The sequence below is a fragment of the Pseudomonas salmasensis genome, assembly GCF_014268375.2.
In the GTDB taxonomy this organism is placed as follows: domain Bacteria; phylum Pseudomonadota; class Gammaproteobacteria; order Pseudomonadales; family Pseudomonadaceae; genus Aquipseudomonas; species Aquipseudomonas salmasensis.
Window position 1 is genome coordinate 3,158,274 of the sequence record NZ_CP077083.1, and the last position, 227,092, is coordinate 3,385,365.

Sequence of the window (227,092 nt, forward strand, 5' to 3'; positions counted from 1 at the left end):
CCGCGCGCCTTCGTCGCTGACGGTGAGGCGGCGGCCACCCCGGTAGAACAATTCGACGCCGTATTGGCTTTCCAGGTTGCGAATCTGGGTGGTCACCGTGGGCTGGCTCAGGCCGAGTTTCTTCGCCGCCTGGGTAATGCTGCCCAGGCGGGCGACCATGAAAAACGCCTTTAACTCAGCACTCAGCACACCACCCTCTCATCCGCTATTTGCGCACCAGGCGCAGGCCATTGAACACCACCAGCAGGCTCACGCCCATGTCGGCGAAGACCGCCATCCACATGGTCGCCATGCCCATGAACGTGACGGCCAGGAAGATCGCCTTGATCACCAGCGCCAGGGCGATGTTCTGCTTGAGGATACTCGACGTTTGCCGCGACAACCGAATGAAAGCCGGAATCTTGCGCAAATCATCGTCCATCAGCGCCACGTCGGCGGTCTCGATGGCGGTGTCGGTGCCGGCTGCGGCCATGGCAAAGCCGATCTCGGCACGGGTCAGGGCCGGGGCGTCGTTGATACCGTCACCGACCATGCCCACCCGGTGGCCCTGGCCGTAGAGGGTTTCGATGGCTTGCAGCTTGTCGGTGGGCAACAGGTCGCCCTGGGCCTGGTCGATACCGACCTGGGCCGCAATGGCTTGGGCGGTGTGGGTGTTGTCGCCGGTGAGCATCAGGGTCTTGATGCCCAGGTCGTGCAACTGCTGGATGGCTTCACGGCTGCTCTCTTTGACTGTGTCGGCCACGGCAAACAGCGCCAGCGGGCCGGACTTGTCCAGCAGCAACACCACGGACTTGCCTTGTTTTTCCAGGGCGAAGAGTTTTTCTTCCAAGGCCTCGGAACACAGGCCGAGGTCTTCCACCAGGCGGTGGTTACCCAGGTGATAGGTCTGGCCGTTGATATCACCACGCACACCGCGCCCGGCCAGGGCTTCGAAGTTATCCACAGCGTGAGTCGACAGGTTTTTATCCACAGCCGCGTTGGCAATCGCCAGGGACACCGGGTGGTCGGAACGCGATGCCAAGCTGGCGGCCAGGGCCGGCGCGCTGTCTTCGATGTTCGGGAACAGCGGCAGGTAGTCGGTTTGCACCGGTTTGCCGTGGGTGATGGTGCCGGTCTTGTCGAGGGCCAGGTAATCGAGCTTGTAGCCGCCTTCCAGGTACACGCCACCCTTGATCAGGATGCCTTTGCGCGCTGCTGCTGCCAGGCCGCTGACAATGGTCACCGGGGTGGAGATCACCAAAGCACAAGGGCAGGCCACTACCAGCAGCACGAGGGCGCGGTAGATCCAGTCAAACCACACGCCCGCCATGAACAGCGGCGGAATCACCGCCACACCGAGGGCAAACAGGAAGACGGCCGGGGTGTAGACCTTGGAGAAGCTGTCGACAAACCGCTGGGTCGGTGCGCGTGCGCCTTGGGCCTGTTCCACGGCGTGGATGATTCGCGCCAGGGTCGAATTGTTCGCCGCTGCGGTGACCTTGTACTCCAGGGAACCGGCCTGGTTGATGGTGCCGGCAAAGACTTTATCGCCCACGGTTTTCTCAATCGGCAGGCTTTCCCCGGTGATCGGTGCCTGGTCGATGGTGGACTGGCCGGCCGTGACCTCTCCGTCGAGGCCGATGCGCTCGCCAGGTTTTACTCGGACAATCGCGCCAAGATCAATGCTTTTGACCTCCTGTTCCACCCAGGAACCATCGGCCTGGCGTACCGTGGCCTGTTCCGGGGTCATCTGCATCAGCCCGCTGATGGCGTTGCGCGCACGGTCCAGGGATTTGGCCTCGATCAACTCGGCCACGGTGAACAGGAACATCACCATTGCCGCTTCCGGCCACTGGCCAATCAGGATCGCGCCGGTTACCGCGATGCTCATCAAGGCATTGATATTGAGGTTGAAGTTCTTCAGGGCAATCCAGCCCTTCTTGTAGGTGGTAAGGCCGCCGCTGAGGATCGACACCAATGCCACCAGCGCAATCACCCAGGTGGGTGCCACGCCGGTGAAGTGCAGCACTTCGGCACCCAGGGCGCCCACGCCCGACACCGCCAACGGCCACCAATGCTTCTTGGCGGGCGGCGCGGCGGCGGGGCTGCCCTCTTCGATAGGGTCGGCCTGCATGCCGATGGACTTGATTGCCTCGATGATCGGCGCAGTGTTCGGCAGGTCATGGGTGACGCCGAGAATGCGGTTGATCAGGTTGAATTCCAGTTGCTGAACGCCAGCGAGCTTGCCCAGCTTGTTCTGGATCAGCGTCTGCTCGGTAGGGCAGTCCATGGCTTCAATGCGGAAGGTGCTCAGGCGCGAGCCGGCAGTTGGCGCTTCACTCAAGGTCACGATGGCAGGCCCGGCAGCGCCGGAGCAGCAGGAGCCGGAATGGCCGTGGTTATCCACAGGGGTGAGTTTGGCGGGCGCATGATCATGTTTATGATCATGTTTATGATCATGGCCGTGGTCATGAGCGTGATCGTGATCATGCTTGTGGTCGTGCTTGTGCGGGGTATGAATGGAGTGGCTCATCAGGTCGCGTCCGTAAAGGTGCCTGTTGCCAAGTAAAGACCCTGTAGCCACTATAGGGTCAAGCACCCATTTGGAGATTGCTGCGATGAAGATCGGCGAACTGGCCAAACTCACCGATTGCCCGGTGGAAACCATCCGTTATTACGAGAAGGAAAACCTGCTGCCGCCCCCGGCCCGCACCGACGGCAACTATCGCGTGTACACCCAGGCGCACACCGAGCGGCTGACCTTTATCCGCAACTGCCGCAGCCTGGACATGACCCTCGAAGAAATCCGCAGCCTGCTGGGGCTGCGCGACAGCCCCCAGGACCAGTGCGAAAGCGTGAATGCCTTGATCGACGAGCATATCCACCATGTGAAAGCGCGGATCGACGGGTTGTTGGCCTTGCAGGAGCAACTGCTGGACCTGCGCCAACGTTGCGGCGGTGGGAACCAGTGCGGGATTTTGCAGCAGTTGGAAGTCAGCGGCGGGATTGCGGCCAGCGAGGCCGAGCCTTCGCATGTGGGCAGAAGCCACGGCCACTAACTCAAGCGAACACCGAACCCATGTGGGAGCTGGCTTGCCTGCGATAGCGGTGTGCCAGCAACATTGATGTCGCCTGACACTGCGCTATCGCAGGCAAGCCAGCTCCCACAGTTTTTCACCGAATAAGGCTTTAGATAGCCACGTCGGCCTTGATGCTCGGGTCGGCGTCGTAGCCCACAATTTCAAAGTCTTCGAACTTGTAGTCGTAGATCGAGGCAGGCTTACGCTTGATCACCAGTTCCGGCAGTTTTTTCGGCGTACGCGCCAGCTGGGTCTGGATCTGTTCCATGTGGTTGCTATAGGCATGGGTATCGCCGGTGGTGACGATGATCTCGTGGGGGATCAGGTCGCATTGCTGGGCCAGCATGTGGGTCAGCAACGCCAGCGCGGCGGTGTTGTACGGCAGGCCCAGCAATTTTGTCCCCCGGTAAATCTGCACATTACATATACATTAAGCTTGTTCCGAGCTGTTTTGCTTGTGTTAATTATAACAATCTGCACATTTCAGCGCAAGCAGATCATTGAAAAAAATCATCGGTGTCTCATCCAAGCTGATATGCCTTCCCGCTATCTAAAGCGCGTATAGCCTGCCCTCAGGAGACTTGACGACTCCCGAGAGCTCTAAGCTACAGCGCTAAAGATTCACAGCGCACCCAATGCCACCCGGATGGTGTCTAACGCTCTCTCACACTCCCCGGCTAAAAAAATGAAGTGACTTCGTAGGGAGCCGTGATTCGTCCGGGCCTCCGACTCCGCTGCACGCTTTTTCTCCACAGTTGCATGCCCCCTGACCTCTGTCCTTAGACCATGGAGCCTCTGTAGGGGCATCACAATCGCCTTGGCTTGCGCCTCGGAATTTCCCACACCGCACAGTATTTCCTGGATCACCCGCAGCGATGCCCAGCTAGAGGGAACTGATTTACCAAGGCCGTCAGCTATCCCACGCAACGGTTTCAGCAGAAAGCCCTCCACGAGATACTGGTCTAGCGCGAGGATTTCGTCTGCCCACTCCTTGGTTGAATCCGTGGCCGGAATGTGAACCGCCGCTTCAAGCTCTTCCCCTCTGGGATTCCACCAAGCGGGGGCAGATCTATCCAGTTCCCGGATCGCATTCTTCAAGGCACCAACCGGCTCGTACTCCAGATCCCAGGAGCCCTTTATGTCTGTTTGGTGAGCACGCTTCGATATCGCTCCTTTGGGCCATTCGTTGAATGACTGCCAATAGAGCTGAACGCTGTAAGGGAGCTTGGCCAAGTCGCCGATGTACGCATGCACTTGACCATCCTCGTTTTGGTCGTAAGACCTGAGATACCAAGAGCCCCGGCAGCTGATATGCCTATCCTCAAGGGAATACTTGTCAGGGTCGGCCTTGTACAGATGCAACACCTCTGCTCTGAAGAACGCAGGCGAAATTTCCCACGGCAGCTCGCTATCTTGGAAATAATTCGACAGACACTCTGGGGCGCATGAAGTCTCTACATTCCGACCGCTTTTCCGATCGTAGATTTTGAATTCTGCATACCGGCGCGATGCGCGGTCTTCCTCCATTTCCCACTGTTTGATCAGGCTCGCCACGGTGATAGTGGGCCGGAGTACCATCACACCGTTGCAGTAGCTACCTACACGGCAGAGCCCGTGATGGTAATAGAGGTCTGGGCTGTCCGAGTGCTGCGTTTTTACACCGTTCCAGCCTGAAAAATTCTCGGTATCGAGCCTGGTGAAATCGAACCGCATCACCAAGCTCTGCTTCGTCACTGCCATGTACTTTTCGAGATCAGCTCGAAGGATTGTTACCAAATCCAGACGGAATTTATCTTTACCCTCGGGCTGCTGAATGATGCGAATGACCTCTTCGATGTCACCGTGCTCGTCAAGCCTGCAGTAGCTGTTGCGCTCAGGTACAAAGTACAAATCGAGGCTGTGAACCAGCTTCTGACTGAGCTCTATCGCAGCCCTGTCCCGCTCAACCCCACTGAACTCGCGGCGAAAGATCAGTTTCTCGCCCTGAAACTCGTTTGACCAAGATCCGAGGGGAGGCTCCAAGCGGATTGCACGACCGTCACTGCTGATCTCTTGGCAGATACTCCATGTGTCCTGCCCTTCCGGAAATGAAGCATTTTGGAGCTCTCTGACTCTTGCCTGCGTCAGCTTACGGGCGGGTGCTAGCACGCCATGAACGATAGCCTGCGGCCCACTCAGATAAAGTACTACCTCGTCTTGAGCAGTCAGTTGCCCTAGCATTCTCATGGCGTCTTCAGCACGAGCCACCCACCCTGGATCAGACTCGCCCGGATTGTGAGACATAGCTCGGAAGTCTTCGGCTTTCAACGCGGGCATCTGTGGGCATCCTTGTTCATAAGCCCTCCCCTTTAACATGCTGTCTTGGGGCCGGGCAGAGGGAGAGATCCCATAGATTGCCAAAAAACAAAGCCGACGTAACCGGCCCGAATCAGAATACCGCTTACGATCGCCACGGTCTTCGACGCGATCTATTTGCCACAGGTGAGGCAGAGCTGGATGATGTCGCATCAGATCGCCATCGCGGAGTGAGGGCACGACATGAGCAAGACGAACCACATATCGATCGGCTCTATGCACAATTCCCAACTGCAACAAGACACCCAGAAGTCCAGTCAGCATCTTGACTTGGGTGTTCCTGACCTCAACGACTTTCTAGAATCATTGTCTCAAGATATCTCGAAGATAACCGACCACATAATCGCCAGAGGCCTGCAGTCAGATATTGAGACGATTAGGCTTCAGAGCAGATCGCCCGCCCCAAAGGGTCGCATCATCAAGGAATGCCTGTCCTCAATCAAAACCGTGTTGGAAGGCGCAGGAGGCAACGTACTTGCGTCCTATCTGCCCGTCATAACCGCTTTACTGGGAGCATCCTGAACTATGGACAGCCTGGTTTTAGATTTGCAGCGAGACGCCCTTGATAGAACGATTTCGATCTCCGATCTACTGCGAAAAGCTTTAATGGTGTCCAAAAAGCTCAAAATCCGGGACATTGAGGAGTGGCTGAATCATGAACTGAACGGCTATCCCAAAGGAATGCTACCTAGTTACCGAATCCTCAGAGGGGAACTGAAAGCGTTCAACCCATACGCGGGATGGATACCGGTGACTCTTCAAGCTGATTTTCATGACCTAGTCGAGAAACACTCCTTGTACGACTCGGTAAGTCGAATCACCTACTTGGTGGAAGAATGCAAAGACGAGAGCGTGATCATAAAATTCCCTAGCAGACTTAATTCGGCCTTCATGAGTTTGACGAAGACAGACTTTCAACCCGGTCTTCAAATCCCCACTTACAAGCTGATTGGCATACTAGATCAAACTAAAACCAAGGTTTTGGAATTCGCATTGGATCTAGAAGAAAGAGGCATCCTTGGAGAAGGAGTTCGTTTCAGTAAAGCCGAGGAGCAACGTGCCCAGTCGATCACGTACAACACGATTAATATTCAGCGAATGGAGAATTCTCAGCTCCAGCAGGCAACCGATTCGTCGGCACAACGAGGGCCAAGGCAATAGTCATCAGCACGGCCTAGAATAACGCACTGGGAGACCCCGCAGCGCCTACCCTCAAACATCATAGCCATGGGCCCAAAATTATGAGTAGCGTGAAGGAGTACCTTTTCGAGGTCGAACAGGACAGATTTCTGGCCTGGGCAGGGGATCGCCTTAACGCCGAAGATGTTGAAGAGTCTTCAGAGGCTTACCAAGCTCTGGCGCAAGAATATTCGGACATGATGGATGCGTACGATGAGGAGGCCCAGTACAGGTGGCTGGAACGTCAGTCCTTTCATGATCAGTACATAGAGTTCGACACTGAGCTAAGACGGGCAGTCGCGCTCCTCAGTGACAGCGAACACGGGTCGCACCTCCAGATGATGTGCAAGCTGCTTTACGCCCACGTCGTAACACTGCTGGAGGCCATGATAAGCACATCGGTACAGGCTCTCATCGTCAGAGATAAGAAATTTCTTCTGAACATTTCCAGGCAGATCGAGACCTTCAACAGAGGGAAGAAATTCACGCTCGCTGAAATTGCCGAACATCCTAAAGGCGTCGAAGGTGTAGTGCTCAAATCTCTTTCCGAGATGACATTTCACAATCCAACCACCATCAAAACCGTGCTATGCGCCCTAATTGGCGATCATATGAAAGATCTAGATATTTCCCCCATGATCCCCATTTCTAGGTTGCGCCACGACATCGTTCACAGAAACGGAAGGACAGTCGACGATGAACCCATAGTTCTGGAATCACGCGAAGTTTTTCTGGCCATGCACGACATTGACGCTTTCGCATCGGATATCAGTCGCAGGATTCGCCAAGCGCTGGACGACATGGATGAGAAGCTGTGACCATGTGACTTCCCAACCCAGAGGCTCGAAACACCAAACAGCAGCGTCATGACACCGGCATTCGAACGTGGCCACTAAAAACCTAAATTAAGTCATCACGGCTCCCCATCCTCTACGCTCCACCTATAGTCGTAAATGCTCTCAGGCTTACGCTTCGTAAATCAGCTTGGACAAAGGACGAGGTTCGCGGGTCAACTGCAACTTCACCTGCTCAATATGGTTCAAGTAGATGTGCGCATCTCCCATGGTGACCACGACTTCACCAACTCCACTATGAGTAGCACACTGACTAATCGGACATAAGCGCACCCCATATCCGCAAAAAAACAACGCATCCCAGAATACAACGCATTAAAGATTTTATTGACTGGCCAAGTGCTATCGTACCAATCTCCATCTGCCGTCTCGCTGGGAGCATGACGTCGGCCAGTGGCAGTGAGCAAACGCTCACTGATCGCCGGGGCCCTTTACTCGCTATGCAATCAGCGTCACGGCGAAGCCGTTTTTCACAGCATGCAAGGAGTGCAAGATGCAGTACGTGGCTTGTTTACGAGTTGGTCAGAATGACGTTAAGGCGCTGATAAATCTGGAAGACCACAGGCGGGACGTCGTAGCTCCGCTTTTGGACATGCGAGGTGACGACGACAGGCACCTACAAACATTCCTAGCGAATTGGACTGAACATCCTTTTTTCCTAGACGTTTCAAGAATAACGAAGGACGTTGGTGAAGAATTCATTACTACTAATGACCTGCACAATCCTCATGGTGCGTTTGAGAACAAACGTCGATTCTTCTCAGATGTGGCAGGCATCAACCAGAACGCAATACCAGTGGTTTCCTGGGTTGATGACGACCCCCAACGAGCAGTCATCCAAAGTGCTCTCGCTCTTCAGGGCGATTTCCCCCATATAGCTATCAGGGTTACCTGCCCAGAGAACCCCACTGCGACTTCATGGAGCAGATTGCTATCGATCCTGGATGCTCTTGAAAGCCCGGACACCGCGACGGTGATTTTGGACTTCGGTGCCACAGCTCCGGCCAATACTGCCTCAGGGTCGGATTTCAATGTATCCCTGCGTCAACTCAACAGCTATCAGATACGGAATTTGGTTCTAATGAGCACCTCCTTCCCTATCGATAAGCCCGCCTCAAATACCTCCCGTTCCTCCGCCTGTTACGACGTTGCGTGGCAAGCAAGGGTCGATACCAGTGGCATAGCTTCGGATATTGTCTACGGGGATTACGCCGCCACCAATCCAACCGCCTCGATGGAATACATACGAGGCATGCCTGTGCTTCCTTTTGCTTGCTATTACACCCCAACGGAATGGTGGCAGCGACGCAAAGGCTCAGATAAGGAATTTGTGCGATACATTGAAATCGCCCAGGAAATTAGAGGTTTGCCGGGTTATCACGGTGACGACTTCTGCTGGGCCACTCGTGAATACAGCAGAATTGTCGCCACATCTACCGGCTACGGGAACAACGGAACATGGAATGGATACAGGATCAATCAGCATATCTGCGCCATGATCCAGTCCATCGTAGATACTGACGGCTTCGATGACTTCGACGCCGATGACTTACTCTAACGATAACGTTGTTTCAGGCTGACCAAGACATGTGACCTGATCACATTCATGGGGAGGGCGTCGCATAGCTGGCGACGCACCTCTTTTATGAGGTCACGACTTTTCGTGGGCACCCCATTCTGGCTCGCGAGTGCGTCCAACTCGCTACGCCACAAGAATCCCGTAAGGTGAAATTTATCCTGGAGCTTGTTGGGCTTCGCCCTTCGAATCATCGCCATGCCGGAGTAGTCATCGACGACGAGTACGCCAACGTGCGGAAGACACGACTCAAGAGCCTTCACCAAGTGCTTTGAATGGCAGCATAGCCAGACTTCATCAAAGCAAGCCATGTAGGCCTGCTGCTGGCCCTCCCAGCGTGCCAGGGTGTCAGCATGTGACTTGATTTCGAAAGCGGTTAGCTTTCCATTCGCGTGAACGAGATCGGCGCGCCTGGCCTTATCGATGAAGCACAGCTCCTCTATGAAGACGTCACTCTCTTCATGGGACATCGCTTTCGCGACCCACTGCTTGAGGATTGGGCGGATTTCGGTTGGATTCAACATGCGCGGATTATAGACAGACAGTTGAGGCTTCTCACGCTAAAAAAGCGCCCGGTCGTCGATCACCACAGGGCCAGCACCAGTGGGATATCTGTCTGGCACGGGGTGAAGACGATGAAGCAAAGCCAGGCCTGGGCTAGGTCATTCCCGGCTTGACCAGCTTACCCCTGGCCGACCTCAGCCCCTAACGGTGGTCGATTCGTAAGGCAGGCAACGCCCGCCTACACGTGGTGAGCGGACGATCGTTTATTCCAACTGTAGCCGCCGAAACATCTGGCTTGCCGAGCCAGCCAGTGCTTCCAGTATGAGTCACAACCTCATATGGCCATTGATTCGAGAGCAATTGCCATCATAATGACAGCGCCACGGCGAGCAGCCGAAAGGCCTGCTTGTACCCTGCTGTAGAAGCCTGTTATCTAGCCCTCGCTGCCGACTTTTGCATCCAGGGAACGACATCGAACAAGGACGCTTTATGAATGCAGATCAACAACTAGCGCATGCCCTGCGTATGCGATTTGGCCTTCCACCTGCCCAGCCTACTGACGCTCAGCTTGCCAACATCAAAGCTGCAATCAAGCGGATAAAGGACTTTGGAAGGACAGCCACTCAGTCTGATTGGGCTGAAGCGGTTAAAAACTACTGCCCTGGGGTTGGAGAGTGGATCTACCGGGGTGCAGATAACTCAGACCTCAATACGTTGCTCGCGTTGGCGCTAGCTGAGGCAAGGAGGGGGTAGCACATGAATACGACCAAACTGGCGACATTCAAAGCCAAAATCGAAAGCATCCTACATCCATGGCAATGGCATCCGACGGCAGACCAACTGGCTCGCTTGGCACAAGAGTTCGTTCAAAAAGAGCCTAAAACTCAAATCCAAGCTTTGACGATCTTCCTAAGGCATTTTCCGGGTCAGAAATTTTTAACTTTTGATGGGGTTGATAATTCGGACTACAGCACCTTGCTGACCTTAGCACTTGCCGATGCCAAGGCGGCATCAAAATGACAAGAGAGCAAGATGTAGTTGAAATCCGTACAAAACTCAGCAATTTGCGGAGTGAAGTAGTTACTTCACTACATCATTTTCTTTCAATAGATCGAGCGGACAAAACCAAAAAACGCGATGCTCTTTTGACTTATCAGAGAACCGCTACCGCCTACTTCAATAGCGCTGAAACCTTTGTGGGCGATAGCGAGCTTTTGGGTGCAAGAGACAGCAAGCATTGGGCTCAGGGCTTTGCCGAAGACTGCTTTGCGATACTCGAATCAATACCCCAGCATTTGGAGCTTCTTAGGACTGAGTTTAATAACCTTGGAGCTCATGATCTTTCAAGCATAGAGCCAACTCCAACAGCTTATGCAAATATGCAACGAATGGTTTGTCTTTACCTTACCCCTGCAAAGAGGGAAGGCCTCTATCATAAGTTCAAAGAAAACCAACTCCCGATATACGGATTCGAACACAAGGCAAAAAACTTTATTATGGTAGACAAACTTCTGGCATTTATTTTTGGCGCCATCTTTCTAACAGCCGTCCTAGTGATCGCACTATTTGTGCCCTCACCGTCAGACTTCCAGTACAACGTATTCAGGACAATTTTGGCCTTGGCAGGCGCCGGTATCGGTGCAGTAATTCCCGGATTTATGGAGGTTCGATTTCAAAAATGGCTACGTGCCGGTGGCGCGCTCGCTGTTTTCGCCGTGCTGTACTTCTTTAGTCCAGCAAACTTGGTTGTCCAAGCAGCAGCTCCGTAAGCCCACCTTTTGAACGTTGTGCGAAACACATGGGAAGATTAGAGCTCCAAAAAAAACAAAACACGACCCCAAGTTCTCTACCCTCCACCTAAGGACAGCAGATGATCACTAAGATCAAAATCCAGGGCTATCGGATCTACGGCGACTTCACGCTGCTGCCAAACAAAGATCTAAACATCCTTGTGGGTGGTAATGACGCGGGCAAGTCGACCCTAATGGAGGCGATCGGTCTCGCACTAAACGGGCGTATCGGTGGCCGCTCCGCTCAGGAGGAGTTGAACCCCTATTGGTTCAACAAAGAGCTGGTTAATCAATTTCTAGATAATTGCGATTGGGATGAAAACCCAGCTCTACCAGAAATTCTGATTGAGCTTTTCCTCGAAAATCGGCCAGAGCTGCAATTCCTCTGTGGCGCGATCAATAGCGACAGGAAGACAAATGCCTGCCCTGGCATCTCATTCAAGGTCATTCCCAACCCTGAATATGACGAGGAACTGACCCAGTGGCGTATCAACCCCAGCGCGCTGATCCCCGTCGAGTACTACAAGATTGAATGGCGTACCTTTGGGGACGAAGTACTGACTAGGCGCCCCCGGCAGCTAGCCGTAGCGACTATCGATTCCCGTACCGTCCGCTCGACCTCGGGCGTCGACTACCACCTGCGCCAAATCCTAAGTGACCACTTGGAGCCGGGCGAGAAAGCCAAGATATCCCAGCATTACCGCGAGATCAAAGAGTCCATGACCTCTAACTCCCTGGGAGGAGTGAATGATCGCCTCAAGGATATTCGAGCGCCACTGGATAACCAGGTGATGGCCTTGGCCATGGATCAAAGCGCTCAATCCTCCTGGGAGGGGTCGGTCACACCACACGTAGATCATGTGCCGTTCGCCTTGGCAGGCCAAGGGCAGCAAGCTTCGATCAAGATTTCGCTGGCCATGCAGCGCCTGTCCGAGCAGACCAGCATCGTGATGATTGAAGAGCCAGAGAATCATCTGTCACATACAAGCTTAACCACGCTGCTGTCGCGCATCGAGGAGGCTGCTGGCGAGCGGCAGTTGTTCATCTCGACCCACAGTGCCTACGTGCTGAATCGCCTCGGCCTGAGTTCCTTGCTCCTCCTGCATCGCGGCAGGGCATCTCACATAGAAACGCTTGACCCGGACACCGTCGGCTATTTCCAAAAGCTCCCAGGCTTCGACACGTTACGGATGGTGCTGGCTCACAAGCTCGTCCTAGTGGAGGGCCCTTCGGACGAGATTCTGTTCGAGCGATTCTTCAAAGACCTCTACGGTAAGCACCCGATGGAGCTGGGGATTGATGTGATGAGCATGCACGGACTGACATTGAAGCGCTGCCTGGAACTGTGTACTGCCATCGATCGCCCAGTTGCGGTGCTCCGAGACAACGACGGGGAAGACCCAGAAACCCTTAAGGAAACTGTGAGCGAACTGCTCGAAACAGGAAAGCGGGAACTCTTTATTGGTGCAAAGGAAGCGGGCAGGACATTGGAACCACAATTGATGGCGTGCAACAGCGAAGAGTCTCTGCGCAAGATTCTTGGGGCCACTGATAGGGCCAAGCTTGAGAAATGGATGTCGAGAGAGAAAACGGAAGCAGCACTTCTCATCGCCAAATCCAAGGAGACGGTCACACCGCCACCATATATGGCTGCGGCTGCGGCGTTCATTCATGGCTAAAAACTACCTGACCCTGGCAGTTGCGGGTGCTCGCAAGACTCAAGGCCTGGTGGAACATTGCAAAGCATTAGCAGCCGATCGCAAAGTTCTGCTCATCACCTTCGCCCAGGCCAATCAGATCGAGTTGCGCGACCGCGTAAGGCGGTATGCCGGAGATCGACCCGGCTTGGAAGTCTCTGGCTGGTTCAGCTTTTTGCTGCGTCACTTCGTCAAACCCTTCGTCCCATTCGCATTCCCCGGCAAGCGCTGCAGAGGCTTCAACTTCGAAGGTGATCCAGGACGATATGCCAGCGGTGAGAATCGATTTTTCGATTCGTCGGACAGTGTGTATGCGAAGGAATTAGCACGCTTGGCCCACCAACTGATTGGCCAAAGCGGCGGGGCCTTGATTCAACGCCTCGAATGCCTTTACGACGAAATACTCATTGACGAGGTTCAGGATCTTTCAGGTTACGACTGGGACATTCTGGAGGCTCTGTTCGGCACATGCATAGAGATAAGGCTCGTTGGGGACGTCCGTCAGGCAGTTTTGTCCACCAATCCTCGTGGCCAAATGAAAAAGGCCTTCGCCTACTCAAAATCAATTGAATGGTTCAAAAAACAGCAGAAAGCTGGCCGGCTGGAAATCAACTTCAGCTCTGTCACGTGGAGGTGCTGCCAGACAATCGCTACCTTTTCCGACACTATCTTCGAGGCGAGCTGGGAGTTTCCGGAGACAACCTCGCAGAATCACGTGATCACACCCCACGACGGCGTTTTCCTCGTGAGAAAGACTCACGTCCGTCAGTACGTTGAGACATTCCAACCCCAGTGCCTGCGCAACAGCATTCGCTCGGGCAAGGAGTTCGATCTCGACTACATGAACTTCGGGGTGTCCAAAGGACAGACCTTCAACCGCGTGCTGATATATCCGACCGACCCCATCGGCAAGTTCATCAGCAAAGGCGAGTATCTCCTGCCCCTCTCCGCAGCCGACTTCTATGTGGCGGTCACACGGGCGGAGCAAAGTGTGGCGATCGTCTTGGATAAGCCAGGTGCCTCACAGATCCCCTATTGGCATCCAACTGTCGCCGCTGAGTAATTGCATGGAATTGACCACCCATCTGAATTCGACTTGACCAGTCGTCTGCGTCGGATTTGACCAGCCCGCTAACCGACCCTGATCGGCCAATAGGAGTCATTCCGCCACTGGCCTTTAGCGTCCAACATCAGTAGTCGAACCCGCATTGCGTAGATTAAGGGTCAATGCTCTGTTCGATCTGCTGCATGCGTGCCTTCAATTTGCCTTGGGTGAATTTACGGTCACGATTGTTGAAGGCTTTGAATTTGCTGCCGTCGATGGCGATGATCGACTGAGAGAAGAGATTGAGGTTGCGGAAAAGAACTACGAACTGACGGCATACGCTGTGAATGGCTTTGCCATTATCTGAATCGCCCCTGCTTTGCTAGCCATGTATGGAGCTAACACATGCCGAATTTTTTGGAGCTATAGGATGGGCTATAAATTGTACGGAGTGACGTAGATCAGCCCTGCTCTAGGTCTAACAGTTGAATCAGAAAGAGGCTTTTGCATGAGAACAAGCAAGCCAGTCTTAGATCGTCACCACCAAGTGCACTCTGCTTCTTTAGATAAAGCATCCACTCAGATAGCCAATCGTCATGTTCTCTGCTAGCGCCTACTGACCTGCCACGCAATGAGCCAAACTGCACCCAAACCTCTTCAACTTTAATTTTAGACAGTGCATACTGGCATTTTGAGGCCAGTGAGACAGCGCGTGGTGTCCGTGTCAGTGAAGGCTCACTTAAAACATAGCTGACAACAGCGTCAGTCTAAATAGCCGCGACACGTTAAAAATTCCGAATGATCAGGAACTATGGGCTGGGGGGGGGCTGAGGGACAGGCGTGTAGTAAAGTTTAGAAGAAACAAGAGAATGGAATCTCCGTGCTATTATTAAAAAATCGATGAACAGGGAATTTTATGGCATCTATTAGCGGCAGCAGCAGACACTCCATCCAGATAGCAGCCAACTTCATTAAAGACTGGAAGCGCGCCGAAGCAGAGAAAGTGCTTGAAAAGCTTATAAAGTCGATAGATAGAGAAGAATTAGTTTTGCTCTCTTCGGAGTTAAGAAAAATCACCGAGGAGGGATTTGAAAAAAAAAGAAAGAGGTCTCTGCTGAGCATCCTTGATGAACGAGTGAACGAGCTAACAATTGGCAGTGTTAACTCGACAGAGTCAGCCCTTACTCCTGAAGAGCTAGCGCTTGAATCTTACAAGGAAATGTTGGAAAAACTCAAAGAGCACCATATTTTTCAGTGGGCTACTCACTACCACGACGTGATGTCGTTCGTCTTTAAAGATCTTTGCATTACAGGCAAGGTGTTTAATCAGAATCAGTTTGATGCGGTTTCAAACTTGTTCTACGATCATGCTAAAGAAATTTGCCGTCGAGGAACAGAGTTCTCCTCCCTGAATGGTCTTGAGCCTCAAATAGTAAAGTCTAAAGCATTAGGCGGGTTTCTCAAGTTTTTGCTTTTAGCCATACAATTGTATCTTCGGCAACGTGAGAAAGCATCCACAGTTGAGGAGGTAAGAATCGCTTGGGCTACTTGTTCGAGCATCGTAAAAGGTGTGGTAAAAGGTTATGCCGCAGTTCTTAGTTGGAAAGCCCTCTTGGAGAATAGTGCATGGATACATGCTTTAGGTTTTCTTAAAGGTTCTGACGCAAGCTCGTTGCTTAAAGAGGCAGCAGATACAGTAGGTAAGAACCATTGTTTTTCAACGATCGCTCCGATGCTAATGGCGTTCGAGCTTATTGCCGATAAATCGCATGATATCGGGTTTTTAACGCCTAGTATAAGTCGAGTAGTTTCAGGCGTCCCACCTTTTCTAGAGGTGACAATGACACCAGCGTTAGGTGTAAATACGCATGAAGTCACAGTTTCCTGTTTCTTCAATGACGAAGTTTGTGGCCGCTGGGATTTAGATCGAGCGTTGAGTGCAAATCCAACAGTTTGTATAGCATGCCTTGACAAAGTAGTCAGTGAGTGGGTTGTGCAGAACGAGAAGAATGACGTAATAGATGTATCTGATGTTAAAAACGACGTTGCACATGCCCACGATACCGCAGCGGTAATCGCAAGCAAGATCGAAGATAGACTGGTTGCAAGTGTGGCAAAGTCTCGACAAGGGAGCCTAACAAGAAACTACGCAAAAGATTTTCCATTAGAAGATCCAAACCATCGCCAAATGTACATGGTTGAGCGATATACCGTGAAGCAACTTCTCGAAAGCGTAGCGAGCAAGACGGGAATTCATCTATGGTGCAGCGTACGCCGTTCAGGAAAAACGACAGCAGCGTTAAATTTTGGAGACAAATCCAACAGCTCTCTTGTCATCTTTCAAACTATGGACAATATGCGTCATCAGCCTCAATATACAATTTTTGCTGAGCGGATAGAATCAGCTCTCAGAGACGGCTCGCCAATTCCTAGAGATTTTTTTGAGAATCTAGTAAGTGAATGCCAAATGTCGACTGCATATGGTGATGAAGAGGAAGCGAAACGTATCTTTATCATTGACGAGTATGAGTCGTTGTTTGGTAAAATTGCTGCAATGAGTCGGCGGGACGAAGATCTGAGGCATTTGGTATGCCTTCCATTGCTTAGTCAAATGGTAAGTTTTGCCACTAAAAATTTAATTATTTTCATGGGGCAAAGACCTGACGCTCACTACATACTCTCTGCTCAAAATCAATTGAGCCCACTCGTTCAGCAGCTCGATTTCCCTCTTTTTGCACACCAGAAAAATGCACCTGACTCAGAATTTGCGGAGCTCCTCAAGCGAGTTCTTTCACAAAAGCTAAAATTTAACACCTCATTCGCTGATGCTGTGTACGAGGAAACCAGCGGGCATCCGTTCCTTACTGTAAACGTCTTGATTGATCTCTGTGACTGGTTGATTGATAACTATGCGTCTGAGTCAGAAATCGAGTTGAGCGGAGTTCAGTTTGAAAGCTTTACCCAGCAACGTCTGACCCATCATGCACTGAGAAATAGCAAATATTACGAGTTCTTCAGAAATATGCTCTCAGAGTATCTTGGCGAAGATGCGAGATATACTGATCCCTGGCTCTATTGCGTTGCAAACGTACTTAGGCAGATCTCAAAACAGCACCCAATTGCTTTGAAATGCACGATGGTAAAATATCGTCAGATTGCAGACGAGGCGGCTTATGGGCTATCTATTTCACGTGACCAACTGCTGACCAATGCAGTTATGGCAAACTTCTTAAAGGTAGAGAAAGGAAGCGTTAAACCGGGAATCAAGCTTATGGCTAGGATCGCAGGAACTCATTGATCACACAATCACGGACGTTGATATGAATATACAGAAGCTCATCACTGATATCCCTTGGGAAAGCAATGTAAACATCAGGTTTCTTTGGTTGAAGTCTGACGGAAAACCTCGCTCTTCGTTGGCCGATGAAATCCGTGCTCTTGGAGAGCAGGTTATTCTTCCTATTGTTTTGAGGGGGAACTTATTTCTCACTTCTAATGCTCTGATGGCCGATTTAGCTACGCTGATTTCTAGTAATGAACAAGAGTTCAGGGCGCTCAAAAACATTTCGCCAAGCCATCTTACTGTGGTGATCATTTCAAATGATCTGCTTTCTATACCTCAAGCAAGCTCCCCTGTATACCTGCCTGAATGGTTCCCTATTTTGGGCGGGAAGGAAATTTTCGTGAGAATCGAAGATGTATTCGATACAGCCCAACTGGCACCTCTGAATTCAGAAGGAGCGCGAATTGATCTGATTGCCAGCTTGCTCTTTGAAACGGAGTCAATAATGGTCAAAAGGCTTAGAAACGTCGCAGAGGCCAAAGAGGGAAAAGTCAGGGCGCTGATTGACTCGTTACGCGCAGAGGGCGAAATCAATGGGGGATCCACAGAATCTCACCTGACTAACTATGAAACTCATCTTGAGGGAGTTTCCGTTGCACGTGCATATCGTCCAGGCGCGAAATCGAAAAACTCTTTGCTATCTAAACTAATTTACCAAGTTCTCAAGAACTCGCCGGACTCGGTTGCGTCATTTTCGAAAAAACTGGCTGCTGCGCTTGCTATACAAACAATGCCAAAGCTAAAGCCAAGTCTATTTGGGGTCATGTTGAGGCCTTCGTTAGCTCTAGGAGACGCAGAAGCAAATAGCCATTTCGGGATATTAGCGTTTTACCAAGCCTATCAACTTATGAATGCTGCTGCACACGCGGGCGAATACCCGAGCTATCCTGCATCCCTTGTACTTTCTAATGCAAAAGATCTCGTTAGATTTTTAACAGACTTTCGGAATACACTTGAGTTCTCATTTTTAGAAAAAAACCAAGCTGAGGATGAAGTCGCGTAGGAGCGTGACCGTTCATAAGCACTCGTATCTGCGAGTGCTTACATCCTCTGACACCTCAACCTCTGGAATGTTTCGATAAGTTACAGCCCCCCTCCTTAATACCAAGTATTCATTGCATGCCGCTGTTGATGATGCGTGTCGCAGTTTTGGAGGTTCAGGTGCGGCACTGGAACTGACAGATTCGCCGGTCGCCCAGCTCAAGGGTCGTCGACTCGGCGGTTACCTAATTGCGGCAACCAACCCACTGTTTCCGCTGCGACGGCATATGCTGTAGCTGGTGAAGTGATTCCGGCAAGCGTCGTGTTCAGCTAGTCTCCCCACACCTGTCACTCAAGGACGATCCCCATGCCAGATATCTCTGAAGCCAACATAACCACAGCGGACGCTCTCACACTACTGCTGCACAATCAACACGCCCTAGCAGCGGCCCTTGAAGAAGTGACCAAATGGATCTCAGAGATTGGAGTGGAAAGTGTCTCCGCTAACGCAACGGGGGCCATGGAAACGCTGGACAACAATGCACGAGCCATCACCGATGCGATTATGCGCCTACGCCAGTTATAGGCATCATCTAACATCATCCCCCATAGGCTTCGCAGACGATAGACCAGAGCTGACGATCAGACAGTGGGGTCATAGGATCCGATGTCGGGCTCGTATTCATCAATAGATTGGCAACATAGTCCGAAGCGCGGCCAGAACCCAGATCCACCTGTAAACCAATTTTTTGACGTGTTAACCGCCGAGATTTACAGATCAAAAATTTAGTTTACAGATCCGAATTTTCGAAGCGCGCAGAAGGTCACCGGGTGTGTCTTGCTAGAACATTGAAGGCGACGGACGCTTGCAGACGCCTGTTGTACGAGACGGGTAGAATTTCAGACGGACTGATCCCAACAAAAAAGCCCTATTGGTTTGACGTCAAAGCGTAAGCAGCAGCCTGCGGCTGCGAAGGAGAGCGATTTCTCCTTGGCCCCCGGCCCACCCATTCCAACCTCAGCTTCACACAGCCCCTCAAACCGTGTGATCTAGAAGCCGTAAATATCAGATGTAAAAGCCGGTGGTAGTCTGTGGGAAAAGCGGCGTCTGAGCCACTGCCGCTTTTCTCTTGCTCTCAAATATAAGAACTCCGTCTCGCTTAAAAATTTTCAAGAGGGGGGGGGTGAAAATAAATTGGCGATTGCCGACGAACGGTTAATAAATTGCCTATTTGTCAATCTGAGTTTTCACTCAAACATCCTCGAAAACCTATAAAAAAGGCTTTAAAGCAGGCGAAAACGCTAACATTTATGAAATTTCGATTCACCAAGTGCGAATTTTGATCGCCTACAACCGCGCCCAGTAGCAGATACATTGACCATGTCGATCGTTTGTAACCGTCCGGCCAACTCACCTTCCTATCCACAATTTCTGGGACAAAAATCAGCAATCCTCCCTGGGTCAATTTTCAATCGGCAGGATGGGTCAGTTTTCAATCAGCGCCAACAATCAAACATCTTGCCTAGCCAAAAGGGCCTTCAGATCGCTTGCATGCAGCTGCTCTTGATGCCTATTGATACCATTGGCGCTGATGCTATAGGATCAGATCAGGAGATGGCATTCCTCCTTTAACCGCCTTCGTGCTGATGATGCCTACGTGAACCCTGGACAGGGTGCGTAGGTGCGCCTCCCTGTCCTCCATTTTAGGACAGGCTATGATCTTACCCTCCGAGTTTCCCTTTTCTTTCGGCGCGAGCCGCTTGCGAGTTAGTCCACTCAGGTCTGATGAGGTGGGCTCGCCATGCTGAAGTCATTAATGGTCATCGCCGTTGGTGCTTCACTTGGAGCCTGGTTGCGCTGGATATTGGGCATGAAACTGAATGCTCTGTTTCCTACGATTCCCCCAGGTACTGTGGTCGCGAACATGGTTGGGGGCTACATCATCGGCCTGGCCATCGCCTTCTTGGCCGCTTCTCCTACCCTCAGTCCAGAGTGGCGTCTCCTGATCATCACGGGTTTCTGTGGTGGGCTTACCACCTTCTCTACATTTTCAGCCGAAACGGTTGCCTTGATTCAGGAGGGCAGACTGGTCTGGGCGCTTGGCTCAATTTCGTTGCACGTTGCAGGCTCGTTAGCGATGACCGCTGCCGGGCTTCTGTCCTACCAAATGATTGGTACTCGCTGAGGAGATAGAAATGAAAGGCTATATGGTCGTTTTCTTCACCCAACAAAACCGTCGTTATCAGGGAAAGATGCTAGGCGAATGGATCGTCGACGTGGCTAAAGAAATGGGGTTGCGAGGCGCCACGCTCTGCACCGGAATCGAAGGGTTTGGGCACACAGGAAAACTGCATTCATCACACTTTTTTGAGCTGGCGGATCAACCCACGGAGATTCGCTTGGCCATCACGGAAGATGAGGCAGAACGATTGTTCAAACGATTGGACTCTGAGGAAATATCGGTGTTTTTCACGAAGACGCCAATCGAGATGGGCACCCTTGGAAAAACGCCCTCCAGCTCAACACCCTCCACAACTTCGGAGCTGTGAACATGAGTTACGCGGACATCCCAGCTGGCAACGCCATCCCCGATGACTTTTTCACCGTTATCGAGATTCCTGCAAACCACTCGCCGATCAAGTACGAGGTGGACAAGTCGAGCGGACAAATATTCGTTGACCGCTTTCTCAGTACACCGATGTTCTATCCGGCCAACTACGGGTTTATCCCGAACACGCTGAGCGACGATGGCGATCCGCTGGACGTCCTGGTGGTTTGTCCATATCCCGTCTCACCTGGAGTTGTCATCCGCAGTCGCCCGGTTGGTGTGATGTACATGACTGACGAAGCCGGAGCCGATGCCAAGGTGATCGCAGTGCCTCATGAAAAACTCAGCTCCATGTACATCGACGTAAAGGAGTGCTCAGACCTCCCTGCGTTACTCCTCGCACAGATCCAGCACTTCTTCGAAAACTACAAAGCATTGGAACCGGGTAAGTGGGTGAAGATGGGCCGCTGGGGCAGCGCCGATGAAGCGCGGGAAGAGATTCGCAAGTCGGTAGCTGCGTATATCCCCAAATAGACTTACGCCAGATTCAAATGCCTGTGTCGGAGGATCGCGCTGAGGTTCTTGCATTATGCTGGGCCTCAGTTGCTCCGATCATCAAATATCCGGGGAAACATATGCTGGGAATGAAGGAGCGATGTTGACTCGCCCATCCCCGTCAACGGCTGATTTGCACCAGCAACTCCGCAGCAACTTTTTTCAGCATGAAAGTTTCGCGGTGAATGGACTGCCCCATCGATGAGTCCTGACGCTGCATGACGGCTTCATTGTGCGTAATGGCTTCATGCAGGTTGATCCAGACAGGCCGCATACCATTAGCGATTTCGTGGCTTTCCATTCTCACGGGCTCTAGCTGGGGCGCTACTTCGCATTGATAAAAATGCGAGGTCATGTGCATCAGATCGTACTGTGGCTTCCAGTAGGGCCGGTACTCCTCGATGTAACCGTAGTGCTGGAGCACCTGTATTTCACGAGCACCAGTCTCTTCCTCAAGCTCGCGCTTCAGACCTGTGACAATGTCCTCGTCACCATCAAGACCGCCACCAGGAAAGCTGAAGTCGTTATAGCGCTCTGTGAACAGCAGCAGAATCTGTTCACCCCGCATCACGATGCCGCGTGCTGCATGTCGACGGAATACTCTGCCCTGCTTGGATTTCAGCTCGGGGTGAACAATTTCAGTTATGAGTTGCATGTGGTCTCGTTACGGCAAGATCAGTTAGTCATCGTCCAGGGTGGCCACGGCATTTCCGCAGTTCTGGAAATACTGTGGCCAGTGGAACTGGCTCAGCGAAGCAGCAATACGGGTAAAGTGGATGTTCGCAGCATCGTCGTGGTCGTGCTGCCTACCAGAAACTGCCTGATGCGTGAGTGCCCGTACGCCCCCATGACCAAGAGGTCAATGCCGTGCTCTGCCTGATACTCATGAAGTACCGACTCTACTTCGCCTGGGCGGATCTCGGCATGCACTAGCGAGTCAGAAGAGGCAAGTGTGGTTCGTGCTTTCTCCAGCTCGTTCTGGTTCTCTTCAGAGTCCGTACCAACCATGACGATATGAATTGGCAGGCCTTCGCACAGCGGGCTTGAAGCAAGCATCTGTACGGTCTTGTGGCCTGTAGCGCTGCCGTCAAATGCCACCATGACCGTTTCAGGTTTCCTGAAATGGCTGGTTGTAATCAGGATGGGGCGGTGGATAGTTCGGACTACTGCTTCAATCTGGCTGCCAAGACTCTGGGCAGTGCGAGTGCTGTCCTCACCGGCTCTTCCAATCACCAGTAATCGAATATCGTCTTGGAGATCGCTCAGGCTCTCGACGAGATGGCCATGGCGCTGCTTCAGATCAGGTGACATGGCGCCAGAGATGACTGTTCGCTCGCGAGCTTTTTCAAGCATGTGCTGCCCATGCTCCAAGGCCAGTTTTGCACGCTGTGCATCCAGCGTGGCCAACTCTTCCAGTAGATGTTCTCTGCTACCGAGACCGATATTGCCGCTGAGGTCAGCGGATGCAGGATATTTTTCCTTATCCAGCACATGAAGCAAGGTCAGGGGAGTGCTGAGTCGTTGCGAGGCCCATGCTGCGTAATCGCAGACCGCCAATGAGGATTGTGAGTTATCAATGCAGGCCATTACATGGGTCATTGTCGTTCTCCTTAGTGGCTCATTAGCTTGTCGATGGCACCAGGTTTGTCATGCACGCCGAAGCGGTCAACGATTGTGGCGCTGGCCTCATTGAGACCGAGCACTTCTACCTCGGCGCCCTCGCGGCGGAACTTAATAACCACCTTATCCAGCGCTGCGACGGCGGTGATATCCCAGAAATGCGCCTGCGTGAGATCGATGGTGATCTTGTTGAGCGCTTCCTTGAAGTCAAAAACTTCAGTGAACTTGTCTGCAGAGCTAAAGAACACCTGGCCCACGACGTGGTAAGTCCGATGCGATTCCGTCTCTTCCAGAGTGCTCTTGATATCTAGGTAGTGCCCGACCTTATTGGCGAAGAACAGCGAAGCCAGCAGCACACCTACCAGTACGCCGTAGGCCAGGTTGTGAGTGGCCACGACGACCACAACGGTCGCCACCATGACGAGGTTGGTCGACAGCGGATGCTCTTTCAGATTGCGCAAGGAATCCCAGCTAAAGGTGCCGATGGACACCATTATCATTACAGCAACGAGTGCCGCCATAGGGATTTTGGAGAGCCATTCGCCAAGGAATACCACCATCAGCAGCAGGAAAACGCCGGCACACAATGTCGAGAGACGGGTGCGGCCACCAGATTTCACGTTGATGATCGACTGGCCGATCATGGCACAACCTGCCATGCCGCCAAGCATGCCGGCAGCGATGTTGGCCACACCCTGGCCTTTGCACTCGCGGTTTTTGTTGCTGGTGGTATCGGTCAGATCGTCGACAATGGTCGCGGTCATCATTGACTCTAGTAAACCCACTACGGCCAAGGCAGCCGAGTACGGGAAAATGATGCGCAGGGTTTCAAAAGTCAGTGGAACTTCAGGCCAGAGGAAGATCGGGAGCGTGTCAGGCAGTTGGCCCATGTCACCGACGGTGCGGATATCCAAACCGAGGTAAATGGCGATGGCAGTCAGCGCCAGGATGCACACTAACGGTGACGGAATCAGCTTGCCGATCTTCGGTACGTATGGAAACAGGTAGATGATCCCGAGGCCCGCTGCCGTCATGGCGTAGACGTGCCAGGTGACATTCGTAAGTTCCGGCAACTGTGCCATGAAAATCAGGATCGCCAATGCGTTTACGAAACCGGTGACTACCGACCGTGAAACGAACCGCATCAACGAGCCAAGCTTCAGGTAGCCGGCAAGGATTTGAAGTACGCCACATAGAAGGGTCGCGGCCAGCAGATACTGAAGTCCGTGCTCTTTAACCAACGTAACCATGAGCAGCGCCATGGCGCCGGTAGCCGCCGAGATCATTCCGGGGCGCCCACCGAAAAAGGCGATGACAGCACAGATACAGAAGGAGGCGTAGAGACCGACTTTGGGGTCTACACCGGCGATGATGGAAAAGGCGATGGCTTCCGGGATAAGCGCGAGTGCGACCACTAACCCCGCGAGCACGTCGCCACGGACGTTGGAAAACCACGTTTGTCTAAGTTTTTGCAGCATAGAAAATATCCAAGGCAAAGCATCGCGCACGCCATGGGAACGGCGAGCGAATCGATACAAATTCAAATTTTGAGGATTTTTTGCTGTGTGCTTAAGGTGAAAAACCAGGCGTACAGCAGTGCGCGCCCGCGAGCGAAGCTAGCGGAAGCAAGGTGTTGCGAGGGGGCGTAGCGCTAAGGCGGCGTAGGCTGCCAGTAGATCGTTTGGCGTACAGTCATGCTAGTGTTCCTGTAGCTCAAGGGTATGCAGAGCTGGCACTATACCTCAAATTCCTTTTCAATTGCGACCGAATGTCAAGCTCTAAGTGGATTTCATAGCGTACAGGATGCTGACGGTTTACTGCGGGCAGTAGACTCCTACCAGCCCACTCTTGATCAACATCTGTGGCGCTAAACATGCTTTCGGTAGCACCGCCAGAACGCCATATTGAATATGGTGATCGGAAAAGTAGTGTCTACGTTTTGAATTAAGGCGACTTCAATGGTCTCGAAGATTCGTACGGCGGCGGTAGCAGATGCTGAAGCCATCCAGCGCATTTACGCCCCCATCGTTTCAACAACGGCGATCTCGTTTGAAGAGACTCCGCCAAGCACTGAGGAAATCGCTCAGCGAATAGCGACGACACTTCAGACATATCCCTACCTGGTGGCCGAAGAAGGTGGGGAGATCAAGGGCTACGCCTATGCCAGCCAGCACCGCGCACGTCCGGCATACCGATGGGCCGTTGACGTAACGGTGTACATAGCCGAATCGGCTCGCCGTCAGGGTATTGGCCGTGAACTCTATGAGACCTTGCTTCCGATCCTTGAAAAACAGTGCTTTCGCGCAGCTTATGCCGGAATCGCACAGCCCAATGAAGGCAGTGTGGGGCTGCACGAGTCGCTGGGATTCGTCCATATCGGCACATATCCGGAGGTTGGCTTCAAGCTTGGGAAATGGCACGACGTCGGCTACTGGCGGCTCGGACTGTGCCAGGCAACCCCTCCGTTAGAGCCTGTTCTTTTCCCGGAGCTTGAAGTCGCATCACAGTAGGCGCAATCGACTTGCGTTGAGAGCCATCAGGCTCCGCCGTTGAGATAGCTTTGGACTTTGTTGACTACACCTCAGCGGTGCGGGTTACTCCGATCAACGTAGCGGAGGCAAGCCCCGTCCACCAACCGCCGTAGCCCTCCATCCACAGATTGGGTGAATCAACACTCCGGTTTTCATTCACAGCGACTTTGCCGCCATCGCCGATGATACCCAGGCTGCTCAGGTGGTCGACAGCCGGAGAAAATCCAGTACACCAGATGACGACATCGATCTTCGTCTCGGCTCCCGACGAACACCCGTTGAAATGAAATGCGTGAATGGCCGTACCGCGTTCAACACGCCGCGTTCGCGAGCTTCCTTTACGGTGCACGATACAATGCCGCGCAGCTCCCCACTGTGGCCTGAGGAGCCTCTAGTCCCTCTAAGCGCTGAGCCACTCTTCAACCTTGTCACGGGTCGGGATGCCCCCTGAGTGAACAACCTTTCCATCAATCACAACACTCGGGGTGGACATGACCCCGTAGCTGACGATCTGTTGCATGTCTTCGATTTTTTCCAGCCTTACGGGGATGCCTTTCGCACTCGCCACTTGTTCGATGATGGTTACTGTCGATTTGCATTTTGCACAACCGGTGCCAAGCACCTTGATGTCTTTCATAAAAACCTCGGTAGGTGGATTACAAAGCGAAGTTGAAGACGTAACCAACGATGAGAATGCCGACGGCGACGACCCCAATGAAGGTGGCTATCAGGCGAACTTTAAGCACCTTGCGCAAAATCACCATCTCCGGAAGAGATAGAGCGATGACACTCATCATGAAGGCCAGCACAGTGCCCAGTGCCGCGCCCTTTGCGAGTAGTGCCTGCACAATGGGGATGATGCCTGCCGCATTGGTATACATGGGGATGCCGATAAGAACCGCGAGGGGAACCGACCACCAGGCTTCCTTGCCCATGAAACTGGCCATGAAATCCTCTGGCACATACCCGTGAATGCCCGCGCCAATGGCAATACCGGCGAGGATGTAAGGCCAGACTTTTCCGACGATTTCACGCACGCTGCCAACCCCGGCACTTATCCGCTCATACAGGGGCATGCGTGTGTCCCCGGCAGTTGCCTGGATCCTGGGCATTTCACGAACCCAATCTTCCAGATAGGCCTCCATTTTCAGGCGGCCAATGACCCAGCCAGCCACAATCGCAATAAACAACCCTAGGCTGAGATACAGCAACGCAACTTTCCAGCCGAATAAGCCAAGCAGCAGTGTCAGCGCGACCTCATTCACCATGGGCGCAGAAATGAGGAAGGAGAACGTCACCCCCAGGGGCACGCCAGCTTGAACAAAACCTATAAAAAGAGGAACCGCTGAGCACGAGCAAAATGGGGTAAACACACCGAGCGAAGCCGCCATGACATTGGCCGTGCCCTCGCTTCGCCCTGCCAATATTGCGCGGGTGCGTTCAGGCGTGAAATGGGAGTTGAGCATGCCCATCAGGAACACGATGCCCGTCAACAGCATCAACACTTTGGGCGTGTCGTAGAAAAAAAACTGTAAGGCGCCTCCAAGGTGGCTATTCCGATCAACTGGAAGCGCTGCGACCAAAGCCTCTGAAACAGGAATAAGGGCTTCATACAATCCGAACCAGGCAAGCGCTGCTGCCGCTAAAAACAGGCGGGGATTTCGCGCAGGCCAGCGCACGATCATGTCGTTCATGTCCTCTACTCCTGAGGCTTAGGCGCGCTAGGCCATGGATGGATCGCCAAGACAGGTCGCGATCTCATTGACGGTGCTGCGTGCGGTGCGTGTGACACCAATCAGCGTCGCGGAAGCCGAGCCTGTCCATTCGCCATAGCCCACCAGCCATAGTCTTGGCTCGTGGATCGAATGAGTGCCTTCGACCTCGACACGGCCTTCGGTGTTGATCACTCCCAGCGGCTCCAAGTGCTGAAGTGCGGGCCTGAATCCGGTACACCAGATGACAACATCCACGGCAGTTTCAGATCCGTCGGCCCAAATAACGCCTTCACGAGTGAAACTTTCAAATGGGCGTACAGATTTTAAAGCTTCGCGTTCACGGGCTTCTACAACGGGCGGTACCATGACAATGTCGCCCAACCCGCCGATGGGCTGGTCAATGACGCGCCCCTCCTGTTGAGCTTTCAAGCGCTGAGTAGCCCGTTCGAACAGCACCCGTCCATCCACTTCATCAGGCAAAAACACAGGTTCAGCAGGCGTTACCCAAGTAGTCTCAGCGACTTTGGAGACTTCCGCCAAAATCTGCGCTCCTGAATTACCACCCCCCACCACCAGAACCTTCTTGCCAGCAAATGCATGCGCTTCAACATAGTGCGCGGAGTGAAGCTGACGACCGGCGAATAGCTCGGCATTAGGATAGTGAGGGATATACGGATTGCTCCAAGTACCGGTAGCGCTGATTACAATCTTGGCATCCCAATACTTGGCGTCAGAGCGTACTCGTAAGCCAGACTCTATACGCTCTACAGAAATAGCCCGAACCGGGCGTTCAACCGGGAATTGGTAGCGCTGCTCATATTGACTGAGATAGTCGATCACATGATTTCGTGTTGGGTAGCCTTCCTGCGCTGGAGGCATCATCCAGCCAGGTATCGAACTCCAGGTGGAGGGTGAGAATAAACGCAGCGAGTTCCAGCCATGCCGCCAGGCACCACCGGGCCCTTCCTCGGCGTCGAGGATGACAAACGACAGTTGAGTTCGGCGCAGAAAATACGCCACTGCCAAAGCTGACTGCCCCCCGCCAATGATGACTACGTCTAGTTTGTCGCGGGCCGAATGAGTCATGGGGGGAAACCTTAAGTCGATGCTGAACTGTCGCCAGTATAGAGACCCAAGAACGAATCCAGTCTGATCTCGATCATCTGTTGAACATGCTAAAGCTGCCGTTGGTCAGCCGGCAATTAGGCCTCATGCAAACAGTGAGCGCGGATTGGCCACCGCCAATGAGCACTACATCAAATTTCGAGTTTTGATTCACCAGCACCCCTCCAGGCCCATCCGCTTCACATCGGCTTATACCCTGCGGCCATTCTCATCTGTGACGACTTGTCCGTCTTCTTTGACGAAGCTGCCGCGCTGCTCTTGTGGTAGAAGGTCGAGGACTGCCTCTGACGGACGACACAAGCGTGTGCCCAAGGGCGTCACGACGATGGGGCGATTGATCAGGATGGGGTGAGCCATCATGGCATCGATGAGCTGATCATCAGTAAGTGACGTATCGACCAGTCCCAACTCCTCGTAAGGAGTGCCTTTGATACGCAAAAGAGCGCGCACCTCGATACCCATATCCTTGATCAATCTGACAAGCGTGGGGCGGTCAGGTGGGCTCTGTAGGTACTCGATAACAGTCGGCTCTTCTCCGCTGTTGCGGATCAGCTCCAAGGTGTTGCGAGAGGTGCCACATTGCGGGTTGTGATAGATCGTGATCTGGCTCATACAGTTTCCTCGCACTGACGTTAGATGGAGCGCTGGTTGACGCGTTTGGAAAGCTCTTCGGCGGACTCTTTACGCTCGGAGTACCGATCAACCAAGTAGTCCTGGCGACCCCGCAACAGCAGCGTGAACTTCATCAGCTCTTCCATCACGTCCACGAGTCGGTCGTAGTACGAGGACGGCTTCATACGACCTGCCTCGTCGAACTCGGTAAACGCCTTGGCCACCGAAGATTGGTTTGGGATGGTGAACATCCGCATCCATCGGCCCAGTACGCGCAGCTGATTGACCACGTTGAAAGATTGCGAGCCACCGCAGACCTGCATTACTGCAAGGGTCTTTCCTTGCGTAGGTCGAACTGCACCAATCGCAAGCGGAACCCAGTCGATCTGGGCCTTGAATACTGCGCTCATGGAGCCGTGCCGTTCAGGCGAACACCACACCTGTCCTTCAGACCATTGCATGAGTTCGCGCAATTCCGCCACTTTGGGATGTGTATCCGGAGCATCGTCCGGCAGCGGCAAACCCGAGGGATCGAAGATTTTGGTTTCGGCGCCAAACTCCTCCAACAAGCGGGCTGCTTCCTGAGTCACCAACCGGCTGAATGAGCGCTCTCGCGTTGATCCATACAGTAGAAGAATACGCGGTTTATGGAGCGAAGGCGTACGCGGCTCCAGTTGTTCCAACGACGGAATGTCGATCAGGTCGGTGTGTACGTTCGGCAATGTATCTTGCATATAAACTCCTACCACAGCGCCGGCTAGGACGCCGCCTCGGTTGATCTTTAAAGCGAACCGATGCGGTTCAGTTCAGCTTTCAACTGGTCAGTGCTGATGGTCTTCAGTGGCAGCGCAAGAAATGCGCTCACGCGTTCGTGAATTTTGGCCAGTGTGGTTTCAAACGCTGCTGTGATCTCGGCTTCCGACCCGCTAGCCTCAGACGGGTCGGCCAGCCCCCAATGCGCCTTCAAAGCTGGGCCGAAAAAGATGGGGCATGCTTCTCCTGCAGCCCGATCACAGACAGTGATCACGATGTCGGGAGGTGAGCCTTCAAAAGCATCCGAAGCCTTGCTGCTTAAGCCCGCCGTAGAGATACCCGCCGCCTCAAGCGTCTGCAGTGCTCTTTGATTCACCCGGCCACTGGGAAAGCTCCCCGAGCTGACCGCTTCTACGCCTTCAGGCGCCAGGTGATTGAACAGCGCCTCGGACAGAATGCTTCGGCAGCTGTTGTGGGTGCACATGAACAAGACTTTCATCAGAAGATTCCTTGATTCAGAGACTGAGGCGCAATGCCAGGGCAGACAAGGTGGCGACGAGGATAGGCAAGGTCAGCACGATCCCAGTCTTGAAGTAGTAACCCCAGCTGATCTTGATGTCCTTCTTGGCCAGCACATGCAGCCACAGCAGCGTGGCCAGACTGCCAATTGGAGTGATCTTCGGGCCTAGATCGCAGCCAATGATGTTGGCGTACACCATCGCTTGCTGTACGACGCCATCAACTTCGGCGGCATGAATGGATAAGGCACCAACCAGAACCGTAGGCATGTTGTTCATGATCGAAGACAGCAATGCTGTTAGCAGCCCTGTACCCAGGGACGCGCCCCAAACGCCATAACCGGCGAACACGTTCAGGATCTGCGCGATGTGGTCGGTCAGGCCGGCGTTCTTCAAGCCATAAACAACCAGGTACATACCCAAAGAAAAAATCACCACTTGCCATGGGGCCTCTTTGAGCACCTTGCTTGTGTTGATGGCGTGACCACGAGCCGCGATGACATAGAGAATGAACGCACAGACCGCTGCAATGGCGCTGATTGGCACCCCCAATGGCTCAATGACAAAGAAGCCGATCAGGAGTAGTGCCAGCACCCACCAGCCGGCTACAAACGTGGCCCGGTCGTGGATTGCCTCGTCCGGGTTGTCCAGTTGGTCGAGGTCATAGGTCTTTGGTAAATCTTTGCGGAAAAACCACAGCAGCATGGCTAATGTCGCTGCCACGCTGACGATGTTTACCGGCACCATGATCGAAGCATATTCGTTGAAGCCGATATCGAAGTAGTCGGCAGAAACGATGTTGACCAGGTTGGAAACCACCAGTGGTAAGCTCGCCGTGTCGGCGATAAAACCGGCTGCCATGACGAATGCCAACGTAGCAGCAGGAGAAAAACGCAACGCCAGCAACATCGCGATCACAATGGGTGTGAGGATCAATGCTGCTCCGTCATTGGCGAACAGGGCCGACACCGCTGCGCCCAGCAGGACAATAAATGCGAACAGCTTGCGGGTGCTCCCGCCTCCCCATCGGGCCACATGCAGCGCAGCCCATTTAAAAAAGCCTGCCTCATCAAGCAGCAAACTGATGATGATGACCGCGATGAAAGTTCCGGTAGCATTCCAGACGATGCGCCAGACCTCGGGTATGTCTGCAAGAGTAACGACGCCTGCAAGCAACGCCACGATGGCACCCAATGTGGCACTCCAACCAACTCCGAGCCCCTTGGGCTGCCAGATGACGAGCACGATGGTGGCGATAAATATCAATACGGCAATCAGCATTTCGTTAATCCGGTTGGGCGTGAATCAACTGCACACGGCCTGATTGATCGGACGGTCGTTCATACCGCACAGGCGTTTAGTCTCGGTTTCCAGCCATTGCTGATTGGCGTCTACGACTTCTTTCAAAACCGCAGTTACCCACGCAGGCAAATCGGGATTCAGACGGTAGTACACCCACTGACCCTGGCGACGATCCATCAGCAAGCCTGCTGAACGAAGCAGCGCCAAGTGACGAGAAATTTTGGGCTGATTCATCTCAAGAGCGACTGTCAGCTCGCAGACACATAGCTCGCCTTCACTCACGACGAGCATCGTAATTTTGGTTCGGGTGTCGTCTGCTAGGCACTTGAATAGCGTGATGGGGTTCATGGGGTCTGTCATAGATCCTCCAAGTGTTTGGTCTTAAGCAAAACGAAGAGTTTGATTCGCTCGTGGATGTCGTGGAGCGTGTGGCGAAATGCGCCGGGATCATCGCTATTTACTGGGTCAGGAAAGTCCCAGGCAATGACTTCACCTGCGCTGGGCATTGGTAGGCACTCGCTTGCGGACTTATCACAAAGAGTGATTACGTAATCGAATCGATCAGCTTGAAACTCGCTGATGGACTTGCTTCGCAGGCCCGTCGCATCGACTCCAACTGCCTCCAACGCCTGAATCGTGCGCGGATCAACCTCAGAGGGTTGGGATCCTCCGCTGAAGGCCTCGAAGCGCGGGTCGGTGTGACGCAGCAAAGCCTCTGCAAGCTGGGAGCGGGCTGAGTTGGCAACGCACACGAAAAGCACTTTGATAGCAGGGGTCATGACTAGACTCGATGCATATGGAAAATCGAATATACGCTTTGGCAGATATTCGGTAAAGCGAATATGATGACTACGGCTTCGGCTTGGGCCGTAACAGTCCATGCAAAGCAGCACAAAGGAGATGGAAGGATGGAGTGGGAGATGATGATCCAGGCAACGGAATAGCCGGTGGGCAATGGCAGCGCTTTCGCGATGCACTGAAATCTGCTGACCTTCCATCAGACGATATTGATCTTCCGGGCCGAACCTTTTTTGAGTTCACGCTGGACAGTGAGACGGTCGCATGGGGAGGATTCGAAACGCACGGTACGGACGGGTTGCTGCGTTCCGTGGTCGTGGTGTCGACATACAGATCGAAAGGGGTCGGTGTCGCGGTGCTTCGGATCATTGAAGCAATAGCTGCTGAGCAGGGAATCTCTCGACTCCATTTGCTGACAACAACAGCGCCAGGATTTTTTGAGCAGCAGGGGTACGCAGTGCATCAACGGGGTTCTGAGCCGGCAAGGATTTCTCAGACAGAACAGTTCAGAAAGCTCTGCCCTGGCTCGGCGTGCTACATGTGCAAGGCGTTACCGCTGGACGATGGCTGATTGTCGACGCTACCGATAACCTAGCAGCAGAAGGTTGGCCGATCATCCCATTGAGACGTTTGGCACCTGGATTGAGGTGTTGCTCGTCAGTAGATAGGCACGGCCCTCCGGAGTGCTGGCAGGTCGTGCTTTGTCGACCCGACCTTTACATGTGCACGTACATGCACATATAGTCGCTACATGACCTTATTACTGAACCGAACCCAGGCAATCGAGGCCGCCATAGAATCGCTGGACGGTGCATTCTTCAAAGCCCTCTGTGAGCCACCGCGAATCGCAGTGCTGAAGCGCGTAATGCTACTAGGCCGTGCTGATGTCACTGAAATTGCGGCTGACTTACCTCAAGAGCGTTCGGTTGTGTCTCGCCACCTTCAGGTGCTACTAGAGGCGGGGATCGTTAGAGCCACTAAGGTAGGGCGCCAGATGTTCTATGAAGTGGACGGCCCAGCCATTATCAAGCGTCTAGAGGCCATCCTCATCCACACCAAAAGCATCGTTCCACTGTGCTGTCGAGGCGAAAAGGTCTGAGCCTTTTTTTGCATAAATACGTGCATGAGTGCGCATACATGAACATAAGCAGTCAGATGTTGGATGTTATTGTCATTGGTGCTGGCCAAGCAGGGTTGGCTACCGGTTGGCACCTGAAGCAGCACGGCCTCAATTTCCGCATTTTTGATGAGCAATCGCAGCCTGGGGGGAACTGGCGTAATTACTACGACAGCCTTGAATTGTTCTCGCCAGCAGCATATTCCTCTCTTCCGGGGCTTCCATTTCCTGGAGCAGCAGGCCACTACCCTTCTCGGGATGAAGTAGTGCGTTATCTGGAAGGTTATGCCGACTTCTTCCGGTTACCTATCCTTCAAGGGATTAGGGTCGCGAACGTAGGTCAGGAAGGCGAAGGATTTCGGATCACTGCAGCGAACGGACAAAGCTTTTGTGCGAGAGCGGTGGTCGTGGCCTCAGGAGCCTTCAGTCGTCCCTACGTACCCGATATCCCTGGGCTCAAGAACTTCAGCGGCACTCAGCTTCACAGTGCTCATTATCGGAATGCAGAAGCATTTAGTGGGCAACGCATCGTCGTAGTTGGCGCTGCTAACTCGGCTGTACAAATCGCTTACGATTTATCCAAAGTTGCAACCGTGACTCTGGCCACGCGAGAGGCGATTCGATTCGCGCCACAACGGATATTAGGAGCAGATTTTCATACTTGGTTGAAATGGACAGGCCTAGAGAAAACTAAGTGGCTAAACGATCAAAGCACGCCTGTACTGGACGACGGCACGTACAGAAAGGCTCTGAGATCCGGACGCTTCAATCAAGCTGCAATGTTCTCCGAGGTCACTTCAACAGGCGTTATTTGGGCCGAAGGGCAGCATGAAACCGTTGATAGCCTGATTTTTGCCACTGGCTATCGTCCGAACCTGTCATTTCTCCAAGGCCTTCCAGTAATGGATGAGCAGGGACGAGTGGCGCAGCGCGACGGGCGAGCCGTTCATGTTCCAGGCTTGTACTTTGTAGGCTTGCCCAAACAACGCAACTTCGCCTCTGCAACCTTACGAGGCGTGGGGCCTGATGCCGAACAAATACTTCGGTATTTGCTAAAGCGAGTTCGTAATTTGGAAGGCGCCCGCACTCTCGCAACGCAAAACTGAGCCGCTGGCGTCCGAAAAAACAAGAGTCCGTAGCTAGTGAAAAACCTAGAAAGCAGCCAACGACCTATCAACCGATTCAAGCTTGTGTGGGCATTAGGCATCGCACAAATCCTTGCCTGGAGTTCGACCTATTACCTGCCAGCAGTTCTTGCAACACCAATCATCAAAGAAACAGGATGGTCAGTTACGAGCGTAGTGATTGGATTGTCTTGGGGACTGCTGGTCGCAGGAGCTTGCTCGCCCATGGTGGGACGATGGATCGATCAAAATGGGGGACGCCCCGTGTTGGCAGCTAGCTCGTTATTTTTGGCGATGGGTATGCTGTTGATGGGCTTGGCCAGTAACTTGGCCGTTTATTACCTAGCATGGACGCTGATCGGCGCGGGCATGGCTGCTGGCCTTTATGACGCAGCGTTTTCGACACTCGGACTACTACTTGGCGACCACGCACGCGCCTCGATGACTGGTCTAACCTTGCTAGGTGGGTTTGCCAGCACCTTAGGCTGGCCACTGATCGCAGGCCTAGAGCACCAGATCGGGTGGAGGTACAGTTGCTTTGTCTTAGCCGCAATGCACCTGGTAGTTGGACTACCAATCCATCTTCTGACAATTCCCAGCGAGAAAGGCCCCCCAGCCGAATCTGCACCTCTAGCAAGTCCCCTGCCCATTCCTAGTTCCAGCAAATCAACCAACCGCTTATTCATCCTGCTGGCAGCGCTGCTGACATTCCAGTCGCTGGTTATTTCTTCCGTCTCAGTCCACCTACTTGATGTGCTAAAACTGCTTGGCATCGCAACCTCAACAGCACTGGCCATAGGAATGATGATTGGGCCATCTCAAGTCATGGCACGCCTTGCAGAGTTTTCGATTGGGCGAAACCTACACCCGACCTGGTCGGCTCGTATCGCCATCCTGCTATGCGGGGTGGGTATTGCGCTGCTGTTACCGGCCATCCCGTGGCTGGCCTTCGTAGCCTTGGCGCTTTACGGAGCAGGTAATGGAATTCTGACCATTGCTCGCGGAACATTACCCTTGGCTCTATTCGGCGCGGATGGCTACGGAGCACGTATGGGGCTGCTGGCTCGCCCAATGCTGATTGCCCAGGCTGTAGGCCCCATCGCAGCAGCACTTGCTCTAGAAAGATTTGGATCAATTCCGCTTTTAGTTGGAATGTGCATTCTAGTATCAATAAGCTTTATTATGAGCCTTGCTCTCCCTGCCAAATGACTGGCTAAATGGGATTAGGCACGTATGCCGTGATCAAGCCGCATAATCTCGTCATGGATAATTGTGAATCCCATAGGTGTGCACAGCACCCTGCAGGGTGTCTGACGGCCTACACCTACTACAGATCTTACAAGCCATCGCTGCGCCTTCTTTCGGCTTCCAAACACTTCCAGCGCGATTGAGAAGACCTGCTCGTAACGCGTCTGAAAACAGCGATGCCTAGCACTCCAGCAGCCGATCGGGGAGCGAACGCATCGCCCGACAATCCTAAGCTCATTCATGCTTCACCCTCTGGTGATACTGGTCTGGTCGCCCCTCGTACTCTGTGCAGGGGGCATCCCGGCAAGGGCCACCTAGTGGCGCGGCCCTTTAGCTCAGACGCAACGCTTACCATCGAATTGAAGATCTGCTCGCAGCTACCTATCACTCAGCACTGATCGTGCAAAGTGGGAAAGATTGGAAGCCCCGTCTCCATTCCTGCGCAACAGGTAACCCTTGATACCGACCTGGCCAGGCCCATCCCGATCACACCTTTCTGAGTCGCCAATCATGACGATCCGCCTCTGACCACGGAGCTCATTTTCTGGCCGGACATTAAGCAGATCGCAGGTGTGGTGGTAGATGCCGGCTTGCGGTTTCATAACACCAATGCGATAGCTGAAACCATAGGCCCCAAGGTGCGGGAAAATCCTTTCCACTACGGGGCCGTAGGCCATTGCCAGATTTGAACATACGGCCAGTCTCACCCCCGCAGCTTGCAGTAGCCCAACGGCCTCAACCGCGTCTGGATAAGGCTGAATGCTTGCCAGCTCTTCCTCCAAGCATTGATCAAGAAATGCGAGTTGGGAGGGCGAGATCTTGATGCCAAAGGCCAGCGCAGCCTCGCTTAGAGAAAGGCAACGGGTCATGATCGTTCGAATGTCATCAGCGCGAGGCAAGCGGCCTTGGCGTCGCCCCTCTCGAAGCAACTGTCGAAACGGATGTGTCGGCTGCTGTATCTCGACCAGCGTTCCGAAGGCGTCAAAGATAACGGCATTGGTCTTCATCTGAGTTTCCTTCGCTGTTCAGCGTCCGCAAGACAGCCAGCCACTCTAACGAGAATCAAGTTCAACAACCAAAAAACCAAGCTACCGAAGAGTAACGCCAAATTTTGAAAATTCATCCACCAGCGTTTTTCGACCCAGCATTTTCGGAAGCTTGAAGACGTTCCTGTACCCATACCACAAAAACATAGGAATAATGACAAGCCCAACTCCAAAGGTTGCCGTTGCAGCAATAATCCCAGCTGGAACCGCTGCTAGCGAAATAACCACACCCTTTACCAAAGTCGACCTTGCAATAATTCGCAGATCATCCAAGTCGCACTCAACTTTCCCACCAGCCCTCTCAAAAGCGACAACAATTATCGATTTCTTTGAGGCATGCTTATAGTACCAAGTTCGCGGAACATCAGTCGCCAAAGCACCATGCTTCACAAGGTACTTCAGCATCACAACCTCTTTGAAATAGAGAGTAGCGCCGTTCTCATCTTCATATCTAACACGTCGATAGAGAGCGTCTAGATCACCGCTCCCTTGAGCATCATAGTTCTTAACAGTCAATGTCAGTTTCTTTAACTCGGACATGCTTCTTCCCTTAAACACACATTAACTATTAATGGATTAGATGACGGTGGGGCCTAATGAAGCAGGCTGAGACAGCGGCCTCGACAACGCGGGGGCACTCAAGCGGCGGCAGGCAATCGGCTGACCATGACGTAATGATCGTTGCCTGACACTGTCCGCAATAACGCCATGCCTTCGACCTCCGCTATCACCTCACTAGGGGGTGTGACAATTGTCATCCCATCAACCAGTTGCCCTGAAAGATCGCCATACACATACGCAACGAAACGATCGCCAACTTCAGCTGCATCTACCAGGTACGCGTCCACTAGTGCACCCCAATCATGGGCCTGCGCAATCGCCAACTTAGCTGACACCAGACTGGGCAGTCGTATTCCGCCCTCAGCCGTCCAGTCCTGGGAATTCAGACAACTCATTGATTCTCCATCACGTTCGAATTTGAAACCTACTCACTTACTGAAAAAAGCTAAACGCCGGCAGCCCTGTCAGTCTTCATACACTGACAACTAGGTCTGGCCGAAAGCCAGTTTCTTCGGTGGGATAACCACGAGGATTACTCACAAACCGGACGCCATTAACAACCTCATCCACAGCTTCGTGGGTATGGCCAAAGATCCATAGATCGATCTTGAAATCCATCAGGCCATCCCAATTGTTTCCATAGGCTGCTCGCAAGTGAGGATCGGCTCCTTGGTCACTCACGAACTTCATAAGAGGCGGATGGTGAGTCACAACTACACGCTTACCGTTGAATGGCAGCGACAGCTGAGCCTCTAACCACTCCTTCGTCTCTCGATTTCTCGCGATCAGGTCGTCAGGGCGCAAACGCCGATACTGTTCACCGACACGGATAGCGCGAAAGTCATTCAGTGAGTCACGAGCACACCAAGAAGCAGCTACTGGGTCTCCGGTCGCGGCCAGGCTTGTCCAAGCCGTAGCACAGAGAAACTGCACATCACCGTACTCTAAAACCTGATTTTCCAAGATGTGGACGTGCGCCTCAGCAGCGTCAAGCAGCTTGCTGTGAGTTCGATCTATATTCCCGCTGTAGTGCTCATGATTGCCCATGGCGTAGACGACAGGCGTGCTGAAGGCCAGGCTGGCCCATCTGGCCCCCCTGGACTTCACATGGATGTCGCCGGCTAATACGACCACGTCACAGTCCACCACAGGGGGGACGAAATCGGCGAACTCACAATGTAAATCAGACAGTATGTGAAGCTTCATCCCTAGCCTGCTGACGTCGACTTTCTAATAAATTGATCACTCCCTGGCCGGTCGCCCGGACGCGGCGAGGCTGTCATCTGTAGGCCCACGATAAACGATGAGCGCCATTATTACCAGCTTTCGATATTTATCGACGCATGGCGCTGTGGCCCTATTCTTCGTTTTGAGCGCTCAGCATGCAGAACGAGATAGCAGCAATAGTCCGAGCTCTGCGCGACCTTAGAGGATCGGCCCAGGAGGAGCTCGCCGAGATCAGTTCCCAAGCCAATCTGTCGCGATTGGAGCAAGGGAAAACGCAGGTCTCTTTGGTCAAGCTGAGCAAGATCGCGCTGACCCTAGATTTCGACCTCGTGGCTCTGGTAGCACTGTGTCAGGCCCTCCAAGATGGGTCATCACCTATCGATGTCATGGCGAAGGCTTCGCAGGATTTGGAGGGCTTCATAGCCCTGGGAGGCTTGCAGGGCCTGAAGAAGCACTGGGACGCTGGTGAAGGGCTGGTAAAGCGCACGCGAGGCAAACCCAGCAGCCCAGATCGAATCCGAGCCGTGCTAGAGCTCAAGGCCAGTGGCATGTCGAAGGCGGAGGTGAGTCGAGCGCTGGGTTTGCCTGAAGCGACTGTCAGGCGTTACTGGCTCAAAGAACTGCCTGGCTAGAAAGGGAGTTGTGGGGCAAGAGCAGAGAAGCTCTCCACTTGTCCGATTCGATTTAGCGCGGCGGCAGATCCGTGAAGCGCAGCCTCGGATAGATGCGCCTTTCCTCAGCGCATTTGGAAATCTGGAAGAACGCTGACAGCAGTGCATCTTCCGAAGGGCAGTGGCGGATCATGACCTCGAACTCATTGTAATCGAAGGCTAGGACGCGGACACCGACCTCATCCATGAACTTCAAAATCATGGTGCTGTATTCATCGTAGTTGTCGATAAAAAACTCTCTGACCACGACAACTCCCACTAGGGGGCGTGCAGCAAGATCAATATCCAAGGGCGTGCCGTCCACAAGCGCCAAGGCTGGATTGCCTTCTCGCCTGATCGTTGAGATAGCACCGCGTAGTTGCTGAAGGCCGTTCTTCAACTGACCTATGGCCTTCTTCCGCTTTCTCTCAAGCGTTGTGTTCATCATCGCTGGCGTATTGGGACTGTCCTTCGCCTGCAGCAATAAAGTCACTTCATCGCCCATCACCACTACGTCAGCCAGCTCCTCGCCATCGGAGACCTTCAAGGGGCCATGGATGATCCGCTTGGAGGTATATGCCCGCTGGAGCAGATAGATGATATCTAGCTCCTGAAAGGTGCCCGGCTCAGTGCGCTCCAACTGTGTATTGGAGAAGCCTTTGGAGCCTCGAAAATCCTGGCGGGTAAGGTCGGTGATCAAATAGTCCGAAGGGAACAGATCCTCCTCTAGGAACACCGTTGTGGCACGAGCGTCGTCCTCATAGGTCGTGAGGCTGAACCATCTGTCCGCCTGCTCATACATCTTGGGCCAGTGATCTGCACCAATGGGGCTGAGTGTACCGAGCTCCTTGCGGAGCTGACCAAGCTTCGCCTGGGCCTTACAACCGAACAGCTCACGGTTGTGCTCGTCGAAAAAGCACACACTGAACTCGTCAGGGAGGCTCTGCAGTGCCTCGGTGAGAGGGTCACCAGGGATGAGTGGGGTTTTGATCAATAGCGGGCTTTGTGGGTCATCAAAGCAGGCAGTGAGAAGCGTAAGTCCCGTCGTTTCGTCTGCCTTGTATGGCGCGAGGTAAAGCTTCAGTTCACGCCTTTGCTGAGCGGCCAGGATCAGCTCTTTCGCTGCCTTGATTACCAGCACGGAGCCCTCAGGGCCTTCAACGATCCATAACCCACGGGCTAATACAGCGATTTGCTGAAGCGCTTGTGGCTTCATGATCGTGAGGTACATGTGAATTCCTTGGCGGTTGCCTGATTGCGTCCTGCATAACCTGAAGCCTACGCTGGAGGTCGCCCGAGAGATAGCAGCTCATTGGTACATCAAGATCGAAGTAGCCACTTGGAGCAGGCGTGCCCGGCTACCGCCATTGATCCTCAGATCTGTTGGACGGAGACAACGTCGATGTACTTGTACTTCTTCTTACGCGCCGCGTTCTTGGCCTCCAATTCAGCGACCAATCGGCTCAGGGTGTTCGATTCATAAACGAAAACGTCCATATGCCCTTCGAACACCTTGGTGACGTGAAGGGTAGCCCGCAATTTACTTGGACGAGGTTGCTCAGAGGCCTTCGGTGCTGCAGGGCTTTGCCTAGGTTTGAAGCTGCTAGGTGGTAAGCCGCTGAAAAGCGCGTCCCGCATCTGCTCTTCTGTGAGCACTTCAGACATCCACAAACCTCCAGTTCGCTGGGCAATGACAGACAACATGTCCTGACCTGCCTGGAGATAGGTTCCGCAGGAAGGTGCTTGGATCAAACGGTTTTTAAGCGCTTCCAAGGCCGCAGCAGGAGCGACGTCTAAAGCGATTAGGCTAGGCTTGGTCTTGCCCACCGATATCCCATCCTGGCCAACCAAGATTTGGCTAGCCAGGCATTGACTCAGTTAGATCGATACAGGAGCAGGAATATGAGGATGTGGGTCATAGCCTACAATCTCGAAGTCTTCAAACTTGTAGTCATAGATACTTGCTGGCTTACGATTAAAAACCAAATTCGGCAGAGGGCGCGGATCCCGAGTAAGTTGCAGCTTAACTTGTTCAATATGATTCAAGTAAATGTGCGCGTCACCCATGGTAACTACAACTTCTCCAACTCCCAAATCACATTGCTGTGCGAGCATATGGGTTAGAAAACTAACTCCAGCCAAATTGTAGGGATTGCCAAGCAATAGGTCACTAGACCGAATATATAAGTGCGCAGACAACTTATTATTTGCCACATAGAATTGATAAAGCAGATGGCACGGTGGCAAAGCCATCTTCCCGTTCCGGGCATTCTCCTGAGGGCTCACCGACTCATCGGGAAGGTACTCGACGTTCCACCCATGGAAGAGGATGCGACGGCTGTTCGGGTTCGTCTTCAGCGTATTGACGACATAGTCGATCTGATTAATGGTTTTGCCGTCCTGGGTAGGCCAGGCCGTCCACTGCTTACCGTAGATCGGGCCAAGGTCACCGTCTTCAGTCGCCCACTCATCCCAGATGCGGACACCGTGCTCCTTGAGCCATTTGGTGTTGGTGTCACCGTTCAGGAACCAGATCATCTCGTTGATGATGCTCTTGAAATGCAGCTTCTTGGTGGTGAGGAGCGGGAAGCCATCCTCCAGGTTGTGGCGGAATTGGCGACCAAAGACACTCAGTGTGCCTGTGCCGGTGCGATCGCCTTTCTCGACGCCATTGCTTAGCACGTCAGCTAGCAGGTCTTGGTATGCTTTCAATTCGCTTTCTCCGCGTTTTCGGCCTCCAAGACGGCAATGACGTCCCGGAGCCGCTCAATCTCGTGTTCAAGAGATCCAATTTTTGACAGGTGTCCATTGGAATCCTGTAGAGCCATGTCTCGTGCATCACGAACCTTAGCCAAACGGGCATCCAGCACAGCAGCCGTCTCTTGAGAGTCTCTATACTTATTGAACCAGTATACAACTTCTAGACGACTTTTTTCTAGACGATCTTCCAAGATACTGACTGGATCTTGGCGTTTAACTTTTTTACGCGCAAGTGCTAACTTCTTTAGAGCGCGTTGCTCTTTAATAAGTGCAAGCTTGTCCAGAGGAAACTGACGCAGGTATATCGTATTGCGATGGACTCCAGAAATCCTGCTTAGCTCAGAAACAGTTGCCTTAATTGAGCCATCTCTCGAAATAAGGGCCAGCGCTTCTGTTAGAACAGCTGTGATCCGGTCGTAGTCGGCGGAATTGCGCGCATCAAATGGTTGACTGCTCATACTTCAAGCTCCGTAGCTTCGCCAAGCCAATCCAGTACCCCTTTGGCCTCGTTAATGACTTCATTGATTTGATCCAAGCGATCCTGATAGAACGGGTCAGTGAGCAACGCGCGATTCTGGGTATAAATCTCTCTCCACTTTGGAGCATGAGCCTTAGTAATCACCGAGTTGGCGCAGCGGTTAGGATTACAGCGAAGCCCACCGATACAAGGCAAGCTTTCATCAAACTCTTCAACACGACCTCCGTAGCACATCCCCATACCCACGTTCACTACTGCGATGCCTTGGGCTACAAGGGCATTGATGACTTCATCGTAAGTGTAGCCCGCGTCTTCGTACATTTTAAACATCGCCTTGTTCTTCGCTTTGTGCGCAGCGCCGTTTGCCCCAGCATATGTGCCCTCCGGATCGTAGTGAAGCCGCACTACTTCCCTCTCTGCCATAAACCGGTATTTGTTGCTCTTGCCGGCCTGACGACCTCCCATCTCGATTAAATCGCCAATATGCCCATAAACCAACGTGACAGCGCTAAACCCCCGATTATAATAGCCACCGACAATATCGCCAAAATGCTTTAATTGATGGCTGATGAACGGCAACCCTACCTCAGCACGATAGAGCTGATAAGCCAGGGTGTGGCGCAACATATACGGATAAAAACCAAGCGCCTTATACTCATCCTCAGGAAGAATATATTCAAAAAAGGACATCAAGTGGTACTTCATTCCCACGCTGCTGACCTCTACCGGTTTCGCGCCTGGCGCTACTGTATCTGTAGGAGCAAACAGGAAAGGCGTCTGCTTATATTTAGCCAGAATTTTGGCTGCAGCCACCGCATCGCGAACAATCGGGATAGCCACCCAAGTATCATCGAACAACTTTCCGTAGGCGTTGCGGTGCTTTACGACATGACTATTGAGCACCCAGTACTGGCCACTCTCAGAAAGCGCATGTTCAAAGGTGATTTGAGACAGCTCTGAGGGCCGCATACCCGTGTACTGGGCCACAATGTAGCAGCAGCTGTAGTAGACCTGGTCAAGATACTTACGAAGTGCACGATTGATTAGACCGCCCGCGATCTTTTTCACTGTCGAAACAGAGATCAGTGATGCCCCCTCCTGTTGAAAAGGCGACATCAACTCATCCGGAACCTCGCCCATGACCGATGAGATAGTCTTCTCGGGATAGCCAGCCTGTTTCAGACGCATAAGCGTGTACATGTTGAGCAAGCGAGGGGTCAGCTCATGCTCGTCTGCACGGTTAAATGCCCTGGCGTTACGACGCCGAAGGCTATCGATGTCCACTACCGATTCACCAAGTGTCGCCAAGAAATCCACAATCAACATGGAGGCTGTTAACGAAGAGTGCTCGAAGACTTTGTTCGACAGCACCTCACTTACCACTTTGTCGGTCGCCCCAGATGCCTTTTCTGTAGCGATATGAGCCCACTGAAGCTTGTTCAGATCGACATGTGGCAGGAACCCGCCGAACACGTTTTCAGCAAAATACGGGGCACGAATAACGTTAAAGAACACTTTCAAGGCAGAGTTAAAGATAAAATCGTATTTTTTTGCGGCCTTACGATAAGAAAGAGTGTCAAACCCCCGCACGCCGGTCTCAATACGCTGGACATAGTCTCGTCCAAACTCCTGTTGATCGCAGAGAGACATTTGATCCAGAAATCTCATGCCCGCTGAGAAGTTCATGATGATCGAGGTGGCTTTCTTGTTCTTAGATTTTCGGCCACCATAAACATGAGACGGGGCCAGGTAATAAAGATAAAACGCGACTTTCATCTCAAGCAGTACCAACGCGCTTACTGCAGTATACTTAGACCAGTCCATTCGTAGCGCCGCCCCTCTAACGCTACGGGGAGAGTTGGGATAATTGCCATTGAAATCCCAGACCATATCCTTAATCAACGAACGGACTCCAGTTTCTGGATTCGGCCTCGCTACCGGCAGCATTAACAATGCCTCATAGTACGCGGCGGCATCCACTCCACTCGTGGCCGCTAACGTCTCGTCTGCAGCCCGCTGCCTGAACACTACTCCTGTAGAGTCAGCGTGAGGAGCGAACCAAGAGCGCAAAGAGCTGAACTTTGACAGCAAATCAAAATGTGCTTCGTTCATTGGAATGTCCCCTCAACCATCACGCTCGTTTCAATGTATTCCGACAGCTGCTCTGCCTCTGCCAGCTCTTCAGGCGTAAAATCTGAGAGCTTTGGATCGAGGATCTCTTCGAGCAATGCCAGGTTCTCCAAAATTACTGCACCGTAAGGAGTGTCCAGGACTCTCGATGACTCAATGGCATGGAGATAATCTCGACGCATCGCAAAAAGATCTGGCAAATTCGATTTCGTGATGAGTCGGTTATCGCAACCCAGGCACTTGTTATAGAGCGAACAAGGTCTGCCCGGAATATAGCTTTTGAGCTTCTTGATGAAGTCAGGTGGATTCAGGATATTGCGACACCCACCCAAAGGAGTTTTGAAGATAATGACATCTGACGGCGTCGCACGCGGCGCGGCCATCGGCTCGGTATGCACCGTTCGCTTGTGGATGTCTCGCAGGGCTTCGTCGAGCACCTTACGCGCCATGCGATTGAGATCGAGCCTGTCCAGATACACCACAGTGGTACGCATGCTTTTATGACCAAGTAGCACCTGGATCTCGCGCAGACTGACACCCTTTTCGATTAACTCACTCACAAAGCTTGGCCGCAGCCGTGAGGCGGTTAGTTGGAGGGGCTCTCCCTTATCGGTGAGCAAGCCGTGACTTTTCGTAAAATGGTTGAACATTTTATTTAGAATGGTAGGGCCGGATCCGTCCAGCGCTTTGATCTCCCCACGAGCCCTCGTTGATCCATCTCTGTAGATGAATAGGCGGGTCGCCGCCTCAGGGCTTGCCTCTGCACGCAACTGGGCTGTGAGCGCCATCACGTCTGCAAAGATTTTCCGGACTTCTCGGCCCTGAGAGGACGTAAGCCAGGAGATTTCCGCTTGAAAAATGTCGAGCGGATACTCTTTTGCGCCAGTAGAACGCTCCTTCCAGTATCTGAGGCACGGTCGGTTAGAAAGGCGATGGCGCTCTTCGAAGTCCTCACAGTCCAACCCAAGCAGCGAATCGGCGTTAAGGCCTGTCACCTGTGCCAGCCGGGCAACATAAGGCGCCAACGTGTTCGCGTTAAGCGTATAGAGCACTCCCCAGCTTTGGTAAACGTCGTAAATCGAATGATCCGAGTTATTGATAATGCGAATAAAGGCGACCTGGTAAGGGTCATCGCCGTCCTTTGAACTGAAACCGATAGGTTTGCAATCCAGCTTGTTCTCAAAGATCCACCGCGCGTTCTCCAGCGTGCCATAACCTCGCTTCACGTGCCCCAAAGCATCGAGAGGATCTTCCCCTCGACCACGCCTTTCATAAGGCTGGGCCAAGGTGTTTGTACGATCAATCGCAAGACCTAGCGTATCGCTGATGCGCTTCCGCTCTTTCGGGGTGTAAGGGCGGTACCGATCAGTTTCAGAAGCTTTTTCGAACTCCGAAACGGGAATGTATGAAGCGATTCCCAGCCCCTCCGTGTGCTTTGCGGTCTCCATGACATTTCTCACACCGCTCAAAATCGAATTGCACGTGAGCGTGGTCAGCTTCCCCTCGATCAGCTGGGTTTCAAGATATTTTTTGAACCTGGCGAGTGAGTAAACACCGACCATCTCGGTCAGCGGTTCGTGCCCCTCAAGTCCCGACTCTAAGAGGCTGTCGCGGTAGTGTGAATATGCAAGCCGATAGTTCGTGATCCCAGATTCGCGGTGCGATCCCAACGAGGCAACGGAAAACAGGTGCAACAGGGGTGAGAATGGCTGACCGTCCGTGGGCGCCAAGTCCGCACTACTTTCGACCAGCATCTTGCGGTAGGCATACATACGCTTCAGCGTCGATGATTCCTCAGCCTCCGCATCTGCCACTGCCTCATCCGCGAGACGCTTCTCTCTGTCGCGCTCAGCGACGGTTTTGTACTCGCTCGCGAGAACGCCGAGGGACAAAAGATCAGTTGTGATCTCGTCCATAGTGATAGCGATCAAGGGAAGCTTCCAGTTGCCCTTGAGATTGGCGAACTCTTCAATTTGATCAAGGTAACCCTTCCGCTTGATCTTGTTGGCAAATGTGGGGATGGCGCGCTTTTGCTCCTGATCCAGCCCCTCATACCAGCGCAACAACCGTCTGCGCCAGTCACACTCAAACGAGCTGTGGCCAGGGAAGACGATCAACTGCTCGGCCATGGCTTGAATGACGCCTTCCGTAAGGTGTCGTTGATTTCTTACGGCGGCGGCAGACACGCCAATCTGCTCGGCAACGAAATCCACCAGTATCCGAGGCTCACCCTCACGCGGAACCAAAGGAATCTGGAGCAGCAAATCACGGCTTGCACTGACTTCGGCAACCCACTCTTGAATCAGCTCAGCGATCGCAGCCGAGTTCTTCCTCCGGCCAGGGAAGCTTTCTGGGATCTCAGCGCCTTGGAGCTTCAAGACCTGAGTAGAAATGTCCTCCCAGGTAGACATAAACAGCTCAGAATCACGCCCGCGATACATACCAGGGCCAGCGTTCTCAACCGCACCCGCGAACGCGATTTTCCCGTTGATAAAAGGCAGATTTCGCTTATCGTCATCTGAGAGCGGTTCAAACCAATTCAACAACCTCCGACGCAGCTCGTTGTCTCGGATGGGGTACGACTCGATAACGATATTTTCGGCAACCATGGCCTGATAAACGCACGCGATAGAGGGATCCTGAGTTGATAGCAGCAACGGATCTACCCCCAAGACCTCGGAGACGTACTTTGTGGAAATATTTCCGAGGCTCCGAGGTTGCAGCATGACCTGCAGGAGAGCTTGGCGGTCATCTACCACCGATTCTGCCCAGTCACGGAGCTTGGCGCTCACTGCCTGTAGCGCAGCATCCTTCGCACTGAGCTCGGGGAAAGCCGGATTGGTACTTACGATACTTTCAGAGATTTTCAGTTGTTCACACATGAATTCATCATCCACAGCGGCACCACAGCCCTATAAAGGGCGCTGCCAAATATTCGGGAGGAGGATGCGATCCTGGTCTCAGCGGTCACGAAGCAAGGAGGCTGAATTGTCCCGTCCAAGCCTTGAGCGTCGTGAAAGCTAGGTGGATCGCATCAACTCGATCACTTCCGATCGGACGGGCGTATTCGAAGCCAGGTCTTTACGATCAACGCTTCCATTTCCTGCGCCCGAGTCACTGTTATAGCGTTGTCATCGAGTAATTTTCGATAGAGATCCATCGCGATTTGGTTGTACTTCTCGGTCGTAGATAAATGAGCATGACCCAGGCTTTTACTGGTGATGGTTAGACGCTCTAAGTAATCCGTGCCCAGGTCTGGGCTTGAAAGGATTGCGTACGCGTTACCGTGCCTGAGCTTGTGAGGAGAGATGGGACGGGCGATGCGGTTGGCCGCTAAGGCGCGCTCACAGAGCCTTTCAAACAGACTGCTGATGGCTCTGGCACTGAAGGCCTCGCCGTGTGTGTTGAAAAAGGCAGGCGTGTCTTCAGGCTTGCCGTATTTCCGGGAATGGGTGCGGTATACCAACGAATCGTGGTAACGCTTGACCCTCTCCAGCGTGGCGCGACTGACAATGCTGTATCGCGCCTTACGTTGGTTGCCACGCCCCTTACTGCCGCTGATCCAAATGGGGCAGTAATCGACATGCAGAGGAAACTCCTCGTCCTGAGAGATGAACTTAGCCTTGCTGAATTTCAGGGCATCAAGGACGTTCTTCAAGCTAACAAACTCAACCTCGGAACGTCGCAGCCCCACATCGAAAATGAACTGCACGAGGCACCGTTCCCTTTCGTAGGGAGTGGACTCAATGAGCGCCATCAGCTCTTCGGTACTGCAGCCTTCGATGAGTTTCGACTTCGGGGAAGGAGTGAACATCCCTCGGTCATATGGGTTGCTCTGGCGCAAAGGAGCTCGCCCATCCACTGATGCGCAGAGGTAGTTAGCCATGAATGACATGAGGGTGGCATCACGGTTCCGGGCTGTGGCGCTTTCCAGGTCACTCTCTTCAATAAGAGATCGGAAGTACTCACGATAAATATGCGTGCCTGCGTCGATGAAGGCTTCATCAAGCTTGCAGGATTGCAGTTCAGGACGCGACTGCAGGAAGTCATAGATGTAGCCAAGGTTATGGCCGTAGGTCTTTACGGATTTGATGGAGAGGCCATCCGTAGACGCTCGCTCGGAAAGGAAACAGGAGACGTGAGGCAAGAGACGCTCATCATCATCGAAGACGCCACAGCCGGTAACACGAACCACTCCCTCTGTGGTCAGGCTCACCTCGTTCAGCAGGGACTCTCCAAGATCCAGGACTTCAGCCCTAGCAGCTACTACCTTCATTTCCATCTCTCTCCAAGCCCTTCACACACCCTATACGGAATGTGCAGATTTGACTAGTCACTTTAAAAACGCTCGGAAAGGATTTGGCTCTACGCAACCATTACGTAATGTGCAGTTTCTTTAAGGGGGGATAAAAGGAACACGTCGGAGCTGCGGATATACAACTGCATCGACAGATGGCCGTCATGCACGAACGCTTGGTACAGCAAGTGGCACGGTGGCAGGGCTTGCTTGCCGTTACGCGCGTTTTCCTGCGGGCTCTGGGTTTCGTCCGGCAGGTATTCGACGTTCCAGCCGTGGAACAGGATGCGCCGGCTGTTGGGGTTGGTCTTGAGCGTGTGCACCATGTAGTCGATCTGGTTGATCGTGCCGCCGTCCTTGGTCGGCCAGGCGGTCCACTGCTCGCCGTACACCGGGCCCAGGTCGCCGTCTTCGGTGGCCCATTCGTCCCAGATCTTCACGCCATTTTCGTTGAGCCATTTGATGTTGGTGTTGCCGCTCAACATCCAGATCAGTTCGTTGGCGATGCTTTTGAAGTGCAGCTTCTTGGTCGTCAGCAGCGGGAAGCCGTCGGCCAGGTTATGCCGATACTGACGCGCAAACACAGCCTTGGTGCCGGTGCCCGTGCGGTCGCCCTTGGTCAGGCCATTGGTCACGACGTCCTGCAGCAGTTCGAGATATTGCTTCATGTTTTTACCCGTATCGTTGAAGCCAAGACCTCCTGGTCTTGGCATTCGAATTTAAAGCGCGGCGTTCTTCAGCGGCTGCGGGCGATTGTACGCCCACCACAGCATGCCCAGGCCCGCCAGGATCATTGGCAAGCTGAGCACCTGCCCCATGGTCAGCCAGCCCCATGCCAGGTAACCCAACTGCGCGTCCGGTACCCGTACGAATTCGACGATAAAGCGGAAAATCCCGTAGAACAGCGCGAACATGCCCGACACGGCCATGGTTGGGCGTGGCTTGCGCGAGAAGATGTAGAGAATAAGGAACAGTGCCACACCTTCCAACGCGAACTGGTACAGCTGCGACGGGTGGCGCGGCAGTTGCGCCGGGTCGCTGAACGGCGGGAACACCATCGCCCACGGCACGTCGGTCGGCTTGCCCCACAGCTCGGCGTTGATAAAGTTACCAATGCGCCCGGCACCCAGGCCGATCGGCACGAAGGGGGCGACGAAGTCCATCAGCTGGAAGAACGACTTGCCATTGCGCCGGCCAAACCACCAGGCGGCGATCATCACGCCGATAAACCCGCCGTGGAACGCCATGCCGCCCTTCCACACTTCGAAGATCAGGGTCGGGTTGGCGAGATACGCAGACAGGTCGTAGAACAGCACATACCCCAGGCGCCCGCCGACGATCACGCCCATCGACATCCAGAACACCATGTCGGAGAGCTTCTCCTTGGTCCAGGTCGGGTCGAAACGGTTCAGGCGCCGGGAAGCCAGCAGCCAGGCACCGCCGATGCCGATCAGGTACATCAGCCCGTACCAATGGATTTTCAGCGGACCGATGGCCAGGGCCACCGGGTCGATCTGCGGGTAAGGCAGCATTGCGACTCCTCGTTAAAACATTTAGTCATGACGCACCGGACCATGCCGATGTGCGATTAAGCCTGCGTTACAGCTGCGAGATCAAATTAAGAAGTTCACATACACACCAAACAGCCCGGCATGTTAACGGATCAGAGGTGCACGGCCCAACTTCGAGACGATGGAACACCTGCGCGTCTGTGGGTAGAGTGGCAAAAACACAAAAGGGGTCACCCGATGTGCCTGATTGTTTTCGCCTGGCGACCGGGCCATGCCCAGCCGCTGATCGTCGCGGCCAACCGCGATGAGTTTTACGCCCGCCCCAGCCTGCCGCTGGCCCAATGGGCGGATGCGCCCCAGGTCTATGCCGGTCGCGATCAGGAGGCCGGGGGCACTTGGCTGGGGGTGAACGCAGATGGGCGCTTTGCCGCCTTGACCAATATCCGCGACCCGCACCAGCCACCGGCCCGCAAGTCTCGCGGCGAACTGGTTGCACGGTTTCTCAGTGGTTCGCTGCCAATTGACGACTATTTGGCCGATGTGAATGGACGCTCGATTGAATACGCCGGGTTCAACCTGCTGGTGGGCACGCGGGATGAGCTGTGGCACTACAACGCCAATGACACCGAGCCTACGCTGCTGAAAGCTGGGGTGTACGGCTTATCCAATGCCGGGCTGGATACGCCCTGGCCGAAGTTGGTGAAGGCCAAGGCGGCGTTCAGCGCAGTGCTGGAAAACCCCGAGCCTGAGGCATTGCTGGGAATTCTGAGCGATCCGCAGACCGCGCCGTTTGCTGAGCTGCCGGACACCGGCGTAGGCCTGGCGACCGAAAGCCTGCTGTCGAGCGTGTTTATCGCCAGCCCCAGTTATGGGACACGGGCGAGCACGGCGTTGATTGTGAATGCCGATGGGACACGGCGGATGCTGGAGCGTAGCTTTGGCCCGCACGGTGGGCGGCTGGGTGAGGTCGACATCAACCTGTAGGAGCGAGCTTGCTCGCGAAAAACCTGAGAACGCCGCGGGAATTCAGGCTTCCCGCGTTATCGTTGACGTTCTTCGCGAGCAAGCTCGCTCCTACAGGGTTTTGGCCGAGGCCGGGTTGATCATCCGGGTCAATCCCAGGTTCTTCAGCGCCAGTTGCAGCGAGCTGTGGATAACTTGCGGGTTGTCGATGGTCATCAACTCGGCGAGCAAATCCTTGGCCCTGCTCAACTCCACCTGGCGCAGCATCCACTTCACTTTCGGCAAGTTGGTGGCGTTCATCGACAGGCTGTCAAAACCCATCGCCATCAACAGCACCGCCGCCGCCGGGTCGCCGGCCATTTCGCCGCAGATACTCACCGGCTTGCCTTCGGCATGGGCTTCGCGCACCACATGTTGCAGCGCTTGCAGCACCGCCGGGTGCAGGTAGTCGTAAAGGTCGGCCACCCGTGGGTTGTTACGGTCCACGGCCAGCAGGTACTGGGTCAGGTCGTTGGAGCCTACCGACAGGAAGTCCACCTGCCGCGCCAGTTCCTTGGCCTGGTACACCGCCGCCGGGATTTCGATCATCACGCCAATCGGCGGCATCGGCACATCGGCGCCTTCGTCGCGCACTTCGCCCCACGCGCGGTGGATCAGGTGCAGGGCTTCTTCCAGTTCATGGGTGCCGGAGATCATCGGCAGCAGGATGCGCAGGTTGTTCAAGCCCTCGCTGGCCTTGAGCATGGCGCGGGTCTGGACGAGGAAGATTTCGGGATGGTCGAGGGTAACGCGAATACCGCGCCAGCCAAGGAAGGGGTTGTCTTCCTTGATGGGGAAATAGGACAGTGACTTATCGCCGCCGATATCCAGGCTGCGCATCGTCACCGGTAACGGGTGGAAGGCTTGCAGTTGCTCGCGATAAATCGCCAGCTGCTCCTTCTCGCTCGGGAAACGCTGGTTGATCATGAACGGCACTTCGGTGCGGTACAGCCCCACCCCTTCGGCGCCGCGCTGTTGCGCACGGGCTACATCCGCCAGCAGGCCGGTGTTGACCAGCAGCGGTACGCGGTGGCCATCGGGGGTCACACACGGCAGCTCGCGCAGCGAATCCAGGCCCTGGGCCAGTTGCTTCTCTTCTTCCACCACCTCGGCGTATTGCTTGCGCAGCACGTCGCTGGGGTTGGTGAACACTTCGCCGCGATGCCCGTCGACGATCATGTCGATGCCATCGACCTTGGAATACGGCAGGTCCACCAGGCCCATCACCGTCGGGATGCCCATGGCCCGGGCCAGGATCGCCACGTGGGAGTTACCCGAACCCAATACCGACACCAGGCCCACCAGCTTGCCTTCAGGTACTTCGCCAAGCTGGGTGGCGGTCAATTCTTCACTGACCAAAATGGTGTTATCGGGGAAGACCATGTTGGTGCTGCGGTCTTCCTGCAGGTACGCCAACAGGCGACGACCCAGGTCGCGCACATCCGATGCCCGCTCGCGCAGGTAGGCGTCGTCCATCATTTCGAAACGGTTGACGTGATCGGTGACCACCTGGCGCAACGCGCCCTGGGCCCACTGGCCGGTCTTGATCACGGTCTTGACTTCGTTACCCAGGGACGCGTCGTCGAGCATCATCTGGTACACGTCGAACAGCGCACGCTCTTCGGGGCGCAGCTGGGTGGCCAGCTTGGTCGACAGGTTGCGCATGTCGGCGCGCACGCCTTCGAGGGCGGTCTTGAACAGTTTGATCTCGGCGTCGATGTCACTGACGCTCTTGTCCGGCACCACATCGAGGTCGGCAGGCGGCAGCATGACCACCGCGGTACCCACCGCGGCGCCTGGCGAACCCGGTACACCGACGAACTTGGCTTCCTGGATACCCTTGCCCTGGCGCCCCAGGCCGCGAATCGAGCCGGTGGCTTCGGCGTGGGCGATTACCCCGGCCAGTTGCGCGCTCATGGTCACCAGGAAGGCTTCTTCGCCTTCGTCGAACTGGCGACGCTCTTTTTGCTGGATGACCAACACGCCGACAACGCGGCGGTGGTGAATGATCGGTGCGCCAAGGAACGAGGCGTAGCGCTCTTCACCGGTTTCGGCAAAGTAGCGATAACGCGGGTGATCGGCCGCGTTCTCGAGGTTAAGGGGTTCTTCACGCGTCCCCACCAGGCCCACCAGACCTTCATTGGGCGCCATGCTGACCTTGCCGATGGAGCGCTTGTTCAAGCCCTCCGTGGCCATCAGCACAAAACGGTTGGTCTCGGGGTCCAGCAGGTAAACCGAGCAGACCTGGCTGCCCATGGCTTCCTTGACGCGCAACACAATAATCCCCAACGCCGCCTTGAGATCCTTGGCGGAGTTAACTTCCTGGACGATCTTGCGCAGCGTATTGAGCATGGCTCGGGGTCGAACTCCGTCGTCAGTCGCGCGCTAAAAGGCGCGGGGCAAGCTCTTTGAGAGCGCGACGATAAACCTCGCGCTTGAATGTCACCACCTGGCCCAACGGATACCAATAGCTGACCCAGCGCCAGCCATCGAACTCCGGTTTACCGGTCAAATCCATCCGCACCCGCTGCTCGTTGGAGATCAGGCGCAAAAGAAACCATTTCTGCTTCTGGCCGATGCACAGCGGTTGGCTGTGGGTACGCACCAGGCGTTGCGGCAAACGATAGCGCAACCAGCCACGGGTACAGGCCAGAATTTGCACATCTTCGCGCTCAAGGCCGACTTCTTCGTTCAACTCACGGTACAAGGCGTCTTCAGGGGTTTCGTCGGGGTTGATTCCACCTTGAGGAAACTGCCAGGCATCTTGGTTGATTCGGCGAGCCCATAGCACCTGTCCGGCATCATTCGTCAGAATAATGCCGACATTAGGACGGAAACCATCGGGGTCGATCACGGCAACAACCTCGCAAACGCATGTCGCCGCATTGTTCCACAAAGGTTGTTCCAGCGGCAACGAGGCTTCTTACCTTATGTGCACTCTTGTGAAAAGACCGTATTCTGGACGCCTTTTTACAGACTTTTCAGCGAGTAACTGCAATGCGCCTGGCTTTATTCGACTTGGACAATACCCTTCTGGGCGGTGACAGCGATCACGCCTGGGGCGATTACCTGTGTGAACGCGGGATTCTCGACGCAGTGGCCTACAAGGCCCGCAACGACGAGTTCTACCAGGACTACCTGGCCGGCCAGCTGGATAACGCCGCCTACTTGAACTTCTGCCTGGAAATCCTCGGCCGCACCGAAATGGCCCAGCTGGACGAGTGGCACAACGACTATATGCGCGACTGCATCGAGCCCATCCTGCTCCCCAAGGCCGTCGAGCTGCTGGCCAAGCACCGCGCCGCCGGTGACAAGCTGGTGATCATCACCGCCACCAACCGCTTCGTCACCGCGCCGATTGCCGCCCGCCTGGGCGTCGAAACCCTGATCGCCACCGAATGCGAAATGGTGGATGGCCGCTATACCGGGCGCAGCACCGATGTGCCGTGCTTTCGTGAAGGCAAGGTGACGCGTTTGAACCGCTGGTTGGAAGAAACCGGGCATAGCCTGGAAGACAGCTACTTCTACAGCGACTCGATGAATGATTTGCCGTTGTTGGAGCAGGTGACGCACCCGGTGGCAGTGGATCCGGATCCGAATTTGCGCGCGGAGGCTGAAAAGCGTGGCTGGCCGGTGATTACGCTGCGTAGCTGACCGGCTTCACCTGTAGGAGCGAGCTTGCTCGCGAAAATCGTCAACGATGACGCGCGCATCCTGAATGAACGCGGCGCCCTTGAGTTTTTCGCGAGCAAGCTCGCTCCTACAGGGAATCAAACAGGCTTGGCGCCCATAAGCCCTGCAATCGCCACAAACCCCACCAGGCTGACCACCACCAGCACCAGGGTGAAATTCAGGCTCCCGCCCTCGCCCTTGCGCAGCCGATTGAGCCGCGCCACCAGCCAGAACCAGGCCAGCGCCGCCACGGTGTAGAGGATGCTGGAGCCCAATATCCAGGTTTGCCCCAATGGCCAGCCGAGCAGGTGCACCAGCCACCAACCGGTGAACGGCATGCTCACCAGGCAAATCCCCATCAGCAGCCATACAAATACCCAGGGGCGTTGCACGGTCGCGGCCGGGCCAGCGCTGCGTTTACGCCACGCCAATACCGCCAGGCCCAGGCCGCTGAGCAGCAGCAATACGGTGGCGGTGATGTGGATCACCTTGAGGGTGGTCAGCGTTTCCATGGTCTCTATTCCTTATAGGCCGCTCAGTCAGCGTAGTCGCTCAACCGAGGAACAGCTGGTAAGCCGGGTTTTCGCTTTCATCCCAATACGGGTAACCGATTTGCGCCAACGCGGCAGGCACCAGGTGGCGCTCGTCTGCCGGTACTTGCAAGCCCGCCACCACTCGACCGTCTGCCGCCCCGTGATTGCGGTAGTGGAACATCGAGATGTTCCAGCGCCCGCCGAGCTTGTGGAGGAAGTTGAACAACGCCCCCGGCCGCTCCGGGAATTCGAAGCGAAACACCAACTCGTCGCTGACTTTGGCCGCATGCCCGCCAACCATATGGCGAATGTGCAACTTGGCCAGTTCGTTCTCGGTGAGGTCCAGCACCGGGAAACCCTGGCTGGTCAGGCTGGCCACCAACGCGCTGCGCGGGTCGTTCTCCGGGTGGGTCTGCACGCCGACGAAAATGTGCGCTTCGCTGCCGGAGTGGTAGCGGTAATTGAATTCGGTGATCTGGCGCTTGCCCACCGCTTCGCAGAAGGCCTTGAAGCTGCCCGGCCGCTCGGGGATGGTCACCGCGATGATGGCTTCACGGCCCTCACCCAGTTCGGCGCGCTCGGCCACATGGCGCAAACGGTCGAAGTTGACGTTGGCACCCGAGTCGATGGCGACAAAGGCCTGGCCGCTGACGCCACGGGTCTCGACGTACTTTTTGATCCCCGCCACGCCCAGAGCCCCGGCCGGCTCAGTGATGGAGCGAGTGTCGTCGTAGATGTCCTTGATCGCCGCACAGATTTCATCGGTGCTGACGGTGATCACTTCATCCACGTAGTCTTTGCAAATGTCGAAGGTGTGCTGGCCGATCTGCGCCACCGCCACGCCGTCGGCAAAGATGCCAACGGTGGGCAATACCACGCGCTTGCCCGCCGCCATGGCAGCTTGCAGGCAGTTGGAGTCGTCCGGCTCGACGCCGATGATCTTGATCTCCGGGCGCAGGTATTTCACATACGCCGCAATCCCGGCGATCAGGCCGCCGCCGCCCACCGGTACGAAAATCGCGTCCAGCGGCCCTGGGTGCTGGCGCAGGATTTCCATCGCCACGGTGCCCTGCCCGGCAATGGTGTGCGGATCATCGTAGGGGTGAATGTAGACGTAGCCTTTTTCGTCGACCAGCTTGAGCGAGTAGGCCAGGGCTTCCGGGAAGGAATCACCGTGCAGCACCACTTTGCCGCCACGGGAGCGCACGCCTTCGACCTTGATCTCCGGGGTGGTCTTGGGCATCACGATGGTGGCTTTCACCCCCAGCACCTTGGCCGCCAGGGCCAGGCCCTGGGCATGGTTGCCGGCCGACGCGGTGACGACGCCGCGCGCACGTTCTTCGGCGCTGAGCTGGGTGAGCTTGTTGTAGGCGCCGCGAATCTTGAACGAGAACACCGGCTGCAAGTCTTCGCGCTTGAGCCAAATCTTGTTACCCAGCCGCTCGGAGAGCTGGCGGGCAGTCTGCAAGGGGGTTTCCACGGCGATGTCGTAAACGCGCGAGGTGAGGATTTTTTTGACGTAGTGTTCAAGCATCGGCAGGCATCTACTTCACGGGTTGGGCAGGGCCAAGGAGTCTAACCCAGCGTTTGGCCGGGCGACCACACGAATCCCGAGGTTTTGTTGGGTTATACTCGCCGCCCTCGTTAATTCCCCGCCCGTTCCGGAGCCCGCATGACCCAGGATCAACTCAAACAGGCAGTGGCCCAGGCCGCTGTCGATTTAATCCTTCCTAAACTCGACGACAAGAGCATCGTCGGTGTCGGCACCGGTTCCACCGCCAACTGCTTTATCGACGCACTGGCCCAGCACAAGGGTGCGTTCGACGGCGCCGTGGCCAGCTCCGAAGCCACCGCTGCCCGCCTCAAGGGCCATGGCATCCCGGTGTACGAGCTCAACACCGTGAGCGACCTGGAGTTCTACGTCGACGGCGCGGATGAAAGCGACCAGCACCTGAACCTGATCAAAGGCGGCGGCGCGGCCCTGACTCGCGAGAAGATTGTCGCGGCCGTGGCCAAGACCTTCATCTGCATCGCCGACGCGAGCAAGCTGGTCCCCGTGCTGGGCACGTTCCCACTGCCAGTGGAAGTCATCCCCATGGCCCGCAGCCACGTGGCCCGCGAGCTGGTGAAGCTGGGCGGCGACCCGGTGTACCGCGAAGGTGTGTTGACCGACAACGGCAACATCATCCTCGACGTGTTCAATATGCAGATCACCAACCCGGTGGAGCTGGAGACGCAGATCAACGCCATTGTGGGCGTGGTCACCAACGGCCTGTTCGCGGCGCGCCCGGCGGATGTGTTGTTGCTGGGTACCCCGGAAGGCGTGAAAACCCTCAAAGCTTAAGAACAAACCAAGCAAATGTGGGAGCGAACAAGCCCTGATACCAGTCAGTTAAGGCTTTTTTGTAGGAGCGAGCTTGCTCGCGAAAAACTAAAAGGCGCCGCGTTCATTCAGCAAGCACGCGTTATCGTTGACGTTTTTCGCGAGCAAGCTCGCTCCTACAGAAGGCAACGACCGCTTAACTGACTGACATCAGGGCTTGCCAGCTCCCACATTTGTTAGCGCTCGGCTATAGAGCGATCTAACAAAAACGCTACTTTTCGCAGCACTCCTCGCCAAAACCGTGCGCTCTGTCACGGCATCCCCTGCCCCGCCTGGTATCCAATCGGATACAAATTACAGCCACGCGACCCACGCGTTTAACAATGCGCCAATTCGCAGCCGCCCATGGAATGAGGCGCGCATTGTGCAAAGGGTCTGGGCTTGAACGTCCCCCTCACCTCAAGGAAGACCTTGTGATAAAGCCTCTAGCCCTCGCCATCAGCGTTGCCGGCGCCCTGCTGTCCACGCATACCCAGGCCTATGATTACGGCCAGCACGCCAACACCACCCTGGAAAAACTGATCAACGACTACCCTGGCCGTTATCGCGGCACGGCCAACTTTGCCGGGGCAGCCGACTGGATGCAGAGCCAGATGGGCAACGCCTATAGCCTCAGCCGCCAGGACTTCACCTGGAACAACGGCAGCCGGGCTTCGCAAAACGTGGTGGCCTCTGCCGCTGGCACCAAGCCCCAGTACGTGGTGATTGGCGCGCATTTCGACACTTACTTCGGCCGCCCGACCCTGCAAGGCCTGGATGACAACGGCTCCGGCGCCAGCGTGTTGACTGAGGTGGCAAAGAACCTCGGCGGCCTGTCACTGGAAAATGGCCTGCAAATCGTCGGCTTCGGCGCCGAAGAAGAAGGCCTGCGTGGCTCGCGGGCCTTTGTCGACTCACTCAGCGCCAGCCAGCGCGCCAACATGCTTGCGATGATCAACCTCGACAGCCTGATCACCGGCGACATGATGTACGCCCACGCCGGCCAGAACAGCACCGCCAACCCGGCCTTGGCCTCCTTGCGCGAGCACACCCTCCAGATCGCCAAGGAGTTGAACATCCCGCTGTTCAGCAACCCCGGCCTCGACCCGCAGTACCCGAAGGGCACCGGCTGCTGCAGCGATGGTGAAGCGTTCGAACCGCTGAATATCCCGATCCTTTATATAGAGGCCACCAACTGGGAACTGGGCGACCTGGATGGCTACACCCAGACCGACAACCCGAAAATCCCCGGTGGCTCGACCTGGCACGACCCCACCGAAGACAACAAAGCCGTGCTGACCGATGCATTCGGCCAGGCGCGCATCGACCAGCGCCTGCGCGACTATTCACGCCTGCTCAGCCGCTTGGTGCTGGAGTTGACCAACGCCGACCTGATGGCCTCGACCGCTTCCGGTGGTGCGGTTGCGCGCAATATGCAAGACAACCTGCAGCGCCAACATCAGGCCCTGGTGCGCCTGCATGATCGCCGCTGGCTGACCCTGCAAGCGGCCAGCCGCGAGGTGGGCAGCTTTGATGGCGAGATCGGTGTGGATGGTGAATACAACCCGGACAGCGGCTTCGACAGCGCCCCCAACCCCGAAGCCCGGCGCCTGGGCCTGCATGCCCTCGGCGACTACCAACTGACTTCAAGCCTGAATATCGGCGCCAGCCTCAGCTACCTCAATGGGCGCGACAAGCTGGAGCATCGCGGCAAGCTCGACAGCGACACCTGGCAGGCAGCCGTCTATGCGCTGCTCAACGATGGCGGGCCAAGCTGGCTGGCCGGGGACCTGAGCGTGGGCCACACGCGCTTCGATTCCAAGCGCAACCTGGTCATCCAGGCCAATGGCGGGCCGATCCTGCTCAACCAGCAACTGACCGGCGACACCGATGCCCTGACGCTGGGCGCACGGGTGCTGGGTGGCTATGATTTTGACTTTGGCGCGATCAAGAGCGGGCCGTTCGCCGGCCTGGACTACAGCCATTACCGCATCGACAAGTTCCACGAAAAGCAGAACCTGCGCACGGCCCTGAAATACGAAGAGCAGTCTTTCGACTCCCTGGAAGCCAGCCTCGGCTGGCGCGTGCGCGGCGCTGTTGCCCTGCCCTATGGGATGAACCTGATGCCCTACGGCGACATCGCCTGGGTCAAGGAATTGGCCGACGGCCGCCTGGACGACCTGCAACTCACCGCACGCGCCGATGGCCAGGCCCGCACCGCCAGGCTGGGCTCAGTGGACAAGAGCTTTGCTCGCGCACAACTGGGCAGCCAACTGGCGATCACCCCAGAGTTGGGGGTGTTTGCCGAGGTCAATGGCCGCCTGGGGCATGCCGAAGGCAGCCAGACCGGTTATTCGCTGGGCGTGCAATGGATGTTCTGATCAAGGCTTCTTGAACACGTAAAACAGGTTGGGCTCGCTGACCATGTACAGCGTGCCGTCGTCATCCATGGCGATCCCTTCGGCCTGGGGCACGCGCTTGCTCAGGCCATGGCGCCCTTTAAGCAACGACAAACTGCTTAGAGGGCGACCATCGATATCCAGCTCCAAGACCAGGAACGACTCATCCGACAGCGCCAACAGATGGCCGCTGCGCTCGTCGTATTGCAGGCTCGACAGGTCGCGCACAAACAGCCCCGCATCGCGCTTGGGGTTGTTGATTACGTGCACCGAGTAGGTTTTTTCCGGCTTGAAATGGGGAAACCCATGCACCTCGTAGATCAGCATGGGGTCGCGCTCCTTGGCCACGAACAGGCGCTTGCCCACCGAATCGTAGGCCAACCCTTCAAAGCCCTTGTTGCCGCCGACGTGCACGCCCAGGGTCATTTGCTCCGCATCGGCGGCGTCGAGGAACGTGGTGTCGTCATCCACATGCACCTTGATCAAGCGCTGCTGGCGCTCATCGCTGATGACGTAGATGTTGTCGCTGATAAATTCCACCGCCTCGGCATCGCCAAAGCCCACCAGGGGAATACGCCGCAGGATCTTGCCCTCCAGGGACAGCTCGACCAGCTCGGCGTTTTTATTGGTGACGGTAAACAGGCTTTTGCGTACGGGGTCGTAGGTCAGGGCCGAGACATCGTCGTCGAGCCCTTCGATCACTTGGCCTTCGAGGGTGACGCGGTAGTCCGCCAGGCCGATGGCACGCTCATCGGCAGGCTGGTACCACACCTGCCAGTTGAACCAGGCGCGTTCGAACAGACGGAACTGCTGTGCAACCAGCCCGGCAGCAACCAGGGCGAGCAACAGCAGGATAAAAACAGCAGGTTTGGGGCGGGCAAGTCGACGCATCGGGGCGGGCTCAGAGAAAAAACTGGCGAATAGATATCAAGGTCACCTGAATTTAAACTTAAACGCACCGGGCTGTCTGGCGAATGCCGTTTATAAAGAAAAGTCTGACGTAATTCGTCAGTTATTTCTGCTTCTCAAAACGATAGAACAGGTTTGGCTCACTGACAATGTACAGCGTACCGTTCTCGTCCATGGTCACGCCTTCGGCACGCGGGATCGTGTCCTTGAGGCCGTTGAAGCCGCCGAGCAAGGTCATGAAGCTGACCTGTTCGCCGGTTTCATCCAGCTCCAGCAGCAGGTGGGAATCGGCCGACATGACCAGCAGATGCCCGGTACGTGGGTCGATGGACAAAGCCGAGAGGTTGCGCACATCCAGTTCGGTGCTGGCCAGTTTCTGCTTGTCGCCGATCAGCGTGTTGCCATCGCTTTTCCAGGTGAACAATGCCGGCGGGCGCTCTTCGCCCAGCACGAGCTGCTGGTTGCGCTTGTCCCAGGTGACGGCTTCAAAGGCTTTGTTCTGGTCTTTGGACGGGCCCAGGTCATGGCTGGGGAAGTCGGCCTTGTTCAGCGCGGTGGTGCCGGCGTCCACCTTGACCACGGTGAGGCTGTGATCGCGCTCATCGACCACGGCCATCAAGCCGTTTTCCATCACCGCCACGCCTTCCGGATTGTTCCAGCCGTTGAGCGGCATTTTGCGCAACACATCGCCTTGCAGGCTCAGTTCGACCAGGAAGGGGTTCTTGCCCATCACCGAAAACAGGGTTTTGGTCTGGGGGTTGTAGGACAGGTCCGAAGCCTCATCCTTCTCCATACCGGGCAACAACTTGGCGTCGATCACCGCGTGATAGTCCGGTAGCCACACACTTTCGCGGCGCTCAGCCGAACTCTCGAAACGCTCCAGCACCCATAGCAGGCCGCGATCGTCCCAGTGCATGGCCCAGGCGACGCCATACAAAATGGCACCGGCCAGAAATACCCAGGAATACCACCGCATGGACAAGCGTGAGCGGAGCGAGGTTTTCGAAGTGGGCAGAGGCACGACCATTGAGCGCTTTTCCGGAAAGTCAGCTGTAGGGGATAGCACAGGATTCAAGGATCCGCGCGCAAGAGCAGGGAATTATCCGGATGGTGTGTGAAAAAAATGCAAAACGCCGGATCCTGCAGATGTACACAAACAACTGTGGGAGCGGGCTTGCCCGCGATTGAGGGCGTTCAGTCAACTATTCAGTGACTGTCACACCGCCATCGCGGGCAAGCCCGCTCCCACAGTTTGAACGCAGTTTGGCAATGATTTAGCGCACGACGCTTTCGAAGCGATTCACACCCGCCAGCTCCAACACCACTTCATCCCCCACATTCAACGGGCCAACGCCCGCCGGGGTGCCGGTCAGGATCACGTCGCCCGCTTGCAGGGAGAAGCAACCCGCCATGTACTGGATCATCGGCACAATCGGGTTGAGCATCTGCGCGCTGTTGCCGTCCTGGCGCACTTGGCCGTTGATGCTCAGGCGAATGCCGATATCGGTCACGTCGGCAAAGGTACTGCTGACCACGAAGGGCGCAATCACCGCCGCGCCATCGAACGACTTGGCGATTTCCCACGGCAAGCCCTTGGCTTTGAGCTCGGCCTGTTTGTCGCGCAGGGTCAGGTCCAGGGCCGGGGCGAAGCCGGAGATGGCGTCCAGCACTTCTTCCCGGCTCGGCTTGGCGGACAAAGGCTTGCCGATCAATACGGCGATTTCCGCTTCGTAGTGCACCGACCCGCGTTCGGTCGGTATGGCAAAACCGCCTTCCAACGGCACCACGCAGCTGCCCGGCTTGATGAACAGCAGCGGCTCGGTGGGCACCGGATTGTCCAGTTCCTTGGCGTGTTCGGCGTAGTTACGCCCGATGCACACCACTTTGCCCACCGGGAAGTGGATGTTGGTGCCGTCGACATACTTGTGCTGGTAGCTCATGGAACGACTCCTTCAGGTGCGATTAAACAGCGAAGATCTTGCCGGGGTTCATGATCCCGTTAGGGTCGAACACGGCTTTGACGGCCTTCATGTATTCGATTTCAACCGGTGAACGGCTGTAGGTCAGGTAATCGCGCTTGGTCATGCCCACGCCATGCTCGGCGGAGATCGAGCCGTTGTACTTGGCGACGGTCTCGAATACCCACTTGTTCACGGTGGCGCACTTGGCGAAGAACTCATCCTTGCTCAGGTTTTCCGGCTTGAGGATGTTCAGGTGCAAGTTGCCGTCACCGATATGGCCGAACCAGACAATTTCGAAGTCTGGGTAGTGTTCGCCGACGATCGCGTCAATTTCGCTCAAGAAGGCCGGCACTTTCGAAACGGTCACTGAGATGTCGTTCTTGTACGGCGTCCAGTGGGAAATGGTTTCGGAGATGTACTCGCGCAGCTTCCACAGGTTGTGCAGTTGGGTTTCGCTCTGGCTCATCACGCCATCCAGCACCCAGCCCTGTTCCACACAATGCTCGAAGGTTTCCAGGGCGTGGTTGGCGACTTCTTCGGTGGTGGCTTCGAATTCCAGCAACGCGTAGAACGGGCACTCGGTTTCGAACGGTGCCGGCACATCGCCACGGCCGAGGACTTTGGCCAGGGCCTTGTCGGAGAAGAACTCGAAGGCGGTCAGGTCCAGCTTGCTCTGGAAGGCGTGCAGCACTGGCATGATCGAGTCGAAATCAGTCGTGCCGAGCACCATGGCCGTGAGGTTCTTTGGCGCACGGTCCAGGCGCATGGTGGCTTCGACCACAAAGCCCAGGGTGCCCTCGGCGCCGATAAACAGCTGGCGCATGTCGTAACCGGTGGCGTTCTTGATCAGGTCGCGGTTCAGCTCCAGCACATCGCCTTTACCGGTGACGACTTTCATGCCGGCCACCCAGTTGCGGGTCATACCGTAGCGAATCACCTTGATCCCACCGGCATTGGTGCCGATGTTGCCGCCAATCTGGCTGGAACCGGACGAGGCGAAATCCACCGGGTAATACAGGCCGTTTTCTTCTGCGACATTCTGCAGTTGCTTGGTGACCACACCCGGCTGGCACACGGCGGTGCGGTCGGTGAGGTTCACGTCGAGGATCTGGTTCATATAGTCGAACGACACCACCACTTCGCCATTGGCGGCAACGGCAGCCGCCGACAAGCCCGTGCGCCCACCCGACGGCACCAGCGCCACCTTGTGTTCATTGGCCCAGCGTACGATGGCCTGCACCTGCTCGGTGGTCTTGGGGAACACGATGGCGGTAGGTGCGGGGGCGAAATGCTTGGTCCAATCCTTGCCGTAAGCCTCCAGGGAGTCGGCGTCGGTCAGCACTTTGCCGGGCTCAACCAGGGTCTTTAGCTCATCAATCAGGGCAGGATGGGTCATCGACAGAACTCTCGAACAATTCATGGTCATCCTGAGAACGCTTCACGTCGCAGGAATAGGTGTTTAGCGGGGTGCGTATGCTAGCATACCGCCCCCGCAGGACAGACCCAAAGGGCGTTTCTGCGGTGACGGCTTTCCTGCCGTCCGGGTCAGCTTGCGCTGCTCGACTCCCTGCCAATTTTCTCCGGGATACAGGTTTACGCAGATGAGCAAGACTTCTCTCGATAAGAGCAAGATCAAGTTCCTTCTTCTGGAAGGCGTCCACCCATCGGCTGTCGACGTTCTGAAAGCCGCCGGGTACACCAGCATTGAGTACATCACCAGTTCTCTGCCGGAAGCCCAGCTCAAGGAAAAGATCGCCGACGCGCACTTTATCGGCATTCGCTCCCGCACTCAGCTGACCGAAGAGATCTTCGACCACGCCAAGAAACTCGTGGCTGTCGGCTGTTTCTGCATCGGCACCAACCAGGTCGACCTCAATGCAGCGCGCGAGCGCGGCATCGCGGTGTTCAATGCACCGTACTCCAACACCCGTTCCGTAGCGGAGCTGGTGCTGGCCGAGGCCATCCTGCTGCTGCGCGGTATCCCTGAGAAGAACGCTTCCTGCCACCGTGGCGGCTGGATCAAGAGCGCGGCCAACTCCTTCGAAATCCGCGGCAAGAAGCTGGGTATCGTCGGCTACGGCTCGATCGGCACGCAATTGTCGGTATTGGCTGAAGGCCTGGGCATGCAGGTGTTCTTCTACGACACCCTGACCAAGCTGCCATTGGGCAACGCCACCCAAGTGGCCAGCCTGACCGAGCTGCTGGGCATGTCCGACATCGTCACCCTGCACGTTCCGGAAACGGCCGAGACTCAGTGGATGATCGGTGAGAAGGAAATCCGCGCGATCAAGAAAGGCGGGATCCTGATCAACGCCGCTCGCGGCACCGTGGTTGAGCTGGATGCCCTGGCCGACGCGATCAAGGACAAGCACCTGATCGGCGCTGCCATCGACGTGTTCCCGGTGGAGCCACGCTCCAACGATGACATCTTCGAAAGCCCGCTGCGTGGCCTGGACAACGTGATCCTGACCCCGCACATCGGCGGCTCCACCGCTGAAGCCCAAGCCAACATCGGCCTGGAAGTCTCGGAAAAACTGGTCAAGTACAGCGACAACGGTACCTCGGTATCGTCGGTCAACTTCCCGGAAGTGGCCCTGCCGGCTCACCCGGGCAAGCACCGTCTGCTGCACATCCACCAGAACATCCCTGGCGTGATGATGGAGATCAACAAGGTCTTCGCGGAAAACGGCATCAACATCTCCGGTCAGTTCCTGCAGACCAACGAGAAGGTCGGCTACGTGGTGATCGACGTCGACGCCGAGTACTCGGACCTGGCGCAAGAGAAGCTGCAGCACATCAACGGCACTATTCGTAGCCGCGTGTTGTTCTAGTAGGAGCGAGCTTGCTCGCGAAGAACGTCAACGATGACGCGTTTAACCTGTTTAAACGCGGCGCCCTTGGGATTTCGCGAGCAAGCTCGCTCCTACCAATAAAAAACGGGAGCCCCGCAAAGGGCTCCCGTTTTTTTATTTGACGTTAACGGTGATCACTTTCGAAGCGACTGTGGGCTCGAACTGGCGATGCACGTTGTCGCCGGCCACCAGTTGCAGGGTGTGCTTGCCTGGCGTCAGGGTCAGCTCGGTTTCGGTTTGCGCCTTGCCGAAGTGAATCGAGGTAGGCGTGGCCGGGATTGCCTCGTTGGCGTTGAGCGCCCCCACTTCCTGGTCTACCAGCAGGTGGTGGTGACCGGCGTTAGGCACTTGCTTGTCGATCGGCTCCAGGTCCAGCTTCTTGACCCCGAACTTGACGGTGAAGGTTTGGCCGACGGTGGCGCCATCTTGCGGCGAGACAATAAACACTTCGGCACCTGCAGGTGCAGGCGTACGAGGAAGGTCTGCGGCGCTGGCCAACAGCGAGGTACCCAGCAAAAGGCTGGCAATCGTTGCACGGGACAAAAGGGCTTTCATTCGCTTCTCCAGTTTTTCGGTGAAATCTGTAGGGTTATGACAACTTCGCGATAAATTGCGGTCCAAGGCACCCGACACCATAACAAAACGATGCTCAACGGCGCCTCGCCTGTACGAATTCTTTAGGAGTGACCATGCGCTTTTCGCCTGGCCTATTGCTGTTGCTTGCTCTTCTGAGCCCCTTGGCCCATGCCGAACTGATTGACGACGTCAACGATCGCGGTGAACTGCGCATCGCCCTGGAAGCCAACACCCCGCCGTACAATTTCAAAGAGGGCGACAAACTCGCCGGCTTTGAAGTGGAGCTGGGTGAACTGCTGGCCAAGGAAATGGAGGTGCGCTCCTCGTTTATCACCACCGATAACACTGACCTGCTGTCCGGCGTGGAAACCGGCAAGTACGACGTGGCCATTAACCATATCGCTATGACTGCCGAGCTTGAGGATCGTTTCGATTTCAGTGAGGCTTATCATCAGAAGCCGGTATTGGCGATCCCGTTCCAAAAAGGCAACCCCGCGTTCAAAAGCAGTTTGAATGGGGCGTTGAAGCGGGTGACGGACGATGGCCGGTTAAAGGCGCTGACAAAGAAGTGGTTCGAGATGCAGTAAATGTGGGAGCTGGCTTGCCTGCGATAGCGGTGTATCAGCACCTGAAGTGTCACTGATATGCCGCTATCGCAGCATAGGTATCTACACAACTTTTGGGCTGTAGCAGCAGACGGTAACCACGATGCGAAGCGAGCCGCTCTTGATCTTGATCTGCTTTTGATCTCAGGCGCCCCGTTAAACCACGCTGGCCGGAATTCGACAGGGATTTGGGGGGTAAACCGGCAGGGATGCCGGTTTAGCCGCCCCGCGCCATGGATGGCGCGTGGCGGCGGCCCCCCAAATCACTGGCGGATTACGGGCACACCGAGCCTAAGCGAGGTGCCGAGTGGTGGGGCAAGAGCGTTTTGCTTACTTTTGGGCTCTTTTCAAAAGTGAGCCGCCGTCAGGGCGGAACCCTAAGTGGCCGTTACCGCAGCAATGGATATGCACACAATCCAACTGTGTCACCTGCCAGGCTGCCTTCGCGAGCAAGCCCGCTCCCACAGTTGGATCGTGCGGTGTCAGCTAGATTGGCGTCGGCTGGCAGGCCGTCATCGCAGGCAAGCCAGCTGCCACATTTGATCTATGCAAGTTGCTAAAGCTGCGTGAGAGCCACCGCCGCCTCAGGCAACTGCAGCTCACTGAACACCTGCACACCATGGCGCTTGAGCAACGCTGCCGTGACGCCTTCGCCACGCACCTTCACCCCACTGAAGGTGCCGTCATAGGTCAACAGGTTGCCGCAGGACGGGCTGTTGGCCTTGAGAATGGCGATGCGGATGTGATGGCGTTGCACCAGCGCCAAAGCTTGGCGGGCGCCGTCGAGGAAGGCGTTGCTAAAGTCTTCGCCCTCGTCGGTCAGCACCTGGGCGCGGCCTTCCCACACGTCGATACCCTGCCCGCCGGGGATTTCGGCCGGCGGGCGCGGTGTGGGCAAGCCCCCCGCCACTTCCGGGCAGATGGCAACCACGCGGCCTTCAGCTTGCCACGCGGCCAGTTGGTCGAATGGGCCGCTGGCCCCGCCGTCATAGCGCACCTTGTGCCCGAGCAGGCAGCGGCTGACCAGCATCTTTTCCATGCTCAAAACGGCTCGTTGCCCCGCCGACGAAACCAGCCCGTCAGGGACAGGCGTTCGCGCGTAGCGGGCAGGACTTCGTGGGGCACCTCGCCCGACAGGAATACCACCAGGCAACCCCCGGTGGGCACCACGTCATATTCGACGCCGCCCTTGAGGTACATGCGCAGTTGACCGCCATGCTCGGGCAGCCAGGCATCGTTCAAGTAGATCACCGCCGAGACCATGCGCCGGTCGTCGTCGCGAAAACGGTCCACATGCTTGAGGTAAAACGCCCCCGGCGGGTACATCGCAAAGTGGCTTTCGAAATCTTCCAGGCCCAGGAACAGGCTGCGATTCATCGCCAGGCGCAGGCCGTCCATCACCCCCATGTAGGTGTCGCAGATAGGCGCGTCACCCTCCTCCAGCCACTGGATATGATCACCGCGAATACCTTCGCGAATCTCCTGGGCCGGCCCACGCCCTACCGCCGCCGGTGCCAGCTCACCCTGCGCCGCACGTTTACGGCACTCAGCCGCCAGCTCCAGGGTCAGAGCCTGGGGCAGGAAGCCATTTTGCTGCGACCAGCCTTTTTCGGCCAGGTCGTCGACGATGCGTTGCAGCAGCGGGTGATCGAGGGGTATTTGCATGGCGCGCATAGTATCCATACGCCTGTAAATCCGACAGCGCCGTTGAGCGTCTGAATACACTTTAGTCAGGTGACTGATAGGACTTCTCGACAAATCCTACGCCCGACACGGACAATAGTGGCCGACTGACAGGAGTCCTTATGCGTCGTTTGTTTTTTTCTGTGTTGATGTTCTGCGTTTTGCCCGCCTGGGCAGACGGCCATGACCAGTTGTACAAGGTCGCCGGCTGGGCCGAACAACGTGCGCACTTCAATGACGCCCTCAGTGCCGCCCAGCAGCGCTACCGCAATAGCCTGCCGCCAGTGGTGTACCAGGCGCTGGTGGACAACAGCAATAAACGCTTTGCCGCCCAGGCCATGGACCAGCGTGCCGAGGCGCAACTGCGCAAGCACTTGCCCGACCCGAAACCTGCTTTGGCGTTTTTCCAATCGCCCCTGGGCCGCAAGATCGTCGCCGCCGAGTTGCTGGCCACGCGCCGCGACCAACTGGCGAAAAACGCCCAGGGCCTGCCCAAACTCGAAGCCGATGCCACCCGCAGCCTGATCATCGGCCACCTGGCCCAGGCCCTGCCCGCCCGCGAGGCCGGTGCCGAGGTCAGCCTGGCGATTGCTGGCGTGGCGGCCGACAGCTTGAGCCAGATGATCCCCGGCCTGCTCGGCGGTGGTCAGGCACAAGGCATGTTGAATGGCCAGCGCGAGCGGTTGATGCAGCAGATCGACAAGGATTTGAACAACACCTTGCTGTATGTCTACCGGGATTTGTCCGACCCGGAGCTGGAAGAGTTCGCCACCTTTGCCGAGTCGCCGCAGGGCAAGGCGTATTACCAGGCCGCCCTTGCAGCCATTCGCGCAGGGCTGGCGGTCGGCCAAAGCACCTCAAGCCTGACGCAGTAAACCCTGTGGGAGCTGGCTTGCCTGCGATTGCGATCTGTCAGTTACACCGCTATCGCAGGCAAGCCAGCTCCCACATTTGGATTGCGTTATTTCAGGTGGCGGGTGAGAAAACTGAAGTACTCATCGCGAATCTGCGCAATTTCATTGGCCAGATGATGCCGACCCCGCTTGAGCATCAACACCTCAGGCTGGTCGAACTTACCCCGCAACACCTGCAAATTGTGCTGCCAGTCCACCGTCATATCTTCCTCACCCTGCACGATCACCGGGCGCCGGGGGCTGCGCGGTGCGGCTTCGATGCGTTTGATCCAGCGCGCCAGCGACCCCACCCAGGCGGTAGGCAGTTGGCGGGGTTGTAGTGGGTCGGCTTCAAGGAAGGGCTTGAACGCGGGGTCGTTGGAGTTATCGCTGAAACGCCGGGCGATACCTTTGACGAATGGGCGCAGCAGGTAATAGCTGACCTGCGACCAGCCCCATGCACGCGGCCGAACCAACGGCGACAGCAGGAAAGTCTTGCCCTGGGCCGGGCTTTGGGCGCCGTGGTTGAGCAAGTGGTCCACCACAATGGCGCCGCCGGTGCTTTGCCCGAACAGGTGCCACGGTTGCGGCAATTGCAGCGCCTTGGCCTCGACGAACAACGCCTGCACCACGCTCTGGTACACCGCAAAGTCATCGATGCTGGCGCGTGCGCCGCTGGACAAGCCATGGCCCGGCAGGTCGCAGGCGATCACCACGAAGCCCTGGTCCAGCGCCCAATCCACCACGTGGCGATACAGGCCCATATGATCGTAGAACCCGTGGAACAGGAACATCGTCGCCACCGGCGCAGGCGGCCACCACACTTGGGCCACCACCTCAAACCCATCCACCTCAAAACGCCCCAGGCGGCTCACCGCCGGCACCTGGCGTGCGGCCAGGTCGAGCCCGTAGAAACGCTGGTAAACCCTCGCCTCGGCTGACAGCGGCTGCGCATCCACCAGGGGGCGCAAGCTTTCGCGCAGATGATCAGGGTCAAAGGTGACGGGCATAAAGGCTTCCAGACTTGCGGTGGAGATGAATATCGAGCTGCGATATTCATCTGTCAGGACAAGCATGGCAAGCTACGCGACCTGCGAGGATACATCCAATGCGACCGCCCTACCGTAACGCCCTGTTCGCCAGCCTGATCCTGGTTATCTGCGCCGGGGTGCTGTGGGCGGCCTATGACTGGTTCCAGGGCCGCTATCTGCGCGCCTTCAGCGAACACACCGCGGTATTTTCCGGCGATGCGCTGCAACTGCCCGCCGCCCTCAGCGGCCCAGGCCCGATTCGCCTGGTGCACTTCTGGGACCCGGCCTGCCCGTGCAATGTGGGTAACCAGCAACACCTGGGCGAGTTGATCGAGCAGTACGCGCCCCAGGGGGTGGAGTTCTATGCCCTGCAAAAACCCGGCAGCCACGGCCAGTTGCCCGAGAACCTGCGCCATCTGAAAATTCTTGATGCCCTGCCCGGCGCGGACCAGATACCCGCCAGCCCCGCCGTGGGCATTTGGGATCGCACCGGCAAACTGGCGTATTTCGGCCCCTATAGCGAAGGCCTCACGTGCAACGCCAGCAACAGCTTTATCGAGCCGATTCTCAAGGCCCTTGGAACCGGACGCGAAGTGAATGCCACTCACACCCTTGCGGTAGGCTGCTATTGTTCGTGGCCTAAGGATCTGTAGTCCGTCCACTTTGGTAAGGAATGTTCATGAAGCGCGTCTTGCAGGTTTTTGCGGTGCTGATTGTGCTGGTCGCCCTGGGCGCCGGTTGGTACGTCTACAGCAAACAACCCACGCGCCAGGGCACGGTGACGCTGGCGCACCTGCAAGGCTCGGTCACGGTGCGTTACGACGACCGTGGCGTACCGCATATCCGTGCCGAAAACGAAGCCGACCTGTACCGCGCCCTGGGCTATGTGCATGCCCAGGACCGGCTGTTCCAGATGGAGATCATGCGGCGCCTGGCCCGTGGCGAACTGGCCGAGGTGCTGGGGCCCAAGCTGCTGGAGACCGACAAACTGTTTCGCAGCCTGCGCATTCGCGAGCGTGCCTTAAGCTACGTGGAGCACATGGACCCTGGCTCAGCCTCGTCCAAGGCCCTGCAAGCCTACCTGGATGGGATCAACCAGTATCAGGACAGTCACGCCAGCCCCATGGAGTTCGATGTGCTGGGCATCGCCAAGCGCCCGTTTACCGCCGAAGACAGCATCAGCGTCGCCGGGTACATGGCCTACAGCTTTGCCGCGGCCTTTCGCACCGAGCCGGTGCTGACCTATGTGCGCGACCGGCTGGGCAGCGATTACTTGAAGGTCTTTGATCTGGACTGGCAACCCAAGGGCGCCCTCAACCTGGCGGCCAGCGATTGGCAGACCCTTGGCGCCATCGCCGCCCTGAGCGAACAGGCCCTGGCCGACAACGGCCTGCCGCAGTTCGAAGGCAGCAATGCCTGGGCCGTCAGCGGCAGCCATACCCAAAGCGGCAAGCCGTTGCTGGCGGGTGATCCGCATATCCGTTTTTCGGTGCCTTCGGTGTGGTACGAGGCGCAGCTGTCGGCGCCAGGCTTTGAGTTGTACGGCTACCACAACGCGCTGGTACCGGTGGCGTTCCTGGGGCACAACCTGGACTTCGGCTGGAGCCTGACCATGTTCCAGAACGACGACCTCGACCTGGTCGCCGAGAAGGTCAACCCAAACAACCCCAACCAGGTCTGGTATCACGACCAATGGGTGGACATGAGCAGCAGCGAGCAGCAGATCCAGGTCAAGGGCCAGGCGCCGGTGACCCTCACCCTGCGCCGCTCGCCCCACGGCCCGATCATCAACGATGTGCTCGGTGAGAACGCCGGCAGCACACCGATTGCCATGTGGTGGGCGTTCCTCGACAGCGAAAACCCGATCCTCGAGGGTTTCTATCAGCTCAACCGTGCCGACACCCTGGCCAAGGCGCGTGCCGCGTCCGCCAAGGTCTCGGCGCCGGGCCTGAACATCGTGTGGGCCAATGCCAAGGGCGATATCGGCTGGTGGGCAGCGGCGCAGTTGCCGATCCGCCCGGCTGGCGTCAACCCGGCGTTCATCCTCGACGGCAGTACCGCCCAGGCCGACAAGCTGGGTTTCTACCCCTTCAGTGCCAACCCCCAGGAAGAAAACCCGCCGCGCGGCTACGTGGTGTCCGCCAATGCCCAACCGGCATCGCCCACCGGCATGCCGATCCCCGGCTATTACAACCTGGCTGACCGTGGCCAGCAGTTGAACGCGCAGTTGAGCGACCCAAGCGTGAAGTGGGATGTGACCAACAGCCAGGCCCTGCAACTGGGCACCACCACCGCCTATGGCCCGCGCGTGCTGGCGCCGCTGTTGCCGGTGCTGCGCGAGGTGGTCAAGGACCCGGCGCAACTCAAACTGGTGGAACAGCTTGCCAGCTGGAAAGGTGACTACCCGCTGGACTCCACCAGTGCCACGCTGTTCAACCAGTTGCTGTTCAACCTCAGCGACGCGACCTTTCACCCCAAACTCGGCGATGCCTTGTTCAAGACTTTGCTCGGCACCCGCGTGATCGACGCCGCCTTGCCACGCCTGGCCGCATCGGCAGACTCACCCTGGTGGAACGGCAACCGCGCCGACACCGTCAAGCTCGCCTGGGACAACAGCCTGGCCCACCTCAAGGCTACGTTCGGCGATGACCCGGCACAGTGGCAGTGGGGCAAGGCGCACACCCTGACCCACGGCCACCCGCTGGGCCTGCAAAAACCGCTGGATAAAATCTTCAACGTCGGCCCCTTCCCGGCACCGGGCAGCCACGAAGTGCCAAACAACCAGACCGCCCCGATTGGCCCGGCGCCCTGGCCGGTAACCTACGGCCCGTCGACACGACGCCTGATCGACTTTGCCGACCCGACCCACGCCCTCACCATCAACCCGGTGGGGCAAAGCGGCGTGCCGTTTGACGCGCACTATGGCGACCAGGCGCAGAGCTATATCGAGGGCGGGTATGAGCAGGCGCATTTCAGTGACGAGGAAGTGACGGCCAATACCCGCGGCACCTTGAAACTGCTGCCCGCCCGATAACGACTGAGCTACTCGATCCCTTGTCTGTAGGAGCGAGCTTGCTCGCGAAAAACGTCAACGATAACGCGTGCTACCTGAATAAACGCGGCGTCGTTAAGTTTTTCGCGAGCAAGCTCGCTCCTACAGGCATTGGGGCTAGCCTGCCCGCATGCGCCCTGGCGCTTGGCCGTAGGTGTCCTTGAATTTCTTGCTGAACGCCGCCTGGGATTGGTAACCCACCTGGGCGGCGATATCGATCAGGCTCAGGCGTGACTGGCGCAGCAGGTTGAACGCCCTCTCCATGCGCAATTGGGTGAGCAACACCCAGGGCGATACGCCTGCCACTTTGACGAACGCACGCATAAAGGTGGCGCGGGACATGCTGGCCGCCAACGCCAGGCTGTCGATGGTCCACTCATACCCAGGTTCAGCCAGCATGGCTTGCCAGGCCTTGCTCAAGCGCTTGTCAGCGAGCAAAGCGAAGGTACCCGCCACTGGCGCCTGGTCGCTCAACCAACTGCGCAGGATCAAGGTGAACAGGGCTGAAGACAGCGCATTGATAAACGAACGGGCGCCCACTTGCTGCCCGTCCGCCTCACTGCGCAGCAACGCAATCAACGCCGCCAATTGCCCATCGCCTTGCCACTGGCGGCTGGACACCACCAGATAGTCCGGCAACGCATCGAACAACAGCGACTGGCGGTTGTAGTGAAAGCTGCCACACAGCATATCCACATCCGGCTGTTCGCCGCCCAAACGGTGCACGGTCAGCGCACCACCTTCGATAACGCGAGGCTGCATCGGGCGGATCCGCGCGCCCTGGCTGCGCAGCAAATGGGTAGCACCGCCGGGCATCAGCAGGATATCGCCCTCCTCCAACGTTACATATTGCCCGCCAGACAACTCGGCGCGGCAGGTGCCGCTGAGCACGATGTGATAAGGCGCCACGCCGAGGTTTTCCGGCGCGTGGTCCAACGCCCAGTCCCCTTGGAACTGGCAACGCAAATCCAGGCTGCCGCGCAGGTTGGCCAGCGCGATAAGGGTGTCGATGGCATTCATTTGCGAGTATCGGTCAAAAAGATGAGCGGATTGAACAATAGCCCCAGCCCTGAACGGCACAGACTGGCTTCACACCCAATTTGTTCAGGAGTTACTGCAATGTTCAATAACTGGTCCGACTTGCTGCCTACCGTGAAGAAAGCCTTTGGCTCACTGGGCAAGAGCAACCCGAAGATGGTCAAAGCCTACATGGCGCTGGGGGAAGCTGCCGAGGAAAACAATGTACTCGACGCCAAGACCCGTGAACTGATTTCCATCGCCGTGGCGATCACCACCCGCTGCGACGGTTGCATCGGCGTACATGCCGATGCGGCCATCAAGGCCGGGGCAACCCGCGAAGAAGTGGCGGCCACGCTGGCCACCGCGATCTCGCTGAATGCAGGCGCGGCCTACATCTACTCGCTGCGCGCCCTGGAAGCCTACGATACGCTCAAACCGGCGCCGCAAAGTTAAGCCTGAACTGTTGCGGCGTGACGCCCAGCCGGCGGTTGAACACACTGCGCATGTGCTGGGCGTCGCGAAAGCCGCATTGATAGGCCACGGTCTTAAGCGGTGCGTGGCTGCTTTCAAGCATCACCCGCGCCGCATCCACACGCGCCCTCTCGACAAACTCCGCTGGCGTAATCCGCGCTTCACGGGCGAACACCCGGGAGAAATTGCGCGCACTCATATTGGCCGCCTTGGCCAGGTCGGCAATGGTCAGGTCTCCCGTCAGGTTGGCCAACACGTACAGCTGCACCAGTGCCACCGCCGAGGTGGTTTCGGCATGGGGCGTGAGGAACGGGCTGAACTGCGATTGCCCGCCCGAGCGCTGAGTGAACACCACCAGGCGCTTGGCCACGCTCAGGGCGACTTCCGGGCCGTGATCCTGGGCCAGCAGGTACAACGACAGGTCGATACCCGCCGTGACCCCGGCGGAGGTGTAGAGGTTGCCATCCTGCACATAGAGACGGTCGGCTTCGACCTGGGCCGACGGGCACAGGCGTGCCAGGCTGGCGGCATCATTCCAGTGGGTAGTGACGGTCTTGCCGTCCAGCAAGCCTGCACGGGCCAGCATGAAGGCGCCATTGCAGATCGAGCCAAAACGCTGCGCCTTAGCGGCGGCCGCGCGCAGCCAGGCGTCAAACTCGGGGCCGAACTCTTCGAAGGGTAACTGCGGGCCACCGGCGACCAGCAACAGGTCGTAGGGTTGCCGGGCTTCGCTGTAGTGCTTGTGCGCCTGCAATGACAAACCGTTGGAGGCTGCCATGGCGCCGTGGCCGAAGCCGAGTACTTCCAGCCGATAGTGATCCTCGGGCGCCAGGAAGCGGTTGGCCTCGCAGAACACATCCATCGGCCCGGTCACGTCCAGCGACTGGACACCGGGGAAGATCAGGATGGCGACGGTTTTGCCCATACTCACAAACACCTTTTCCAACTCAATAAACACAAACCCCTTGTGGGAGCTGGCTTGCCTGCGATGCAGACGCCTCGGTGCCTCAGGTACACCGAGGTGATGCTATCGCAGGCAAGCCAGCTCCCACAGGGGATCGCCTATAGGCTTGGCGCGATGTGGCGGCACATTGGCCGGGATCGCCTCCCTGTGGCGATAGCCGCTCCAGGGTCAGGGGACCAGACTGGAATCTTTCCAGAGGAGATCCACCATGAGCACCACCATAGCCGGTATCCAGATCCCTGACAGCGCCTTGGCCAGGGCCACCACCGAATACATCCGTGACGTCGAGTCCGACCTGCTCTACCACCATTCGCGCCGCGTCTTTCTGTTCGGTGCCTTGAGCGGTGAGCGCAAGCAATTGGCCTACAACCCGGAGTTGCTCTACGTCGGCGCGATGTTCCATGACCTGGGCCTGGTGGAAGGCCACCGCAGTGACGACGAGCGTTTCGAAGTGGACGGCGCCAACGCCGCCGCCGCATTCCTCAAGCCTTATGGGTTGAGCGATGACGATATCGAACAAGTGTGGTTGTCCATTGCCCTGCACACCACGCCGGGCGTGCCCAAACACCTGCGCCCCACCGTAGCGCTGGTGACCGCCGGTGTGGAGATGGACGTGCTGGGCATGGACTACGCCGCGTTCAGCAGCGTACAGCGCGAAGCGGTGGTGCATGCGCATCCACGGGGTGAAGGGTTCAAGGAGTGCATCATCTGCGCGTTCGCCAACGGCTTGCGCCATCGCCCACAGACCACGTTTGGCAACGTGAAGACCGATGTGCTGGTGGACCAGGAACCTGGGTTCAAGCCGATGAACTTTGTGCAAGTGATTCGTACGTCGCCGTGGGCTGCCTAGCTAAGCCCACTGTAGGAGCGAGCTTGCTCGCGAAAAACCTGAGAGCGCCGCTGGGTGTCAGGTACCCAGCGTCATCGTTAACGTTCTTCGCGAGCAAGCTCGCTCCTACAGTGGATCGCGTCGGCAGTTAGACCGGCGCTGGCGCCCGGCGCTTGTCCGGCTGTTGCCAGCCATCCGCTGCGGCTTCTTCAATCGCCTGCTGAATGGCCTTCTTGCGATGCTCTTCGGCCCGACGGCTGAAGAACCACACCAGGAAGGTCACCAGCGACACCGCCAACAGAATCAGGCTCGCCACGGCGTTGATCTCGGGTTTAACCCCAAGACGCACCGCCGAGAACACTTCCATCGGCAAAGTGGTGGAACCGGGGCCCGACACGAAGCTGGCCAATACCAGGTCGTCCAGGGACAGCGCGAAGGACATCATCCCGCCCGCAGCCAGCGACGGCGCGATCATCGGGATGGTGATCAGGAAGAACACCTTCCACGGCCGTGCGCCCAAATCCATCGCCGCTTCTTCGATCGACAGGTCCAGCTCACGCAAGCGCGCCGACACCACCACCGCCACATACGCCGCACAGAAGGTTGTATGGGCGATCCAGATAGTGACGATGCCGCGTTCCTGTGGCCAGCCGATCATCTGCGCCATGGCCACGAACAACAGCAACAGCGACAGACCGGTGATCACCTCTGGCATCACCAACGGCGCCGTCACCAGGCCGCCGAACAGCGTGCGGCCCTTGAACTGGCTGATGCGCGTCAGCACGAAGGCCGCCAGCGTGCCCAACGCCACCGCCGCCACCGCCGTGTAGCAGGCGATTTCCAGGGAGCGGGCCACCGAGCCCATCAACTGGGTGTTGTCCAACAGGCCCACGTACCACTTGATTGACCAACCGCCCCACACCGTCACCAGTTTGGATTCGTTGAACGAGTAGATCACCAGGATCAACATCGGCAGGTAGATGAACAACAAGCCTGCGACCAGCATGAAGCTGGAGAAACGAAAACGCTTCATATCTTGCCCTCCAACTCTTTGGCTTGGCTGCGGTTGAACAGGATGATCGGCACGATCAGGATCGCCAGCATCACCACCGCCAGGGCAGACGCCACCGGCCAGTCACGGTTGTTGAAGAACTCTTGCCACAACACCTTACCGATCATCAGGGTTTCCGGGCCGCCGAGCAGTTCAGGAATCACGAACTCGCCCACCACCGGGATAAACACCAGCATGCAACCGGCGATGATGCCGTTCTTGGACAGCGGCACGGTGATTTTCCAGAAGCTGTTGAAGGTGCTCGACCCCAGGTCGGAAGCGGCTTCCAGCAGGCTCTGATCGTGCTTCACCAGGTTGGCGTAGAGCGGCAGGATCATGAACGGCAGGTACGAATAGACCACGCCGATGTACACCGCGATATTGGTGTTGAGGATCTGCAGCGGCTCGTTGATCAAGCCCATGGACATCAGGAAGCCATTGAGCAGGCCGTTGTTGCTGAGGATACCCATCCACGCATACACCCGGATCAGGATCGCGGTCCAGGTCGGCATCATGATCAGCAGCACCAGCACGGTCTGCATCTCTTTGCGCGCGGTGGCGATGGCGTAGGCCATCGGGTAGCCGATCAGCAGGCACAGCAGCGTGCTGAAAAACGCCATCTTCAGCGAGCCCAGGTAGGCGGCGATGTACAACTCGTCGCCCGCCAGCAAGCTGTAGTTGGCCAGGTTCAGCACCACCTCCAGCTTTTGCTCAACGTAGGTATAGATCTCGGTATAGGGCGGGATCGCCACATCGGCTTCGGCAAAGCTGATTTTCAGCACGATGAAAAACGGCAGTGCAAAAAACAGGAACAGCCAGAGGAAGGGAATCCCGATGACCACCTGCTTGCCATTGGGCACGATGCGATCCAAGCGCCGCTTGAATTTCTTCATGTTCATGAGCGAAGTACCACGCCGCTGTCGTCTTCCCACCATACGTAAACCTGGTCACCCCAGGTTGGGCGTTGGCCACGGCGTTCGGCGTTGGCGACGAAGGACTGGACCAGCTTGCCGCTCGGCAGCTCCACGTAGAACACCGAGTGGCCGCCCAGGTAGGCGATATCGTGCACCTTGCCGCTGGACCAGTTGTGCTCGCAGGTCGGCATTTCGGTGGTCACCAACAGCTTTTCCGGGCGAATGGCGTAGGTCACCGACTTGTCTTCCACCGAAGTGGCGATGCCGTAGCCCACGTAGATGTCGCGGTCCAGGTCCGGGCACTTGAGCACCGCGTGGCCTTCAGCGTCGTCCACCACTTGGGTGTCGAAGATGTTGACGTTGCCAATGAACTCGCACACCAGGCGGCTGGTGGGGGTTTCGTAGATATCGATAGGGCTGCCGATCTGGGCGATCCAGCCCAGGTGCATGATCGCGATGCGTTCGGCCATGGTCATGGCCTCTTCCTGATCGTGGGTCACCATCACACAGGTCACCCCAACGCGCTCGATGATCTCCACCAACTCCAGTTGCATCTGCGAGCGCAGCTTCTTGTCCAATGCGCCCATCGGCTCATCGAGCAACAGCAGTTTCGGGCGCTTGGCCAAGGAGCGGGCCAACGCCACACGCTGGCGCTGGCCGCCGGACAGCTGGTGCGGCTTGCGCTTGGCGTACTGGCTCATCTGCACCAGCTTGAGCATCTCGGCCACGCGCGCGTCGACCTCGGCCTTGGGGATCTTGTCCTGTTGCAGGCCGAAGGCGATGTTCTGCGCCACGGTCATGTGCGGGAACAAGGCGTAGGACTGGAACATCATGTTGATCGGCCGCTCGTAGGGCGGCATGTCAGTGATGTCCACACCGTCGAGGTAGATGCGACCTTCGGTTGGGCGCTCGAAACCTGCAAGCATGCGCAGCAAGGTGGATTTGCCCGAACCCGAACCGCCGAGCAAGGCGAAGATCTCGCCTTTCTTGATTTCCAGGGACACATCGTCCACGGCAATCGTCTCGTCGAACTTCTTCGTGACCCGGTCGATTTTGACCAGCACCTTTTTCGGTGTCTGGTCGCCCTCGAGGGCTTTCTTATAGGCGCCGGAGGCAACTGCCATTTACGAAACTCCCAAAAAAAACTGTGCAGCCAGCCCAATGCGGGCCAGCCTTGGATAGTTTGAGCCTTACTTGCCCGTCTTGACCTTGGTCCAGCTACGGGTCATTAAACGCTGCACTTTCGGGGGTAGCTCAAAGTTGACGAATGTCCGCTCGAGAACCGCCTGCGGTGGGTAAACCGCTGCGTCGGTGCGTATCGATTGCTCCATCAGTTTGTCCGCCCCTGGGTTAGGGTTGGCGTAACCGACTTGATCGCTGACCTGAGCGATCACCTCAGGCTGCAGCAAATAGTTGATGAAAGCGTGGGCTTCCTTGACGTTGCTGGCATCCTTGGGAATCGCCAGCACGTCGAACCACAGGTTGCCGCCTTCTTTGGGAATCGTGTAGGCGATGTTCACGCCTTTGCCCGCCTCTGCTGCGCGAGCCTTGGCCTGGAACACATCGCCGGAGAAACCGGCCGCCACGCAGATATTGCCGTTGGCCAGGTCCGAGACGTATTTGGAGGAATGGAAGTAGGTCACGTAGGGCCGCACTTTCAGCAGTTTTTCCTCGGCCTTCTTGTAGTCGGCCGGGTTGGTGCTGTTGGGGTCCAGGCCCATGTAATTGAGTACCGCCGGCAGCATTTCATCGGCCGAATCCATGAACGACACGCCGCAAGTGGCCAGCTTCTTCATGTTTTCCGGTTCGAACAACACGGCCCAGGAGTCGATCTTGTCGACACCCAGCACTTGCTTGACCTTGTCGACGTTGTAGCCAATGCCGTTGGTGCCCCACAGGTACGGCACAGCGTACTGGTTGCCCGGGTCGTTCTTTTCCAGGCGCTTGAGCAGTACCGGGTCGAGGTTGGGGTAGTTTGTCAGCAGTGACTTGTCGAGCTTCTGGAACGCTCCAGCCTTGATCTGCTTGCCCAGGAAATGGTTGGACGGCACCACCACGTCGTAGCCGGTGCGCCCGGCGAGCAACTTGCCTTCCAGGGTTTCGTTGGAGTCAAACACGTCATACACGGGCTTGATACCGCTGGCCTTTTCGAAGTTGGCCAGGGTGTCGGGGCCGATGTAATCCGACCAGTTATAAATATGCACCGTCGGTGCGGCCTGCACGCTGGCAGCCAGCGTGATACCTGCACCCACCAGCATGGCTTTGCGAAATAAAGAAATTGGCAAGTGGAGGTCCTCTTAAATAGTTGGGGCCTTGAAGTTGTTGCCCGGCAACAAAACCGGCGCGCAACTTACCGTCGATAAACCGATCCGGCAAAACTTTCTGTCATTTATTTTCTGTACGGTTGCCGCTGTTTGTAGGAGCGAGCTTGCTCGCGAAGAACTCACAGGCAACGCGGGCGACCAGGGGCGCTGCGTTATCGTTGACGATTTTCGCGAGCAAGCTCGCTCCTACAGGTTTCTGGCGTTATTTACCGGATTTGATTTTGGTCCAGCTACGGGTCATTTCACGCTGAGTGGCGGCCGGCAAGTCAGCAATCGCGTAGAGCTTGGCCTGCACGTCCGCGGGAGGGTAGATGCCCGGGTCGCTGGTGATGTCTTTGTCTACCAGTGCGGTAGCCTTCTCGTTACCGTTCGGGAAACGCACGCTGTTGGTGATGCTCGCCATCACTTCAGGTTTGAGCAGGTAGTTCATGAATGCATAGGCAGCGTCGACGTTTTCGGCATCTTTAGGGATGGCAACCATGTCGAAGAAACTGCCGGCGCCTTCTTTCGGAATGTCGTAGGCAACTTTGACTTTGCCACCGGCTTCAGCCGCACGGGACTTGGCCTGCTGGATGTCACCCGAGTAACCCACGGCCACGCAGATGTTGCCGTTGGCCAGGTCGGAGATGTACTTGGAGGAGTGGAAGTAGCCGATCGACGGGCGGATTTTCAGGAACAGGTCTTCGGCTTGCTTGAGCTCGGCTTTCTTCTGGGTGTCGGTCGGCAGGCCCAGGTAGTGCAAAGCAATCGGCAGCATTTCGGTCGGCGAATCGAGGAAGCTCACGCCGCAGCTTTTCAGCTTGGCGATGTTCTCCGGCTTCATCAGCACATCCCACGAGTCGATCTTGTCCACGCCCAGCGCAGCCTTGACCTTCTCCGGGTTGTAGCCGATGCCGATCGAACCCCACATGTACGGGAAAGCATGCTTGTTGTCCGGGTCGCTGACCGACACGGCTTTGAGCAGGGAGGCGTTCAGGTTGCTGTAGGCAGGCAGCTTGGACTTGTCCAGCTCCTGATAGACACCGGCCTTGATCTGCTTGGCGAGGAAGTTGTTCGACGGTACGACGATGTCGTAGCCGGACTTGCCTGCCAGCAACTTGGCTTCCAGGGTCTCGTTGCTGTCAAAAACGTCGTACACCACTTTGATGCCCGACTCTTTTTCAAAGTTGGCGATGGTGTCCGGTGCAATGTAGTCGGACCAGTTGTAGACGTGCAGCACTTTGCTGTCTGCCTGGGCCGCGCCCGCCATTGCGCCCATCAGCGACAAGGCGAGGAGGGTCTTGCCAGCGTTCTTCAAACCTAATGCCTTCATTTGGTGATGCTCCAATTTTTTCTTTTTTGGGCCACAAGCGTTGTATGTTTTACGGCCCAACCGAAGGGCAACAAAACAGGGCGACAGTCTGGCAAGTTCAGGGGCCGGCTTTCAACCAAAGCCCCTGCATTTGTAACTGCCCAGTACACCGCGCACTGAGCCTAGCACTTAGCCCTGCAACGCTGCCAAAGTCAGGTCCAGGCAGTGACGGGCCTTGGTCACCAGCTCGTCGATTTCAGCCTTGCTGATAACCAGTGGCGGCGAAATGATCATGGTGTCGCCCACGGCGCGCATGATCAGGCCATTTTCAAAGCAGAAGGTTCGGCAGATCATGCCGGCGCCTTTGCCTTCATGACGCTTGCGCGTCGCCTTGTCCTGCACCAGTTCGATCGCACCGAGCATGCCGACGCCGCGTACTTCACCCACCAGCGGATGATCGCCCAGTTCCCTCAGACGTTTCTGCAAATACGGTGCCGTTTCGTCGTGCACACGGTTAACGATTTTTTCATCGCGCAGGATGCGGATGTTTTCCAGGGCCACAGCCGCAGCGACCGGGTGACCGGAATAGGTAAAGCCGTGGTTGAAATCGCCCCCTTCGTTGAGCACCGCCACTACTTCGTCGCGCACAATCAGGCCGCCCATGGGCACGTAGCCCGAGGTCAGGCCCTTGGCGATGGTCATCATGTGCGGCTTGAGGTCGTAGAAATCGCTACCGAACCACTCACCGGTACGGCCGAAACCGCAGATCACTTCGTCGGCGACAAACAGGATGTCGTACTTGGCGAGGATTTCCTTGATGCGCGGCCAGTATGTGGCAGGCGGCACGATCACGCCACCGGCGCCCTGGATCGGCTCGGCAATAAAGGCGCCGACGTTGTCCACGCCCAGCTCCAGGATTTTCTCTTCCAGCTGGTTGGCGGCCCACACACCGAATTCCTCGGGGCTCATGTCGCCGCCTTCGCCAAACCAGTACGGCTGGGCGATGTGGGTAATGCCCGGGATCGGCAAGTCGCCCTGCTCGTGCATATAGGTCATGCCGCCCAGGCTGGCGCCGGCCACGGTTGAGCCGTGGTAGCCATTCTTGCGGGCAATGATGGTTTTCTTGTTGGGCTGGCCTTTGATCGCCCAGTAGTGGCGGACCATGCGCAACATGGTGTCGTTGCCTTCGGAGCCAGAGCCGGTGAAGAACACATGGTTCATGCCGGCCGGCGCGACATCGGAAATGACCTTGGCCAACTCCAATACCGGCGGGTGTGCGGTCTGGAAGAACAGGTTGTAGTACGGCAGCTCTTTCATTTGCTTGGCGGCGGCATCGGCCAGTTCATCGCGACCGTAACCGATCGCCACGCACCACAGGCCGGCCATACCGTCGAGGATCTTGTTGCCTTCGCTGTCCCACAGGTAAACGCCGTGGGCTTTGGTGATGATCCGTGGGCCTTTCTCTTTCAATTGCTTGAAGTCGCTGAACGGCGCCAGGTGGTGATCATTGCTCAAGGCTTGCCATTCACGGGTTTGCGGGTTGTTGCTGGACATACCAATCTCCTAGACTTTTCAGTGAAGGGCGCGCCGTTTGAAGGTCGCGCCCGGCGCATCAGACGGCGAAGAGCAGGAATTCCCGCTCCCACGAACTGATCACGCGCTTGAAGTTTTCATGCTCGGCCCGCTTGACCGCGACGTAGCCTGTGATGAATTTTTGCCCCAGGTATTTCTCGATGGTCTTGCTGTTTTCCATGCGTTCCAGGGCGTCTTCGATGGTCAACGGCAGGCGCAGGTTGCGCCGCTCGTAACCACGGCCCACCACCGGCGCGCTCGGGTTATGGCCTTCGACCATGCCGATGTAGCCGCACAACAGGCTGGCGGCAATCGCCAGGTACGGGTTGGCATCGGCGCCCGGCAGGCGGTTTTCCACGCGGCGGTTCTGCGGGCCGGCATCCGGTACGCGCAGGCCGACGGTGCGGTTTTCTTCGCCCCATTCCACGTTTACCGGCGCCGAGGTGTCGGGCAGGAAGCGGCGGAACGAGTTCACGTTGGGGGCGAATAAAGGCAGCAATTCAGGGATGAATTTCTGCAGGCCGCCAATGTGGTTGAGAAACAGCTGGCTCATGGTCCCGTCTTCATTGGAGAAGACGTTCTTGCCGGTGGCAATGTCGATGATGCTCTGGTGCAGGTGCATCGCGCTGCCGGGCTCGCCGGTCATGGGCTTGGCCATGAAGGTGGCGGCCACGTCGTGCTTGAGCGCGGCTTCACGCATGGTGCGCTTGAACACCAGGATCTGGTCGGCCAGGGACAGGGCGTCGCCGTGACGGAAATTGATTTCCATCTGCGCGGTGCCGTCCTCGTGGATCAGCGTGTCCAGGTCCAGCTCCTGCAGTTCGCACCAGTCATAGACGTCTTCGAACAACGGGTCGAATTCGTTGGCCGCTTCTATAGAGAAGGACTGGCGACCGGTTTCCGGGCGGCCGGAGCGGCCAATCGGCGGTTGCAGCGGGAAGTCCGGGTCTTCGCAGCGCTTGGTCAGGTAGAACTCCATCTCTGGCGCCACGATGGGCTGCCAGCCGCGATCGGAGTAGAGCTTGAGGACTTTCTTGAGCACGTTGCGCGGCGACAGCTCGATCGGGTTGCCTTGCTTGTCGTAGGTGTCGTGGATCACCTGAGCGGTCGGCTCGATGGCCCACGGCACCAGAAATACCGCGTTCTGGTCGGGGCGGCAGATCATGTCGATGTCGGCCGGGTCGAGCAATTCGTAATAGATGTCGTCTTCGACATAGTCGCCGGTCACGGTCTGCAACAGAACGCTCTCGGGCAGGCGCATGCCTTTTTCGGCAATGAACTTGTTGGTCGGCGAGATCTTGCCCCGGGTAATACCGGTGAGGTCGCCAATCATGCATTCGACTTCTGTGATCTTGTGGTCTTTCAACCAATCGGTGAGCTGGTCGAGGTTGTTACTCATAAATGCCTCTGGGCTGGGTTTCCTGGCATCCATTAAAGGCCAGGCGTTGGTTGACGCAGCATCCGCGTCGTTTTTTCATTCAGGGTAGGAGCTTACCTGCCATTTGCTCATGGGTTGCATTCCTCAGGCCAAAGTTGTGCGCAATTATGATCGGCACGGCGGATGAGGCCCGGTCAGTGGCGTAGGAGATGGCAAAAAGGAGATCGGCAGGGCCGTCAAGAATATTGGCCGGTGCCTGGGCATTCACGCGGGGCGAACGAGCTGCAGACAAAGCCTGGCTGAAGCAGGCGCAGACGCCGATTGGCGGCAGGTGAAACATGAAGCACCCCGGTATTATTGCTGTTATGGGTTTGAATCGAGCTTAGCCTTGTTCATTTTTTTACACAACACCCCCGTAAAAAATCCTACACGGCCCGCTCAAGCCTGCAGGTCCCAAGCCCCTCAAACCCAAAAAACCGCCCCAAAACCCCGCAAAAAAGCCTTCATGGCGCTTTTTTAGGGCAAAAAATGCCTCGCTTGACTTCGGCAGGCCGTTCGGGTTGACTGAAACCAGAAAAGATCAATGATTGATATTTTTAACAACAAAGGTGTTGCATCATGTCGGTACCCCCGCGTGCCGTTCAGCTTAACGAAGCGAACGCGTTCCTTAAGGATCATCCTGAGGTTCTGTACGTAGACCTTCTAATTGCGGATATGAATGGTGTGGTGCGCGGTAAGCGCATCGAACGCACCAGCCTCCACAAGGTTTACGAGAAGGGCATTAACCTGCCTGCCTCTTTATTTGCCCTGGATATCAACGGCTCTACGGTGGAAAGCACCGGCCTGGGCCTGGACATCGGTGATGCTGACCGAATCTGTTATCCAATCCCCGACACCCTGTGCAATGAACCCTGGCAAAAGCGCCCTACCGCGCAACTGCTGATGACCATGCACGAACTTGAAGGTGAACCTTTCTTCGCCGATCCGCGCGAAGTGCTCCGCCAAGTTGTTACCAAGTTTGACGACCTCGGTCTGACCATCTGCGCCGCCTTCGAGCTTGAGTTCTACCTGATCGACCAGGAGAACGTGAACGGCCGGCCACAACCGCCCCGCTCGCCGATCTCCGGCAAACGTCCGCACTCGACACAGGTCTACCTGATTGACGACCTCGACGAATACGTCGACTGCCTCCAGGACATTCTGGAAGGTGCCAAGGAGCAAGGCATCCCGGCGGACGCCATCGTCAAGGAAAGTGCCCCGGCGCAGTTCGAAGTGAACCTGCACCACGTCGCCGACCCGATCAAGGCCTGCGATTACGCGGTACTGCTCAAGCGCCTGATCAAGAACATCGCCTACGACCATGAGATGGACACCACCTTCATGGCCAAGCCTTACCCAGGCCAAGCAGGCAACGGTTTGCACGTGCACATCTCCATTCTGGACAAGGACGGCAAGAACATCTTTGCCAGCGAGGATCCCGAGCAGAACGCCGCATTGCGTCACGCGATCGGCGGTGTGCTGGAGACCCTACCCGCCCAAATGGCGTTCCTGTGCCCTAACGTCAACTCCTACCGTCGTTTCGGCGCACAGTTCTATGTGCCGAACTCGCCGTGCTGGGGCCTGGATAACCGCACCGTGGCGATTCGCGTACCTACCGGTTCATCCGATGCCGTGCGTATCGAACACCGTGTGGCGGGGGCCGATGCCAACCCTTACCTGCTGATGGCCTCGGTATTGGCGGGCGTGCATCACGGCCTGACCAACAAGATCGAGCCGAACGCTCCGGTGGAAGGCAACAGCTACGAACAGAACGAGCAGAGCCTGCCGAACAACCTGCGCGATGCCCTGCGTGAGCTGGACGACAGCGAGGTGATGGCCAAGTACATCGATCCTAAATACATCGATATCTTCGTCGCCTGTAAGGAAAGTGAGCTGGAGGAGTTTGAACACTCCATCTCCGACCTTGAGTACAACTGGTACCTGCATACCGTGTAAGCGGTTGCTGCAATAAAAGAACGCCGCTGATTTTGGTCAGTGGCGTTTTTTTATGGGTTTATTTTGGGAAACCGGGTTGGCCTCATCGCAGGCAAGCCAGCTCCCACAGTGGAACGCATTTCAAGGTTGGAACTCGGTCAAATGTGGGAGCTGGCTTGTCGGGTCGCCGCATCGCTGCGATAGCGGCTTGGCAGACAACACACCTTCCTGCTCATACAATGCCCGCTGCCTTGTAGGAGACATCCATGACCACCCGCCCCGCCACTGTTCGCAAACCCCGCGCCCGCAGCCAGGCCCGGATCGACGCGATCCTCGACGCCGCCCGCACCTTGCTGGCCGCCGAAGGCGTGGCCAGTTTGTCGATCTACAGCGTGGCCGAACGGGCACAGATTCCGCCGTCGTCGGTGTACCACTTTTTCGCCAGTGTGCCGGCGTTGCTGGAGGCGTTGACCGCTGACATTCACGCAGCCTTTCGCGCTGCCATCCAGGCGCCCATCGAGCATGACTCACTCCAGCATTGGCGCGACCTGTCCTACATCGTCGAACAACGCATGCTCAGCATCTACAGCAACGATGCCGCGGCGCGCCAGTTGATCCTGGCCCAGCACGGCTTGACCGAAGTGACCCAGGCCGATCGCCAGCATGATCTGGAATTGGGCGACTTGATGCTGGCGGTGTTCAATCGCCACTTTGAAGTGCCAACGCTACCGAGCGACGTGGATGTGTTTGCCTTGGCGCTGGAGTTGAGCGACCGCGTGTACGCGCGCTCGGTGCATCAGCATGGGCTGATTACGCCGCGCATGGCGGAGGAAGGGATGCGGGTGTTTGATGCGTATGTGGGGCTTTATTTGCCGGCCTACCTGCCCAAGCGCTGAATGCTTTGTTGTCTGGGCCGGCCTCATCGCAGCATGGGTATCTACACAACTTTGCGGGTTGCAACAGCAGACGGTAACCACGATGCGAAGCGAGCCGCTCTTGATCTGCTTTTGATCTTAGGCGCCCCGTTAAACCACGCTGGCCGAACGCAGGCTTGAATTCGTGGGTAACCCGGCAGGACGCCGGGTTAGCCGCCCCGCGCCATGGATGGCGCGTGGCGGCGGCCCCCCAAATCACTCGCGGATTACGGGCACACCGAGCCCAAGCGAGGTGCCGAGTGGTGGGGCAAGAGCGTTTTGCTTACTTTTGTCTGGGCCGGCATTCCGGCTTTTCAAAAGTGAGCCGCCGTCAGGGCGGAACCCTAAGAGGCCGTTACCTAAATAACGGATATGCACCCGGTCCAACTGTGTTGACTGCCTGCGATAGGGGTCTCAAGGGCGGTGAAAATCACAACTTGGCAATCGACACCTCAGTGGATTTCACAAAGGCAATCACTTCACTGCCGATCACCAGCTCCAACTCCTTGACCGAACGGGTGGTGATCACCGAGGTGACGATGCCGGACGCGGTCTGCACGTCAATTTCCGACAGCACGTCGCCGACCACGATCTCCTTGATGGTGCCTTTGAACTGGTTACGCACGTTGATGGCTTTAATCGTCATGGTGTTTTTCCTGTGTGAGTTATTGAGCCCAACGCAATTGCGTCGGCAGCGGTGAAACAGGTTCGGGTTCCGGTGGGGAACCGGGTAGCGACAGCACGCGGTTGAGCACTTGGGCTTCCAGCGCGGCCAGGCGGTGTGAGCCACGGGCCCGTGGGCGTGGCAGGTCGATGGTCAGGTCCAGGCCGATTTCGCCGTTTTCAATCAGAATCACGCGGTCGGCAATCGCCACGGCTTCGCTGACGTCGTGGGTCACCAGCAACACCGTGAAACCGTGCTTGCGCCACAGGTTCTCGATCAGTTGCTGCATCTCGATGCGGGTCAGGGCATCCAGTGCGCCCAGCGGCTCGTCGAGCAGCAACAGCCGCGGTTGGTGGATCAACGCCCGGGCGAGTGCCACGCGCTGTTTCTGGCCGCCGGACAACGCCGCCGGCCATTCATTGGCGCGCTCGGCCAGGCCGACCGCTTCCAGGGCCTCCAGCGCTTTGGGGCGCCAGTCGCCCTTGAGGCCCAGGCCGACGTTGTCGATGATCTTTTTCCAGGGCAGCAAGCGCGCTTCCTGGAACATCAACCGCGTATCTTCAATCGCTTCGTGCAGTGGCGCGGAGCCGGCCAGCAGCTCGCCGCCACTGGCTTTGTCCAGCCCCGCCAACAGGCGCAGCAAGGTACTTTTGCCGCAACCACTGCGGCCGACCACGGCCACGAACTGCCCTGCGGGAATATGCAGGTCAATCTCTTTGAGCACTTCGCGGGTACCAAAGGCCTTGCGCAATTTGCGCACCGCCAGCGGGATGCCCTTCAACAGACGCGGAGGTTGTTGAGCCGTCATGCTGCACCTCCTTTGACTTGGTACGCCGGGTGCCAGCGCAGCCACACACGTTCCAGCCCACGGGCTGCCAGGTCGGCCAGTTTGCCGAGGATGGCGTACATGACGATGGCCAGCACCACCACGTCGGTTTGCAGGAATTCACGGGCATTCATCGCCAGGTAGCCGATGCCGGAACTGGCCGAGATGGTTTCCGCCACGATCAGCGTCAGCCACATGAAGCCCAGGGCAAAACGCACCCCCACCAGGATCGACGGCAGCGCGCCCGGCAGGATCACTTGCCAGAACAGGCTGAAACCGGACAAGCCATAGCTGCGCGACATTTCCACCAGTGCCGGGTCGACATTGCGGATGCCGTGGTAAGTGTTCAGGTAGATCGGGAACAAGGTCCCCAGGGCCACCAGGAAAATTTTCGCGGTCTCATCGATGCCGAACCACAGGATCACCAGCGGAATCAGCGCCAGGTGCGGCACGTTGCGGATCATCTGCACGGAGCTGTCGAGCAAGCGTTCGCCCCACTTCGACAGCCCGGTGATAAAGCCCAGGGCCAGACCGATGCTGCCACCGATCACAAAACCCAGGCCGGCGCGCCAGCCGCTGATGGCCAGATGCGTCCAGATTTCGCCGCTGACCACTAGGTTCACCCCGGCTTCGATCACTGCACTCGGCGCTGGCAGAATGCGCGTCGACAACCAACCCGCCGACACCGACAACTGCCACACCGCCAGCAATAAAATCGGCAGCACCCAGGGCGCCACGCGATGGCTGATTTTTTCCAAGTCCATAACGGCGCCTCAGCTCTGTGACGCAGCTTTGGGAAGGATGTCGTTGGCAACCATCTCGCCAAACGGGCTGACGTAGCCGGCGCTTTTGGGCAGCTCGGGACGTTCGATATCCAGGTGCGGGAACAACAGCTCCGCCACCCGATACGATTCTTCCAGGTGTGGATAACCGGAGAAGATAAAGGTATCGATACCCAGGTCCGCGTACTCCTTGACCCGCGCCGCAACCGTTGGGCCATCGCCGACCAGCGCCGTCCCTGCGCCGCCACGTACCAGGCCGACGCCGGCCCACAGGTTGGGGCTGACTTCCAGGTTGTCACGGCTACCGCCATGCAAAGCCGCCATGCGTTGCTGGCCCACCGAATCGAAACGCGCCAGGGACGCCTGGGCGCGGGCGATGGTCTCGTCGTCCAGGTGGGAGATCAGTTTGTCGGCGGCTTTCCAGGCTTCGTCGTTGGTTTCGCGCACGATCACATGCAAGCGAATGCCAAAGCGCACCGTGCGTCCCAGTTTTGCGGCCTTGGCGCGTACTTGCGCGATTTTTTCGGCGACGGCTGCCGGCGGCTCGCCCCAGGTCAGCACCATTTCCACCTGTTCGGCTGCCAGGTCCTGGGCGGCCTCGGAGGAACCGCCGAAATACAGCGGCGGGCGTGGCTGCTGGATCGGTGGGTAGAGCAATTTTGCGCCTTTGACGCTGATGTGTTCGCCGTCGTAGTCCACGGTCTCGCCTTCCAGCACACGACGCCAGATGCGGGTGAATTCCACCGACGCCTGGTAGCGTTCTTCATGGCTCAAGAACAAACCGTCGCCAGCCAGTTCTTCCGGATCGCCACCGGTGACCAGGTTGAACAGCGCACGGCCACCGGACAGGCGGTCCAGGGTCGCGGCCTGGCGCGCGGCCACGGTCGGGGAGATGATCCCGGGCCGCAGGGCAACCAGGAATTTCAAGCGCTGGGTCACGGGGATCAGCGAAGCGGCCACCAACCACGAGTCTTCGCAGGAGCGACCCGTAGGGATCAACACCCCGCCGAAACCCAGGCGGTCAGCGGCCTGAGCCACTTGTTGCAGGTAACCGTGGTCGACCGCACGGGCGCCTTCGGCGGTGCCAAGGTAATGACCGTCGCCGTGGGTGGGCAGGAACCAGAAAATATTGAGGCTCATGGAGTTGTCTCCTGAATGAAGTCGGATTACGGCGCTTTGGCAACCGCGGCGGGTGGCGTCCAGATCACGTCCTTGATGCTCAAGGGCTTGGGGATCAATTTGAGTTGGTAGAAGCTGTCGGCGATTTTCTGCTGGGCGGCGACCACTTCCGGGGTCAGGAACAGCGCGCCGTAGCCCTGGCGTTTCACCGACGTGAGGGTGATATCTGCCGGCAGCCCGAGCAGTGGGGCGACCTGCTCAGTCACTTCCTGGGGGTTGGCCTTGGACCATTCGCCTACCGCACGCACTTCTTCCACCAACGCCTTGATCACTTGCGGGTGTTGTTCGGCGTAGGGTTTGGTGGCCAGGTAAAACTGATGGTTGTCGGCGATCCCGGTGCCGTCTCGCAGGGTGCGCGCTTGCAGTTGCTTTTCGGCTGCGGCCTGGTACGGGTCCCAGATCACCCAGGCGTCCACGCTGCCACGCTCGAACGCGGCACGGGCATCGGCGGGCGGCAGGAACACGGTCTTCACGTCGGTGTACTTGAGGCCGGCGTCTTCCAGGGCACGCACCAGCAGGTAGTGCACGTTGGAGCCTTTGTTGAGCACGACCTTTTTACCCTTGAGTTCGGCCACCGATTTGATCGGCGAGTCCTTGGGCACCAGGATCGCTTCGCTGGTAGGCGCGGGGGGTTCGTAGGCGACATAGAGCAGATCGGCGCCAGCCGCCTGAGCAAACACCGGTGGGGTTTCGCCGGTAACGCCGAAGTCGATGGAGCCGACGTTCAGGCCCTCGAGCAATTGCGGGCCACCGGGAAACTCGGTCCACTGCACCTGCACGCCTTGGGCGGCCAGGCGTTTTTCCAGGGTGCCCTTGGCCTTGAGCAGCACCAGGGTGCCGTACTTCTGATAACCGATCCGCAAGGTCTCAGCGGCTTGAGCTTGAACAATGGCGCCGAAGGACACAGCCGCAGCAAAGAGTGCGACCAGACCACGACGCAAGATGACAGTGCGCATGGCGCTCTCTCCAACTGTGCGATTAGGGTTTTGGCTGCACCTGCTTGGCCGTTGTCGGCTGAGTAAGGTGAGGGTTTCCAGCTTTTCGGGGTGAGGCTCAGATGCTCCAGCGAGCACTCAACAAACGTTCATTCAATACGTCAGGGTCCAGCGGCTTGGGCCGGCGTGCCATGGCGCTGTAGAGCTGCTCCAGGGCTTCATGCAGACGCTGCTCGAGTACCGGCACCAGTTGCGCCTGCACGCTGCCTTCGCCATAAGCGATCTGGCTGTCTTCGGCAAAAATACCGTGGAGCAATTCCTGGGCCTTGAGGGCCGACAGCACCGGCTTCAGGGCGTAGTCCACCGCCAGCATGTGGGCGATGCTGCCGCCGGTCGCCATCGGCAATACCACCTTATGGGCCAAAGCACGCTCCGGCAGCAGGTCCAGTACGGTTTTCAACGCCCCGGAAAACGACGCCTTGTACACCGGCGTGGCGATTACCAAGCCGTCGGCATTGGCGACTTGTTGCAGCAGGTCGATGACCTTGGGGCTGTCGAAGCGCGCATGCAGCAAGTCTTCAGCCGGGAAGTCCCGTACCTGGTAACTCACCACTTCCACGCCCTGCTGTTGCAGCCACTGACGGGTTTTATCCAGCAAGACCCCGGAGCGGGAACGCTGGCTGGGGCTGCCTCCAAGTGTTACGACCAGCATGCAGGAGATTCCTTGAGCAAGTGTCGGCGGTTCGCTGTATGGCGATGGCGCCAAGATGGGATAGACCTTATCAGCAGATTTATATATCTATAAATCTTATTTATTCATTTGTTTATTCCATAAATACATAAGCGTTTAATCAATCGCCAGGCGAAAAAAAGGCCGTCGAAACGGCCTGAAAACCCCTGCTGTGTAGGAGCGAGCTTGCTCGCGAAAAACTCATAGGCGCCGCGCTCATCCAGAAACCACGCGTTATCGTTGACGTTTTTCGCGAGCAAGCTCGCTCCTACAGAGGGAGGGTCCGTGATGCCTTAACGATTGGGTTGCGGCGTAAGGCGCAGGTACGGCTTCACCGCGCGATAGCCCTTGGGAAAGCGTTTCTTGATCTCTTCCTCGTCCTTGAGCGACGGCACGATCACCACTTCGTCCCCATCCTGCCAGTTGGCCGGCGTCGCCACCTTGTGGTTGTCGGTCAGTTGCAGGGAGTCGATCACCCGCAGAATTTCATGGAAGTTACGCCCGGTGCTGGCCGGGTAGGTGATGGTCAGGCGGATCTTCTTGTTCGGGTCGATCACGAACAAGGAGCGCACGGTGAGGGTATCGCTGGCATTCGGGTGGATCAGGTCGTAGAGGTCCGAGACCTTGCGGTCGGCGTCGGCCAGGATCGGGAAGTTGACCACGGTGTTCTGGGTCTCGTTGATGTCTTCGATCCACTTGTGGTGCGAGTCCACAGGGTCTACCGACAGGGCGATGGCCTTGACCCCACGCTTGGCGAATTCATCCTTGAGCTTGGCGGTGAAACCCAGTTCGGTAGTGCACACCGGCGTAAAGTCCGCCGGGTGGGAAAACAACACGCCCCAGCTGTCGCCCAGCCATTCATGGAAACGAATCTTGCCGGCGCTGGAATCCTGTTCGAAGTCGGGGGCGATGTCGCCCAGTCTTAGGCTCATGGGTATGGCTCCTGGTGAGTGCTTATGGAGCCCACTGTGCATGGATTTCTGGTGATTTAAAAAGAATAAATATCGATTTATCTAGACGATAAAAGAATATAAAAATCAGTTCATTGGACTTGGGAACGGCCTGAGGCCAACATCGCTTTCAAGGTTCGAGAAGGCCTTGAGACGCTGCAAAAAAGAGGGGTTCAGGAAGGGCTTGCGGGGGTTGAGCCCGACTTGAACAGCAAGACACCTTGCCCGGCATTGCGCCGGGCAAGGTTTTACAGTCTTACAACAGCGGGATCGAGTAGCTGACGATCAAGCGGTTTTCGTCTTGGTTACGCGCGTTGGCGATGTCGCTGCGCCACATAGCGTTTTTCCATGCCACGCCGACGTTCTTCAGCGGACCTTCCGGTACGACGTAGGCAACAGTGATGTCACGTTCCCACTCGGACTGGCCGGTGAACTCGGTACGGTTGCTGGAGACGGTGTCGATATGGTCGCCCTTCAGGTAAACCACACCCGCGGTCAGGCCAGGTACGCCGACTTTGGCGAAGTCGTAGGAGTAGCGAGCTTGCCAGGTACGCTCGCCGGCACGGGCGAACTTCTGGATTTGCATGTCGGTGGTGATATAAGCCGACGAGCCATCACCCTGGTTCAGCCAAGGGAAGTCGCTGCTGCCGTTGCTGACCTGGTAACCGCCACCGAAGGTGTGACCGGCCACCGAGTACAGGAACAGGCCGCTGTACAGGTTGTTGTCGACTTTGCCACGGCCGGAGTTCACGCCGCCGTAGTTGCCCGTCGAGAAGTAAGCGGACTGGTTGCCGTTGTTACCGTCGTCGGAGCTGTTGAAGTAGCGCAGGTCAGACTTCAGCACGCCAGGGCCGATAGCCCAGTTGTGGGTCAGGCCCAGGAAGTGTTGCTTGTAGAAATCTTCCAGGTTGCCGTAGTAGTACTGGGCGGTCAGATCCTTGGTGATCTTGTAGTCGCCACCGGCGTAGTAGAACTTGTTGCTCGAACGCCAGTTCACGCCACGGCTGTTGGCACCGGAGATGGACAGGCTTTCGTTGTTGCTGGAGTTACGGCCCTTGGCTTTTTCGATCTGGCCGGCAACCAGGGTCAGGTCCTTGATGTCGCTGGAGGTGATCTGGCCACCCTGGAAGGTCTGCGGCAGCATACGACCATCGTTGGTGACGATGACCGGCAGCTTGGGCTGCAAGGTACCCAGCTTCAGTTCGGTCTGGGAAATCTTGGCCTTGGCGGTCAGGCCCAGGCTCGAGTAGTTATCAACGGCTTCGCCATTGGACTTGCTCGGGAAGATGGTGCCGCCGTAGGAGCTGGCAGTCGCGCCGTTGGTACCGCCGCCCGAATCCAGGCGAACGCCCAGCAGGCCGATTGCGTCAAGACCGAAGCCAACGGTGCCTTGGGTGTAACCGGAGATGAAACGCAGATCGAAGCCTTGGCCCCACTCTTCGTTCTTGTTCGCACCAGCGCCTTCGCGGTTATCGGTGTTGATGTAGAAGTTGCGCAGGCCCAGTGTGGCCTTGCTGTCTTCGATGAAACCGGCAGCGCCTGCTTGCTGGGCGATTGCGCCCAACGCTACAGCCACAGCCAAGGTGGACTTCTTCATGTACCGCTCCTCTCATTTCTAATTTTTGTATTTCTTTGGTCTCGGGTCTGACGCCCTCGATCCACAGATGCGCGATTAGCGCCAGATAGTGACCACCAAGTCAATCGTAACCTTGTGTGTCTACTACCTTCGTCTAATCGCAGTTGATTTGGTCCCTGCAGGGTAATGAGTTTTTCATACACCCAAAAAGAATTATTTCATTCTTTTTCATACGATTCAGGAATAAGTCTCTCCGTGAAGCTGGCCGGTCAGGATAGACGCGCCGCTCCATAAGCTAATTCCTAAAGGGTATTTACTGGTGCTTTTTTAGATCGATTAGTGTGGCCGTACGGTTGCATACGTCACTCACGATCAAAAAGGCGACGCCATCATGGCCAAACGCACATCCTCCCGTCAATTTGTTACAGTTTTTGTATCGCTATTACTTTCTTTTGGTGTCAACGCCGCCGACCTGACGGTGGGCTACCAGACCGGCATCGATCCCAGCAAGGTTCCCCAGGCCGACGGCCTCTACGAAAAAGCCATTGGCGAAAAAATCGCCTGGCGCCGCTTCAACAGCGGGCCAGAGGTGGTCACGGCCATCGCTTCGGGTGATGTACACATCGGTAATCTCGGCTCCAGCCCGCTCGCGGCGGCGGCGTCGCGCAACCTGCCGATTGTGGCGTTTATCGTATCGGCACAGATCAACGCTTCTGAAGCCCTGGTGGTGCGCAACGGCAGTGGCATCGACACACCCCAGGACCTGATCGGCAAAACCATCGCCACCCCGTTCGTCTCGACTTCACATTACAGCCTGCTCGGCGCGCTGAAACACTGGGGGCTGAACACCCAGCAAGTCAAAGTGGTGAACCTGCAACCGGCCGAAATCGCCGCCGCCTGGAAGCGTGGCGATATTGATGGGGCTTTCGTGTGGTCGCCGGCCCTGGGCGAAATCCGCAAGACCGGCAAGACCCTCACAGACGCAGCGCAGGTGGGCCAATGGGGCGCGCCGACGTTTGAGGTGTGGGTGGCGCGCAAGGATTTTGCGCAAAAACATCCTGACGTCGTGGCCAAGTTCGCCAAGGTCACCCTGGATGCCTTTGCCGACTATGCCGCCCACAAAGACAGCTGGACGGTGGATTCCGAGCCAGTGCAGAAAATCGCCAAATTGACAGGTTCCAATGCCGACGACGTTCCGGAGCTACTGGCGGGCACGACGTTTCCCGATGCACAGGCACAGCAAACCGCTGCGCTGCTCAAGGGCGGCACGGCGAAGGCGATTGGGGAGACGGCGAAGTTCTTGAAGGAACAGGGGAAGGTGGAGACGGTGCCGCCGGATTATTCGGCCTATGTGACCGATAAATTCGTCACAGAATAAAAGCGCGGTCCAGTGTGGGAGCGGGCTTGCTCGCGAAGGCGGTGGTTCAGTCATTGATGCATTGACTGACAGTGCGCTTTCGCGAGCAAGCCCGCTCCCACATTTTGTTCTGCAGCATTCTTAAGGGCCGGGGTTACAGAGCCTTTTCGAAGATCTTGGAATTACGCTGATAGTTGTACAGCGACGCCCGCGCCGACGGCAGGCGGTCCACGCTGCTGGGCACAAAGCCGCGTTCGCGGAACCAGTGTGCCGTACGGGTGGTGAGTACAAAGAGGGTTTTCAAGCCCTGGGCGCGTGCCCGGGTCTGGATGCGTTCGAGCAACACATCGCCGCGCGCGCCGTGGCGGTACTCCGGGTTCACTGCCAGGCACGCCAGCTCGCCCGCATCCGAATCCGCGATCTGATACAGCGCTGCGCACGCGATGATCATGCCTTCGCGCTCGACCACGCTGAACTGTTCGATCTCCCGCTCCAGCACTTCCCGCGAACGGCGCACCAGAATGCCCTGCTCTTCCAGCGGGCTGATCAGGTCGAGCAAGCCGCCGACGTCTTCAATCGCCGCTTCGCGCACCAGTTCGAATTGTTCCTGGGCCACCAGCGTACCGCCACCATCGCGGGTGAACAGTTCGGTAAGCAAGGCACCATCTTCGGCGTAGCTGACGATGTGGCTGCGCCCTACTCCACCCCGGCAGGCTTCGGCAGCAGCATCGAGCAGTTCGGCTTGATAGTTGCTGCCCAAGCGTTGCAAGTGCGCAGGCACTTGTTGTGGGCGCAATTCACGCACCAGACGGCCGTTCTCATCGATCAGACCGGGATCGGCGCCGAACAGCAGCAACTTGTCGGCGCCCAGGTCGATGGCGGCGCGGGTGGCGACGTCTTCGCAGGCCAGGTTGAAGATCTCGCCGGTGGGCGAATACCCCAGGGGCGACAGCAGCACGATAGAGCGTTCATCCAACAAGCGGTTGATGCCCTTGCGATCGACCCGGCGCACTTCGCCGGTGTGGTGGTAGTCCACGCCTTCAAGCACGCCGATTGGCCGTGCGGTAACCAGGTTGCCGCTGGCCACACGCAGGCGCGAGCCCTGCATCGGCGATGACGCCATGTCCATGGACAAGCGCGCCTCGATGGCAATACGCAAATGCCCCACCGCGTCGATCACACACTCCAGCGTGGCGGCATCGGTGATGCGCAAGCCTTCGTGGTAAGCCGGGGTGAGGCCGCGTGCTTCAAGGCGGGTTTCGATTTGCGGGCGCGAGCCGTGCACCAGCACCAGGCGCACACCCAGGCTGTGGAGCAGCACCAGGTCGTGGACGATATTGCCGAAGTTGGGGTGGTCCACACCATCGCCGGGAAGCATGACCACAAAGGTGCAGTCGCGGTGGGCGTTGATGTAGGGCGAAGCGTGACGAAGCCAATTGACGTATTCGGGCATAACACCTGGGCCTGTAATAAAAAGCAGCCAAATAAAGGATCAATCGTGAAAGCGCACAGCGGCTGATGGTTATCGTCGGAACAGGCTTGGCGACACGCTCACTCTCCTTATGTACGAATGGGCAGGGGCAAATTTATGCAGGTTTCAGGCAGTAGTGTTCGATCAGTTCCCGCAATAGACGCACTGTAGGCGTCAAGCGTGACATTTCAAGGTATTCGCCAGGCTGGTGGGCGCAGGCAATATCGCCAGGGCCGAGCACCAGGGTTTCGCAACCAAGGCGCTGAAGATAAGGCGCTTCGGTGCCGAACGCTACTGCTTCGGCACGATGACCGGTCAAACGTTCCGCCACCCGCACCAACTCGGCGTCTTCGGGCTGCTCAAAGGGTGGCACTGCGGGGAACAACGGCGCGTAGTCGATCTTGACCTTATGCCGCTCGGCCACGGGTTCGAGCTTCTGGCGGATTGCTGCGCGCAACACCTCGGGGTCCATGCCCGGCAGGGGGCGCAGGTCGAACTCCAGGGAGCATTGGCCGCAGATGCGGTTGGGGTTGTCGCCGCCGTGAATGCAGCCGAAGTTCATGGTCGGCTGCGGCACGCTGAATTGTGCGTTGCGGTACTCGCGCTGCCAGGCCAGGCGCAGGCCGCGCAGTTCGCCGATGGCGTCATGCATGGCTTCCAGGGCGCTATGGCCTAGGCTTGGGTCCGACGAGTGGCCGCTGCGCCCGAGGATGTCGATGCGCTCCATCATCACGCCTTTGTGCAGGCGGATTGGCTTGAGCCCGGTCGGCTCGCCGATCACCGCCGCGCGACCCAGCGGGCGCCCCGCCTCGGCCAGCGCACGGGCACCGGACATGGAGCTTTCCTCGTCACAGGTGGCAAGAATCAACAGCGGCTGCTTGAAGGGTTGGTCGAGCAGCGGCAACACCGCTTCGATGACCAGGGCGAAGAAACCCTTCATGTCACAACTGCCCAGCCCTACCCAGCGGCCATCGACTTCCGTCAGCTTGAGCGGGTCGGCTTTCCACAGCGCCGCGTCATACGGCACGGTATCGCTATGCCCCGCCAGTACCAGGCCACCAGGGCCGCTGCCGAAGCTGGCCAACAGGTTGAACTTACCGGGGCTGACGTGTTGGATATCGATGGCAAAGCCCAAGTCGCCCAGCCATGCGGCGAGCAGGTCGATCACCGGGCGGTTGCTCTGGTCGAGAGACGCCTGGGTGCAACTCACCGACGGCGCGGCGATCAAGGCGGCGAACTGCTCTTTCATGGACGGTAACGGCATGCGCGGTCTCCCAACTTCCCGGATGAACCTCACTATAGAGGCATCTGCGCAACACAATAAACCGTTGCGGCGCGTTGCCGGGCTCAGTCCTGTACACTGCACGACCTTGGCAGCCACACTTTTCCCCGGCTGCGCTCCCGATCCTGGATTTTCCGGCCATGCAGAAAGAAACCGAAATCAAGCTACGCGTCAGCCGCGAAACACTCGCCGCGTTGCGTGAGCACCCGTTACTGAAAAAACGCAACAAAAGTGGCTGGGAACGCCGTGAGTTGATGAACCAGTACTTCGACACCCCCGAGCGTGACCTGGCCCAGGCCAAGGTTGCCCTGCGCCTGCGCAAGGACGGTGACGACATCATCCAGACCCTCAAAACTCGTGGCCAAAGCGTCGCCGGCTTGTCGGAACGCAACGAATACAACTGGGACCTGCCCAAAGCCAAGCTCGACGTGAAGAAACTCGATGGCGAGTGCTGGCCCGAGCAACTGGCCGAGCTGGACAAAAAGACCCTCAAGCCAATCTTCACCACCGACTTCGTGCGTGAACGCGCCGAAATCGCCTGGGGCCGTGGCAAGGCCAAGGTGGTGATCGAAGCCGCCCTGGACCTGGGCCACGTGGTGGTCGGCAAGCAGAAAGAAGAAATCTGCGAGCTGGAACTGGAACTGCGCGAAGGCGAACCGGCAGCCCTGCTGGAGCTGGCCGCCGAACTGGCCGCAACCCTGGCCCTGATGCCGTGCGACATCAGCAAGGCCGAACGCGGCTATCGCTTGTATGACGCCAGCAGCTACTCCCTGAGCCTGCCGGCGCCACAGATTCACGCCGAAATGCCCTTGGACGATGCGTTCGCCGCGATCCTGTGGCACCTGCTGGGCAGCAGCCAGCGCCTGGCCGAGCAGTACCGCTTCAACGGCCACTGGCGCCTGCTGCAAGACTGGGTCGAGAACCTCGGTGAATTGCGCGCCCTGATCGGCAGCCTCGGCCAGGCCGCGCCGCGCCAATCCACCAGCGAACTGCGCAGCGCCCTGGATGCGTTGCTGGAAGACTGGCGCCCGCTGGTCCAGGCCGGTGACGACGATGAAGACATCCGCAAAGCCGCGCCCGAGCAGTTCATCGAAGAGCTGCAAGACGTGCGCTGGGGCCTGTTCTCACTCAACCTCTCGCGCTGGTTGCTGGCTCGCACCTGGACGGCCGAACGTAACGTGCGTGGTAACCGCCAGGGCGCTGCGCAAATCACCAACTGGCTGCCACGCCTGTTGGCCGACGACGCCGTCGCCCTGCAACTGCAGCGCTACCAGCAGCAGCCGGAAGACCTCGCCGAGCAACTGCCGCGCATCGAACGCATCCAGGCCTGGCTGCACCATGCACGCCACGTGGTGGACATTCCTGAACTGGACCGCTTGTACGGCGAGCTGAACAAGCTGGCGCACCTGGCCAACCAGCCGATTACCGATGAATCCCTGGATGCGCGTATGCACCAGGCGATTGCGGTGTATCAGAATCGTGCCTGGAAGACCCTTCTGCGCCTGTAAGTCCCTCTACCTGTAGGAGCGAGCTTGCTCGCGAAAAACCCGAGAGCAATGTGGGGAGCCAGGCTTCCCGCGTTATCGTTAACGTTCTTCGCGAGCAAGCTCGCTCCTACAAGCGCAATACTGGCAGGCTGGTGGTGGACTTGATCTCCGACAACGCCACAATCGAATTGACCTCCTGAATCCCCGGCACCATCGACAACTTCTCGAAGAAAAACCGCTCATACGCCTCGATATCCGAGGTGACGATACGCAGCAGAAAATCCACCGCCCCCATCAGCACGTAGCACTCCAACACTTCTGGAAACCCGCGAATCGCCTCGGTGAACTCGGTGAAATTGGAGCGGCCGTGAGCGTTGAGTTTGACCTCGGCGAAAATCTGCGTGTTGAGCCCGATTTTCTTGCGGTCCAGCAGGGTGACCTGGCCGCGGATCACGCCCTCCTCCTTGAGCCGCTGAATGCGCCGCCAGCATGGCGACTGCGACAGGCCGACCTGCTCGGCAATCTGTGCGCTGGAGAGCGAGGCATCCTCTTGCAGCAAGGCCAGGATGCGGCGGTCGTAGGCGTCCAACTCACTGTGCATAAACGTACCCATTAATAGGCTGATCTTGAATTGATTGAGTCGATTTATCGCCAAACAGGCTCATCTTAGATAAGAAATCTCCCGAGGCGAATGTAAAAATTCCTCCAGTCGAATTTGGAGAGTCAGCATGCACGCCGTCGAAACCGCCTACCCTGCCACCCGCGTCGATGCGTGGGCGGCCAATAGCAACCACTGCCAGGCGCACTATCACATCGTCGCCGAGGCTGAACCGGACGTGCTGTGCCGGGTGCTGAACTACTTCGCGCTGCAATTGCTTACGCCCACCCAAGTCAGCGTGAACCGGGAAGCCGACCTGCTGAGCATCGATATCGTGATGACCGGCCTGAGCTGGCACCGCGCCCAGGTGATCGGTGAAAAGATTCGAAACCTGATCAGCGTCTGCACCCTGGAGCTGTGGTCGGCTGATTCCGAGCGACCTCAAGCGTTGGCGGCGATGGCGCAGTAAAAACCTGCAATACACGCGCAAGCAGGATCTTCAGCGGCTGGCTAGCCTGGGATTACACCCCAAGCCGCCCAGGAAAACCTGCATGCCCGTCGTCGCCCACGATCACCCCTTGGAACTGCAGCAATTGTTGCCGGCGTTGGTCGAGCAAGGGCTGATCACGGCGCAGGCGGCGCAAAAGGTAGTGCCAGCGCCCGCCAGCCAGCATCCCCTGGAATGCATCGCAGCCCAGGGTCCTTGCCTGGAGACCTTGACCCAATGGCTGGCCCGCCAGGTCGGCCAGCCTTACCTGCGCATCGACCCGTTGAAGATCGACGTGGCGGCCGTGGTGCCCTTGATGTCCCACGCCTTTGCCCAGCGCCACGGCATTCTTGCAGTCGCCGTGGATGCCCACAGCGTAACGGTCGCCAGTGCCCAACCCCATATCACCACCTGGGAAGCCGGGCTGTCCCAGGTACTCAAACGCACAATCAAGCGCGTGGTTGCCAACCCCCGGGATATCCGGCGCTGTACCAACGAGTTTTACCGCTTGGCCAAGTCCGTCAGCGGTGCGGATCAAAAGATGACGGCGCCTGGCAATGTCGACTTGCTCAGCCTCGGCGCCAGTGACAAGGAGCCGGATGCCAACGACGCGCATATCGTCAACATCGTCGACTGGCTGCTGCAATACGCCTTTGGCCAACGGGCCAGCGATATCCATATCGAGCCCTGCCGCGACCAGGGCCGGGTGCGCTTTCGCATTGATGGGCTGCTGCATGACGTCTATCAATTTCCCCCGCAGGTCACCATGGCCGTGGTCAGCCGCCTCAAAAGCCTGGGGCGCATGAACGTAGCCGAGAAACGCAAACCCCAGGATGGCCGCGTCAAGACCCGGAACCCTGCAGGTATCGAAGTGGAATTGCGGCTTTCGACCCTGCCCACGGCATTCGGCGAAAAGCTGGTGATGCGAATTTTTGACCCGCAGGTGCTGCTCAAGGATTTTGACCAGTTGGGTTTGTCCAATGCCGACCAACAACGCTGGCACGCCATGACGCGACGCACCCACGGCATCATCCTCGTCACCGGCCCGACCGGCTCAGGCAAGACCAGCACCCTCTACACTACCCTCAGGCAACTGGCGACCCGCGAGGTCAACCTGTGCACGGTGGAAGACCCGATTGAAATGGTCGAGCCCGCCTTCAACCAGATGCAGGTCCAGCACAACATCGACCTCACGTTCGCCAGCGGTATCCGCGCCCTGCTGCGCCAGGACCCGGACATCATCATGATCGGCGAAATCCGCGACCAGGAAACCGCAGAGATGGCTATCCAAGCCGCGCTGACCGGGCACCTGGTGCTATCGACCCTGCACACCAACGATGCGCCCAGCGCCATCAGCCGCCTGCAGGAGCTGGGCATTGCTCACTATTTGATCAAAGCCACGCTCATAGGCGTGATGGCGCAGCGCCTGGTGCGCGTTCTGTGCAGCCACTGCAAGCGCCCCGTGGGCCAGGAGGACGCTGGCGGCTTTGATGCTGTCGGCTGTGCGCAATGCCGTGACAGCGGTTATCAAGGCCGGGCTGGGCTGTATGAAATCATGCTCATGGACCCAGCCCTTCAGGCGCTGGTCACACCCGGTGCGGACGTACAAGCCCTGCGCCGTGGTGCACTGGCGCAGGGCATGAGCAGCCTGCGCATGGCCGGCATCGAGAAAGTGAAGGCCGGGCTGACCACGATGACGGAGGTATTACGGGTCACGCCAGGGGATTCAGAAACAAATCCTTTGTTTGCGGGGCCATGAAACCGTCTTTATCCGTGACCAGACCGTTACAATCGGCCTAATGTCGTTCACTGACACCTTCAGATAGGGAATCGCTATGCAGATCGGAACCGTACTGCTTCTTTTCGTGGGCTTGGCCATCGCCATCCTGTTCATGGGCTTCAAAGTGGTGCCCCAGGGCTACCAATGGACCGTCGAGCGTTTCGGCCGCTACACCAACACCCTCAAGCCTGGCCTGAATATCATCATCCCGGTCATGGACCGCATCGGTCGCAAGATCAATGTGATGGAAAGCGTGCTGGATATCCCGCCTCAAGAAGTCATCACCGCCGACAATGCCACCGTGCAGATCGATGCCGTTTGCTTCTTCCAGGTGGTCAATACCGCCCAGGCCGCCTATGAGGTCAACAACCTCGAACATGCTATCCGCAACCTGCTGCAGACCAATATCCGTACCGTACTCGGCTCCATGGAGCTGGACGCCATGCTGAGCCAGCGTGACGGCATCAACGAAAAACTCCTGCGCACCGTGGATGAAGCCACAGCGCCATGGGGCATCAAGATCACCCGTATCGAGATCAAGGACATCAGCCCGCCCGCCGACCTGATGGCCGCCATGTCCGGCCAGATGAAAGCCGAGCGAATCAAGCGTGCACAGATCCTCGAAGCAGAGGGCCTGCGGGCATCGGCGATCTTGACAGCGGAAGGCAAAAAGCAGGCGCAAATCCTTGAAGCCGAAGGCAGCCGCCAGGCCGCGTTCCTGGAATCCGAGGCACGCGAGCGCCAGGCCGAAGCCGAAGCGCGGGCGACACAAGTGGTGTCCGAAGCCATTGCGTCGGGCAACGTGCAGGCGGTGAACTACTTCGTCGCGCAAAAATACATCGACGCCCTGGGCAAGCTTGCGTCGGCCAACAACAGCAAGGTCATCCTGATGCCGCTGGAAGCCAGCCAGGTGATTGGCGCCGTGGGCGGTATCGGCGAAATCGTCAAGGCAACCTTCGGCAACCAGAAAGGCTGAGGCCAACACCATGTGGGACTTTTTGCTGCATTTGTCGTTCTGGGACTGGTTGGCACTGGGCACCGTGCTGTTGATTCTCGAGGTGTTCGGTGCCGGAGGCTACCTGCTCTGGATGGGCATCGCCGCCGCTGCCGTGGGCGTGATCAAGTTCGTGTTCCCACCGCTTGGGCTGGAATGGCAACTGCTGCTGTTTGCGATGTTGTCGATACTGACCGCCGTGTACTGGTGGAAACGCCAGCGCAGCAGTGCCAAGGCCAGTGATCAACCGGGGTTGAACGAGCGCGGTTCAGAGTTGGTGGGGCGCACTTTCGTGGTGCATCAAGCCATTGTGGATGGTCGCGGCAAGGTCAAAGTCGGCGATGGCGTGTGGATGGTCACCGGTGCCGACGCCCCCGTGGGCGCTCAAGTCCGCGTGGTTGGGCAGGATGGGGTGATTTTAAAGGTTGAAACTGTTTAGTCAGTGATGGAACTGGATCGGGTTAACTACAATCAAAACGTACAGATAACCCACCGGAGTCACCCATCATGCGTCTCAAATATGCTGTCGCAACCCTCGCTGTGCTTTCCCTACCTGTCGGCTCAGCCATGGCCGATAGCTTCTGGCGTAATGTCATCTCGTCGGGCGCCACCACTGGCTCGACTTACCTGACGTTCAAGGACCACAAGCTGGTGGTCGCCGCCCAGGACGACGCAGGCAGCTTCGTCGCCAGCGACGGCGGCATTCGCGGCCCGTACCTGGAAGCGGCGATGCAGAAGGTCCGCGCCGACAACCCTGGCCTCCAAGCCACGGACATGGAACTGGCTAACGCCATCCTGGCGAAGAATGCTGTCACCGAGTAACAACTGCCCTCATAAAAAATGCCGCTTTTTCAAGCGGCATTTTTTTGCCTGCTGCATGACGAATCGTTCATGGATGACAGGCTATATTCAGTCTCAGCGTGCAACCATGCCCCACTGACACCTGTATTTTTCATCGCCTACCTGAAACGGATGCCTTCTTCGTCATGAGCCAACAGCCCTTCCTGCCGTTTTCCAAACCGACCATTGATGAAGCCACCATCACGGCGGTCGGTGATGTTCTGCGTTCCGGCTGGATCACCAGCGGGCCAAAGGTGCAGGCGTTCGAAGCACAGTTGTCGGCGTATTTTGGCGGCCGTCCGGTGCGCACCTTCAACTCGGGCACCTGCACCATGGAGATCGCCTTGCGCATCGCCGGGATCGGGCCTGGGGATGAAGTCATCACCACGCCAATCTCCTGGGTTGCCACGGCCAACGTGATTCTCGAAGTCGGCGCCACTCCGGTTTTTGCCGACATCGACCCGGTGACGCGCAATATCGACCTGGCCCAGGTGGAAGCCGCCATTACCCCGCGCACCAAGGCGATTATCCCGGTCTACCTGGCCGGCTTGCCCCTGGATATGCCGATGCTCTACGCGCTGGCCAACAAGTACAACCTGCGCATTGTCGAAGATGCTGCCCAGGCCCTGGGTTCCAGCTGGGATGGGGAGCGTATCGGCGCAACGGGCGACTTCGTGTCTTTCAGCTTCCAGGCGAACAAGAACATCACGTCGTCCGAAGGCGGCTGCCTGGTGTTGAACAATGCCGAGGAGGCCCGTCTGGCCGAGAAGTACCGCCTGCAAGGCGTCACCCGCAGCGGCTTCGATGGCCTGGATGTGGATGTGCTGGGGGGCAAGTTCAACATGACCGACATTGCCGCCGCCATCGGCCTGGGGCAATTCGCGCACATCGAGAAGATCACCACCCATCGTCAGAACCTGGCACGTCACTACTTCAAATGCTTGGGCAGCGATTTCGAAGCCCAATACGGCGCGCAACTGCCGCCGGCAGACTTCGAAAACAGCAACTGGCACCTGTTCCAACTGGTGTTGCCAGAGCGCCAGGATGGCCTGCCGGCCCGTGCGACGTTCATGGAAAAGATGCAGGCCCACGGCGTGGGTATCGGCTATCACTACCCGCCGATCCACCTGCTGAGCCTGTATCGGGCACAGGGTTTCAAGGAAGGCATGTTCCCGGTGGCAGAGCGTGTTGGGCGTTTGATCGTGTCGTTGCCGATGTTCACGGCGATGACAGAGGCGGATGTGGAGCGGGCTGTAGCGGCGGTTAAAGCTGTATTGAAAAGAGACTGATCACAACAAATCAACTGTGGGAGCTGGCTTGCCTGCGATGCTGGCACCTCGGTGTATCGGTGATACCCGGGTGATCCAATCGCAGGCAAGCCAGCTCCCACATTGATTTGTGTCGTTGCAACTATGGGGTTTATTCGCCGATGGCGGCTTTGTAGCCGGCGGCTTCCAGCAGCTTGTCCAGCTCGGCCTTGTCGCTTGGCTTGAGCTTGAAGATCCACGCGCCATACGGGTCAGAGTTCAGCAGCTCAGGGCTGCCACTCAGCTCTTCGTTGACAGCAATCACTTCGCCGGCAACCGGCGAGTAGATATCCGAGGCGGCTTTCACCGACTCAACCACACCCGCCTGGCCTTGCGCTTCAAAATTGGCACCTACTTCCGCCAACTCAACAAACACCACATCACCCAAAGCTTCCTGTGCATGGTCGGAGATCCCGACGGTCACGGTGCCGTCAGCTTCCAGACGAGCCCATTCGTGACTTTCGGCAAAACGCAGGTCGGCAGGGATATTGCTCATAGTCTGTGTCCTCAAGATGAAATGTCAGCGGCCTTTGGCCTGCCGGAATTGGTTAGATCAAGGTTTTGCCATGGCGCACGAAGGTCGGTTTGACCACTCGAACCGGATACCACTTGCCGCGGATTTCCACTTCGGCCCGGTCGGCAGTCGCCGTCGGCACACGCGCCAGCGCAATGGATTTGCTTAGCGTAGGCGAGAAACTACCACTGGTGATCTCTCCTTCGCCAACATTGGCGATACGAACCACCTGATGAGCACGCAGCACCCCACGTTCCTCGAGGACGAGACCCACCAGTTTGAACTGCACGCCGGCCGCCTTTTCTGCTTCCAACGCGGCGCGGCCAATGAAGTTACGCTCGACAGGTTCCCAGGCGATACTCCAGGCCATGTTGGCCGCCAGGGGTGAGACGGCCTGGTGAATATCCTGGCCATACAGGTTCATGCCGGCCTCCAGGCGCAAGGTGTCGCGCGCACCGAGACCGATAGGGGAAATGCCGGCGCCCACCAGGTCGTTGAAAAAACCCGGCGCCTGATCGGCCGGCAGCACGATTTCGAGGCCGTCTTCGCCGGTATAGCCGGTGCGGGCGATATACCAGTCGCCGTCGGCCCGGCCTTCGAACGGTTTGAGCTGATGGATCAGGATGCCACGGGACTGGGTCACCAGTTCGGCGATTTTTTGCCGGGCGTGGGGGCCTTGGATGGCGAGCATGGCCAACTCGGAGCGCTCATGCAGTTGCACTGCGTAGCTGCCCAGTTGCGCCTGCATCCAGGCCATGTCCTGATCGCGCGTGGCGGCGTTGACCACCAGGCGGTAACCGGTTTCGGTGCGGTAGACGATCATGTCATCCACCACTCCGCCCTGCTCGTTGAGCATGGCGCTGTACAAGGCTCGGCCACAGCCGTGCAGTCGGTCGACATCATTGGCCAGCAGGTACTGGAGCCATTCCTTGGCCTGGAGGCCGGTGACATCGATCACGGTCATATGAGATACATCGAAGACCCCGCAGTCGCGTCGCACCTGATGGTGTTCTTCAACTTGCGAGCCGTAATGCAAAGGCATATCCCAACCGCCAAAATCGACCATTTTCGCGCCGAGGGCGAGATGCAGGTCATACAGAGGCGTACGCTGTCCCATGGGTTTCTCCTTCCGGGCTTGGCGAAGGCGCGCAGAGCTGCCACTTGCGCCGAACACCTTGTATTACAAGGCCCGCAGCCACATACAGCAGGTCGATCCGAAAGACGGAGCGCACCGAATGCCGCGCATTGTAGCCTCAAGCCGTAGGACTGGCACCTAACCGATTTGCCGAGCCGAGCGACGAATCAGCCCGATGACCGGCAACAAGCCAACCAGCACGAGGGTCAGCGCCGGCAAAGACGCCCGCGCCCATTCGCCTTCACTGGTCATTTCAAAGATCCGTACCGCCAGGGTATCCCAGCCAAACGGGCGCATCAGCAAGGTGGCGGGCATTTCCTTGAGTACATCCACAAACACCAACAGCGCTGCGCTCAACGTGCCCGGCAGCAATAACGGCAGATACACTTTGCAAAACAGTCGTGGGCCGCTCACCCCAAGGCTGCGTGCCGCTTCAGGCAATGACGGACGGATGCGCGCCAGGCTGTTTTCCAGCGGCCCATAGGCCACCGCCAGGAACCGCACCAGGTACGCCAGCACCAGTGCCGACAGGCTGCCCAGCAGCAAAGGCTTGCCCGCCCCGCCCAGCCATCCGGAGAGCGGCACCACCAGCTCGCGGTCCAGGTAGCTGAACGCCAGCATGATCGACACCGCCAGCACCGAGCCTGGCAAGGCATAGCCGACATTGGCCAGGCTGATACCGGAGCGAATCGCCCGGGTGGGCGCCAGACGGTTGGCAAAGGCCAGTATCAGCGCCACGCTGACCGTGAGCAGGGCTGCGATCCCGCCCAGGTAGAGGGTATGGATGATCAGCCCGGTGTAACGCTCATCCAGGTCGAAGCGGCCACGCTGCCAGAACCAAACCACCAGTTGCAGCATTGGAATCACGAACGCGCAGGCGAAAACCAGGCTGCACCAGGCGCTGGCCGCCACGGCCTTGAATCCGCGCAAGTGGTACAACGCCTTGCCCCGTGGTCGCTCATTGCTCGGTCGGCTGGCCCCGCGCGCGCGCCGTTCGCCATACAGCACCAGCATCACCACCAGCAGCAGCAGGCTGGCCAGTTGCGCGGCGCTGGACAGGCTGAAAAAGCCGTACCAGGTTTTATAGATAGCGGTGGTGAAGGTGTCAAAATTGAACACCGAGACAGCGCCAAAATCCGCCAGCGTCTCCATCAACGCCAGGGCCACACCGGCACCAATCGCTGGCCGCGCCATTGGTAACGCCACGCGCCAGAACGCTTGCCATGGCGATTGCCCCAGTACCCGCGCCGCTTCCATCAAGCCTTTGCCCTGGGCCAGGAACGCGCTACGCGCCAGCAGGTAGACATAGGGATAGAACACCAGCACCAATACGATGACCACGCCGCCGGTGGAGCGCACCCGTGGCAAACGCAGCCCGGTGCCGAACCACTCGCGCAGCAGGGTTTGCACCGGGCCGGCAAAATCCAGCAGGCCCACGAACACGAAGGCCAGCACATAGGCAGGGATTGCAAAGGGCAACATCAATGCCCAATCGAGCCAGCGCCGCCCGGGGAATTCGCACAGGCTGGTCAGCCAGGCCAGGCTGACGCCCAGCAGCGTCACGCCCAGGCCGACACCGAGCACCAGGGTCAAGGTGTTGCCCAGCAAGCGGGGCATCTGAGTATCCCAGAGGTGCGCCCAGATCTGTGTGTCGATGCTTTGCCAGGACAGCAGCAGCACGCTCAGCGGCAACAGCACCAGGGCGGCGACGCTGAAGACCGGCAGGTACCAGCGACGTTGGGCGGGGTGGGCCAAGAGCAAACTCTCTGTAAACAGGCTATCTGAAGGCAGACAAAAAACAGTGTGGGAGAAAGGCCCTGATGCCTGTAGGAGCGAGCTTGCTCGCGAAAAACGTCAACGATACCGCGTGATTCCTGAATAAACGCGGTGCCTGTGAGTTTTTCGCGAGCAAGCTCGCTCCTACAGGTATTAGGGCTTGCCCCTACAAATTGTACTCAGTTCCAGCCAGCGCGATCCATCAGGCGAATCGCCTCGGCCTGGCGCTTGCCTGCCACTTCAACCGGCAAGGTATCGGCCACGAACTTGCCCCAGGTCGCCACTTCCGCCGATGGCGGTACCGCCGGGTTGGCCGGGAACTCCTGGTTGACGTCGGCGAAGATCTTCTGTGCCTCAGGCGTGGTCATCCACTCCACCAGCGCCTTGGCCGCTTCCGGGTGCGGCGCGTACTTGGTCAGGCCAATGCCGGACAGGTTCACGTGCACACCGCGGTCGCCCTGGTTCGGCCAGAACAACTTCACGGCCAGGTCTGGCTTCTGCTTGTGCAGGCGACCGTAGTAATAGGTGTTGACGATACCCACGTCGCATTGCCCGGCGTTGATGGCCTCCAGCACGGCGATGTCGTCGGAGAACACGTCGGTGGAGAGGTTATTCACCCAACCCTTGATGATTTCTTCGGTCTTGGCCGCGCCATGGGTTTCGATCAACGTGGCGGTCAGCGACTGGTTGTAGACTTTTTTTGCCGTGCGCAGGCACAGGCGGCCTTCCCACTGCTTGTCGGCCAGGGCTTCGTAGGTGGTCAGGTCGCCCGGCTTTACCCGGTCGGTGGAGTAGGCGATCGTCCGCGCACGCAGGCTCAAACCGGTCCAGGCGTGGGCCGATGAGCGATATTGCAGAGGAATGTTCTTGTCGATGACAGGCGAGGTGAACGGTTGCAGGATGCCCATCTGCTCGGCCTGCCAGAGGTTGCCGGCGTCAACGGTGAGCAGCAGGTCGGCGGTGGCGTTCTCGCCCTCGGCCTTGATGCGCTGCATCAACGGGGCTTCCTTGTCGGTGATGAACTTGACCTGCACGCCGGTCTTTTTGGTGTAGGCGTCGAATACGGGCTTGATCAGCTCGTCGATACGCGAGGAGTAGACCACGACTTCGTCGGCCGCCTGCACGGTGGTGCTGCCGATCAGGGTGAGTGCCAGGGCAGTCAGGAGGCGCTTGGGTGCCAACATGGGTGCGGTCTCTCATTTGCAAATGGAGGGCAAATGATAAGGACTCACATTTGGTAACGCTTGGTGGAGGCGTTACCAGATGTTGCAGGTGCTTTTATTCGCCTTTTGTGGGAGCGGGCTTGCTCGCGAAAGCGCAGTGTCAGTTATGGAAATATCAACTGACCCACTGCATTCGCGAGCAAGCCCGCTCCCACATAAGCCCGAACGGATGTACTTCAGGTCAGGGTTTGGCGAGGTCGGGGAGATCGCCCGTCAAACCCAGTGCCTGGCGCACGAACACGGCCTTGGCTTCGGGCATCTGGTCGACGATTTTCAAACCCGCGTTGCGCAGCCAGCGCAGCGGCAGTTGATCGGCCTGGAACAAGCGCTCAAAGCCTTCCATCGCCGCCATCAGCGCCAGGTTGTGGGGCATACGACGTCGCTCGTAACGGCTCAGCACTTTCACATCGGCCAAGCGCTCGCCGCGCTCGGTCGCGGCCAACAACACTTCGGCCAGCACAGCCGCATCGAGGAAGCCCAGGTTGACGCCCTGCCCCGCCAACGGGTGGATGACGTGGGCGGCGTCGCCGATCAACGCCAAGCCTTCGGCCACATAGCGTTTGGCATGGCGCTGGCGCAACGGTACGCACACACGCGGGTCAGCGCTGACCACGGTGCCCAGGCGCCCTTCGAAGGCACGTTCCAGTTCGCGACAGAAGCGTTCATCATCCAGCGCCATCAAGCGCTCGGACTCAGCAGGCGTGGTCGACCAGACAATCGAGCACCAGTCTTCCTGCCCATCGCGTACCAGCGGCAGGAACGCCAGCGGGCCGGTGTCGGTGAAGCGTTGCCACGCGGTGCGCTGGTGCGGCTGGCTGCTGCGCACGCTGGTGACGATGGCGTTATGCAGGTAATCCCATTCGCGGGTAGGTGTACCGGTCAGGCGGCGTACGGCGGAGTTGGCACCGTCGGCGGCCACCACCAGCGGCGCGCGCAGCTTGCGACCGTCGGCCAGGGTCAGCAACCAATCATCGCCAGAGCGGCGCATCTGTTCCAGGCGTGCGTTGGCGAGCAGGCCGAGGTCGCAGTCATGCAGGCGATCGAGCAAGGCATCCTGCGCCACGCGGTTTTCGACGATATGCCCAAGCACCTCGGCATGCACACTGGCCGCCGAGAAGTGGATCTGCCCGGTGCCGCTGCCGTCCCATACCTGCATTTCGCCATAGGGGCTGGCACGACGCGAGACGATGCCGTCCCACACGCCCAGGCGCTCAAGAATGCGCTGGCTGGCCGCCGACAACGCGCTCACCCGCGGTTCAAACGCCGCAGCCGGCTCAAACGGCTTGACGCTCAACGGGCTGCCGTCGAGCAGCAGCACCTGCAAGCCACTGCCCTGCAACGCCAGCGCCAGGGCGCTTCCGACCATTCCGGCCCCGACAATCAGCACATCTGCGCGCATGTCCATATTCAAGCCTTGTCTCGTGTGCGGCACAGGCCGCAAGTAAAGGTGTGGTCCGCTTCAAACATCGGAACGCGTGCCCAGGCCCATGGCCTGACGGGCGAACCAGCGTTTGGCCGGGGGCAACAGGTCGAGGCCGAGCAAGCCCATATTGCGGCCCAGCGCCACCAATGGCTGAGCACTGCCGAACAGGCGCGTGACCTGGTCGGAGAAGCCTACGGTGAGTTGCTGGTCCAGGCGCTGACGCTCGCGATAGCCTTGCAAAGTCGCCAGGTCACCCGGCACCGCCGGCCCGGCCAACAGCGCTTCGGCCAAGGCATTGGCATCGCGCAGGGACAGGTTGAACCCCTGCCCGGCAATGGGGTGCAGGCTGTGGGCGGCATTGCCCAGAACGGCCAGGTGCGAGCGCACTTGCTCTTCGGCTTCCACCAGGGTCAACGGGTACAGGTGACGCGCGCCCACTTGCTTGAGCGTGCCCAGGCGATACCCGAACACGCCCTGCAATTCGCTCAGGAAGCTACGCTCGTCGAGGCTGGCCAGGCGCTGGGCGTCCATGCCGATGCGGGTCCAGACCAGCGCGCACCGGTTGTCCGGCAACGGCAGCAAGGCCATTGGGCCTTCATCGGTAAAGCGCTCGAACGCCTCGCCATTGTGGGCTTCGCTCGGGGTGATGTTGGCGATCAGCGCGCTCTGGTTGTAGGGCCGGGTTTTCACGCCAATGCCCAATTGCTCACGCAAGCCGGAGCGGCCGCCATCGGCCAATACGGCAAGGTCGCATTCCAGCACGGTTTCATCGTTGAGGGTCAGGCGATAGCCATCGGGCAGCGGCTCCATGCGCGTGACTTCTGCCGGGCAACGCCAGCTCACCACCTCCTTGTCCAAGCCTTGCCACAGGCATTGGCCGAGCCAGGCGTTTTCCACCACATAACCCAGGGCCGGCACGCCCTCCTCCATCGCCGACAAGCGCGCGGTGGAGAAACGCCCACGGTCCGACACGTGGATCTGCTTGATCGGCTCGGCGCGCCGGGAAATGGCTTGCCACAGGCCCAGCCGCTGGTAAATCTGGCGCGCGCCAAACGACAGCGCAGAAGAGCGCGCATCGTAGCTCGGCTGGTAGCTGTCGCCCGGTGCAAAGGGTTCGATCAGCACGATTTTCCAACCCCGCGCCTTGGCCCCCGCTTGCAATGCCAGGGCCAGGCTGGCGCCCACCAGGCCGCCACCGATAATCGCCAGGTTAACCCGGCTCATCGGGCAGCCGCCATCAACGCTTCGATCTCGGCAACGGTCTTGGGCACACCGCCGGTCAGGATTTCACAGCCTTGCTTGGTCACTACCACGTCGTCCTCGATGCGCACGCCAATGCCACGCCATTTCTTTGCCACGTTCTGGTTGTCCGGGGAAATATAGATGCCCGGCTCCACGGTCAAGGCCATGCCCACTTCCAGCACGCGCCATTCACCGCCCACTTTGTACTCGCCCACATCATGCACATCCATGCCCAGCCAATGGCCGGCACGGTGCATGTAGAAGGCGCGGTAGGCTTCGCTGGCGATCAACTCGTCAACGTCACCTTGCAACAACCCCAGCCTCACCAGGCCGGCGGTGATGACCTGCACGGTCGCCTCGTGGGCCTGGTTCCAATGTTTGTTCGGCGCGATCTGCTTGAAGGCGGCTTCCTGGGAGGCCAGCACAATCTCGTAGATCGCCTTTTGCTCGGGCGAAAACTTGCCGTTGACCGGCCAGGTACGGGTGATGTCGCTGGCGTAGCAGTCGATCTCACACCCGGCGTCGATCAGCACCAGATCGCCGTCCTTGAGCACCGCGTCATTCTGCTGGTAATGCAGGATGCAGCTGTTGCGCCCAGCGGCGACGATGGAGCCATAGGCCGGCATTTTCGCGCCGCCCTTGCGGAACTCGTAATCCAGTTCGGCTTCCAGGCTGAACTCATGCAAACCGGCACGGCTGGCCTGCATCGCCCGCACATGGGCCACACAGGAAATGCGCGCGGCCTCACGCATCACCCTCACTTCTGCCGCCGATTTATACAGGCGCATGTCGTGCAGCAGATGATCCAGGGCAACGAATTCGTTCGGCGGCTGGGCGCCCAGGTGCGCCTTGGAACGGATCACGTTGATCCACTCCATTACATGCCGGTCGAATTCGGCATTGCTGCCCATGGCCGAGTACACGCGGTCGCGGCCTTCGATCAGGCCGGGCAGGATGTCGTCGATATCGGTAATGGGAAAGGCGTCGTCAGCGCCAAAGTCGCGGATCGCGCCCTCGGTGCCCGCACGCAAGCCGTCCCACAATTCGCGCTCGGCATTGCGCTCGCGGCAGAACAGCACGTACTCGCCGTGCTGGCGACCGGGCATCAGCACGATCACCGCTTCGGGCTCGGGGAAACCGCTCAGGTACTGGAAATCGCTGTCCTGGCGGTAGACATGCTCGACATCGCGGTTGCGGATGGCCACGGCGGCGGCCGGCAGGATCGCGATGCTGTTGGGTTCCATCTGCGCCATGAGCGCCTTGCGACGCCGGGTGTATTCCGCTTTGGGGATATGGATCATGGGCAGATGGGTGTCCTTTCTCAGTGCAGCGACGGCTTGGGCGCGGCGGGCTCAGCGGACTTGCGGGTCTCGGTGAACAGCAGCAGCGGCGCGACGCGCAGGTATTCCATGACTTCCATGTAGTCGCCTTCACCGTCTTCGGATTCTTCCAGGGCATCTTGCACCTGGGAGATGGCCGCCAGGTCCTGCAGCACTTCCTTGGCGTCGGTGCTCAGCTCCAGGCCGCCGGCATTCACGCCGAAACCGTGGAGGAAACCCTGGCACCATTGGCCCAGCGCGGCGGCGCGGTCAGCCAGCGGGGCGTCGTCGGTAGGCAGCAGCAGGACCACGGTGACGTCATCACCGGTCAGCTCGCCCTTGACCATTTCTTGCAGGCCGATCAATGCGTTACGCACATTGTCGGTGGGTTCGGTTTCCAGCAGCTCGGCCACATCGGCCAGCCAGTTGTCGGCATCAAAGCCCACGCCGGTGCAACTGCGGCCCAACAGCACGCCGTGCAGTTCGGCAGGCGAGCATGGGTGACCGCTGGTGCTCAGCAGTTTGGAAAAAGCGTCGTACGGGGAATTCTGAATGGGCATGGTGAGCTAGGCGCCAGACGGCGCAATGTCTAGAATGGAGCGCTGTATCCTAGCACCGGCAGACGCACCAAGACTATCGAGGGCGTCAGATCGTTTATCCTGCAGTTGCCATTCATCAGACAAATCCAGTGGAACCCAATGGAAGACACCGACCTGCAAGCGCTGATGGCCAGACTCGAACTGCTAATTGATCGGGTCGAGCAACTTAAGAGTCAAAACGGACTCCTATTAGCTCAGGAAAAGACCTGGCGCGAGGAACGCGCTCACCTCATTGAAAAAAACGAAATCGCCCGGCGTAAGGTCGAATCGATGATTTCGCGCCTGAAGGCCCTGGAGCAAGACTCATGAGTTCAAGCAATAGCGTTACCGTGCAGATCCTCGACAAAGAATATTCGATCATCTGCCCCCAGGAAGAACGCAGCAACCTGGTGAGCGCTGCCCGCTACCTGGATGGCAAGATGCGCGAAATCCGCAGCAGCGGCAAAGTGATCGGCGCCGACCGCATCGCCGTGATGGCCGCGCTGAATATTACCCACGACCTGCTGCATAAGCAGGAGCGCCCTGACGTACAGGCCAGCGGCTCGACGCGCGAGCAGGTGCGTGACCTGCTCGATCGCGTGGATCTGGTGCTTTCCACCGATTCAGAAACACCCAAGGGCTGATTGCCGAGCAGGTTTAAGGTATACTCGCCCCACTCCCTGGCGTGTTTGCCAGTCGGCGATGTCCCTGAGCCGATTCGCACTACCCTGGAAGTTGCACGTTGGGCTGGTGTGCATGTCCGCTAGACGGAAAGCCTTAAAGCCTACTGCTTCTTCCACCTTGAACTTTCGGGTTCAAGGGCTAAGTCGACAGCGGCTCTGTCGGGGAGCCTGAATTCCCAAACTCAATGCCAGTCCCCGGACTGGCATTGTTTTATGAGCCGGAAAACCATGACCGAACCTGCGCCGCTATCTCGTCCGCAACTTCGACGCATGTTGCGTAAGGCCCGCCGCGCCCTCACGCCGAGCGAGCAGCGCCAGGCCGCTCACGGCCTGTACCGGCAACTGGCACAGCACCCGCTGTTTCGCCGGGCCAAACATATCTCTTTATATCTGCCCACGGACGGTGAAATCGATCCGCGCCTGCTGCTGCGTGCAGCCCAGCGCCGCGGCAAGGCCACTTACCTGCCGGTGCTCAGCGCCTGGCCGCGCACCAAGATGGTGTTCCAGCGCGTACGGCCTGGGGATAAGTTGCTGCCCAACCGCTTTCGCATCCTTGAGCCACGGGTCAATGCCCATCACCAACGCAAGGTCTGGGCGCTGGACCTGGTGTTGTTGCCGTTGGTGGGGTTCGATGATGGAGGTGGGCGCCTGGGCATGGGTGGCGGGTTTTACGACCGCAGCCTGGCCTATCTTGCCCGCCGCCAGAGCTGGCGCAAGCCAACACTGCTGGGGCTGGCCCATGAATGCCAGAAAGTCGAACGCCTGGCGCAGGCCAGCTGGGATGTGCCGTTGGCGGGGACGGTGACCGATAAGCAGTGGTATGTCGCAAAAACGCCGCTGGAAACAGCGGCGCCTTGGTGAATGCTTGAGTTAACGCTTGAACGGTTGTGGCTGCTGCTGAGCCAGTTCAACCGGTGCATCGGTCTTGTTCGACCACAGGCTTTGGGCATAACCGGTGGTCACGACGCCCAGACCAAACAAAATAACCAAAATCCATAGTAAATCCGGCTTACGTTGCATCGATTGCCCCCCTTTCAGGCACCTCGTACACGATGACAACAACGTTCCAAAGTAGTCCGTTGCAGCTGCGTCAAGCTTAAAAGCGCGCATTCTGCGGTAACGTGAACCAACACGCAAACCTTGACGCCAACCGACTGTCGGTTTGTCATGCAATTGCCCGACAACTTGCCCAATGCCTTTTTCAGGAGCCCAAAAATGGCCTACTGGCTGATGAAATCCGAGCCCGACGAACTCTCCATCAACGGCCTGGAAAAGCTCGGCGAAGCGCGCTGGGACGGCGTACGCAACTATCAGGCGCGCAACTTTTTGCGCGCCATGGCCGTGGGCGACGAGTTTTTCTTCTATCACTCCAGTTGCCCGGAGCCAGGGATTGCCGGCATCGGCAAAATCATCCGGGCCGCCTACCCGGACCCCACTGCGCTGGAACCAGAAAGCCACTATTTCGACGCCAAGGCCACGCCGGAGAAAAACCCATGGAGCGCGATCGATGTCGCCCATGTGCAGACCTTCCCCAAGGTGCTGGGCCTGGGCTATCTAAAGCAGCAAACTGCACTGGCGCAAATGCCGCTGGTGCAGAAGGGCAGCCGGCTTTCTGTCATGGCGGTCACACCAGAGCAGTGGGCAGCGGTCCTTCAGTTGCTTTAACTAACCCCGGTTTCTTGTAGGAGCGAGCTTGCTCGCGAAAAACTCACAGGCGCCGCGTTTATCCAGGAAGCACGCGTTATCGTTGACGTTTTTCGCGAGCAAGTCGCTCCTACTGGATGATCAGGTTGTTGAACAGCAGGTCTTCTACCACCGGCTTGCCGGTTTCATCGTTCATCACTTGCTGCGTTTGCTTCAACGCCTCTTGGCGCAGCTTTTCCTTGCCTTCCACACTGCTCATGGTCTCGTTGGTCTGCTGGGTAAACAGCGCCACCAGTTGGTTGCGAATCAAGGGGTCGTTGGCCTTGACCAGCTTCGCCGCTTCATCGCCGGTCACGCGCAGGGCAATGTCGGCCTTGTAGACCTTGAGCTTGGCGGTGCCATCCAGGCCGTAATTGCCCACGAACGGCGGGCTCAGGCTGATATAGCTGACCTTCGGCGCCTCGCCCTCTTTGGCCTCTTCGGCCTGGGCTGCCATCGGCAAGGTCAGGGCCAGCATCAACAGGATCCACGCTTTCACAGTTCATTCCTCGAATTCGGTTGCCGGGTAGCATAACGCTAGCAAGGCTGAGCACAAGCTTATGGGGGCTTATCAGGCGTGGGCATGCTCGTTGACCCACGGGCGTACCCTCCTACACTTATCGGCCACGACGCCAAAAGGAATAGTCCGATGAAAGCTGTGCTGTGCAAAGCCTTCGGCCCCGCCGAAACCCTGGTGCTGGAAGAGATCGCCAGCCCGGCGATCAAGAAGAATGAAATCTTGTTGGACGTGCACGCGGCCGGGGTGAATTTCCCGGACACGCTGATCATCGAAGGCAAATACCAGTTCAAGCCGCCCTTTCCGTTCTCACCCGGTGGCGAAGCGGCAGGCGTGGTCAGCGAGGTGGGTGAGAAAGTCAGCCACCTGAAAGCCGGTGACCGCGTGATGGCCCTGACCGGTTGGGGCAGCTTTGCCGAGCAGGTCGCGGTGCCCGGCTATAACGTGCTGCCGATCCCGCCGAGCATGGATTTCAACACCGCCGCCGCCTTCAGCATGACCTACGGCACTTCCATGCATGCGCTGAAACAACGCGCCAACCTGCAACCCGGCGAGACCCTGCTGGTGCTTGGGGCGTCCGGCGGCGTGGGCCTGGCTGCCGTGGAGATCGGCAAGGCCATGGGCGCTCGGGTGATTGCTGCTGCCAGCAGCGCCGATAAACTCGCAGTGGCCAAGGCGGCCGGCGCCGATGAGCTGATCAACTACAGCGAAGCCAGCCTCAAGGATGAGGTCAAGCGCCTGACCGATGGCAACGGCGCCGATGTTATCTACGACCCAGTGGGTGGTGACCTGTTTGACCAGGCCATTCGTTCGATCGCCTGGAATGGGCGCCTGTTGGTGGTGGGTTTCGCCAGCGGGCGTATTCCTGAACTGCCGGTGAACCTGGCGTTGCTCAAGGGCGCAGCGGTGGTCGGCGTGTTCTGGGGCTCGTTTGCCCAACGCCAACCGCAGGACAATGCGGCGAACTTCCAGCAATTGTTCACCTGGTATGGCGAGGGCAAGCTCAAGCCATTGGTGTCGCAGGTGTATCCACTGGAACAGGCCGCGCAGGCGATCAATGACCTGGGGCAGCGCAAGGCGGTGGGTAAAATAGTTGTCCAAACCCGATAACACACCTGAAATGCAATCCATGTGGGAGCTGGCTTGCCTGCTCCCACAGTGGTTACTCAGTGGTCTTAGGACCTAATCACGCCCACAACTTATCTATTAGCGACATGTTCGTAAAAGAACATGCAATTGCTCGCGTTTCCTGTGTTTGCGGATAAGAGGCGATGCTATTTTCGGTAACGAAACTGTAACATTCGCATCCGCAGTCAAAACAAGAAATTTGGAGCTCTTGAATGTTTGCTTTCTTTCGTCCTGCCGCACACCAGGCGCCCCTGCCTGAAGAAAAGATAGACAGTACCTACCGACGGCTGCGCTGGCAGATCTTCGCGGGTATTTTCTTTGGTTACGCCGGCTACTACCTGCTGCGTAAAAACTTCTCCCTGGCCATGCCCTACCTGATCGACGAGGGTTACACCCGTGGTGAGCTGGGCCTGGCGATGTCGGCGATCGCGATTGCCTACGGCTTGTCCAAATTCCTGATGGGCCTGGTGTCCGACCGCTCCAACCCACGCTATTTCCTGCCCTTTGGCCTGCTGGTTTCGGCGGGGGTGATGTTCATTTTCGGTTTCGCGCCTTGGGCAACGTCCAGCGTGACCATGATGTTCATTTTGCTGTTCATCAACGGCTGGGCCCAGGGCATGGGCTGGCCGCCAAGTGGGCGCACCATGGTGCACTGGTGGTCGCAGAAAGAACGCGGCGGCGTGGTGTCCGTGTGGAACGTGGCGCATAACGTCGGCGGTGGCCTGATCGGCCCGCTGTTCCTGCTGGGCATGGCGTGGTTCAACGACTGGCATGCAGCGTTCTATGTGCCGGCCACCGTGGCCCTGGCGGTCGCGGCGTTTGCCTTCATCACCATGCGCGACACCCCGCAATCGGTGGGCTTGCCGCCTATCGAGAAATACAAGAACGACTACCCAGAAGGCTACGACGCCAGCCACGAAGACGAATTCAGCGCCAAGGAAATCTTCGTCAAATACGTGCTGCGCAACAAAATGCTCTGGTACATCGCCTTCGCCAACGTGTTCGTCTATCTGCTGCGTTATGGCGTACTGGACTGGGCGCCCACCTATTTGAAAGAAGCCAAGCACTTCACCGTCGATAAGTCGTCCTGGGCGTACTTCTTCTACGAGTGGGCAGGTATCCCCGGCACGCTGCTGTGCGGCTGGATGTCGGACAAGATCTTCCGTGGCAACCGCGGCCTGACCGGCATCGTGTTCATGGCCCTGGTAACAGTGGCAACCCTGGTTTACTGGCTCAACCCGCCGGGCAACCCGATGATCGACATGATTGCGCTGTTCTCCATCGGCTTCCTGATCTACGGCCCGGTGATGCTGATCGGCCTGCAGGCGCTGGAGCTGGCACCGAAGAAAGCCGCCGGCACCGCAGCAGGCTTCACAGGCTTGTTCGGTTACCTCGGTGGTTCGGTAGCCGCAAGTGCCGCCATGGGCTACACGGTTGACCATTTCGGCTGGGACGGCGGTTTTGTACTGCTGATCAGCGCCTGTGTACTGGCGATCGCATTCCTGATCCCTACGCTGTGGCACACCAACAGTGTCAGCTCGGCGCGTTAACCGCCCGGACAATCCCTGGCACAACGCTTGAGCCGCGCCTCCAGGTTTTTATCTGGCATGGCGTGGCTACGCAGGGCGTTCACGGTCTGCTCGACATAATCGCGAGTGGTGCCGTAACGCCCGCAAGCGCTTTGCAGCACATGATTAAGCACGATATCGGGCAAGTTGCCGGCATAGCTGGGCAAATGCCGCTCCAACACAAACCCTAACGCCTGCACGGTACTGCCATCTTGCAATCGGCAACTGAGCCAGTGCGGCCGGTAAGAGGGGTAAGGCATCTCGCGTTGCCACAGGGCATACAGCGAGGCCTCCAACTGGTCTTCCGGCAAACGATAGGCGAACCCGCTGCAGGAACCACCGCGATCCAGCCCGAACACCAGCCCCGGCAACTCCGGTGTACCCCGATGCTCATGGGACCACAGGTACAAGCCCCGGTGATAACCGTGGACCCGCGCCCGCACGCGTTCGGTGGATGAACATTCAGGGCGCCAGATCAGCGAACCATAAGCAAATAGCCACACCGGCCCACCCTTATGCCGAGCCATGGTGGCTTGCATCGAGCTCATTAACTGTTCGTGTGTGAGTTGCGGCCCAAGATCGAGTCGCGGAGGGTAAGCCAATTGCAGAAGATCGGTTTCAATGGCGGTCATGGCGAAATGCGGTGCGCCTCCTGTGTGTTACCAGTTGTAAGCGACTTTACCGTAATAAAACCCAGCGCTGTAACCGTACGGCGAAAAAGTCCCATTGGGCATAATCAACGCCCACCACTCGTCAGGATCTGCACGGTTAATCCCGCTACTGTCAGCCCCGGTTCAGCCTGGGCGGGCGCCAAGCCGTCAAACTAGCGCGCACACAACGACCCCACTTAGCCGTTCATCACATCGACTATCGAGGTCGCCCCATGAAAAAATTTCGATTGCCTGCGCTGTTGTTCCTGGCCCAAGCCACCACCGCTCTGGCGAGCGAAACCCCACCCGCCAACGAAGACAAAGGCTTCTGGTATGCCCAGACCAGCGTCTACACCCGGCACTTCGCACCCGACCCTGAGCACAACAACAAGCAGGACTTGATCGGCCTGGAACGCAACGAGGCGTCGGGCCTTCTGTACGGCGGGGTGACTTTTCGCAACTCGTTCCGCCAGCGCTCGTACTACGCCTATGTGGGCAAGCGCTATGACATGGCCGACTATCCGGTGTATGCAAAATTGACTGGCGGGCTGCTCCAGGGCTATCGCGGCGAGTACCGCGACAAGATCCCGTTGAACCGATTCGGCGTGGCGCCGGTGATCATTCCGTCGGTGGGCACGCATTACGGGCCGGTGGCGGCGGAGCTGGTATTGCTCGGGTTCAACGCGGCGATGGTGACGACTGGAGTACGCTTCTGACACCGCGCGGTCCCGGGTGGGAGCTGGTTTGCCTGCGATAGCGGTGTGCCAGTCATCAAATGAGGCGCTGACCCACCGCTATCGCAGCATAGGCATCTACGCAACTTTGTGGGCTGTAGCAACAGACGGTAACCACGATGCGCAGCGAGCCGCTCTTGATCTTGATCTGCTTGTGATCTTGATCTCAGGCGCCCCGTTAAACCACGCTGGCCGTAATTCGACAGTGATTTGGGGGGTAAACCGAGCCCAAGCGAGGTGCCGAGTGGCGGGGCAAGAGCGTTTTGCTTACTTTTGCGCTTTTCAAAAGTGAGCCGCCGTCAGGGCGGAACCCTAGGTGGCCGTTACCGCAGCAATGGATATGTACTCGGTATAACTGTGTCGACTGGCAGGCCGCTATCGCAGGCAAGCCAGCTCCCACAGTTGGATCACGGGGGGTCAGGTAGATAGGTGTCGGCTGACAGGCCGTCATCGCAGGCAAGCCAGCTCCCACATTAGGGCCTTGGGGCGTAGGCGAAGACGTCGGCGCGCATCCGGTGCGCATCCATGCCGGCGTTAACCAGTGCGTCCAGGGTGCCGTAGATCATCGCCGGCGAACCGCTGGCGTAGACATGCACGCTATTGAGGTCGGCAATGTCTTCGCACACTGCCTCATGCAGCAAACCACAGCGCCCTTCCCAACCACACAGGTCGCTGACCACTTTGTGCAGGAACAGGTTGGGTAAATGCAGCCATTGATCCCAGTGCTCGATTTCGTAGAAATCTTCCGGCAGGCGCACGCCCCAGTACAGATGCACCGGGTGCTTGAAACCTGAAGCGCGGCAATGCTCGATCAGGCTGTGCATCTGCGCCATGCCGGTGCCGGCAGCCATCAGCACCAGTGGCCCATCCGGCAATTCGGCCAGGTGAGTGTCACCAAACGGCAGCTCGACGCGCGCCATCTGGTTGCGCTGCAACTGCTCGATGAGGCTGCGCGCACTGGCTTCCCGTGCCAGTACATGCAACTCCAACTCACGCCCGGCATGGGGCGCCGAGGCCAGGGAGAACGCCGACTTCTCGCCGCTGTCCCGCTCGATCATCAGGTATTGCCCGGCGTGGTAACGCACCGCCTTGCCTGCCGGGGCGCGCAGGCGCACACGCCACACATCGCCACCCACTTGCACACACTCGATCAATTGGCACGACAATTGGCGCAACGGCAACTCTCCCGGCGCCAGAACGCCATCCCACAACACCACGCAGTCCTCCAGCGGCTCGGCGATACAGGTGTAGAACTCACCATGATCGCGCACCTCCCCGGCTTGCTGTACGCGGCCCTCCACCAGCAACGCCGCGCAGACATGGCACACGCCATTACGGCAGGCTTGGGGGCACTCATAGCCCAGGCGGCGTGCGCCCTCGAGGATTCGCTCGCCAGGGGCCAGTTCCAGCACAGCACCGGAAGGTTGCAGGGTTACACGCATCAATCTATTCCCAATTCTTTCCAGATCGCATCGACCCGCGCCGTGACGGCTTCATCCTTGACGATCACCCGGCCCCACTCACGCGTGGTTTCGCCCGGCCATTTGTGCGTGGCATCCAGGCCCATCTTCGAGCCCAGGCCCGATACCGGCGACGCGAAGTCGAGGTAGTCGATAGGCGTGTTGTCGATCATCACCGTATCGCGCTTGGGGTCCATGCGCGTGGTGATGGCCCAGATCACGTCGTTCCAGTCCCGGGCATTGATGTCGTCGTCGGTGACAATAACGAACTTGGTGTACATGAACTGTCGCAAAAACGACCACACACCGAGCATTACCCGCTTGGCATGCCCCGGATACGACTTCTTCATGGTCACGATGGCCATGCGATACGAACAGCCCTCGGGCGGCAGGTAGAAGTCGGTGATTTCCGGGAATTGCTTTTGCAGGATCGGCACGAACACTTCGTTGAGCGCCACGCCGAGGATGGCCGGCTCATCGGGCGGACGACCCGTGTAGGTGCTGTGGTAGATCGGCTTGACCCGATGGGTGATGCGCTCGACGGTGAACACCGGGAAGCTGTCGACTTCGTTGTAGTAACCAGTGTGGTCGCCGTACGGGCCTTCATCGGCCATTTCACCTGGGTGAATCACACCTTCAAGAATGATCTCGGCGGTGGCCGGCACTTGCAGGTCGTTACCGCGGCACTTCACCAACTCCGTGCGATTACCGCGCAACAAGCCGGCGAAGGCATATTCGGAGAGGCTGTCGGGCACGGGCGTCACTGCGCCGAGGATGGTCGCCGGGTCAGCCCCCAGGGCCACGGAAACCGGGAACGGCTGGCCGGGATGCTTCTCGCACCACTCGCGGAAGTCGAGGGCGCCGCCACGGTGGCTCAGCCAGCGCATGATCACTTTGTTACGGCCAATGACTTGCTGACGGTAGATACCGAGGTTCTGGCGGTCCTTGTTCGGGCCTTTGGTGACGGTCAGGCCCCAGGTGATCAACGGGCCGACGTCGCCGGGCCAGCAGGTTTGCACCGGGAGCATGGCCAGGTCGACATCATCCCCCTCAATGACCACTTCCTGGCACACCGCGTCCTTGACCACCTTGGGGGCCATGGCGATGATCTTGCGGAAGATCGGCAGCTTGGACCAGGCGTCCTTCAAACCCTTGGGCGGCTCGGGCTCCTTGAGAAACGCCAGCAGCTTGCCGATCTCGCGCAGCTCGCTGACAGACTCGGCGCCCATGCCAAAGGCCACGCGCTCGGGAGTGCCGAACAGGTTGCCCAGCACCGGGATATCAAAGCCGGTCGGGTTTTCGAACAACAGCGCCGGGCCCTTGTTGCGCAAGGTACGGTCGCAAATCTCAGTCATTTCCAGCACCGGAGAAATCGGCATCTGGATACGTTTCAACTCTCCGCGCTGCTCAAGTTGCTGCACGAAATCCCGAAGATCCTTGAATTTCATTAACCATGCCACCCGTAAAATAGGCGTACATCCTACCTGCTCTGAGGGCGGCTGGCAGCTTAATTGGCCGTCAATCCGCGTGATTGCAACGAACTGAACAACGGCTCCAGGAAGGCTTCGATGTGTCGCGCGCCAACGTCTGAAAGATGGTTATCGTCGGTATACAGCGCGCGGCCATTGAGTTCGACCCGGCACAACCCATCGGCGCCGCACAGCAAAGGCGCAGGGTCCAGCACCGCGACACCACTGTCGGCCGCCGCCAACTCATCAAACAACTGCGTGATAAACGCCTGGCGCTTCACATGCTCGGCCAAGGCAAGCCCTTCACCGTCCACGGGGCGATTCATCATGGCCAGGCGGCTGAGCCGGTAAGGCACGATGATTTCCTGCAGCGGCACTTCCTTGACCAGCCAGACCTTGTGCCCAGCAGCGCGCAAGCCCTGGATGCGCTCGCGCAGGCCTTGAGCAAAGCGTTGTTCGGCGACGGCACGCACGTACTGGCCGGTGCCAGGGTCCTTGAGCGCATGCTCCTTGTCACCGGACATTTGCCCATACACATACAGGCTCCAGCGGGCGGCCAACACCACATCGCTGAATGTCTGCTCGGCCATGGCCTTCTCGACGCGACGGTTGAAATGCGCGCAGCGGGCAATATTTTCCAGGCCATCGAGGGGAATACAGCCGGCAAAACTGGCTTCAACCAGGCTGATATCGTGGCGATCAGCGCCCTCTTTGAGGGCCGGTATCAGCGCGGTAGCGTGGCTGTCACCCCATACCAGCGCTGAAACCGATTGGCCTTTGGGGCCGAAATGGCAGAACAAGCGTTCATCGGGGGTATCTTTGTCGGCCATGCACGCCAACAGGTCCGGGCTCCACTTCTTGGCCTGGGCAAAGCGCAACGCCTGTTCGGACAAGCGCGAAGGCACGCCGTCGAACTCACGGATCGCCAGGCCAGTGAAACCCAGCCCCAGAATGCCGACCAAGGCTGACGCCAGAATCGCCTTACGCGAGGCCAGCAAACGTTTTTCCCGGAACGGCGTTTCCACGAAGCGCCAGGACAGGTAGCCCAGCACCAGCGAAAGCAGCATCAGCCCCGCCAGTTCCAGGGCGCTCAAGCCATCCACCGCAGCATAGTTGGCGTACACGAATACCGGCCAGTGCCAGAGGTACCAGGAATAAGAGATCAGCCCGATACCCACCATGATCCGTGTGCCCAACAGACGAGCGACCCAGGTCTGTTGCTGGCCGTTGGCCCAGATCAACCCGACCACCCCCAACACAGGCAACAACGCGGTCGCACCTGGGAACGGGGTTTTCGCGTCGTAGCCCAGCACAGCGACGAGGATTAATGCCAGGGAAGCCAGGCTGACGCCTTGGGCCAAGGCCGGCGAGGCGCGCCATTCACGCTTGGGCTGCACCGCCAGCATCGCACCGGCCAGTAGCTCCCAGGCCCGCAGGTGCAATAAGAAGAAAGCTTTCTGCGGCTCATGCTGAACCGCCCAGACGCTCATGCCAAACGACACCAACAGCACCGCGAACAATGCCAGGCGCCAGTGCTTCAAACGGCTGGAAAGCAAAGTCAGCAGCAACGGGAAGAAAATATAGAACTGCTCTTCTACCGCCAATGACCAGGTATGCAGCAAGGGCTTGATGTCCGATGAGGCATCGAAGTAGCCGTGCTGGCGTGAGAACAACAGGTTCGAGGTAAAGGTCACCTGATAATGCGCAGACCGCCCCAACTCTTCATAGTCCTTGGGCGCCAACAGAAACCAACCCACTGCCAGTGTCGCCGCGATCATCACAAACAGGGCCGGCAAGATACGCCGGGCGCGGCGAGCCCAGAAGTCGATGAAGCTGAAGCGTCCGGCTTGACGCTCACGCCAAATAATTGACGTGATTAGAAAACCGGAAATGACGAAAAACACGTCAACGCCAACAAAACCGCCAGTGATGCCTGGTACGCCAAAGTGAAACAACACGACTGCAAGGACAGCGATGGCACGCAGGCCGTCGATGTCTCTGCGGTAAGCAAGAGTGGTCATATGAATGTGGTCAGTCTGTGACGAAAGGAATGAGCGTAGTCACGCGTCAATTTTTGTTACTTAACTGATACTTATGCCATAAAAACCATACAAACTCGACGCAAAAAAAATGGCGCCCCCTGGGGGACGCCATTTTTTTGGACCAGAAACGCAGTATTTACTTACGTTTCATCGACAAGAAGAACTCGTCGTTGGTCTTGGTGGTTTTCAGCTTGTCGATCAGGAACTCGATGGCCGCAACTTCGTCCATCGGGTGCAGCAGCTTGCGCAGGATCCACATACGCTGCAGTTCGTCGTCTGCGGTCAGCAACTCTTCGCGGCGGGTGCCGGAGCGGTTGATGTTGATCGCAGGGAACACACGCTTTTCAGCGATGCGACGGTCCAAAGGCAGTTCCATGTTGCCGGTACCCTTGAACTCTTCGTAGATCACTTCGTCCATCTTCGAGCCGGTTTCAACCAGCGCGGTGGCGATAATGGTCAGCGAGCCGCCTTCTTCGATGTTGCGCGCAGCGCCGAAGAAACGCTTTGGTTTCTCCAGGGCGTGGGCATCGACACCACCGGTCAGCACCTTGCCGGAGCTCGGGATCACGGTGTTGTAGGCGCGAGCCAGACGGGTGATGGAGTCCAGCAGGATCACCACGTCTTTCTTGTGCTCGACCAGGCGCTTGGCCTTTTCGATCACCATTTCGGCAACCTGCACGTGGCGGGTTGGCGGCTCATCGAACGTCGAGGCAACCACTTCGCCGCGCACGGTGCGCTGCATTTCGGTCACTTCTTCCGGACGCTCATCGATCAACAGCACGATCAGATGAACTTCAGGGTTGTTACGCGCAATGTTCGCGGCGATGTTCTGCAGCATGATGGTCTTGCCGGCTTTCGGCGGTGCGACGATCAAGCCACGCTGGCCTTTGCCGATCGGAGCGCAGAGGTCGATCACGCGGCCGGTCAAATCTTCGGTGGAGCCGTTGCCGGCCTCCATCTTCATGCGCACGGTCGGGAACAGCGGGGTCAGGTTCTCGAAGAGAATCTTGTTTTTCGCGTTCTCTGGGCGATCGAAGTTGATCGTGTCGACCTTGAGCAGGGCGAAGTAACGCTCGCCTTCCTTCGGAGGACGGATCTTGCCAACGATGGTGTCACCAGTGCGCAAGTTGAAGCGACGGATCTGGCTCGGCGAGACGTAGATATCGTCTGGGCCGGCGAGATAGGACGCGTCTGCAGAGCGGAGGAAGCCGAAGCCGTCCTGGAGAATCTCCAGCACGCCATCACCGGAGATTTCCTCGCCGCTTTTCGCGTGCTTCTTGAGCAAGGAGAAAATCACGTCCTGCTTGCGCGAACGGGCCATATTTTCTATGCCCATTTCTTCGGCCAGTTGGAGCAGGTCGGTAATCGGCTTTTGCTTGAGTTCAGTCAGATTCATATAGGAATGACGTAATCATTTATGGAGGGGGGAAATTAAGCTTTTGGCTTAATGAGGCCGCGCCGCAGAGAAGGCGACAGGATCGCGTACTAATCGAAAAGGAATGCGTCGGCGACGGCTTGCAGGGGGCAGTGGAGAAACCACTGCGGGGCCGAATGTACCACCTGGATTTCGGAGCGTCTAGCCCTGTTTTACGAAAAAGCCCCGCTATTTGCGGGGCTTTTTTGACGACGCTTAGATGTTCGCGTCGAGGAAAGCTTGCAACTGGGACTTCGACAGCGCGCCCACTTTGGTCGCTTCGACATTGCCGTTCTTGAACAGCATCAGCGTCGGGATACCACGCACGCCATGCTTGGCCGGGGTTTCCTGGTTCTCGTCGATGTTCAGCTTGGCAATAGTCAGTTTGCCTGCGTAAGTGGTTGCAATGTCGTCCAGGACCGGAGCGATCATTTTGCAAGGGCCGCACCATTCAGCCCAGTAGTCAACCAGCACCGGGCCGTCAGCCTTGAGGACTTCGGCTTCAAAGGACGCGTCGGTGACGTGCTTGATAAGATCGCTGCTCATGGATGTCTCCGGATTGTAAGCAAAAAAAACGTTGCCCATCATAGCCGCCCTTCCCCTGTTCAGGAAGCCGCGTCTGATTGAGTCTTGCTATGAAGTCGAATGAGTGCGGGTATGGCCCCACTCACGGCGTAGCGGGCGTCACAAATGCAATGCCCGTGCGCAACGCTGCATTACGTATATGTTCCTGCATGGTTTTCTGAGCCGCCGCACTGCTGCGGCGGGCCAGGGCGCGCAGGATTCTGCGATGTTCCTGCCAGGTTTCCATGGCCCGTTCCGGCCGGATGAACGGTAGCTTCTGACTCTCCAGAAACACCTCGGCGCTGGCGCTGAGGATGCTCACCATGGCCTGGTTACCGCTGGCCAGCAGAATGCGCTGGTGAAATTCGAAGTCCAGGCGGGCGGCCGCTTCGAAGTCGCCCGCCTTGAGCACTTTACGCATGGCTTGAACATTGTCTTGCAGGCTGTCCAGTGCCTCGAGGGTCAGTGTCACCGCTGCCAAGCCCGCCGCAAACCCCTCCAAGGCGTAGCGCAGTTGGAAGATATCCGACGGCGTAGCCTGCGCCGCAAAGGGCCAGGCGAACCCCGGCGCCTCTTGCACGTCCTGCACGAACACGCCCTTGCCCGGCTGCACGCTGACCACGCCCAAGGCACTGAGGGACGACAGCGCCTCACGCAAAGACGCCCGGCTCACCCCCAATTGCAGGGCCAGGTCGCGCTGGGACGGCAACGCGTCGCCGGGCCCGAAGCCTTGCTCCTTGATCAATTTGCGGATGGCCTGCAAGGCCGCTTCCGGTACGGCTTGGGCAATGGAATTCATAAAAACTCAGGGTTCCCGATAGCGTGTGTGACCCGTTGTAAAACTATTCACGGCTGGCTGCAAGCCACGCCCCAAAGGGGCTCGCGGCTTTTTGCAAACGCTCGAAAAGGGTGCGAAAACCCTGGCCACTGTTCAGACCAGTAAGACCTGTGCACCTCAATAAACATCAGCCTTGCAGACGATCCGAACGGTGCTGGCATGGGCTGTGCACTAGGCAAACTCAGAAAATTCCTTCGCCATTTTCGGAGAGTTGCCATGACCAAGCGCTACAGCGCCCTGCTCACTGCCCTGTTTGCCAGCCTGATGCTGAGCCAGGCACCCGCCCAGGCGAATGGTCTGGATGACATCGTCGCCCGTGGCACCCTGAAGGTCGCCGTGCCCCAGGACTTCCCGCCGTTTGGTTCGGTGGGCCCTGACATGAAGCCACGCGGTCTGGACATCGACACCGCCAAGCTGCTGGCCGACCAACTCAAGGTCAAGCTGGAACTGACCCCGGTGAACAGTACCAACCGCATCCCGTTCCTCACCACTGGCAAGGTCGACCTGGTGATTTCCAGCCTGGGCAAGAACCCCGAGCGTGCAAAGGTCATCGATTTCTCCAACGCCTACGCGCCGTTCTACCTCGCCGTGTTTGGGCCGCCTGATGCCGCCATCGCCAGCCTCGACGACCTCAAGGGCAAGACCATCAGCGTGACCCGTGGCGCCATTGAGGACATCGAGCTGACAGCGGTAGCGCCCAAGGAAGCCACGATCAAGCGCTTTGAAGACAACAACTCCACCATTGCTGCCTACCTGGCCGGCCAGGTGGACCTGATCGCCAGCGGCAACGTGGTGATGGTGGCCATCAGCGAACGCAACCCCAAACGCGTACCCGCGCTGAAGGTGAAACTCAAGGACTCACCGGTGTACGTGGGCGTGAACAAGAACGAGCCGGCGTTGCTGGAAAAGGTCAACCAGATCCTGGTGGCGGCCAAGGCTGACGGCCGCCTGGAAAAAAACGCCGTGCAGTGGCTCAAAGAACCGCTGCCTGCCGACCTCTGACGCGGAGCTCAAAGATGGCCTATCAATTCGACTTTGTGCCGGTGCTGGCCAATACCGACCTGCTTCTACGTGGCGCGCTGTTCACCCTTGAGCTGACGGCCATTGGTGCCATCCTCGGCGTGGCACTGGGCACTGTGGGCGCGGTGGTACGGGCGTGGAAGATCCAGCCGTTTGCGTGGCTCTTTGGGGTGTATGTCGAGTTGATCCGCAACACGCCGTTCCTGGTGCAATTGTTCTTCATCTTCTTCGGCCTGCCGTCCCTGGGGTTGAAGATCACCGAATGGCAAGCCGCCGTGCTGGCGATGGTGATCAACCTGGGGGCCTACTCCACCGAGATCATTCGTGCCGGTATCCAGGCCATCCCACGCGGGCAACTGGAGGCGGCCGCGGCGCTGGCAATGACGCGCTTCGAGGCGTTCCGCCATGTGGTGTTGCTACCGGCCCTGGGCAAGGTGTGGCCGGCCCTGAGCAGCCAGATCATCATCGTGATGCTCGGCTCGGCGGTGTGTTCGCAGATCGCGACCGAAGAGCTGAGCTTTGCCGCCAACTTTATCCAGTCGCGTAATTTCCGCGCCTTTGAAACCTATGCCCTGACCACCTTGGTGTACCTGTGCATGGCGCTGATGATTCGCCAGTTACTCAACTGGATCGGCCGACGGTTTGTCATGAGGAACAGCCGATGAGTGATTTTTCGTTCTGGGACATCGTGCGCAACCTGCTTACCGGCCTGCAATGGACGCTGCTGCTGTCATTGGTGGCGTTTGTGGGCGGCGGCCTGATCGGCCTACTGGTGATGACCCTGCGCATCAGCCGCAAAGCGTTGCCACGCAATATGGCCCGCACCTATATCGAACTGTTCCAGGGCACACCGCTGCTGATGCAGCTGTTCCTGGTATTTTTCGGCGTTGCCCTGCTCGGCGTGGATATATCGCCCTGGCTGGCCGCGGCGATTGCCTTGACCCTGTTTACCAGCGCCTACCTGGCTGAAATATGGCGCGGCTGCGTCGACTCCATTGCCCACGGCCAATGGGAAGCCTCGGCCAGCCTGGCCCTCAACCCGCTTGAACAACTGCGCTATGTGATCCTGCCCCAGGCATTGCGTATTGCTGTCGCGCCGACGGTGGGCTTTTCGGTGCAGGTGGTCAAAGGCACTGCCGTGACCTCGATCATCGGCTTCACCGAACTGACCAAGACAGGCGGCATGCTCGCCAACGCCACCTTTGAACCCTTCATGGTCTACGGCCTGGTGGCCCTCGGTTACTTTTTGCTCTGTTATCCCTTGTCCCTCAGTGCGCGCTACCTGGAAAGGAGACTGCATGCCTCTGCTTAGAATTTCTGCCCTGCATAAGTATTACGGCGATCACCACGTACTCAAGGGCATCGACCTGACGGTGGACGAAGGCCAGGTGGTGGCGATCATCGGCCGCAGCGGCTCGGGCAAGTCCACCTTGCTGCGCACCCTCAATGGCCTGGAGTCGATCAACGACGGCGTCATCGAAGTCGATGGCGAATACCTCGACGCCGCCCGCGCCGACCTGCGCAGCCTGCGGCAGAAGGTCGGCATGGTGTTCCAGCAATTCAATCTGTTCCCGCACCTGACCGTCGGCGAGAACGTGATGCTGGCGCCGCAAGTGGTGCAGAAAGTGCCCAAGGCCAAGGCTGCCGAACTGGCCCGGCAGATGCTGGACCGGGTGGGGCTGGGCGAAAAATTCGACGCCTTTCCCGATCGTTTGTCCGGTGGTCAGCAACAGCGCGTCGCCATTGCCCGCGCCCTGGCCATGTCGCCCAAGGTGCTGCTGTGCGATGAGATCACCTCGGCCCTGGACCCCGAACTGGTCAATGAAGTGCTGAGCGTGGTGCGCCAACTGGCCCAGGACGGCATGACCCTGATCATGGTGACTCACGAAATGCGTTTTGCCCGTGAGGTCGGCGACAAGCTGGTGTTCATGCACCAGGGCAAGGTGCATGAAACCGGTGACCCGAAGGTGTTGTTCGCCAACCCGAAAACGGTCGAGCTCGCCAACTTCATTGGCTCGGTGGAACAGCCTGGCTGACCAGTTCGAAACTGCCCCGCCCTTCAAGCTGCGCCTCCCCGCGTACCATCAACGCGTCAAAGGGCAGTTCGGTGTCGATATCGACCTGGGCGGTGAGCCGCCGCCCTGCCACCGGCGCACCTGCGGCTCGCGCAACCAAGGCCTGGCCGGGTAGCAACTGGCCTTTGGCCGATTCATCAGGTGCTTGAGCAGACGCCCAGCCGACAGCTCGCCCATCGACCTGGGCATGCTTGAGACGCAAGCGCAAACGCCCCTCACGACCAAACCGAAACCCCTGGCCATCGGCTGGCACTGCAACAAAACGCAAGGCCATGGCCGCCGGCTCAACGCAGAGCACGGTCAGGTTGAACGTGCGAGTGGCCAGTACCACAGCGGCGTTTTCAACCACTGCATCGCGGCGTATGGCTCCATAGTCGATGTGCGACTGGCTCAGCGATAGCCGGCAGTTTTCAGCTTGCGCATCGGGCGTTGCCAGCAGCATGCATGAGAGCGCCAAGGGCAGGCCGGCACGCTTAACCACCCTGGCATACCGCCGATGTGGCCTCATAGAATTTGTCATTGTCAGGCTTGGCCTCGGGGTCGATGTGCAACAGGCAAGTGGAAGAGTCGGGCAATGAAACCTTCAGGTTTTGCGACTCGGAGACATCGTTGAGAAAAATCATGCCCTCGCCCACCACGCTGGTGAGGAAGCGGTTGCCCTTGCCGAACACCGAGGCGCCCTGAGGCAATGGCCGGCCGTGCTGATCGTTGGCGGTCACCAGCATCCGGCGTACTTTCACCACGTCAAAATCCACCTTATTGAACGAACCTCGGCCCGCCGCCAGGACCTGGGTGCCGTTTTTCAGGTCCACCCGCTTGGGCAAGGAAGGGGTCTGCACCTGGACGCGGCTGTTGGTGTAGGCCGGCAAGCCGGCGATCACCGCCTGGCCGCTGAAGTCGGTCCATACCGGGCCTTGTGGCGTCTCGACTTTCGCCGAGCCGATATCGCCGACCGAGACGATGCCAAACGTGTCCTGCACGCTGTAAGGCGAAAAGGTCAGCCCGCCTTCGTGAGCCACCGCACCGCCCTGCCATTGGCCTGTGTAGCTGGTGCCCAGCGGGTCGCGGCTGACGCCCAGGCCCACTCGTGTATAGCGTGGCAACACATTCACCTGCCCACGCAACGATTGCTCCCGGGCCCGCATGTCACGCTCTACCGCCACTTCGTAGTTCACATACTCGTTGACCCGTTCGCTCAGTGCAGTACCTGCGCTAAATTGCTCCCCGCGGCGGCTGGTGTAGCTGCTCACACGGCGATCGCCGCCCAGGGGCACACTGACTTGCAACCGCAGGGACACGTCGTTATCTACCGCACGATCACGTCGGCCACCGGCATAGTTGGCGTCACGGCCAACCCGTGAACCGCCCACTTGGGAATCAGCGATCAGTGCCACGTCGGCCCGGCCAAACGACTTGTTCCACGAGGCAAACACATGCTCACTGGTTTGGCCGCCAAATTGAGCGCTGCGGGTGTAATTCAACGAAAATACGCCCAGCGTGGCGTCGGCCCAGCTCACGCCTGCGGTGTACTGGTTTTTGAAGTGCGAATTGAGATCATCGGCCCTCAGCGACTGGCCCACCTCAGTGACCTCGCGATAACCGCGCGTCTGGGTGGTGGCGCTGAGGTTGACGTCGATATTGGCCCCGACCCGTGCGCTCAGTGACAGGCTGCTGCGTGAGCCGGACACGGCCTTCTGGCTATCTCGGGACAGGTTATGGCGTGCGTTGACAGAAACCCGCTGGAAAAACACGCTGCTCAGGGTGCCCCCTGCCGCCCAATAGTCATCGGTACTCAACAAGCCAAAACCCGCAGACGAATGGCTCCCCAGCCCCCAGGTGCCGCTGCCCATGGCGATTACCGGTGATGGCCCTTCTTCACCCGCCGCTCTGCGTAGCTCGCCCACCGATAAATAGTACCCAGGTGCCGCCGGGGCAGCCCCCGCGAACGACGCCGCCGGCACCACGAAACGGCGCTTGGCGCCTCGCACGTCAATCACACTGACCTCAAGGTCGCTGGTGGCGTTGAGCAGGGGCAACCCCGTCAGCCGGAACGGTCCTTCAGGCACCAACGTGCTGTGGACCAAGACACCGGACTGGCGTATCTCGACGCGAGACTGGCTTTGGGCCAACCCCTCGACCACGGCGATATTGCCGCCTGCGGGTGTCCTGGACTGCCCATCGGGGGAAAACTGCACGCCAGACAGTTGGATTCCGCCAAACAGCGGGTTATTGCTGGAGAGCTGGCCTGCCTGGAACGTCGAATGCAACGCGGAGAAATCCCGCTGGGCATAAGCATGCAAGTGTTCGGTGCGAGCCTGGCCGTTGTCAGACACATAGAACTGGCGGCTGCGGACAATCCAGTCGTCGAGGTTGAAGCCCGCTTCGGTGTGGGCTGACACGAACCGGCTGGGTCCGCTGCGCGAGTGGCTGTCGTAACCCAGCACGTCATAGTTGAACAACGCTGCCGCGCCGCCCTGGGAAAAATGCCCGCTTTCCCACTCGGGTTCGCGCAAGGCCTGGGTTGGCACCACCAGCACTACTTCGTCGGTACCGGGACGCAGGCGCACCATCGTGGCGGGAAATGCGCCGAGAAAATCATGACAGGCCTGGCCTGGCTGAGCGCCTGGCTGCAGGATTGCGCCAGGTTTAACCAGCCCGGCTTTCTCCAGTAACCCAGGGGTGAAACATAACTCCCCCTGTGGACCAAACTGAGCATCCACCCGCCCAAGCGGGTTGCCATTGACCCGTAACCCCACCACCTGGACACCTTCGCGAAAGCGCGCCGCACTGCGAAAGTAATCGGCAACCTTGGGGTCTATGCCGTGGGTGGTGAGGGCCGCCAGGTCAAACCCTTCCCCGAGTTCCAGCGCGGTCGCGATACCAGGCAAACTCCAGAGCGCCACAAAGCCGATGGACAACTTGGATCGACCGGGCCAGGCAATACCGGCAATGCCGCGCCTCGAAGGCACCATCATGAACCGATCAACCTTCATCGGTGATGACCGGCGCTCGGTAGTTATCTACCGAAAACCCGTAGACCGTGGCGGGCTGGATCTCTACGTGAGCCACATTGCCCAACGTACCTTCGCCCTTCGCCACCAATGCCTCGCCTGGCAAAATGTAAGTGCGCGGCAATGTCGCCAGCGTGCCTTGGGGCAGCAGTTGCACATCCGGCGCCAGGCGCACTACATAGGCGCTGTCGTTGTGGACGCTGAGCCGATCCCCGACGCGCTTCCACGTCAACAGCTCCCAGGGCGTGTGGTGCCGCGGCAGGCCTTGGGGGTGCAGGATCAGCGGCAAATTCTGCCGAAGGGTAATGCCGATGGTCGCACCGCCTGCAGCCCGCGCCTGGGGTATGCCCTCAAACGACACGCGCTTGAGCCGCTGGGTCTTGAGCGGCTGTTTCAGGGTACTGATAAAACGCACCAGCTGGGTGTCGCCTGCCTCCACACGGGTAACCGGCGGTGTGACAATCAGTAGCGGCTCCAGGTCTTCAGGCACATTCTCAACAACGGAATGCAGCAGCGCCGGGCCCGCATCGGTGTTTTTGATACTCAGGGTGGCTTCGCCGTCTTCTTCATAAAGCACCACCACTGTTGTTTCCGGCAACATACCGTCGGCGGCGGCAACAGCACTGAAAAAAATAGGCCACAGCAGCGAACAACTTATTAAAAAACCACGCACTCAGTATTCCCCTCAACTCACGCCGTTGACGATTGGCGATCACGCGCCCATAGAAAAACAGCCAATAAGAAAAGGTCAATTTTCTGATCGGCTGTTTTCAGTTAGTTAGATGTAACTCAATACAAGCGTGGCGCGCCCATCAATGGAAATGTCGCGGCTTAAATCCAGATCCTGAGCTTTGTTGATCACCGCTTTCACCGCAAGCGTGCCGGTCAACTGGCTGATAGCAGCAGGGGTAATACTCGCGCCATTACGCCAGGAGTACTGGCTAGGCGACTGGGCCACTTTGCCATCGCTGTTGTACCATGCCCCGAAACCGGTGCGCATGATTGGAAACAGCGTCGTGCCGGAAGACCTGAGGTCCCTGAGAGTGACCGAATAGCCACCGGTACGCCGGGCGCCCACCATACCCAACCCATAGTTCTGTGCTTCGGTGAAACCCGCGCCGAGGATGCCCGCCACCTTGCTGCCCGCTTGCAGATCAGTAAACGTGAGCCCGAACCTGGCAGGCGTGGTGCCGCAATTGATCACCAGCGAAGTGGTCCTCTCTTCACGCGGATTGAATGCCGTGCGGGACAACTCACCCGAGCGAATCGTGCCGTAGTCGATGATGCCACTGCCTGCCAGGCTGAGGTTGCAGGCAGCCGGTGTAATCGTGCCCCTGACGACCAACTGCGCACTGGTGGTTGCCTGGGCATTGAGGGCCGCAGCCAGGCACGCCATACCGACGGTTAATCCAATAATCTTTTTCATGCTCGTCCTGTCACTTGGAATTAACAGGCGTTCTTTATTTTGGTTTTAGCGACTCCGTCGCTCCACGCTTTATCTTCCGTAACACAAAACTATAAATAAATAACACCCAGGCAGAATTGCCGGATGACAGTCTGGCGCCTTGGTGCTTGGCAAAAAAATCAGACAACACGGCATTTACTGTGGGCTCTATTAAATTAGGCGACGGGTTTAATCCCTCCGCAAAGTAGTCCCGTCACTAAAATTGCATGACCTATAGCCCCGATTACTGTAGGCAATGTCACACACAACTTACGACAACATACTGTTAAAACGTCTTACAGCATCGGAGCACCTACTCGCTTAAAGCTTGCGAAGCCGCCCTACACTTCCCAGAGATTTCCCTACAGACAGCATCGGCCCAATTACCGAAGCACAACGCGTTGGCGTCAGCGGTCGATCGTGGCACGATGGCAAGGTTATCGACCGAGATCCCCAAACCATGCCGCAATCCCAAGCCAAGAATCTGTCCTTGATCGCCGCCATCGACCTGGGCTCCAACAGCTTTCATATGGTCGTGGCCAAGGCCCAGAACGGCGAGATCCGCATCCTTGAGCGGCTCGGCGAGAAAGTGCAACTGGCCGCCGGGATCGACGACGAGCGCAAGCTCAATGAAGAATCCATGCAGCGCGGGCTCGATTGCCTCAAGCGTTTCGCCCAGTTGATCAACGGCATGCCCCCTGGCGCGGTGCGTATCGTTGGCACCAACGCCTTGCGCGAAGCGCGCAACCGCAACGAATTCATCCATCGCGCCGAAGAAATCCTCGGGCATCCGGTGGAAGTCATCTCGGGCCGTGAAGAGGCGCGCCTGATCTACCTCGGTGTGTCCCACACCCTGGCCGATACGCCCGGCAAACGCCTGGTGGCCGACATTGGCGGCGGTAGCACCGAGTTCATCATCGGCCAGCGTTTCGAACCGCTGCTGCGTGAAAGCCTGCAGATGGGGTGCGTGAGTTTCACCCAGCGCTACTTCAAGGATGGCAAGATCACCCCGGCGCGCTACGCCCAGGCCTACACGGCAGCGCGCCTGGAAATCATGAGCATCGAACACGCCCTGCACCGCCTGACCTGGGATGAAGCCATCGGCTCCTCCGGCACCATCCGCGCCATTGGCCTGGCCTTGAAGGCCGGTGGCCATGGCACCGGTGAGGTGAACGCCGAAGGCCTGGCGTGGCTCAAGCGCAAGCTGTTCAAGCTGGGGGATGCAGAGAAGATCGACTTCGACGGCATCAAGCCTGACCGCCGCGCCATTTTCCCTGCGGGCCTGGCGATTCTCGAAGCCATCTTCGACGCCCTCGAACTGCAACGCATGGACCACTGTGACGGCGCCCTGCGCGAAGGTGTGCTCTACGACCTGCTGGGCCGTCATCACCATGAAGACGTGCGCGAGCGCACCCTCAGCTCGCTGATGGAGCGTTACCACGTCGACCTGGAACAAGCCGCCCGTGTGGAGCGCAAAGCCTTGCACGCCTTTGACCAGGTGGCCGAGGACTGGGACCTGGAAGACGGCGTCTGGCGCGAGCTACTGGGCTGGGCAGCCAAGGTGCATGAGGTGGGCCTGGACATCGCCCACTACCATTACCACAAGCACGGCGCCTACCTGATCGAACACTCGGACCTGGCCGGTTTCTCCCGGGAAGACCAACAGATGCTCGCGCTGCTGGTGCGCGGCCATCGTCGCAATATTCCCAAGGACAAGTTTGCCGAATTCGGTAAAGACGGCATCAAGCTGATCCGCCTGTGTGCGCTGTTGCGCTTTGCAATCCTGTTCCACCACATCCGTGGCACCCAGGAAATGCCCCAGGTCAAACTGCACGCCGATGGCGACAGCCTGGAAGTGATGTTCCCCAAAGGCTGGCTGGATGAAAACCAGCTGACCCAGGCGGACTTCGCCCAGGAAGCGGAATGGCTGACGCGGGTGGGTTTCAGCCTGAACCTGCGCTAAGCAAATCTAAAAGCATTCTGCAAAACACATGTGGGAGCGGGCTTGCCCGCGATGACGGAGTGTCAGCCAATGCATCTTTGACTGACCTACCGCTATCGCGGGCAAGCCCGCTCCCACCTTTTGAACTGCGTTGGGTTTTAGTTCACCGCCAGAATCGGGCTACCCAACTTCTCCAACAACGTCGCCTGCGCGCTGCGCGGGTTCTGGTTGCCGGTCGGGGTGTTACGCACGTAGCGCCCATCCGACTGCAGGCTCCAGCTGTGGGTGTTGTCGGTCAGGTAGCTTTCCAGCTCCTTCTTGACCCGCATGATCAACTTCTTGCCTTCCACCGGGAAGCAGGTCTCCACACGCTTGTCGAGGTTGCGCTCCATCCAGTCGGCACTGGAGAGGAACATCTGCTCTTCGCCGCCGTTAAGGAAGTAGAACACGCGGGTGTGCTCCAGGAAGCGGCCAATGATCGAGCGCACGTGGATGTTATGCGACACGCCCACAATGCCGGGGCGCAGGCAGCACATGCCACGCACCACCAGGTCGATGCGCACACCGGACTGGCTGGCCTTGTACAACGCGCGGATGATCTTCGGGTCGGTCAGCGAGTTGAACTTGGCGATGATGTGCGCCGGTTTGCCGTCAAGGGCAAACTGGGTCTCGCGGGCAATCATGTCGAGCATGCCCTTCTTGAGCGTGAACGGCGCGTGCAGCAGCTTCTTCATGCGCAAGGTCTTGCCCATGCCGATCAACTGGCTGAACAACTTGCCGACGTCTTCGCACAGCGCGTCGTCGGACGTCAGCAAGCTGTAGTCGGTGTAGAGCTTGGCGTTGCCGGCGTGATAGTTGCCGGTACCCAAGTGCGCGTAGCGCACGATCTCACCCGCCTCACGGCGCAGGATCAGCATCATCTTGGCGTGGGTCTTGAAGCCGACCACGCCGTAGATCACCACCGCACCGGCCGCTTGCAGCCGGCTGGCCAGTTGCAGGTTGGACTCTTCGTCGAAACGCGCGCGCAGCTCGATCACCGCAGTGACTTCCTTGCCGTTACGCGCCGCATCCACCAGCGCATCGACGATTTCCGAGTTGGCGCCGCTGCGGTACAGGGTCTGGCGCACGGCCAGCACATGCGGGTCTTTGGCGGCCTGGCGCAGCAGGTCGACCACCGGGGTGAACGACTCGAAGGGGTGCAGCAGCAGGATGTCCTGCTTGCTCACCACGCTGAAGATGTTCTCGCTGTTTTGCAAAAGTTTCGGGATCTGCGGGGTGAACGGCTTGTATTGCAACTCCGGGTGGCTGTCCAAGCCGGTGATGCTGAACAGGCGCGTCAGGTTCACGGGGCCGTTGACCTGGTACAGCTCCGATTCGGCCAGGTTGAACTGCTTGAGCAGGTAGTCCGACAGGTGTTTGGGGCAGGTGTCCGCCACTTCCAGGCGCACCGCGTCGCCGTACCGCCGTGAGAACAGCTCGCCACGCAGGGCACGGGCCAAGTCTTCGACGTCTTCGGAGTCCAGCGCCAGGTCGGCGTTACGGGTCAGGCGGAACTGGTAGCAGCCCTTGACCTTCATGCCCTGGAACAGGTCATCGGCGTGCGCGTGGATCATCGACGACAGGAATACATAGTTGTCGCCCGCGCCCCCCACCTCTTCCGGTACCTTGATGATCCGAGGCAACAGGCGCGGCGCCGGGATGATCGCCAGGCCCGAATCGCGACCGAAGGCGTCGATACCTTCAAGCTCAACGATGAAGTTGAGGCTCTTGTTCACCAGCAAGGGGAACGGGTGCGTCGGGTCGAGGCCGATAGGCGTGATGATCGGCGAAATCTCGTCCCGGAAGTAACGGCGTACCCAGGTCTTGATCTTGGCGGTCCAGTGTCGACGACGAATGAAGCGGACCTGATGTTTTTCCAGCTCCGGCAGCAGGATGTCGTTGAGGATCGCGTACTGGCGGTCCACATGGCCGTGCACCAGCTCACTGATGCGCGCCAGTGCCTGATGCGGTTGCAGGCCGTCGGCACCGGCTTGTTCACGGGCAAAGGTGATCTGCTTCTTGAGGCCGGCAACACGGATCTCGAAGAACTCGTCCAGGTTGCTGGAGAAGATCAGCAGGAATTTCAGCCGTTCCAACAAAGGGTAGGACTCATCCAGCGCCTGCTCGAGCACGCGGATGTTGAATTGCAGTTGTGACAACTCGCGGTGGATGTACAGGCTGCTGTCATCCAGGTTGGTGACCACGGGCACCGGCGCCGGCGCGGGTGCTTCGGCAACCACCGCAGGCGGTGCGGGCTCCAGCTCCGGCGGGGTTTCGGCGACTTGTTCAACCACCGGGTGAGCGTCTTTTACGGCAACTTCTGAGAGTCCTTCGGTATTCATCGAGTGTTCCTGTGAGGGCTATTGTTGCTCTCTAAGCAATTGGGCGGCGCGGGCGGCGAAGTAGGTCAGGATGCCATCAGCGCCGGCACGTTTAAAGGCAGTCAGGGATTCGAGGATCACCCCTTCACTCAACCAACCATTCTGGATTGCCGCCATGTGCATGGCGTATTCACCGCTGACCTGATAGACAAAGGTCGGCACTTTGAATTCCTCTTTGACCCGGTAAAGTATGTCCAGGTAGGGCATCCCCGGCTTGACCATCACCATATCGGCGCCTTCGGCCAGGTCGGCGGCCACTTCGTGCAGGGCCTCTTGGCTGTTGGCCGGGTCCATCTGGTACGAAGCCTTGTTGGCCTTGCCCAGGTTCAGCGCCGAGCCTACCGCATCGCGGAATGGGCCGTAGTAGGCGCTGGCGTATTTGGCCGAGTAGGCCATGATTCGTACATTGACGTGGCCAGCCAGCTCAAGGGCTTCACGAATCGCCTGGATGCGCCCGTCCATCATGTCAGACGGTGCAACCACCTGGGCGCCCGCAGCCGCGTGGGACAGCGCCTGCTTGACCAGTGCATCGACGGTGATGTCGTTCTGAACATAACCGTCTTCGTCAAGAATGCCATCCTGGCCGTGTGTGGTGAATGGGTCCAGCGCCACGTCGGTGATCACCCCCAGTTCCGGGAAGCGCTCGCGCAGGGCACGGGTGGCACGCTGGGCAATCCCCTCGGGGTTGCAGGCTTCGGCGGCGTCCAGGGACTTGAGTTGGGCCGGGGTCACCGGAAACAGCGCCAGCGCCGGGATGCCCAATTCGACCCAATTCGCCGCCTCTTCAAGCAACAGGTCAATAGTCAGACGCTCCACACCCGGCATCGACGCCACCGCTTCCCGACGATTTTCACCGTCAAGCACGAACACCGGCAGGATCAGATCATTCGTGGTCAGTACATTTTCACGTACCAGGCGACGAGAAAAATCATCACGACGATTGCGACGCAGACGGGTGGCGGGGAACAGGCGATTGGCAGGGGTAAAGCTCACGACAGACTCCTGAGCCCGTGTTTACGGGCGAGCGTTGCAGTTATAAGCGGCCATTATGACGAATGAATGACAGTTGTGCTTATCGACGCGACCTGTAGTCCCATTCGTCATTTGCGTAGGAATTGTTCACTTCGTGACACATCTCGATACTTTCATGAATCTTCGTGAAGGCGTAGGCTGCGCGTTCATTTCGCCAGCACCCTAGACCATGCTTCAACAATTTCTGCATGACTTCGGCTACTTTGCCCTCTTTCTCGGCACGTTCTTCGAAGGCGAGACCATCCTTGTACTCGCAGGTTTCCTGGCGTTCCGTGGCTACATGGATATCAACTTGGTGGTGGTCGTTGCCTTTTTTGGCAGCTACGCCGGCGACCAGCTCTGGTACTACATGGGGCGCAAGCACGGCCGCAAGTTGCTGGCGCGCAAGCCGCGCTGGCAATTGATGGGCGACAAGGCACTGGAACATATCCGCAAGCATCCGGATATCTGGGTATTGAGTTTCCGCTTCGTCTACGGCTTGCGCACGGTGATGCCCGTGGCGATTGGCTTGTCCGGCTACCCACCGTTGCGCTACTTGGTCCTCAACGGTATTGGCGCGGCGATCTGGGCCGCGGCACTGGGGGCGGCGGCCTATCACTTTGGCGCGGTGCTGGAAGGCATGCTCGGCAGCGTCAAGAAATACGAGCTGTGGGTACTGGGCGCCTTGCTGGTGCTGGGCTTTGGCCTGTGGCTGCGACGTCGCTTCAAGAATGCCCGCATCGCCCGCCAAGCCTGTGCCGAGGCCAAGGCCAAGGCTCGGCTGGCCAACGAGCCAGCCCCGGTCGAAACCCCTAAGACGCCAACCGAGTAAGCCGGCTTCTGCAACAGTAGAGGCCGATGATGCTGAGCAGGCTGTAGCTCGCCAGGCCCAGCCAGCCCAGGTTGCTGGCGGGCCACAACCCCACCAGCGGCGCCAGCCATACCAACGGCACATTCAGCGCCAGGCGTGCCAGCTCGGCCTTCAGTGCCCATGGACGATTCTCCAGCGCCACCCCCAAGGTAAACAGTCCCAGCGCCATCACGCCCCAACCGAGAGCCAAGGCCGACGTGGGCAACCCTTCACCGAAGTTCATCAGATAGCTGCCAAAGCCTACATAGGCCGCAAACTGCAAGGCGATGTAGACCTGTTGGCGCACGTCCAGCGGCACCTCGAATTTGCGGAACTGGCTCAGGTCCGGCTTGGCCATCGGGTACTGGGCCTTGACGTCCGCCGGCCGCCAACCGGTGCGCATGAACCAGATGCGCAGCTTGTCCCACCAACGCTCAGTGCGCCGGGCGTCACTCCAGAGCTGCGCATAAAACTGCAGGTTAGCCCACAGCGGGTTCCAGCTGGCCAGGGGTGTGGTCACGCCGAAAATCACCGGTTCGTTGTCGTCTTCCTCCTGGAAGGTGCCGAACAGCCGGTCCCAAATAATGAACACCCCGCCATAGTTACGATCCATGTAGAGAGCGTTCTGTGCATGGTGGGCCCGATGATTGGACGGCGTGACGAAAAACCATTCGAACCAACCGAGCTTGGGAACATGGCGGGTATGGACCCAGAATTGATACAGCAGGTTGAGCGACGCCACGCTGATGAACACCACCAGCGGCACGCCGGCCACCGCCAGCGGCAGGTAGAAGATCCAACTCAGCAGGAATCCGGTGCTGGTCTGGCGCAAGGCAGTGCTGAGGTTGTAGTCCTCGCTCTGGTGATGCACCGAATGCGCGGCCCACAGGATGTTGCGCTCATGGCCCATGCGGTGCAGCCAGTAGTAGCAGAAGTCATAGAACACAAAGGCGAATACCCAGGTCCAGACGTTTTGGGCTGGCAACGCGAACAGCGCCAGGTGCTTGAGGGCGAACGCGTAGGTCAGCAGGCCCACACCCTTGGTGAGCAAGCCGGTGGTGGTGGACAGCACACCGGTGCTGAGGCTGTTGATGGCATCCGCCACCCGGTAGTTACGCACGCCGCGCCAACGGTCGGCCAACAACTCCACCACGATCAGGGCAATAAAAAACGGTACTGCGTAAGGCACAAAGTCCATGGGCTAGTCCGGTCTATTTTTGTTACATCAAGATTAGGTGCAGCGACGTGAGATCCCATTGGCAACAGGTTACAAATTAGTAGACATTTAACGCCATGAATCAGGAGAAATGCCCATGAGCAAAAAGATTGCAGTGATCCTTTCCGGCTGTGGCGTGTACGACGGCGCAGAGATCCATGAAAGCGTGATCACCCTGCTGCGCCTGGACCAGCGCGGCGCTCAAGTGGAATGCTTTGCACCCGACGTTGCGCAGTTGCACGTGATCAACCACCTCACGGGCGAAGAAATGCCCGAATCGCGCAATGTGCTGGTGGAGTCCGCACGCATTGCCCGCGGCGCCGTGAAGAATATTGGCCAAGCCAACGCCGCAGACTTTGATGCGCTGATCGTGCCGGGTGGTTTTGGCGCGGCCAAGAACCTGTCGAACTTTGCCGTGGAAGGCGCCGGCTGCAGCATCAACCCGCAGGTGCTGGCGCTGGCTGAAGCCTTTGCCGAAGCGGGCAAGCCGGTGGGGTTGATCTGCATCTCGCCGGCCCTGGCCGCCAAGATCTACGGCCCTGGCGTGACCTGCACCATCGGCAACGATGCCGACACCGCCGCAGCCCTGGACAAGATGGGCGCCACCCACGTCGAATGCACCGTGGAGGACATCGTCGAGGACCCGGCGCGCAAGCTGGTGAGTACACCGGCCTATATGCTGGGCAAGAACATCAGCGAGGTGGCGTCAGGCATCAACAAGCTGGTGGATCGGGTATTGGAATTGACCCACGAGAACGACTGACGCCCTCTTTCTGTAGGAGCGAGCTTGCTCGCGAAGAACCTGAGAGCGCCGCGTTCATCCAGAGTGCCCGCGTTATCGTTGACGTTTTTCGCGAGCAAGCTCGCTCCTACAGAGGCTTCATCAAACGGGTGAGGATACGGTCCAGTGCATTGGCAAACGCCTGCTTGTCCTTTTCGCTGTGGGGCGGCGGGCCGCCGCCCATCTGGCCTTGCTCGCGCAGGTCGGTGAACAGGTTACGCACCGCCAACCGCTCGCTCATGTTCGCCGGACTGAATTCCTTGCCACGCGGGTCAAGGGCCGTCACGCCCTTCTTCACCAAGCGGTCGGCCAAGGGCACGTCGCTGCAAATCACCAGTTCGCCGGGCACGGCGTGCTCCACCAGGTAATCATCGGCGGCATCCGGCCCGCTGGGCACCACGATCAATTTCACGCAGGCAAAGCTCGGTTTGATCTGGCTCTGCCCTGCCACCAGCACCACCTCAAACTGGCGCTTGAGGGCGAACTTCACCACTTGGTCCTTGGCCGCCCGAGGGCAGGCGTCGGCGTCGATCCACACGCGCATGCTACGCCGCCGCCCGGCGCTTTTCGGTCAGGCGACTACGGCCATACAACACCACAATCGCCAGGATCGCCACAGCCTGCGCACCCAGCGAGTACGCATCGGCGTGGATGCCCAGCCAGTCGAAGTCAAAGAACGCCACTGGCCGCGTGCCAAAGATGCCCGCTTCCTGCAAGGCCTTCACACCATGCCCGGCGAACACCACCGACAGCGCGCACAGCAATGCGGCGTTGATGCCGAAGAACAGCGCCAGCGGCAGCTTCGCCGAACCGCGCAGGATTACCCAGGCCAGGCCCACCAGCAGCACCAGCGCCGTGGCACCACCGGCCAGCACCGCGTTGTGCCCGGCAGGGCCGGCCTGCAGCCACAGGGTTTCGTAGAACAGGATCACTTCGAACAGTTCGCGGTACACCGAGAAGAACGCCAACACGGCAAAACCGAAACGCCCACCGCCGCCCACCAGGCTGCTCTTGATGTAGTCCTGCCAGGCCGCCGCGTGACGCCGGTCGTGCATCCACACGCCGAGCCACAGCACCATCACACTGGCGAACAGCGCCGTGCAGCCTTCAAGCAATTCTCGCTGGGCACCGCTGACGTCAATGACATAGGCCGCCAAGGCCCAGGTGGCCAAGCCTGCCAACAGCGCCAGGCCCCAGCCGACGTTGACGCTGCGCACCGCCGATTGCTGGCCGGTGTTACGCAGGAAGGCGAGGATCGCTGCCAGCACCAGAATCGCTTCCAGGCCTTCACGCAGCAGGATCAGCAGGCCGGAGATATAGCTCAACGACCAGCTCAGGCCATCGCCGCCCAGCAAACCAGCCGATTCAGTGAGTTTGCCCTTGGCCACATCCAGGCGCTGCTGCACCTGCTCGATAGGCAAACCGTCCTGCAACGATTGCCGATAAGCCATCAGCGCCTTCTCGGTGTCTTTGCGCACATTGGCATCGACGTTATCCAGGGAGCTTTCCACCAGCTCGAAGCCTTCCAGGTAGGCCGCGACGGACAGATCGTAAGCCTGCTCCTGGTCGCCGTTGCGGAAGGCCGCGAGGCTCTTGTCCAGGGTGGCGGCGGTGTAGTCGAGCAACTGCGCGGGGCCACGCTGAACCTGCGGCGGCTGCGCACGCTGGGCGCGGAATGTTGCCGCAGCGCCAGGGCCGTCAGCGGCGAGCACTTCATTGGGGGTCTGGCGGGCCAGGTCGGCAAGGTTGAATGCCTGCTCGCCTTTGGCGGCGGCCGGGTCGGCCGTGAAGCCGGCGATGTAGGTTGCCAGGTCCCAGCGCTGGCGGTCGTCCAGTTGGTCAGCGAATGACGGCATGTCGGTGCCTTCGACGCCCAGCCCGAGGGTGTTGTAGATCGCGTAGAGGCTCAGGCGATCCAGGCGCGTGGCATCGCGCAGGTTAGCGGGTGGCGGCGTCATACCCATGCCGGCCGGGCCATCACCAGCGCCGGCAGTGCCGTGGCACACCGAACAATGCTGGGCGTAGAGCGGCGCACCTCGGGTCGGGTCCGGCGTGATGGCCGGGGCCTGGCTGACTTCATACGCCACGGCCAGTTTGGCGCCCAATTGGCGGGCCTGGCGGGCAACGCTTGCACCGTCTTGGTGGGCAGTGACAGCGGCCAGCAGTTCATCGACGCCCTTTATCAGCTCGGCACGCTCGGGCTTGTCTGGCAAATCCGCCACCAGCCCCTGCAATACCCCGAGAAACTCCACCTGTTCGCGGTATTCCGAGTCATCCACCACCTTGCCCGCCTCCACCGTGGGTGGGTAGTCGGCGCCAATGTAGTCCAGCAAATGCAGGGCTTGCGGCGCGCCCTCGGCGGTCGCGGCCATCAGATTGAAGCTGCACGACAGCAACGCCGGCAACAGCAGCCAGGCGAGAAAGCGGAAAGGGGCGGTCATGAATGAATCTCAAGTGGAAATACGAAGTAACACTATTGTTGAGCTTTAATGGATTCGACTCAAGGTGTTATTTCATATCACTACAAAACGAGTGTGGGAGCGGGCTTGCTCGCGAATGCGGTGCTTCAGTCACTATTTCCTTTGACTGACACACCGTATTCGCGAGCAAGCCCGCTCCCACACTTTTGTTCCAGTCGCTTGGTCAGGCCGTGGCGCGATGCAGGCTGGCAAGGAAGCCGGCAGCGCCGACAAACAACCCAGCAAAGGTACGGTTTACGCGCTTCTGTTGTTTAGGCGTACGCAACAGGCGCAAGACTTTCGAGGCCAAACCTGTGTAGCCCGCCATCACGATCATATCGACGCTGATCATGGTTGCACCGAGGATCAAGTACTGGATCAACAACGGCGCCTGCGGGTTCACAAACTGCGGCAGCACCGCCAGCATGAATACCAACGCCTTGGGGTTGCTGGCGTTGACCAGGAAGCCGCGGAACATCATCGCCATCGGTTTGCCGATCGGGCGTACGGCGGCGTCATCGGTCATGTCCATGGGCAATGCGCGCCATTGCTTGATGGCCAGGTACACGAGGTAGGCCACGCCAAACCATTTGATCGCATAGAACGCGGTAGATGACGCCGCCAGAATAGCCCCCAAACCGCCGGCCACCACGGCAATCTGCATCGCCAGGCCCAGTTGCAGGCCGATGGCGTTCCAGTAGCCACGCACAAAACCGTACTGCAGGCCGCTGGACATCGAGGCGATGGCACCGGCGCCAGGAGAAAGGGAGATGATCCAACTGGCGAGGAAAAAGGCCAGCCATGTATCGAGAGCCATTGCACACCTCGTAAGGGAGTTAGCGGTTGTGCCTTAAGCTAACTCCAGCGACCAAAGGCTGGCTATAGATTTCTGTAGGAGCGAGCTTGCTCGCGAAAAATGCACAGGCGATGCGGGCTGACTGCAAGCGCTGCGTTATCGTTGACGGTCTTCGCGAGCAAGCTCGCTCCTACAGGATGTTGGTGCCAGAGCCGGGCCAACGGCGTACCGAGCGCTGGAAGAACAGACTATTGGGCACCTGCACCATCGCACTGTTGGTCCCGGCTTCCTCGACTTCGATCAGCGTGGTGTAGAGCAAGTTGATCGCCACGACCCGGCCCTTCACGCCCGGTTTGTCGACGGTGTCCACCAACTCGACGATATCACCCAGGCGAAACGGCCCGACGGTAAAGATCAGGATCGCGCACAGCAGGTTGGACAGCACCGACCACATGGCGAAGAACGCCACGGCCGCCACCGCGACAAAGCCCGACAGGGCCGTCCACAACACCGTGGCAGACACACCCAGGCGGCCCAGCACAAAGATCAGCGCACTGCCCATGATCAGCCAGCGCAAACCGCCGCGCAGGGGCATCAGCAATTGCGGCGGGAACGGGTAGCGCTCACCCAGGCGCGTAAGGCCTTTGGCGACAAAGCGCTGGGCCAGGTAGCTGGCCAGCAGGATCAGCAAGATTTGCACGCCGATCCAGATAGGCTCGATCCATTGCACCGGTACTGGCAATTGCAACGCTTCCATCAGGACAGCGCCTCCAGCTGCGCTTGCAGGGTTTCGAGCAATTCGAGGGCCTCCATCCAGGTTTCCTCCAATTGCCCCTCGCGCACCTTGAGCTTGGCCTGCTCGGCCAGCAAGTCACGCAGCTCGTCCTTGCGCGCCGCCTCATACACAGCGCTGTCGCCCAGGCTGGCTTCGATCTTGGCTAGGCGCTCATGCACCTTGCCCAGTTCGGCTTCCAGCTTGTCAGCTTCACGCTTGTGCGGTGCCAACTGCTGGCGCAGCGCGGCGGCGGCCTGGCGCTGGGCTTTCTTGTCGGTTTTGTCCGGGTTGACCGGCGTGTTGCTGGCCGGCGCATTGCGCAGGCGGTATTCGGTCAGCCAGCGCGCGTAGTCGTCCAGGTCGCCGTCGAACTCTTCGACCTTGCCGTCGGCCACCAGCAGGAAGTTGTCGGTGGTGCTCTTGAGCAGGTGACGGTCGTGAGACACCACCAATACCGCACCACTGAATTCCTGCAGGGCCATGGTCAGCGCCAGGCGCATTTCCAGGTCCAGGTGGTTGGTCGGTTCGTCGAGCAGCAACAGGTTCGGGCGATCCCACGCGATCAGAGCCAGGGCCAGTCGGGCTTTTTCGCCACCGGAGAAATTCAGCACGGGTTCGTCGATGCGTGCGCCACGGAAGTCGAAACCGCCGAGGAAGTCGCGCAGGGTCTGCTCGCGCTCGGTAGGCGCCAGGCGCTGCAGGTGCAACAACGGGCTGGCCTTGGCGTCCAGCGAGTCCAGTTGGTGCTGGGCGAAGTAACCCACCACCGTGTTCTCGCCCCGGGTGAGGCGACCGGCCAGCGGCTCAAGCTCACCCGAAAGGTTCTTGATCAGTGTCGACTTGCCTGCACCGTTCGGGCCGAGCAAACCGATGCGTGCGCCCGGCGTGAGCTGCAGCTTGACCTTCTCCAGGATGGTTTTGTCGCCGTAGCCCAGGCGAGCATCCGAGAGGTCCAACAGCGGGCTGGAGATCTTCACCGACTCACGGAAGACAAAGTCGAACGGCGAATCGACGTGGGCCGCCGACAGCTCCTCCATGCGTTCCAGGGCCTTGATGCGGCTCTGGGCCTGGCGGGCCTTGGTGGCCTGGGCCTTGAACCTGGCGATGTAGCTTTCCATGTGCGCACGTTGCGCCTGTTGCTTTTCAAAGGCCTGTTGCTGCTGGGCCAGGCGTTCGGCGCGGGCGCGTTCGAACGCGGTATAGCCGCCACGGTAAAGGGTGATTTTCTTTTGTTCGACATGGGCGATGTTATCGACCACGGCGTCGAGGAAATCCCGGTCGTGGGAGATCAGCAGCAAGGTGCCCTGGTAACTCTTGAGGAAGTCTTCCAGCCACAGGATCGCATCGAGGTCCAAGTGGTTGGTCGGTTCGTCGAGCAGCAGCAGGTCAGAGGGGCACATCAGCGCTTGGGCCAGGTTCAGGCGCATGCGCCAGCCACCGGAGAAGTCGGCGACCGGGCGGTCCATCTGTTCGTTGGTAAACCCAAGGCCAGCGAGCATCTTACGAGCGCGAGCGTCGGCCGTGTAGCCGTCGGCGCTGTCCAGCTCCGAGTGCAGGCGCGCCTGGGCGGCACCGTCCTGGGCTTTTTCGGCTTCGGCGAGGTCGTGTTGCACCTGGCGCAGGCGCAGGTCGCCATCGAGCACGTAGTCGATGGCGATGCGGTCCAGGGTGTCGATCTCCTGGCGCATATGGGCAATGCGCCAGTCGGCCGGCAGCAGGCAGTCCCCGGAATCCGGGGTCAGCTCCCCCAGCAACAGGGCGAACAACGTGGATTTGCCGGCGCCGTTGGCACCGATCAGGCCGGCTTTGTGACCGGCGTGCAGGGTCAGCTCGGCGTCTTCAAGAAGACGTTGCGGGCCACGCTGTAATGTTAGGCTTTGAAGTCGGATCATAATGGCGGCGGAGTCTACCAGCTTCGTTGGCCGCTGGCTTGGGTGTGAATATGTGCGCTGACCTGTGGAGCTTTGCCCTTTCGACCTATGCCCGCCCGGGCGTGGAGGCCGCGTGCCTGCGCTTGCAGGAGCAAGGGGCAGACGTGTGCCTGTTGTTGTGTGGTGCTTGGCTGGAGCAACGAGGTGTGGCGTACAAGCCCGAACGGGTTCAGGCACTGCAACAGATCGCTCAGCCGTGGCGGGTGCAGGTTGTCGAACCGTTGCGACAAATGCGCGTGCAATGGCGAGCCTTGGCCCAGCAGGATACGCAATTGGCATCGCTACGCGAGCAGGTCAAGACACTGGAGCTGGAGGCCGAAAGAACGCTGCTGGCGCGCTTGGACGCGCTGGCGCAGGCATGGCCGATCGATGAGGTGCTGGGTCAGCAAGAATGGCTTGAAGGCCTGGCGACCGAAGCCGCCAACCTTGACCACGACGCGCTGCTGCAATTGCGCGTCATGGCCACCAACACTTAGGAAGCGCTGGTTGGGGTGGTGCTTGGCGCTACCGGTGCAGGGGTGCTGCTGGCCGATGCAGTTGGAGCGGTGGCTGCTGCCGGGGTGGCAGTGGGGGCTGCTGGAGTGGCTGGCTTGGCGGCAGGTTTAGCGGCTGGCTTTGCGGCTGGTTTGGCAGCAGCAGGTTTAGCGGCTGGCTTGGCAGCCGGTTTGGCAGCAGCGGTTTTAGCAGCTGGCTTCGCGGCTGGTTTGGCGGCAGCAGCTTTAGCGGCTGGCTTGGCAGCTGGTTTGGCAGCAGCAGTTTTAGCGGCTGGCTTGGCAGCTGGTTTGGCGGCAGCGGTTTTAGCGACTGGCTTGGCAGCTGGTTTGGCGGCAGCAGTTTTAGCAGCTGGCTTCGCGGCTGGCTTGGCAGCAGCGGTTTTAGCGGCTGGCTTGGCAGCTGGTTTGGCAGCAGCAGTTTTAGCAGTTGGCTTGGCGGCTACTTTTGCAGGCGTACGAGCACCCAGTGCTTTAGCTACGGCTTCCTTCACACGGCCAACGCCTTGGGCCAGTTTCAGGCTTTCTTGAGCGTCTTTTTTGAGTTGGGAAATGTAGCTGCGGGTTTCGGCTTGGCGATCCTTGAGAGCATCCAGCAGCTCTTCAAGTTCTTTGACCGCGCCTTTGGCTTTGGCTTGCGCCTTGGACTTGCCGGCAGTGGCGGCGTCTTGCAGTTTGGTGCGGGACTTGTGCAGCTTTTCTTGCGCTTTACCGCGTTGCTTTTCCAGTTTGGCGAGCAGTTTTTCTGCATCAGCCAAGGCTTGGGAGCACGCGCTTTCCAGATGTTCGAGCAGGCTGCCCGAAAGTTGTTGGAGCAAGTGCAACGGGGTATTTACAGGCTTCTGTTTGGCCGACATGGTTTACCTCCTGGCTGACGTGGGTGCGGCTCATACTAGCCCTCTGCTCTTACCGCCGCTAGGGCATGTTGACAGTATCCTTTGCGTTGCGTTGCACCGTGCGAAAATTCTTATCGATATAACGGAAAACCGCGCCACTTTTTACACCCTCGCACTGGCATAATCCGTCGCACTTTCGCCGGGAGAATGCCCATGTCGCGTTACCTTTTTCTAGTGTTCGGCTTGGCGATCTGCGTGGCCGATGCCAGCGAGCAGCCGTCGTCAAACACCACCACCGTAGCCCCGCACGACCTTGCCTATAGCCTGGGCGCAAGCCTTGGCGAACGGTTGCGCCAGGAAGTCCCCGACCTGCAGATACAGGCCCTGCTCGACGGCCTCAAACAAGCCTACCAAGGCAAACCCCTGGCGCTGGATAACGCGCGCATCGAACAGATCCTCGCCCAACATGAAGCGCAGAATGCCGCCGACGCCCAACTGCCACAAAACGAGAAAGCACTGGCCGCCGAACAGCAATTTCTCTCTCGGGAAAAAGCCGCCGCCGGCGTTCGTCAGTTAGCCGACGGCATCCTGCTCACCGAGCTGGCACCGGGCACTGGCAACAAGCCGTTAGCCAGCGATGAAGTACAGGTGAAATACATGGGCCGACTGCCTGATGGAACCGTCTTCGACAAAAGTACGCAACCGCAATGGTTTCGCCTGGACAGTGTGATCAGCGGCTGGAGCAGTGCATTGCAACAGATGCCGGTGGGGGCGAAATGGCGCCTGGTGATTCCTTCGGCCCAGGCCTATGGCGCAGACGGCGCAGGTGAGTTGATCCCACCCTATACGCCGCTGGTGTTCGAGATCGAACTGCTCGGCACTCGCCACTGACCCATAAAAAAACGGTGCGACATGCGCACCGTTTTTATCTCGCCATCAGGTTCAAGCCTGGGTGGCAGGTTCTTCTTTGTGAGCGTTGTGCAGCACTTCGATCAAGCAATCTTCCAGCTCGAAACGCTCATGCAGCAGCGCACCCAACTCTTTGAATTTCTCCGCAACACATTTCCCGGCATCACACAGGTCGGTGAACGCCAGCAGCTTTTCAGTGATCACATCGATGCGCGGGTAAATCGTCTCGGCCAACTCCAGGCCACGCTGATCATCGAAGGCTTCGGCCTCCTTGGTCAGTTGCTCATAAACGCCGAAATGCCCGGCAGACACGTAGTCCACCAGCACACCGCAGAATTCTTGCAATGTCTCGCGATTCTCACCCAACGCCTCGGGCTTGGCGCCGAGAGCATCAAAGGCCCGAACCAGTTCGTGACGTGCCTTCAACCAGCTGTCGATCAGCTTGTGCACCCCACCCCAGCGTTCCTGAGCATTCTGACAACTTTCCAACATGATGATCTCTCTTCCCTATTGGGGCGCCGCAGCTCTGTACCTGCGCAACACTTCAAGGATGAAGCAGCAGACGGACAAGGCCGCGTCTGACAAGCGGTTTGGATAACGCGTGCGGGCCAGATTATGCCCGCATGACTATGGCTTCAAGGTACGCAGGAGAGAATGTTCATACAAGTGTTTAATCCGCTCCTACAACCTGGGTCCCGTTTTCAAGGTGTTGCGAGGCGCAAATGCCTGCCGAACAACAACCGTGACACCTGCATGAACCCCAGGATCAGCATCGCCACAAAGAACAACAGGCTCCACTCAGGCAGGCTCAAGTCAAACAGCGTCCAGTTGATTTCAACGCAATCGACCGTGCCATTGAACACCGAACGCATTGCCTGCCAGACAGACAGGTTTTCAAGCATGTGCTGCAGGCTGGGCCAGCAATCCCCCACCTGACTTGTCGGCCTGTTCTGCAACAGGACTTGCCGGCCTGCGGTGATGGCGCCCAGCAAGGCACAACCCACGCTCGCCAGCGCATAGAGGCAAAGGCCCGAACGCCCAGGTCTGTGAAGCACGGCAACCAGGTTGATCAATGCAAAAGACGCGAGGAACAGGCGCTGTACCTGGCATAGAAAACAAGGCCGTAGCAGCGCGCCGTATTGAAGGTAGAAAGACGCGCCCAACGTCAGCGCACCCGCCATGAACGCCAGGAAAAACAAAGAGCGTAAAGGGGCCAAAGACATTGTTTATCCGCACTGCAAGAGATAGGTCGCTACGGTAGAGGAAAGGCCCGACCCCTTTCAATACGCCCTAGAGCGGACAATTCCGCGAAAACATAAGGACATACCGCCACGGGCCCGAGGAAAACCAGTTACAACAAGTAGGAATTAGTAACAAGGCCAGTTAAGCCGAGGGTTTGCAGGGTTTGAAGGATGGGGTGTCAGATCGGTCCTAGCCAACCCATCCACCCCTTCCTACTTCAAACTCGCGCAGGCACTGGCAGCGGCGAGGACAGCAGGCGATTGTCGAGCAACCCCAAGCCTTCCTGAAACAGCTGGTTGCTGCGTTCGGTGTCGCCCAATTGGGCCAGCAGGCGAGCCAATTCGGCGCAGGCTTCGGGATTGCGCTGTACTTGCAGGCTGCTTTCCAGATAATCGCGCGCCTTGCCCCACAGGCTGTTTTGCAGGCACAGACGGCCCAGCGTCAGCAGCAGGCTGGCGTCGCCTGGATGGTCCTTGAGCCAGCCTTCGGCAAACTTCAATTGCCGCGCAGGGTCACTGCCACGCAGCAGGCCATACAACCGGATCAAGTGGCTGTCATAACCGCGTTTGAGCGCACCACGCAGCACTTCTTCGGCCTTGGCATCCGCGCCCAATCGACGCAGTTGATCGGCATACGCCAACACCAATTGTGGCTGCTGGCGCTGGGCAGCGGTGAGTTGCTCCCATGCACGCTCCAAGGACTGCAACCCTGCTTCGCCTTGCTCTTCACGCTGGGCCGCCAGGCTCAGGTTTTCGCCCCAGGCGCGACGCTCCAGCTCGGCCAGCTCATTGGCGGGCAAGACTTTGTCCTTGCGCAGCTCAGGCAACAGGCGAATCACTGACGACCAATCGCCACGCTGCTGATGCAGGCGTTGCAGCTGACGCAGCACTTGCGCGTTATGCGGGTGACGCTCATGCATCGCCTGGAGAGTGACCAGCGCACCTTCCGTATCACCGCGATCCATCTGCAATTGCGCGTGGCTCAATGCAATGGCCAGTTCGGCCTGGGGCTGGCGCTCCAGCGCGCGCTCCAGCAAGCCGTCGGATTCCTCATAACGACCCTGCTCATTCGCCGCACGGGCCGCGCCGATGTAATACAGCAAAGGTTGGCGCTCTGCTTCGGCGGCGCGGTGCAGGTGGCGTTCGGCGCTGGCCCAGCGGCCCTCGGCGAGGTCCATCTGGCCTTGCTCGATAGCGATCTGCACACGGCGGCTGCGATTGCGCCGCGACCAAGGGTTGACCACACCACCGGATGTGGCGACCAGGCTCCACAACACGCGGACCAGGTAAATCGCCAGGCCGATGGCGAACACCGCCACCAATGTCGCCCACAGGCTTGATTCGTAATGCAGCAGGTGAGGATAGGTAATCAGCACGTAGCCGGTGTGCTTCGAAATGCCCACGCCCAGGGCCAGGGCGAGCGCAATGGCGAGCACCAGGATCACATAGAAACGCTTCATCAGCTCTACTCCTGGGTCGCCGGTTTGCCAGCCGAGGCCTTGGCTTCGTCGGCAGACAGATGACGACGCTCAAGGTACGCCTGCACAGCAGCCAGGCTTGCGGCCAGGTCAGGCGTGACCACCGACACAGCCTTGGGCTCGAGCTCGGCGATACGCGCCAGCATCGCCTTGCTCTGCGGGTTGTCCTGGTTGAAGTTGTCCTGCAGCACGCTGCGCGCTTCTCCCAACGAGCGGCTGTACACCGCCGCCTCGCCGTTAAGCGCTGCCCACTGGGCTTGCTCCAGCGCCAGGCTCAAGGCCAGCCGCACTTGGTTCAGGCCTTGGCCTGCCAACAATGGGCGGATGTTGTCATCCGGGTTGAAGTCGATGCGGAAGTAACGAGAGATCTGTTCCCACCACTGGCTCAACTGGTTCTGGGTATCGCTGGTGGGGCGCCCCTGGGAGGCGGGCTCCGTGAGCTGATACTCCGGCGCAATCGCCGCAAGCTGCACCACTTGGTCACGCAAGGCGGCCAGTTGCAGGTACAGGCCGGTACGGTCCGGTTGCTCGGTGCTGCGCAGCGCGGCCAGGCTCTTGGCCAATTGCTCGCGTGCGGCGAAAGCCCCTGGGTCGCTCTGCTCGCGAAGAATCTCGTCGGCCCCCTGGACCAGCGACTGGGCGCTGTTGATGTCTTGCAAGGCGGACAAACGCAAGCTGGCCAGACGGATCAGATGCTCGGCCTCGGCCAGGCGCCAATCCTTGCGACTGGCACCCAGCACGGTTTCCAGACGCTGGTTGAGGCGCTGCTGATCACCCTGCAACTGCGTGACCAGGCGGCGGCGTTCTTCCAGCTCATCCGCACCCGGCAACTGCGCCAGGCGGGCGGCCAACTGTTGCTGGCCTTGCTTGAGGCTCTGGGACTGGTCATCCAGGGTTTGCACCTGGCCCAGCTGGTGCTGGCTGCTGGCTTGCAGGGCACGGACCTGCCAGATCCCCCAACCACCGGCGGCTACGCCCGCAGCGCCCAGCAGCAAGGCGACGATGGCCAGGCCATTGCCACGGCGTGGCGCGCTGACCGGTGTCTCGACCGGCGCATCAAGCGCGGGTTGAGCTTCATCTTTAGGCAAGGCTGTTTCGCTCACGTATCCGTCCTTTGCGTATCAGAGAGTGGGAACGGGATAGCTCCCTAACGCCACTAACAAAGCCGCGGCACTCGCGCCGCGACAATCCACAACTTTTTCTGCACCCGCGGCCCGCGCCATTTCATATACACGCGGGCTGGGCACGAACAACGGCAGCTGTGCCACCTCTGGCCAATCGGGGCCGGCCAACGCGTGCAAGTGTAAAAAACCCTGCCCACTGCTGACCACCAGGCCGTTCAAGCGTTCCAACTGGATGCGTTGCATCAACGCGCCCTTCTCATACACCGGAAGAAAACGCCGATACAATTCCAGGTAGTCGACACTAGCACCTTGCTCGCGTAAACGCTCTGCCAGCAATTCGCGCCCGCCCTCGCCACGCAGGATCAACACCCGGGCGCCCGGCAGTGCAATAGCCTCGCGCAAGGCAGGCAGTTCAAGCAAGGCCTCGCTGTCATCGCCCGTGGCGGGATAGTGAACCTGGAGGCCATGATCGGCCAGTATCTGGGCCGTGGCCGCGCCGACACTGAACCAGGGCATGGGCGGCACACTGCTCCCCAACTGCTGCAACGCCAGGCGCGCGGCCGGCTTGCTCACCACGATGACCGCGCAATAGCGCTGCAGCGCGCCAAATACCGCGTGTTGCTCTGCGGTCACCGGCAACGCTTCGGTCTCCAGCAAAGGCAGGCAACTGCTGCGAATACCGCGCTGGGCCAATAGCGCCGCCAGCGCCGTCGACTCCTCGGCAGGCCGCGTCAGCAGCACTCGCCAGTCGGTCACTGCGGGCCGGCCTCGCCATAGACTTTCTGCAAAATGGCGCCCGCGCCTTTTTCCAGCAGTTCCTCGGCAACCTGAATCCCCAAGGCCGTGGCATCACGTTGCGGCCCACGTACCTCGGCGGTCAGCAGGTTACCGCCGTCCGGATCACCGACCAGGCCACGCAGCCACAGGTTCTCACCTTCGAGTACGGCATAGCAGGCGATGGGCACTTGGCAGCCACCGTTGAGGTGTTTGTTCAAGGCACGCTCGGCGGTGACGCGCACTTCGGTGTCTGCGTGATCAAGAGGCTTGAGCAGTGCGTGAATTTCGCTGTCGGCGGTGCGACATTCGATGCCGACTGCGCCCTGCCCGCCAGCCGGCAGGCTGTCCTCGACGCTGATGGCCGAGGTGATGCGGTCTTCAAAGCCCAGGCGGATCAGGCCAGCAGCGGCGAGGATGATCGCGTCGTATTCGCCGGCATCCAGCTTGGCCAGGCGCGTGTTGACGTTGCCACGCAAAAAGCGGATCTGCAGGTCGGGACGCCGCGTCAGCAACTGGGCCTGACGACGCAGGCTGGAGGTGCCGACGATACTGCCCAGCGGCAATTCGTCCAGGGACGCGAAGGTGTTGGAAACAAAGGCGTCGCGAGGGTCTTCGCGCTCGCAGATGCAAAAAAGGCCCAGGCCTTCAGGGAAGTCCATGGGCACATCTTTCATCGAATGCACGGCGATGTCGGCTTCGTTGTCCAGCAGCGCGGTTTCCAGCTCCTTGACGAACAGGCCCTTGCCGCCGATTTTCGACAGTGGCGAGTCCAGCAGCTTGTCGCCACGACTGACCATGGGCACCAGGGATACCTTGAGGCCGGGATGGGCCTGCTCAAGGCGTGCTTTGACGTATTCGGCCTGCCACAAGGCCAAGGCGCTTTTACGGGTGGCGATGCGGATTTCGCGAGAGGACATGGATCAATCCGTACTGAATAGATACGACGGATAATAACAGCTCAGGCAAATACGCTTTGATTTGAATCAGCAAGTGCGGGGCCTCCCTGGCCACGTCGCACCGGGATAAGGAATGCAGACCGCGCCGCAGCCTTCGGGCTAAAGCTGCTGCATCATCTTGCGCACGCCGGCGACATGGCGTCGGCTGACGATCAACGCATCGCCATTGAGCCCCTTCAGGAATAGCTGAAAGTGCCCCAGGGGCGTGCGCTGCAGGCGCTCGATGCGTTCACGGGCGACCAGCGCGTTGCGATGAATGCGCACGAAACGTTCGCCAAACTCGTCTTCAAGGGCCTTGAGCGGTTCATCGAGCAACACTTCACCGGTCTCATGGCGCAAGGTCACGTATTTGTGATCGGCAATAAAGTAGACCACCTGGCCGAGTGGGATCAGCTCGATGCCCTTGCGAGTACGCGCGCTGATATGGCTGCGTGGCCCGTTACCACTTTGCGCAGCCGGCTGCGTCAAGGCAGCCAGTTGGGCACGGCTGGGGCGCTCGGCTTTTTTCAGGGCCTTGAGCAAGGCTTCGGCGGTGGCCGGCTTGATGAGAAAACTGACACCGCTGTCTTCCAGCGTCTGTGCAGAAAACTCATCCTGCGCCGCACACAGCACCACGGCGGGCGGCGATTCGCGTTCGCTCAAGCGGGCGGCGACTTGCAGGCCGTCGAAGCCCGGCATGCGGATATCGAGCAGCACTACATCCGGCTTGTGGCTGTCGATCAGCGTCAACGCCTCTTCGCCGCTGGTGGCACTCGGTTCAAGGACTGTATAACCCTCGAGTTCACTGACCAGACGGCTCAGTCGCTCGCGGGCTTGGGGTTCGTCATCAACGATCAGGACATTCATATTGCGCTGGATTCCTGCGTGAGTCTCGCACAAGGATAGCGTAGACAGGTGCGGTGACTGACGTCACAGCGATCCACGCTAAGACTAGCGCGAGCGGCAAAAAGTGCCCTGAGAATGGCACCCAAATTTACCCGGACCTGTTCAATAGCGCCCAAGACCCGCTGCCTCCGGGCATCGTCGTAGGGTTCACTGATAAACAATCCGAATACCCCCCTGTTTAATGGATAGTCTGGTTATGACCGCATCACCCGACTTTGGTGCATTCACACACTATCAGTCCAACTGTAGACGCTCACTGAGGCGACATTGCTCAATCGTCAAATATCGTTTCAATAAGTACCTGCCCCCAGTCTCGTCCCGGATGCGGTCGGCGGCAAGGCACTTAGCCATCTCTTACACAAATAAAATTGCCGACCACCCGCAGCACCGCGTCTACGGGCAACCCTGTTATGATCGCCGGCACACCTTCATGCCTCTTTTAAGCAGATCACGAGCGAATCCATGAGCACCGACAAGACCAACCAGTCCTGGGGCGGCCGCTTCAGTGAACCCGTCGACGCCTTCGTCGCGCGCTTCACCGCCTCCGTCACCTTCGATCAACGCCTGTACCGCCACGACATCATGGGCTCCATCGCCCACGCCACGATGCTGGCCAAGGTTGGCGTGCTGACCGACGCCGAGCGTGACAGCATCATCGACGGCCTGACCACCATCCGCGGTGAGATCGAGGCAGGGACGTTCGACTGGCGCGTCGACCTGGAAGACGTGCACATGAACATCGAGGCACGCCTCACCGATCGCATCGGCGTGACCGGCAAAAAACTGCACACCGGCCGTAGCCGTAACGACCAGGTCGCCACCGATATCCGCCTGTGGCTGCGTGATGAGATCGACCTGATCCTGGGCGAAATCACCCGCCTGCAAAAAGGCTTGCTGGAGCAGGCCGAGCGTGAGTCAGACACCATCATGCCCGGCTTCACCCACCTGCAGACCGCACAGCCTGTGACCTTCGGCCACCACCTGCTGGCCTGGTTCGAAATGCTCAGCCGCGACTACGAGCGCCTGGTCGATTGCCGCAAGCGCGCCAACCGTATGCCGCTGGGCAGCGCGGCACTGGCCGGCACCACCTACCCGATCGACCGTGAGTACACCGCGCAACTGCTGGGCTTTGACGCCGTGGGCGGCAACTCGTTGGACGGCGTATCAGACCGGGACTTCGCCATCGAATTCTGCGCCGCGGCCAGTATCGCGATGATGCACCTGTCGCGCTTCTCCGAAGAGCTGGTGCTCTGGACCAGCGCGCAATTCCAGTTCATCGACCTGCCGGACCGCTTCTGCACCGGCAGCTCGATCATGCCGCAAAAGAAAAACCCCGACGTGCCAGAGCTGGTGCGTGGCAAGAGCGGCCGTGTATTCGGCGCACTGATGGGCCTGCTGACCCTGATGAAAGGCCAACCACTGGCTTACAACAAGGACAACCAGGAAGACAAGGAGCCGCTGTTCGACGCCGCCGACACCCTGCGCGACTCGCTGCGCGCCTTTGCCGACATGATCCCGGCGATCAAGCCCAAGCACGCGATCATGCGTGAAGCGGCACTGCGCGGGTTCTCCACCGCGACCGACCTGGCGGATTACCTGGTGCGCCGTGGCCTGCCGTTCCGTGACTGCCACGAAATCGTTGGCCACGCCGTGAAGTACGGTGTGGACACCGGCAAGGACCTGGCGGAAATGAGCCTGGAAGAACTGCGCCAGTTCAGCGACCAGATCGAGCAGGATGTGTTTGCCGTGCTGACCCTGGAAGGCTCGGTGAATGCCCGTAACCATGTGGGCGGCACTGCGCCGGCACAGGTCAAGGCGGCGGTCGTGCGCGGCCAGCAATTGCTCGCCAGCCGCTAAAAGCATCGCAGGCAAGCCAGCTCCCACACTTGATTGGGTTCACACATCAAAATGTGGGAGCGGGCTTGCCCGCGATGGTGCCCTTACAGTTGCCAAAGATTTATTTTTTGGCTGCAATCATCGCCATGAACGCCGGCAGCGCCGCCTGCCTGTCCGCCTCAACTTTCTGCGCATTGGGCATCTCATTCAGGCGCGCCAACAATGCCTTCGCCTTCGGCAACTGCTCCAGCAGGTCCAGCCCAAACAGCTTCTCGCCCACACCGCAGGCCAGGTTCAGGCTGTACATGAAATACAGATCCGCGAGGGTAAAGCTCTCCCCTGCCACATAAGGCGCAAACTTACCGTGCCGGCCTAACGTACCCATCCCAAGCAGCAGCTCGGCCCTGGATTTTTCCTTGATCGCCTCCGGCACCGTCATGCCGAAAAAAGCCTCGGCGTAACACGCCCGCGCAGGCAGTTCGATGTACAGCTCGATCTCACGGCACAACGCCAACACCTGAGCCCGCGCAAACGGGTCGGCGGGCAACAGCGCCGGGCCTTCCTGGCTCTGCTCGAGGTATTCGAGGATGACGCTGGTTTCGTTGATGAACCCCTGCTTCACACCCAGCACCGGCACTTTGCCGCGGGGGCTTACCGCCAAAGCTTCGGGGGTTTGACCGGCATAAAAAGGCACCTCTTCGAAGGGCAGTCCTTTCTCCAACAGCGCCAGCTTGACCATGTTGTAGTAGTTGCTGACCGAAAATCCGTAAAGCTTGAGCATCGCAAAGCCTCCAGGCCGGGTGTGGGGTTGGCTGCAAGAGTTATAGATCCTTGAGAGCACCCTGACCAGCAGCATCACCCACCTGAATGGGGGTAGACTGACGCCCTTTCCTTGAGGAGCCTGCCATGAGCGAGCCGACCGATATCGACAACGACGAAGAAGAATTCACCGAGACCACGCTGATCGAAGCCATCGAGAACCAGATCGAGAGCGATAACCCGCCAGCGGCCAAGGCTACGTTCAACAAACTGACCCTGGTGGGTTACGAGCGCGAAGATATCCTGAATCTGATGGCTCACGTGTTGGCGTTCGAGATCGATGCCATGCTCGAAGATGACCGCGCCTTCAATACCGAGTGGTATGAAACCGCACTACGGGCACTGCCCGAGCTGCCGCCGGAAAAGGAATAACCCCGGCACGCAGCAACACGCTGGACAGTTCGGCAAAGTGCGTTCACCTTATGGCCTGCTAGCCTCTAATAAATTTTAGAAAGTCTGGAGTCCTTATGTCGTATACCCCTGAGTTGGTTGCCGAACTGGAAATCCTTGTACTCTTCCCCTTGGACAGCACCAAGGAAGGCTTGAAAGTCCATCAGACTGCCGCCCCTACTGCCATCGCCGCTGCCAAGCGCCTCCATGCCAAAGGGCTGATCGACCAACCGGACGGGGGCTACCTGACGAGCCTTGGCCGGGACGCTGCCGAGCAAGCCCAAACCCTGCTGACCATCCTCACCACTGCCAGCACCAAAGAAGCCGCCTGATACCTGATACCTGATACCGCCCATGGAATCCGCCGCCTGCGGATTCCGCGGGCATTGTTGCGCGGCATACAAAATTCTGACGCCAAAAAGCCACTTCCCTCTAAAACTCCTACGCTACTGTCTGTAAACTCCTGCATGGCCGCCCGCGTCGGGCCCTGCGAGCCACCGAGTTCGACATGACCCGCACCCATGAAATCCGCCCCGATCTGGACGAAGGCATCGACCGCAAGGTGCTGACCCAACTGCGCGCGCGTTTCATGACCGTCAATCAGGGCCGCATGGCCCGGGCCGTCGAAGGGCTGACGCCACGCCAGCAAAGCGTGCTGGCTTTGTTGCCGCTGTTTTTCCACGTCAATCACCCGCTGCTGCCAGGCTACGTCTCCAGCAGCACGCCGGCCGGGTTGTCGAATTTTGAACCGGACGCCCAGGCCCTGGCCGATGCCCAGCGCCTGACCCGCTCGTTCTCCTATAAACCGCGCCACGGCAACCCGCCTACGCCGATCCACGGTTTGTTCCTGATGGGCAGCCTAGGCACGCTGGCCCAGGCCGATCAAAGCGATATGGACGTGTGGGTGTGCCACGCCCCCGACCTGAACGAGACCGAGCTGGCAGAACTGCGCAAAAAGTGCCAACTGCTGGAGGCCTGGGCCTCGGGCATGGGCGCCGAGGCGCATTTCTTCCTGATCGACCCGACGCGCTTTGTGTTGGGTGATCGCGATACGCAACTGAGTTCCGACGACTGCGGCACCACCCAGCACTACCTGCTGTTGGATGAGTTCTATCGCACCGCGATCTGGCTGGCCGGGCGCACACCCATCTGGTGGCTGGTGCCGGTCTACGAAGAAAACCGCTACGCCGAGTTTACTCACGCCTTGGTGTCCAAGCGCTTTATCCGCGCCGATGAAACCCTCGACCTCGGCCATCTGGCTCATATCCCCCCGGGGGAATTTATTGGTGCCGGGCTGTGGCAACTGTTCAAGGGCATCGAGTCGCCCTACAAATCGGTGCTCAAGCTGCTGCTGACCGAGGTCTACGCCAGCGAACACCCGAAGGTGCAGTGCCTGAGCCTGCGCTTCAAACAGGCGGTGTTCAGCCATCAGGTAGACCTGGATGAGCTGGACCCGTACATCATGGTCTACCGCCGCATCGAGGAATACCTCAAGGCCCGCAACGAACTGGAGCGCCTAGAACTGGTGCGGCGCAGCCTGTACCTGAAGGTCAACCGCAAGCTCAGCGCCGGCCAGCGCACTGCCGGTTGGCAACGGCAGTTGCTGGAACGCCTGGCGCATGAATGGGGTTGGGACACGCGCCAACTGGCCCTGCTGGACAGCCGCAGCCAATGGAAAGTGCGCCAGGTCGCCTCCGAGCGCCGCGCGCTGGTCAATGAGTTGAACTACAGCTACCGCTTCCTCACCCAGTTCACCCGCAGCGAACAGACCGCCAGCCCGATCAATAAACGCGACCTCAATGTACTGGGCCGCCGCTTGTACGCGGCGTTCGAGCGCAAGGCCGGCAAGGTTGAGTTCATCAACCCCGGCATCGCCCCCGACCTGGCCGAAGACACCTTGACCCTGGTGCAGTCGCCCAACCGCAAGGAGCCGGGCCAGCACCATTGGGGCCTGTACAACGGCAACCTTACCGCTCTGGAATGGGAACACTTCGCGCCGATCAAACGCAGCCGCGACCTGCTGGAAATGCTCACCTGGTGCCATCGCAACGGCGTGATCGACAGCAGCACCCGCCTGGCACTGCACCCCGGCACCAGCGACATGAGCGAGTTCGAGCTGTTCAACCTGCTCGGCAGCCTGCAACAGACCATCGCCCTGCCCCTGGCCAGTGTCGATGAGAGCCGCTTGCTGCGCCCGGCAGTGCCGGAAGAGGTGCTGCTGCTGATCAACGTTGGGGTTGACCCGCTCAAGCATCATCGCGACCTGAATATCCTGATGACCACGGAGCGCACCGACTCCCTGAGCTATGCCGGCGTACGCGATAACCTGGTGCTGACCCTGGACCAGGTCACGCTCAACAGCTGGAACGAAGTGATGGTCAGCCGCTATGACGGCCCGCACGCCCTGCTCGACTGCCTGCGCGACTACCTCAACCAACTGCCATCGAACCATCTGCCACGCCTGCGGGTGCGCTGCTTCTGCCACAACCGGGCGCAGTTCATTGCCCAGCGGGTGGAAGAGGTATTCGACACCGCGCAGCATCTGCTGCTCGGCCAGGGCAACCATCGCTACCTGCTCCAGGTGCAGCAGCATTACCACGTGATGGAACTGGTGCCGGGCCAAGCCACCCATGTCTCACTGCCGACCCAGGACGCGCTGATCGCCTACCTCAGTGAGGAGCTGGCCAGCTACAGCCCGTGGCACCTGGACGCCATGGCCCTGGAAGACCACGACCTGGCGCTGCTGCTGCCCATGGGCCAGGCCGAGTGCGTGCAGGTGTTCTACCGGGTCAATGAAGGCTTCGCCGACGTGTATGTGCTCGACGAATTCAACGCGCTCTGGCAACAGCGCTTGCCGTTTCATGATGAGCAAAGCCTGTTGGCACCGCTGCAGCGCTTTTTGCAATCGATCCTGTACCGCCGCGAAGCACTATCGTCCCTGGACGCCCAGCAACCCGCGGGCGAGGTACAGATCCTGTACTACCAACTGTTGCCATCGGGCAGCGGCCGTGCGCGAGGCGTGGAGCCGCGGCCGGCCCCGCAAGACCCTGCCAACAAGGCGTTTTATGACGTGCAGGCGATTATCGGCAAAGGCGCGCCGGGCCAGGTAGGGATCACCCTGTACTGCAATCAGCGGGAGTTTTGCGAACTGGAATTTGGCGACCAGCTGTTTACGGTGGTCGCCCGGGAGATCGTCGGGCAACGTCGGGAAACCGAGCGTTACCGCTGCTATATCACTGACCTGGATCTGTCGGGGCTGCTCGGTGATGTGCAAAGCCCAAGCAATCTGTACCTGCGCTATAAAGCCGAACTGGAACAGTCACTCAATGCGGCCTTGAATCAGGTTTAGAGCGGGAAGGCGCCGCCATCTTTGGGCTGGCCTTCGACGCTGAGCAATTCCAGCTTCAGGGTCTTGCCGCCAGGCGCCGGCCAGTCGATGTGCTGGCCCACTTGCAGGCCAAGCAATGCGCTGCCCACGGGTGCCATGATCGAAATCTTGCCTTCGTCGGCGTTCGCGTGCTTGGGGTAGACCAACGTCAGGTGATAGTCCTTGCCGCTGCTTTGCTCACGGCAATGCACGCTGGAGTTCATGGTCACGACACCCGCAGGCACTTCATCGTGACCAACCACGTCTTCGGCGCGGTCGAGTTCGGCTTGCAATGCTTCGGCGCCGGGAGACTCGTCGCCCAAGCGGTCGATCAGTTGCTCCAGACGCTGCACGTCAAGACGGGTAAGAATGATGGACGGTGCGGTGGTCATGATTCAGGCAGACTCCTTTTTTCTGCACAAAAAAGCAAAACCCCGCCAGGAAAAGGCGGGGTTCTCACGGACCTCGATGAATGGAGGTGTATCCGGACACTACCACAGCGACACAAATAAACAAGACGCCGTCAGGTGCTCGCCTTGCGCTGCTCGGCCTCGGCACAGATCACCCGGCGCCGCGCATCGTCGGCAGAGCGCCATTCCCGGATGTCTTCCACATGGCGGAAGCAGCCCAGGCAGACTTTCTGCTCGTCCAGGCGACACAAACTGATACAAGGTGACGGCACTGCCGGGCTGACATTGCTGAACAGCGGCTTGGGCGGGCGTACAGCTACAGGCTCACTCACCATCAGATCTCATCGAAATCCAGTTCGTCGCCGGTGTATTCCTGGACCAGGCGGGCGAGCATCTCACCCAGCAACTCTTCACTCTTGTCGCACTGCCATTTGCCGCTTTCTTCATCGTAATCGAAGTGAACGCCACCGGAGCGCGCTGCCAGCCACAGCTGACGCAGCGGCTCCTGGCGGCTGAAGATCAGTTGCTGGCCGCTCTCGAACTTGACGGTCAGCACACCGGCCGAGTTTTCCAGGTCCACGTCCAGGCCGCTGTCGTCGAAAATATCTTCCAGCCCCTGCTGGGTGGCATCCACCAGGTCGTGAAAACGGGCTTCGGTCAAACTCATTGTGGCAACCTCAAAAGTGTCTGGTTTTGCTCAAGCGCCGCACGATACGGGCGAGCTTCGCCGATTGCAAAGGATACTGATTTGATCACGGATGACGGTACGAAATATCCCCAGGCATCGTAGCCTGCTTCCCGACTATCTCGGCAAACCCCCGCCGGACGGGTGTTGCGGCGCATAGGCAAGCTGGCGGGTGGTCGGTATACTCGGGCGCAATTAATGCATATTCAAGGATTTCGCCATGAAGCGCCTGATCTCTTCCCTTGCTGCGCTCGTCGCGGTCGCTTGCCTCGTTAGTGCCTGTGGCCAGAAAGGCCCGTTGTACCTGCCCGATGACAGCAAAGATCCAAACGAACAGGCGCAATCGTCGCAAAAGCCGTCAAAAGCCCATAAGCACGACACCTACTAAGCTAAGGGAAACTTATGGACGCTTTTAACTACCGGGACGGCGAGCTGTTCGCGGAAGGCGTGGCCTTGTCCGCGATTGCCCAGCGCTTCGGCACCCCGACCTATGTGTACTCGCGTGCGCATATCGAAGCCCAATACCGCTCGTTCACCGACGCGCTCGACGGCGTGCCCCACCTGGTGTGCTACGCAGTCAAGGCCAACTCCAACCTGGGTGTACTCAATGTCCTGGCGCGTCTTGGCGCTGGTTTTGACATCGTGTCCCGTGGCGAGCTGGAACGCGTACTGGCCGCCGGCGGCCAGGCGGACAAAATCGTCTTCTCCGGTGTCGGCAAGAGCCGCGAAGACATGCGCCGCGCCCTGGAAGTCGGCGTGCATTGCTTCAACGTCGAATCCACCGACGAGCTGGAGCGCCTGCAAGTGGTCGCAGCCGAGATGGGCGTGCGTGCGCCGATCTCCCTGCGCGTCAACCCGGACGTCGACGCCGGCACCCACCCGTACATTTCCACCGGTCTCAAAGAGAACAAGTTCGGCATTGCCATCGCCGACGCCGAAGACGTGTACATCCGCGCCGCCCAACTGCCGAACCTGGAAGTGCTGGGTGTCGACTGTCATATCGGCTCGCAACTGACCACATTGCCACCGTTCCTGGATGCCCTCGACCGCCTGCTGGCGTTGATCGACCGCCTGGGCGACTGCGGCATCTACCTGCACCACATCGACCTCGGTGGTGGCGTGGGTGTGCGTTATCGCGATGAAGAGCCGCCGCTGATTGCCGACTATATCCAGGCCGTGCGCGAGCGCATCGAAGGCCGCGACCTGACGCTGATGTTCGAGCCAGGCCGCTACATCGTCGCCAACGCTGGCGTGCTGCTGACTCAGGTCGAGTACCTCAAGCACACCGAGCACAAGGATTTCGCCATCGTCGATGCGGCGATGAACGACCTGATCCGCCCGGCGCTGTACCAGGCCTGGATGGACGTCACCGCCGTGACGCCGCGTGCAAGCGACGCCCGCGCCTATGACATCGTCGGGCCCATCTGCGAGACCGGCGACTTCCTGGCCAAGGATCGTGAGTTGGCGCTTGAGGAAGGTGATCTGCTGGCCGTGCATTCGGCCGGTGCCTACGGGTTTGTCATGAGTTCCAACTACAACACCCGCGGGCGTACCGCCGAGGTGCTGGTGGACGGTGATCAAGCATTTGAAGTGCGTCGCCGCGAGACGGTAGCCGAGTTGTATGCTGGCGAAAGCCTGCTGCCGGAGTAAGCCATGCTGCTGCGTTTTACCAAGATGCACGGGCTGGGTAATGATTTCATGGTCCTCGACCTGGTCAGCCAGCACGCGCACATCCTGCCCAAGCACGCCAAACAGTGGGGCGATCGCCACACCGGGATCGGGTTCGACCAGTTGCTGCTGGTCGAGGCGCCGAGCAACCCGGAGGTGGATTTCCGCTACCGGATCTTCAACTCCGACGGTTCCGAAGTGGAACAGTGCGGCAACGGCGCGCGCTGCTTTGCGCGTTTTGTGCTCGACAAACGCCTGACTGCCAAACGCCAGATTCGCGTCGAAACCAAAGGTGGCGTGATCGAACTGGACATCCGCAACGATGGCCAGATCAGCGTCAACATGGGCGCGCCGCGCCTGGTGCCGGCGGATATTCCGTTCCAGGCCACCGAGCAGGCCCTCAGTTACACGTTGGATGTGGATGGCAAAACCGTGGAGATCGCTGCCGTGTCCATGGGCAACCCCCATGCGGTGCTGCGGGTCACCGACATCAATAACGCCCCCGTGCATGAACTGGGGCCGAAGATCGAACATCACCCGCGCTTTCCGGCACGGGCCAATGTGGGCTTTTTGCAGGTGATCGACCGTAACCGTGCGCAATTGCGCGTATGGGAACGCGGCGTCGGCGAAACCCAGGCTTGCGGCACCGGTGCTTGTGCCGCTGCCGTGGCCGCGATCAGCCAGGGGTGGATGGATTCGCCGCTGTTGATCGACCTGCCCGGTGGACGTTTGTCCATCGAATGGGCAGGCCCTGGCCACCCGGTGATGATGACCGGGCCGGCCACGCGTGTATACGAAGGACAGGTCCGTCTATGAGTGAGCCAAGCTAATGACCGATAAGCCTCAAGTACCCGCACACGCAACCCCGAGTGAAAGCCTGGAGGCCGCTGCTGTTGCGGCGTACCTTGAGGCTAACCCGGACTTCTTCGTCGAACACGAAGATCTGCTGCCAGCCCTGCGCATCCCTCACCAGCGCGGCGATACCGTGTCGCTGGTGGAGCGGCAGATGAAGATCCTGCGCGAGCGCAATATTGAAATGCGCCACCGGCTCTCTCATCTGATGGACGTGGCCCGCGACAACGACCGCTTGTTCGACAAGACGCGCCGCCTGATTCTGACCCTGATGGATGCCACCAGCCTGGAAGAAACGGTGATCGCCGTGGAAGACAGCCTGCGTGAGGATTTCCAGGTGCCCTTCGTCAGCCTGATCCTGTTCAGCGACAACCCGATGCCGGTGGGCCGCTGGGTCACAGGTGGCGAGGCGCAGACGGCCATCGGCGGCCTGTTGTCCGAAGGCAAGACCGTCAGCGGCACCTTGCGCGAGCATGAGCTGGACTTCCTGTTTGGTGCCGAACAACGCAAGCAGATCGGCTCTACGGCCGTCATCGCCCTCAGCCATCAAGGCTTGCACGGGGTACTGGCCATCGCCAGCCGCGATCCGGCGCACTACAAAAGCTCGGTGGGCACGTTGTTCCTCACCTATATCGCCGAAGTGCTGGGCCGCGTCCTGCCACGCCACACCACCACCCTGCGCGCGGTGCGCTGATCATGGAGCGGCAACTGGACGCTTACTGCGCTCACCTGCGCAATGAGCGCCAGGTGTCGCCCCATACGCTGGAAGCCTATCGGCGGGACTTGAACAAGGTCCTGGCCTATTGCGAAAAACAGCACGTCAGCAGTTGGACGGCCCTGGATATCCAGGCCCTGCGCAGCCTGATCGCCCGGTTGCACCAACAAGGCCAGTCCTCACGCAGCTTGTCTCGCCTGCTGTCGGCGGTGCGCGGCCTGTATCACTACCTCAATCGCGAAGGCCTGTGCGACCACGACCCGGCCAATGGCCTCTCGCCGCCCAAAGGCGAACGGCGCCTGCCCAAGACCCTGGACACCGACCGCGCCCTGCAGCTGCTCGACGGTGCCGTGGAGGATGACTTCCTGGCCCATCGCGACCAGGCAATCCTTGAGCTGTTCTACTCCTCGGGCCTGCGCCTGTCCGAGCTGACGAGCCTGAACCTCGATCAGTTGGACCTCGCCGATGGCCTGGTGCAAGTGCTCGGCAAAGGCAGCAAGACCCGCGTACTGCCCGTGGGCAGGAAAGCCCGCGAAGCCTTGCAGCGATGGCTGCCGCTACGCCTGCTGACCAACCCGGCAGACGATGCTGTGTTTGTCAGCCAGCAAGGCCGCCGCCTGGGGCCACGGGCGATTCAGCTGCGGGTCAAGGCCGCCGGCGAGCGGGAGCTGGGGCAGAATCTGCACCCGCACATGTTGCGTCATTCCTTCGCCAGCCACCTGCTCGAATCCTCCCAGGACCTGCGCGCCGTGCAGGAACTGCTCGGGCACTCGGATATCAAGACCACGCAAATCTACACCCACCTCGACTTCCAGCACCTGGCAACGGTGTACGACAGCGCCCATCCACGGGCCAAACGCATCAAGGGCGGCGACTCATGAGTATCAAGCTGATCACCTTCGACCTGGACGACACCCTCTGGGACAACGTACCCGTCATCATCAGCGCCGAAGCATCGATGCGCGAATGGCTGGCAGTTCACGCGTCCAAGGTCGGCGACCTGCCCCTTGAGCATTTTGCCAGCCTGCGCCAGCAGGTGTTGCAGCGTCATCCCGAGCTCAAGCACCGCATCAGCCTGCTGCGCCATCGCGTGTTGATGCATGCCTTCGAGGAGGCCGGTTATCCCCAGCCTGAGGCCACACAGATGGCGGATGTCTGCTTCGAAGCGTTCATCCACGCACGTCACCAACTCACCGTGTTCCCGGAAGCCGAGCCGATGCTCAAGGCGCTGCGCCAGCACTTCCTGCTGGGCGTGATCACCAATGGCAATGCCGATGTGCAGCGCGTGGGCCTGGCGGACTACTTTCACTTTGCCCTGCGCGCTGAAGATATCGGCATCGCCAAGCCGGATGCACGGCTGTTTCAGGAGGCCCTGCAACGTGGCGGTGTGGGCGCCAGCGCGGCGGTGCATGTGGGCGATCATCCGGGAGATGACATTGCCGGCGCGCAGCAGGCGGGGCTGCGGGCGGTGTGGTTCAACCCCACGGGCAAGGCCTGGGAGGGAGACAAGCACCCGGATGCGCAGATTCGCAGCCTGACGGAGTTGCCGCCCTTGCTGAGTCGCTGGAGCTAACACTGACCCAAAATGTGGGAGCTGGCTTGCCTGCGATAGCGGTGGGTCAGTCAACACAGGGCTCGCAGATAGACCGCTATCGCAGGCAAGCCAGCTCCCACAGGGTATTGCCGCGAACTGGTAAATTGCTCCAGACATGAAAAAGCCCGCAGCGACGGCGGGCTTTTTCTTACAAGCAGGAGGCAGACCTCAGATAGGTCGGCTGCCGTACTTGTTATCCGGCTTCTTCGGTGGGTCAGCCACCACGTTGGCCTCGACTTCCTGCACTTTGCCGCCTTTAGCGAGGAACTCTTCCATCGCACGGGCCAGGGCATCGCGCTCTTTGTTCTTGGCTTCAACACTCGGCAACTCGTCTACCGAAACAGCCGCCTTGGCTTTGCCTTTGGCTTTGGGAGCCGCGTCATCGCCCACACTGTCATCGGCATCTTCCGCAACGTCGTCAGCCGCTACTGCTTCAAGACCGTCTTCGGTGTCGTCTTCATCACCTACTTCGAGGTCGTCTTGTTCCAGATCATCGTCGCTCATGTTCTACCTCATGACTTGCGAAAAGCAGATTAGTTATAGCCCAGCTTCACCCTCTGTCGAGGCCGCTGGAAAAAAATCAACATCCACTGAATAGCCAGTGGCTTATGCCCCTTCACCGTGCAAGGTGGCGAGGACTTTACGAGCACCGCCATGATCACGGTGCTCGCCCAGATAAACACCTTGCCAGGTCCCTATCGCCAAGCGGCCGGCCTTGACCGGCAAACTCAGCTGGCAGCCCAGCAGACTGGCCTTGAAGTGCGCCGGCAAATCATCCGGACCTTCGTCGTTATGTTCAAACCCTGCGCGACCTTGTGGCACCAGCAGGTTGAAAAAACGCTCGAAGTCACGGCGAACCGCCGGGTCGGCATTCTCGTTGACGGTCAACGAGGCCGAGGTGTGCTGCAGCCACAGATGCAACAGGCCCACACGGCACGCCTTCAATTCAGGCAAGCCGGCAAGCAACTCGTCCGTTACCAAGTGAAAGCCCCGAGGCTTGGCCCGCAGGGTAATCAGGGTCTGTTGCCACATACAGTTCTCCGCCCATCGGCGCGCATTCTAGCGCGCTCTGAGAAAAAACAAAGTGCCTAATACGCCTTCATGCCTGTAAGACATTTGCACCCTTAAAAGTGCTGTGTGGATCCCATCACAAAGTCGATAAAAAACCCATGCACCTTTAGCCACAGACAAACGCCAGGCAAAAAAATGCCCGGCAAGCCGGGCATGTTTTTTTCACGTAGTTACAAGTTGTAGCCGCGCTCGTTGTGTTGCGCCAGGTCGAGGCCAACCGCCTCTTCTTCTTCGGTGACACGCAGGCCCATGACCATGTCGAGCACCTTGAGGATGACGTAGGTCACGATCGCCGTGTAGATCACGGTGAAGCCCACGCCTTTGCACTGTATCCACACTTGGGCCGCGATGTCGGTCACGGTGCCGAAGCCGCCCAGTGCCGGCGCTGCGAACACACCGGTAAGGATCGCACCGACGATACCGCCGATACCGTGCACGCCGAAAGCGTCCAGGGAGTCGTCGTAACCCAGCTTGCGCTTGAGGCTGGTCGCGCAGAAGAAGCACACCACACCGGCGACCAGGCCAATCACCAGGGCGCCCATCGGGCCCACGGTGCCAGCTGCTGGCGTCACGGCGACGAGGCCGGCAACCACGCCCGAGGCGATGCCCAGTGCGCTTGGCTTACCGTGGGTGATCCACTCGGCAAACATCCAGCCCAGGGCCGCAGCGGCGGTGGCGATCTGGGTCACCAGCATCGCCATGCCCGCGGTGCCGTTGGCCGCCGCAGCGGAACCGGCGTTGAAGCCAAACCAGCCGATCCACAGCATGGCCGCACCCACCAGGGTATAGCCCAGGTTATGCGGGGCCATCGGAGTGGTCGGGAAGCCCTTACGCTTGCCGAGCACGATGCACGCCACCAGGCCAGCCACACCCGCGTTGATGTGCACGACGGTGCCGCCCGCGAAGTCCAGCACGCCCCAGTCCCACATCAGGCCGCCGTTGCCGCTCCAGACCATGTGCGCGATCGGTGCATAGACCAGGGTGAACCAGATAGCCATGAAGATCAGCATCGCGGAGAACTTCATACGCTCAGCGAAAGCACCGACGATCAGCGCCGGGGTGATGATGGCAAAGGTCATCTGGAAGGTGATGAACACGGCTTCCGGAAACAGCGCCGCCGGCCCGGTGATGCTGGCCGGGGTGACACCCGCCAGGAACGCCTTGCCCATGCCGCCGAAGAAGGAATTGAAGTTGACCACGCCTTGTTCCATACCAGTGGTATCGAACGCGATGCTGTAGCCGTAGACGACCCAGAGAATGCTGATCAGGCCAGTGATGGCAAAGCACTGCATCATCACCGACAGAATGTTCTTGGAGCGGACCATGCCGCCGTAGAACAGCGCCAGGCCAGGGATGGTCATGAACAGCACCAGCGCGGTGGCGGTGAGCATCCAGGCGGTGTCGCCGGAATTGAGGACTGGAGCAGCCACTTCATCTGCCGCCATGGCCAGGCTTGGCATTACGATGGACAGCAGGGCTCCGAGCCCTGCGAATTTACGCAGAGTCATATTGTTTTCTCCTGGGGCGTTGGGGTTTGGCGGCTTAGATTGCGTCGGTATCGGTTTCGCCGGTACGGATGCGAATAGCCTGTTCCAGATTGACCACGAAGATCTTGCCGTCACCGATCTTGCCGGTGTTGGCCGCCTTGGTTATCGCCTCGATAACCCGGTCAAGATCCTTGTCGTCAATGGCGACGTCGATCTTCACCTTCGGCAGGAAATCGACCACGTATTCCGCGCCGCGATACAGCTCGGTATGACCCTTCTGCCGACCGAAGCCCTTGACCTCAGTAACGGTAATGCCCTGCACGCCGATCTCGGACAGTGACTCGCGTACATCGTCCAACTTGAACGGCTTGATGATGGCAGTGACTAGCTTCATGAAAACTCTCTCCCGAATTTGGTGGACTTGCCCCAGGAAAACAAACCCGTCTCAAGTCTAAGCGCAGTGCCTGGCTTTGTAACGCATCGTCGCCTCGGCATTTGCCGTCGCGACGCCAGCGAACCACTGGTGACGAGCCCTGTACCCCGGATCCGTCGGCGCACTGCATTCGTCACAGCGACTGCATCAGTGCATGGGTCATGATCGTCTAAGCAGAAACCTTGCCAGCTCCGTAAAAACCACTGAAATCAATCCATTGCCCGCTTGTGCCCACCTACAGGGCGCCTGCGCGGCCGCAATGCGCATCAAAACAGTGCGAGGCCGCCCGCCCCAATGCGCGAAAACCGTGCGCAACGGGGCGTGAAAATGACTATAGACGCTGCGTGATACACTGCCGGCCAACTGTTTTCCGGAATATGTCCAATGCTCGCGCCCAAAGACTTCCTCGACGCCCTGAGCGGCCACGCCTCTCGCCTGTTCAGCGGCGACACCCCGCTGCCCCGCAATGAAATCGAAAGCCAGTTCAAGGCTTTGCTACAGAGTGGTTTCAGCAAGCTCGACCTGGTCAGCCGGGAAGAGTTTGACAGCCAGATGGTGGTGCTGGCCCGCACACGTGCGCGACTGGAGAGCCTGGAGGCGAAGGTGGCGGAACTTGAAGCACGGTTGACGCCACCCTCTGCTGAATAAACACGGTGAGTGTGGGAGCTGGCTTGCCTGCGATAGCGGCCTGACAGTCAACACAGCTGGATTGTGTACATATCCATTCCTGCGGTCACGGCTACTTAGGGTTCCGCTCTGACAGGGTCACTTTTGGAAAAGAGCCCGGAATGCCGGCCCAGCCAAAAGTAACCAAAAGGGCTCTTGCCCGACCACTCGGCACCTCGCCTAGGCTCGGTGTGCCCGTAATCCGCCAGTGATTTGGGGGGCCGCCGCCACGCGCCATCCATGGCGCGGGGCGGCTAAACCGGCATCCCTGCCGGTTTACCCCCCAAATCCCTGTCGAATTCCGGCCAGCGTGGTTTAACGGGGCGCCTAAGATCAAAAGCAGATCAAGATCAAGAGCGACTCGCTTCGCATCGTGGTTACCGTTTGCTGCGACAGCCGACGAAGTTGTGTAGATACCTATGCCGCGATGGCGGTTCATCAGCGGATGATTCTTTGCTGACACACCGCCATCGCAGGCAAGCCTGCTCCCACATTTGTTTGCGTTGCCGCCCGGATACGTTCTGTAAAACCTCCCCCGCCCCGCTCCATTCCACCTCGTCTACCCTTGAAAAAACCGCAGGAAGCGGCCCTCCCATTCAAGGAACGAGCATGTCCCTCGCCATCGTCCACAGCCGCGCCCAGGTCGGTGTAGAAGCCCCCGCCGTCACCGTCGAAGTGCATATGGCCAATGGCCTGCCGTCTCTCACCCTGGTGGGCTTGCCCGAAACCGCAGTGAAGGAAAGCAAAGACCGCGTGCGCAGTGCCATCCTCAACTCGGCGCTGCAATATCCGGCCCGCCGCATCACGCTCAATCTCGCGCCCGCCGACCTGCCCAAGGACGGCGGGCGTTTTGATCTGGCGATTGCCCTGGGTATCCTGGCGGCCAGTGTGCAGGTGCCGGCCTTGACGCTCGATGACGTGGAGTGCCTTGGGGAACTGGCGTTGTCCGGCGAGGTGCGCGCGGTGAAAGGGGTATTGCCGGCCGCGCTGGCAGCGCGCAAGGCCGGGCGCACCGTGATAGTGCCGCGTGCCAATGCCGAGGAGGCGTGCCTGGCGTCGGGGTTGAAGGTGATTGCGGTGGATCACTTGCTGCAAGTGGTGGCGCACTTGAATGGGCATGTGCCGATTGAGCCCTACAGGTCCGACGGCTTGCTGTACTTGAACAAGCCTTACCCGGACCTGAGTGAAGTGCAGGGCCAACTCGCGGCCAAGCGCGCATTGCTGATCGCGGCGGCGGGCGCGCATAACCTGCTGTTCAGCGGGCCACCGGGTACCGGCAAGACGTTATTGGCCAGCCGGCTACCGGGCTTGCTGCCGCCATTGAGCGAGCAGGAAGCGCTGGAAGTGGCCGCAATCCAATCCGTGGTCAGCCTGGCACCGCTGAGCCATTGGCCAAACCGCCCGTTCCGTCAGCCACACCACTCGGCATCCGGGCCCGCGCTGGTGGGTGGCGGCTCGAAGCCACAACCGGGGGAAATCACCCTGGCCCATCACGGGGTGTTGTTCCTGGATGAGCTGCCAGAGTTCGATCGCAAGGTGCTGGAGGTGCTGCGTGAACCATTGGAGTCGGGGCACATCGTGATCTCCCGCGCCCGTGACCGCGTGAGTTTCCCGGCGCGCTTTCAGCTGGTCGCGGCGATGAACCCCTGCCCTTGCGGCTACATGGGCGAACCCAGCGGGCGTTGCCGGTGTACGCCGGAGCAGATCCAGCGCTATCGCAACAAGCTATCCGGCCCTTTGCTGGACCGGATTGATTTGCACCTGACCGTCGCGCGGGAGGCCACTGCTCTGAGCCCCACTCAACAGGCGGGCGACACAACGGCCGATGCCTCGGTGCGGGTAGCGCAAGCACGCGAGCGCCAACAGCAACGCCAGGGATGTGCCAATGCTTTTCTGGACCTGCCGGGGCTGCGCCAGCACTGCAAGCTGCCAAAGGTCGACGAGGGTTGGCTGGAGACCGCCTGCGAGCGACTGACACTGTCGCTGCGGGCGGCCCATCGGCTGCTGAAGGTGGCGCGCACCCTGGCGGACCTGGACCAGATGGAAGCCATTACCCGCGACCATCTGAAGGAAGCCCTGCAATACCGCCCGGCATCCCTCTCTTGAGCCTTACGCAACATCAATGTGGGAGCGGGCTTGCTCGCGAATGCGGTAAATCAGTAGCAGATGGGTGGTCTGACACTCCGCATTCGCGAGCAAGCCCGCTCCCACAATGTGTTTGGCAATGCCTCAGCGAAACCGATCCACCTCATGGCGCAAGCCTGCCGCCAAGGTCTCCAGTTCCTTGGCGGTAACCGCCAGGTTCGACACCACTTCACGCTGCTCGCTGTTGGCCAGCGCAATGCTCTGCAGGTTGGCGCTGAGCAAGGTCGCGGTGCTGCTCTGTTCTTGCGTGGCGGTGGTGATCGCCGCGAACTGCTGGCCGGCCGAGCGGCTTTGCTCGTCGATACGCGCCAGGGCCGAGGCCACGTCGGCGTTGCGCGACAGGCCTTCCTGCATCAGCGCATTGCCATGCTCCATGGTGCTGATGGCGTTGCCGGTTTCCTGCTGGATGCTCTGGATCATGCCGGAGATTTCATCGGTGGCCTGGCGGGTGCGCGAAGCCAGGTTGCGCACCTCATCGGCGACCACCGCGAAACCACGGCCTTGCTCACCGGCGCGGGCGGCTTCGATGGCGGCGTTGAGCGCCAACAGGTTGGTCTGTTCGGCGATGGCGGTAATCACACCAACGATCCCGCCGATTTCCTGGGACCGCTGGCCCAGGGTGTTGATCACGGCAGCGGTACTGTTCAGGGCGGTGGCGATATGTTCCAGGGACGATGACGCCTCTTGCATCGAGGTACGGCCGATACGCGTTTGCTGGGCATTCTCTTGGGCCAGGCGCTCGGTATTACCCATGTTGTCGGCGATATTCAGCGAGGTCGCGCTGAACTCTTCCACCGCGCCGGCCATGCTGGTGATCTCGCCGGACTGTTGCTCCATGCCTTCGTAGGCACCGCCGGACAAGCCCGACAGCGCCTGGGCGCGGCTGTTGACCTGTTCGGCGGCGGTACGGATATGCGACACCATGGTCGACAGCGCTTCACCCATCTGGTTGAAACTGCGCGCCAACTGGCCGATTTCGTCATGGCTGGACACATTGAGCCGCGCACTCAAATCCCCCGCGCCCAGCGCCTGGGCCTGGCGCACCAGTTCGCTCAATGGCGCCAGCTTGCTGCGCAGCAGCCACACCGTGGCGCCCACTGCCAACAACATCGCCAACACGCTGCCGATCACCAGGCGGATGCCGACTTCCCAGGTCACTGCGCGAATCTCAGCCTTGGGCATGCTCGCTACCACCGCCCAAGGGCCGCCTTCGAACGGCACCGAGACGCTATAGAAATCTTCGTTCTTGTCACTCCAGAAACGGCCCGCACCTGGCTTTTTCGCCAGGTCGAGCATCACGGCAATCGCCTGATCCGGCGCTTGCACGCCAGCCGGCGGCACCAGCCAGTGCTTTTGCTCATCCAACAGCGCGAGGGAGCCGGTCTGGCCGATACGGAAGCGCTTGAGGTTTTCAAACTGGGCGTTCTGGGCATCGGTGTAATCGAAACCGATGAACAGCACGGCAATGACCTGGCCACTGCTGTCACGCACGGGGCTGTATTGGGTCATGTAGGAACGGTCGAACAACACGGCACGGCCGATGTAGGTCTGGCCGCTCACAACGCGCTGGTAGGCCGCGCCCTGACGCTCGAGCACGGTGCCAATGGCGCGATTGCCATCCTGCTTGGCCAGGGAGGTGCTGACGCGGATAAAGTCATCGCCGCTGCGCACGAACACCGTGGCCACGCCACCGGACATCTGCTTGAACTCATCCACTTCTTCGAAGTTGTTGTTCAGCACCTCGTTGCCCAGGTAGAGGCTCGGCGTCTGCACGCCGGCCACGGTCACGGGCTGGTCCGCACGCACACTCAAGCCGGCGCCGAAGCGCTTTTCAAACAGCCCGCTCAAACGCTGGGTGCTTTCGCGCAAGGTGCTGTGGAAGGTGTTGAGTTGGTCGGCGAGCAAACGCGCCTCGCTGGCCAAGTGTTCCTCGCGGGTGGCGAGGTTGGCGGAGTCGAGGGTACGCAGGGCAAAGACCGTACTGCCGCTGATGACGACAGCCAGAATCACGGCGAGTGCAAGGCCTAACTGGGAGGCAATCCGGGCGCGGGGTTGAGACATGACAGCTCCTGGCCGAGGCCAGGATCATCCTGATCTCATAGCGCTGCTCGGCAAATTATCTAGTGGGAAACGGTAGTGCACGATGGTTCCAACACCTTTCTTCGGCGGCATTTGGCAATACTTGAGCGAATCACAGGGGTATCCCGCAAACGATTGCACTAACGGTCCGGCCCTACTCAATCGAGGCGTTCGACCTGGGGCAATTCCATCGCCTTGACTTCACCTTGAAGAAATTCTGCCAGCCGTCGCAAGCGCTCCCCGCCGGGGCGGGTTTTCGGCCACACCAGGTAGTAGCTTTCCCCACTGGCGACCGCCGTGGGCCACGGCAGGCTCAAGCGCCCCTGCGCCACGTCTTCGGCCACCATCAGCAAATCACCCATGGAGACGCCATAGCCTCGGGCGGCGGCAATCATGCCCAGCTCAAGCGTGTCGAACACTTGCCCGCCCTTGAGTGAAACCTGAGACGAGAGCCCCATGCGCTGCAACCAGTAACGCCAGTCGCGACGGTCCGGGGTCGGGTGCAGCAGTTCGGCGGTTGCCAACCGCGTCACGTCCCAGGGACCGTCGTCCAGCAGATTGGGCGCTCCCACCGGGATGAGCATTTCCGCAAACAGGTAACTGGCCTCCCAGTCCGCCGGAAAATGCCCGTTGCTGAGCAACACCGCGCAGTCGAATGGCTCTTGGTTGAAGTCCACTTCATCGATGCTCATCCACGCACTGGTGAGTTGCACCTCATTGCCTGGCTGCAAGGCGCGGAAGCGACTCAACCGCGCCAGCAGCCAGCGCATGGTCAAGGTGGACGGCGCCTTCATACGCAGGATGTCATCTTCGGCATTCAAGGTATGGCACGCACGCTCCAGGGCAGCGAAGCCTTCCCGTACGCCAGGCAGCAACAAACGCGCCGCTTCCGTGAGCTGTAACGTACGACCGCTGCGCTGGAACAATCGGCAGGCGAAATAATCTTCGAGCGTACGGATATGCCGGCTGATCGCACTTTGGGTAATCGACAATTCCTCAGCCGCGCGGGTAAACGAGTGGTGGCGGGAGGCGGCTTCAAATGCCCGCAAAGCGTAAAGAGGAGGAAGACGACGAGACATGCTGAAAGCTCCGACTGCGCAATCTGGAAACCCTACCAGAATCGCTAATGCATGAGTTTTAATCATGCCAACGATCGCTTTTATCCTTTTGTGCAATGCGCTGAATGCGCCGAGAATCAACCCTTCCCCATCTTCCTGACCATTCGAGTGTGATGATCATGCAACATCCGGCACGTACCGAACTCTGGGCCATTCTGCGGCTATCGGGGCCGTTGATTGCCTCACAGTTGGCGCACATGCTGATGGTGCTGACCGACACCTTGATGATGGCGCGCTTGTGCCCCGAGGCACTGGCCGGCGGTGGCCTGGGCGCGGCGAGCTATTCGTTCGTGGCGATCTTCTGCATCGGCGTGATCGCGGCCGTGGGCACCCTGGTCGCCATTCGCCACGGTGCGGGCGATATCGCCGGCGCCACCCGCCTCACCCAGGCCGGGCTGTGGCTGGCGTGGTTGATGGCCCTGGCGGCGGCGCTGCTGTTATGGAACTTGAAGCCGGTACTGCTGATGTTCGGCCAGACCGAAACCAACGTGCAAGCGGCCGGGCAATTCCTGACGATCCTGCCCTTTGCCCTGCCCGGCTACCTGAGCTTCATGGCCCTGCGCGGTTTTACCAGCGCCATCGGCAAGGCCACCCCGGTGATGGTGATCAGCCTGTGCGGCACCGTGGTCAACTACCTGCTCAACCATGCGCTGATCGAAGGCATGTTCGGCCTGCCGAAACTGGGCCTGATGGGCATTGGCCTGGTGACCGCCATCGTCGCCAATGGCATGGCGCTGGCATTGATGTGGTACATCCGCAGCAACCGCGCCTACGCCGCCTACCCGCTGGGCACCGGCCTGCTGCGCCTGAATACCCACTACCTGCGCGAGCTGTGGCGCCTGGGCCTGCCGATTGGCGGCACCTATGCGGTAGAGGTCGGGTTGTTTGCCTTTGCGGCGTTGTGCATGGGCACCATGGGCAGCACGCAGTTGGCGGCGCACCAGATCGCCCTGCAGATTGTCTCGGTGGCTTTTATGGTGCCGGCGGGGATGTCCTACGCGGTGACCATGCGCATCGGTCAGCACTACGGCGCCGGACAGTTGCTGATAGCACGCCTGGCCGGGCGGGTCGGCATAGGGTTCGGCGCCATGGTGATGTTGGGATTTGCCGCGGTGCTGTGGCTGTTTTCCGACCCGCTGATCGGACTGTTCCTCGACCATGACGACCCGGCATTCCATGACGTCATCGTCCTGGCGGTAAGCCTGCTGGCCGTCGCCGCCTGGTTTGAATTGTTCGACGGTGTGCAGACCATCGCCATGGGTTGTATCCGTGGCTTGAAGGACGCCAAGACCACCTTCCTGGTGGGGTTGGGTTGCTATTGGCTGATTGGTGCACCGTCGGCCTGGTTGATGGCGTTCACCCTGGGCTGGGGACCAACCGGCGTCTGGTGGGGCCTGGCACTGGGCCTGGCGTGTGCGGCGGTGAGCCTGACCTGGGCGTTTGAGGCGAAGATGAAACGGATGATTCGGCAGGAGCCGGATGCTCCTGTTGGATTCCAAGCGGCACTGCCTGACTAGCGAATGCACGCGGTCCATGTGGGAGCTGGCTTGCCTGCGATAGCGGTAGTGAATCCAACACCGCCATCGCAGCACAGGATCTACACAACTTTGTGGGTTGTAACAGCAGACGGTAACCACGATGCGAAGCGAGCCGCTCTTGATCTTGCTCTTGATCTGCTTTTGATCTCAGGCGCCCCGTTAAACCACGCTGGCCGGAATTCGACAGGGATTTGGGGGGTAAACCGGCAGGGATGCCGGTTTAGCCGCCCCGCGCCATGGATGGCGCGTGGCGGCGGCCCCCCAAATCACTGGCGGATTACGGGCACACCGAGCCCAAGCGAGGTGCCGAGTGGTGGGGCAAGAGCGCTTTGCTTACTTTCGCGCTTTTCGAAAGTGAGCCGCCGTCAGGGCGGAACCCTAAGTAGCCGTTACCGCAGCAATGGATATATACCCAATCCAACTGTGTCGCCTGCCAGGCCGCCTTCGCGAGCAAGCCCGCTCCCACAGTGGGATCGTTGGAGTGTCAGGTAGATAGGCGTCGGCTGCCAGGCCGCTATCGCAGGCAAGCCCGCTCCCACATTTGAACCACTTTAAAGGCTTAACCCAACAGCGCCTGCTGGCTTTGCCCGAACAGCAGGTATTCCACCAGTTCTGGCAAGGGCAACGGCTTGCTGATCAGGTAACCCTGGACCTGGTCGCACCCAAACAAACGCAAAAGCTCAAGCTGCTCGGGGGTTTCCACGCCTTCGGCCACCACTTCCAGGTTGAGGTTGTGGGCCAGGTTGATCATGGCGTGCACCAGCTTGCGGTTTTCTTCGCGCTCTTCCATGCCGCCGACAAAGCTCTTGTCGATCTTCAACAAGGCAATCGGCAGGCTGTTGAGGTGCACAAACGATGAGAAACCGGTGCCGAAGTCATCCAGGGAAAACCGCACCCCCAGCCGGCCAAGGGCGTCCATGGTCTGCTTGACCAGGTCGCTGCGGCGCATCACCGCGGTTTCGGTCAGTTCGAACTCCAGCCATTGCGCTTCCACGCCGCGCTCGGCAATCAGGCGGCTGAGGGTGGACAGCAACTGACTGTCCTGGAACTGGCGGAATGACAGGTTGACCGCCATGTGCAGCGGCGGCAGGCCGCGTTCGCGCAGGTCTTGCATGTCGCGCAGGGCGCGGGAGATCACCCAGTACCCCAATGGCACGATCAGGCCACTCTGTTCGGCCAGCGGCACGAATTCGCTGGGCGGCAACAAACCGCGCTCGCCGTGGCGCCAACGCACCAGGGCTTCGAGGCCAACGATATGGCCGTCGTCCAGGTCCAGGCGCGGCTGGTAATGCAGTTCCAACTCATCGCGACGCAAGGCCCGGCGCAGTTCGCTTTCCAGGTCGGCCAGGCTGCGGGCGTTGCGGTTGATGCGTTCATTGAAGATATGAAAGGTGCAGCCCTGGGTGCTTTTGGCCTGCTGCATGGCGATATGGGCGTGCCACATCAACGGGTCGGCGCCAGCGCGAGCGCGCGCATGGGCCATGCCCAGGCTGCAACCGATCAACAGGCTTTCGCCGTCCACCCAATAGGGCTCGGCCATCACTTCGGTGATGCGCTCGGCCATCCATTCGGCGCGCTGGGGCGCCCGGCGGGTGTCGATCAACAAGGCAAACTCATCGCTGCCCAGGCGCGCCAGTTGGTCCCCGGCTTCGAGCTGGCTCTTGAGCCGCGACACCACTTGCAGGATCAACCGGTCGCCCGCCTGATGGCCGAGGGCATCGTTAGCGTGACGAAAGTTGTCCAGGTCCAGGTGACCGAGGGCCAGGCCACGGCCGTCGTTTTCCGCCAAGCGCGCGGCCAGCAAGGTCTGGAAACCCTGGCGGTTGGCAATACCGGTGAGCGGGTCCTGCTCGGCCAGGCGCTGCAAGGTGTTCTCCAGCACGCCGCGCTCGCGCACATGGCGCAGGCAGCGGCGCAATGTGTCGGCGTCCAATGCATCCAACACCAACCAATCGCTCACACCCAGCGGCGACACCAGTGGCTCCTGCTCCAGCAGCAATACACACGGCAGGCTGCACCGGCCGGGGCCGGGCTGCAGGCTGGGCGTGGTCAATAACACAGCACCCTGGTCGTCATCGAACAGGCGGCTTACCGAGTCCCAGTTGGGCGCACTGATCAGCACAGCCCCTTCGCCCATCGGCGCCAGGCACTCGCGCAACAACGCCGCCCACTCGGGCTCATCGGCCAGCAGCAGCAAACGCAAGGGTTCGACAGGCGTAGACACGCTAACTCCCTAGACTCTGCAAAATTTCATTAGCGGTGCCATTATGACGTGCGGCCTGACAATGACAAAGGATGACAAATGATAGGTGTTATCAAACACGCAGACTGTAAATATTAGTCTCGAATAATCCTTAACATCCTGCGGCAAAGTAGCAAAACCGGCAAATTTAGATCGAGTGGTACGTCACACCGTCGTTCTATGGCAGCAGAATCTTTCCAGCCTGTTAAAATGCCCGCCCTTTTGAACAACGACCCCTAAAAATTCCGTATGTCCCGACTCAATCCCCGGCAGCAAGAAGCCGTGAACTACGTCGGCGGCCCTCTATTGGTGCTCGCCGGTGCAGGCTCCGGCAAGACCAGCGTGATCACCCGCAAGATCGCGCACTTGATCCAGAACTGCGGCATCCGCGCCCAGTACATCGTCGCCATGACCTTTACCAACAAGGCGGCGCGGGAAATGAAAGAGCGCGTCGGCACCCTGCTCAAGGGTGGCGAAGGCCGTGGCCTCACCGTGTGTACCTTCCACAACCTGGGCCTGAACATCATCCGCAAGGAGCATGTGCGGCTGGGCTACAAGCCGGGCTTCTCGATCTTCGACGAGACCGACGTCAAAGCCTTGATGACCGACATCATGCAGAAGGAATACGCGGGCGACGACGGCGTCGACGAGATCAAGAACATGATCGGCGCCTGGAAAAACGACCTGATCCTGCCCGCCGAAGCCCTGGAAGCCGCGCGCAACCCCAAGGAGCAGACCGCCGCCATCGTCTACACCCACTACCAGCGCACGCTCAAGGCGTTCAATGCGGTGGACTTCGACGACCTGATCCTGCTGCCGGTCAAGCTGTTCCAGGAGCACAAGGACATCCTGGAAAAGTGGCAAAACAAGGTGCGCTACCTGCTGGTGGACGAATACCAGGACACCAACGCCAGCCAATACCTGCTGGTGAAGTTGCTGATCGGCACGCGCAACCAGTTCACCGTGGTGGGCGATGACGACCAATCGATCTACGCCTGGCGCGGCGCCCGCCCGGAAAACCTGATGCTGCTCAAGGAAGACTACCCCTCCTTGAAAGTGGTGATGCTGGAGCAGAACTACCGCTCCACCAGCCGCATCCTGCGCTGCGCCAACGTGCTGATCTCCAACAACCCCCACGAGTTTGAAAAACAACTGTGGAGCGAGATGGGCCATGGCGACGAGATCCGTGTGATCCGCTGCCGCAACGAAGACGCCGAAGCCGAGCGCGTGGCCGTGGAAATCCTCAGCCTGCACTTGCGCACCGACCGGCCCTACAGCGACTTTGCGATCCTGTATCGCGGCAACTACCAGGCCAAGCTGATCGAGCTGAAGCTGCAGCATCACCAGGTGCCGTATCGCCTGTCGGGCGGCAATAGCTTTTTCGGACGCCAGGAAGTCAAAGACCTGATGGCCTACTTCCGGCTGATCGTGAACCCGGACGACGACAACGCCTTCCTGCGCGTGATCAACGTGCCACGCCGGGAAATCGGCTCGACGACCCTGGAAAAGCTCGGCAACTACGCCACCGAACGCAAGATCTCCATGTACGCCGCCACCGACGAAATCGGCCTGGGCGAACACCTGGACACGCGCTTCACCGATCGCCTGTCACGCTTCAAGCACTTCATGGACAAGGTGCGCGAGCAGTGCGCCGGCGAAGACCCGATCAGCGCCCTGCGCAGCATGGTCATGGACATCGACTATGAAAACTGGCTGCGCACCAACAGTTCCAGCGACAAGGCCGCGGATTACCGCATGGGCAACGTCTGGTTCCTGATCGAAGCGCTGAAGAACACCCTGGAAAAAGACGAAGACGGCGAAATGACCGTCGAGGACGCCATCGGCAAGCTGGTGTTGCGCGACATGCTCGAGCGCCAGCAAGAAGAGGAAGACGGCGCCGAAGGCGTGCAGATGATGACCTTGCATGCGTCCAAGGGCCTGGAATTTCCCTACGTGTTCATCATGGGCATGGAAGAGGAAATCCTCCCGCACCGCTCCAGTATCGAAGCCGACACCATCGAAGAAGAACGCCGCCTGGCCTACGTGGGCATTACCCGCGCACGTCAGACCCTGGCCTTCACCTTTGCCGCCAAGCGCAAGCAATACGGTGAAATCATCGATTGTGCCCCCAGCCGGTTCCTGGATGAACTGCCGCCGGACGACCTGGCCTGGGAAGGCAATGACGACACGCCCACCGAGGTGAAGGCCGTTCGCGGCAACACCGCCTTGGCGGATATACGCGCGATGCTAAAGCGCTAGAATCGACTACTTTTTAATCTACTTTCGGCGCACAACGCGCCATTAGAGGAAGCTTTCCGTGGAAGCACTGCACAAGAAAATTCGCGAAGAAGGCATCGTGCTTTCCGATCAGGTCCTCAAGGTTGACGCCTTTTTGAACCACCAGATCGACCCGGCGCTGATGAAACTGATCGGCGACGAGTTCGCCGCACTGTTCAAGGATTCGGGCATCACCAAGATCGTCACCATCGAAGCCTCGGGCATTGCCCCGGCCATCATGACCGGGCTGAACCTGGGCGTGCCGGTGATCTTCGCCCGCAAGCAGCAATCCTTGACCCTCACGGAAAACCTGCTGTCGGCCACGGTGTATTCCTTCACCAAGAAAACCGAAAGCACCGTGGCGATCTCCCCGCGCCACCTGACCAGCAGCGACCGCGTGCTGGTGATCGATGACTTTTTGGCCAACGGCAAGGCGTCCCAGGCGCTGATCTCGATCATCAAGCAGGCCGGCGCGACCGTCGCCGGCCTGGGCATTGTGATCGAGAAGTCGTTCCAGGGTGGGCGTGCAGAACTGGATGCGCAGGGTTATCGAGTTGAGTCGCTGGCGCGGGTGAAGTCGCTGGCCGGTGGTGTCGTGACCTTTATCGAGTAATCACTAACTAAATGTGGGAGCTGGCTTGCCTGCGATAGCGGTGTATCAGGCGACAGAGGTGTCGACTGAAAGACCCTCATCGCAGGCAAGCCAGCTCCCACATTGGGTTTTGCGTTGGCCTATCAGTGGGCGGTGGCCTGCAGGCCAGCCAGCAGCAAGCGTTGATACAGGTCTTCCTTGATGCCCTCCGGCTTATCCAGGCGCATGCGCTGCAAATGCGTGGGAAATGCCTCCGGCTCAGGCGCGTCGAGTGCGGCCTTGCCCAACTCCAGAATCTCCGTGAGCTTGAATTTGCTCTTGAGCCAGTTCAGCGCCCGTAACAAATCCCGCTCTTCATCCGTGAAGTCGCTGCCCAGGGGGTATTCCGGGAACAGGCGACGATGCCTGGCCTGAATCGCCTGGAGCCGCTCTGGCGTGTTGTCGGCAAAACGCGGATCCAGCCGGAAATCCTTGGGTAATTTGCCGGCCTTTTGCGCCTGTTCAATCAAGTCGTGCTGGAACCTTGAGTCAGTGATGTTCAGCAACGCTTCGATCACCTTGGCATCCGTCTGACCGCGTAAGTCGGCAATGCCGTATTCGGTAATGACAATATCCCGCAGGTGCCGGGGAATGGTGCAGTGGCCATATTCCCAGACGATATTGGAACTGACCTCCCCCGCCGACTCGCGCCAGCTGCGCAAAATCAGGATTGAGCGAGCGCCTTCCAGTGCATGCCCCTGGGCCACGAAGTTGTATTGCCCACCCACGCCACTGAGCACGCGACCGTCTTCCAACTGATCGGCCACGCCAGCGCCGAGCAAGGTGACCATGATGGCACTGTTGATAAACCGCGCATCCAGGCGCTGCAGGCGCTTGAGCTCTTCCTGACCGTACAGCTCGTTGATGTAGCTGATGCGGGTCATGTTGAATGCCTGGCGATTGGCGTGGGGCATCTCCTGCAAGCGCTGGTAAAAACTGCGCGGCCCCAGGAAGAAACCGCCATGGATCGACACGCCGTCGGGTTGCGCGGCGTCGTCCAGGGTGCCTGCGTTGGCCTGCGTCTGGGTCGCCACATCCGGGTAGACCTTGCGCCGCACAATCCCGGCATCGGCCAATACCAGCAGGCCGTTGACGAACATCTCGCTGCAACCGTAAAGGCCACGGGCAAACGGCTCGACGCCGCCTTCGCGGCTGATCAACGGCGCCCACTGGTACACATCCAAGTCGGTGAGCAACAGGCGATAGGCCTCGTTGTCGGCCTGGCGCGCCAGCAAGGCCGCCGTCAGCGCATCGCCCATGGAGCCGATACCGATCTGCAACGTACCGCCATCACGCACCAGGGTACTGGCATGCAGGCCGATAAAATGGTCCTGAAAGCCCACCGGCATGTTCGGGGTGGAGAACAACGTGGTGCTGTCTTTTTCATCCAGCAGGTAATCGAACTCATCCATGCCCAACTCGGCATCGCCGGGCATGTAGGGCAAGTCGCTATGGACCTGGCCAACGATCAGGATGGTCTCCCCGGCCGCGCGGCGCTTGGCGATCATGGGCAGCAGGTCGAGGGTGATATCCGGGTTGCAGCTCAGGCTCAGGCGGTCGGGATGCTCGCTGCTACTGGCAACCAGTTGCGCCACCAGGTTCAGGCCGGCGGCATTGATGTCGCGCGCCGCATGGCTGTAGTTGCTGCTGACGTAATCCTGCTGCGCCGCGGCGCTGTGGAGCAGGCTGCCGGGCTGCATGAAGAATTGCTGCACACGGATATTCTTCGGCAGGCTGCCCTTGTGCAGGTCCGCGAGGAAATCCAGCTCAGGGTAGTCGCCAAACACCCGTTCGATGAACGGTTCGATAAAGCGCTTTTGAAGACCGTCACCCTGGGTAGGCCGGCCCAGGCTCAGGGCGGTATAAAGCGTGAGCGCCCGCTCGGGCAACTGCGCGATGCGCCGGTACAGCGCGTTGACGAAAAGGTTGGGCTTGCCCAGCCCCAGCGGCATGCCCATGTGGATATGCGCCGGCAGGCGCTCCAGTACGTCGTCAACTGCTTGCTCGATTGAACACAACTGCACCATCCGACTGCTCCCGAACATTCCATGAATTAGGGGTTGGACCGAGCTTGCCGGGTCTTTGCTGCAATGAACAGCCTCAATACATAAATCGCAGGCACAAAAAAGCCGCTCGTAAGCGGCATTTTTGGCGAAGATCGGCCGATTAGAGCCCGGACATCTTCTTGATCGCACCCTTGAGGTCGTCATCCGAGCAGTCAGCGCAGGTGCCTTTAGGCGGCATGGCGTTGATACCGGTGATGGCCTTGGCCAGGATGCCATCGAGGCCACCTTGATGGTCGGCGCGTTCTTTCCATGCGGCGGTGTCGCCAATTTTCGGCGCACCCAACAAGCCCGTGCTGTGGCAGGCATTACAGTGCTTGGCGATGATCTCATCCGGTGTTTTCGCGCCGCCGCCGCCGGCTGCCACGGCAACTTCCATGCCCTTGCATTCCTGGCCCTGGACGCAAACCTGGCCCACAGGCTCCAGGCGCTTGGCAATGTCGTCGTTGGTCGCAGCTTGAGCGCTGACAGCCCATAGGGCCAGTACGGTTGCTGGTGCAGCCAGCATTTTCATAATTAGGTTCACGCGTTCACCCTCAATGGTGGCTATTCACGCCTGCGGCCACGGTTTCGCAGGCGGCGAAAGTATAACGGTTAGCCCGCCTGGCCGAAACAACCCTATTAAATAAAGGGAGATTCGGCCTCACGGTGTACAGCTGCGGGAACCTCTGCAACGCTGGCAGGGCGCCTCTATTCTTAAAAGTTCGCGGGGGTGGCTGCGCTGATTAGTCGCGCCGGCACGTCGAACGGATTGCGAAAACGATGGGGCCTGGTACTTTCAAAGTAGTAGCTATCGCCCGCCTCGAGCACAAAAGTTTCAAGGCCGACCACCAATTCCAGGCGACCCTCCACCAGAATCCCGGTTTCTTCGCCCTCATGGGTGAGCATTTCTTCGCCCGTGTCGGCACCTGGCGGGTAGATCTCGGTGAGAAACGCGATGGCCCGGCTCGGGCGCGCCCGGCCCACCAGTTTCATGGTGACGGCACCGTCAGAGATGTCGATCAGCTCATTGGCTTTATAGACGATCTGCGTCGGTATTTCCTGGAGGACTTCCTCGGAGAAGAACTCGACCATGGACATGGGGATACCGCCCAGCACCTTGCGCAGGGAGCTGATCGAGGGGCTGACGCTGTTTTTCTCGATCATCGAAATGGTGCTGTTGGTGACGCCCGCACGCTTGGCGAGCTCACGCTGGGAAAGACCTTTGAGTTTACGGATGGATTGCAGTCGTTCGCCGACGTCCAATGCAGGAGCCTCCTAGGATTCAGGCTTTGTTGTAATTGAGCGTTATCATGGCGACAGCGTTCAGTATTTACAACACTTGAGCCTAAATCCCGGCCTGCTCGGTTCGTTGCCGGCGGCTAAGCGCCGCAATAGAGCCTTGGCACTCGGCGCAGGTTGCAGAAGATCTGATAGGGGATAGTCTCGGCGGCCACGGCAACATCACTGGCGAGGATGTGCTTGCCCCACAGCTCCACAGTGGAACCAAGGCCCGCCTGGGGCAGGTCGGTGAGGTCGACACACAGCATGTCCATGGACACGCGCCCCAGCAACCGGCTGCGCTGGCCAGCCACCAGCACCGGTGTGCCGGTGGGCGCATGGCGCGGGTAACCGTCGGCATAGCCCATGGCAACCACACCGATGCGCATCGGCTTGGGCGTGACGAACCTGGCGCCGTAGCCCACCGGCTCACCGGCCGGCAATTCGCGCACGCAGATCACTTTGGATTCCAGGGTCATCACCGGCTGCAAGCGTGCAGCAAGGGCCTGGTCTTCGCCAAAGGGCGTTGCGCCGTACAGCATGATACCGGGGCGCACCCAGTCGCTGGACACGCTCGGCCAGCCCAATACAGACGGTGAGTTGCGCAGGCTGACCTCAGCCGCCAGCCCCTGGCGCGCCGCCTCGAAGACCGTTACTTGTTCGTTGCTGCTGACGCAATCGAGCTCATCGGCGCGGGCAAAATGGCTCATCAATACGATCTTCGCCACTTTGCCGCTGGCGAGCAGGCGCTGATACGCCTCCTGGTAATCCTTGGGGTGCAGGCCCACACGGTGCATGCCCGAGTCCAGCTTCAGCCACACCGTCAGCGGTTTGCTCAGGCGCGCCTGTTCGATGGCTTCCAACTGCCATAACGAATGCACCACGCACCACAAATCCTGCTCGATGATCAGTGGCAGTTCGTCGGCTTCGAAAAAACCTTCCAGCAGCAACACCGGCGCACGAATGCCGGCTGCGCGCAGTTCCAGCGCTTCCTCGATGCACGCCACGGCAAACCCGTCAGCTTCGGCTTCCAGCGCCTGGGCCACGGGCACCGCACCATGGCCGTAGGCATCGGCCTTGATCACGGCAAGGGCCTTGGCCCCGGTGACTTCTCGGGCCAATTGGTAGTTATGGCGCAGGGCTTGGAGGTCGATCAAGGCACGGGCTGGACGCATGGCGGCAGGCTTCTAGGCAGCAAAAGTAAATAAAAAACCGGTGCCGACCAACAACGTCGGCACCGGGAGAGGGATGCTTGTTAAGGCAGCGCAGCCACGACAGACAGCTCTACCAGAATCTCGGGTTCGCACAGCTTGGCTTGCACGGTGGCGCGGGCCGGGGCGACGCCTTTGGGCAGCCATTTGTCCCATACCGCGTTCATCAGGGCGAAGTCGGCGTCGATATCCTTCAGATAGATCGTCACCGACAGCAACTTGGTCTTGTCGGTACCGGCAAGGTCCAGCAAGCGCTCGATATTGACCAGGGTTTCACGGGTCTGCTGTTCAATCCCGGCGCTCATGTCGTCGCCGACTTGCCCTGCCAAGTACACGGTACCGCTGTGGACAACGATCTGGCTCATGCGCTCATTGGTGAGCTGGCGCTGGATTGACATGTTGTGCGGACTCCTGGTGGTTGCCATAACGGGAAATATCGAGGCCTGCGGCGCTGATCTGTGGGGTTTTCTTCGCCATCAGGTCGGCCAGCAAGCGACCCGAACCACAGGCCATGGTCCAACCGAGGGTACCGTGGCCTGTGTTCAGAAACAGGTTCTTGAACGGCGTGGCACCCACAATCGGTGTGCCGTCCGGAGTGGTCGGACGCAGACCGGTCCAGAAACTGGCTTGGGCCAGATCGCCGCCCTGAGGATAAAGGTCGTTGACGATCATCTCCAGGGTTTCGCGTCGACGTGGGTTCAGCGACAGGTCAAAACCGGCTATTTCAGCCATGCCACCGACGCGAATGCGGTTGTCGAAACGGGTGATCGCGACTTTGTAGGTCTCATCGAGAATGGTCGAGGTCGGCGCCATTGCCGGGTTGGTGATCGGCACGGTCAGCGAATAACCCTTTAGCGGGTACACCGGCGCCTTGATCCCCAATGGCTTGAGCAGCTTGGGCGAGTAACTGCCGAGGGCCAGGACATAGCGATCGGCGGTTTCCAGCTTGCCGTCGATCAGCACACCGTTGATGCGGTCGCCTGCGTAGTCCAGGCGCTGGATGTCTTGTTCGAAGCGGAATTCCACGCCCAACTGTTTGCACATTTCGACCAGGCGCGTGGTGAACATCTGGCAATCGCCCGTCTGGTCATTGGGCAGGCGCAAGGCACCCGCGAGGATATCGGTGACGCTGGCCAGGGCCGGTTCAACCCGGGCAATGCCGGCTCGGTCGAGCAATTCGAATGGCACACCAGACTCTTTCAGCACGGCGATGTCCTTGGCGGCGCCATCGAGTTGGGCCTGGGTGCGGAACAGTTGGGTAGTCCCGAGGCTGCGCCCTTCGTAGGCAATGCCGGTCTCGGCGCGCAATTCGTCAAGGCAGTCGCGGCTGTACTCGGACAGGCGCACCATGCGTTCCTTGTTCACCGCGTAGCGGCTAGCCGTGCAGTTGCGCAGCATCTGCGCCATCCACAGGTATTGGTCGATATCGGCAGTGGCCTTGATCGCCAGCGGCGCGTGGCGCTGAAGCAGCCATTTGATGGCCTTGAGCGGCACACCCGGCGCGGCCCATGGCGAGGCGTAGCCAGGGGACACCTGGCCGGCATTGGCGAAACTGGTTTCCATGGCAGCGGCAGGCTGACGATCAACCACAACAACGTCGAAGCCGGCCCGCGCCAAATAGTAGGCACTGGTCACCCCAATGACGCCGCTACCCAAGACCAGAACGCGCATTTTTATATCCTCATCGCGGGCTCAGCCGCTGACGTGTGTTATTCGAGCAATGATGGGCGCAGTGTAAAAAACAATCAGCAGTGCATTTCACTATATAAATGCCTATATTTGGCGACAATTCTTGGCAAAAACCCTTTTGACAGAGGCGTATCCCCTATGCGTACCAACACCCAGACCAAGCGGGAGCTGGACAAGATCGACCGCAATATCCTGCGCATCCTGCAAACCGACGGGCGTATCTCGTTCACGGAGCTGGGGGAAAAGGTCGGGCTGTCCACCACGCCCTGCACCGAGCGCGTGCGACGCCTGGAGCGCGAAGGGATCATCATGGGCTACAACGCACGGCTCAATCCCCAGCATTTGAAGGGCAGTTTGCTGGTATTTGTCGAGATCAGCCTGGATTACAAGTCGGGTGACACCTTTGAAGAATTTCGCCGAGCCGTGCTGAAACTGCCTCACGTGCTGGAATGCCATCTCGTGTCGGGTGATTTCGACTACCTGGTGAAAGCGCGGATCTCGGAGATGGCTTCGTACCGCAAATTGCTGGGCGATATCCTGCTCAAACTTCCCCATGTGAGGGAATCCAAGAGCTATATCGTGATGGAAGAGGTGAAGGAGAGCCTGAACCTACCGATCCCGGATTGAATTCAACCCCTGTAGGAGCGAGCTTGCTCGCGAAAAACCCGAGGGCGCCACGTTAAACCAGATGCGCTGCGTTATCGTTGACGGTCTTCGCGAGCAAGCTCGCTCCTACAAGATGATCGCGTCAGACCAGCACCTGCCGGGTGCTCGCCATGTACTCATGAATCTGCTTCTCCACCCGCGGATGAATCAACTCCACCGGCCGGCGGCCATTAGGGCACGGCAAGGTCTTGGTGGTGCCGAACAGGCGACAGATCAGCGGCCGCTCGTCATACACCGTGCAGCCCTTGGGCCCAAGGTGCACGCAGTTCAGCTCGTCCATCGCCGCCTCTTGCTCGGCGGCGGTCTTGCGCGGCAGGCGAGACATTTCCTCGGGCGAGGTGGTCACCGGCCCACAGCAGTCGTGGCAACCGGGAACGCACTCGAACGAAGGAATCTGGCGACGCAGCGCGCTGACTTTCTGACTGTTGCAACTCATCGAAACTCATACCGAACGGCGAATAGACGTGGATTCTGACGCAAAACGGCCCGCGCAGACAGCGTCGTGCGACCACTGTATCCTGCGTCAAATTTTCCAGACAGGGAGGTTCCTCATGACCGCCAGCGCCCGGCACACCGCTTCCTACTATGCTGCCAGCAGCGTGCCGCAACCGGATTACCCGACGTTGATGGGTGAGGTAAACGCCGATGTCTGTGTGATCGGCGGGGGGTTCTCCGGGCTCAACACCGCCCTGGAATTGGCCGAGCGCGGCTTTCGCGTGGTGTTGCTGGAAGCGCGCAAGATCGGCTGGGGTGCCAGCGGGCGCAATGGCGGCCAGTTGATTCGCGGTGTCGGCCACGGGCTGGATCAGTTCACCCAGGTGATCGGCAGCGACGGCGTGCGCCAGATGAAGCTGATGGGCCTGGAAGCCGTGGAGATCGTGCGCGAGCGTGTGGAGCGCTTCCAGATCCCCTGTGACCTGACCTGGGGCTACTGCGACCTGGCCAACAAATCCCGCGACCTGCAAGGCCTGGCCGAAGATGCCGAAGAGCTGCACAGCCTGGGTTACCGCCACCAAGTGCGCCTGTTGCAAGCCAGCGAGATGGGCACGGTCATCGGCTCCGATCGCTATGTAGGCGGCATGATCGACATGGGTTCCGGCCACCTGCACCCGCTGAACCTGGCACTGGGTGAGGCCGCCGTTGCCCAGCAGTTGGGCGTGGCGCTGTACGAGCAGTCCCAAGTGACCCGCATCGACTATGGCCCTGAGGTCAAGGTGCATACCGCCCAAGGCACTGTGCGCGCCAAAACCCTGGTACTGGCGTGCAACGCCTACCTAAACGGCCTCAACCCGCAACTGAGCGGCAAGGTGCTGCCCGCCGGCAGCTACATCATTGCCACCGAGCCCTTGAGCCAAGCGCAAGCCACCAGCCTGTTACCGCAGAACATGGCCGTGTGTGACCAGCGCGTGACGGTGGATTACTTCCGTCTGTCCGCCGACCGTCGCCTGTTGTTCGGCGGCGCCTGTCACTATTCCGGTCGAGACCCCAAGGATATCGGCGCCTACATGCGGCCGAAGATGCTGCAGGTATTCCCCCAATTGGCTGACGTGAAGATCGACTACCAATGGGGCGGCATGATCGGCATCGGCGCCAACCGCCTGCCGCAGATTGGCCGCCTGGCTGATCAACCCAACGTGTATTACGCCCAGGCCTATGCCGGCCATGGCCTCAACGCCACGCACCTGGCGGGCAAGCTGCTGGCCGAGGCCATCAGCGGCCAGCAACAGGGGCGCTTCGATCTGTTCGCCCAAGTGCCTCACATCACCTTCCCCGGTGGCAAACACCTGCGTTCGCCGCTGCTGGCCCTGGGGATGCTCTGGCACCGTCTCAAAGAACTGCTCTGATCAATCGCGCCAGAAGGGTTTCAAGCCCTCACGGCGCGCCTGCTCGGCGGTCAGCCCGATGTCGAGTAACTGCTCGCGGCTCAGGTCCAGCAGGGCCTTGCGCGTATGGCGACGGCGCCAGAACAGATTCCAGCGGCCAGGCGCCGAGGCAGTGATCACCTGCTCCTGCCCCGCTTCCAGTTCCTGACTGCGTAACGCCAGCCGTACATCGCTCATGCCGCTCATTTGACTGCCCCTCATTGGCCGGTTGCCTTGAGTGACCAGCATGCGCGGACGGCCAGAACCATGACAGATTCAGCCAACTTTTATTAAACCATACAGATATTCCCTGTGCGTGGCTGAATCCTGTATTTTGCCCCTATCTGTACTGGTCCCTCAGGAGCGAGCACCATGACCCTTTACGTCAACCTCGCCGAATTGCTCGGCACCCGCATCGAACAGGGCTTCTATCGGCCGGGCGATCGGCTGCCTTCAGTGCGGGCCTTGAGCGTGGAGCATGGGGTGAGCCTGAGCACCGTGCAGCAGGCGTATCGGTTGCTTGAAGACAACGGCCTGGCGACGCCCAAGCCCAAGTCGGGCTATTTTGTGCCGGTGGGCCGTGAACTGCCGGCGCTGCCCGAGATAGGCCGCCCGGCCCAACGGCCAGTGGAAATTTCCCAGTGGGACCTGGTGCTGGAACTGATTCGTGCAGTACCGCGCAAAGACGTCATACAGATGGGTCGGGGCATGCCGGATGTACTGTCGCCTACCTTGAAGCCGCTGCTGCGTAGCCTCGCCCGTGTCAGTCGGCGCCAAGACCTGCCGGGCTTGTACTACGACAATATCCTCGGCTGTATGGAGTTGCGTGAGCAAATTGCTCGGCTGTCATTGGACTCCGGCTGCCAACTGAGCGCCGAAGACATCGTGATCACCACCGGTTGTCACGAAGCCCTCTCCGCCAGCATTCACGCCATTTGTGAGCCCGGCGATATCGTCGCGGTGGATTCGCCCAGCTTCCACGGCGCCATGCAGACCCTCAAGGGCCTGGGCATGAAAGCCCTGGAAATCCCCACCGACCCGCTCACCGGCATCAGCCTCGAAGCCCTGGAACTGGCGCTGGAACAGTGGCCGATCAAAGTCATCCAGCTCACCCCAAACTGCAACAACCCCTTGGGCTACATCATGCCGGAAGCGCGCAAACGCGCCTTGCTGACCCTGGCCCAGCGCTTTGACGTGGCGATTATCGAAGACGATGTGTATGGCGAACTGGCCTACAGCTACCCGCGCCCGCGCACCATCAAATCCTTCGATGAAGACGGCCGTGTGCTGCTGTGCAGCTCGTTCTCAAAAACCCTGGCGCCCGGCCTGCGCATTGGTTGGGTCGCACCGGGACGCTATCTGGAACGGGTGCTGCACATGAAATACATCAGCACCGGCTCTACGGCCACGCAGCCGCAGATTGCGATTGCCGAATTCCTCAAAGGCGGCCATTTCGAGCCGCATTTACGCAGGATGCGCGCCCAATACCAACGCAATCGCGACCTGATGCTTGATTGGGTCAGCCGTTATTTCCCCGCTGGCACGCGCGCCAGCCGGCCCCAGGGCAGCTTCATGCTGTGGGTCGAACTGCCTGAAGGGTTCGACACCTTGAAGCTCAACCGCGTGCTGGTGGAGCAAGGCGTACAGGTGGCGGTGGGCAGTATCTTTTCCGCCTCCGGCAAGTACCGTAACTGCTTGCGCATGAACTACGCTGCCAAGCCAACACCGCAGATTGAAGAGGCCGTGCGCAAAGTGGGGGCAGCCGCAGGCAAGATGCTGGAAGAGACGGCGGACTGACCTTTCCCACGCAATTGCCGTCATATGCCACAACCGCCCTGACCTGGAAGCAGTTTCCTTGATGATTCGACGGCTTTTACCGTTTTGCCTGCTGGGCGCCCTGGCCCTGGGCGGCTGCGCCACGGTCGACACCCCGCGCATCCCCAGTGACGCCCTGCCGGCGATGGACTCCTCGTTCGGGCGTTCGATCCAGGCCCAGGCCGCCCCCTACCAAGGGCGCTCGGGCTTTCGCTTGCTGCCCAACAGCAGTGAAGCCTTCATGGCCCGCGCCGAGTTGATCCGCAATGCCCAGACCAGCCTCGACTTGCAGTACTACATCGTGCACGACGGCATCAGCACCCGCATGCTCGTGGACGAACTGCTCAAGGCCGCCGACCGTGGGGTGCGCGTGCGCATTCTGCTGGACGACACCACCAGCGATGGCCTCGACCAGATCATCGCCACCCTCGCCGCCCATCCCAAGGTGCAGATACGCCTGTTCAACCCACTGCATTTGGGCCGTAGCACCGGCGTCACGCGGGCCATGGGCCGGGTATTCAACCTGTCACTGCAACACCGGCGTATGCATAACAAACTGTGGCTGGCCGATAACAGCGTGGCCATCGTGGGCGGGCGCAACCTGGGCGACGAGTATTTCGACGCCGAACCGAACCTGAATTTCACCGACATCGACATGCTCAGCGTGGGGCCGGTGGCCGAGCAATTGGGTCACAGCTTCGACCAGTACTGGAACAGCGCCCTGAGCAAGCCGATCGATGACTTCGTCTCGAACAAACCCTCCAAGGTCGACCTCGCCATCGCCCGCGGGCGCCTTGAGGCCTCACTGGCTCAGTCCCGTCAGCAGAACCACGCGCTGTATAACCGCCTGCGCAGTTACCAGACCCAACCGCGCATGGACATCTGGCGCCGCGAGTTGATCTGGGCTTGGAACCAGGCGCTGTGGGACGCACCAAGCAAGGTACTGGCCAAGGCTGACCCCGACCCACGGCTGCTGCTGACCACTCAGCTGGCGCCAGAGCTGGAGGGGGTCAGCCATGAGTTGATCATGATTTCGGCTTACTTCGTGCCGGGCCAACCTGGGCTGGTTTACCTCACAGGGCGTGCCGATGCGGGTGTTTCGGTGCGCCTGCTGACCAACGCCCTCGAAGCCACCGACGTACCGGCCGTGCATGGCGGTTATGCGCCGTATCGCAAGGCGTTGCTGGAACACGGGGTGAAGCTCTATGAACTGCGCAGGCAACCCGGCGACCCCAGCGCAAGCAGCGGCCCGCATCTGTTTCGGCATGGCAGCTGGCGCGGCTCGGACTCCAGCCTGCACAGCAAGGCGATGATCTTCGATCGAGAAAAGTCGTTTATCGGCTCGTTCAATTTCGACCCGCGCTCAGTGTTGTGGAACACCGAAGTCGGCGTACTGGTGGACAGCCCCGAGCTGGCCGAGCACGTACGCAACCTGGCGCTGGAAGGCATGGCGCCGGCGTTGAGCTATGAGGCCAAATTGCAGGAAGGCCAAGTGGTGTGGGTGACAGAAGACAACGGCCAGATGCACACCCTGACCCGCGAACCGGGCAGTTGGTGGCGGCGGTTCAACGCCTGGTTCGCCACCAGTGTTGGCCTGGAACGCATGCTCTAAAAACCCTGTAGGAGCGAGCTTGCTCGCGAAAAACGTCAACGATAACGCAGCGCATCTGGTTTAACGCGGCGTCCTCCGGTTTTTCGCGAGCAAGCTCGCTCCTACAATGGGTTGCATTTCAAGGTCAGGCCGGCTGTGTAGCGCCGAATGCCCCTTGGCGCAGCAATAGCATCACCAACCCCAACGCCCCCGCCGCCATCAGCAGCGGCAGTGCATGCCCGCTGATCCACTGGCTGCCCGCCCCCGCCACCAGCGGCCCAATCAGGCAGCCAATGCCCCACAGCTGCGCCACGTGAGCGTTGGCACGCACCAACGCATCGTCGCGGTAGCGCTCGCCAATCAAAATCAGCGACAAGGTGAACAATCCGCCGGCACTGGCGCCAAACAGCACCCACACCGGCCAGATCAGCACGGTGTGCATCAATAACGGCACCGCCAGGCTAGACGCCAGCAACAGCAGCGCACAGGCCAGGAACAAGGTCCGTCGCGGCAGGTAGTCGGCGAGCGCGCCAATGGGTAATTGCAGCAACGCATCGCCCACCACCACCGTGCTGACCATCGCCAAGGCGATCTCGGCGGTAAAACCCTGTTGCAGGCAGTACACCGGCAACAGCGTCAGGATCATCGCTTCGAAGGCAGCGAACAACGCCACGGCCCAGGCAATCGCTGGCAGGCCCAGGCAAAAGCGCCACAGGTCGCCAAACGTCACGCTGAACGAATCCGCCGTCGGCGCCCCGGTACGTCCCAGCAACAGCAGCGGTGCCACCACCAAAAGGCCCGCGCCGACCCAGAAGCCGTAGTCATGGTCGGTGCCAATCAGGCCCAGCAGCAATGGCCCCGACAGTTGGCTCAAGGCATAACTGCAGCCGTAGAGCGCCACCAGTCGGCCACGCCACTGCTCGACCACCAATTGGTTGATCCAGCTTTCGCCAAGGATGAATACGATGGTCAGGATCACCCCGATCATCAGCCTGAGCACCAGCCACACCGGGTAGCTGGGCAGAATCGCCAGCAAGCCGATGGACACCGCGCCGGCCCACAGGCACAGGCGCATCAGGTTGGCAGTGCCCAGCCAGGACGCCATACGGCTGGAGACCTTGGCCCCCAGCAGCACGCCGAACGCCGGCATCGCCGCCATCACGCCAATGGCGAAACTGCCATAACCCCAGCCTTCAAGACGCAGGGATACCAACGGCATGCTGACACCCAGGGCCAGGCCAACGCTGAGTACCGAGGCCAGCACGGCGAAATAAGTCGCCCAACGCATTGCCACGCTCCTGTGGATAATTCTGGTTCGCAAAACGAACTGTAGGAGCGAGCTTGCTCGCGAAAAACGTTAACGATGACGCGTTCATGCTGGATAAACGCGGCGCCTTCAGGTTCTTCGCGAGCAAGCTCGCTCCTACAGGGGGATCAGCGGTGTTGCTTAGAGCTTGATCCAGGTTGCTTTCAGTTCGGTGTACTTGTCGAACGCATGCAGCGACTTGTCGCGGCCATTACCCGACTGCTTGAAACCCCCGAACGGTGCGGTCATGTCGCCGCCGTCGTACTGGTTAACCCACACGCTGCCAGCACGCAGAGCCTTGGCCGTCAGGTGTGCCTTGGAGATATCCGCCGTCCACACCGCTGCGGCCAGGCCGTATTGGGTGTCGTTGGCGATGGCGATGGCTTCTTCGGCGCTGTCGAAAGTGATCACCGACAGGACTGGGCCAAAGATCTCTTCCTGAGCAATCTTCATGGCATTGGTCACGCCGTCGAAAATCGTCGGCTCGACGTAGGTGCCCCCGGACTCTTCCAGGGTGCGCTTGCCACCTGCGACCAGCTTGGCGCCATCGGCATGGCCGGCTTCAATGTACGACAGCACGGTGTTCATCTGCTGCGTATCCACCAAGGCACCCACAGTGGTGGCTGGGTCCAGCGGGTTGCCTGGCTTCCAGCCCTTGAGGGCCTCGATCACCAGCGGCAGGAAGGTGTCCTTGATCGAGCGCTCGACCAGCAGGCGCGAGCCGGCGGTGCAGACTTCGCCCTGGTTGAAGGCAATGGCGCTGGCGGCGGATTCGGCGGCCGCTTGCAGGTTCGGCGCATCGGCAAACACGATGTTCGGGCTCTTGCCACCGGCTTCCAGCCAGACACGCTTCATGTTCGATTCGCCGGAGCGGATCAACAGTTGCTTGGCGATCTTGGTGGAGCCCGTGAACACCAGGGTGTCGACGTCCATGTGCACCGCCAGGGCATTACCCACAGTGTGGCCATAGCCAGGCAGCACGTTGAACACGCCTTTCGGAATACCGGCCTCTACGGCCAGCGCGGCGATGCGGATGGCGGTCAGCGGGGATTTTTCGGACGGCTTCAGGATGACAGAGTTACCGGTGGACAGCGCCGGGCCGAGCTTCCAGCAGGCCATCATCAGCGGGAAGTTCCACGGCACGATGGCGCCAACAACGCCGACGGGCTCACGGATCACCAGGCCCAATTGATCGTGTGGCGTGGCCGCCACTTCGTCGTAGATCTTGTCGATCGCCTCGCCGCTCCAGCTCAGGGCTTGCGCCGCGCCGGGGACGTCGATGTTCAGGGAGTCGCTGATGGGCTTGCCCATGTCCAGGGTTTCGAGCAGCGCCAGCTCTTCGGCGTTAGCCTTGAGCAGCGCGGCGAAACGGATCATGACGGACTTGCGCTTGGCCGGCGCCAGGCGCGACCACACGCCGGAATTGAAGGTGGCACGCGCGTTTTCCACGGCGCGCTGGGCGTCGCTGGCATCACAGCTGGCGACAGTGGCCAGTAAGCGCCCATCCACCGGGCTGATGCATTCGAAGGTATCGCCGGAAACGGCGGCGGTGTATTCGCCATTGATATAGGCGCGGCCTTCGATCTTCAGAGCCTTGGCGCGTTGTTCCCAGTCGGCACGGGTCAGGGTGGTCATGCGAGTGTCCTCCTCTTATTGAATACAAGGGCCTGGGAGGTTTATCCCGGCGCCATCACGAATGCTTGCCCGACCAGCCTGCTGTTCGGCTCAAGGCAGCTGCCACCCTAAACCAGCGGCTGGGGATGTTTCAATATATTTGACATAACGGTGGCAAACGCCCTTGCGATGTTCATTTTAATAAACATAGACTTTGGGCTCTCCAACCGCAGGCCAGACGGGAAATGCACATGAGCATCCAGGACATCGTCGATTTCAGCCAAGCCAACACCGCCCCCGAACGCTATCGCCCTGCCGCTGAGAAAATCCTCAAGGGCGATCCCGAGCAGACACTCTACAACCACTACAACAGCCCATGCGGTCAGATGAACGCTGGCGTCTGGGAAGGCGAGGTGGGCCAGTGGAAGGTCAACTACACCGAGCATGAGTACTGCGAGATCGTGCAAGGCGTGTCGGTGTTGCGCGATGCCGAGGGGAATGCCAAGACGCTGCGCGCCGGCGACCGCTTTGTGATCCCTGCCGGTTTCAGCGGTACCTGGGAAGTGCTGGAAGCATGCCGCAAGATCTATGTGGTGTTTGAAGAGAAAGCCTGATCATTGATTGATCGACAGCGGGACGCTGAGCGTCCGAGACGGCATTCCCACGCAGAGCGTGGGAACGATCAGCAGAGCGTGGGAACGATCAGGCAAAAAAAAGCCCGCATCGTGAGATACGGGCTTTTTTTCACAAGGAAGAAAATCAATTACTTGATTTTGCCTTCTTTGTAGATCACGTGCTTGCGAACGCGCGGGTCGAACATTTTCTTTTCGAGCTTGTCCGGGGTAGTACGCTTGTTCTTGTCGGTAGTGTAGAAGTGACCAGTACCGGCGCTAGAGATCATTCGAATCAATTCACGCATGATAGAGCTCCTTAGATCTTGCCAGCGGCACGGATTTCGGCCAGCACGACAGTGATGCCACGCTTGTCGATAATACGCATGCCTTTAGCAGATACACGCAGGCGAACAAAACGTTTCTCTTCTTCAACCCAGAAGCGGTGATGCTGCAGGTTCGGCAGGAAACGACGACGGGTTTTGTTATTTGCGTGGGAAATGTTATTCCCAGTCACCGGACCCTTACCGGTAACTTGACAGACTCTCGACATGCCTCAGCCCTCTAAAACCACATGCCCAACCCGGCATGGGTTGGCCGCTTAATCTCTCAGTCATTTGGCGCCAGGCGCCGCGTTTCTTTAGGGTCTTACCGGCTACACCTACAGTGAAGGAACCGGGCCCCTAGAAAAGAGCGCTGCTTTATACCAGAAAGACCCCAGTGCAACAACAACCTGTGTATTTTTAGCAGCGAGAATTCTGGACACAAGTGCCTGAACCGCTGCCAGGAGGGGCCGCTGTAACAGCCGACCGCTCGTCGCACAGAATGATTTACAACGCCTGCGGTCACAGGGAAGTGCACGGCGCAACACGCGCAGGCGCCATCAAAACAGCATTTTGGCCAAAAGCACAGGCAAAAATGGGCTAGTCATTTATCAATCAGACCTCTACGGTAGGCTTTTTCCAGACTGCACTCGCAGATGGGCCTTCGATCTGCACAGGAAACCGAATATGCGCCTCGCTGCCCTACCGCTGTTGCTTGCCCCTCTCTTTATTGCGCCGATGGCCGTTGCGGCCACCAATTTGAGCGTTTGCACCGAGGCCAGCCCCGAAGGGTTCGATGTGGTGCAGTACAATTCGCTGACCACCACCAACGCCTCGGCCGACGTGCTGATGAACCGTTTGGTGGAATTCGACGCGGCCAGTGGCAAGTTGGTACCGAGCCTTGCAGACAGCTGGGAAGTGTCGCCCGATGGGCTGACGTACACCTTCAAGCTGCACCCCGATGTGAAATTCCATCGCACCAGCTATTTCAGCCCTAGCCGCACCCTGACCGCCGAAGACGTGCGCTTCAGCTTCGAGCGTATGCTCGACCCGGCCAACCCGTGGCACAAGATCGCCCAGAGCGGCTTTCCTCACGCCCAATCCCTGCAATTGCCCACACTGGTCAAGAAAATCGACGCCCTTGACCCGCTGACCGTGCGCTTCACCCTAGACCACGCCGACTCCACCTTCCTGCCGGCGCTGAGCATGGGCTTTGCCTCGATCTACCCGGCCGAATATGCCGACAAACTGCTCAAGGCCGGCACACCCGAAAAGCTCAACAGCCAGCCGATCGGCACCGGCCCGTTTGTGTTCGTGCGTTTCCAGAAAGACGCCGTGGTGCGTTACAAGGCCAACCCGGACTACTTCGCCGGCAAACCGGCGGTGGATAACCTGATTTTCGCCATCACCCCGGACGCCAACGTACGCCTGCAGAAGCTGCACCGCGATGAATGCCAGATCGCCCTGTCGCCCAAGCCTCTGGATGTGGGCGAGGCCGAAAAAGACCCGGCACTGAAGGTGGAAAAAACCGCCGCATTCATGACCGCATTCGTCGCCATCAACAGCCAGCACCCGCCGCTGGACAAGCCCGAAGTGCGCCAGGCGATCAACCTGGCCTTTGATAAGGGCAGCTACCTCAAGGCCGTGTTCGAAGGCACCGCCGAAGCGGCCAACGGTGTCTACCCGCCGAACACCTGGAGCTATGCCAAAGAGTTGCCAGGCTACCCGCAGGACCTCGCCAAAGCCAAGGCGCTGCTGGGCCGCGCCGGGCTCAAGGACGGCTTCAAAACCACGATATGGACCCGCCCTACCGGCAGCCTGCTCAACCCCAACCCGAACCTCGGCGCCCAACTGTTGCAGGCCGACCTGGCCAAGGTTGGCATCCAGGCCGAGATTCGCGTGATCGAATGGGGCGAGTTGATCCGCCGCGCCAAGGCCGGCGAGCACGACTTGCTGTTCATGGGCTGGGCCGGCGACAACGGCGACCCGGATAACTTCCTGACGCCGCAGTTCTCCTGCGCCGCGGTAAAATCCGGCACCAACTTCGCCCGCTATTGCGACCCCACCCTGGACAAGTTGATCAGTGCCGGCAAAACCACCAGCGAGCAAGGCGTGCGCAGCAAGCTGTATCAGCAGGCTCAGGCGCAGATCCAGCAACAGGCGCTGTGGTTGCCGCTGGCGCATCCGACAGCGTTTGCCTTGACCCGCAAGAACATCGACGGGTACCAGGTAAGCCCGTTCGGCCGCCAGGACTACTCGAAGGTCAGCCTCAAGCCCTAAGCCCTACCACCTGTAGGAGCGAGCTTGCTCGCGAAAATCGTCAACGATGACGCGGAAAACCTGACGCCCCGCGGGGTTCTCAGGTTTTTCGCGAGCAAGCTCGCTCCTACAGCGGCAGGGCCATTACAGCCAACCGTATTCAGCCATCGACAGCGGGTCACCATCGCCCACGATGATGTGGTCCAGCACCCGCACATCCACCACGTCCAGCGCCTTTTGCAGCAGCTTGGTCAATTTTCGATCAGCCGCGCTGGGCTCCGCACTCCCCGACGGGTGGTTGTGACACAGGATCAACGCCGCCGCGTTGTACGCCAAGGCGCGCTTGACCACTTGCCGCGGATAGACAATCGCAGCGTCGATGGTGCCCTGGGAAATGACCTCGAACCCCAGCACCCGATGCTTTGAGTCCAGGAACAGGCAGCCGAAGATCTCATGGGGCTCATGGCGCAGCAGCGCCTTGAGGTACTCGCGCACGGCCAGCGGGCTTTCCAGCACCGAGTCAGCCCGCAAGCGCTCGGCCAGGTGGCGTCGGGACATTTCCAGCACCGCCTGCAATTGTGCGAACTTCGCCGGGCCCAGTCCCAAATGCTGGCTAAATAGCGTTTGGCTGGCCTCCAATAACGGGCGCAAACCACCAAATTGCGCCAACAGATGGCGCGCCAGGTCGACCGCACTTCGGCCGGCAACCCCCGTACGCAGGAAGATCGCCAACAGCTCGGCATCGGACAGGCTCGCCGCGCCGCCTTCCAACAGCTTCTCCCGCGGACGCTCCGCCACGGGCCAATCCCGAATACTCATCCCACCTCCCTGTATCTGCTCCGCTGTTGCCCGGCGGGCGCTGTGTTATCGTAGGGCCCTCTTTTTTGCCGGCGATTTCACCTGGGGAGGGGTCATCGCGGGCGTCACTGAACTGGCATCACTGAACTGGAAAGGCAAACCAATGCAGCGTCTGTATCGGAAACGCATCGTTCTCGGCGTCGGCGGCGGCATTGCCGCCTACAAGAGCGCAGAGTTGGTTCGCAGGCTCCTGGACCAGGGCGCCGAAGTGCGCGTGGTCATGACCCGTGGCGGCAGTGAGTTCATCACCCCGCTGACCATGCAGGCGTTGTCTGGCCACCCGGTTCACCTCGACCTGCTGGACCCGGCCGCAGAAGCCGCCATGGGCCATATCGAATTGGCCAAATGGGCCGACCTGGTGCTGATCGCCCCGGCGACAGCCGACCTGATCGCCCGCCTGGCCCAGGGCATTGCCGATGACCTGCTCACCACCCTGGTATTGGCCACCGACGCCACCGTCGCTATCGCACCGGCCATGAACCAGGCCATGTGGCGCGACCCGGCCACCCAAGCCAATACCCAACTCCTGCAAACCCGCGGCCTCAAGGTGTTCGGCCCGGCGTCCGGCAGCCAGGCCTGCGGCGACGTCGGCCTGGGCCGCATGCTCGAAGCCACAGACCTGGCGCAATGCGCCGCCGAGTGCTTCCAGCACCTGGCCCTGACCGGCAAGCACGTGCTGATCACCGCCGGCCCAACCCAGGAAAACATCGACCCGGTGCGCTACATCACCAACCATAGCTCAGGAAAAATGGGCTTTGCATTGGCTGAAGCGGCGGTCGAGGCAGGCGCACGGGTCACGCTGATCACAGGCCCCGTGCATTTGCCGACCCCTGATCGCGTCACGCGGATCGACGTAGTCAGCGCCCGGGACATGTTGGCAGCCTGCGAAGCCGCCATTCCCTGCGACCTGTTTATCGCCTCGGCAGCGGTTGCGGATTACCGCCCGGAGGTCGTGGCCCCACAGAAGCTCAAGAAAGACCCTACGAGCGGCGACGGCCTGCTCCTGCAAATGGTGCGTAACCCGGACATCCTGGCCACCATCGCTACCCGTCCAGACCGCCCGTTCAGCGTCGGCTTCGCTGCCGAGACCGAGCACCTGCTGGACTACGCCGCCCGTAAACTGAAAGACAAAAACCTCGACCTGATCGTTGCCAATGATGTCGCCAACCCGAGCATCGGCTTCAATAGCGAGGAAAATGCGTGCAGCGTGATCGACCGCGAACTGCACGCCACCCTTTTCGCCCAGACCAGCAAGGGCAAGATTGCCCGCCAACTGATCTCTTTTATCGCCCAACGGCTGAACCAGGTTTAATCTCCATGCACGCTTTACAAGCCAAGATCCTCGACCCACGCCTCGGCAACGAATTCCCCCTGCCGGCCTACGCCACACCGGGCTCCGCCGGCCTGGACCTGCGCGCCATGCTCAAAGAGGACACCGTCCTTGAGCCGGGCCAGACGATCCTGATTCCCACTGGCCTGTCGATCTATGTCGGCGATCCTGGCCTGGCGGCGCTGATCCTGCCGCGCTCCGGCCTGGGCCACAAACATGGCATCGTCCTCGGCAACCTGGTCGGCCTGATCGATTCGGACTACCAGGGCGAGTTGATGGTGTCGTGCTGGAACCGTGGCCAGACTGCTTTCAACATCGCCATCGGCGAGCGCATTGCCCAACTGGTATTGGTGCCGGTGGTGCAGGCGCATTTTGAATTGGTGCAGGAATTCGACGAAACCCAACGCGGCGCAGGCGGTTTTGGGCATTCCGGCAGCCACTGACTAAGCTGAACGTGGCCGGACGCCATCGTCCGGCCACGCGCCACCGCCCGGCTGTTCAGGATGAAGAATGCGCGGAAATAATCATCGAGATTTCTCTAATGAAATCAAAGGACTACGTAAAAATAATGCTAGGGCCAAAGCGCCGATGGCATTTTTACACCACGAACTCTCTGCCGAAAACGCCGTCATACCCTTCAGTTTGAGCCTGCCGGCCAGCCACATCAGGCCCGCCTTGCCCCCTTTCAGATGGAGTTTCCCCCGCGATGAGTACCGCAGCCCGCGTAGCCCCGACCTTTCCCGACAGCATTTTTCGCGCCTATGACATCCGTGGCGTGGTCCCCAAGACCCTGACCGCCGAAACCGCCTACTGGATCGGCCGCGCCATCGGCTCCCAGAGCCTGGCCCAGGGCGAACCCAACGTCTCGGTAGGCCGTGACGGCCGCTTGTCTGGCCCGGAGCTGGTCGAGCAACTGATCCAGGGCCTGGCTGACAGCGGTTGCCACGTCAGCGACGTCGGCCTGGTGCCAACCCCCGCGCTGTACTACGCCGCCAACGTACTGGCCGGCAAATCCGGGGTCATGCTTACCGGCAGCCACAACCCGTCGGACTACAACGGCTTCAAGATTGTCATCGCTGGCGACACCCTGGCCAATGAACAGATCCAGGCCCTGCACACCCGCCTGAAGACCAACGACCTGACCAGCGGCACCGGCAGCATTACCAAGGTCGATATCCTCCAGCGCTACTCCGATGAAATCACTCGTGACGTCAAGCTCGCGCGCCGCCTGAAAGTCGTGGTGGACTGCGGCAACGGCGCAGCAGGCGTGATTGCCCCGCAACTGCTCGAAGCCCTGAACTGCGAAGTGATCCCCCTGTTCTGCGAAGTGGACGGCAACTTCCCCAATCATCACCCAGACCCAGGCAAGCCGGAAAACCTGGTGGACCTGATCGCCAAGGTCAAGGAAGTGGGCGCCGACGTCGGCCTGGCCTTCGATGGCGACGGCGACCGTGTGGGCGTGGTGACCGAAACCGGCGAGATCGTGTTCCCGGACCGCCTGCTGATGCTGTTTGCCCGTGACGTAGTGGCGCGCAACCCCAACGCCGAGATCATCTTCGACGTGAAATGCACGCGCCGCCTCACGCCACTGATCAAGGAATACGGTGGTCGCCCGCTAATGTGGAAGACCGGTCATTCGTTGATCAAAAAGAAAATGAAGGAAACCGGCGCGCTGTTGGCCGGTGAAATGAGCGGCCACGTGTTCTTCAAGGAGCGCTGGTTCGGGTTTGACGATGGTATTTACAGCGCCGCTCGCCTGCTGGAGATCCTCAGCAAGGAGAAATCCACGGCCGAAGAGCTGTTTCAGACCTTCCCGAATGATATTTCTACGCCTGAGATCAATATCCATGTGACCGAGGAGAGCAAATTCAGCATCATTGACGCATTGCACGATGCGCAATGGGGTGAAGGCGCCAACCTGACCACCATTGATGGTGTGCGAGTCGATTACGCCAAAGGCTGGGGCCTGGTTCGCGCGTCCAACACCACACCGGTGCTGGTCCTGCGTTTCGAGGCGGATACCGAGGCTGAGTTGCAGCGCATCAAGGACGTGTTCCACGCCCAGTTGAAACGTGTTGCCCCTGATCTCCAATTACCGTTCTGATTTTTGCCCGGAGCCCTGAATGACCCTCGAACGCGAAGCCGCTGCCAACACCGCCAAGGTCCTGTCCGAAGCGTTGCCTTATATTCGACGCTACGTCGGCAAGACGCTGGTGATCAAGTACGGCGGCAATGCCATGGAAAGCGATGAGCTGAAAACCGGCTTTGCCCGCGACATCGTGCTGATGAAGGCTGTGGGGATCAACCCCGTGGTCGTCCACGGCGGCGGCCCGCAAATTGGCGACCTGCTCAAGCGGTTGTCGATCGAGAGTCACTTCATCGATGGCATGCGTGTCACTGACGCGCAAACCATGGACGTGGTGGAAATGGTCCTCGGCGGCCAGGTCAACAAAGACATCGTCAACCTGATCAACCGCCACGGCGGCAGCGCCATCGGCCTGACCGGCAAGGATGCGGAGCTGATTCGAGCGAAAAAGCTCACCGTTACCCGCAAGACACCCGAGATGACCCAGCCAGAAATCATCGATATCGGCCAGGTGGGTGAAGTGGTAGGCGTGAACACCGACCTGCTCAACCTGCTGGTCAAGGGTGACTTCATCCCGGTGATCGCACCGATTGGCGTGGGTGCCAATGGCGAGTCGTACAACATCAACGCCGACCTGGTGGCGGGCAAAGTGGCGGAAGCACTGAAGGCTGAAAAGCTGATGCTGCTGACCAACATCGCCGGCCTGATGGACAAGGAAGGCAAGGTACTGACCGGCTTGACCACCCAACAGGTGGACGACCTGATCGCCGACGGCACCATCTACGGCGGCATGCTGCCCAAGATCCGCTGCGCGCTGGAAGCAGTGCAAGGCGGCGTCGGCAGCTCGCTGATCATCGATGGCCGCGTGCCGAATGCGGTACTGCTGGAAATCTTCACGGATACCGGTATGGGCACGCTGATCAGTAACCGCAAGCGGCCTTAATCGCTGCAAACAAAAAAGCCCCGCTCAATTGAATTGAGCGGGGCTTTTTTGTAGGAGCGAGCTTGCTCGCGAAAAACGTCAACGATAACGCGTGCTTCCTGAATGAACGCGGCGCCTGGGAGTTTTTCGCGAGCAAGCTCGCTCCTACAGGGAGAGCGGTGTCAGACGCCGAACTGCTCGCGGTAGGCACGCACAGCCGGCAAATGCTGCTTGAGCTGCGGGTCATCTTCCAGGAACTGCAACACCTGGTTCAGCGACACGATGCTCACCACCGGAATGCCGAAGTCACGCTCCACTTCCTGGATCGCCGACAACTCACCGTTGCCGCGCTCCTGGCGGTTCAGGGCGATCAGCACACCGGCAGCCTTGGCGCCTTCCTGGGAAGCGATGATCTGCATCACTTCACGGATAGCAGTACCCGCGGTGATCACGTCATCGATGATCAGCACATCGCCGGTCAATGGCGCGCCGACCAGGCTGCCGCCTTCACCATGGGCCTTGGCTTCCTTACGATTGAAACACCACGGCAGGTCCTGCCCGTGATGCTCCGCCAGGGCTACCGCTGTCGCCGCAGCCAGGGGAATGCCCTTGTAGGCCGGGCCAAAGAGTACGTCGAAGGAAATACCGCTCTCAACGATGGCTGCCGCATAGAAACGGCCCAGCTGAGCCAGGGCCGAACCTGAATTGAACAGGCCCGCATTGAAGAAGTACGGGCTGGTGCGCCCGGACTTGAGGGTGAACTCACCGAAGCGTAAAACGCCGCGATCGATGGCAAAACGAATGAAATCGCGCTGATACGCCTGCATGAAAAAAGCCTCAGATACCACGGATTTAGCTAATTGGGTGGACGGCGTGTATCATACACGCACGCGATTTTTGGGGCCATTTATGCGGATCATCAGTGTGAACGTTAATGGTATTCAGGCTGCAGTCGAGCGTGGTTTGCTCAGTTGGCTGCAAGCACAGAATGCCGACGTCATCTGCCTGCAGGACACCCGTGCCTCCGCCTTTGAACTGGACGACCCAGCCTTCCAACTGGATGGCTACTTCCTTTATGCCTGCGATGCCGAAGTACCCACCCAAGGTGGCGTGGCTTTGTACTCGCGGTTGCAACCCAAGGCGGTCATCAGCGGCCTCGGCTTCGAGACAGCCGACCGCTACGGGCGTTACCTGCAAGCCGATTTCGACAAGGTCAGCATCGCGACCTTGCTGCTTCCTTCCGGGCAGAACGGCGATGAAGACTTGAACCAGAAATTCAAGCTAATGGACGATTTCGCCCGTTACTTGGATAAACAGCGACGCAAACGTCGCGAGTACATTTATTGTGGCTCGCTGTACGTGGCGCAACAGAAGCTGGATATCAAGAACTGGCGCGACAGCCAGCAATCCCCAGGCTTCCTGGCGCCGGAACGCGCCTGGATGGACGAGATTGTCGGCAACATGGGCTATGTCGATGCCCTGCGCGAAGTCAGCCGCGAAGGCGACCAGTACAGCTGGTGGCCGGATAACGAACAGGCCGAGATGCTCAACCTGGGCTGGCGTTTCGACTACCAGCTGCTGACCCCAGGCCTGCGCCGGTTCGTGCGCAGCGCACGCCTGCCGCGCCAGCCGCGCTTCTCGCAGCACGCGCCGCTGATCGTGGACTACGACTGGACATTGACCATCTGAGGTCATTCTCCAGGCACAAAAAAACCGACAGTGATGTCGGTTTTTTTGTGGCCGCTCGGTTACTTGACCAGGCGCCAGGTCCACGGATAGCGATAGGCAATGCCTTTGTTGGCCTTGATACCGGCGATGATCGTCAGTATCAACGCCCCGATCACCAGCACGGTCATCAGCAAGAAGCCGACCACCACAAAGCCCAACAACAGGCACACCAGCCAGGCGATCGCCACGGTGATCTGGAAATTCAGCGCTTCCTTGCCCTGGTCATCGACGAGCGGGTCCATGTCCTTCTTGAATTGCCACAGGATCAACGGCCCGAGCAAGCTGCCGAAGGGAAATACCAACCCCAGGAATGCCGCGAAATGACACAACATTGCCCACTGGCGTACTTCCTTGGACGGTGCCGGAACTGGCAACTGGCTGTCATTCATGGTGCTTCTCCTTGGGGCCGGCTCAGTCAGCCAGCGCGGCGTTCTGCAATTCAAAGATTTCGGTCATGCCCTTCTGGGCCAAGGCCAGCATGGCGTTCAGCTCAGCCGGCTGGAATGGCGCGCCTTCGGCAGTACCCTGCACTTCGATGAAACCACCGGTGCTGGTCATGACCACATTGAGATCGGTCTCGGCAGCCGAGTCTTCCAGGTAGTCCAGGTCCAGCACAGGCCCGCCCTGGTACATACCCACCGATACAGCGGCGATCATTTGCTTGAGCGGGTCACCCGCTTTCAGACCGCCGCGCTTCTTGATCACTTTCAAAGCATCAACCAGGGCCACCATGGCGCCAGTGATGGACGCCGTGCGGGTACCGCCGTCAGCCTGGATCACATCGCAATCGACGTAGAGGGTGACGTCACCCAGCTTGGACATATCCAGGGCGGCACGCAGGGAGCGGCCGATCAGGCGCTGGATTTCCAGGGTACGCCCGCCTTGCTTGCCACGGCTGGCTTCACGCTGGTTACGCTCGCCCGTGGCGCGCGGCAGCATGCCGTATTCAGCGGTCAACCAACCCTGGCCCTGGCCCTTGAGGAAGCGCGGCACGCCGTTTTCGACGCTGACAGTGCAGATGACCTTGGTATCGCCAAACTCGACCAGTACGGATCCCTCGGCGTGTTTGGTGTAGTTGCGGGTGATGCGGATCGAGCGGAGCTGATCGGCAGCGCGACCACTTGGACGTTTCATAGGGGATACCTGTACTGAGGACGAAAAACTGCCGAGCATTATAGAGCCGCGAACCGGTTCGGGGCACTTCTAAAAAATCCGGTTACCAATGCCCGGGTTTGGGCGACCCCCTCCCACTGCGCTACAATCCTGCGCCTCCAGACTGTAGGAGCGAGCTTGCTCGCGAAAAACGTCAACGATTACGGGGCCTTCCTGATTCAACGCGGTGCCCTTGCGTTCTTCGCGAGCCAACTCGCTCCTACAGGTCGGCCTGGCCAATTTCTATTTATCCAACGCGAGGTACCTCCATGGTCCACAGCATGACCGCCTTCGCCCGTGTCGAAAAAGCCGGGGCCCAAGGCACCCTCAGCTGGGAACTGCGCTCGGTCAACAGCCGTTACCTGGAGCCGCACCTGCGCCTGCCAGAGTCATTCCGCGACCTTGAGGGTGCCGTGCGTGAAGCGCTGCGCCAGGGCATCTCCCGCGGCAAGCTGGAATGCACCCTGCGCTTTACCGAAGAAACCACCGGCAAGCCGCTGCAGGTCGACCGCGACCGCGCCGCCCAACTGGTGGCCGCGGCCGAAACCATCGCCGGCCTGATCAAACAGCCAGCCGCATTGAACCCTCTGGAAGTATTGGCCTGGCCCGGCGTGCTGGTGGCCGACGCAGCCGACCCACAGGCCCTGAATGCCGAAGCCCTCGCCCTGTTCAACCAGGGCCTGAAGGAGCTCAAGGCCGGCCGTGAACGCGAAGGCGCCGAACTGGCGCGCCTGATCAACGAGCGGCTGACCTCGATCGAAGCCGACGTAGTGACCCTGCGCGAACTGGTACCGCAGATGCTCGCCACCCAGCGCCAGAAGGTCCTCGACCGCTTCACCGACATGAAGGCCGACCTCGATCCGACGCGCCTGGAACAGGAAATGGTCCTGCTCGCGCAGAAGAGCGACGTGGCCGAAGAACTCGACCGCCTGAGCACCCATATCCTTGAAGTGCGCCGCGTACTCAAGTCGGGCGGTGCCGCCGGTCGGCGCCTGGACTTCCTGATGCAGGAACTCAACCGCGAAGCCAATACACTGGGCTCCAAAGCGTTCGACCCGCGCAGCACCACGGCGGCGGTCAACCTCAAAGTGTTGATCGAGCAAATGCGCGAACAAGTACAGAATATTGAGTAAGGCACCCTCCATGACCCACAGCACCGGCACCCTTTACATCATTTCCGCCCCTTCGGGCGCGGGCAAGAGCAGCCTGGTCAAGGCCTTGACCGACGCTGACGAGCAGATCCGCATTTCGGTCTCCCATACCACCCGCGCCATGCGCCCGGGCGAAGTGGACGGCGTGCACTATCACTTCGTCGAGCGTACCGAGTTCGTCAAGATGATCGAACACGGTGACTTCCTGGAGCGCGCCGAAGTGTTCGGCAACCTTTATGGCACCTCGCAAAGCCACCTGCAGCAGACCCTGGACGAAGGCCACGACCTGATCCTGGAAATCGACTGGCAGGGCGCCGAGCAAGTGCGCCAGCTGATGCCCAAGGCGCGCTCCATCTTCATCCTGCCGCCCTCGCTCCAAGCCCTGCACCAGCGCCTGACCAACCGCGGCCAGGACAGCGACGAGATCATCGAGGGCCGCATGCGTGAGGCCGTCAGCGAAATGAGCCACTACGTCGACTACGACTACCTGATCATCAATGACGACTTTGCCCACGCACTGGACGATTTGAAGGCGATTTTCCGCGCCAACCAACTGCAGCAAAAGCGCCAACAGCAACGTTTCGGCAAATTACTCGCCGAATTGCTCGGCTGATTGGCTCTTCCCAAAACAGCTGCAAGGGCCTTACATTGGCACTTGTAGCGGTTTTGCGAAGGCCTGCGAAAAATCAGCGCTTCCCTAAACGCTGGTGATTTTTTAAACTGCTCAGTCCGCTCGCCCAACCGGGCAGCGCGCATCTTGCATTCGCTCCGAGGAATACCATGGCCCGCGTAACCGTTGAAGACTGCCTAGAACACGTGGATAACCGCTTTGAGCTGGTCATGCTCTCTACCAAGCGTGCCCGTCAACTGGCCACTGGCGGCAAAGAGCCCCTGGTCCAGTGGGAAAACGACAAGCCTACCGTTGTAGCCCTGCGTGAAATCGCTGAAGGCCTGATGAGCTACGAGTTCATCGCCAACGCCGAAATCGTTGAAGACGAACCGCTGTTTGCAGCGTTCGAAGGCGAGTCCAACGAGGACGTCTAAGCCTATGCCTGGTCGACGTAGCACGGCGCGGGGTCACAGCCATCGGCAGGAGTTCACACTTTGCCGAGCATAGACGCCCTCGCCGATCGCTTATCGGCCTACCTCGGCGCCGACCAGGTCAACCTGGTTCGCCGAGCGTATTTCTACGCCGAACAAGCCCACGATGGCCAGCGCCGCCGCAGTGGCGAGGCGTATGTCACCCATCCTCTTGCGGTGGCCAATATTCTTGCCGACATGCACATGGACCATCAGAGCCTGATGGCTGCGATGCTGCATGACGTGATCGAAGACACCGGCATTGCCAAGGAAGCGCTCAGTGCGCAATTTGGCGAAACCGTGGCCGAACTGGTCGATGGGGTCAGCAAGCTGACCCAGATGAACTTCGAGACCAAGGCCGAAGCCCAGGCGGAAAACTTCCAGAAGATGGCCATGGCCATGGCCCGAGACATTCGGGTGATCCTGGTCAAGCTGGCCGACCGGCTGCACAACATGCGCACGCTGGAAGTGCTGTCCGGCGAAAAACGCCGACGCATCGCCAAGGAAACCCTGGAAATCTATGCGCCCATCGCCAACCGGCTGGGAATGCACGCCATTCGTATCGAATTCGAAGACCTCGGCTTTAAAGCCATGCACCCCATGCGTTCGGCGCGCATCTACCAGGCGGTCAAGCGCGCACGGGGCAACCGCAAGGAAATCGTCAACAAGATCGAAGAGTCCCTGAGCCATTGCCTGGCGATCGACGAGATCGAGGGCGAGGTCAGCGGTCGGCAAAAGCACATCTACGGCATCTACAAGAAGATGCGCGGCAAGCGCCGGGCCTTCAACGAGATCATGGACGTGTACGCGTTCCGGATCATCGTCGACAAGGTCGATACCTGCTACCGCGTGCTGGGCGCTGTACATAATTTGTACAAGCCGCTGCCGGGCCGGTTCAAGGACTACATCGCAATTCCCAAGGCCAACGGCTACCAGTCGCTGCATACCACCCTGTTTGGCATGCACGGGGTGCCGATCGAGATCCAGATCCGCACCCGCGAAATGGAAGAGATGGCCAACAACGGCATCGCCGCCCACTGGCTGTACAAATCCAGCGGCGACGAGCAGCCCAAAGGTACCCATGCCCGTGCGCGCCAATGGGTCAAGGGTGTGCTGGAAATGCAGCAACGTGCCGGCAACTCCCTGGAATTTATCGAAAGCGTGAAGATCGACCTGTTCCCGGACGAGGTCTACGTGTTCACGCCCAAAGGCCGGATCATGGAGCTGCCCAAAGGCTCCACGGCGGTCGACTTTGCCTACGCAGTGCACACCGATGTCGGCAACAGCTGCATCGCCTGTCGCATCAACCGGCGCCTGGCCCCGCTGTCCGAACCGCTGCAAAGCGGCTCCACGGTGGAGATCGTCAGCGCACCGGGCGCTCGCCCGAACCCGGCCTGGCTCAACTTTGTGGTCACCGGCAAGGCGCGTACGCATATTCGCCACGCGCTGAAATTGCAGCGCCGCTCAGAGTCCATCAGCCTGGGCGAACGCCTGCTGAACAAGGTGCTCAACGGCTTCGACAGCGCCCTGGATAAGATCCCGCAAGAGCGCGTGCAAGCGATGCTCCACGAGTACCGCCAGGAAACCATCGAAGACCTGCTGGAAGATATCGGCCTGGGTAACCGCATGGCCTATGTGGTTGCGCGCCGCCTGCTGGGCGAAGGCGAACAGCTGCCAAGCCCTGAAGGCCCGCTGGCGATTCGCGGCACCGAAGGCCTGGTGCTCAGCTACGCCAAATGTTGCACGCCGATCCCGGGCGACCCGATTGTCGGCCACTTGTCCGCAGGCAAGGGCATGGTGGTGCACTTGGACAACTGCCGCAACATCACCGAAATCCGCCACAACCCGGAAAAATGCATCCAGCTCTCGTGGGCCAAGGATGTCACCGGCGAATTCAACGTCGAACTGCGGGTGGAGCTGGAACACCAGCGCGGCCTGATCGCCCTGCTGGCCAGCAGCGTCAACGCCGCCGACGGCAACATCGAGAAAATCAGCATGGACGAACGCGATGGTCGCATCAGCGTGGTCCAACTGGTGGTCAGCGTGCACGACCGCGTGCACCTGGCCCGCGTGATCAAAAAGCTGCGCGCCTTGACCGGTGTGATCCGCATCACCCGCATGCGTGCATAACCGATCCATTACAAGGAGTCATTCATGACCAAGACAGTTATCACCAGCGATAAAGCTCCAGCTGCCATCGGCACTTATTCCCAGGCGATCAAGGCGGGCAACACCGTCTACATGTCCGGCCAGATCCCGCTGGACCCAAAGACCATGGAACTGGTTGAAGGCTTCGAAGCCCAGACCGTACAGGTCTTTGAAAACCTCAAGTCCGTGGCTGAAGCTGCCGGTGGTTCGTTCAAGGACATCGTCAAGCTGAACATCTTCCTCACCGACCTCAGCCACTTCGCCAAGGTCAACGAGATCATGGGCAAGTACTTCGAACAACCTTACCCAGCCCGCGCCGCCATCGGCGTTGCCGCCCTGCCAAAGGGTGCACAGGTTGAGATGGACGCCATTCTCGTCATCGAGTAAAACACCCGGCGCAGCCCCAACAGGCTGCGCCGACTTCGTTTCAGAAGGATTTCGTAATGCGCAAAGCGCTTGTAGCCTCTTCGTTGCTCGCCCTGTTGCTCGGCGGCTGTGCCAGTAACCCCGCCGACCTGGATGTAAGCGGCACCTGGATCAACCAGGCCGCCATCGACGCGGCAGCCAAAGGCGGCCCTTTGCGTGAAGCCCTGCAGTCTTATGGCCCCAACCTTGAGTGGGAGGTCAACACCAAGGCCTTGCAGGCGCGCTACTACAACGGTTTTGAAGTGGCGGAAGGCAAGTTGTCGGGTGAAAAGCCCGGCGCGTGGAACGTGGATTTCTATGGCAGCTCTGCCACCGAACTCAAACGCAAAGGCAAGCAACTGCTGCAAGTGGCCAACGACAATGAACCCGAGCAGCTGTTTGCCCGCGCCAAAGACCCGGCCCCAGAAGGCGCGCCATTGGGCGCCAACTTCGAACGCGCACTGTATGCAGCCTATATGGGCGGCGACTGGAAGATCAGCGACGGCACCGGCAGCGGCGCCACGGTGCAGTTCCAGGCTGACGGCAAAGTCGCCGGCCTGCCGGGGGTTGATCGTTATTCGCTCTGCCTGGCAGGCGACTGCGCTTCCATGAGCGGCGGCTATGACAGCATCTGGCTGCAACTGAACGGCCAGGGCAACCCCTGGATCTTCGCGCGCAAGGGTGAGCAACTGGAGATCTTCCAGGCGATCAATACGGCGCAGACCGATGAAGTGCCTTCGTTTACGCCAGGCCCGCGCCAGTGGCTGCTTGAAAAGTAATAAAAGCCTCACCTGAATCAAAATGTGGAAGCCGGCTTGCCTGCGAGAATCGTAGGTCTCCACACAACTCGATCAACGGTAACCACGATGCGAAGCGAGTCGCTCTTGATCTTGCTCTTGATCTGCTTTTGATCTCAGGCGCCCCGTTAAACCACGCTGGCGGATTACGGGCACACCGAGCCTAGGCGAGGTGCCGAGTGGTGGGGCAAGAGCCCTTTGGTTACTTTGGGCTGGGCCGGCATTCCGGCTCTTTTCCAAAGTGACCCGCTGTCAGAGCGGAACCCTAAGTGGCCGCTACCTAAATAACGGATATGTACCCGGTCCAACTGTGTTGACTGTTAGGCCGTCATCGCAGGCAAGCCAGCTCCCACATTTTTGACCACGCTTCAGCCTTTCAGGATCGCCGCATAGCCTTCCCGGTAGGTCGGGTATGTCGGCACCCAGCCAAGCGCCTTGATACGTGCATTACTGCATTGTTTGCTGCCAGCACGGCGCACACTGGCGTCCTCGGCCCACTCGGTCACACCCAGATACTCGCGCAGCCAGGCCACTACTTCGGCCAATGGCGCAGGCGCATCGTCGACGCCGATATAGACCTTTTCCAATGCACCACCCTTTTCCACATGCCGCAGCAAAAAGGCGAGCAGGCCCGCGGCGTCATCGGCGTGGATACGGTTGCCATACAACGGCGGATCAACCGCTACGCGGTAGCCTTGACGCACCTGGGTCAGCAGCCATTCACGGCCAGGGCCGTAGATGCCGGTCAAGCGCACGACGGTCGCTGGAATACCGCTATTGAGCGCCACTTGCTCAGCTTCCAGCATCACCTGCCCGGAATAGCCCTTCGCTTGCGTCTCGGACGTTTCGTCGACCCACTCGCCGTTCTGCTGCCCATACACACTGCTGCTGGAAACAAACAGCAAATGCTTGGGCGTCTGGCCGTAGTCGTCCAGCCACTCCAACACATGCAGCAACCCTTGCACGTAGGCGGCGCGATAGCCGGCTTCGTCGTGGTCAGTGGCAGCGGCGCAATACACCAGGTAATCCACCCCGCCGATGGGCCAGGTGTCGGGGCAGTCCTTTTTGAACAGGTCGCCGGCGATGCCGATCACGCCGTCGGGCAGGCGCGAAATATCGCGGCGCAGGCCATGAACCTCCCATTCCGAGACCAGCAATTGGCTAGCCAGCCGACTACCCACATCGCCGCAACCGGCAATCACAACAGAAGGCGCAGACATCACAAAACTCCATTCTCAAAGGCGCAGATTAGCCGCGCGAGTGGATCAACGGCCAGTAAAAAGCGAAATAAAGTAACAGTGCCACTTTAGTTAACAAGAATTACTTGCAATAATAACCGCCCATTTGTCCTCGACCCGAAATGGTCTGGAAGGACGATCACCCATTTTTTCTCTCAGGTCCGGCCAGCATGACACGTAATACAACCCCCGCTTCGCCAACCAAGCTTCACAGCCCATCCCGCGCCTGGCGCGCGATTGCTGCGATGCTGTTCAGCGTACTGCTGGCACCGACCGCCGCATTCGCTGACGCCACCGCCCCCGCCGCTCCAGCAGCCGCCGAGCAAAATGCCGCGACCCCGGCAGCGCCTGCCGTCGCGCCAGTGGCCACCGACCCGGCCCAAGCCGCCGGCGCTGCCGCACCTGCCGACGAAACCGGCGTGGTACTGGAAGAAGACAACACCCTGGGCATGGCCCACGACTTGTCGCCATGGGGCATGTACCAGAATGCTGACGTGGTGGTGAAAGCCGTGATGATCGGCCTGGCCATCGCCTCGATCATCACCTGGACCATCTGGATTGCCAAAGGCTTCGAGCTGTTGGGCGCCAAACGTCGTCTGCGCGCTGAAATCGTCCACCTGAAAAAAGCCACCACCCTCAAGGAAGCGAGCGAAACCGCGACCAAGAAGGGCACCCTGGCCAACCTGCTGGTGCACGACGCACTGGAAGAAATGCGCCTGTCGGCCAATACCCGCGAGAAAGAAGGCATCAAGGAGCGTGTCAGCTTCCGCCTGGAGCGCCTGGTTGCGGCCTGTGGCCGTAACATGAGCAGCGGCACCGGCGTACTCGCCACCATCGGTTCCACCGCGCCGTTCGTTGGCCTGTTCGGTACCGTGTGGGGCATCATGAACAGCTTCATCGGCATCGCCAAAACCCAGACCACCAACCTCGCCGTCGTTGCCCCCGGCATCGCCGAAGCCTTGCTGGCTACCGCCCTGGGCCTGGTTGCCGCCATTCCTGCGGTGGTCATCTACAACGTCTTCGCCCGTTCGATTGCCGGCTACAAGGCCCAGGTGTCGGATGCATCGGCAGAAGTCCTGTTGCTGGTCAGCCGTGACCTCGATCACCTGCCTACCGAGCGCAGCTCGCAACCGCACATGGTGAAAGTGGGGTAATCGGCCATGGGCCTGCATTTGAATCAAGGCGACGACGAACTCGTCGAGAACCACGAAATCAACGTCACGCCGTTTATCGACGTGATGCTGGTGCTGCTGATCATCTTCATGGTGGCCGCACCGCTGGCGACCGTGGACATCAAAGTGGACCTGCCTGCGTCCAGCGCCAAGCCGGCGCCGCGGCCAGAGAAACCGATCTTCCTCAGCGTCAAGGCGGACCAACGCCTGTTCCTGGGCGAAGAAGAAGTCAAGGCTGAAACCCTGGGGCCGGTGCTGGACGCCAAGACCCAAGGCAAGAAAGACACGACGATCTTCTTCCAGGCCGACAAAGGCGTGGACTACGGTGACCTGATGAGCGTGATGGATGCCCTGCGGGCAGCCGGCTACCTCAAGGTAGGCCTGGTCGGACTTGAGACGGCAGCCAAGAAATGATCACGACGCGCCACAAACTGACGCGTTATGGCACCAGCCTCGCCGTCGTGCTGGGCGTGCATGCCGTCGCGATCATTATCGCGCTCCAATGGTCCGCGCCGCAGGCGATCCAGCTGCCACCCGCCGCCATGGTCATCGACCTGGCGCCGCTGCCAGCGCCACCGCCGCCTCCAGCCCCGCCCAAGGTCGTTGCGCCGCCGCCGCCACCGGTCGAAGAGCTGCCCCTGCCGAAGCTGGCCGAGGCGCCCAAGCCAACGATCCAGGTGCCCAAGCCGGTCAAGCCTAAGCCTAAGCCACAACCGCCAAAGCCGGTGGAGAAGAAGCCCGAGCCGCCCAAGGAGAAACCTTCCGAGGAGCCACCGAGCGAAACGCCGCCGAGCAACGCACCTGCGCAGAAGTCCGCCCAGCCTACGCCAGGCCCGTCGGCACAGCAGCTGGCCGCCCAGGCTTCCTGGCAAAGCACGTTGCTGGCGCATCTGCAGAAGTACAAGAAGTACCCGCCTGGCGCTCAACGCAGTGGCAAGGAAGGTATGAACCGCTTGCGCTTCGTGGTCGATGGCGAAGGCAATGTGCTGTCTTACGAACTGGAAGGCCGCTCCGGCAACGCCGACCTGGACCGTGCAACCCTTGAGATGATCCGCAAGGCTCAGCCGCTGCCCAAGCCGCCCGCCGACCTGTTGAAAAATGGCAGCGTCGAACTGGTCGCACCGTTCGTTTACAACATCGACAAGCGTCGCCGCTGACAGAGCCCTGTGGGAGGGACTTGTTCCCTCCCATGCGCTTTCTTACCTCAGCAAAATTCCGATATTTCCCACTCAATCCCCAGCAAAGTTCTGATAACGTGCGTCTATCGATTGCAGCCGGTATGCTTGGCTTGCAACCTCATGGACGCCCGCTATGACTCTTACAGAATTACGCTACATCGTGACCCTCGCCCAAGAACAGCACTTCGGCCATGCAGCCGAGCGTTGCCACGTCAGCCAGCCGACGCTGTCGGTGGGTGTGAAAAAGCTTGAAGACGAACTCGGTGTGCTGATTTTCGAGCGCAGCAAGAGCGCCGTGCGCCTCACCCCGGTGGGCGAAGGCATCGTTGCCCAGGCCCAGAAGGTCCTGGAACAAGCGCAAAGCATTCGCGAGCTGGCCCAGGCCGGCAAGAACCAGCTGACCGCACCACTCAAGGTCGGCGCGATCTACACGGTCGGCCCCTACCTGTTCCCGCACCTGATCCCGCAACTGCACCGCGTCGCGCCGCAGATGCCGCTGTATATCGAAGAAAACTTCACCCACGTACTGCGCGACAAACTGCGCAACGGCGAGCTGGACGCGATCATCATCGCCCTGCCCTTCAACGAGGCGGACGTGCTGACCCTGCCGCTCTACGACGAGCCGTTCTACGTGCTGATGCCGGCCTCCCACCCGTGGACCAAGAAGGACACCATCGATGCCGGCCTGCTCAACGACAAGAGCCTGCTGCTGCTCGGCGAAGGCCACTGCTTCCGCGACCAGGTGCTGGAAGCCTGCCCGACCCTGACCAAGGGCAACGACGGCGCCAAGCACACCACAGTGGAATCCAGCTCCCTGGAAACCATTCGCCACATGGTCGCTTCCGGCCTGGGCATCTCGATCCTGCCGCTGTCCGCGGTAGACAGCCATCACTACGCCCAGGGCGTGATCGAAGTGCGCCCCCTCACGCCGCCGGTGCCGTTCCGTACCGTGGCGATTGCCTGGCGCGCCAGCTTCCCGCGCCCCAAAGCGATCGAGATCCTCGCGGACTCGATCCGCCTGTGTTCGGTGGCCAAGCCGCCCGTTGCGAGCTAAGCCACGGTATGACTGAGCTGTCGCA

Annotated in this window: 222 protein-coding genes, 1 other RNA gene, 6 pseudogenes and 1 riboswitch (2 of these 230 only partly in view); of the genes and pseudogenes, 96 read left to right on the forward strand and 133 right to left on the reverse strand. The window is 59.1% G+C overall.

What is annotated here, in order from left to right:
- Together HU731_RS14170 and HU731_RS14175 are read right to left on the reverse strand one after the other, a co-directional pair.
- Positions 1–189 carry the start of a LysR family transcriptional regulator gene (locus HU731_RS14170; protein WP_186607249.1) on the reverse strand. The gene continues 675 nt to the left of window position 1, outside the view, so the window shows 189 of its 864 coding nt (coding positions 1–189); the start codon lies at positions 187–189; the stop codon falls past the left edge of the window.
- A gap of 16 nt (positions 190–205) precedes the next feature.
- Complete coding sequence (locus tag HU731_RS14175) at positions 206–2,512, reverse strand: heavy metal translocating P-type ATPase (protein WP_186607248.1); 2,307 nt, start codon at positions 2,510–2,512, stop codon at positions 206–208.
- Between the two features lie 85 nt (positions 2,513–2,597).
- Here HU731_RS14175 and cadR point away from each other — a divergent pair, with 85 nt between their 5' ends.
- On the forward strand, positions 2,598–3,038 hold the full coding sequence (cadR, locus tag HU731_RS14180) for a Cd(II)/Pb(II)-responsive transcriptional regulator (protein WP_003195185.1): 441 nt from the start codon (positions 2,598–2,600) through the stop codon (positions 3,036–3,038).
- A gap of 130 nt (positions 3,039–3,168) precedes the next feature.
- Here the strand turns inward: cadR and thyA (HU731_RS14185) are convergent.
- A pseudogene (gene thyA / locus HU731_RS14185) lies at positions 3,169–3,450 on the reverse strand (thymidylate synthase); the annotation flags it as partial.
- 230 nt (positions 3,451–3,680) lie between these two features.
- Positions 3,681–5,375, reverse strand: coding sequence for a hypothetical protein (locus HU731_RS14190; protein WP_186607247.1), 1,695 nt, complete (start codon positions 5,373–5,375; stop codon positions 3,681–3,683).
- A 222-nt stretch (positions 5,376–5,597) separates the two neighbouring features.
- Between HU731_RS14190 and HU731_RS14195 the strand changes: the two genes are divergently transcribed.
- The 3 genes from HU731_RS14195 to HU731_RS14205 all read left to right on the forward strand — a co-directional run bounded on the left by HU731_RS14195 (position 5,598) and on the right by HU731_RS14205 (position 7,411).
- Positions 5,598–5,936 carry a hypothetical protein gene (locus HU731_RS14195; RefSeq protein ID WP_186607246.1) on the forward strand — a complete coding sequence of 113 codons (339 nt, stop codon included), beginning with the start codon at positions 5,598–5,600 and terminating at the stop codon, positions 5,934–5,936.
- Between the two features lie 3 nt (positions 5,937–5,939).
- Positions 5,940–6,575, forward strand: coding sequence for an AbiTii domain-containing protein (locus HU731_RS14200; RefSeq protein ID WP_186607245.1), 636 nt, complete (start codon positions 5,940–5,942; stop codon positions 6,573–6,575).
- 80 nt (positions 6,576–6,655) lie between these two features.
- Complete coding sequence (locus HU731_RS14205; RefSeq protein WP_186607244.1) at positions 6,656–7,411, forward strand: hypothetical protein; 756 nt, start codon at positions 6,656–6,658, stop codon at positions 7,409–7,411.
- Positions 7,412–7,558: 147 nt separating this feature from the next.
- Here HU731_RS14205 and HU731_RS28820 read toward each other — a convergent pair whose 3' ends face one another.
- Positions 7,559–7,657 carry a thymidylate synthase gene (locus HU731_RS28820; protein ID WP_437180735.1) on the reverse strand — a complete coding sequence of 33 codons (99 nt, stop codon included), beginning with the start codon at positions 7,655–7,657 and terminating at the stop codon, positions 7,559–7,561.
- A gap of 283 nt (positions 7,658–7,940) precedes the next feature.
- On the opposite strand from HU731_RS28820, the gene HU731_RS14215 reads away from it, so the two are divergent.
- On the forward strand, positions 7,941–9,005 hold the full coding sequence (locus HU731_RS14215; protein ID WP_186607243.1) for a beta family protein: 1,065 nt from the start codon (positions 7,941–7,943) through the stop codon (positions 9,003–9,005).
- On the opposite strand, the gene HU731_RS14220 is transcribed toward HU731_RS14215, so the two are convergent.
- Positions 9,002–9,547 carry a sce7726 family protein gene (locus HU731_RS14220; RefSeq protein ID WP_186607242.1) on the reverse strand — a complete coding sequence of 182 codons (546 nt, stop codon included), beginning with the start codon at positions 9,545–9,547 and terminating at the stop codon, positions 9,002–9,004. The two genes, HU731_RS14215 and HU731_RS14220, sit on opposite strands and share 4 nt — an antisense overlap.
- 736 nt (positions 9,548–10,283) lie before the next feature.
- On the opposite strand from HU731_RS14220, the gene HU731_RS14225 reads away from it, so the two are divergent.
- The 4 genes from HU731_RS14225 to HU731_RS14240 all read left to right on the forward strand — a co-directional run bounded on the left by HU731_RS14225 (position 10,284) and on the right by HU731_RS14240 (position 14,077).
- Positions 10,284–10,547 (forward strand): hypothetical protein, encoded by a 264-nt coding sequence (locus HU731_RS14225; protein WP_110725006.1) that lies wholly within the window; start codon positions 10,284–10,286, stop codon positions 10,545–10,547.
- The gene (locus HU731_RS14230; protein WP_186607241.1) at positions 10,544–11,296 is read left to right on the forward strand and encodes a hypothetical protein; all 753 of its coding nucleotides are present in this window, start codon (positions 10,544–10,546) and stop codon (positions 11,294–11,296) included. Before HU731_RS14225 ends, HU731_RS14230 begins: the two co-directional genes overlap by 4 nt.
- 101 nt (positions 11,297–11,397) lie before the next feature.
- On the forward strand, positions 11,398–12,996 hold the full coding sequence (locus HU731_RS14235) for an ATP-dependent nuclease (protein ID WP_186607240.1): 1,599 nt from the start codon (positions 11,398–11,400) through the stop codon (positions 12,994–12,996).
- Positions 12,989–14,077, forward strand: a complete 1,089-nt coding sequence (locus tag HU731_RS14240; RefSeq protein WP_186607239.1) for a UvrD-helicase domain-containing protein — start codon at positions 12,989–12,991, stop codon at positions 14,075–14,077. Before HU731_RS14235 ends, HU731_RS14240 begins: the two co-directional genes overlap by 8 nt.
- 163 nt (positions 14,078–14,240) lie before the next feature.
- Here the strand turns inward: HU731_RS14240 and HU731_RS14245 are convergent.
- A pseudogene (locus HU731_RS14245) lies at positions 14,241–14,423 on the reverse strand (IS5/IS1182 family transposase); the annotation flags it as partial.
- A 552-nt stretch (positions 14,424–14,975) separates the two neighbouring features.
- Between HU731_RS14245 and HU731_RS14250 the strand changes: the two are divergent.
- From HU731_RS14250 to ppa, 6 genes are all read left to right on the forward strand, one after another.
- Positions 14,976–17,357, forward strand: a complete 2,382-nt coding sequence (locus HU731_RS14250) for a hypothetical protein (protein ID WP_186607238.1) — start codon at positions 14,976–14,978, stop codon at positions 17,355–17,357.
- Positions 17,358–17,379: 22 nt separating this feature from the next.
- Complete coding sequence (locus HU731_RS14255; protein ID WP_186607237.1) at positions 17,380–18,405, forward strand: hypothetical protein; 1,026 nt, start codon at positions 17,380–17,382, stop codon at positions 18,403–18,405.
- A gap of 345 nt (positions 18,406–18,750) precedes the next feature.
- Positions 18,751–18,969 carry a hypothetical protein gene (locus HU731_RS14260; protein ID WP_186607236.1) on the forward strand — a complete coding sequence of 73 codons (219 nt, stop codon included), beginning with the start codon at positions 18,751–18,753 and terminating at the stop codon, positions 18,967–18,969.
- 1,016 nt (positions 18,970–19,985) lie between these two features.
- Positions 19,986–20,047, forward strand: a riboswitch (Fluoride riboswitch).
- A 138-nt stretch (positions 20,048–20,185) separates the two neighbouring features.
- Positions 20,186–20,569 (forward strand): fluoride efflux transporter CrcB, encoded by a 384-nt coding sequence (gene crcB, locus HU731_RS14265; protein ID WP_017337059.1) that lies wholly within the window; start codon positions 20,186–20,188, stop codon positions 20,567–20,569.
- Between the two features lie 10 nt (positions 20,570–20,579).
- Positions 20,580–20,933, forward strand: coding sequence for a putative PII-like signaling protein (locus HU731_RS14270; protein WP_073638063.1), 354 nt, complete (start codon positions 20,580–20,582; stop codon positions 20,931–20,933).
- Positions 20,934–20,935: 2 nt separating this feature from the next.
- On the forward strand, positions 20,936–21,466 hold the full coding sequence (gene ppa / locus HU731_RS14275) for an inorganic diphosphatase (protein WP_096143185.1): 531 nt from the start codon (positions 20,936–20,938) through the stop codon (positions 21,464–21,466).
- 142 nt (positions 21,467–21,608) lie between these two features.
- Here the strand turns inward: ppa and HU731_RS14280 are convergent, their stop codons facing one another.
- From HU731_RS14280 to HU731_RS14290, 3 genes are all read right to left on the reverse strand, one after another.
- Entirely contained in the window at positions 21,609–22,142 is a 534-nt protein-coding gene (locus tag HU731_RS14280; protein WP_186607235.1) for an NUDIX hydrolase, read from the reverse strand.
- Positions 22,143–22,234: 92 nt separating this feature from the next.
- A complete protein-coding gene (locus HU731_RS14285) occupies positions 22,235–23,086 on the reverse strand; it encodes a universal stress protein (protein WP_186607234.1) in 852 nt (283 codons plus the stop codon).
- An 11-nt stretch (positions 23,087–23,097) separates the two neighbouring features.
- Entirely contained in the window at positions 23,098–24,585 is a 1,488-nt protein-coding gene (locus tag HU731_RS14290) for a SulP family inorganic anion transporter (protein WP_186607233.1), read from the reverse strand.
- Between the two features lie 480 nt (positions 24,586–25,065).
- Between HU731_RS14290 and HU731_RS14295 the strand changes: the two genes are divergently transcribed.
- Positions 25,066–25,617: an arsinothricin resistance N-acetyltransferase ArsN1 family B gene (locus HU731_RS14295; protein ID WP_186607232.1), complete on the forward strand. Its 552-nt coding sequence runs from the start codon at positions 25,066–25,068 to the stop codon at positions 25,615–25,617.
- 421 nt (positions 25,618–26,038) lie between these two features.
- Here HU731_RS14295 and HU731_RS14300 read toward each other — a convergent pair whose 3' ends face one another.
- The 9 genes from HU731_RS14300 to HU731_RS14340 all read right to left on the reverse strand — a co-directional run bounded on the left by HU731_RS14300 (position 26,039) and on the right by HU731_RS14340 (position 32,442).
- Positions 26,039–26,275: a thioredoxin family protein gene (locus HU731_RS14300; RefSeq protein WP_186607231.1), complete on the reverse strand. Its 237-nt coding sequence runs from the start codon at positions 26,273–26,275 to the stop codon at positions 26,039–26,041.
- A gap of 19 nt (positions 26,276–26,294) precedes the next feature.
- Positions 26,295–27,332, reverse strand: coding sequence for a permease (locus tag HU731_RS14305; RefSeq protein ID WP_186607230.1), 1,038 nt, complete (start codon positions 27,330–27,332; stop codon positions 26,295–26,297).
- A 27-nt stretch (positions 27,333–27,359) separates the two neighbouring features.
- A complete protein-coding gene (locus HU731_RS14310; protein ID WP_186607229.1) occupies positions 27,360–28,439 on the reverse strand; it encodes an ArsO family NAD(P)H-dependent flavin-containing monooxygenase in 1,080 nt (359 codons plus the stop codon).
- 228 nt (positions 28,440–28,667) lie between these two features.
- Positions 28,668–29,090 carry an arsenate reductase (glutaredoxin) gene (gene arsC / locus HU731_RS14315; protein ID WP_186607228.1) on the reverse strand — a complete coding sequence of 141 codons (423 nt, stop codon included), beginning with the start codon at positions 29,088–29,090 and terminating at the stop codon, positions 28,668–28,670.
- Between the two features lie 20 nt (positions 29,091–29,110).
- A complete protein-coding gene (arsH, locus tag HU731_RS14320; protein ID WP_095181537.1) occupies positions 29,111–29,824 on the reverse strand; it encodes an arsenical resistance protein ArsH in 714 nt (237 codons plus the stop codon).
- Between the two features lie 47 nt (positions 29,825–29,871).
- On the reverse strand, positions 29,872–30,342 hold the full coding sequence (locus HU731_RS14325) for an arsenate reductase ArsC (RefSeq protein WP_033902850.1): 471 nt from the start codon (positions 30,340–30,342) through the stop codon (positions 29,872–29,874).
- 16 nt (positions 30,343–30,358) lie between these two features.
- Complete coding sequence (locus tag HU731_RS14330; RefSeq protein ID WP_186607227.1) at positions 30,359–31,642, reverse strand: arsenic transporter; 1,284 nt, start codon at positions 31,640–31,642, stop codon at positions 30,359–30,361.
- Between the two features lie 24 nt (positions 31,643–31,666).
- Positions 31,667–32,023 carry a metalloregulator ArsR/SmtB family transcription factor gene (locus HU731_RS14335; protein WP_186607226.1) on the reverse strand — a complete coding sequence of 119 codons (357 nt, stop codon included), beginning with the start codon at positions 32,021–32,023 and terminating at the stop codon, positions 31,667–31,669.
- Complete coding sequence (locus tag HU731_RS14340) at positions 32,020–32,442, reverse strand: arsenate reductase ArsC (RefSeq protein WP_186607225.1); 423 nt, start codon at positions 32,440–32,442, stop codon at positions 32,020–32,022. Before HU731_RS14340 ends, HU731_RS14335 begins: the two co-directional genes overlap by 4 nt.
- Positions 32,443–32,576: 134 nt before the next feature.
- Here HU731_RS14340 and arsN2 point away from each other — a divergent pair, with 134 nt between their 5' ends.
- From arsN2 to HU731_RS14360, 4 genes are all read left to right on the forward strand, one after another.
- Positions 32,577–33,032 carry an arsenic resistance N-acetyltransferase ArsN2 gene (gene arsN2 / locus HU731_RS14345; RefSeq protein WP_225931463.1) on the forward strand — a complete coding sequence of 152 codons (456 nt, stop codon included), beginning with the start codon at positions 32,577–32,579 and terminating at the stop codon, positions 33,030–33,032.
- Between the two features lie 180 nt (positions 33,033–33,212).
- The gene (locus HU731_RS14350) at positions 33,213–33,560 is read left to right on the forward strand and encodes an ArsR/SmtB family transcription factor (protein ID WP_186607224.1); all 348 of its coding nucleotides are present in this window, start codon (positions 33,213–33,215) and stop codon (positions 33,558–33,560) included.
- A gap of 38 nt (positions 33,561–33,598) precedes the next feature.
- The gene (locus HU731_RS14355) at positions 33,599–34,684 is read left to right on the forward strand and encodes a flavin-containing monooxygenase (protein ID WP_186607223.1); all 1,086 of its coding nucleotides are present in this window, start codon (positions 33,599–33,601) and stop codon (positions 34,682–34,684) included.
- 36 nt (positions 34,685–34,720) lie between these two features.
- On the forward strand, positions 34,721–35,911 hold the full coding sequence (locus HU731_RS14360) for an MFS transporter (RefSeq protein WP_186607222.1): 1,191 nt from the start codon (positions 34,721–34,723) through the stop codon (positions 35,909–35,911).
- Positions 35,912–35,925: 14 nt separating this feature from the next.
- On the opposite strand, the gene HU731_RS28825 is transcribed toward HU731_RS14360, so the two are convergent.
- The 5 genes from HU731_RS28825 to HU731_RS14385 all read right to left on the reverse strand — a co-directional run bounded on the left by HU731_RS28825 (position 35,926) and on the right by HU731_RS14385 (position 38,763).
- The gene (locus HU731_RS28825; protein ID WP_186607221.1) at positions 35,926–36,192 is read right to left on the reverse strand and encodes an antitoxin Xre/MbcA/ParS toxin-binding domain-containing protein; all 267 of its coding nucleotides are present in this window, start codon (positions 36,190–36,192) and stop codon (positions 35,926–35,928) included.
- A gap of 135 nt (positions 36,193–36,327) precedes the next feature.
- Positions 36,328–36,957 (reverse strand): HAD family hydrolase, encoded by a 630-nt coding sequence (locus HU731_RS14370; protein WP_186607220.1) that lies wholly within the window; start codon positions 36,955–36,957, stop codon positions 36,328–36,330.
- Positions 36,958–37,038: 81 nt separating this feature from the next.
- On the reverse strand, positions 37,039–37,536 hold the full coding sequence (locus HU731_RS14375) for a hypothetical protein (protein ID WP_186607219.1): 498 nt from the start codon (positions 37,534–37,536) through the stop codon (positions 37,039–37,041).
- A 98-nt stretch (positions 37,537–37,634) separates the two neighbouring features.
- Positions 37,635–37,952 carry a hypothetical protein gene (locus HU731_RS14380; protein WP_033901845.1) on the reverse strand — a complete coding sequence of 106 codons (318 nt, stop codon included), beginning with the start codon at positions 37,950–37,952 and terminating at the stop codon, positions 37,635–37,637.
- Between the two features lie 76 nt (positions 37,953–38,028).
- The gene (locus HU731_RS14385) at positions 38,029–38,763 is read right to left on the reverse strand and encodes a metallophosphoesterase (protein ID WP_055137226.1); all 735 of its coding nucleotides are present in this window, start codon (positions 38,761–38,763) and stop codon (positions 38,029–38,031) included.
- A 176-nt stretch (positions 38,764–38,939) separates the two neighbouring features.
- Here HU731_RS14385 and HU731_RS14390 point away from each other — a divergent pair, with 176 nt between their 5' ends.
- The gene (locus tag HU731_RS14390) at positions 38,940–39,416 is read left to right on the forward strand and encodes a helix-turn-helix domain-containing protein (protein ID WP_093466079.1); all 477 of its coding nucleotides are present in this window, start codon (positions 38,940–38,942) and stop codon (positions 39,414–39,416) included.
- 52 nt (positions 39,417–39,468) lie between these two features.
- On the opposite strand, the gene HU731_RS28450 is transcribed toward HU731_RS14390, so the two are convergent.
- From HU731_RS28450 to lgt, 9 genes and pseudogenes are all read right to left on the reverse strand, one after another.
- Positions 39,469–40,665 (reverse strand): hypothetical protein, encoded by a 1,197-nt coding sequence (locus HU731_RS28450; protein WP_225931464.1) that lies wholly within the window; start codon positions 40,663–40,665, stop codon positions 39,469–39,471.
- A 143-nt stretch (positions 40,666–40,808) separates the two neighbouring features.
- The gene (locus HU731_RS28830) at positions 40,809–41,261 is read right to left on the reverse strand and encodes a hypothetical protein (protein WP_367616843.1); all 453 of its coding nucleotides are present in this window, start codon (positions 41,259–41,261) and stop codon (positions 40,809–40,811) included.
- 51 nt (positions 41,262–41,312) lie between these two features.
- Positions 41,313–42,146 (reverse strand): thymidylate synthase, encoded by an 834-nt coding sequence (locus HU731_RS14405; protein ID WP_186607218.1) that lies wholly within the window; start codon positions 42,144–42,146, stop codon positions 41,313–41,315.
- Positions 42,143–42,652: a hypothetical protein gene (locus HU731_RS14410; protein WP_186607217.1), complete on the reverse strand. Its 510-nt coding sequence runs from the start codon at positions 42,650–42,652 to the stop codon at positions 42,143–42,145. The genes HU731_RS14405 and HU731_RS14410 overlap by 4 nt, the downstream gene beginning before the upstream one ends.
- On the reverse strand, positions 42,649–44,784 hold the full coding sequence (locus HU731_RS14415) for a tyrosine-type recombinase/integrase (protein ID WP_186607216.1): 2,136 nt from the start codon (positions 44,782–44,784) through the stop codon (positions 42,649–42,651). Before HU731_RS14415 ends, HU731_RS14410 begins: the two co-directional genes overlap by 4 nt.
- Positions 44,781–47,699, reverse strand: coding sequence for a tyrosine-type recombinase/integrase (locus tag HU731_RS14420; protein ID WP_186607215.1), 2,919 nt, complete (start codon positions 47,697–47,699; stop codon positions 44,781–44,783). Before HU731_RS14420 ends, HU731_RS14415 begins: the two co-directional genes overlap by 4 nt.
- A 146-nt stretch (positions 47,700–47,845) precedes the next feature.
- The gene (locus tag HU731_RS14425) at positions 47,846–49,084 is read right to left on the reverse strand and encodes a tyrosine-type recombinase/integrase (RefSeq protein WP_060548087.1); all 1,239 of its coding nucleotides are present in this window, start codon (positions 49,082–49,084) and stop codon (positions 47,846–47,848) included.
- Positions 49,085–49,188: 104 nt separating this feature from the next.
- Positions 49,189–49,767: pseudogene (gene thyA, locus HU731_RS14430) on the reverse strand (thymidylate synthase); the annotation flags it as partial.
- Positions 49,768–49,818: 51 nt separating this feature from the next.
- Entirely contained in the window at positions 49,819–50,631 is an 813-nt protein-coding gene (gene lgt, locus HU731_RS14435; RefSeq protein WP_003195189.1) for a prolipoprotein diacylglyceryl transferase, read from the reverse strand.
- A 216-nt stretch (positions 50,632–50,847) separates the two neighbouring features.
- Between lgt and HU731_RS14440 the strand changes: the two genes are divergently transcribed.
- Entirely contained in the window at positions 50,848–51,594 is a 747-nt protein-coding gene (locus HU731_RS14440) for an NRDE family protein (RefSeq protein ID WP_186607214.1), read from the forward strand.
- A 90-nt stretch (positions 51,595–51,684) separates the two neighbouring features.
- Here HU731_RS14440 and ptsP read toward each other — a convergent pair whose 3' ends face one another.
- Complete coding sequence (ptsP, locus tag HU731_RS14445; protein WP_078804005.1) at positions 51,685–53,964, reverse strand: phosphoenolpyruvate--protein phosphotransferase; 2,280 nt, start codon at positions 53,962–53,964, stop codon at positions 51,685–51,687.
- Positions 53,965–53,986: 22 nt separating this feature from the next.
- On the reverse strand, positions 53,987–54,466 hold the full coding sequence (locus HU731_RS14450) for an RNA pyrophosphohydrolase (RefSeq protein WP_003176750.1): 480 nt from the start codon (positions 54,464–54,466) through the stop codon (positions 53,987–53,989).
- Between the two features lie 143 nt (positions 54,467–54,609).
- On the opposite strand from HU731_RS14450, the gene HU731_RS14455 reads away from it, so the two are divergent.
- Complete coding sequence (locus tag HU731_RS14455; RefSeq protein WP_186607213.1) at positions 54,610–55,266, forward strand: histidinol-phosphatase; 657 nt, start codon at positions 54,610–54,612, stop codon at positions 55,264–55,266.
- A 116-nt stretch (positions 55,267–55,382) separates the two neighbouring features.
- Here the strand turns inward: HU731_RS14455 and HU731_RS14460 are convergent, their stop codons facing one another.
- Together HU731_RS14460 and ilvA are read right to left on the reverse strand one after the other, a co-directional pair.
- A complete protein-coding gene (locus HU731_RS14460) occupies positions 55,383–55,796 on the reverse strand; it encodes a DUF2269 family protein (protein WP_186607212.1) in 414 nt (137 codons plus the stop codon).
- Between the two features lie 40 nt (positions 55,797–55,836).
- Positions 55,837–57,351, reverse strand: coding sequence for a threonine ammonia-lyase, biosynthetic (gene ilvA / locus HU731_RS14465; RefSeq protein ID WP_186607211.1), 1,515 nt, complete (start codon positions 57,349–57,351; stop codon positions 55,837–55,839).
- 138 nt (positions 57,352–57,489) lie between these two features.
- Here ilvA and rpiA point away from each other — a divergent pair, with 138 nt between their 5' ends.
- Positions 57,490–58,161, forward strand: coding sequence for a ribose-5-phosphate isomerase RpiA (gene rpiA / locus HU731_RS14470; RefSeq protein WP_186607210.1), 672 nt, complete (start codon positions 57,490–57,492; stop codon positions 58,159–58,161).
- Positions 58,162–58,613: 452 nt separating this feature from the next.
- Positions 58,614–60,560, forward strand: a complete 1,947-nt coding sequence (locus HU731_RS14475; protein ID WP_186607209.1) for an autotransporter domain-containing protein — start codon at positions 58,614–58,616, stop codon at positions 60,558–60,560.
- Here HU731_RS14475 and HU731_RS14480 read toward each other — a convergent pair whose 3' ends face one another.
- The 4 genes from HU731_RS14480 to HU731_RS14495 form a co-directional block, all read right to left on the reverse strand.
- Positions 60,561–61,469: an SdiA-regulated domain-containing protein gene (locus HU731_RS14480; protein WP_034128981.1), complete on the reverse strand. Its 909-nt coding sequence runs from the start codon at positions 61,467–61,469 to the stop codon at positions 60,561–60,563.
- 121 nt (positions 61,470–61,590) lie between these two features.
- On the reverse strand, positions 61,591–62,514 hold the full coding sequence (locus tag HU731_RS14485; RefSeq protein WP_186607208.1) for an SdiA-regulated domain-containing protein: 924 nt from the start codon (positions 62,512–62,514) through the stop codon (positions 61,591–61,593).
- A 247-nt stretch (positions 62,515–62,761) separates the two neighbouring features.
- Complete coding sequence (locus tag HU731_RS14490; protein WP_032894647.1) at positions 62,762–63,427, reverse strand: fumarylacetoacetate hydrolase family protein; 666 nt, start codon at positions 63,425–63,427, stop codon at positions 62,762–62,764.
- Positions 63,428–63,449: 22 nt separating this feature from the next.
- Entirely contained in the window at positions 63,450–64,844 is a 1,395-nt protein-coding gene (locus HU731_RS14495) for a D-2-hydroxyglutarate dehydrogenase (protein WP_003195210.1), read from the reverse strand.
- Positions 64,845–65,049: 205 nt separating this feature from the next.
- Here HU731_RS14495 and serA point away from each other — a divergent pair, with 205 nt between their 5' ends.
- Complete coding sequence (serA, locus tag HU731_RS14500) at positions 65,050–66,279, forward strand: phosphoglycerate dehydrogenase (protein WP_003195214.1); 1,230 nt, start codon at positions 65,050–65,052, stop codon at positions 66,277–66,279.
- A gap of 135 nt (positions 66,280–66,414) precedes the next feature.
- Here serA and HU731_RS14505 read toward each other — a convergent pair whose 3' ends face one another.
- A complete protein-coding gene (locus tag HU731_RS14505; protein ID WP_186607207.1) occupies positions 66,415–66,855 on the reverse strand; it encodes a DUF4399 domain-containing protein in 441 nt (146 codons plus the stop codon).
- A gap of 134 nt (positions 66,856–66,989) precedes the next feature.
- Between HU731_RS14505 and HU731_RS14510 the strand changes: the two genes are divergently transcribed.
- Positions 66,990–67,463 (forward strand): transporter substrate-binding domain-containing protein, encoded by a 474-nt coding sequence (locus tag HU731_RS14510; protein WP_186607206.1) that lies wholly within the window; start codon positions 66,990–66,992, stop codon positions 67,461–67,463.
- Between the two features lie 574 nt (positions 67,464–68,037).
- On the opposite strand, the gene HU731_RS14515 is transcribed toward HU731_RS14510, so the two are convergent.
- Positions 68,038–68,520, reverse strand: coding sequence for a 2-thiouracil desulfurase family protein (locus HU731_RS14515; protein WP_186609607.1), 483 nt, complete (start codon positions 68,518–68,520; stop codon positions 68,038–68,040).
- Positions 68,521–68,522: 2 nt separating this feature from the next.
- Positions 68,523–69,155 (reverse strand): 2OG-Fe(II) oxygenase, encoded by a 633-nt coding sequence (locus HU731_RS14520; RefSeq protein WP_003195222.1) that lies wholly within the window; start codon positions 69,153–69,155, stop codon positions 68,523–68,525.
- A gap of 131 nt (positions 69,156–69,286) precedes the next feature.
- Between HU731_RS14520 and HU731_RS14525 the strand changes: the two genes are divergently transcribed.
- A complete protein-coding gene (locus tag HU731_RS14525) occupies positions 69,287–70,039 on the forward strand; it encodes a DUF2059 domain-containing protein (protein ID WP_186609606.1) in 753 nt (250 codons plus the stop codon).
- Between the two features lie 86 nt (positions 70,040–70,125).
- Here the strand turns inward: HU731_RS14525 and bipL are convergent, their stop codons facing one another.
- Complete coding sequence (bipL, locus tag HU731_RS14530) at positions 70,126–71,067, reverse strand: phospholipase BipL (RefSeq protein WP_186609605.1); 942 nt, start codon at positions 71,065–71,067, stop codon at positions 70,126–70,128.
- A gap of 98 nt (positions 71,068–71,165) precedes the next feature.
- On the opposite strand from bipL, the gene HU731_RS14535 reads away from it, so the two are divergent.
- Together HU731_RS14535 and HU731_RS14540 are read left to right on the forward strand one after the other, a co-directional pair.
- Positions 71,166–71,741 carry a DUF6436 domain-containing protein gene (locus HU731_RS14535; protein ID WP_186609604.1) on the forward strand — a complete coding sequence of 192 codons (576 nt, stop codon included), beginning with the start codon at positions 71,166–71,168 and terminating at the stop codon, positions 71,739–71,741.
- A gap of 26 nt (positions 71,742–71,767) precedes the next feature.
- Positions 71,768–74,122 carry a penicillin acylase family protein gene (locus tag HU731_RS14540; protein ID WP_186609602.1) on the forward strand — a complete coding sequence of 785 codons (2,355 nt, stop codon included), beginning with the start codon at positions 71,768–71,770 and terminating at the stop codon, positions 74,120–74,122.
- A gap of 135 nt (positions 74,123–74,257) precedes the next feature.
- Here the strand turns inward: HU731_RS14540 and HU731_RS14545 are convergent, their stop codons facing one another.
- Positions 74,258–75,160 (reverse strand): AraC family transcriptional regulator, encoded by a 903-nt coding sequence (locus HU731_RS14545; RefSeq protein ID WP_186609552.1) that lies wholly within the window; start codon positions 75,158–75,160, stop codon positions 74,258–74,260.
- Positions 75,161–75,259: 99 nt separating this feature from the next.
- On the opposite strand from HU731_RS14545, the gene HU731_RS14550 reads away from it, so the two are divergent.
- Positions 75,260–75,613 (forward strand): carboxymuconolactone decarboxylase family protein, encoded by a 354-nt coding sequence (locus HU731_RS14550; RefSeq protein WP_034128991.1) that lies wholly within the window; start codon positions 75,260–75,262, stop codon positions 75,611–75,613.
- On the opposite strand, the gene HU731_RS14555 is transcribed toward HU731_RS14550, so the two are convergent.
- Positions 75,591–76,556: a GlxA family transcriptional regulator gene (locus HU731_RS14555; protein ID WP_186609554.1), complete on the reverse strand. Its 966-nt coding sequence runs from the start codon at positions 76,554–76,556 to the stop codon at positions 75,591–75,593. The two genes, HU731_RS14550 and HU731_RS14555, sit on opposite strands and share 23 nt — an antisense overlap.
- Before the next feature lie 247 nt (positions 76,557–76,803).
- Here HU731_RS14555 and HU731_RS14560 point away from each other — a divergent pair, with 247 nt between their 5' ends.
- Entirely contained in the window at positions 76,804–77,445 is a 642-nt protein-coding gene (locus HU731_RS14560; protein ID WP_186609556.1) for an HD domain-containing protein, read from the forward strand.
- A gap of 127 nt (positions 77,446–77,572) precedes the next feature.
- On the opposite strand, the gene HU731_RS14565 is transcribed toward HU731_RS14560, so the two are convergent.
- From HU731_RS14565 to HU731_RS14600, 8 genes are all read right to left on the reverse strand, one after another.
- The gene (locus HU731_RS14565) at positions 77,573–78,457 is read right to left on the reverse strand and encodes an ABC transporter permease subunit (protein WP_003195236.1); all 885 of its coding nucleotides are present in this window, start codon (positions 78,455–78,457) and stop codon (positions 77,573–77,575) included.
- Positions 78,454–79,374, reverse strand: coding sequence for an ABC transporter permease subunit (locus HU731_RS14570; protein ID WP_003195238.1), 921 nt, complete (start codon positions 79,372–79,374; stop codon positions 78,454–78,456). The genes HU731_RS14565 and HU731_RS14570 overlap by 4 nt, the downstream gene beginning before the upstream one ends.
- Positions 79,371–80,513 (reverse strand): ABC transporter ATP-binding protein, encoded by a 1,143-nt coding sequence (locus HU731_RS14575; protein ID WP_003195240.1) that lies wholly within the window; start codon positions 80,511–80,513, stop codon positions 79,371–79,373. The genes HU731_RS14570 and HU731_RS14575 overlap by 4 nt, the downstream gene beginning before the upstream one ends.
- 66 nt (positions 80,514–80,579) lie before the next feature.
- Entirely contained in the window at positions 80,580–81,674 is a 1,095-nt protein-coding gene (locus HU731_RS14580; RefSeq protein WP_186609558.1) for a polyamine ABC transporter substrate-binding protein, read from the reverse strand.
- A 241-nt stretch (positions 81,675–81,915) separates the two neighbouring features.
- Positions 81,916–83,010 carry a polyamine ABC transporter substrate-binding protein gene (locus HU731_RS14585; protein ID WP_186609563.1) on the reverse strand — a complete coding sequence of 365 codons (1,095 nt, stop codon included), beginning with the start codon at positions 83,008–83,010 and terminating at the stop codon, positions 81,916–81,918.
- 183 nt (positions 83,011–83,193) lie between these two features.
- Positions 83,194–84,558 (reverse strand): aspartate aminotransferase family protein, encoded by a 1,365-nt coding sequence (locus tag HU731_RS14590; RefSeq protein WP_014720386.1) that lies wholly within the window; start codon positions 84,556–84,558, stop codon positions 83,194–83,196.
- Positions 84,559–84,616: 58 nt separating this feature from the next.
- Positions 84,617–85,975, reverse strand: a complete 1,359-nt coding sequence (locus tag HU731_RS14595) for a glutamine synthetase family protein (protein ID WP_003195249.1) — start codon at positions 85,973–85,975, stop codon at positions 84,617–84,619.
- 79 nt (positions 85,976–86,054) lie between these two features.
- A complete protein-coding gene (locus HU731_RS14600; protein WP_186609560.1) occupies positions 86,055–86,294 on the reverse strand; it encodes a hypothetical protein in 240 nt (79 codons plus the stop codon).
- Between the two features lie 278 nt (positions 86,295–86,572).
- Here HU731_RS14600 and HU731_RS14605 point away from each other — a divergent pair, with 278 nt between their 5' ends.
- Both HU731_RS14605 and HU731_RS14610 read left to right on the forward strand, forming a co-directional pair.
- A complete protein-coding gene (locus HU731_RS14605) occupies positions 86,573–87,949 on the forward strand; it encodes a glutamine synthetase family protein (protein WP_003195252.1) in 1,377 nt (458 codons plus the stop codon).
- Positions 87,950–88,194: 245 nt separating this feature from the next.
- On the forward strand, positions 88,195–88,824 hold the full coding sequence (locus HU731_RS14610) for a TetR/AcrR family transcriptional regulator (RefSeq protein WP_186609562.1): 630 nt from the start codon (positions 88,195–88,197) through the stop codon (positions 88,822–88,824).
- Between the two features lie 448 nt (positions 88,825–89,272).
- Here HU731_RS14610 and HU731_RS14615 read toward each other — a convergent pair whose 3' ends face one another.
- The 9 genes from HU731_RS14615 to HU731_RS14655 form a co-directional block, all read right to left on the reverse strand.
- Entirely contained in the window at positions 89,273–89,488 is a 216-nt protein-coding gene (locus HU731_RS14615) for a TOBE domain-containing protein (protein WP_003176783.1), read from the reverse strand.
- Positions 89,489–89,507: 19 nt separating this feature from the next.
- Positions 89,508–90,314, reverse strand: coding sequence for an aliphatic sulfonates ABC transporter ATP-binding protein (gene ssuB, locus HU731_RS14620; protein WP_186607004.1), 807 nt, complete (start codon positions 90,312–90,314; stop codon positions 89,508–89,510).
- Positions 90,311–91,096: an aliphatic sulfonate ABC transporter permease SsuC gene (gene ssuC, locus HU731_RS14625; protein ID WP_003195258.1), complete on the reverse strand. Its 786-nt coding sequence runs from the start codon at positions 91,094–91,096 to the stop codon at positions 90,311–90,313. Before ssuC ends, ssuB begins: the two co-directional genes overlap by 4 nt.
- A gap of 9 nt (positions 91,097–91,105) precedes the next feature.
- Entirely contained in the window at positions 91,106–92,254 is a 1,149-nt protein-coding gene (ssuD, locus tag HU731_RS14630; protein WP_003195260.1) for an FMNH2-dependent alkanesulfonate monooxygenase, read from the reverse strand.
- Between the two features lie 26 nt (positions 92,255–92,280).
- Positions 92,281–93,249 (reverse strand): sulfonate ABC transporter substrate-binding protein, encoded by a 969-nt coding sequence (locus tag HU731_RS14635; protein WP_186607005.1) that lies wholly within the window; start codon positions 93,247–93,249, stop codon positions 92,281–92,283.
- Positions 93,250–93,346: 97 nt separating this feature from the next.
- Positions 93,347–93,940, reverse strand: a complete 594-nt coding sequence (ssuE, locus tag HU731_RS14640) for an NADPH-dependent FMN reductase (protein WP_014720392.1) — start codon at positions 93,938–93,940, stop codon at positions 93,347–93,349.
- 104 nt (positions 93,941–94,044) lie between these two features.
- The gene (locus HU731_RS14645) at positions 94,045–94,218 is read right to left on the reverse strand and encodes a hypothetical protein (RefSeq protein ID WP_186607116.1); all 174 of its coding nucleotides are present in this window, start codon (positions 94,216–94,218) and stop codon (positions 94,045–94,047) included.
- A gap of 33 nt (positions 94,219–94,251) precedes the next feature.
- Entirely contained in the window at positions 94,252–94,890 is a 639-nt protein-coding gene (locus HU731_RS14650) for a peroxiredoxin (protein ID WP_003195267.1), read from the reverse strand.
- Between the two features lie 274 nt (positions 94,891–95,164).
- Positions 95,165–96,505: an OprD family porin gene (locus HU731_RS14655; RefSeq protein ID WP_186607006.1), complete on the reverse strand. Its 1,341-nt coding sequence runs from the start codon at positions 96,503–96,505 to the stop codon at positions 95,165–95,167.
- A gap of 370 nt (positions 96,506–96,875) precedes the next feature.
- Here HU731_RS14655 and tauA point away from each other — a divergent pair, with 370 nt between their 5' ends.
- Complete coding sequence (gene tauA, locus HU731_RS14660) at positions 96,876–97,862, forward strand: taurine ABC transporter substrate-binding protein (protein ID WP_186607007.1); 987 nt, start codon at positions 96,876–96,878, stop codon at positions 97,860–97,862.
- Between the two features lie 133 nt (positions 97,863–97,995).
- Here the strand turns inward: tauA and argA are convergent, their stop codons facing one another.
- Both argA and argE read right to left on the reverse strand, forming a co-directional pair.
- On the reverse strand, positions 97,996–99,294 hold the full coding sequence (argA, locus tag HU731_RS14665) for an amino-acid N-acetyltransferase (protein WP_003195273.1): 1,299 nt from the start codon (positions 99,292–99,294) through the stop codon (positions 97,996–97,998).
- A gap of 133 nt (positions 99,295–99,427) precedes the next feature.
- Positions 99,428–100,576, reverse strand: coding sequence for an acetylornithine deacetylase (gene argE / locus HU731_RS14670; protein WP_186607008.1), 1,149 nt, complete (start codon positions 100,574–100,576; stop codon positions 99,428–99,430).
- A gap of 158 nt (positions 100,577–100,734) precedes the next feature.
- Between argE and HU731_RS14675 the strand changes: the two genes are divergently transcribed.
- Positions 100,735–102,102: a CYTH domain-containing protein gene (locus tag HU731_RS14675; RefSeq protein ID WP_020301821.1), complete on the forward strand. Its 1,368-nt coding sequence runs from the start codon at positions 100,735–100,737 to the stop codon at positions 102,100–102,102.
- Between the two features lie 106 nt (positions 102,103–102,208).
- Here the strand turns inward: HU731_RS14675 and HU731_RS14680 are convergent, their stop codons facing one another.
- The gene (locus tag HU731_RS14680) at positions 102,209–102,682 is read right to left on the reverse strand and encodes an Lrp/AsnC family transcriptional regulator (RefSeq protein ID WP_056783155.1); all 474 of its coding nucleotides are present in this window, start codon (positions 102,680–102,682) and stop codon (positions 102,209–102,211) included.
- A 127-nt stretch (positions 102,683–102,809) separates the two neighbouring features.
- Between HU731_RS14680 and HU731_RS14685 the strand changes: the two genes are divergently transcribed.
- The 6 genes from HU731_RS14685 (at position 102,810) to HU731_RS14710 (ending at position 108,069) form a co-directional block, all read left to right on the forward strand.
- On the forward strand, positions 102,810–103,148 hold the full coding sequence (locus HU731_RS14685; RefSeq protein ID WP_186607009.1) for an ACT-like domain-containing protein: 339 nt from the start codon (positions 102,810–102,812) through the stop codon (positions 103,146–103,148).
- 82 nt (positions 103,149–103,230) lie between these two features.
- Positions 103,231–104,925 carry a GspE/PulE family protein gene (locus tag HU731_RS14690; protein ID WP_186607010.1) on the forward strand — a complete coding sequence of 565 codons (1,695 nt, stop codon included), beginning with the start codon at positions 103,231–103,233 and terminating at the stop codon, positions 104,923–104,925.
- A gap of 76 nt (positions 104,926–105,001) precedes the next feature.
- Entirely contained in the window at positions 105,002–105,922 is a 921-nt protein-coding gene (locus tag HU731_RS14695) for an SPFH domain-containing protein (protein WP_003195285.1), read from the forward strand.
- 10 nt (positions 105,923–105,932) lie between these two features.
- Complete coding sequence (locus HU731_RS14700) at positions 105,933–106,379, forward strand: NfeD family protein (RefSeq protein ID WP_032894621.1); 447 nt, start codon at positions 105,933–105,935, stop codon at positions 106,377–106,379.
- Positions 106,380–106,447: 68 nt separating this feature from the next.
- Positions 106,448–106,762: a DUF2388 domain-containing protein gene (locus HU731_RS14705; protein ID WP_003176799.1), complete on the forward strand. Its 315-nt coding sequence runs from the start codon at positions 106,448–106,450 to the stop codon at positions 106,760–106,762.
- A 164-nt stretch (positions 106,763–106,926) separates the two neighbouring features.
- On the forward strand, positions 106,927–108,069 hold the full coding sequence (locus HU731_RS14710) for a DegT/DnrJ/EryC1/StrS family aminotransferase (protein ID WP_186607011.1): 1,143 nt from the start codon (positions 106,927–106,929) through the stop codon (positions 108,067–108,069).
- Positions 108,070–108,199: 130 nt separating this feature from the next.
- Here the strand turns inward: HU731_RS14710 and gcvH are convergent, their stop codons facing one another.
- From gcvH to HU731_RS14750, 8 genes are all read right to left on the reverse strand, one after another.
- Complete coding sequence (gene gcvH / locus HU731_RS14715; RefSeq protein WP_186607012.1) at positions 108,200–108,583, reverse strand: glycine cleavage system protein GcvH; 384 nt, start codon at positions 108,581–108,583, stop codon at positions 108,200–108,202.
- 52 nt (positions 108,584–108,635) lie between these two features.
- A complete protein-coding gene (gcvT, locus tag HU731_RS14720) occupies positions 108,636–109,718 on the reverse strand; it encodes a glycine cleavage system aminomethyltransferase GcvT (RefSeq protein ID WP_186607013.1) in 1,083 nt (360 codons plus the stop codon).
- A gap of 156 nt (positions 109,719–109,874) precedes the next feature.
- Entirely contained in the window at positions 109,875–111,491 is a 1,617-nt protein-coding gene (locus HU731_RS14725) for an ABC transporter permease (RefSeq protein ID WP_186607014.1), read from the reverse strand.
- 200 nt (positions 111,492–111,691) lie between these two features.
- Positions 111,692–112,696 (reverse strand): extracellular solute-binding protein, encoded by a 1,005-nt coding sequence (locus tag HU731_RS14730; protein ID WP_186607015.1) that lies wholly within the window; start codon positions 112,694–112,696, stop codon positions 111,692–111,694.
- A 220-nt stretch (positions 112,697–112,916) separates the two neighbouring features.
- A complete protein-coding gene (locus HU731_RS14735; protein ID WP_186607109.1) occupies positions 112,917–114,134 on the reverse strand; it encodes a 2-octaprenyl-3-methyl-6-methoxy-1,4-benzoquinol hydroxylase in 1,218 nt (405 codons plus the stop codon).
- Positions 114,135–114,194: 60 nt separating this feature from the next.
- Positions 114,195–115,382 (reverse strand): 2-octaprenyl-6-methoxyphenyl hydroxylase, encoded by a 1,188-nt coding sequence (gene ubiH / locus HU731_RS14740; RefSeq protein WP_186607016.1) that lies wholly within the window; start codon positions 115,380–115,382, stop codon positions 114,195–114,197.
- A complete protein-coding gene (pepP, locus tag HU731_RS14745; protein WP_186607017.1) occupies positions 115,379–116,701 on the reverse strand; it encodes a Xaa-Pro aminopeptidase in 1,323 nt (440 codons plus the stop codon). The genes ubiH and pepP overlap by 4 nt, the downstream gene beginning before the upstream one ends.
- A gap of 20 nt (positions 116,702–116,721) precedes the next feature.
- Complete coding sequence (locus tag HU731_RS14750) at positions 116,722–117,279, reverse strand: YecA/YgfB family protein (protein WP_056783168.1); 558 nt, start codon at positions 117,277–117,279, stop codon at positions 116,722–116,724.
- A 138-nt stretch (positions 117,280–117,417) separates the two neighbouring features.
- Here HU731_RS14750 and HU731_RS14755 point away from each other — a divergent pair, with 138 nt between their 5' ends.
- The 4 genes from HU731_RS14755 to HU731_RS14770 all read left to right on the forward strand — a co-directional run bounded on the left by HU731_RS14755 (position 117,418) and on the right by HU731_RS14770 (position 118,841).
- On the forward strand, positions 117,418–117,627 hold the full coding sequence (locus HU731_RS14755) for a TIGR02449 family protein (RefSeq protein WP_003177365.1): 210 nt from the start codon (positions 117,418–117,420) through the stop codon (positions 117,625–117,627).
- Complete coding sequence (locus HU731_RS14760) at positions 117,624–117,941, forward strand: cell division protein ZapA (RefSeq protein ID WP_098950075.1); 318 nt, start codon at positions 117,624–117,626, stop codon at positions 117,939–117,941. Before HU731_RS14755 ends, HU731_RS14760 begins: the two co-directional genes overlap by 4 nt.
- Positions 117,942–117,971: 30 nt before the next feature.
- Positions 117,972–118,150, forward strand: a non-coding RNA gene (gene ssrS, locus HU731_RS14765) — 6S RNA.
- A 58-nt stretch (positions 118,151–118,208) separates the two neighbouring features.
- Positions 118,209–118,841 carry a 5-formyltetrahydrofolate cyclo-ligase gene (locus HU731_RS14770; RefSeq protein WP_186607110.1) on the forward strand — a complete coding sequence of 211 codons (633 nt, stop codon included), beginning with the start codon at positions 118,209–118,211 and terminating at the stop codon, positions 118,839–118,841.
- A gap of 9 nt (positions 118,842–118,850) precedes the next feature.
- Here HU731_RS14770 and HU731_RS14775 read toward each other — a convergent pair whose 3' ends face one another.
- Complete coding sequence (locus HU731_RS14775) at positions 118,851–119,000, reverse strand: hypothetical protein (RefSeq protein WP_010207387.1); 150 nt, start codon at positions 118,998–119,000, stop codon at positions 118,851–118,853.
- Positions 119,001–119,195: 195 nt separating this feature from the next.
- Between HU731_RS14775 and HU731_RS14780 the strand changes: the two genes are divergently transcribed.
- Positions 119,196–119,645 carry an EVE domain-containing protein gene (locus tag HU731_RS14780; protein ID WP_186607018.1) on the forward strand — a complete coding sequence of 150 codons (450 nt, stop codon included), beginning with the start codon at positions 119,196–119,198 and terminating at the stop codon, positions 119,643–119,645.
- 109 nt (positions 119,646–119,754) lie between these two features.
- Here the strand turns inward: HU731_RS14780 and HU731_RS14785 are convergent, their stop codons facing one another.
- Positions 119,755–120,162 (reverse strand): flagellar basal body-associated protein FliL, encoded by a 408-nt coding sequence (locus tag HU731_RS14785; protein ID WP_014720413.1) that lies wholly within the window; start codon positions 120,160–120,162, stop codon positions 119,755–119,757.
- A 150-nt stretch (positions 120,163–120,312) separates the two neighbouring features.
- Here HU731_RS14785 and HU731_RS14790 point away from each other — a divergent pair, with 150 nt between their 5' ends.
- A complete protein-coding gene (locus HU731_RS14790) occupies positions 120,313–121,290 on the forward strand; it encodes an NADPH:quinone oxidoreductase family protein (protein WP_044269739.1) in 978 nt (325 codons plus the stop codon).
- A gap of 230 nt (positions 121,291–121,520) precedes the next feature.
- On the forward strand, positions 121,521–122,858 hold the full coding sequence (gene glpT, locus HU731_RS14795; protein ID WP_032894604.1) for a glycerol-3-phosphate transporter: 1,338 nt from the start codon (positions 121,521–121,523) through the stop codon (positions 122,856–122,858).
- Here the strand turns inward: glpT and HU731_RS14800 are convergent.
- Positions 122,855–123,508 (reverse strand): gamma-glutamylcyclotransferase, encoded by a 654-nt coding sequence (locus tag HU731_RS14800; protein WP_094773955.1) that lies wholly within the window; start codon positions 123,506–123,508, stop codon positions 122,855–122,857. The two genes, glpT and HU731_RS14800, sit on opposite strands and share 4 nt — an antisense overlap.
- Positions 123,509–123,759: 251 nt before the next feature.
- Between HU731_RS14800 and HU731_RS14805 the strand changes: the two genes are divergently transcribed.
- Positions 123,760–124,242, forward strand: coding sequence for a sn-glycerol-3-phosphate transporter (locus HU731_RS14805; protein ID WP_186607019.1), 483 nt, complete (start codon positions 123,760–123,762; stop codon positions 124,240–124,242).
- Between the two features lie 491 nt (positions 124,243–124,733).
- On the opposite strand, the gene HU731_RS14810 is transcribed toward HU731_RS14805, so the two are convergent.
- The 6 genes from HU731_RS14810 to HU731_RS14835 form a co-directional block, all read right to left on the reverse strand.
- Complete coding sequence (locus HU731_RS14810) at positions 124,734–125,702, reverse strand: CDP-6-deoxy-delta-3,4-glucoseen reductase (protein ID WP_186607020.1); 969 nt, start codon at positions 125,700–125,702, stop codon at positions 124,734–124,736.
- Positions 125,702–127,168, reverse strand: coding sequence for a 4-hydroxy-3-polyprenylbenzoate decarboxylase (gene ubiD / locus HU731_RS14815; protein WP_098950071.1), 1,467 nt, complete (start codon positions 127,166–127,168; stop codon positions 125,702–125,704). Before ubiD ends, HU731_RS14810 begins: the two co-directional genes overlap by 1 nt.
- Positions 127,169–127,227: 59 nt before the next feature.
- A complete protein-coding gene (locus HU731_RS14820) occupies positions 127,228–129,210 on the reverse strand; it encodes an acyltransferase family protein (protein WP_186607021.1) in 1,983 nt (660 codons plus the stop codon).
- Positions 129,211–129,367: 157 nt separating this feature from the next.
- Positions 129,368–130,627, reverse strand: coding sequence for a transcription termination factor Rho (gene rho / locus HU731_RS14825; RefSeq protein ID WP_003176825.1), 1,260 nt, complete (start codon positions 130,625–130,627; stop codon positions 129,368–129,370).
- A 234-nt stretch (positions 130,628–130,861) separates the two neighbouring features.
- Complete coding sequence (trxA, locus tag HU731_RS14830; protein WP_186607022.1) at positions 130,862–131,191, reverse strand: thioredoxin TrxA; 330 nt, start codon at positions 131,189–131,191, stop codon at positions 130,862–130,864.
- A 121-nt stretch (positions 131,192–131,312) separates the two neighbouring features.
- Complete coding sequence (locus HU731_RS14835; protein ID WP_186607023.1) at positions 131,313–132,008, reverse strand: FadR/GntR family transcriptional regulator; 696 nt, start codon at positions 132,006–132,008, stop codon at positions 131,313–131,315.
- 255 nt (positions 132,009–132,263) lie between these two features.
- Here HU731_RS14835 and HU731_RS14840 point away from each other — a divergent pair, with 255 nt between their 5' ends.
- From HU731_RS14840 to HU731_RS14855, 4 genes are read left to right on the forward strand one after another with little or no spacing between them, the layout of a single operon-like run.
- Complete coding sequence (locus HU731_RS14840; protein ID WP_186607024.1) at positions 132,264–133,049, forward strand: transporter substrate-binding domain-containing protein; 786 nt, start codon at positions 132,264–132,266, stop codon at positions 133,047–133,049.
- Between the two features lie 14 nt (positions 133,050–133,063).
- The gene (locus HU731_RS14845; protein WP_058426445.1) at positions 133,064–133,732 is read left to right on the forward strand and encodes an amino acid ABC transporter permease; all 669 of its coding nucleotides are present in this window, start codon (positions 133,064–133,066) and stop codon (positions 133,730–133,732) included.
- On the forward strand, positions 133,729–134,379 hold the full coding sequence (locus HU731_RS14850) for an amino acid ABC transporter permease (RefSeq protein WP_186607025.1): 651 nt from the start codon (positions 133,729–133,731) through the stop codon (positions 134,377–134,379). Before HU731_RS14845 ends, HU731_RS14850 begins: the two co-directional genes overlap by 4 nt.
- Complete coding sequence (locus tag HU731_RS14855) at positions 134,366–135,103, forward strand: amino acid ABC transporter ATP-binding protein (RefSeq protein WP_186607026.1); 738 nt, start codon at positions 134,366–134,368, stop codon at positions 135,101–135,103. Before HU731_RS14850 ends, HU731_RS14855 begins: the two co-directional genes overlap by 14 nt.
- Here HU731_RS14855 and HU731_RS14860 read toward each other — a convergent pair.
- The 4 genes from HU731_RS14860 to HU731_RS14875 form a co-directional block, all read right to left on the reverse strand.
- Complete coding sequence (locus tag HU731_RS14860; protein WP_186607027.1) at positions 135,075–135,584, reverse strand: DUF1120 domain-containing protein; 510 nt, start codon at positions 135,582–135,584, stop codon at positions 135,075–135,077. The genes HU731_RS14855 and HU731_RS14860 overlap by 29 nt on opposite strands.
- A 31-nt stretch (positions 135,585–135,615) precedes the next feature.
- Complete coding sequence (locus tag HU731_RS14865; RefSeq protein WP_437180720.1) at positions 135,616–138,117, reverse strand: fimbria/pilus outer membrane usher protein; 2,502 nt, start codon at positions 138,115–138,117, stop codon at positions 135,616–135,618.
- A 7-nt stretch (positions 138,118–138,124) separates the two neighbouring features.
- Complete coding sequence (locus HU731_RS14870; RefSeq protein ID WP_264083100.1) at positions 138,125–138,811, reverse strand: fimbria/pilus chaperone family protein; 687 nt, start codon at positions 138,809–138,811, stop codon at positions 138,125–138,127.
- A 120-nt stretch (positions 138,812–138,931) separates the two neighbouring features.
- Positions 138,932–139,579 (reverse strand): DUF1120 domain-containing protein, encoded by a 648-nt coding sequence (locus HU731_RS14875; protein ID WP_186607029.1) that lies wholly within the window; start codon positions 139,577–139,579, stop codon positions 138,932–138,934.
- Positions 139,580–140,057: 478 nt separating this feature from the next.
- On the opposite strand from HU731_RS14875, the gene ppx reads away from it, so the two are divergent.
- Positions 140,058–141,560: an exopolyphosphatase gene (gene ppx / locus HU731_RS14880; RefSeq protein WP_003195352.1), complete on the forward strand. Its 1,503-nt coding sequence runs from the start codon at positions 140,058–140,060 to the stop codon at positions 141,558–141,560.
- Between the two features lie 137 nt (positions 141,561–141,697).
- Here ppx and ppk1 read toward each other — a convergent pair whose 3' ends face one another.
- Together ppk1 and hemB are read right to left on the reverse strand one after the other, a co-directional pair.
- Entirely contained in the window at positions 141,698–143,920 is a 2,223-nt protein-coding gene (gene ppk1 / locus HU731_RS14885) for a polyphosphate kinase 1 (protein WP_138762019.1), read from the reverse strand.
- 18 nt (positions 143,921–143,938) lie between these two features.
- A complete protein-coding gene (hemB, locus tag HU731_RS14890) occupies positions 143,939–144,952 on the reverse strand; it encodes a porphobilinogen synthase (protein ID WP_186607030.1) in 1,014 nt (337 codons plus the stop codon).
- Between the two features lie 208 nt (positions 144,953–145,160).
- Between hemB and HU731_RS14895 the strand changes: the two genes are divergently transcribed.
- Positions 145,161–145,802 (forward strand): DedA family protein, encoded by a 642-nt coding sequence (locus HU731_RS14895; RefSeq protein ID WP_186607031.1) that lies wholly within the window; start codon positions 145,161–145,163, stop codon positions 145,800–145,802.
- Here the strand turns inward: HU731_RS14895 and HU731_RS14900 are convergent.
- Complete coding sequence (locus HU731_RS14900) at positions 145,783–147,018, reverse strand: sterol desaturase family protein (RefSeq protein WP_186607032.1); 1,236 nt, start codon at positions 147,016–147,018, stop codon at positions 145,783–145,785. The two genes, HU731_RS14895 and HU731_RS14900, sit on opposite strands and share 20 nt — an antisense overlap.
- Before the next feature lie 115 nt (positions 147,019–147,133).
- Between HU731_RS14900 and elbB the strand changes: the two genes are divergently transcribed.
- Positions 147,134–147,799 (forward strand): isoprenoid biosynthesis glyoxalase ElbB, encoded by a 666-nt coding sequence (gene elbB, locus HU731_RS14905; RefSeq protein WP_186607033.1) that lies wholly within the window; start codon positions 147,134–147,136, stop codon positions 147,797–147,799.
- A 106-nt stretch (positions 147,800–147,905) separates the two neighbouring features.
- Here elbB and HU731_RS14910 read toward each other — a convergent pair whose 3' ends face one another.
- From HU731_RS14910 to abc-f, 5 genes are all read right to left on the reverse strand, one after another.
- Positions 147,906–148,361, reverse strand: a complete 456-nt coding sequence (locus HU731_RS14910) for a YaiI/YqxD family protein (RefSeq protein WP_014720436.1) — start codon at positions 148,359–148,361, stop codon at positions 147,906–147,908.
- 1 nt (position 148,362) lies between these two features.
- Positions 148,363–150,258: an FTR1 family protein gene (locus HU731_RS14915; RefSeq protein WP_186607034.1), complete on the reverse strand. Its 1,896-nt coding sequence runs from the start codon at positions 150,256–150,258 to the stop codon at positions 148,363–148,365.
- A 202-nt stretch (positions 150,259–150,460) separates the two neighbouring features.
- Positions 150,461–151,093 carry a LysE family transporter gene (locus HU731_RS14920; protein WP_005792425.1) on the reverse strand — a complete coding sequence of 211 codons (633 nt, stop codon included), beginning with the start codon at positions 151,091–151,093 and terminating at the stop codon, positions 150,461–150,463.
- Positions 151,094–151,262: 169 nt separating this feature from the next.
- Complete coding sequence (locus HU731_RS14925; protein ID WP_186607035.1) at positions 151,263–151,829, reverse strand: mechanosensitive ion channel family protein; 567 nt, start codon at positions 151,827–151,829, stop codon at positions 151,263–151,265.
- Positions 151,829–153,739: a ribosomal protection-like ABC-F family protein gene (abc-f, locus tag HU731_RS14930; RefSeq protein ID WP_003195374.1), complete on the reverse strand. Its 1,911-nt coding sequence runs from the start codon at positions 153,737–153,739 to the stop codon at positions 151,829–151,831. The genes HU731_RS14925 and abc-f overlap by 1 nt, the downstream gene beginning before the upstream one ends.
- A 50-nt stretch (positions 153,740–153,789) precedes the next feature.
- Here abc-f and HU731_RS14935 point away from each other — a divergent pair, with 50 nt between their 5' ends.
- A complete protein-coding gene (locus tag HU731_RS14935) occupies positions 153,790–154,254 on the forward strand; it encodes a TIGR02444 family protein (RefSeq protein ID WP_186607112.1) in 465 nt (154 codons plus the stop codon).
- Here HU731_RS14935 and HU731_RS14940 read toward each other — a convergent pair.
- A pseudogene (locus HU731_RS14940) lies at positions 154,254–155,126 on the reverse strand (AlgP family protein); the annotation flags it as partial. The gene HU731_RS14935 and the pseudogene HU731_RS14940 sit on opposite strands and share 1 nt — an antisense overlap.
- 192 nt (positions 155,127–155,318) lie before the next feature.
- Here HU731_RS14940 and HU731_RS14945 point away from each other — a divergent pair.
- On the forward strand, positions 155,319–155,996 hold the full coding sequence (locus tag HU731_RS14945; protein ID WP_186607037.1) for an FKBP-type peptidyl-prolyl cis-trans isomerase: 678 nt from the start codon (positions 155,319–155,321) through the stop codon (positions 155,994–155,996).
- A gap of 51 nt (positions 155,997–156,047) precedes the next feature.
- Here the strand turns inward: HU731_RS14945 and HU731_RS14950 are convergent, their stop codons facing one another.
- The 7 genes from HU731_RS14950 to HU731_RS14975 form a co-directional block, all read right to left on the reverse strand.
- Positions 156,048–156,506 carry an Rsd/AlgQ family anti-sigma factor gene (locus HU731_RS14950; protein WP_003195380.1) on the reverse strand — a complete coding sequence of 153 codons (459 nt, stop codon included), beginning with the start codon at positions 156,504–156,506 and terminating at the stop codon, positions 156,048–156,050.
- A gap of 209 nt (positions 156,507–156,715) precedes the next feature.
- Entirely contained in the window at positions 156,716–157,237 is a 522-nt protein-coding gene (locus HU731_RS14955) for a disulfide bond formation protein B (protein ID WP_186607038.1), read from the reverse strand.
- Between the two features lie 236 nt (positions 157,238–157,473).
- On the reverse strand, positions 157,474–158,715 hold the full coding sequence (locus HU731_RS14960) for a heme biosynthesis protein HemY (RefSeq protein WP_186607039.1): 1,242 nt from the start codon (positions 158,713–158,715) through the stop codon (positions 157,474–157,476).
- 5 nt (positions 158,716–158,720) lie between these two features.
- Positions 158,721–159,836 carry a uroporphyrinogen-III C-methyltransferase gene (locus tag HU731_RS28470; RefSeq protein WP_225931468.1) on the reverse strand — a complete coding sequence of 372 codons (1,116 nt, stop codon included), beginning with the start codon at positions 159,834–159,836 and terminating at the stop codon, positions 158,721–158,723.
- An 18-nt stretch (positions 159,837–159,854) separates the two neighbouring features.
- Entirely contained in the window at positions 159,855–160,613 is a 759-nt protein-coding gene (locus tag HU731_RS28475) for a uroporphyrinogen-III synthase (RefSeq protein ID WP_225931470.1), read from the reverse strand.
- A complete protein-coding gene (gene hemC / locus HU731_RS14970) occupies positions 160,610–161,551 on the reverse strand; it encodes a hydroxymethylbilane synthase (protein ID WP_060766321.1) in 942 nt (313 codons plus the stop codon). The genes HU731_RS28475 and hemC overlap by 4 nt, the downstream gene beginning before the upstream one ends.
- 138 nt (positions 161,552–161,689) lie before the next feature.
- Positions 161,690–162,436: a LytR/AlgR family response regulator transcription factor gene (locus tag HU731_RS14975; RefSeq protein WP_010053067.1), complete on the reverse strand. Its 747-nt coding sequence runs from the start codon at positions 162,434–162,436 to the stop codon at positions 161,690–161,692.
- A 501-nt stretch (positions 162,437–162,937) separates the two neighbouring features.
- Here HU731_RS14975 and argH point away from each other — a divergent pair.
- The gene (argH, locus tag HU731_RS14980) at positions 162,938–164,332 is read left to right on the forward strand and encodes an argininosuccinate lyase (RefSeq protein WP_020302866.1); all 1,395 of its coding nucleotides are present in this window, start codon (positions 162,938–162,940) and stop codon (positions 164,330–164,332) included.
- A 100-nt stretch (positions 164,333–164,432) separates the two neighbouring features.
- Here argH and HU731_RS14985 read toward each other — a convergent pair whose 3' ends face one another.
- A complete protein-coding gene (locus tag HU731_RS14985) occupies positions 164,433–165,092 on the reverse strand; it encodes a glutathione S-transferase family protein (RefSeq protein WP_186607040.1) in 660 nt (219 codons plus the stop codon).
- Between the two features lie 125 nt (positions 165,093–165,217).
- Here HU731_RS14985 and HU731_RS14990 point away from each other — a divergent pair, with 125 nt between their 5' ends.
- The 3 genes from HU731_RS14990 (at position 165,218) to HU731_RS15000 (ending at position 168,869) form a co-directional block, all read left to right on the forward strand.
- The gene (locus tag HU731_RS14990) at positions 165,218–165,502 is read left to right on the forward strand and encodes a hypothetical protein (protein ID WP_014720450.1); all 285 of its coding nucleotides are present in this window, start codon (positions 165,218–165,220) and stop codon (positions 165,500–165,502) included.
- A 95-nt stretch (positions 165,503–165,597) separates the two neighbouring features.
- The gene (locus HU731_RS14995) at positions 165,598–165,852 is read left to right on the forward strand and encodes a TIGR02647 family protein (protein ID WP_003195403.1); all 255 of its coding nucleotides are present in this window, start codon (positions 165,598–165,600) and stop codon (positions 165,850–165,852) included.
- A 176-nt stretch (positions 165,853–166,028) separates the two neighbouring features.
- The gene (locus HU731_RS15000; RefSeq protein WP_186607041.1) at positions 166,029–168,869 is read left to right on the forward strand and encodes a class I adenylate cyclase; all 2,841 of its coding nucleotides are present in this window, start codon (positions 166,029–166,031) and stop codon (positions 168,867–168,869) included.
- Here the strand turns inward: HU731_RS15000 and rnk are convergent.
- The 3 genes from rnk to cyaY all read right to left on the reverse strand — a co-directional run bounded on the left by rnk (position 168,866) and on the right by cyaY (position 169,964).
- Positions 168,866–169,279 carry a nucleoside diphosphate kinase regulator gene (rnk, locus tag HU731_RS15005; protein WP_186607042.1) on the reverse strand — a complete coding sequence of 138 codons (414 nt, stop codon included), beginning with the start codon at positions 169,277–169,279 and terminating at the stop codon, positions 168,866–168,868. The genes HU731_RS15000 and rnk overlap by 4 nt on opposite strands.
- A gap of 131 nt (positions 169,280–169,410) precedes the next feature.
- A complete protein-coding gene (locus HU731_RS15010; RefSeq protein ID WP_189661136.1) occupies positions 169,411–169,632 on the reverse strand; it encodes a DUF1289 domain-containing protein in 222 nt (73 codons plus the stop codon).
- Entirely contained in the window at positions 169,632–169,964 is a 333-nt protein-coding gene (gene cyaY / locus HU731_RS15015; protein WP_032894564.1) for an iron donor protein CyaY, read from the reverse strand. Before cyaY ends, HU731_RS15010 begins: the two co-directional genes overlap by 1 nt.
- A 238-nt stretch (positions 169,965–170,202) precedes the next feature.
- Here cyaY and lptM point away from each other — a divergent pair, with 238 nt between their 5' ends.
- The 6 genes from lptM to HU731_RS15045 are packed head-to-tail and all read left to right on the forward strand — an operon-like array spanning position 170,203 to position 174,790.
- Positions 170,203–170,370 carry an LPS translocon maturation chaperone LptM gene (lptM, locus tag HU731_RS15020; protein ID WP_003195417.1) on the forward strand — a complete coding sequence of 56 codons (168 nt, stop codon included), beginning with the start codon at positions 170,203–170,205 and terminating at the stop codon, positions 170,368–170,370.
- Between the two features lie 14 nt (positions 170,371–170,384).
- Positions 170,385–171,632 (forward strand): diaminopimelate decarboxylase, encoded by a 1,248-nt coding sequence (gene lysA / locus HU731_RS15025; RefSeq protein WP_186607043.1) that lies wholly within the window; start codon positions 170,385–170,387, stop codon positions 171,630–171,632.
- A 3-nt stretch (positions 171,633–171,635) separates the two neighbouring features.
- Positions 171,636–172,466 carry a diaminopimelate epimerase gene (dapF, locus tag HU731_RS15030; protein ID WP_186607044.1) on the forward strand — a complete coding sequence of 277 codons (831 nt, stop codon included), beginning with the start codon at positions 171,636–171,638 and terminating at the stop codon, positions 172,464–172,466.
- A 13-nt stretch (positions 172,467–172,479) separates the two neighbouring features.
- Positions 172,480–173,196, forward strand: a complete 717-nt coding sequence (locus tag HU731_RS15035) for a DUF484 family protein (RefSeq protein ID WP_186607045.1) — start codon at positions 172,480–172,482, stop codon at positions 173,194–173,196.
- 2 nt (positions 173,197–173,198) lie between these two features.
- Positions 173,199–174,098 carry a tyrosine recombinase XerC gene (xerC, locus tag HU731_RS15040; protein ID WP_186607046.1) on the forward strand — a complete coding sequence of 300 codons (900 nt, stop codon included), beginning with the start codon at positions 173,199–173,201 and terminating at the stop codon, positions 174,096–174,098.
- Positions 174,095–174,790: an HAD family hydrolase gene (locus tag HU731_RS15045; RefSeq protein ID WP_186607047.1), complete on the forward strand. Its 696-nt coding sequence runs from the start codon at positions 174,095–174,097 to the stop codon at positions 174,788–174,790. The genes xerC and HU731_RS15045 overlap by 4 nt, the downstream gene beginning before the upstream one ends.
- A gap of 189 nt (positions 174,791–174,979) precedes the next feature.
- Here the strand turns inward: HU731_RS15045 and sutA are convergent, their stop codons facing one another.
- The 4 genes from sutA to glnK form a co-directional block, all read right to left on the reverse strand.
- On the reverse strand, positions 174,980–175,315 hold the full coding sequence (gene sutA / locus HU731_RS15050; protein ID WP_003195427.1) for a dormancy-specific transcriptional regulator SutA: 336 nt from the start codon (positions 175,313–175,315) through the stop codon (positions 174,980–174,982).
- A gap of 102 nt (positions 175,316–175,417) precedes the next feature.
- Positions 175,418–175,843 (reverse strand): secondary thiamine-phosphate synthase enzyme YjbQ, encoded by a 426-nt coding sequence (locus tag HU731_RS15055; RefSeq protein WP_003195429.1) that lies wholly within the window; start codon positions 175,841–175,843, stop codon positions 175,418–175,420.
- A 209-nt stretch (positions 175,844–176,052) separates the two neighbouring features.
- Entirely contained in the window at positions 176,053–177,390 is a 1,338-nt protein-coding gene (locus tag HU731_RS15060; protein WP_020302863.1) for an ammonium transporter, read from the reverse strand.
- Between the two features lie 34 nt (positions 177,391–177,424).
- The gene (glnK, locus tag HU731_RS15065) at positions 177,425–177,763 is read right to left on the reverse strand and encodes a P-II family nitrogen regulator (RefSeq protein ID WP_002555808.1); all 339 of its coding nucleotides are present in this window, start codon (positions 177,761–177,763) and stop codon (positions 177,425–177,427) included.
- Between the two features lie 423 nt (positions 177,764–178,186).
- Between glnK and HU731_RS15070 the strand changes: the two genes are divergently transcribed.
- Positions 178,187–178,450 (forward strand): accessory factor UbiK family protein, encoded by a 264-nt coding sequence (locus tag HU731_RS15070; protein ID WP_003195432.1) that lies wholly within the window; start codon positions 178,187–178,189, stop codon positions 178,448–178,450.
- A gap of 627 nt (positions 178,451–179,077) precedes the next feature.
- The gene (locus HU731_RS15075; protein WP_186607048.1) at positions 179,078–180,574 is read left to right on the forward strand and encodes a YifB family Mg chelatase-like AAA ATPase; all 1,497 of its coding nucleotides are present in this window, start codon (positions 179,078–179,080) and stop codon (positions 180,572–180,574) included.
- 123 nt (positions 180,575–180,697) lie between these two features.
- Here HU731_RS15075 and HU731_RS28945 read toward each other — a convergent pair whose 3' ends face one another.
- The 3 genes and pseudogenes from HU731_RS28945 to HU731_RS15085 form a co-directional block, all read right to left on the reverse strand.
- Positions 180,698–181,558, reverse strand: a complete 861-nt coding sequence (locus HU731_RS28945; RefSeq protein WP_437180736.1) for a methyl-accepting chemotaxis protein — start codon at positions 181,556–181,558, stop codon at positions 180,698–180,700.
- Between the two features lie 42 nt (positions 181,559–181,600).
- Positions 181,601–182,674, reverse strand: a pseudogene (locus tag HU731_RS28950) (Cache 3/Cache 2 fusion domain-containing protein); the annotation flags it as partial.
- Positions 182,675–182,850: 176 nt separating this feature from the next.
- Positions 182,851–183,771: a LysR substrate-binding domain-containing protein gene (locus HU731_RS15085; protein ID WP_003195439.1), complete on the reverse strand. Its 921-nt coding sequence runs from the start codon at positions 183,769–183,771 to the stop codon at positions 182,851–182,853.
- A 152-nt stretch (positions 183,772–183,923) separates the two neighbouring features.
- On the opposite strand from HU731_RS15085, the gene HU731_RS15090 reads away from it, so the two are divergent.
- Positions 183,924–185,327 carry a NorM family multidrug efflux MATE transporter gene (locus tag HU731_RS15090; protein ID WP_186607050.1) on the forward strand — a complete coding sequence of 468 codons (1,404 nt, stop codon included), beginning with the start codon at positions 183,924–183,926 and terminating at the stop codon, positions 185,325–185,327.
- 580 nt (positions 185,328–185,907) lie between these two features.
- On the opposite strand, the gene HU731_RS15095 is transcribed toward HU731_RS15090, so the two are convergent.
- Positions 185,908–187,572 (reverse strand): putative bifunctional diguanylate cyclase/phosphodiesterase, encoded by a 1,665-nt coding sequence (locus HU731_RS15095; RefSeq protein ID WP_186607051.1) that lies wholly within the window; start codon positions 187,570–187,572, stop codon positions 185,908–185,910.
- Positions 187,573–187,839: 267 nt separating this feature from the next.
- Here HU731_RS15095 and rep point away from each other — a divergent pair, with 267 nt between their 5' ends.
- Positions 187,840–189,849, forward strand: coding sequence for a DNA helicase Rep (rep, locus tag HU731_RS15100; protein WP_186607052.1), 2,010 nt, complete (start codon positions 187,840–187,842; stop codon positions 189,847–189,849).
- Positions 189,850–189,907: 58 nt separating this feature from the next.
- Complete coding sequence (locus HU731_RS15105) at positions 189,908–190,480, forward strand: xanthine phosphoribosyltransferase (protein WP_003195447.1); 573 nt, start codon at positions 189,908–189,910, stop codon at positions 190,478–190,480.
- A gap of 122 nt (positions 190,481–190,602) precedes the next feature.
- Here the strand turns inward: HU731_RS15105 and HU731_RS15110 are convergent, their stop codons facing one another.
- The 6 genes from HU731_RS15110 to dadA form a co-directional block, all read right to left on the reverse strand.
- The gene (locus HU731_RS15110; RefSeq protein WP_186607053.1) at positions 190,603–192,525 is read right to left on the reverse strand and encodes an acetyl-CoA hydrolase/transferase C-terminal domain-containing protein; all 1,923 of its coding nucleotides are present in this window, start codon (positions 192,523–192,525) and stop codon (positions 190,603–190,605) included.
- A gap of 139 nt (positions 192,526–192,664) precedes the next feature.
- Positions 192,665–193,075, reverse strand: a complete 411-nt coding sequence (locus HU731_RS15115) for a c-type cytochrome (protein ID WP_003195451.1) — start codon at positions 193,073–193,075, stop codon at positions 192,665–192,667.
- 182 nt (positions 193,076–193,257) lie between these two features.
- Positions 193,258–193,806 (reverse strand): type II toxin-antitoxin system RelB family anti-toxin, encoded by a 549-nt coding sequence (locus HU731_RS15120; protein ID WP_032894548.1) that lies wholly within the window; start codon positions 193,804–193,806, stop codon positions 193,258–193,260.
- A 116-nt stretch (positions 193,807–193,922) separates the two neighbouring features.
- Positions 193,923–194,996: an alanine racemase gene (alr, locus tag HU731_RS15125; protein WP_186607054.1), complete on the reverse strand. Its 1,074-nt coding sequence runs from the start codon at positions 194,994–194,996 to the stop codon at positions 193,923–193,925.
- Positions 194,997–195,076: 80 nt separating this feature from the next.
- Positions 195,077–195,430 carry a RidA family protein gene (locus HU731_RS15130; RefSeq protein ID WP_056790950.1) on the reverse strand — a complete coding sequence of 118 codons (354 nt, stop codon included), beginning with the start codon at positions 195,428–195,430 and terminating at the stop codon, positions 195,077–195,079.
- The gene (gene dadA, locus HU731_RS15135) at positions 195,402–196,703 is read right to left on the reverse strand and encodes a D-amino acid dehydrogenase (RefSeq protein ID WP_054896021.1); all 1,302 of its coding nucleotides are present in this window, start codon (positions 196,701–196,703) and stop codon (positions 195,402–195,404) included. Before dadA ends, HU731_RS15130 begins: the two co-directional genes overlap by 29 nt.
- 156 nt (positions 196,704–196,859) lie before the next feature.
- Here dadA and HU731_RS15140 point away from each other — a divergent pair, with 156 nt between their 5' ends.
- Positions 196,860–197,348: an Lrp/AsnC ligand binding domain-containing protein gene (locus HU731_RS15140; RefSeq protein ID WP_003176896.1), complete on the forward strand. Its 489-nt coding sequence runs from the start codon at positions 196,860–196,862 to the stop codon at positions 197,346–197,348.
- Positions 197,349–197,469: 121 nt separating this feature from the next.
- On the opposite strand, the gene HU731_RS15145 is transcribed toward HU731_RS15140, so the two are convergent.
- A complete protein-coding gene (locus HU731_RS15145; RefSeq protein WP_186607055.1) occupies positions 197,470–197,823 on the reverse strand; it encodes a YkgJ family cysteine cluster protein in 354 nt (117 codons plus the stop codon).
- A gap of 115 nt (positions 197,824–197,938) precedes the next feature.
- On the opposite strand from HU731_RS15145, the gene HU731_RS15150 reads away from it, so the two are divergent.
- The gene (locus HU731_RS15150) at positions 197,939–199,231 is read left to right on the forward strand and encodes an NAD(P)/FAD-dependent oxidoreductase (RefSeq protein ID WP_186607056.1); all 1,293 of its coding nucleotides are present in this window, start codon (positions 197,939–197,941) and stop codon (positions 199,229–199,231) included.
- Here HU731_RS15150 and HU731_RS15155 read toward each other — a convergent pair whose 3' ends face one another.
- Entirely contained in the window at positions 199,232–199,456 is a 225-nt protein-coding gene (locus HU731_RS15155; protein ID WP_186607113.1) for a DUF1127 domain-containing protein, read from the reverse strand.
- Positions 199,457–199,621: 165 nt separating this feature from the next.
- Here HU731_RS15155 and HU731_RS15160 point away from each other — a divergent pair, with 165 nt between their 5' ends.
- Positions 199,622–201,046 carry an aminotransferase-like domain-containing protein gene (locus tag HU731_RS15160; protein WP_186607057.1) on the forward strand — a complete coding sequence of 475 codons (1,425 nt, stop codon included), beginning with the start codon at positions 199,622–199,624 and terminating at the stop codon, positions 201,044–201,046.
- Between the two features lie 61 nt (positions 201,047–201,107).
- Complete coding sequence (locus HU731_RS15165) at positions 201,108–202,676, forward strand: phospholipase D family protein (protein ID WP_186607058.1); 1,569 nt, start codon at positions 201,108–201,110, stop codon at positions 202,674–202,676.
- Between the two features lie 124 nt (positions 202,677–202,800).
- On the opposite strand, the gene HU731_RS15170 is transcribed toward HU731_RS15165, so the two are convergent.
- Both HU731_RS15170 and HU731_RS15175 read right to left on the reverse strand, forming a co-directional pair.
- Positions 202,801–203,943 (reverse strand): MFS transporter, encoded by a 1,143-nt coding sequence (locus HU731_RS15170; RefSeq protein ID WP_186607059.1) that lies wholly within the window; start codon positions 203,941–203,943, stop codon positions 202,801–202,803.
- Positions 203,944–204,102: 159 nt separating this feature from the next.
- Positions 204,103–205,596, reverse strand: a complete 1,494-nt coding sequence (locus tag HU731_RS15175) for an aldehyde dehydrogenase (RefSeq protein WP_186607060.1) — start codon at positions 205,594–205,596, stop codon at positions 204,103–204,105.
- Between the two features lie 230 nt (positions 205,597–205,826).
- Between HU731_RS15175 and HU731_RS15180 the strand changes: the two genes are divergently transcribed.
- Positions 205,827–206,189 (forward strand): cupin domain-containing protein, encoded by a 363-nt coding sequence (locus HU731_RS15180; protein WP_014720478.1) that lies wholly within the window; start codon positions 205,827–205,829, stop codon positions 206,187–206,189.
- Positions 206,190–206,338: 149 nt separating this feature from the next.
- Here HU731_RS15180 and rpmG read toward each other — a convergent pair whose 3' ends face one another.
- Complete coding sequence (gene rpmG / locus HU731_RS15185; protein WP_003176906.1) at positions 206,339–206,494, reverse strand: 50S ribosomal protein L33; 156 nt, start codon at positions 206,492–206,494, stop codon at positions 206,339–206,341.
- An 11-nt stretch (positions 206,495–206,505) separates the two neighbouring features.
- Positions 206,506–206,739, reverse strand: coding sequence for a 50S ribosomal protein L28 (gene rpmB, locus HU731_RS15190; protein ID WP_003176907.1), 234 nt, complete (start codon positions 206,737–206,739; stop codon positions 206,506–206,508).
- A 457-nt stretch (positions 206,740–207,196) separates the two neighbouring features.
- On the opposite strand from rpmB, the gene HU731_RS15195 reads away from it, so the two are divergent.
- The gene (locus tag HU731_RS15195; protein WP_120247455.1) at positions 207,197–208,789 is read left to right on the forward strand and encodes an ABC transporter substrate-binding protein; all 1,593 of its coding nucleotides are present in this window, start codon (positions 207,197–207,199) and stop codon (positions 208,787–208,789) included.
- A 123-nt stretch (positions 208,790–208,912) separates the two neighbouring features.
- On the opposite strand, the gene radC is transcribed toward HU731_RS15195, so the two are convergent.
- Positions 208,913–209,587 carry a RadC family protein gene (gene radC, locus HU731_RS15200; RefSeq protein WP_014720480.1) on the reverse strand — a complete coding sequence of 225 codons (675 nt, stop codon included), beginning with the start codon at positions 209,585–209,587 and terminating at the stop codon, positions 208,913–208,915.
- A 142-nt stretch (positions 209,588–209,729) separates the two neighbouring features.
- On the opposite strand from radC, the gene coaBC reads away from it, so the two are divergent.
- From coaBC to argB, 4 genes and pseudogenes are all read left to right on the forward strand, one after another.
- The gene (gene coaBC / locus HU731_RS15205) at positions 209,730–210,938 is read left to right on the forward strand and encodes a bifunctional phosphopantothenoylcysteine decarboxylase/phosphopantothenate--cysteine ligase CoaBC (protein ID WP_003195481.1); all 1,209 of its coding nucleotides are present in this window, start codon (positions 209,730–209,732) and stop codon (positions 210,936–210,938) included.
- A gap of 5 nt (positions 210,939–210,943) precedes the next feature.
- A complete protein-coding gene (gene dut / locus HU731_RS15210; RefSeq protein ID WP_003195482.1) occupies positions 210,944–211,399 on the forward strand; it encodes a dUTP diphosphatase in 456 nt (151 codons plus the stop codon).
- Between the two features lie 254 nt (positions 211,400–211,653).
- Positions 211,654–213,060 (forward strand): annotated as a pseudogene (locus tag HU731_RS15215) (phosphomannomutase/phosphoglucomutase); the annotation flags it as partial.
- Between the two features lie 19 nt (positions 213,061–213,079).
- Positions 213,080–213,985 carry an acetylglutamate kinase gene (argB, locus tag HU731_RS15220; RefSeq protein WP_032894535.1) on the forward strand — a complete coding sequence of 302 codons (906 nt, stop codon included), beginning with the start codon at positions 213,080–213,082 and terminating at the stop codon, positions 213,983–213,985.
- Between the two features lie 161 nt (positions 213,986–214,146).
- On the opposite strand, the gene pyrE is transcribed toward argB, so the two are convergent.
- The gene (gene pyrE, locus HU731_RS15225; RefSeq protein WP_186607061.1) at positions 214,147–214,791 is read right to left on the reverse strand and encodes an orotate phosphoribosyltransferase; all 645 of its coding nucleotides are present in this window, start codon (positions 214,789–214,791) and stop codon (positions 214,147–214,149) included.
- A gap of 82 nt (positions 214,792–214,873) precedes the next feature.
- On the opposite strand from pyrE, the gene crc reads away from it, so the two are divergent.
- Entirely contained in the window at positions 214,874–215,653 is a 780-nt protein-coding gene (crc, locus tag HU731_RS15230; protein WP_003195493.1) for a catabolite repression control protein Crc, read from the forward strand.
- A gap of 59 nt (positions 215,654–215,712) precedes the next feature.
- On the opposite strand, the gene HU731_RS15235 is transcribed toward crc, so the two are convergent.
- Positions 215,713–216,081 (reverse strand): DUF4870 domain-containing protein, encoded by a 369-nt coding sequence (locus HU731_RS15235; protein WP_032894534.1) that lies wholly within the window; start codon positions 216,079–216,081, stop codon positions 215,713–215,715.
- Between the two features lie 22 nt (positions 216,082–216,103).
- On the reverse strand, positions 216,104–216,826 hold the full coding sequence (rph, locus tag HU731_RS15240) for a ribonuclease PH (protein ID WP_186607062.1): 723 nt from the start codon (positions 216,824–216,826) through the stop codon (positions 216,104–216,106).
- Positions 216,827–217,113: 287 nt separating this feature from the next.
- On the opposite strand from rph, the gene HU731_RS15245 reads away from it, so the two are divergent.
- From HU731_RS15245 to HU731_RS15270, 6 genes are all read left to right on the forward strand, one after another.
- Positions 217,114–217,977, forward strand: a complete 864-nt coding sequence (locus tag HU731_RS15245) for a YicC/YloC family endoribonuclease (RefSeq protein WP_003195504.1) — start codon at positions 217,114–217,116, stop codon at positions 217,975–217,977.
- A gap of 10 nt (positions 217,978–217,987) precedes the next feature.
- A complete protein-coding gene (gmk, locus tag HU731_RS15250) occupies positions 217,988–218,608 on the forward strand; it encodes a guanylate kinase (protein WP_003195506.1) in 621 nt (206 codons plus the stop codon).
- Between the two features lie 167 nt (positions 218,609–218,775).
- Complete coding sequence (gene rpoZ / locus HU731_RS15255; protein WP_003195508.1) at positions 218,776–219,039, forward strand: DNA-directed RNA polymerase subunit omega; 264 nt, start codon at positions 218,776–218,778, stop codon at positions 219,037–219,039.
- Positions 219,040–219,099: 60 nt separating this feature from the next.
- Positions 219,100–221,205 carry a bifunctional GTP diphosphokinase/guanosine-3',5'-bis pyrophosphate 3'-pyrophosphohydrolase gene (gene spoT / locus HU731_RS15260; RefSeq protein WP_003195510.1) on the forward strand — a complete coding sequence of 702 codons (2,106 nt, stop codon included), beginning with the start codon at positions 219,100–219,102 and terminating at the stop codon, positions 221,203–221,205.
- Positions 221,206–221,229: 24 nt separating this feature from the next.
- Complete coding sequence (locus HU731_RS15265) at positions 221,230–221,610, forward strand: deaminase RidA (RefSeq protein ID WP_003176922.1); 381 nt, start codon at positions 221,230–221,232, stop codon at positions 221,608–221,610.
- A 56-nt stretch (positions 221,611–221,666) separates the two neighbouring features.
- Positions 221,667–222,407, forward strand: a complete 741-nt coding sequence (locus tag HU731_RS15270) for a hypothetical protein (RefSeq protein WP_186607063.1) — start codon at positions 221,667–221,669, stop codon at positions 222,405–222,407.
- Positions 222,408–222,793: 386 nt separating this feature from the next.
- Here the strand turns inward: HU731_RS15270 and HU731_RS15275 are convergent, their stop codons facing one another.
- Positions 222,794–223,645, reverse strand: coding sequence for an SDR family oxidoreductase (locus HU731_RS15275; RefSeq protein WP_186607064.1), 852 nt, complete (start codon positions 223,643–223,645; stop codon positions 222,794–222,796).
- A gap of 188 nt (positions 223,646–223,833) precedes the next feature.
- Between HU731_RS15275 and exbB the strand changes: the two genes are divergently transcribed.
- The 5 genes from exbB to recG all read left to right on the forward strand — a co-directional run.
- Positions 223,834–224,817: a tonB-system energizer ExbB gene (gene exbB, locus HU731_RS15280; protein ID WP_186607065.1), complete on the forward strand. Its 984-nt coding sequence runs from the start codon at positions 223,834–223,836 to the stop codon at positions 224,815–224,817.
- Between the two features lie 6 nt (positions 224,818–224,823).
- Positions 224,824–225,249, forward strand: coding sequence for a TonB system transport protein ExbD (gene exbD / locus HU731_RS15285; RefSeq protein WP_003195519.1), 426 nt, complete (start codon positions 224,824–224,826; stop codon positions 225,247–225,249).
- Positions 225,246–225,992 (forward strand): energy transducer TonB family protein, encoded by a 747-nt coding sequence (locus HU731_RS15290; protein ID WP_003195521.1) that lies wholly within the window; start codon positions 225,246–225,248, stop codon positions 225,990–225,992. Before exbD ends, HU731_RS15290 begins: the two co-directional genes overlap by 4 nt.
- A gap of 154 nt (positions 225,993–226,146) precedes the next feature.
- Positions 226,147–227,067 (forward strand): hydrogen peroxide-inducible genes activator, encoded by a 921-nt coding sequence (locus HU731_RS15295; protein WP_003195523.1) that lies wholly within the window; start codon positions 226,147–226,149, stop codon positions 227,065–227,067.
- Positions 227,068–227,075: 8 nt separating this feature from the next.
- Positions 227,076–227,092, forward strand: the beginning of a protein-coding gene (gene recG, locus HU731_RS15300) for an ATP-dependent DNA helicase RecG (protein ID WP_003195525.1). It continues 2,059 nt past the right edge of the window; only the first 17 of its 2,076 coding nucleotides appear in the window; its start codon is at positions 227,076–227,078; its stop codon lies off the right edge, out of view.

Bases quoted from the DNA above. Each gene is read 5' to 3' on its own strand.
- HU731_RS14175 (WP_186607248.1), bottom strand. From the start codon at position 2,512: ATGAGCCACTCCATTCATACCCCGCACAAGCACGACCACAAGCATGAT.
- cadR (WP_003195185.1), top strand. From the start codon at position 2,598: ATGAAGATCGGCGAACTGGCCAAACTCACCGATTGCCCGGTGGAAACC.
- HU731_RS14190 (WP_186607247.1), bottom strand. From the start codon at position 5,375: ATGCCCGCGTTGAAAGCCGAAGACTTCCGAGCTATGTCTCACAATCCG.
- HU731_RS14195 (WP_186607246.1), top strand. From the start codon at position 5,598: ATGAGCAAGACGAACCACATATCGATCGGCTCTATGCACAATTCCCAA.
- HU731_RS14200 (WP_186607245.1), top strand. From the start codon at position 5,940: ATGGACAGCCTGGTTTTAGATTTGCAGCGAGACGCCCTTGATAGAACG.
- HU731_RS14205 (WP_186607244.1), top strand. From the start codon at position 6,656: ATGAGTAGCGTGAAGGAGTACCTTTTCGAGGTCGAACAGGACAGATTT.
- HU731_RS28820 (WP_437180735.1), bottom strand. From the start codon at position 7,657: ATGGGAGATGCGCACATCTACTTGAACCATATTGAGCAGGTGAAGTTG.
- HU731_RS14215 (WP_186607243.1), top strand. From the start codon at position 7,941: ATGCAGTACGTGGCTTGTTTACGAGTTGGTCAGAATGACGTTAAGGCG.
- HU731_RS14220 (WP_186607242.1), bottom strand. From the start codon at position 9,547: ATGTTGAATCCAACCGAAATCCGCCCAATCCTCAAGCAGTGGGTCGCG.
- HU731_RS14225 (WP_110725006.1), top strand. From the start codon at position 10,284: ATGAATACGACCAAACTGGCGACATTCAAAGCCAAAATCGAAAGCATC.
- HU731_RS14230 (WP_186607241.1), top strand. From the start codon at position 10,544: ATGACAAGAGAGCAAGATGTAGTTGAAATCCGTACAAAACTCAGCAAT.
- HU731_RS14235 (WP_186607240.1), top strand. From the start codon at position 11,398: ATGATCACTAAGATCAAAATCCAGGGCTATCGGATCTACGGCGACTTC.
- HU731_RS14240 (WP_186607239.1), top strand. From the start codon at position 12,989: ATGGCTAAAAACTACCTGACCCTGGCAGTTGCGGGTGCTCGCAAGACT.
- HU731_RS14250 (WP_186607238.1), top strand. From the start codon at position 14,976: ATGGCATCTATTAGCGGCAGCAGCAGACACTCCATCCAGATAGCAGCC.
- HU731_RS14255 (WP_186607237.1), top strand. From the start codon at position 17,380: ATGAATATACAGAAGCTCATCACTGATATCCCTTGGGAAAGCAATGTA.
- HU731_RS14260 (WP_186607236.1), top strand. From the start codon at position 18,751: ATGCCAGATATCTCTGAAGCCAACATAACCACAGCGGACGCTCTCACA.
- crcB (WP_017337059.1), top strand. From the start codon at position 20,186: ATGCTGAAGTCATTAATGGTCATCGCCGTTGGTGCTTCACTTGGAGCC.
- HU731_RS14270 (WP_073638063.1), top strand. From the start codon at position 20,580: ATGAAAGGCTATATGGTCGTTTTCTTCACCCAACAAAACCGTCGTTAT.
- ppa (WP_096143185.1), top strand. From the start codon at position 20,936: ATGAGTTACGCGGACATCCCAGCTGGCAACGCCATCCCCGATGACTTT.
- HU731_RS14280 (WP_186607235.1), bottom strand. From the start codon at position 22,142: ATGCAACTCATAACTGAAATTGTTCACCCCGAGCTGAAATCCAAGCAG.
- HU731_RS14285 (WP_186607234.1), bottom strand. From the start codon at position 23,086: ATGACCCATGTAATGGCCTGCATTGATAACTCACAATCCTCATTGGCG.
- HU731_RS14290 (WP_186607233.1), bottom strand. From the start codon at position 24,585: ATGCTGCAAAAACTTAGACAAACGTGGTTTTCCAACGTCCGTGGCGAC.
- HU731_RS14295 (WP_186607232.1), top strand. From the start codon at position 25,066: ATGGTCTCGAAGATTCGTACGGCGGCGGTAGCAGATGCTGAAGCCATC.
- HU731_RS14300 (WP_186607231.1), bottom strand. From the start codon at position 26,275: ATGAAAGACATCAAGGTGCTTGGCACCGGTTGTGCAAAATGCAAATCG.
- HU731_RS14305 (WP_186607230.1), bottom strand. From the start codon at position 27,332: ATGAACGACATGATCGTGCGCTGGCCTGCGCGAAATCCCCGCCTGTTT.
- HU731_RS14310 (WP_186607229.1), bottom strand. From the start codon at position 28,439: ATGACTCATTCGGCCCGCGACAAACTAGACGTAGTCATCATTGGCGGG.
- arsC (WP_186607228.1), bottom strand. From the start codon at position 29,090: ATGAGCCAGATCACGATCTATCACAACCCGCAATGTGGCACCTCTCGC.
- arsH (WP_095181537.1), bottom strand. From the start codon at position 29,824: ATGCAAGATACATTGCCGAACGTACACACCGACCTGATCGACATTCCG.
- HU731_RS14325 (WP_033902850.1), bottom strand. From the start codon at position 30,342: ATGAAAGTCTTGTTCATGTGCACCCACAACAGCTGCCGAAGCATTCTG.
- HU731_RS14330 (WP_186607227.1), bottom strand. From the start codon at position 31,642: ATGCTGATTGCCGTATTGATATTTATCGCCACCATCGTGCTCGTCATC.
- HU731_RS14335 (WP_186607226.1), bottom strand. From the start codon at position 32,023: ATGACAGACCCCATGAACCCCATCACGCTATTCAAGTGCCTAGCAGAC.
- HU731_RS14340 (WP_186607225.1), bottom strand. From the start codon at position 32,442: ATGACCCCTGCTATCAAAGTGCTTTTCGTGTGCGTTGCCAACTCAGCC.
- HU731_RS14350 (WP_186607224.1), top strand. From the start codon at position 33,213: ATGACCTTATTACTGAACCGAACCCAGGCAATCGAGGCCGCCATAGAA.
- HU731_RS14355 (WP_186607223.1), top strand. From the start codon at position 33,599: ATGAACATAAGCAGTCAGATGTTGGATGTTATTGTCATTGGTGCTGGC.
- HU731_RS28825 (WP_186607221.1), bottom strand. From the start codon at position 36,192: ATGAATGAGCTTAGGATTGTCGGGCGATGCGTTCGCTCCCCGATCGGC.
- HU731_RS14370 (WP_186607220.1), bottom strand. From the start codon at position 36,957: ATGAAGACCAATGCCGTTATCTTTGACGCCTTCGGAACGCTGGTCGAG.
- HU731_RS14375 (WP_186607219.1), bottom strand. From the start codon at position 37,536: ATGTCCGAGTTAAAGAAACTGACATTGACTGTTAAGAACTATGATGCT.
- HU731_RS14380 (WP_033901845.1), bottom strand. From the start codon at position 37,952: ATGAGTTGTCTGAATTCCCAGGACTGGACGGCTGAGGGCGGAATACGA.
- HU731_RS14385 (WP_055137226.1), bottom strand. From the start codon at position 38,763: ATGAAGCTTCACATACTGTCTGATTTACATTGTGAGTTCGCCGATTTC.
- HU731_RS14390 (WP_093466079.1), top strand. From the start codon at position 38,940: ATGCAGAACGAGATAGCAGCAATAGTCCGAGCTCTGCGCGACCTTAGA.
- HU731_RS28450 (WP_225931464.1), bottom strand. From the start codon at position 40,665: ATGTACCTCACGATCATGAAGCCACAAGCGCTTCAGCAAATCGCTGTA.
- HU731_RS14410 (WP_186607217.1), bottom strand. From the start codon at position 42,652: ATGAGCAGTCAACCATTTGATGCGCGCAATTCCGCCGACTACGACCGG.
- HU731_RS14415 (WP_186607216.1), bottom strand. From the start codon at position 44,784: ATGAACGAAGCACATTTTGATTTGCTGTCAAAGTTCAGCTCTTTGCGC.
- HU731_RS14425 (WP_060548087.1), bottom strand. From the start codon at position 49,084: ATGGAAATGAAGGTAGTAGCTGCTAGGGCTGAAGTCCTGGATCTTGGA.
- lgt (WP_003195189.1), bottom strand. From the start codon at position 50,631: ATGCTGCCTTACCCGCAGATCGACCCGGTGGCCCTGGCCATCGGTCCG.
- HU731_RS14440 (WP_186607214.1), top strand. From the start codon at position 50,848: ATGTGCCTGATTGTTTTCGCCTGGCGACCGGGCCATGCCCAGCCGCTG.
- ptsP (WP_078804005.1), bottom strand. From the start codon at position 53,964: ATGCTCAATACGCTGCGCAAGATCGTCCAGGAAGTTAACTCCGCCAAG.
- HU731_RS14455 (WP_186607213.1), top strand. From the start codon at position 54,610: ATGCGCCTGGCTTTATTCGACTTGGACAATACCCTTCTGGGCGGTGAC.
- HU731_RS14460 (WP_186607212.1), bottom strand. From the start codon at position 55,796: ATGGAAACGCTGACCACCCTCAAGGTGATCCACATCACCGCCACCGTA.
- ilvA (WP_186607211.1), bottom strand. From the start codon at position 57,351: ATGCTTGAACACTACGTCAAAAAAATCCTCACCTCGCGCGTTTACGAC.
- rpiA (WP_186607210.1), top strand. From the start codon at position 57,490: ATGACCCAGGATCAACTCAAACAGGCAGTGGCCCAGGCCGCTGTCGAT.
- HU731_RS14480 (WP_034128981.1), bottom strand. From the start codon at position 61,469: ATGCGTCGACTTGCCCGCCCCAAACCTGCTGTTTTTATCCTGCTGTTG.
- HU731_RS14485 (WP_186607208.1), bottom strand. From the start codon at position 62,514: ATGGTCGTGCCTCTGCCCACTTCGAAAACCTCGCTCCGCTCACGCTTG.
- HU731_RS14490 (WP_032894647.1), bottom strand. From the start codon at position 63,427: ATGAGCTACCAGCACAAGTATGTCGACGGCACCAACATCCACTTCCCG.
- HU731_RS14495 (WP_003195210.1), bottom strand. From the start codon at position 64,844: ATGACCCATCCTGCCCTGATTGATGAGCTAAAGACCCTGGTTGAGCCC.
- serA (WP_003195214.1), top strand. From the start codon at position 65,050: ATGAGCAAGACTTCTCTCGATAAGAGCAAGATCAAGTTCCTTCTTCTG.
- HU731_RS14505 (WP_186607207.1), bottom strand. From the start codon at position 66,855: ATGAAAGCCCTTTTGTCCCGTGCAACGATTGCCAGCCTTTTGCTGGGT.
- HU731_RS14510 (WP_186607206.1), top strand. From the start codon at position 66,990: ATGCGCTTTTCGCCTGGCCTATTGCTGTTGCTTGCTCTTCTGAGCCCC.
- HU731_RS14515 (WP_186609607.1), bottom strand. From the start codon at position 68,520: ATGGAAAAGATGCTGGTCAGCCGCTGCCTGCTCGGGCACAAGGTGCGC.
- HU731_RS14520 (WP_003195222.1), bottom strand. From the start codon at position 69,155: ATGCGCGCCATGCAAATACCCCTCGATCACCCGCTGCTGCAACGCATC.
- HU731_RS14525 (WP_186609606.1), top strand. From the start codon at position 69,287: ATGCGTCGTTTGTTTTTTTCTGTGTTGATGTTCTGCGTTTTGCCCGCC.
- bipL (WP_186609605.1), bottom strand. From the start codon at position 71,067: ATGCCCGTCACCTTTGACCCTGATCATCTGCGCGAAAGCTTGCGCCCC.
- HU731_RS14535 (WP_186609604.1), top strand. From the start codon at position 71,166: ATGCGACCGCCCTACCGTAACGCCCTGTTCGCCAGCCTGATCCTGGTT.
- HU731_RS14540 (WP_186609602.1), top strand. From the start codon at position 71,768: ATGAAGCGCGTCTTGCAGGTTTTTGCGGTGCTGATTGTGCTGGTCGCC.
- HU731_RS14545 (WP_186609552.1), bottom strand. From the start codon at position 75,160: ATGAATGCCATCGACACCCTTATCGCGCTGGCCAACCTGCGCGGCAGC.
- HU731_RS14550 (WP_034128991.1), top strand. From the start codon at position 75,260: ATGTTCAATAACTGGTCCGACTTGCTGCCTACCGTGAAGAAAGCCTTT.
- HU731_RS14555 (WP_186609554.1), bottom strand. From the start codon at position 76,556: ATGGGCAAAACCGTCGCCATCCTGATCTTCCCCGGTGTCCAGTCGCTG.
- HU731_RS14560 (WP_186609556.1), top strand. From the start codon at position 76,804: ATGAGCACCACCATAGCCGGTATCCAGATCCCTGACAGCGCCTTGGCC.
- HU731_RS14565 (WP_003195236.1), bottom strand. From the start codon at position 78,457: ATGAAGCGTTTTCGTTTCTCCAGCTTCATGCTGGTCGCAGGCTTGTTG.
- HU731_RS14570 (WP_003195238.1), bottom strand. From the start codon at position 79,374: ATGAACATGAAGAAATTCAAGCGGCGCTTGGATCGCATCGTGCCCAAT.
- HU731_RS14575 (WP_003195240.1), bottom strand. From the start codon at position 80,513: ATGGCAGTTGCCTCCGGCGCCTATAAGAAAGCCCTCGAGGGCGACCAG.
- HU731_RS14590 (WP_014720386.1), bottom strand. From the start codon at position 84,558: ATGTCCAGCAACAACCCGCAAACCCGTGAATGGCAAGCCTTGAGCAAT.
- HU731_RS14595 (WP_003195249.1), bottom strand. From the start codon at position 85,975: ATGAGTAACAACCTCGACCAGCTCACCGATTGGTTGAAAGACCACAAG.
- HU731_RS14600 (WP_186609560.1), bottom strand. From the start codon at position 86,294: ATGTTTCACCTGCCGCCAATCGGCGTCTGCGCCTGCTTCAGCCAGGCT.
- HU731_RS14605 (WP_003195252.1), top strand. From the start codon at position 86,573: ATGTCGGTACCCCCGCGTGCCGTTCAGCTTAACGAAGCGAACGCGTTC.
- HU731_RS14610 (WP_186609562.1), top strand. From the start codon at position 88,195: ATGACCACCCGCCCCGCCACTGTTCGCAAACCCCGCGCCCGCAGCCAG.
- HU731_RS14615 (WP_003176783.1), bottom strand. From the start codon at position 89,488: ATGACGATTAAAGCCATCAACGTGCGTAACCAGTTCAAAGGCACCATC.
- ssuB (WP_186607004.1), bottom strand. From the start codon at position 90,314: ATGACGGCTCAACAACCTCCGCGTCTGTTGAAGGGCATCCCGCTGGCG.
- ssuC (WP_003195258.1), bottom strand. From the start codon at position 91,096: ATGGACTTGGAAAAAATCAGCCATCGCGTGGCGCCCTGGGTGCTGCCG.
- ssuD (WP_003195260.1), bottom strand. From the start codon at position 92,254: ATGAGCCTCAATATTTTCTGGTTCCTGCCCACCCACGGCGACGGTCAT.
- HU731_RS14635 (WP_186607005.1), bottom strand. From the start codon at position 93,249: ATGCGCACTGTCATCTTGCGTCGTGGTCTGGTCGCACTCTTTGCTGCG.
- ssuE (WP_014720392.1), bottom strand. From the start codon at position 93,940: ATGCTGGTCGTAACACTTGGAGGCAGCCCCAGCCAGCGTTCCCGCTCC.
- HU731_RS14650 (WP_003195267.1), bottom strand. From the start codon at position 94,890: ATGAGCCTAAGACTGGGCGACATCGCCCCCGACTTCGAACAGGATTCC.
- HU731_RS14655 (WP_186607006.1), bottom strand. From the start codon at position 96,505: ATGAAGAAGTCCACCTTGGCTGTGGCTGTAGCGTTGGGCGCAATCGCC.
- tauA (WP_186607007.1), top strand. From the start codon at position 96,876: ATGGCCAAACGCACATCCTCCCGTCAATTTGTTACAGTTTTTGTATCG.
- argA (WP_003195273.1), bottom strand. From the start codon at position 99,294: ATGCCCGAATACGTCAATTGGCTTCGTCACGCTTCGCCCTACATCAAC.
- argE (WP_186607008.1), bottom strand. From the start codon at position 100,576: ATGCCGTTACCGTCCATGAAAGAGCAGTTCGCCGCCTTGATCGCCGCG.
- HU731_RS14675 (WP_020301821.1), top strand. From the start codon at position 100,735: ATGCAGAAAGAAACCGAAATCAAGCTACGCGTCAGCCGCGAAACACTC.
- HU731_RS14680 (WP_056783155.1), bottom strand. From the start codon at position 102,682: ATGCACAGTGAGTTGGACGCCTACGACCGCCGCATCCTGGCCTTGCTG.
- HU731_RS14685 (WP_186607009.1), top strand. From the start codon at position 102,810: ATGCACGCCGTCGAAACCGCCTACCCTGCCACCCGCGTCGATGCGTGG.
- HU731_RS14690 (WP_186607010.1), top strand. From the start codon at position 103,231: ATGCCCGTCGTCGCCCACGATCACCCCTTGGAACTGCAGCAATTGTTG.
- HU731_RS14695 (WP_003195285.1), top strand. From the start codon at position 105,002: ATGCAGATCGGAACCGTACTGCTTCTTTTCGTGGGCTTGGCCATCGCC.
- HU731_RS14700 (WP_032894621.1), top strand. From the start codon at position 105,933: ATGTGGGACTTTTTGCTGCATTTGTCGTTCTGGGACTGGTTGGCACTG.
- HU731_RS14705 (WP_003176799.1), top strand. From the start codon at position 106,448: ATGCGTCTCAAATATGCTGTCGCAACCCTCGCTGTGCTTTCCCTACCT.
- HU731_RS14710 (WP_186607011.1), top strand. From the start codon at position 106,927: ATGAGCCAACAGCCCTTCCTGCCGTTTTCCAAACCGACCATTGATGAA.
- gcvH (WP_186607012.1), bottom strand. From the start codon at position 108,583: ATGAGCAATATCCCTGCCGACCTGCGTTTTGCCGAAAGTCACGAATGG.
- gcvT (WP_186607013.1), bottom strand. From the start codon at position 109,718: ATGGGACAGCGTACGCCTCTGTATGACCTGCATCTCGCCCTCGGCGCG.
- HU731_RS14730 (WP_186607015.1), bottom strand. From the start codon at position 112,696: ATGTTGGCACCCAAGCGCCTCCTGACTGCCCTGGCACTCACCCTGATC.
- HU731_RS14735 (WP_186607109.1), bottom strand. From the start codon at position 114,134: ATGCGCGCAGATGTGCTGATTGTCGGGGCCGGAATGGTCGGAAGCGCC.
- ubiH (WP_186607016.1), bottom strand. From the start codon at position 115,382: ATGAGCCGGGTTAACCTGGCGATTATCGGTGGCGGCCTGGTGGGCGCC.
- pepP (WP_186607017.1), bottom strand. From the start codon at position 116,701: ATGATCCATATCCCCAAAGCGGAATACACCCGGCGTCGCAAGGCGCTC.
- HU731_RS14750 (WP_056783168.1), bottom strand. From the start codon at position 117,279: ATGCCCATTCAGAATTCCCCGTACGACGCTTTTTCCAAACTGCTGAGC.
- HU731_RS14755 (WP_003177365.1), top strand. From the start codon at position 117,418: ATGGAAGACACCGACCTGCAAGCGCTGATGGCCAGACTCGAACTGCTA.
- HU731_RS14760 (WP_098950075.1), top strand. From the start codon at position 117,624: ATGAGTTCAAGCAATAGCGTTACCGTGCAGATCCTCGACAAAGAATAT.
- HU731_RS14770 (WP_186607110.1), top strand. From the start codon at position 118,209: ATGACCGAACCTGCGCCGCTATCTCGTCCGCAACTTCGACGCATGTTG.
- HU731_RS14775 (WP_010207387.1), bottom strand. From the start codon at position 119,000: ATGCAACGTAAGCCGGATTTACTATGGATTTTGGTTATTTTGTTTGGT.
- HU731_RS14780 (WP_186607018.1), top strand. From the start codon at position 119,196: ATGGCCTACTGGCTGATGAAATCCGAGCCCGACGAACTCTCCATCAAC.
- HU731_RS14790 (WP_044269739.1), top strand. From the start codon at position 120,313: ATGAAAGCTGTGCTGTGCAAAGCCTTCGGCCCCGCCGAAACCCTGGTG.
- glpT (WP_032894604.1), top strand. From the start codon at position 121,521: ATGTTTGCTTTCTTTCGTCCTGCCGCACACCAGGCGCCCCTGCCTGAA.
- HU731_RS14800 (WP_094773955.1), bottom strand. From the start codon at position 123,508: ATGACCGCCATTGAAACCGATCTTCTGCAATTGGCTTACCCTCCGCGA.
- HU731_RS14805 (WP_186607019.1), top strand. From the start codon at position 123,760: ATGAAAAAATTTCGATTGCCTGCGCTGTTGTTCCTGGCCCAAGCCACC.
- HU731_RS14810 (WP_186607020.1), bottom strand. From the start codon at position 125,702: ATGCGTGTAACCCTGCAACCTTCCGGTGCTGTGCTGGAACTGGCCCCT.
- ubiD (WP_098950071.1), bottom strand. From the start codon at position 127,168: ATGAAATTCAAGGATCTTCGGGATTTCGTGCAGCAACTTGAGCAGCGC.
- HU731_RS14820 (WP_186607021.1), bottom strand. From the start codon at position 129,210: ATGACCACTCTTGCTTACCGCAGAGACATCGACGGCCTGCGTGCCATC.
- rho (WP_003176825.1), bottom strand. From the start codon at position 130,627: ATGAATCTGACTGAACTCAAGCAAAAGCCGATTACCGACCTGCTCCAA.
- trxA (WP_186607022.1), bottom strand. From the start codon at position 131,191: ATGAGCAGCGATCTTATCAAGCACGTCACCGACGCGTCCTTTGAAGCC.
- HU731_RS14835 (WP_186607023.1), bottom strand. From the start codon at position 132,008: ATGAATTCCATTGCCCAAGCCGTACCGGAAGCGGCCTTGCAGGCCATC.
- HU731_RS14840 (WP_186607024.1), top strand. From the start codon at position 132,264: ATGACCAAGCGCTACAGCGCCCTGCTCACTGCCCTGTTTGCCAGCCTG.
- HU731_RS14845 (WP_058426445.1), top strand. From the start codon at position 133,064: ATGGCCTATCAATTCGACTTTGTGCCGGTGCTGGCCAATACCGACCTG.
- HU731_RS14850 (WP_186607025.1), top strand. From the start codon at position 133,729: ATGAGTGATTTTTCGTTCTGGGACATCGTGCGCAACCTGCTTACCGGC.
- HU731_RS14855 (WP_186607026.1), top strand. From the start codon at position 134,366: ATGCCTCTGCTTAGAATTTCTGCCCTGCATAAGTATTACGGCGATCAC.
- HU731_RS14860 (WP_186607027.1), bottom strand. From the start codon at position 135,584: ATGCTGCTGGCAACGCCCGATGCGCAAGCTGAAAACTGCCGGCTATCG.
- HU731_RS14865 (WP_437180720.1), bottom strand. From the start codon at position 138,117: ATGATGGTGCCTTCGAGGCGCGGCATTGCCGGTATTGCCTGGCCCGGT.
- HU731_RS14875 (WP_186607029.1), bottom strand. From the start codon at position 139,579: ATGAAAAAGATTATTGGATTAACCGTCGGTATGGCGTGCCTGGCTGCG.
- ppx (WP_003195352.1), top strand. From the start codon at position 140,058: ATGCCGCAATCCCAAGCCAAGAATCTGTCCTTGATCGCCGCCATCGAC.
- ppk1 (WP_138762019.1), bottom strand. From the start codon at position 143,920: ATGAATACCGAAGGACTCTCAGAAGTTGCCGTAAAAGACGCTCACCCG.
- HU731_RS14895 (WP_186607031.1), top strand. From the start codon at position 145,161: ATGCTTCAACAATTTCTGCATGACTTCGGCTACTTTGCCCTCTTTCTC.
- HU731_RS14900 (WP_186607032.1), bottom strand. From the start codon at position 147,018: ATGGACTTTGTGCCTTACGCAGTACCGTTTTTTATTGCCCTGATCGTG.
- elbB (WP_186607033.1), top strand. From the start codon at position 147,134: ATGAGCAAAAAGATTGCAGTGATCCTTTCCGGCTGTGGCGTGTACGAC.
- HU731_RS14910 (WP_014720436.1), bottom strand. From the start codon at position 148,361: ATGCGCGTGTGGATCGACGCCGACGCCTGCCCTCGGGCGGCCAAGGAC.
- HU731_RS14915 (WP_186607034.1), bottom strand. From the start codon at position 150,258: ATGACCGCCCCTTTCCGCTTTCTCGCCTGGCTGCTGTTGCCGGCGTTG.
- HU731_RS14920 (WP_005792425.1), bottom strand. From the start codon at position 151,093: ATGGCTCTCGATACATGGCTGGCCTTTTTCCTCGCCAGTTGGATCATC.
- HU731_RS14925 (WP_186607035.1), bottom strand. From the start codon at position 151,829: ATGGAAGCGTTGCAATTGCCAGTACCGGTGCAATGGATCGAGCCTATC.
- abc-f (WP_003195374.1), bottom strand. From the start codon at position 153,739: ATGATCCGACTTCAAAGCCTAACATTACAGCGTGGCCCGCAACGTCTT.
- HU731_RS14935 (WP_186607112.1), top strand. From the start codon at position 153,790: ATGTGCGCTGACCTGTGGAGCTTTGCCCTTTCGACCTATGCCCGCCCG.
- HU731_RS14945 (WP_186607037.1), top strand. From the start codon at position 155,319: ATGTCGCGTTACCTTTTTCTAGTGTTCGGCTTGGCGATCTGCGTGGCC.
- HU731_RS14950 (WP_003195380.1), bottom strand. From the start codon at position 156,506: ATGTTGGAAAGTTGTCAGAATGCTCAGGAACGCTGGGGTGGGGTGCAC.
- HU731_RS14955 (WP_186607038.1), bottom strand. From the start codon at position 157,237: ATGTCTTTGGCCCCTTTACGCTCTTTGTTTTTCCTGGCGTTCATGGCG.
- HU731_RS14960 (WP_186607039.1), bottom strand. From the start codon at position 158,715: ATGAAGCGTTTCTATGTGATCCTGGTGCTCGCCATTGCGCTCGCCCTG.
- hemC (WP_060766321.1), bottom strand. From the start codon at position 161,551: ATGTCCTCTCGCGAAATCCGCATCGCCACCCGTAAAAGCGCCTTGGCC.
- HU731_RS14975 (WP_010053067.1), bottom strand. From the start codon at position 162,436: ATGAATGTCCTGATCGTTGATGACGAACCCCAAGCCCGCGAGCGACTG.
- argH (WP_020302866.1), top strand. From the start codon at position 162,938: ATGAGCACCGACAAGACCAACCAGTCCTGGGGCGGCCGCTTCAGTGAA.
- HU731_RS14985 (WP_186607040.1), bottom strand. From the start codon at position 165,092: ATGCTCAAGCTTTACGGATTTTCGGTCAGCAACTACTACAACATGGTC.
- HU731_RS14990 (WP_014720450.1), top strand. From the start codon at position 165,218: ATGAGCGAGCCGACCGATATCGACAACGACGAAGAAGAATTCACCGAG.
- HU731_RS14995 (WP_003195403.1), top strand. From the start codon at position 165,598: ATGTCGTATACCCCTGAGTTGGTTGCCGAACTGGAAATCCTTGTACTC.
- HU731_RS15000 (WP_186607041.1), top strand. From the start codon at position 166,029: ATGACCCGCACCCATGAAATCCGCCCCGATCTGGACGAAGGCATCGAC.
- rnk (WP_186607042.1), bottom strand. From the start codon at position 169,279: ATGACCACCGCACCGTCCATCATTCTTACCCGTCTTGACGTGCAGCGT.
- HU731_RS15010 (WP_189661136.1), bottom strand. From the start codon at position 169,632: ATGGTGAGTGAGCCTGTAGCTGTACGCCCGCCCAAGCCGCTGTTCAGC.
- cyaY (WP_032894564.1), bottom strand. From the start codon at position 169,964: ATGAGTTTGACCGAAGCCCGTTTTCACGACCTGGTGGATGCCACCCAG.
- lptM (WP_003195417.1), top strand. From the start codon at position 170,203: ATGAAGCGCCTGATCTCTTCCCTTGCTGCGCTCGTCGCGGTCGCTTGC.
- lysA (WP_186607043.1), top strand. From the start codon at position 170,385: ATGGACGCTTTTAACTACCGGGACGGCGAGCTGTTCGCGGAAGGCGTG.
- dapF (WP_186607044.1), top strand. From the start codon at position 171,636: ATGCTGCTGCGTTTTACCAAGATGCACGGGCTGGGTAATGATTTCATG.
- HU731_RS15035 (WP_186607045.1), top strand. From the start codon at position 172,480: ATGACCGATAAGCCTCAAGTACCCGCACACGCAACCCCGAGTGAAAGC.
- xerC (WP_186607046.1), top strand. From the start codon at position 173,199: ATGGAGCGGCAACTGGACGCTTACTGCGCTCACCTGCGCAATGAGCGC.
- HU731_RS15045 (WP_186607047.1), top strand. From the start codon at position 174,095: ATGAGTATCAAGCTGATCACCTTCGACCTGGACGACACCCTCTGGGAC.
- sutA (WP_003195427.1), bottom strand. From the start codon at position 175,315: ATGAGCGACGATGATCTGGAACAAGACGACCTCGAAGTAGGTGATGAA.
- HU731_RS15055 (WP_003195429.1), bottom strand. From the start codon at position 175,843: ATGTGGCAACAGACCCTGATTACCCTGCGGGCCAAGCCTCGGGGCTTT.
- HU731_RS15060 (WP_020302863.1), bottom strand. From the start codon at position 177,390: ATGACTCTGCGTAAATTCGCAGGGCTCGGAGCCCTGCTGTCCATCGTA.
- glnK (WP_002555808.1), bottom strand. From the start codon at position 177,763: ATGAAGCTAGTCACTGCCATCATCAAGCCGTTCAAGTTGGACGATGTA.
- HU731_RS15070 (WP_003195432.1), top strand. From the start codon at position 178,187: ATGCTCGCGCCCAAAGACTTCCTCGACGCCCTGAGCGGCCACGCCTCT.
- HU731_RS15075 (WP_186607048.1), top strand. From the start codon at position 179,078: ATGTCCCTCGCCATCGTCCACAGCCGCGCCCAGGTCGGTGTAGAAGCC.
- HU731_RS28945 (WP_437180736.1), bottom strand. From the start codon at position 181,558: ATGGGTGAAGCGCTGTCGACCATGGTGTCGCATATCCGTACCGCCGCC.
- HU731_RS15085 (WP_003195439.1), bottom strand. From the start codon at position 183,771: ATGTCTCGTCGTCTTCCTCCTCTTTACGCTTTGCGGGCATTTGAAGCC.
- HU731_RS15090 (WP_186607050.1), top strand. From the start codon at position 183,924: ATGATCATGCAACATCCGGCACGTACCGAACTCTGGGCCATTCTGCGG.
- rep (WP_186607052.1), top strand. From the start codon at position 187,840: ATGTCCCGACTCAATCCCCGGCAGCAAGAAGCCGTGAACTACGTCGGC.
- HU731_RS15110 (WP_186607053.1), bottom strand. From the start codon at position 192,525: ATGGTGCAGTTGTGTTCAATCGAGCAAGCAGTTGACGACGTACTGGAG.
- HU731_RS15115 (WP_003195451.1), bottom strand. From the start codon at position 193,075: ATGAAAATGCTGGCTGCACCAGCAACCGTACTGGCCCTATGGGCTGTC.
- alr (WP_186607054.1), bottom strand. From the start codon at position 194,996: ATGCGTCCAGCCCGTGCCTTGATCGACCTCCAAGCCCTGCGCCATAAC.
- HU731_RS15130 (WP_056790950.1), bottom strand. From the start codon at position 195,430: ATGTCAATCCAGCGCCAGCTCACCAATGAGCGCATGAGCCAGATCGTT.
- dadA (WP_054896021.1), bottom strand. From the start codon at position 196,703: ATGCGCGTTCTGGTCTTGGGTAGCGGCGTCATTGGGGTGACCAGTGCC.
- HU731_RS15140 (WP_003176896.1), top strand. From the start codon at position 196,860: ATGCGTACCAACACCCAGACCAAGCGGGAGCTGGACAAGATCGACCGC.
- HU731_RS15145 (WP_186607055.1), bottom strand. From the start codon at position 197,823: ATGAGTTGCAACAGTCAGAAAGTCAGCGCGCTGCGTCGCCAGATTCCT.
- HU731_RS15150 (WP_186607056.1), top strand. From the start codon at position 197,939: ATGACCGCCAGCGCCCGGCACACCGCTTCCTACTATGCTGCCAGCAGC.
- HU731_RS15155 (WP_186607113.1), bottom strand. From the start codon at position 199,456: ATGAGCGGCATGAGCGATGTACGGCTGGCGTTACGCAGTCAGGAACTG.
- HU731_RS15160 (WP_186607057.1), top strand. From the start codon at position 199,622: ATGACCCTTTACGTCAACCTCGCCGAATTGCTCGGCACCCGCATCGAA.
- HU731_RS15165 (WP_186607058.1), top strand. From the start codon at position 201,108: ATGATTCGACGGCTTTTACCGTTTTGCCTGCTGGGCGCCCTGGCCCTG.
- HU731_RS15170 (WP_186607059.1), bottom strand. From the start codon at position 203,943: ATGCGTTGGGCGACTTATTTCGCCGTGCTGGCCTCGGTACTCAGCGTT.
- HU731_RS15175 (WP_186607060.1), bottom strand. From the start codon at position 205,596: ATGACCACCCTGACCCGTGCCGACTGGGAACAACGCGCCAAGGCTCTG.
- HU731_RS15180 (WP_014720478.1), top strand. From the start codon at position 205,827: ATGAGCATCCAGGACATCGTCGATTTCAGCCAAGCCAACACCGCCCCC.
- rpmG (WP_003176906.1), bottom strand. From the start codon at position 206,494: ATGCGTGAATTGATTCGAATGATCTCTAGCGCCGGTACTGGTCACTTC.
- rpmB (WP_003176907.1), bottom strand. From the start codon at position 206,739: ATGTCGAGAGTCTGTCAAGTTACCGGTAAGGGTCCGGTGACTGGGAAT.
- HU731_RS15195 (WP_120247455.1), top strand. From the start codon at position 207,197: ATGCGCCTCGCTGCCCTACCGCTGTTGCTTGCCCCTCTCTTTATTGCG.
- radC (WP_014720480.1), bottom strand. From the start codon at position 209,587: ATGAGTATTCGGGATTGGCCCGTGGCGGAGCGTCCGCGGGAGAAGCTG.
- coaBC (WP_003195481.1), top strand. From the start codon at position 209,730: ATGCAGCGTCTGTATCGGAAACGCATCGTTCTCGGCGTCGGCGGCGGC.
- dut (WP_003195482.1), top strand. From the start codon at position 210,944: ATGCACGCTTTACAAGCCAAGATCCTCGACCCACGCCTCGGCAACGAA.
- argB (WP_032894535.1), top strand. From the start codon at position 213,080: ATGACCCTCGAACGCGAAGCCGCTGCCAACACCGCCAAGGTCCTGTCC.
- pyrE (WP_186607061.1), bottom strand. From the start codon at position 214,791: ATGCAGGCGTATCAGCGCGATTTCATTCGTTTTGCCATCGATCGCGGC.
- crc (WP_003195493.1), top strand. From the start codon at position 214,874: ATGCGGATCATCAGTGTGAACGTTAATGGTATTCAGGCTGCAGTCGAG.
- HU731_RS15235 (WP_032894534.1), bottom strand. From the start codon at position 216,081: ATGAATGACAGCCAGTTGCCAGTTCCGGCACCGTCCAAGGAAGTACGC.
- rph (WP_186607062.1), bottom strand. From the start codon at position 216,826: ATGAAACGTCCAAGTGGTCGCGCTGCCGATCAGCTCCGCTCGATCCGC.
- HU731_RS15245 (WP_003195504.1), top strand. From the start codon at position 217,114: ATGGTCCACAGCATGACCGCCTTCGCCCGTGTCGAAAAAGCCGGGGCC.
- gmk (WP_003195506.1), top strand. From the start codon at position 217,988: ATGACCCACAGCACCGGCACCCTTTACATCATTTCCGCCCCTTCGGGC.
- rpoZ (WP_003195508.1), top strand. From the start codon at position 218,776: ATGGCCCGCGTAACCGTTGAAGACTGCCTAGAACACGTGGATAACCGC.
- HU731_RS15265 (WP_003176922.1), top strand. From the start codon at position 221,230: ATGACCAAGACAGTTATCACCAGCGATAAAGCTCCAGCTGCCATCGGC.
- HU731_RS15270 (WP_186607063.1), top strand. From the start codon at position 221,667: ATGCGCAAAGCGCTTGTAGCCTCTTCGTTGCTCGCCCTGTTGCTCGGC.
- HU731_RS15275 (WP_186607064.1), bottom strand. From the start codon at position 223,645: ATGTCTGCGCCTTCTGTTGTGATTGCCGGTTGCGGCGATGTGGGTAGT.
- exbB (WP_186607065.1), top strand. From the start codon at position 223,834: ATGACACGTAATACAACCCCCGCTTCGCCAACCAAGCTTCACAGCCCA.
- exbD (WP_003195519.1), top strand. From the start codon at position 224,824: ATGGGCCTGCATTTGAATCAAGGCGACGACGAACTCGTCGAGAACCAC.
- HU731_RS15290 (WP_003195521.1), top strand. From the start codon at position 225,246: ATGATCACGACGCGCCACAAACTGACGCGTTATGGCACCAGCCTCGCC.
- HU731_RS15295 (WP_003195523.1), top strand. From the start codon at position 226,147: ATGACTCTTACAGAATTACGCTACATCGTGACCCTCGCCCAAGAACAG.